We start from the raw sequence: 194,877 nt of genomic DNA, 5'->3' as shown, positions 1-194,877 counted from the left end.
GACCACCGGCTTCTCCGGCAACGGCGAGATCTCGGTCTCGTTCTCGCTCCCCGCGGTCGAGGGTGTCTTCTCGGTGACGAGCCCGAAGCCCGGCGAGACCGTCGACTCCCGCACGATCACGTTCACCGGAACCGGCGAGAACGGCTCGTTCGTGAACGTTCTCGACGAGAACGGTGACCGCATCCCGGGCACCGGTTCGGCCGTCGTCTCCAACGGTGTCTGGTCGACGACCGGCACCTACGCGGACGACGCGTCGGTCGCTCAGACGATCACCGCTTTCCAGACCACCGGCTTCTCCGGCAACGGCGAGATCTCGGTCTCGTTCTCGCTCCCCGCGTCGGTCGTTCCGAACCCGGAGCCGACGTCGACGGCCAGCCCGGAGCCCACGTCGACGGCCAGCCCGACCGCGACGCCCATCCCCGGCCTGCCGGCCGCTAACGCCGGTGCGTCCGACAGCCTCGCGGCGACGGGCTACGACTCGACCGGGATCGCCGGACTGGCCATCGGCGGAGCCATGCTCGCCGGCGCCGGTGCGGTCTTCATGGCGATCCGCGCACGCGCACGCCGGGTCAGCTGACCTCGGACCGTGTGAAAGAAGCCCCCATCACCTCGCGGTGGTGGGGGCTTCTTCGTGTCGGCTCGCTCCGGTGGCGCTCAGCGCCGGACGTCGAACTCCAGATCGATGAGGGCGAGTTCGTCGCGGGGAACGACTGCGGTGAGCACTCCGCCGTCGGGGAGCGCCGCTCCGACGGCGTAGACGAAGGGATCGGTGTCGATCTCGATGCCCGGGAGGTCGCTCCCCTCGACGCGGACGCTCACGCCATCTCGCACGGCCGATGCCCCCGGGAACGCCGGCGAGTCCCATTCGTGCAGGTCGATGCCCGCCCGTTCCCGGAAGTGGTTCATCAGGATGTGTCGCGCGTGGTCCACCAGCAGCGCTTCGGGCGTCGTCCGCTCGGAGCTCTCGGCGTGCCACGAGGTGCGCACGGCCTCCGACAGACGCGGGTAGCGCATGCGCTCGACCTGCTCGATTAACCACGCGGGCCGTGGCCACGGCGGAACCGTATCGAGGGAGCGCCGCGTGTGGTCGTCGAGGTCGGCGAGGTTCACCGGATCCGACCGATCATCGGGATTGCGCCACAGCAGATAGCCCACGCTCACCGACATCGCGACCATCGTCTCGCCCTGCTGTTGCACCGTGAGCGCGAGACTGTCGTCGTCTTCGAGCGATCGCTGCGGAACGAAGCCCCGCGCGGGTACGGGCAACTCCTTCGCCCGCTCGGCCTGATCGAGCCGCGGGTCGGGGGCGTCTTCGGGAAGCACTCCGGCGAACTGCATGCTCTCGAGTGTGACCGTCCGACCGGGGTCCGGCAAGAGACCGGTGGATGCTGCGCCATCACCCCTTGACCGGGCGCGCACGGGTTGATTCGATCAGCTCATGTCTTTCGTCGAGTCTGCGGACGGAACGCCGATCCACGTGGAGACGACCGGCGACGGCCCGCCCGTGGTCATCGTCAACGGCGCGTTCTCCACGGCGGCGGATGCCTCCGGGGTCGCCGACGCGCTCGTGCGCGCGGGGTTCGCCGCGGTCGTCTACGACCGCCGAGCCCGCGCCGGCAGCGGCGACACCCGCCCGTTCGCACCCGAGCGCGAGGCCGACGACCTCGCCGCGGTGATCGCGGGCGTGGGCGGCGCGGCGGCCGTCCTCGGACATTCATCGGGCGCCGCGCTCGCGCTGTTCGCGTCTTCGCTGGGGGTGCCGACCGGAACCCTCTTCCTGTCCGAACCGCCGTTCCATTTCGGAGAGGACGAGCCGCCGTCGGATCTTCCCGAGCGCCTGCAGCGCGCGATCGACCAGGGGCGCCCGGCCGACGCGGTCACGATGTTCCAGATCGAGGGCATTGGTCTGCCCCCGGCGATGGTCGAGCAGATGCGGTCGAGCCCGATGTTCGACGGCCTCGTCGCGCTCGCGCAGTCGACGGTGTACGACGCCACCCTCACCCGTCAGGTCTCGACCCCCACGGCGGCGATGCGCGAGGTCGACGTGCCCGTGGTCGTGCTGACCGGAAGGGATACCTTTCCCTTTCTCCACGCGGCGTCCGAACGCCTCGCCGAGGAGGTGTCCGGTGCGGTGTTCGTCGAGGTCCCCGAGTCGGTGCAGCACCGGCTCGACCCCGAGGCCACCGTGCGGGTCGTCACCGCGCACTTGCACGCGTGAGGCTGCGGCTGCGCAGCATCCATCCGATCGAGGAGGCGACATGTTCACCACAGACAGGGCTTTCAGCGGGTTCTCCGTCGACGACATCGACACCGCGCGCTCGTTCTACCGCGACACCCTCGGACTCGAGACCCTGGACGACGAGATGGGCTTCTTCAGCCTGAAACTCGCGTCGGGCGCCTCGGTGTTCGTCTATTCGAAGCCGAACCATGAGCCCGCGAGCTTCACGATCCTCAACTTCCCGACCGACGACGTCGAGGCGGCCGTCGACGACCTGAACGCGCGCGGGGTGACGACGAAGATCTACGGTGACGACGAGCTGAAGACCGACGCGAAGGGCATCCAGCGCGGCCGGGGTCCGACGATCGCGTGGTTCCGCGATCCCGCCGGCAACGTGCTCTCCGTGCTCGAAATGTGACTCGCCGTCGCCCGCGCTCCGTGCCGGTTCCCCTGTCGCATCTGGCGGGTTCAATCAGCCATCCGTGACGGGGGAGCGGATGCGGCGGGGGAGCGGATGCCGGGGAGGAGACGGCGCCGGGGGAGCGGGCGCGGCGCCGGGTCAGAGCGTCGGCCAGCCCTCCGGGGCGATGGAGCCCGCGGGGTATTCGTCGAGCGGCACCGTGCCCGCGCGCCACGCGTCGAGCACGGGCTGCACGATGCGCCAGCACTGTTCGGCGGCATCTCCCCGCACCGAGAGCATCGCGTCGCCATCGAGGATGCCCGAGAGCACCTCGGCGTAGGCGACGCGGCCGCCCTCGCCGAGGTCGGCCTGCAGCGAGACGCGTTCGAGCACCAGCGGATCGGCGCCGCCGTTGACGTTGAGGCCCAGTGACATCGTGTCGGGGCTGAGCGAGAAGCGCAGTTCGGTGGGGGCGGTTTCGCCCGTGAACCCCTGCGGCATGTGGCGCACGGGTTGGAAGGTGACGATCACCTCGGCATCCTTGTCGGCGAGAGCCTTGCCCGAGCGCAGCGTGATCGGAACGCCCTGCCAGCGCGCGGTGCGGATCTCCACCGTCATCTCGGCGAGGGTCTCCGTCTCGCGCGAGGGGTCGACACCCTTCTCGTCGACGTACGAGGGGTACTCGCGCCCGTCGACCGTGCCGGCGGTGTAGCGCGCGCGTCGAGACGATGCGACCGGGTCGTCGCCGAGGACGTGCGTGGCGCGGAGGATCGCCGCGGTCGCGTCGCGCAGATCGATCTCGTCGAGAGACGACGGCGGCTCCATGGTCACGAACGCCATCACCTGCAGCAGGTGGCTCTGGATCATGTCGATGAGCGCGCCGGCACGGTCGTAGTAGCCGGCGCGACCCTCGAGGCCCAGCGATTCGTCGTACTGGATGACGATCGACGCGATGTCGTCGGCCGACCAGACCGGCTCGATGAGACGATTCGCGAACCGTACGCCGAGGAAGTTGAGCACCGTCGAGCGCCCGAGGAAGTGATCGACGCGGAACACCTGGCGCTCCGGAACGAGCTTGGCGAGCACCTCGTTGAGCTCGTGGGCGCTGGCCTCGTCGGTGCCGAATGGTTTCTCGAGGGCGAGGATCGTGCCCTCCGGGATCTCGACCGCTTCGAGCGCCGTGCAGGCCTGCTCGGCGACGGCCGGGGGAACCGCGAAGTACAGAGCGGGACGCCCCTCGGCGGCGTTCAGCAACGCCTGCAGGTCGTCGGGCTTCGTGATGTCTGCCTTCGAGTAGGTGGTGGCCGACACCGCGGCGAACGCGCCCGTCGCCTCGGTCGTCTCGAATGCCTTCTCGACGACCTCGCGCCAGTGCTCGTCGGTCCAGTCGTCCATGCCCGCGCCGTGCAGGCGCACCGACCGATAGGGCTCGCGCACGAGCAGTTGACCGAGCGCGGGGAGCAGCAGTCGCGAGGTCAGGTCGCCCGAGGCGCCGAGGATGATGAGGGTGGTGTCGGCGGTCATGAGGCCCACCCTAGGACTCGCCGGGCGCTCCGGTCCGGTCGCGCTCCGAAGTTGACAGAATCATGCCGTGCCCGCACCTATCGAGGACTACGCCCTGCTGAGCGACTGCCGCACGGCGGCCCTGGTCTCTGCGACCGGCAGTATCGACTGGCTGTGCCTGCCCCGCTACGACTCACCCTCGATCTTCGGCGGCCTGCTGGGCGACGACGCGCACGGGTCGTGGAGCCTGCGCCCGACCGACCCGGCGGCCACCGCTGAGCGCCGCTACGACGACGACACGTTCATCCTGGTGACCCGCTGGACCACGCGGGCCGGGATCGCCGAGGTCTACGAGTTCCTCGCCTACGACGATGCGCGCCACGACCTCGTGCGGCGGGTCATCGGTGTCCGTGGCGAGGTGGAGTTCGAGAGCGTGCTGCGGCTGCGCTTCGACTACGCGCGCGCCCTTCCCTGGGTGCGGCAGATCGGTTCGCCCGACGACCCGGCGCTTCTCGCGATCGCCGGACCCGCGGCCGTGGTCGTGCGCGGTCCGTTGCACACCGCCCACGACCAGGCGCACAGCGCGACGTTCTCGGTGTACGCCGACCACTCGGTCGACAGCACCCTCAGCTGGGCGCCGTCGTACGACGACGTTCCCGAGCCCGTCGACGTGGAGGGCGCGTGGGAGCGCACCCGCGAGTGGTGGACCGACTGGGCCAGCACCCTGTCGCACGACGGCCCGCACCACGACCTCGTGATCCGCTCGCTCCTCGTGCTGCGGGCGCTGACACACCGCGACACCGGCGGGATCGTGGCCGCGGCGACGACCTCGCTGCCCGAGCAGGCGGGCGGCCCGCGCAACTGGGACTACCGGTACGTCTGGCTGCGCGACGCCGCTCTCACACTGCAGGCCTACATCGCCCACGGCTACCTCGCCGCCGCCGCTCGGTGGCGTGAATGGCTGCTGCGCGCGATCGCCGGCGACCCCGCCGACATCCAGATCATGTACGGCATCGCCGGGGAGCGCGACCTCCCCGAGCGCGAACTGCCGAACTTCCCCGGCTACGAGGGGGCCTCCCCGGTGCGCATCGGCAACGGCGCCGTCGACCAGTGGCAGGCCGACGTCATCGGCGAGGTGATGGTGGCGTTGGATGCTGCGCGCCAGGCTGGGCTGACCGAGACGCCGTTCTCGTGGGCCCTGCAGCGGGCGCTTCTCGCGCAGGCGGCGCAGACGGTGGACGAGCCGGATCAGGGGATCTGGGAGATCCGCGGCGAACCGAGGATGTTCACGCACTCCCGCGTCATGATGTGGGCCGCATTCGATCGAGGCGTGCGCGCCGTGGAGCAGCACGGTCTCGACGGCGAGGTGGAGGACTGGCGTGCCCTGCGCGATCGGCTGCGGTCGGCGATCGACGCCACCGGTGTGGGCGAGGGCGGCTACTTCGTGCAGCACGACGCGACGACCGAGGTCGATGCGTCGCTGCTGCAGCTTCCGCTCGTGGACTTCTGCGCCGCCGACGACCCGCGGATGCTGCGCACGGTGGAGCGCATCGAGGAGACGCTGATGCCCGACGGGTTCGTGCGCCGCTACCGCACTTCGTCGGGAGTCGACGGTCTGTCCGGCGACGAGAGCGCGTTCCTCGCGTGCTCGTTCTGGCTCGTGCAGCAGTACGCCGCGTCGGGGCGTCGCGACGACGGCGGCGAGCTGATGGCGCGGGTGTGCGCGGCGGCGAACGATCTCGGGCTGCTGTCGGAGGAGTACGACCCTGCGGGGCGTCGCCAGCTCGGCAACACCCCGCAGGCCCTCTCGCATCTCGCGCTCGTCGGCGCGGCCGACGCCCTGCGCGGCTGAGTCAGCTGCGCAGCGCCTCGGTGAGCTTCACCCGGGCACCCATCCGCAGGAGGGTGTTCTGGTAGATGCGCGCACCGACCCAGATCGCCGCGGCGCACGTGGCGAGCAGGATGACCAGCGACAGCAGCGGTTCCCACCACTGCGCGTCGCCGAGGTAGAGGCGCAGCGGCATGCCGACCGGCGCCGAGAACGGCACGTACGACATGACCGTGAGCACCACGGGGTTGTCGTTGAAGAAGATGACGAGGAAGTACGGCGCCATCACGAGCAGCATGAGCGGGGTGGTCGTCGCGCCGATGTCCTCCTGTCGCGAGACCATCGCTCCGGCGGCCGCGAACAGGGCCGCGAGCAGCACGAATCCGAAGAGGAAGAAGACCGCGAACCACACCAGCGGCGCGCCGAGCCCGCTCAGCAGCTCGGATTGACCGGTGACCGACAGTCCGACGATCGAGATCGCCGCCAGGCCCACGATCTGACCCATCGCGAGCACCGTGTTGCCGATCACCTTCCCCGCCAGGAGCGAGCGCACCGGGATGGCCGAGATGAGAATCTCCACGACGCGCGTCTGCTTCTCCTCGACGACGCTCTGCGAGATCGTCGCGCCGAAGGTCGTCGCCGCCATGAAGAAGACGATGCCGAAGCCGATGGCCACGAGATAGCGGAGGGCGCCGTCGACCGCGTCGGCCGGGTTCAGCAACTCGACCGACGGGGTCTGGGCGAGCAGGCCCAGCACGTTGCTCGGGGAGCTGTCGTCGGCGATGACCTTGTACGAGAAGGCGCCGCCCGCGGCATCGGGCACGAGGGCCGCCTCGACGGTGCCGTCCTGCACGAGGGCGGTCGCCGCATCCGCATCGTCGGCGACGGTCACATCGAACCCCTCGATGCCGCTGACGTCGGGCTGCGTCTGACTCGTCACGGCGATCGCGATGCGGTCGTCGCCGGCGTTGTTCGCGGCGATGCCTCCCCAGATGACCGCGGCGAGGGCGATGATCAGCAGGAAGGCCGACGAGATGATGAACGACTTGCTGCGGAGTTTCGAGCCGATCTCGCGTTCGGCGACGAGCCAGACGCTCTGGAGCTCGCCCGGCGTGGATCGACGGGTGTTCGCGGGGGCGGAGGTGCTCACTGGATGACCTCCTTGAAGATCTGGGCGAGGGTCGGATGCTGCGGAGCGAAGCTGGCGACGTCGCCGCGCTCGACCGCGCGGCGCAGTACCCGCTGGGCGTCGTGCTCGGCGGCGTCGAAGAGGGCGTAGCCGCCGTCGAAGTCGACGACGGTAACCCCGGGTTCGTCGCGGATCCACCCGGCGTCGCCCGCGGAGACGAGCTCGAACCGGTGCCCGGCGTGCTCGGCGCGGAGCGCGTCGCGAGCGCCGGCGGCGCGCACGGTGCCGTCGGCGATGATGACGAGGTCGTCGCAGAGGCGCTCGACCACATCGAGCTGGTGCGAGGAGAACAGCACAGCGGTGCCCGCGGCCGCGCGCTCCTGCAGAACCCCCGCGACGACGTCGACGGCGAGCGGGTCGAGGCCCGAGAACGGCTCGTCGAGGATGAGCACCTCGGGGTCGTGCACGAGGGCCGCGGCGATCTGGGCGCGCTGCTGGTTGCCGAGGGAGAGGGTCTCCACGTTGTCGCGGAGGCGCTCCGACAGGCCCAGACGGTCGAGCAGCGACTCGGCGGCCGTGGTCGCTTCGGCTTTGCCGTAGCCGTGCAGCCGAGCGAGGTAGGCGATGTGCTCGCCGACGCGCATCTTCGGGTACAGCCCGCGCTCTTCGGGCATGTAGCCGAATCGGCGACGGTCGGCGGCGGTGACGGGCGAACCGTCGAGGGCGACATGGCCGCCGTCTTTCGCGAGCACGCCCAGCGCGATGCGCATCGTCGTAGTCTTGCCGGCGCCGTTCCCGCCGACGAAGCCCGTCAGGCGTCCCTGGGTGACGTCGAACGTCACGTCGTCGAGCACACGGCGACCGCCGTAGCTCTTGGTGATGCCGGTCAGCTCGAGCACGGCTCCTCCTCCTCCGGCACCCGTGGCGGGTGCCCGAGAACGACGTTACGCAGGCGGGTGCCGCGCAGCATCCGCCCCCGGGAGGGTTGGACTTCTCCCCCTGGCGGGGGAGGGGCGCTCAGGCGAGGCCGTGTCGGTGCGCGATCACGACCGCCTGCACGCGATCGCGCGCGCCGAGCTTCTGCAGCACGTTGGATACGTGCGTCTTGACCGTCGCATCGCCGATGTAGAGGCGGCTGGCGATCTCGGCGTTGCTGAGCGCCTCGGCCATCAGGCGCAGCACCTCGGTCTCCCGCTCGGTGAGGGTCGCGATCGCCGGGTGCGGGGTCGGTGCGGCGGCGATCGCGGGCTCGGCGTCGGGTCCTGCGAAGCGGGCGATGACGCGCCGGGTCACCTCGGGTGCGAGCAGCGCGTCGCCGCCGGCGACCACGCGAACCGCCGAGACCAGTTCCTCCGGGCCCGCGTTCTTCAGCAGGAATCCGCTTGCTCCGGCCGAGAGCGCCTGGAAGAGGTAATCGTCGCGATCGAAGGTGGTGACGATGAGCACGGCGGCCTCGACCGAAGGGTCCGAGACGATCCGTCGCGTAGCCTCCAGGCCGTCCATGCCGGGCATCTGCACGTCCATGCAGATGACGTCGGGGTGGAGGGCGGATGCGGCGGACACCGCCTCCGCGCCGTTGGCCGCTTCTCCGACGACGTCGATGTCGTCCTGGAGCGACAGGATCGTGCGGAAGCCCGCGCGCATCATCGCGTGGTCGTCGACGAGCAGGACGCGTATGTCAGACACGGGCGGACGCCTTCGTCGTCAGGGGTACGCGGGTGCGCACGAGGTATCCGCCGCGTGAGCGGGGGCCGATCTCGATCGTTCCGCCCGACGCTCCCGCCCGCTCGCGCATGCCCAGCTGTCCGAGGCCCGGTGCGCCGGAGCCCACGCGTCCGGTGTTCGATACCTCGAGCTCGACCGACTCGTCGGTGTAGCGCAGTCGCACCTCGGCCGTGGCGTGCGGTCCGCCGTGTCGGCGGGCGTTCGTCAGGGCCTCCTGGGCGATGCGGTAGAGGTTGACTTGCACGAGACCGGGCACCTCGCGTTCCTCGCCGACGATGTGGAACGTGGTCGGCATGCCCGCCGACCTCGTCGCCTCGACGAGGTCGCTCACCGCGTCGAGGTCGCGGGTGGTCGGAGCGGTGTCGGGTTCGGGGTCGCTGCCGTCGGGCGTCCGCAGCGTGGCGAGCAGCTGCCGGAGTTCCGTCAGCGACTGGCGAGCCGACGACTCGACGCCCTCGAGGATCTCGCGGGCGTGGTCGGGGTCTTTCGGCATGACCGAGCGCGCGGCACCCGCCTGTACGCCCATGAGCGAGACGTGATGGGCGACCACGTCGTGCAGCTCGCGGGCGATCCGAACCCGATCGAGGGCGACGGCCTGTGCCGCGGTGACCTCGCGCTCCCGCTCGAGCTCGGCGGTGCGCTCCTCGAGGGCGGCGCGCTCGCGCATCTGCTGGTGCGAGCGCTCGCCGAAGTAGTAGGCCCCGCCGAAGTAGAGGGCGTTGAGGAGGAACGTCAGCAACGTGTAGGCGATGTACGGCGAGAACGCCCCCGCGCGCGAGAACACCTCCTCGGTCTCGGTGGGCACGGGGCCTGTGGCGTCGATGAGCATGACGATCGTCAGCCAGAGGAACATGCCCGCGATGATCGCGATCCGCACGATGGTCGCGCGACGCCTGTTCGTCGACCAGGCACCCACCGTGTAGAGCGCGATGAACATCGCCACGTTGCCGGCATAGAGCTCGGGGATCTGGATCGTCACCGCGACGAAGTAGGCGACGGAGACGACGATGGCGACGATCGACGGCCAGCGTCGGCGGAAGGCGAGGGGAACGGCGAGCACGAAGGCGTAGGCGACGGAGAGGGGCATCGCCGCCTGTCGGTCTCCGTACATCCCGGCGATCGCCGAGAGGACAGCGCTGATCAGTGCGCCGACGAGAACGACGACCGCCAGCACGACGTCGGCGCGACGCTGCGCGGGGGTGGGGATCATCCCCTCACGTTACGAGACGGGCGTGCCCCGCAGCATCCGCCGGAAGGGGGAGCGTGCACTCGATTCACAGGAATACACCCATCGGAGGCCGCGTTCGCTCGAGGGTACGGGCCGTTCCCGGCCGCGCAACCGAAAGGATCCCCGTGACTGACTACACGATCGGCTACATCGTCGGCAGCATCTCGAGCACCTCGATCAATCGGCGTCTCTCGAAGGCGCTGGAGCGCGTCGTTCCCGACGGCGTGAAGCTCGTCGAGATCCCGATCGCTGACCTGCCGTTCTACTCGCCCGACTTCGACGCAGACTTCCCGCAGGTCGCCCGCGACTTCAAGCAGTCGATCGCCGACGTCGACGGCGTGATCATCCTCACCCCCGAATACAGCCGGTCGATTCCCGGGGTGCTCAAGAACGCCCTCGACTGGTCGGCTCGTCCCTACGGTGAAGCCTCCTTCGACGGCAAGCCGACCGCGGTCATGGGCACGTCGCAGGGCCCGATCTCGACGGCCGTCGCGCAGCAGCACCTCAAGACGATCCTCAGCCACTACAACGCCCCCGTGCTCGGCCAGCCCGAGGGCTTCATCCAGTCGACCCCCGGCCTGTTCGAAGACGACGGCGCGATCACGAACGAAGGAACCGCGGCGTTCCTCCGCTCCTACCTCGAGGCTTTCGTCGACCTGATCGGTCGCTACGCGCCCGCCGACGACGCTTCGGAGTCGAAGGCCGCCTGAGCACCATCGGTCGCTCCAGACGCCCCCGGTCTTCGTGACCGGGGGCGTCTGGCGTTCGGCGGCCCGTGCGGGTGCGGGCGGCACGGGTGCAGGCCGCGTGGGTGCGGGCGCGGGTGCGGTTCGCGCCGGCACCGGCTCGCGCGGGCACTGGCTCGCGCGCGCACCGGCTCGCGCGGGCGAGGGCACTGGTCAGGAGGGCGCGGGCCAGGAGGGCGCGGGCCAGGAGGGCGCGGGCCAGGAGGGTGCGGGTCAGAAGGGCACGGTGGCTTCGGGTGAGCGGTCGTCGTCGGGTGCGGGTCGGAAGACGGGGACTTTCCGTTCGGGTCGCACGACGAATCGTCTGCCGCCGGGGGACAGCCATTCGAGTGCGCCGCCGCTGTCGGGGATCTGTGTCACGCACCATCCGCCGTGATGCTTGATGGTGTGATGCCCGACGCACAGTGGGCCGAGGTTCGTGAGTTCGGTGGTGCCGCCGTGTTCCCACGCGAGTTGGTGGTCGATCTGGCACCGGCGGGCGGGGGTTCCGCATCCGGGGGCCATGCAGGTCGCCGCCCGCCACTCCACCAGACGTCGTAACGCCGCCGGGGTGCGGTACTGGTCACGGCCGACGGAGAGCACCATCCCCGTCTCGGGGTGGGTGAGCACCCGCATCCACCCGTCTGCGCCACCGCAGAGTTCCCGGGCCTGCTCGATGGGGATCGGACCGACCCCCTCCACCACCGCCGGCACCGTGTTCGCGTGCTCGTCATCGAGCAGCGACAACACCGGCACCGTCACGGCCACGGCCGCGCGGATTCCGCGCGCCGCGTCGGGGTGGGCGGGCACGTCCCCATCGACGAGAAGGTCGACCAAGACGTCCGCACGCAACTCGTCCAGAGAACGCTCCTCGCCCTCCTGGTCGCCGAGGGCGTGTGCGATCGCGGTCGCGCGGTGCTGGATCGCGTGGGCCTTCACCGCGGAGGTGTAGAGCATCACCCAACTCATCCCGTCCTCCGCTGGCTGCACCACCACCCGCCGCTCCCGCACCGCTTCCGCATGCCGATCACTGAGCGTCGCGGCCCGCACCGTGTCGACGAGCTTCCGCAGCAGGCGGCGGAACGACCCGAGCGCGTGGGTCGTGGCGAGGTCGACGGCGAGCGGCACCACCTGATCCCGCAACTCCGGCTCCACCTGGTCGACCAGCTCCACGAACACGTCCGCGTGCCGCTCCGTGGTGCGTGCGTGGGAGAGGGCGTCGAGCATCGCCGGGTACCGGTTCATGAGGCCGTCGGAGGTGGCCAGCATCCGTTCTGCGATGTGTTCGGTCACCTGCAACACCGTCGCAAGCTCGAGCCGCAGGGACCGCATCACGATCTCCGTCGTCTTCCCCCGGAACACCGCCGCCTCGGCCATCGCCTCCCGCCGCAAGCCCTCGACCCGCTCGAACCGTTGCGCGGCGAACACCGACATCAACGTCGACACATCCGCCACCGCATCCAAGCCATCACGACCCGCCGCGACCGGATCACCGTCGGCGTCGATCCACTCGCGCTCGTCGAACCACTCGCGCTCGTCGGGCCACTCCGAGCCAGCGGCCTCCGACTGCGGGGCATCGGCATCGCGCCGCGCCTCACCGCCAGTCGGGGTGCCACTGCTCGAGAACATGTCTACATACTAGAACAAAGGTACGACACTCGCCCGGAAAGCAGGCGACTGTGGAAAACTCCGCAGCGGGCGGCTCAGCCGAAGATCATCGGCCGATCGTCGTCGTCTTCGTCGGAAGACAGGTCGAGGTCGACCACCACGGGAACGTGATCGCTCGGCACCTCGCCCTTGCGCTCATTGCGGTGGATCTCGGCACCGCGCACGGCGTCGGCGAACGTGTGCGAGCCGAGGACGAAGTCGATGCGCAGCCCCTCGTTGCGGGGGAAAGCCAGCTGCTTGTAGTCCCAGTACGTGAAGCCTGTCGGAACGAGCGGGCGAACGACATCGGTGAGGCCGGCCGACTCGAGGGCGGCGAAGGCCGCACGCTCGGGCGGCGACACGTGAGTGGTCTTCCCGACGACGACACCGGGCGCGCCGTTGTCGGCGTCGGTCGGGGCGATGTTGAAGTCACCGGTGAGGGCGAGCGCCAGATCGGGCGTCTGTGCCAGCGTCGAGGCGGCGTACTCCTGCAGCGCGCTCAGCCAGTCGAGCTTGTAGACGTAGTGGGGGTCGTCGAGCGCCCGCCCGTTCGGCACGTAGAGGCTCCAGACCTTGACCCCGCCGATCGTCGCGCCGATCGCACGCGCTTCCTGCGGAGCATCCGGACCCTCGTGCCCCTTGGCGAAACCGGGCATCCCCGGAAACCCGATCTCGACGTCGGTGATCGGCTCACGGCTCGCGATCGCGACGCCGTTCCACTGGTTCAGGCCGTGGGCGACGACGTGGTAGCCGGCATCCTCGAACTGCGCGTAGGGGAACTGCTCGTTCTTGCACTTGATCTCCTGCATGGCCAGCACGTCGATGTGCTCGCGCACGGCGAACTCGACGGTGCGGGTCACGCGGGCGCGGATCGAGTTGACGTTCCAGGTGGCCAGGCGCATGGTTTCCAGCCTACGACCGCGGCCACGTCGGCCTTGCCGAGAGTGCCGCTTTCGGCCAGAGGTGCCCGAAGGAACGCGCACGGTCGGCGGTTTCGGGCACACTCGGCGGATGCTGCGGGCTCTAGGCTCGGAGCATGACCGTCGCCTCCACGCCCGAGCTCGAAGCCGACCGCCAGGCTCTGATCGCCCTGATCGGGGAGGAGGCCGTCTTCCACGGCGACTTCACGCTCTCGAGCGGCAAGAAGGCCACGTACTACGTCGACATGCGCAAGCTCACGCTCGATCACCGCGCGGCTCCCGCGATCGGGCGCATCATGCTCGACCTCATGCGTCAGGGGCTCGGCGAGAACTGGAGCGACATCTCGGCGGTCGGCGGACTCACCCTGGGTGCCGACCCGATCGCGAACGCGGTGCTGCACGAATCCGCCCGTGCCGGCGACCCGGTCGACGCGTTCGTCGTGCGCAAGGAGCCCAAAGACCACGGCCGAGGCCGTCAGATCGAGGGCGCAGAGGTCGCCGGTGCGCGCGTGATCGTCGTCGAAGACACGTCGACCACCGGGCAGTCGGCCTTGAAGGCGGTCGAGGCGCTCCGCAAGGAGGGCGCCGAGGTTCTGGCCGTTGCGGTGATCGTCGACCGCAAGACCGGCGCGCAGGCCGCGGTCGAAGCGGCCGGCCTGACGTGGCTCGCCGCGATCGACCTCGACGATCTCGGGCTCGCCCCGCAGTAGGGGGTCAGTCGTCGTCGCGGTCGCGGCGCGAGCGCACCCACTGCACGACGAACACCACCAGCGTCGTCGCGAGGATCACGAACGAGACGAGCAGGATCGCGGTGCGGTCGTCCATCAGGGCCTCTTTCCTTGCGCCGCGTCGGCGACGATCCGTGCGATGCGTGCGGCGCGGGTCTCGGGCCGCTTCGCCATGGCGATCTGGGTGAGCCCGAACTTCTTCGTCGAAGACGGAAAAGCGTCCCACCGGGTGCGCGCTTCGGGGGTCGCGTCGAGCGCCGCGGTGAACTCCGGTGGCTCGATACCGGCCTCCGGTCCGTCGAGCATCTCCCACGCGCCGTTGCGCTTCGCCGTTTCGATGGCGCGCATGCCGGCGGGTCGCAGCATCCCCTCAGCCTCGAGGCGAGCGATACGCGCCTTGTTCGTGGCGGCCCACCCGCTCGTGGGCCGACGTGGCGCGAACCAGAGCCCCGACGTCTCTTCGTCGAAGACGCGCACCGGGCCATCCACCCACCCGAAGCACAGCGCGTGCAGGATCGCGTCTTCGTACGCCACGTGGCGGTCAGCGAAACCCGTCCGTCCTCGGACGAGCCAGGCCCCCCGTGAGCTCTCGTGATGGAGGTCGAGCCATGCGAGCCAGGCGTCGCCGTCCGCGGCGACCACGCGCTCCCCGTCGTCGAGTGCCCCCATCAGAGTCCGTCCGGAAGCTCCGACTCGCTCAATTCGATCTCGATCGGCTCCGACCGCACGAGCTCGGCGACCGAGCCGAGGATCTCGTCGGGCCGGAAGGGGTAGCGGTCGATCTCGGCCTGGTCGCTGATGCCGGTGAGTACGAGCACCGTGTGAAGTCCCGCCTCGATGCCCGCGACGACGTCGGTGTCCATGCGGTCGCCGATCATGCCCGTGTTCTCGGAGTGCGCGCCGATGCGGTTCAGCGCTGATCGGAACATCATCGGGTTCGGCTTGCCGACGACGTAGGGCTCCTTGCCGATGGCCTTCGTGATCAGCGCCGAGATCGCACCGGTCGCCGGCAGGACCCCCTCGGTCGACGGCCCGGTCGCGTCGGGGTTCGTCGCGATGAAGCGGGCGCCGGCGCCGATGAAGCGGATCGCCTTCGTGATCGCCTCGAACGAGTAGTTGCGGGTCTCGCCGACGACGACGTAGTCGGGATTGGTCTCGGTCATGATGAAGCCGGCTTCGTGCAGGGCCGTGGTCAAGCCGACCTCGCCGATCACGAACGCGGTGCCGCCGGGCTTCTGCGACTTCAGGAAGTCGGCGGTCGCGAGGGCGGAGGTCCAGATGGATGCTTCGGGCACCTCGAGCCCCGACGCTCGCAGCCGAGCGCTCAGGTCGCGAGGCGTGTAGATCGAGTTGTTCGTGAGTACGAGGAAGGGGGTCCCCTCTTCGCGCCACTGCGCGAGAAGGTCAGCCGCCCCGGGAATGGGGACGTTCTCGTGCACGAGCACGCCGTCCATATCGGTCAGCCAGCACTCGATGTCGCCCCTGGTCCGCATGGCCTCAGCCTAAACCCCGCGATCCGCCGCCGCAGGGTGCGTTCCCTACCAGTTCTATGCCGTCGAGGACATGCCTCGATCGTGGCCCTCCGCGCCGATATCGTCGACGGTGTGACGCGAGCGGAGTGGAACCCTCGAGAGCTTTCCGACCTGACGGGACGCACGTTCGCGGTGACCGGCGCGACCAGGGGGCTCGGCTTCTTCGCCTGCGAGCAGCTCGCGCGTGCCGGGGCCCACGTCGTGCTCACCGGGCGCCACCCGAACCGGCTCGTCACCGCGCGCGCCGCGCTCGTGCGGCGGGTGCCGGACGCCTCGGTGGAGACCCTTCTCCTCGACACCAGCAAACTCGGGTCGGTGCGGGCGGCCGCGGCCACCCTGCGCGCCCGCGGGGCACTCGACGGCCTGCTGCTGAACGCCGGTGTCGTGCATCCGCCGAAGACCCGCGAGACGGTCGACGGCAACGAGCTGATCTTCGCCACGAACGTGCTCGGACACTTCGCGCTCGCCGGGGAACTGCTGCAGCCCCTGGCGGCGGCGCGGGGGCGCATGGTCTGGGTGGGCAGCATGTCGACCTCGATGTGGAACTACGACCCCGTCGACCCGCAACTGACCACCGGGTACACGCCGTGGCGGGCGTACGTGCAGTCGAAGGTGGCGACGACCGCGCTCGCCTTCGAGTCCGACCGGCGGCTGCGTGCGACGGGCGTGCCGGTGCGCAGTCTCGTCGCCCACCCCGGATACTCGCTGAGCGGCCGCACCGCCGGCATCCGCGACGTCAACGAGCCCACTCGCGCCAAGCGCTTCCTCGCGAACCTGCAAGCACCGCTCACGCAGTCGAAGGAGGAGGGCGCGTGGCCGCTCGTGCGCGCGCTCGTCGACATCGGCGCCGAGGGAGGGTCGTACTGGGGGCCGGCTCAGATCACGCGAGGAGCCCCGCGGCCCGCCACGGCATCGGCCCTCACGCGCGACCCCGCCGTGGGCGAGCGTCTCTGGGCCGTGTGCGAAGAAGCGACCGGTGTGCGGTGGCCGTTCGCGAAAGCCGCGCGCGCGGCGCAGTGACCGTCAGTCGCCGTCCGTTCGGCTGAGCCACACCGCATCCGCCGCGCCGTCGGGCAGCGCGACCCGCGCAGCATCCACTCGCACCGACGACGCAACCTCGACCTCGACCTCGACGTCGACGTCGATGCCCACGTCGACGAGCGCGCGCAGCAGCGCGGAGTCGCGGTCGCTGACCCGCAGCACGCGCCCCCGATGACCGGGTTGCGCGTCGGCGAGCAGCACGAACGGCTCGCGATGCACGGCGCCCTCCGCGTCGGGGATCGCGTCGCCGTGGGGGTCGAAGCGGGGATGCCCGAGGCGTTCGTCGATGCGCTCCAGCAGCCGGTCGCTGAGCGAGTGCTCGAGCACGTCGGCCTCGTCGTGCACTTCGTCCCACGAGTAGCCGAAGTCGCGCACGAGCCAGGTTTCGATGAGGCGGTGGCGGCGGATGACGGCGGCCGCGCGGCGCTCGCCGAGATCGGTGAGCGAGACGGGGCCGTAGGGGCGATGGGTGACGAGGTCGAGGGCGGCGAGCTTCTTGACCATCTCGGTGACGCTCGAGGGCGCGAGCCCCAGCACGGCCGCGAGTTGCGACGGGGTGATGCGACTGTCTTGCCACTCGGTGTGGTGGTAGATCGTCTTCAGGTAGTCGTCGACGGCAGGGGAGGCCACGCGAACAGGCTAACCGCCCGTCAGCACCAGCCAGAGCAGCAGGCCGTTCAGGGCGATGAGGAACACGGATGCGGCGATCCCCGCCGCCGTCGTGATGAAGCGGTTGCGGAACCGTCCGAGCACCTCGCGTTTCGCGGTCAGGGCGACGAGCGGGATCAGGGCGAACGGGATGCCGAACGACAGCACGACCTGGCTCAGGACGAGGGCGAGGGTGGGGTCGACGCCGAGGCCGAGGATGACCAGTGCCGGGGCGAGGGTGACGAGACGCCGTGCGAGCAGCGGCACCCGGATGCGCAGCAGGCCGTGCATGATCTCGGCGCCCGCGTACGCCCCGACGGAGGTCGACGCGAGGCCGCTGGCGAGCAGGCCGACCGCGAAGAGGGTGGCCACGAGCGGGCCGATGCCGTCGCGGAGGGCGCCGTAGGCCCCCTCGAGCGTGTCGGTACCCGGCACTCCGGCGAGATTGGCGGCCGCCAGCAGCAGGATCGCGAGGTTGACGGTTCCGGCGATGGCGAGGGCGATCGTGACGTCCCACCGCGTGGCGCGGAGCAGCCGGGCGGTGCCGATGCCCCGAGCCTTCTCGAGGCCGTCGCGCGCGGCCTTGCGCTCGTGCTCGGTCGAAGTGCCCGCCCGCCTCGCGTCGGCCGCGCCCTCCGGATCGAAACGATCGCGGGCGAGCGCGGAGTGGGCGTAGATCGCGTGGGGCATGATCGTGGCGCCGAGGATGGATGCGGCCAGCAGCACCGACTGCGAGTCCTCGAACCGGGGCACGAGACCCCCGACGACACCGGCGGGGTCGGGTGGGGCGATGAAGACGCCGAACATGAAGCCGATGGCGATGATGGCCAGGAGTCCGACGATCACGAATTCGAAGGGGCGCGCACCTCGCCGCGACTGTACGACCAGCAACGCCATCGAGACCGCCCCGGTGATGACCCCGCCCCACAGGAGGGGCACGCCGAAGAGCAGGTTGAGGGCGACCGCGCCGCCGATGACCTCCGCGATGTCGGTCGCCATCGCCACCAGTTCGGCCTGCAGCCAGTACGCGCGCCGCACCCACGGGCGACGGATCCTGTGGCCCAGGGCCTCGGGCAGGCTCTCGCCCGTGACGATGCCGAGCTTGGCCGAGAGGTACTGGATGAGCCAGGCCATGACGTTGCCGAGCACGACGACCCAGACGAGCAGGTAGCCGAACACGGCGCCCGCGGTCATGTTGCTCGCGACGTTGCCCGGGTCGAGGTACGCGACCCCCGCGACGAGGGCGGGGCCGATCAGCCAGGCGGCGCGCGGGGGCCGGGTGGTGCGGGGCGCTCGCGCCATCGCGACATCGCTTTTCGGCATACCGAAACCTTAGCCATATTTCGGCTCACCGAAAACACCGCCTGCGGCGCCGCATCCGCCCTCCTGCGACTCCATCGGCCTCCCACCGCCGTCGTGCGAGACGAATGCGCCAGTTTCCGGCGACTGACGCCACGAATCGATGGGGTCAGTCGCAGGAATGCGCCACATTCCGGCAGAGGCGAGCGCGGGTAGCCTGAGGCGGTGGATGCTGACGGCCTGACCGAACCCGAGGCCGAGGTCGCGCACGGCGTGGGGCCCTGGCAGGGCGAGTGGCCCGACGATCCGCGCTTCGACCCCGAGCTGCTCGCGAAGGGCGACCGGCGCAACGTCGTCGACGAGTTCCGCTACTGGACGATGGAGGCGATCATCGCCCACCTCGACGAGCGGCGCCACCCGTTCCATGTCGCCATCGAGAACTGGCAGCACGATCTGAACATCGGGTCGATCGTGCGCAGCGCCAACGCGTTCCTCGCCGCGGAGGTGCACATCATCGGCAAGCGTCGGTGGAACCGCCGTGGCGCGATGGTGACCGACCGGTACCAGCACGTGCGCCACCACGAAGACGTCGCGACGTTCGTCGCCTGGGCCGAAGCCGCCTCGCTGCCGGTCGTCGCGGTCGACAACGTCGACGGCTCGGTTCCGGTCGACCGCGCCGATCTGCCCGAGGCCTGCGTGCTGCTGTTCGGTCAGGAGGGCCCCGGGCTTTCTCCCGAGGCGGTCGCCGCCGCATCCGGCGTCGTCGAGATCACCCAGTACGGGTCGACGCGGTCTCTCAACGCTTCGGCCGCCGCGGCGGTCGTGATGTACGAGTGGAGCCGCCGCTGGGCGCAGTAGCGACCCGGCCGAGGCTCAGCCGCGGTCGATGCCGAAGGTGTGCTTGACGAGAGCCTGGACGTCCCGGTCGAGGTTGTCGATGCGTGACGTCATCTCGGTGCGCAGCGACCCGATCTCCACGCGCAGGACGCGCACGAACAAGGTCGACACGATCGTCAGCATGCCGAACATCATGGCGGCGAACACGCCGATCAGGGTCCACACCTGGGGCTCGGTCACCGTCAGCACCTCTCCATTGTCGTCACCATGACCCCGCACTTCCAGTGCGAAGTCACGCGTCGCCGGTGGGGGTGCCGACCGGTGGACAACTCCCACGGATGTCGGGCTGGGGAGGCGGTCAGGCTTGACGCGCGCCGACCGTCATCCAGGCGGTGCCGCGCACCCGCCAGCCCAGGGTTGCGAGGCGCGCGAGCATGTACACCCCGAAGAACGTCACCGCCAGCCAGGCGAGGCCGCTCGCGTCGGTCGGGCCCAGCACGGCGACCAGCACCAGTGCGGGGGCGAAAGCGACGAGGTTCAGTCCGCCGACCACGGCGAGGTAGCGCGCGTCGCCGGCGCCGATCAGCACGCCGTCGAGCACGAACACCACGGCGGCGACCGGCTGCGCGACGGCGAGGATGAGCAGTGCCGGCTGGATGAGCGCGGCGATCGCCGGGTCGCCCGTGAAGACGAGTCCGATCACACCCGAGAGAGCCGCGATCGCCCCGCCGACGACGACTCCGAACCACACGCCCCACGCCGTCGTGCGCCGGAGCACCCGTTGCACGCCCCGGGGGTCTTCGGCACCGAGTCCTTTTCCGACCAGGGCCTGCGCGGCGATGGCGAGGGCATCGAGGGCGAATGCGGCGGTGGAGAAGATGGTGAACACGACCTGCCACCCCGCCAGCTCCGGCGCGCCGAGCCCGGTGGCGACGACGACGGTGGCGAGCAGGGCGGCGCGCAGGCTGACGGTGCGCAGCAGCATCCATCCCCCCGACACGGCGGAGCCGCGCACGCCCTCGCTCTGCGGGCGCACGGATGCGGCGTGCCTGCGCGCGAGGCGACCGACGACGACGACGTACGCCCCGACCATCGACCACTGGGCGATGACGGTTCCGACGGCCGAACCGGCGATCCCCCACCCGAAGCCGTAGATGAACAGCCCGTTCAGGAGGGCGTTCGCCGCGAAGCCGATGCCGGCGATCCACAGGGGCGTGACGGTGTTCTGCATGCCGCGGAGGAGTCCGGTCGCGGCGAAGACGATGAGCATCGCGGGCAGGCCCCACATCGAGATCCCGAGGTAGATCTCGGCCTGCATGGCCACGCTCTCCGGCGCGCGGAAGAGCCCGACGAGGAACGGGGTGGCGAGTGAGCCGGCGAGGGCCAACAGGGCTCCGATGCACAGCGCGAGCCACATCCCGTCGATGCCGACCGACACCGCGCGGGTCGGATCACCGGCGCCGAAGCGCCGGGCGACCGCGGGGGTCGTCGAGTAGGCGAGGAAGACCATCAGCCCGACGATCGTCTGCAGCACCGCACCGGCGATGCCGAGACCGGCGAGCGGGTCGACCCCGAGGTGACCGATCAGCGCCGAGTCGACGACGAGGAACAGCGGCTCGGCGACGAGGGCGCCCAGTGCCGGCACGGCGAGGCGCAGGATGTCGCGGTTGAGCGTGTCGGCTGTCACGGCTTCGAGCGTAGAGTCCTCGCCGTTCCCAGCCGACTCCGCAGCGGCGCGCCTATCCTTGTCGCATGACCGATTCCCCCCGCTCCGGTCTCGCGCTCGACGAGCTGAGCGACGAGATCCGCCCCCAGGACGACCTCTTCCGTCACGTCAACGGACAGTGGCTCGACCGCACCGAGATCCCCGACGACAAGGCTCGGTGGGGCGCCTTCCATGTGCTCGCCGAGCAGGCCGAGAGCCACGTGCGCACGATCATCGAGGAGTCGCAGGACGCCGAGCCCGGCACCGAGACCCGCAAGATCGGCGACCTCTTCGCCAGCTTCACCGACACCGCGCGCATCGCCGAGCTGGGGTCCGCCCCCATCGCCGATCAGCTCGCGCTCGTCGACGACATCGACGACGTCGCGTCGTTCCTGCGCACCGTGGGCAGGCTCGAGCGCGATGGCGTCAACGGTCTGATCGAGCTCTACGTCGAGCCCGATCCGGGCAACCCGCAGCGCTACGTGCCCTTCGTCATCCAGGGCGGACTCTCGCTTCCCGATGAGAGCTACTACCGCCTCGACAACTTCGCCGATGTGCGCGCGGCCTACCGCGCCCACATCGAGCGGATCCTGAGTCTCGCGGGTGTCGCCGAGCCCGCAGCATCCGCCGACCGCGTCTTCGCCCTCGAGGCCGACATCGCCACCCACCACTGGGACAAGGTGCGCAGCCGCGACGCGGTCGCCACCTACAACCTGCGCACCTGGGACGAGACCCTCGCCCTCGCCGGCGTCGACCTCGGACCGTGGCTCGATGCGATCGCGCCCGGGCACGCCGACGCCTTCTCCGAGGTCGTGCTCTACCAGCCGAGCTTCGTCGAAGCGCTGCAGACGGTGCTCACCGCCGAGCGGATCGACGACTGGAAGGCGTGGCTGCGCTTCAAGATCGTGCACGCCGCCGCCGCGTTCCTCAGCGACGAGTTCGTCGCCGAGAACTTCGCGTTCTACGGCACGCAGCTCACCGGCGTGCCCGTGAACCGCGAGCGGTGGAAGCGCGGCGTCAGCCTCGTCGAGGCGGCCCTGGGCGAGGCCGTGGGTCGCGTCTACGTCGAGCGGCACTTCCCGCCGTCGGCGAAGGAGGCCATGGACGAGCTGGTCGCCAACCTCATCGAGGCCTACCGGCAGTCGATCTCCGATCTCGAGTGGATGAGTCCCGAGACGCGCGAACGCGCGCTCGCCAAGCTCGACGCGTTCACGCCGAAGATCGGCTACCCCGTGAAGTGGCGCGACTACTCCGGCCTCGAGGTCGACGCAACCGACCTGGTCGGCAACGTGCGCCGGGCGCACGTGTTCGAGCACGACCGCCAGCTCGGCAAGGTCGGGCAGCCGATCGACCGCGACGAATGGCTGATGACGCCGCAGACGGTGAACGCCTACTACAACCCGCTGATGAACGAGATCGTGTTCCCCGCGGCGATCCTGCAGTACCCGTTCTTCGACGCCGACCGCGACGCGGCGGCGAACTACGGCGGAATCGGCGCCGTGATCGGTCACGAGCTGGGTCACGGCTTCGACGACCAGGGCAGCCGCTTCGACGGCGACGGATCGCTCCGCGACTGGTGGACCGACGCCGACCGCACCGCTTTCGAGCAGCGCACGCGCGCGCTCATCGACCAGTACGACGAGCTCGTGCCGCGCGGTCTGTCAGACGAGCACAAGGTCAACGGCGAGCTCACGATCGGTGAGAACATCGGCGACCTGGGGGGCCTCGGCATCGCCATCCGCGCCTACCGACTGTCGCTGCAGTCCTCGAGCGCTGCGGTCTCCGACGACGCTTCCACGCAAGCGCCGGTCGTCGACGGCCTCACCGGCATCCAGCGCCTGCTGATCAGCTGGGCACAGGTCTGGCAGCAGAAGGGGCGCGACGCCGAGACGATCCGCCTCCTCACGATCGACCCGCACTCGCCGAACGAGTTCCGCTGCAACCAGATCGTGCGCAACATCGACGCGTTCTACGACGCGTTCGACGTCACCGAGGCCGACGACCTGTGGCTGGACCCCGACCGTCGGGTCACCATCTGGTAACCCGCGTCTGGTGAGATCCGGATGCTGCATCGACCGTCGAGCGATTGACCGGACCGGAGAGGGGGGCCGCCGTGGGCACGTCTGCCGACTCCTCGCGTGAGGCCGCCCCGCTGCGGGCTACCGATCGCACGGAGATGCGGGGTTCGCCGCGTCGTGCACGCTCCGCGGCGAGGTCGTTCACGTCGACGTTGCGCGCGCTCGACGCCGTCGCGGCGTCGGGTGCCCGCGTGTCGGTGCGTGTCGACGATCTCGATCGCGGCACCCCGGTGCTCGCCGGCGACGACTTCGACACGCACCCCGTCGGAGGTCTCGGTGTGGTGCCGCTCCTGATCGAGGTGGCGGCGGCCTTCGAGGAGGGGCGCCTCGACCCGCTCGAGATCGTCGATCGAGCGGGCCTCGAGCACGTGGGCGTCGCGGGCATCTGGCAGCACATGAAGATCCCCGCCCTTCCGCTGGTCGACGCGGCCGTGCTGGCCGCCGCCGTGGGCGATGCGCTCGCGACCAATGCGCTCCTGGAGCGGGTGGGGCTGCCCGCGGTGCGCGCCCGCATCGAGTCGCTGGGCCTTGAACGTTCGGCGCTGCTCGACCGGTTCCGCGACGCACGCGGGCCCGACGACGCGCCCCAGGTCGCGCTCGCCTCGGCGCGCGAGCTGGCGCAGCTGTTCTCGTCGCTCGTGAACTCGAAGGCCGTCAGCCCCGGGGTCAGCGCGCAGGTCTCGGAGTGGCTGAGCCTCAACCACGATCTGAGTCTCGTGGCGTCGGCGACGGGGCTGGATCCGTTCGCTCACGAGCACGACGAGCACGAGCTGCTGTTCGTGAACAAGACCGGCCGCGGCGCCGGCGTGCGTGCCGAGGCCGGGGTGCTCGCCGGCCCCCGGGCGGGTGTCTCCTACGCGCTCATCGTCTGCTTCGACGACCTGTCGATCACGCACCGGCTGCGCGCTCACGACGCGTTCCGCACTCTGGGTGTCGAACTCATGGAGTACGTGTACTGACCGCGTCGGCTCCCACCGCGACCCGCGGTGGGAGGATGGCGGGATGATGTCGACAGCCCTGGGCGGGGAGGCGATCGCCGTCCGGCGCGTGTCTCCCGCCCGGCAGGTGCTCACCCTCTTCGGCGACTACTGGTGGCACGTGCCCGAGGCGCTGCCGACGGGGGCTGCTCTGCGGGCCCTCGGTGATCTCGGCGTCAAGGAACCCGCCGCTCGAGCTGCCCTCGCGCGGCTCGTCGAGATCGGTCTGCTCGCGACCGAGCGCGAGGGGCGGCGCACCTCGCACCGGCTGACGGAGCGGGGGAGCGCGGTCATCGACGACGAGGCGCGCTGGCTCGATGCGTTCGGGGTGCGCGAGCCGGAGTGGGACGGCGCCTGGACGGTCGTGGCGTTCTCGATCCCCGAGTCGCATCGCGCACTGCGGCACTCGTCGCGTACTCGCCTGCGGTGGCTCGGCTTCGCGCCGTTGTACGACGGGGTGTGGATCTCCGCCCGAGTGCCGGCCTCCGACGCGCTCGCGCAGCTGACGGAGCTCGGAGTCGCTGATGCCACCGCCCTGCGCGCCCCCCTCGAGCGGTCGGGTGGGGCGAGCCCGCGGTCGGCCTGGAATCTGGACGAGATCCGAGGGCACTACGACGCGTTCGGCGCCGTGCTCGACGCGAGCGAGACCCCGGCGTCGGGGGCCGAGGCGCTCGCCCTCCGGTCGCGGCTGATGCTGGGGTGGCAGTCGTTCCGCGAGAGTGATCCCGCGCTCCCGCTCGCGATCCTGGCGGACGATTGGCCGCGGGTGCCGCTTCGCCGTCGTTTCGCCCAGTGGCACGGATCGCTCGCTCCGGCGAGCGTGCAACGGTTCCGCGCGTTCGTGGCGGCGGTCGACCCCGCACTGGCCGAACAGGTGACCGACCGTCGCCTGTGAGGTTGATACTCGATACTTTCTTGACGGTCGACACCTGAGCTTCTAACATCTGGGCAGAAGGCGGCAACGACGCCGCCCGGACGACGTCGTCCTTTCCCCGCTCGGAGGCATCCGCATGAGAAGACCCCGAAATCTGTTCGCCGCCGTCGGAGCTGTCGCCGCAGCATCCGCCGTCGCCCTCGCGATGCTCACCCCGCCGGCCGTGGCTGCCGACGCGGTGGGCGTCGAGATCCTCTCCGGTCGCGCCGACAGCGTGTCAGGCGGCGACGCCCTGATCGCGGTGACAGGCGCCGGCGGCGCGGTGCGCGTCACCGCGGCGGGCGCCGACGTCTCGTCGGCGTTCGTCGCCGACGGCGATCGTCTGGTCGGCCTGGTCGAGGGTCTGCCCCTCGGGTCGAGCGACATCGTGGTCGAGACCGGCTCGGCCGGATCCGCCCGGCTCGAGGTCGTGAACCACCCGGCCTCCGGTCCGGTGTTCTCAGGTCCGCAGCATCCGATGTACTGCACCGCGTCGGGCGCGCCGTGGAACTTCGGCGCCCTCGACGAGGACTGCCAGACCGACGAGACCTTCGTCACCTACCGCTACCGCACGAGCGCCGGTGCGTTCGCCGACTACCCGACCGACGGGACGACCCCGGCCGACCTCGCCACGACGGTCGTCGACGGCGTCGAGGTGCCGTACGTCGTGCGTATCGAGCGCGGAACCGTCAATCGTGCCGTGTACGAGACGGCGGTGCTGCACGAACCGGGCACGCCCGCACCGTCGCCGACGCACGACCTCCCCGGCTGGACCGGCAAGCTCGCCTACACGTTCGGCGGCGCGTGCGGCGTCGGGTACTGGCAGGGCGCGAGCACCGGCGGGGTCGAGAACGACCTGTTCCTGCGGAACGGGTACGCCGTCGCATCCGCCACCCTCAACGTCTACGCCCAGAACTGCAACGACGTCACGAGCGCCGAGACCGCGATGATGGTCAAGGAGAAGTTCGTCGAGACGCACGGAGAGGTGCGTTTCACCATGGGGTCGGGCGGCTCGGCCGGCACGATGCAGCAGCTGCTGCTGTCGAACAACTACCCCGGCATCCTCGATGGCGTGCTGGGCGAGATCGGCTACCCCGACGAGCGCACCACGACCGTGGGCGGGCATGACTGCCGCGGGCTGCAGAACTACTGGGCGAGCCCGGCCGGCTCGGGATGGACCGATGCCGAGAAGCTCGCGGTGAGCGGCCACGCGGTCACCGGCACGTGCATCGGATTCACCTTCTTCGACGGCGTCGACGACCCGAACCGCGGCTGCGCGGCCGCGGTGCCGGTCGCCGACAGGTGGTCGCCGACGAATCCCGGGGGTCTGCGCTGCACGATCGCCGACATGGTCAAGAACGTCTACGGCGTGGACGACCAGGGACGCGGCCTGCGCGTGGAGCCCGACAATGTTGGCGTGCAGTACGGACTCGACGCTCTGCACGACGGCGAGATCACGGTCGAGCAGTTCCTCAGCCTGAACGAGAACATCGGCGGCATGGACGTCGACGGAGTCCGGACCGCGGAGCGCTCGGTCGCGAGCGTCGAGGCGATCGAGCGGGCGTTCGAGACCGGCCGTATCAACATGATGACGGGCGGCCTCCAGGCGATCCCCGTGCTCGAGATCCGCGGATACTCCGATCTGCGCGGCGACTTCCACGAGCGGTACCGCTCCGCCATCATCCGAGAGCGGATGCTGGCGGCTCACGGCGATGCCGACACCCACGTGAACTGGACCAGCCCCGAGGGGGCGGTCAACAACACGATGCGCGAGCAGGCCTTCGCCTACCTCGACGAGTGGCTGGAGGAGATCGAGGCGCGGGGCGGCCCGGCCGATCGCGAGCGCACGGTGGATGCGCGCCCGGCGGGGCTGGAAGACGGATGCTTCGACGGCGCCGGCTCCTTCATCGCGGAGGAGCTCGACTACTCCGACCCGACGACCGCCTGCAACACGCTGTACCCGTACCACTCCGAGCCGCGCTACGAAGCGGGCGAAGGCCTGTTGCGCGACGTGCCGAAGTGCCAGCTGACGGCTCCGGTGCGTGCCGATTACCCGGTGCTCACCGACGAGCAGTGGTCGGCGATCACCGCCGTGTTCTCCGAGGGCGTCTGCGACTGGACGAAGCCCAGCCAGGGCTACGCGGAGCTCGAGGGCACGTGGCTCGACTTCGGCGACACGGAGCGGGTGGGCCTCGACGCGCCGGCCGTGGCCGGAGAGGCGCTCGTCGGCTCGACGCTGCGGGCGACCGTCGACGCCGACCCCGCGGACGCCGCCCTGTCGTATGCCTGGTTCGCGGACGGTGTCGCGATCGCCGGCGCCTCCTCCGCGGAGTTCGCGCCGACCGCCGCCGAAGAGGGCGCGCGTCTCACGGTGCGGGTGACCGCCGAGGCCGAGGGTCGGGTGTCGCGATCGGCGGTCTCGGCCGCGACGGCCACGGTGACGGCGGCAGCGGCACCGTCGCCCAGTCCGAGCGCGAGCGCGACGTCGACGGCCGTCCCGTCGCCGACGGCGACCCCCGTGCCGAGCCCGACGCCGACGGCGGTCGCAGGGTCGCCGCTCGCGGCGACCGGCGCGACGCTGCCGTGGGGGCTCGCGCTGCTGGCCGGCGCGCTGGCCACGGGAGGCGGGCTCGCCTTCGCCCTGCGGCGTCGCCGGTCCGCGTGATCGCCCGGCCGGCGTGCGGCGTCGATGACGTCGCGCGTCGGCCGGTGCGACGCGCACCCGCGACGCTCAGTAGCATCGCTGCATGACCGTCAACCCTCCGTTCCGCGCCGACATCGTCGGTAGTTTCCTCCGTCCTGCGGCTCTCGCTGAGGCTCGTGCCCGGCACGCGGCGGGCGATCTCTCGGACGACGCGCTGCGCGCGGCGGAAGACGCCGCGGTCGTCGACCTGGTCGCCCAGCAGGCCGAGAACGGGCTCCGGGTCGCCTCCGACGGAGAGTTCCGTCGGTCGTGGTGGCACTTCGACTTCTTCGGTCTGCTCGACGGCGTGGAGATCGTCGAACTCGACCACGGCATCCAGTTCCAAGGGGTGCAGACCCGCCCCCGCGGTATCGAGATCTCCGGGCCCATCCGTTTCCCCGCCGACCACCCGTTCCTGGCGCACTACCGCGCGCTGCAGGACGACGTCGCCGGCACGGGCCTGACCCCGAAGTTCACGATCCCCGCCCCCACCGTGCTCGACTTCCGGCTCGAGCCGGGCCACATCGACGCCACCTACGACGGGCGCGACGCGATCACCGACGATCTCGTGACCGCGTACCGCGACGCGCTCGCGGCCTTCTACGACGCCGGTGCGCGCTACCTGCAGTTCGACGACACGGCGTGGGCGTACCTCTGCTCCGACGTCGAGCTGGCCAAGGCCCGTGATCGCGGCATCGACACCGACGGTATCGCCGAGCGCTATGCGACCCTGCTCAACCGCATCCTCGACGGCAAGCCCGACGACCTGGTCGTCACCACCCACGTCTGTCGCGGCAACTTCCGCTCCACCTGGATCTCGTCGGGCGGCTACGAGCCCGTCGCCGAACAGCTCTTGGGCAACACCGCGTACGACGGGTATTTCCTCGAGTACGACTCCGAGCGCGCCGGCGGGTTCGAGCCGCTGCGCTTCCTGCCCGCCGGCGACAAGGTCGTCGAGCTCGGGCTCATCACGACCAAGACGGGTGAGCTCGAGGACGCCGACGCCATCCGCAGGCGCATCGACGAAGCATCCGCCTTCGCCCCTCTCGATCAGCTCGCCCTGAGCCCCCAGTGCGGCTTCGCCTCGACCGAGGAGGGCAACACGCTCACCGAGGATCAGCAGTGGGCGAAGATCCGCTCGGTGGTCGAGATCGCCGACGCCGTCTGGGGCTGAGCGCCCCCTCCCGCTGAAAGTCCCAGACACCCGGAGCGCGTGAGCTGCGCGTCCGGGTGTCTGGGACTGTGAAGGGGGTAGCGAAGCGGATGCTGCGCGGCTGAGACCCGAGCGTCAGACGAGCGGGGTGCCGTGGGTGTGGAACGACTCGATCGTCTTCATGCCCCAGGCCTGGCCCTTCTTGCGCTCCTCCTGGCTCCACTCCACGACCGGCTGGTCGGGGTCGAGCAGCAGACGCGCACCCGCGTTGGCGAACTCGATGCGGTTGCCGCCCGGCTCCCACACGTAGAGGAAGAACGTCTGGTTGATGGCGTGCTTGTGCGGGCCCGATTCGATGTGGATGCCGTTCTCGAGGAAGATGTCGGCGGCCTTGAGGATGTCTTCACGGGTGTCGGGTGCGAACGCGATGTGGTGCAGGCGGTTGCCGTGCTTCGTCCAGTCGTCGGAGTACACGACGTCGTAGGACTTCAGCGAGAAGTGGAACCACCAGGCGGCGAACTTGCCGTCGTCGTTGCGGATGCGCTCGCTCTCGCGCATCGCGAGCGCGTCGGCCAGGAACTCTCCGTTGGCCTCGACGTCTTTCGCGAGGTAGTTGATGTGGTCGAGGCGCCGGGCGTTGACTCCTCGACCGGGGAAGGCCGAGGCCTGGTTCTTCAGCGCCGGCTTGTCGTCGGTGGCGACATAGCGCTCGGTCTCGTAGTAGATGCCCATCGAGTGGCCGTCGGGGTCGCGGAACATGAAGGTGGGGCCCGTGCCCACCTCGCCGTCGACCCAGCCTTCGCCGAGGCCCGTGGCCTCGATCGCGGCGACCCGGCGCTCGAGGGCCTCGGGCGACGACGCGCGGAAGGTCGTGCGCCCGACGCCCGCAGCATCCGAGGGGGTGAGCTTGATCGTGTACAGCTCGTACTCGTCCCAGGTGCGCAGGAACGTCGAGCCGCCCTCCTCGGCGACGACGCGCATGGCGAGGAGGTCGCGGAAGAACCAGAGGCTCTTGTCGAACTCGGGGGTGAGCAGTTCGACGCTGCCGATGTGGGCGACGTCGAATGCGGTGGAGTCGGTCATGGTGCGGGTCCTCTCTGACGGGCGAACAGGGTTCAGCGACGCGGTCGGGCGAAGACCGTGCCGTCGAAGATCTTGCGGGCGGTGCGCACCGACGCCGACGACGCGCGCCACGTGTCGTCGGTGCGGGTGACGGTCACGGCGGCGGGGAACGCACCGGAGGGATGCTCGACGGCGGTGGTGGTGTCGTCGGCGATACGGGCGAGGTCGTTGCCGACCGCACCCGGGATGCGGATGCCCGCCGCGACGGATGCCGCCATCAGCACCCCGATCGACGTGTGCACGCGCGACGGAATGAACGCGCGCGTCGAGATCGCGCCGTCGCCGCGCGGGGCCGAGAGCAGGAACATCTTCGGAACGGTCTGCTGCGAGACATCGCCGAGCCCCATGAGGGGGCCCGCGGCCAGGCGCACGCGCTCGACCTCCTCGCGCAGCTCCGCGCGCTCCTCGAGATCGCTCGGTGACTCGTCGCCATCGACGCCGAACTCGTCGGCCCGCAGCAGCACCACCGGCATGCCGTTGTCGATGAGCGTCACGCGGTGCCCGGCGATCTCGTCCGCGACCGAACCCGTCGGAAGCAGGGGCTTGTCGCCGCCGGTGAGGTCGATGTCGATGCCGGCGGCGGTGCCCGGTACGCCGTCGATCGCGACGTCGCCGTCGTAGGAGACACGGCCCTCGGGGGTCGCGAACGAGACCGTGGCGACATCCCCGGTGTTGAGGAGACGGATGCGGAGGGTCGTGCGCTCGTCGACCGCTCGGGTCAGGCCCCGTTCCACGGCGAAAGGCCCGACGGCGGCGAGCAGATTGCCGCAGGTCTGCGCGGTGCCGACGACGGGTTCATCGACGGACACCTGGAAGAAGAGGTAGTCGAGGTCGATTCCCGGGGCGTCCGAGAGCGAAACGACCGCGACCTTCGACGTGAGCGGGTGCGCGCCGCCGAGCCCGTCGATCTGGGCCGGGTCGGGGCTGCCCATGATCCGCAGCAGCAGGTCGTCGCGTGCCGCCGGGTCGGAGGGTAGCTCGTCGGCGAGGAAGAACGCGCCCTTCGACGTGCCGCCGCGGAGCACCATGCAGCGGATGCCGTCGTGCACGGGATCAGCGACCACCGTCGTGATCCTCCTGTGTCACGTACCGGACGCCGAGGTCATCGAGCACGGGCCGCAGACCGTTGAGGTCCATCGAGATCTCGCCCGAGAGATAGCGGGCGCGGTTGGCGGTCTCTTTCGCCGCTCGGGCACGCGATGCGCTGAGCGCTTCCTCGGCGCGTCGCCGCGGCACGATCGTGACGCCGTCGTCGTCGGCGACCACGATGTCGCCCGGGCGCACCTCGACGTCGTCGAGGATGACGGGCACGTTCACGGAACCTGCGGTGTCTTTGACGGTGCCCTGCGCGCTGATGTGCCGGGTCCAGACCGGAAAGCCCATCTCGCGCAATTCCTGGGTGTCGCGCACGCCGCCCGTGGTGACGTAGCCGCGCACGCCGCGCGCCTTCATCTGCGTGGCCATGAGGTCGCCGATGAATCCGAACGCCGAGTCGCTGATGGGCACCACGACGATCACGTCTCCCTCTCGGGCCTGCTCGATCGCCGCGTGCACCATGAGGTTGTCGCCCGGCGCCACGCTGACCGTGATCGCCGTCCCCGCGATGCGCGCTCCCCGCTGGATCGGCCGCAGCCGGGGGCCGGCGTAGCCGATCCGCCCCATGGCCTCGTGCACGGTGGCGGAGCCGAACTCCGCGAGCGCGGCGGCCACCGCAGCATCCGCTCTCTGGATGTCGGTGACGACGACGCCGGTCATTCGGATGCTCCGCTCATTCGAGGTGCCCGGTGACCTGCGGGAAGTAGCGCATGTAGGCCTCTCCCATCGTGTCGTGCGCGAGTCCGAGGTTGGGTCCGGCGTTGCGCTTGACCTGCACCCCCCGGCGGATCGCGAGGTCGGTGTAGTACGACCACATGTGCTTCTGTGCGGGGAGGCACTCCATGGCCGCGCGCTTCAGCGGGAACGCGTCGGTGATGTCGAGCAGCACGTTCGGCTTGAAGTCGCTCTGCTCCGGCTGATGCGGCTCGAAGAAGAACACCGGGGGCGCGCCGATGATGTCGTCCTTCGTGGGGAAGGTGCCGTCGGAGTTCGCCACGCCGATCGCCTGCGCCAGCACCCGTGCTTCGAGCGCCATGCGGGCGGCCGCCGGGTGGTCGCCGTTGTAGGGATCGGTGAGCGGGTGGGTGAGCACGACCGTGGGCTGCACTCGGCGGTAGACGTCGACGAGCGCCGAAACGGCCTCGGGGGATTCGCGCAACGGGTAGTCGCCGAGGTCGAGGAAGACGACGTCGGCGCCGAGCGCGGATGCTGCGGCCTCGGCCTCACCGCGACGGGTGGCCTTGATCTCGTCGAGGTCTTTGCCGGCCAGCCACTGGCTCGCCGATTCGCCGCGCTCGCCGTAGCTGAGGCAGACGACGGTGGCGCGCTCGCCGCGCATCGTCGCGGCCGCGATGGCTCCACCGGCGCGCCAGACGAAGTCTCCGGCGTGTGCGCTCACCACGAGAAGTGCCGGTGCGGTCTCTGCCATGTCGACTCCTGTCCGTCGTGGGTCGGTCCGTCCACCGGATCGGTGGGCACGCTGCTGCCGCGGACGGGGCGACGCTGGCCGACTCGGACTCAGCGAACCACACCGCCGGACGAATGGTCAAGATTTTGTTTACAATCCGGGCAACCTGAACCACTATGGACAGAGGCAAATCGTCGCCGTACGGTGGCGGCTGACACACAGGACTGAACGTGCTGCTCAACGAAGAGAAAGTCGAGGGAGCCCCCATGGCGCGCAATCTGCAGGAGTTGCTGGACGAGAAGGGCGGCATCGTCCAGATGCTCCGCGACTCGCAGCTCGGTACCTACATCTACCCGGTGGTGCCCGCCGAGTTCACGAACTGGCGTCGTGAGCAGAAGGCCTGGCGCGAGACCGCCGTGCTCTACGACCAGACGCACCACATGGTCAACTTCTTCGTCTCGGGTCCCGACGCGCTGAAGCTGCTGAGCGACACGGGCATCAACTCGTTCGCGAACTTCCCCGTGAACACGGCGAAGCAGTTCGTGCCGACCGCCTCCAACGGCGGCGTCATCGGCGACGGCATCCTCTTCCACGAGGCCGAGGGCGAGTACGTCTACGTCGGCCGCGCACCGGGTGCGAACTGGCTGCAGTTCCACGCCGAGACCGGCGGCTACGACGTGCAGTTCCGCTACGACGACCGTTCGCCCTCGCGCCCCTACGGCCAGGCCGTCACCCGCGAGTACTACCGCTTCCAGATCCAGGGCCCCAACGCCTGGTCGATCATCGAGAAGCTCAACGGCGGCACGCTCGAGAAGGTCAAGTTCTTCCACATGGGCGAGATGACCATCGCCGGAGAGAAGGTGCGCACCCTCCGCCACGGCATGGCGGGTGCGCCGGGCCTGGAGATCTGGGGCCCCTACGAGCAGCACGGCAAGATCCGCGAGGCCGTGCTCGACGCCGGACGCGAGTTCGGACTCGAGCCCTGCGGCTCGCGCGCCTACTCGTCGAACACGCTCGAGTCGGGCTGGATCCCGTCGCCGCTGCCGGCCATCTACACCGGCGAGGCCGAGCGCGCGTACCGCGAATGGCTGCCCGCCAACAGCTACGAGGCGATCAACGCGCTCGCCGGCTCGTTCGTCTCCGACAACATCGAGGACTACTACCTGAACCCGTGGGAGCTCGGATACGGCTCGTTCGTGAAGTTCGACCACGACTTCATCGGCCGCGAGGCGCTCGAGAAGATCGATCCGGCCAACCAGCGCAAGAAGGTCACGCTCGCGTGGAACGATGAGGACCTCGCGAAGATCCTCACGAGCGTCATCGACCGCGAGGGCGTGGGCTACCAGTTCTTCGACCTGCCGAACGCGAACTACGGCTCGTCGAACTACGACGCGGTCATCGACGCCGACGGCAACACCGTCGGACTGTCGCTGTTCACCGGTATCACGGCGAACGAGAAGCGCGGGCTGTCGCTGGCGACCGTCGACCACGACGTGCCGATCGGCGCCGAGGTGCGCGTCGTCTGGGGCGAGCCCGACGGGGGCTCCGGCAAGACCACGGTCGAGCCGCACGAGCAGATCTCGGTGCGTGCCATCGTGAGCCCGGTGCCGTACGCCGAGACGGCGCGCCAGGAGTACCAGGGTGGCTGGCGCACCAGCGGCGGCCAGTAGCATCCGATCCCCGCCCCCTGTCCCGTCGTCGCGGGGCAGGGGGCGGTTTCGTTTCACGGCGGCGGCTTCGGGCACGGTGCTCGCGACGACGGCGCCAGATTCCTGCGAGTGACGCGAGGAATCTGTGCAGTCAGTCGCTGGAATGCGTCACATTCCTGACGATGGAGGGGTCGAGGCGGGGGGGGCGAGGCGGGGGGGCGATGGGGGCGGCGCGGATGCTCAGGGGGCGTCGCCGTGGATGACCTGGAAGCGGCCCGATGAGCCGCGGATCGCGTGGGCGACCGTCGCGAACAGCCAGTCGAGGGCCGCGGTGTGCTGGGTCGTCGACCGCCGGTAGAGGCTGACGTCGATCGCCGGCATGTCGAAGGGGAGGGCGCGGACGACGAGCGGCCATGTCTGCGCCCATCCCTCGGCGATCGTGTCGGGCATCGTGGCGACCAGGTCGGCGCTCGCGGCGATCAGCGGCGGCAGCGCCGCGAAGTGGTTCGACGCGATCCGCGGCTCGATGGCGATCCCCGCGCGGTGCAGCGCCTGGTCGATCGCCGAGGCTCCCGAGTCACTCGCGACGACGACGTGGTTCGCGTTGGCGTAGGCCTCGAGGTCGAGCTTCCCGGTGGCGAGCGGATGCTTCGTCGACATCACGACCCCGTAGCCCTGCGACTTGAGCACCACCTTCTCGAACCGCCCCGGCACGGGAGAGGGCGTCACGGCGAGGTCGACGGTGCCCCGCCCGAGCCACTCGGGAAGCTCGCGGACGTTCATCGGGACGACCTCGATCCGCATCATCGGGGCCTTCGCGCGCACCGCCCGCACGATGGCGGGCAGCCAGCCGATCTCGCCGAGCTCGGACAGAGCGATGCGGAAGGTGCGATCGGATGCTGCGGGGTCGAACCCGTGCACGCCGTCGAGCGTGCGGTCGATCGCGGCGATCGCGTCGCGGAAGCCCGGTGCGATGCTCTCGGCGAGAGGCGTGGGAACCATCAGTCGCCCCTCGCGGACGAACAGCGGGTCATCGAGCTCGCGGCGGAGTCGGGCGAGCGCCTGGCTCACCGCCGGCTGCGTCACGTAGAGGCGGGCGGCCGCGGCGGTGAGGCTTCGCGTCTCGCTCACCGCGAGGAACACCCGCACCAGGTTCAGATCCATCAGGCGTTCCCGGCGCGGCTAACGGCTGCTTGCGATCCCATAAGCATTCATTATGCGCCCGCCCACCCATCATGCGTGGGGCTGCCTAGCATTGCTCTCGCGACACCCGCCGAACGAAGGAGTTCTCCATGATCGAATCCGCCGCCGAGGCCATCGCCCGGGCCGGAAGCCCCGTCGAGCTGCTGCGCAACGCGCAGTCTCGACCGACGATCTTCCCCGTGACCCCCGAGTTCAGCAACTGGCGCTCCGAACAACGGGCATGGCGCACGAGCGTCGCCCTGCTCGACCAGTCGCACCACATGACCGACCTGTTCATCTCGGGCCCCGACGCGCTGCGCCTGCTGAGCGAGACCGGCGTCAACAGCTTCGCGAACTTCCCCGTCGACGCCGCGAAGCAGTTCATCGCGGTGAACCACGAGGGCTACCTCATCGGCGACGCCATCCTCTTCCACCTCGAGGAAGAGGTCTACGACCTCGTCGGGTGGCACATGGTGCTCGACTGGGTGCAGTTCATCGGTGAGACCGGCGACTACGACGTGACGTTCGAGCGCGACGCGAACTCGCTCATGCGCGCACCGGGTGCCGACCCGAAGCTGTACCGCTACGAGCTGCAGGGGCCGCACGCCCTCGCTCTCATGGAGAAGCTCACCGGAGCACCGGTTCCGCCGACGAAGTTCTTCGGCATGGCGACCTTCGAGATCGCGGGGGTCACGGTGCGTTCCCTGCGCCACGGCATGGCCGGGCAGCCCGGGTTCGAACTGTTCGGGCCGTGGGCCGATGGCGCGACCGTGCGGGAGGCCATCGTCGCGGCGGGGGAGGAGTTCGACCTCGTTCTCGTCGGGTCGCGCGCCTACTCGTCGGCGAACCTCGAGTCGGCGTGGGTGCCGTCGCCGCTTCCGGCGATCTTCACGGGCGAGCGCAGCGCCGACTACCTCGCATGGCTGCCCGCCGCCCGCACCGGGTCGCTGGCGGGCAGTGTCGTCTCGGACAACATCGAGGACTACTACCTCACGCCCTACGAACTCGGCTACGGCCGCAGCGTCGCGTTCGACCACGACTTCATCGGTCGCGCCGCGCTCGAGCGCTTCGCGGCCGCCGACAAGCGGGTGAAGGTCACGCTCGTCTGGGACCCCGAAGACGTCGCGGCCGCGCAGCGTTCGCTCTACGAGGAGGGCGTGCCGGCGAAGTACCTCGAGTTCCCGAAGGCCCGCTACGGGGTCTACCAGGTCGACCGGGTGAGCATCGACGGCACCGACGTCGGCATTTCGCACGACTGCGGCTACATCACCAACGAGCAGGCGTTCGTCTCGCTCGCGAGCGTCGATGCGGCGTCGGCGGAGCCCGGTACGCGGGTCGTCGTGACGTGGGGCGAGGAGCCGAACTCCCGCAAGCCCGCCGTCGAGCCGCACCGGCAGGTGGAGATCCGCGCCACCGTGGCTCCCGCGCCGTTCTCGCGCTTCGCGCGTGAGAACTACCGCAAGAGCTGAGGCGCAGCATCCGGATGCCGGGGGCATCGTGCACCGGACCGCAGGGGACGCACCGGCACGAACGACGTGCGCCGTCCTCCCGAGGTGTTGGTTCGCCCGGAGCACTCGAAGCACGGTTCATACGGGAGGGGATGTGCACACCGGAGGCGAGTTCCGCGAGGGGAAACCTCCGCAGTGCACATCTCCTCCGCAGCGAACCGGATGCGGCGCGGCCGCCGTCAGTTCGCTCCGGTCGCCAGGTCGCGGAGCATGTCGGCGTGGTCGTCGAGCCGTCGAGCGATGCGCTCAGCGGTTCTGCGGAAACAGACGGTCGCCTTCACCTCCTGACTCGAGGAGTCGGCGTACCAGGCGACGAGGACGTAGATGTTCCCGCCCAGCCAACCCTCGGCCCCCCTGTAGGTGTTCCATAACCCCTCGTACGGCGCCACGCTGAAAGACACGTCTCTCAGCGAGATCTCCTGCGTTCTGAGATACGACCTCACGACCAGGACGTCTCCGCGGACGTGCGCCGTGACGCGGAACGCGCAGACGAGGGTCACCACGGGAGTGACGACGAAGGCGGCCTGGAGAAGTGGCGACCAGCCGTGAAACCACGAAAAGATCGCGAAGAGCAGCATGAGGAGGAGAAACCCGACGCCGAACAGGCGCGGAACGAAACCGATCCTCCGGAGGTCTTCCTGGAGGTCGGCGAGGGCCGCGGCCCACATCTCCGGGGTCGTGCGCGTGCGCAACTCGGCGCGGACCCTCTCGCGCTCGTCATCGATCTCCCGCTGGCGGGCCAGCGCGGCCGGGCCGTTGAGCGCGCGCATCGTGCCGTCGCCGATCCACAGCATCCGTTCTGCCTCGTTCAGCGCTTCCAGGCGTGCGATCAGCTCGCTCACGTCGGGCTCGGCCACGCCGACAGTCTTCCGTATGACGGCGCCACCGACGTTCGGGGCGCGATCTACTCCCTGGGGCGGGGGATTCCGCGCCCCGAGGGGAGAAGGGCGCCCCGAACCCGGGGGAGTCGGCAGCCCGGGCGGCGTCAGGCCGGACGCTCGGACAGGATGCGCTCGAACCAGGCCAGGGTTCCGCGGGTCATGTCGGAGGGCTGCCCGGTCGCCTCGAGCGCTGCCAGCACGTCGCGCACCTCGTGCTCGCGGCGTTCGGCGTGCTGGTACGTGCCCGCGACGAAGCGGTCGAGCAGTGCGGGCCCCTGGTCGCCGAGCTCCGAGGCGATCTGGTCGCGCACCCAGTCTTCGGCTCCGACGGCGCGGGCCGCCCCGAGCGTCTCGATCATGAGCGTCGCGAGCCCCTTCGTGAAGACGCTCCGCAGCAGCTTCATGCGGGCCGCGGCGCCCGCCGGCTGGTCGAGCACGACGACGGGCGCCCCGAGCGGCCGCAGAAGCGCGGCCAGCCGTTCGGCTCCGCGACCGCTGGCCAGGAGGGGCGTGCGCTCCGCCTCACGCGGGACGGGAGCGAGCACGGCGACGTCGACCACGTCGAGGTCGTGGGCCGCTCCGATCGCGGCGATGCGGTCTTTCAGATCGGGCGACGAGGTGTTGAAGTCGGCGAAGATCGTCGACGGCTCGAGCAGGGGGAGGGCCTCCTCGGCGACCTCCAGCGACGAGGCGGCACCGACCAGGCTCACGACCACGTCGGCGCCCTCGAGCGCATCGGCGAGGCGGTCGACCTGCCCGCCGTCGGCGAGCCGGGGGCGGAGGTCGTAGCCCCGCACCCGCGCACCGGCCTCGCGGAACCCCCCGGCGTAGAGGCTGCCGGCCTCGCCGAGCCCGATCACCGCGATCCGTGTCATCGCACGCCTCCCACCGCCGCCGCCCCGCCGGATCCCGTCCGCGGTGCCCGGGCATCGAGCGCGGCGATGTACTCCCACGAACGGGCCGACACCCCCGCATCGGGTCGCGGTCCGTGCAGCGCGGCGTTCTCGTCGACGTCGGCGGCGTAGACGTCGCGGAGCGACCGGGTGACCCCCGCGGCGGCCACGCGCAGCACTTCGACCACCGGCGCGGCCGACGAATCGTCGTTGCGCACGACGGCACCCATCGCCGCGTACACCGAGCCGTCGGGCCCGCGCACCGGCACAGCGATTCCGCGCGACTCGAGATGGATGTGGCCGGGAGCGATCGCCACGTCGTCGGCGCGGATGCGGCGGAGGGTCGAGCGCAGCCCGGCCCCGGTCGCGATCGTGCGGGAGGTGTAAGCGCGCAGCCCCTGCGCGATGGTGTCTTCGATCACGGCGTCGGGGGCGTGGGCGAGCAGCACCAGGCCGATCGAGGAGGCGTGCAGCGGGATGCGTCCGCCGATGAGCGTGGCGTTGACCACGGCGTCCTTCGTCGACATGCGCTCGATGAAGAGCACGTCGGTGCCCGACCTCACCCCCAGCTGCAGGTGCTGACGGATCCGCGCGTGCGCCGCGGCCAACCACGGGCGCGCCACCTCGCGGAGGCCCAGCGCCCCCGGAGTGCGCGAGGCGTATTCCCACAGCCGCACGCCGAGACGGTAGGTGCGATCGGGCATGCGCTCCAGCATCCCTTCCTGCAGCAACTCGCCGACGAGCCGGTGCGTCGTGGAGAGGGGGAGTCCCGCGGCGCGGGCGAGCTCGCCGAGCGTCAGGAACGGACGGAGCGCGTCGAAGGCGTCGAGCACGCGCAGGTGCCGGTGCAGCGCCGACTCCCCGGCAGATCTCCGCGCCATCGCGACCTCCTGCGAGAGACCCTACACACCATCCGCCGCGTGCCCGACCCTCCGGCGATCGCGGTCAGGCGCGATAGACCGTGCGCGCCCACTCGTGGTACGGCGCGGGGGCGACGGTCGCGCGGATCGTGACCTGGCGGTGATCCTGGTCGACCGAGTGCTTCGCGGAGATCGGATCCTCGCCCCACACCACCTCGACCTCGGTGCCGTCCGCCACGTCGACGTCGATCGTCGCGAGCGACATGTAGAGCTGGTCGAACGCGATGTATCCCGCGTCGGTGGAGATGCCGACGCTCTGGCCGTCGAGCCGCACGTCGTCCATCTGGTAGAGCCCGTAGCGCGCCTTCGGGAAGTCGAGGAACTTCGCCGGAGTGCCGGGTTCGAGCTGGGAGCGGACGACCGATGCGACGTCTTCGGCATTCCAGAGCAGCGTGGCCTTTCGCCGGCGCGGAGCCTCGGCGTGGCGCTCGAGGGCGGCGCGCCCATGGAAGTCGTGGTCGAAGCGCACCGAGCGCCCGAGCCCCAGGTCGTAGGGGGTCATGTAGAAATCGCGGATGTCGGACGAGAAGTGCGACCCGGCCACCGATCCGATGCGCGCGGCCGGCAGCCACTCGCGGTACTCGGCCAGGTCGTCGTCGAAGACCGCGGGGAACGGGGTGGGCACCCAGCCCGACTCGAGCGGCGTCGCCGAGTAGGCCTTCGCGCCCACGCGGCGGATGTCGAACTCGGCGCCGGCGTCGAGGATCGCCTCGAGCACGGCTTCGTTGTCTGCCCAGGGCCCGAAGAACTCGAAGCCCGGCTGTCCTGCCATGCCGTGGCGAAGCCCCTTGACCGCGCGTCCGGCGATCTGGAAGTCGCCGATGTGGAAGAACTTCACCTCGGGTGGCGGGCCGCCGAAGAGCTTCTCCATGACCTCGTCGGCGCGGGGGCCCTGCAGCTCGTAGCGGTAGAAGGTCGGGGGGCCCTGACGCATGTGCGAGTTCGGCTCGAGGCGGTGGTGCACGTCCTTGCCCGCCGCCGCGGCCTTCTCGACGTTGTAACGGATCCAGTCGATGAGGATGTGGTGGCCGATGAGCACCAGGCCCTCGGGGGCGTCTTCGTTGTAGAAGAGGATGCCGTCCCCGATGAGGTAGCCGCCCTCGTTCACCGAGATGAGCTGCTTGGCCACGCCGGGCCGGAAGGTGGCGAACGTGTTCGGCGAGACCGATTCGAGGAGCGGCAGCAGATCGCTGCCGCCGAGGAACAGCTGCGTCATGTGGTGGGACTGGTCCATGAGCGCCACGGTCGTGCTCCACGAGCGCTGCTCGTCGCGCCAGTTCGTGAACTCGGGTGCGACCGGGAACGTGAAGGCCGGCCAGTTCTGGTTGCGGAGCAGCTCCACGGCGGAGCCAGCACGGGTGATCGCCTGGGCGAGGGATTCGGATGTCATCGTCGACGTTCCTTTCGTTACGTCCGATCGTGCGCCCGCCGCGCCGGTTCGACGTGTCGGCTTCCGATGAAAGGAAATTCCGCGGCGGATGGGCGGTCTCGATGTCACCGTGAACCGGGTCGACGGGGCCGCCGGCGCATGCTCGTGGAGGGGGCCCGAGATCACGTCCGCATAACCGCACACCAAAATCGTTGACAATCGGGGAGCGGATCCGTAGCTTCCCAGACAGGGCGGGATTCGTCCTTTATGTCGTAGGCAAGGATGCTGCGACACGGAGAGGTGAGCAATGGCAGCTCGACTGACCCTGCAGGAGGTGAACCTGCGATTCGGTGGCATCACGGTGCTCGAGAACGTGGGATTCACGGTCGAACCGGGCCAGATCTTCGGCCTCGTCGGGCCGAACGGCGCGGGGAAGACCTCGCTGTTCAACTGCATCAGCGGGCATTACCGCCCGAGTTCCGGGTCGATCCGCATCGATGACGACGAGATGCTCGGCTCGACGCCGGCACGCCTCGCCCGACGCGGACTCGCGCGGACCTTCCAGCATCCCGCGCTCCAGCTGCACTCGTCGGTGCTCGAGAACGTGCTGCTGGGCGCTCACACCCGCCTCCCGGGCGGGCCGGCCGAGTGGTCGATCCGGTCGCCCCGCACCCTGAGGTCCGAGCGCGAGCTGCGCGCGGAGGCGCGTGCGCTGCTGGAACGGACGGGCCTCGGATGGGCAGCCGACCTCCCCGCCGACGAACTCTCCCACGGTCTGCACAAGGGCATCGAGCTGTGCCGGGCGCTCCTCTCGCGACCCCGCCTCCTCCTTCTCGACGAGCCCGCGGCGGGCCTGCCGCACTCCGAGGTGGAGCAGCTGATCGCGACGGTGCGCAGCATCCGCGACGACGACATCACCGTCATCGTCGTCGAGCACCACATGGGCCTGATCGCCGCGCTGACCGACCGGGTCGTCGTGCTCGACCACGGGCGCACGCTCATGGAGGGCACGGCCGCGCAGGCGCAGAACGACCCTCGCGTGATCGAGGCCTACATCGGAAAGGATGCGGTCGATGGCGCTGCTTGAACTCGAGAACGTCACCGCGTTCTACGGTCCCGTACAGGTGCTCGACGGCGTCTCGCTGTCGGTTCCCGAGGGAGGCGCGGTGGGCATCCTCGGAGCGAACGGCGCGGGCAAGACCACCACGCTGCGCGCGATCACCGGCGTCGTGCGGGCGGGCGGCAGCATCCGCTTCGACGGCCAGGACATCCGGGGCATGCGCACCGACCGCGTCGCGCGGATCGGTATCGCCCACGTTCCCGAGGGCAGAGGCACGCTCGGTTCTCTGACCGTGCGCGAGAACCTGCGTGTCGGGGCGTACCTCCGCAAGGACCGCACGGCGATCCAGACCGACATCGACTACCTGCTCGAGCTGTTCCCCAACCTGAAGGAGCGGTACCGCTCCAGCGCCTCCGCGCTCTCCGGTGGAGAGCAGCAGATGCTGGCCGTCGCCCGCGCCTTCATGGCCCGGCCCCGGCTGCTTCTGCTCGACGAGGCCTCGCTCGGGCTCGCGCCGAGCACGGCGAAGAACGTCTACGACGCGATCGCGCGACTGCGCGTCGAGTCGGGCATCGCGATGCTCGTCGTCGAGCAGAACGCCAACCTCGCTTTCCGCCTCGTCGACAGCGCGACGGTCCTCGAGACCGGACGCAACGTCCTCACCGGCACCTCGGCCGAGCTCAAGGGCATGGACGAGATCCGACGCGCCTACCTGGGAGGCTGACCGATGGGTACCTTCGTCCAACTCGTCGTCGACGGGCTCTCGATCGGGTCGGTGTACGCGGCCCTCGCGCTCGCGATCGTGCTCGTGAACCAGACGACCGGGCTGATCAACTTCGCGCAGGGCGGCATGGCGGTGCTGTCGGCGTACATCGCGTGGTGGTTCACCGGCTTCGGTGTGCCCCTGATCATCGCGATCCTGCTGTCGGTGCTGGTCTCGTTCTTCATGGGCGCGGGCATCGAACGGTGGGTGATGCGCCGCTTCGAACGGGGAGACCCCGACACCGCGGTCGTGGTCACCATCGGCGTGCTCACCCTCATCACCGGCATCTGCGGGTGGCTCTTCACCTACAACAACCAGCAGTTCGCCTCGCTCTTCTCGCTCGACACCGTCTCGATCCTCGGGGCCTCGGTGAGCGTGCGGTCACTCGGCACGACCCTCGTGATCGTGGCGATCATGATCGCGCTGCAGGGGCTGTTCCTCGGCACGAAGCTCGGACTCGCCCTCAGGGCGGTCGCGGTGAACCCGCAGTCGGCGTCGTTCTCGGGCCTCCCCGTCGGTCGGCTGCTCATGGTCGGGTGGGGCCTCGCGGCGGTGCTCGGTGCCGTCGCCGGTGCGCTCATCGCCCCGCAGCTGACGCTCACCCCGGGAATGATGGACAACGCCCTGGTCTACGCGCTCGCCGCGGTGATCCTCGGCGGCCTGTCGAGTCCTCTCGGGGTGGTGCTCGCGGCCTGGATCATCGGGGTGCTCGAGAACCTCGCCGCCGTGTACGTGCCGTTCATCGGCTACGACCTCAAGGTCGCGGTGCCGTTCGTGCTGATCTTCGTCGTGCTCATCGTTCGACCGCAGGGCCTGTTCGGCCGGAAAGCCGTGGTGCGCGTCTGATGTCCGCTGCAACGTCGTTCCTCTCGCGCCGCTGGGTGCGCCTCGCGATCACGATCGTGGTGGTCGCGCTCGTGCTCGCGCTGCCGCTCATGCTCCCCGAGTTCGCCAACCAGACCGTCGCCCGCATCGGGGTCTTCGCCGTCGCGGTGCTCGGCCTCAACGTCGTCATGGGCTACACCGGCCAGGTCTCGCTCGGCCAGATCTTCTTCGTGGGGTTCGGGGCGTACATCACCGCCTACGGGGTCGAGAACGACTGGAACATCGTCGTCACCTTCATCGCGAGCATCGTGCTGCCGGGTGTCGTCGGGCTTCTGATCGCGCTCGCCGCCGCTCGCCTCGGCGGGCTCGCGATCGCGATGGTCACCATCGCTCTCCCCATCGTCGGCGTGCCCCTCGCCAAGCGCCTGTCCGAGTTCACGGGCGGCTCGCAGGGCATCTCCGCCCGCTTCACCGACGCGCCGGAATGGTCGGGGCTGTACGACGACCAGTTCCAGCTCTACATCGTGATCCTCGTCGGCGGCATCGTCTTCCTCCTCACCCGCAACCTGGTGCGCGGGAAGTACGGCCGCGCCTTCGCCATCGTGAAGGAGAACGAGGCCGTCGCCTCGTCGATGGGCATCTCGCCGTATCGCTACAAGGTGCTGGCCTTCACGGTGGCCTCCCTCATCGGCGGCGTCAGCGGCTTCCTGTACATGGTGGTGGTGCAGTACACCTCGCCCGAGACCATGAGCTTCGGCCACAGCATCCAGCTGCTCGCCGCCATGGTCATCGGCGGCGCGGGCAGCATCATCGGGTCGCTCCTGGGCGGCGCGTACTACGTGCTCGCCCCGCAGCTGACGAACCTCGTCGATCCGAACCTGACCGCCGTGCTGCAGGGCGCGCTCCTGCTGCTCGTGCTCTTCCTCCTCCCCGGCGGGCTCGCCTCGCTTCCCGCCCGGCTGCGGAAGCTCTTCCGAAAACCTCAGCACGCCGGTCCGTCCGGCAGTCGACCGACTCCTCCGCAGGGCGAGCAGCAGCGCCCCGCGGCGGAGGGAACCGTCCTTCGAGACGCCGCCGGGGGCGGCACCTCGGGCACCGATAACAAGAAAGAGGATCAGGCATGAACATGAGCAAGAGGAGCAGGAGCGTCCTGGGCATCGTCGCCCTGAGTTCGGCGCTCGCGTTGACGATCTCGGGCTGTTCGCGCGGGGGAGAGGGCGGCGGTGACGCCTCGGGCGGCGCGGTCGCGGCCAGCCCCGGCATCACCGACACCACGCTCACCCTGGGCATCACGACGCCCCTGAGCGGTGCGACGGCCGGCCCCGGCACGTGCACCGTGGCGGGCGTCACGGCCTACTTCGGCATGAAGAACGCCGAGGGCGGCATCGAGTTCGGCGACGGCAAGACGCGCACGGTCGAGATCAACGCGCTCGACGACGCATACGACCCGCAGAAGGCGAAGGCCAACTACGACCAGCTCAAGGACAGCGTCTTCGCGATGACGGCGGGCCTCGGAACGCCGACGAACCGCGCGTACCTCCAGGCGGCCGTCGCCGACGAGGTGCCCCAGGTGCTCGTCATGACGGGCGACCCGATCTTCAGCGACCAGGCCGAGAGCCCGGAGCAGCTCGGCTTCGTGCCGATCTACCAGAACGAGGGCGAAGCCTTCGGAGAGCTGCTGGCCTCCTCGACCGAGAGCCACAAGGTCGCCGTGCTGTACCAGAACGACGACTACGGCGAGGGGTACCTCGAGGGCTTCAAGACGGCCGTTGAGGGCGCCTCGAACATCGAGATCGTCAAGGAGCTCACCTACGAGGCGACCGACACGGCCGTCGATGGTCAGATGACCGAGCTCGCCGCGTCCGGAGCCGATGTCTTCGTCAACGCCATGTCGATCACGCCTCTCGTGATCTCGGCGCTGCAGAAGGCGCAGCAGCTGAACTGGACCCCGAGCTGGTTCCTGCCGTCGAACACCTCGAGCCCGACGGCGATCCTCCAGCCCGGTGGTGCCGACGCGTTCCCCGGCATCTACTCGGTGTCGTTCGCCAAGGCCCCGCAGAGCCCCGCCTTCGCCGAGGACGAGGACGTGAAGACGTACCTCTCCGCGCTGAAGGAGTACGGCAACTACCCCGACATGCCGGCGTTCCCCCACTGCCAGTGGAGCTGGATGGTGGGCGCGACGCTCGAGCAGGCCTTCGAGAACATGACCGAGCCGACCCGTGAGAACTTCATGGAGGCGCTGCGGTCGATCACCGACTTCCAGGCGCCGTTGATGCTCGACGGCACCGCCGTCGACACGACGGTCGACGGTCAGCCCGCGGTCTCGTCGGTCGTCGTGCAGAAGTACAACGGCACCGGCTACACCACCGTCGAGGACTTCGGCTAAGTCCCGCGACACGAACGGCGGTCCGTCCCTCGGGGCGGGCCGCCGTTTGGTGTTTCCCAGGCAGGACTTCGGATGCTTCGTGCGACACGCCGGGCCATGCGGTGGCTGCCGCGGGGTGTGGGCTGGTTCGTCCGACGTTGCGCGGAGGGATCAGTCGAGGGTGCGGAGCACCTCGACGATCCCGGCGAGGTGGGTGCGTGTCGCCGCCTCCGCAGCATCCGCGTCTCCGGCGATCACCGCGTCGATGATCGCGATGTGCTCGGGAGCCGATCGGGCGGCGCGCCCGGGGGCGAACGCGAGGCGGAACTGGTGCCGTGCCGACTGGGCTCGCAGGCGCTCGAGCAGCTGGGTGGCGGTGGCGTGACCGCTCAGCTCGCGAAGACGCCGGTCCATCTCCTGGTTCAGGCGGGAGTACTCGACGAGATCGCCGGCGGAGACGGCGGTCCCGATGCGGTCGCGCAGGTCGCGCAACCATGCGATCGCGTCGGCGTCGACCCGCTCTGCGGCCTTGCGGGCGCACAGCGACTCGAGGCCCACGCGCACCTCGACGATCTCGATCGCCTCTTGGACGCTGATGGCGCGTACGCGCGCACCGCGGTTCGGCAGCCGCTCGACGAGTCCCTCGCTGGCGAGGGTGAGCAGCGCGGTGCGCACCGCAGCGCGGGTGGCGGTGAACCGGTCGCTGAGGTCGGCCTCGATGAGGCGCTGGTGGGGGGCGAACTCGCCGCCGAGGATCGCTTCGCGGATCTGCTGATCGACGGTGGCTCGTTCCACGGTGTCGGCGTCATCGGCGACAGGCATGAGGGTCATGGTTCCACGCTCTCCGTGAGATGCCCGTGGCGACCTCCACGGGCAGTGGCACCATTGTCGCCGATCCGGGCACCATTCTCGACGCCATTTCCGCTGTGCGGCAGGTGCGGAGTCAGGGCGCGGGGTGCGTGCTGGCCGCGAGACGCCAGGTCGCGTCAGGGATCGTGCCGACGGTCGCAACCGTGATCGCTCGCGCCGACGCGGCGCTCGGCTCGAGATGCGCGACGCATCCGTGGGCCGCCTCGATCCGGACGGCGACGCCGTACGGCCGCAGAACGGCCATGAGCGCGTCGGCGATCTGCTGTCCCAACCGCTCCTGCAGCTGGGGGCGGCGGGCGGCGAGCTCGACGAGAGTCGCGATGCGGCTGAGGCCCGCGATGTGGCGCACGGGCGCGTAGTAGATGTCGACGGTGCCCTCGAAGGGGAGGAGGTGGTGCTCGCAGACCGACCGGAACGGGATGCCGGTGAGCCCGACGAGTTCGCCGGGCTGCTCGTTCTCCGTCAGGGCGACGGGAGCGCCGAGCGCGGCGGCCGGGTCGACGCCGAGCCCCGAGAACAGATCGAGGAAGAGGTCGGCGACGCGTTCGGGCGTGCGGAGCAGGCCCAGGCGGTCGGCGTCCTCGCCGACGGCCAGCAGAAGTTCGCGGACGGCTGAGACCGCACGGTCGCGGTCGACGCTGACGGGGCTGGTGATCGTCATGGGGCCTCCTCGGCACCTTCGAGGCGGTCGATCAGGTCGAGTCCGCTGCGGGCCCACTGGATCTCGCCGAGGGCACGCTCGACGAGGCCTTCGTAGGCGAATCTCTTGTACGCGATCGTGCGTTCGCGATCTTCGTCGGCGGTGACGGCGAGGCGTCGGACGAGCATCGGGTTGTCGGCGGCGTCGATGCGCACCAGCTCGCCGCGCCACTGATCGAGTTCGCCCTCCCACTGCGCGATGTGAGCGCGGAGGAACGCGCGTCCCTGCGCGGGGGTGGCGGCCTCGAGGTAGGCCGCCCGCAGATGCGCGGGATCGCGCACCCGCTGGTAGTCGGGCGGCGAGGCCATCCAGTCGAGGAATGCCTGCTCGCCGGCCGGAGTGATGTGGTAGAGCCGTCGGGTTCCGCGTTCGCCGCGGGTCTGCTCCTCGCCGGACAACAGCCCCTCGCCCTCCATGCGGCGCAGCTCGGGGTAGATCTGCGAGTCGGGCGCGTGCCAGACATGGCCGACGGAGACGGCGAACTGCTTCTGCAGTTCGTACCCCGACTGCGGACCCACGCGAACGAGCGCGAGAAGCGCGTATCGCAGACTCATCGGACTCCTTCTGTCGTCACCCCGTCGGAGTGCCGAGGCTACCGGTCGACGCACCGCGGGGTGCGGCGAGGGGCCCGGGCGAGTTCGCCCAGGCCCCTCGGACGGACGTGCTCAGTCGTTGTAACCGGTGCGCCAGCCGCCCTGGTAGGTCGACCGGGCGACGGTCGAGTAGGGGACGGGGCTGACGACGACGCGGACCTCGGTCTGCTCGTGCTTCTCGACCGACGCCTTCGACGTGCCGCCGTCGGGCTCGCCCCAGACGACCTTCAGCTCGGTTCCCTCGGGCACGTCGGGGTCGACGACGCCGAGCGAGAGGCCGCGCTTCTCGTTCGCGCTGTATCCGGTGAACATCGAGAATCCGACGTTCGTGCCGTCGGCGTCGACGATCGAGTCGTAGTTCGCCGAGCCGTAGTTCGCCAGCGGGAGGTCGAAGAACTTGTAGGTCGGTCCGTCGACGTTGAGGAGCGATCCCCAGACTCCGGCGAGGTCCTCGGCGTTCCAGGCGAGCGTGACCTTCTTGCGCTGGCTGGCCGGGTCGATCTTCTCGAGGGCGTCGCGGCCGATGAAGTCGTGGTCGAACTTCACGAACGAGCCGTATCCGAGCTCCCACGGGGTCAGGTAGTAGTCCTCGATGTTGTCGGAGACGAACGAGCCGGCGAGCGTTCCGGTCGCCTCGTAGCTGTCGGTGCCGAGCCACTCGCGGTACGCGCGCTCCGCCTCGCCGGTGTAGATGGCCGGCAGCGGCGACGGGATCCAGCCCGACTCGAGCGTGTTGGAGGGGTAGGCGCGCGATCCGACCGGGACGAGACCGAACTCGGCCCCCGCCTCGACGATGGCGTCGCGGATGGCGTCGTGGTCGGCGTACGGGCCCCAGATCTCCAGGCCCGGCGCGCCGGCCATGCCGTGACGGAGGGTGCGGACCTGCTTGCCGGCGATGCTCATCGTCGACATGTTGAAGAAGCCGAGCTTCTCCAGCGGGCCGCCGTTGAGCTTCTCGATGACGGCCCAGGCGTTGGGACCCTGGATCTGGAAGCGGTAGTACTGGCGCGTGACCGCGTGGCCGTAGGGGCGCGAGTTCGAACGACGGTCGACCGTGAGGTCGAGGTTCGAGTAGCCGCCGGTCTCGGCGTGGAACATCAGCCAGTTCGACGCGGGTGCGCGGCCGACGTAGGTGTACTCGTCCTCCGCCTCGCGGAAGAGGATGCCGTCGCCGATGACGTGGCCCGACGAGGTCGTCGGCACGTACTGCTTCGCCTTGTTGACGGCGAAGTTCGCGACCGAGTTGATCGCGGTGTCGCTGATGAGCTTGATCGCGTCGGAGCCCTTGAGGAACACGTTGTCCATGTGGTGCGACTGGTCGTACAGCACGGCGGTGTTGCGCCAGGCCTGCTGCTCCTTGATCCAGTTCTGGAAGTCGGCGGGCACGACGGGGTAGATGTACGAACCGATCTGCGAGTTGCGCAGCATCTCGACCGGGTTGGTCTGGTCGAGCAGCTCCTGCAGGTTGTCAGCCATGGAAGGTGAACCTCTCTGTTCTCTCTCGAAGAGTGCCTCGGATGAGGCATGGGGTCAGGTGAAGACGATGGTCTGGTTTCCGTGCCGGATGACACGGTCCTCGGCGTGCCACTGCACGGCTCGCGACAGCACGGCGCGTTCGACGTAGGCGCCGCGGGCCTGGAGGGCTGCGGCAGAGTGCGAGTGGTCGACGCGCGCGACGTCCTGCTCGATGATCGGACCCTCGTCGAGGTCTTTGGTCACGTAGTGAGAGGTCGCGCCGATGAGCTTCACGCCGCGTTCCTTGGCCTTCTTGTAGGGGCCGGCGCCGATGAAGGCGGGGAGGAACGAGTGGTGGATGTTGATGACGGGAACCCCGACGCCGGTGATGAAGTCGTCGGAGAGGATCTGCATGTAGCGCGCGAGAACGACGAAGTCGACGTTGCCCGCGAGGAGCTTGAGGATCTCCGCCTCGGCCGCCGACTTGTCGGGCCCCTGCGAGGGCACGTGGAAGAACGGGATGCCGAAGGAGCGCACGTCCTCCGCGGTGTTCGTGTGGTTGGAGATCACCATCGGGATCGTGACGTTGAGCTCGCCGCGGCGGTGGCGCCACAGCAACTCGAGCAGGCAGTGATCGCTCGTGGACGCGAGGATCGCCATGCGCTTGGGCACCGACTGATCGGTGAGTTTCCAGGTCATGCCGTAGGGCTCGAGGGTCTCCGCGAGGTCGGCCTTGAGGTCGGGGAACGCGGCGGCGAGGTCGTTCATGTGGAACACGACGCGCTGGAAGAAGTTGCCGCCCTCGGGGTCGTCGCTGTACTGGTCGAGCGAGACGATGTTCGCCTTGTGCCGCGTGATGAGCGCGGTCACGGCGGCGACGAGCCCGGGCTGGTCAGGGCCGTGGACGATCAGGCAGGCGCGATCGCGAAGGGCGGCGGTGTGCATGGACATGCGTTTTCTCCTCAGGCCTCGGTCGTCGGGCGCGGGTCAGACGCGGGCCGCGATGTAGTCGCGTGCCCACTCCGACGTCGCCTTGAGACCGCCGAACGTGTAGAAATGCAGTTTGACATCCCCCGACGCGGGGTTCTGGGCGAGCTCGGCGGCGAGGTCGGTGACGAAGGTGTCGGGACCGGCGGTTCCCATGAGGTTCGTGAGCGAGAACCCGTACTTCTTCACGATCATCGCGTTCGCGCCGACGCCGAAGCGGCGCGCGAACCCGATGAGGCGCTTGATGCCCGCGGGGCCGGGGGTGCCGATACGGATCTCCGACGCGATGCCGCGCTCGCGGACACCGTTGACCCAGGCCGTGACGGGGTCGGTGTCGAAGGCGAACTGCGTGAGGATGACAGCATCCAGGCCCTGTTCCTTCAGCGCCGCGGACTTGTCTTCGAGGTGCTTCCAGAGCACGTCGTTCGGGATGTCGGGGTGCCCCTCGGGGTAACCGGCGATCGAGACCTCGGTGGCCCCGTACTTCTGGAGGAGTCCGGTGCGGATGACCGACAGCGAGTCGGGGTAGGGACCCTCGGGCTCCGCCGGGTCGCCGCCGACCGAGAACACGTTCGAGCTCGCGCCGACCTGCTGGAGGCGGTCGAGGTACTCCTCGAGCTGAGCCTGCGACGACAGGCGTCGGGCCGAGATGTGCGGGACCGGGACGAAGCCCATGTCGACGACGGCCTTCGAGGCAGCCACGCGCATCTCGAGGTCTTCGTTCCCGAGGAAGGTGACGTTGATCTTGGTGCCGGCCGGGATCGTGCTCTGGGCTTCCTGGAGGCCGGGGATGTCTTTGCCGGTCATCTCCAGCGAGAAGCCTTCGACGAGACGAACGGATGCGGCGTTGTCGCCCGCGGGGGATGTGTGTGCCACTGATCGTGGTCCTTTCCGCTCTCAGGGGGAGTGCGTCACTGCAGCTCCGAGAGGGACATTACCTACGTTGATAGGTAATGACAAGAGGTATTTCGGATGTGCCTGTCGGCCCACGGATCCGTGACGTCCGTTCGCCAATAAACGATCACGCGACGATCGTCACGGAATGCTTGACATTGGGTCGGCCATCGCGGAGCATGGCGGTGTCAGCACGACGCGGTGCGGATGACAGCGTGACTCCCGTAACGGGCGCCCGCCGATGGCCCTGTCGCGTCGACACCCACTCACCGCACTGAGAGGCCATTCGATGAAGAAGACCCTGACCGCGCTCGGACTCGTCGCCGTCGCAGCCCTGGCGCTCGCCGGCTGCAGCGACTCCGCCGCCACCCCCGCGAACACGTCGTCGGGCTCCGCCGACGCGGGCGGCGGCGAACTGCGCGACGTTCGCGTCGCCGCCCTCCCCATCGCCGAGAGCGGGGCGCTCTGGGCCGCGATCGACGCGGGCATCTTCGAGGAGCACGGCCTCGCGGTCGAGGTCGTCCCCGCCCAGGGCGGCGCCCAGGCGATCCCCGCCCTCCTCAGCGGTGACATCGATTTCGCCATCGGTCAGCCCATGGGGCCGATCCGGGCCGACCTGCAGGACCTCGGGGTGGTCATCTTCGGCAACTACGCCTCGAGCCTTGCCAGCGGCGACGACGTCAACTCGGTCGTCGCGCTCGCCGACTCCGGCATCGCGAGCCCCGCCGACCTCGCGGGAAAGCGCGTCTCGGTCAACAGCATCGGCGCGGCCGGCGACCTCACGATCCGCAAGGCCGTCGACGACGCCGGCGGCGACTCGTCGACGATCGAGTTCATCGAGGTCGCCTTCCCCGACGTGCAGGCGCAGCTCGAGGCCGGCAACATCGACGCCGGATGGGTGCCCGACCCGTTCCGCGGCCTCATCGTCAGCGGTGGCGGGGTCGACGTGGTCTCGCCCTACCAGGCGACCATTCCGGGTCTGACGGTGCTGACCAACTTCACCACGCAGGAAAAGATGGACTCCGACCCCGAGCTCGTCGCCGACTACGCGGCGGCCATGAAGGAAGCGCTCGAGTACGCGACGCAGAACGAAGACGCCGTGCGCGCGGCGATCGCGTCGAACCTCGAGATCCCGGAGGCTGCGGCCGCAGCAATCACGCTGCCGAACTTCACCTTCGATCTCGGCGACGCCGGCATCGAAGACCTCGGCGCCCTCGCCGTCGAGTACGGCTACATCGACGCGGAGCCCGACTTCGCCACGCTGATCCAGCCGCAGCAGTGACCCGACCGGGGGCGTCGCTCGGCGACGCCCCCGGCCTCTCCCTCCCGGAAGGCGTCTCATGACCCTTGCTCCCCCCGCTCCGCTGCACACCTCGACGGTGGTGGTGCCGCGTCGCCGGAAGCCCCGGCGGTCTCTGCGCAAGCCCGTCCTGGGCGCGCTGGGCATCGCCGGCTTCCTCGCCGTGTGGCAGCTCGTCGCCGCGGCCGGAATCGTGAACCCTTCGCAGCTGCCCTCGGCCGTCGACACCTTCGCCCGGCTCGGCGTGATGGTCGGAGACCTCGAGTTCTGGCGCAACGTCGGGCGCACCATGACGGCGTGGGCGATCGGTCTGGTCATCGCCTCGGTGCTCGGCATCGTGCTCGGCGGGCTCGTCGGGCTGATCCCGTTCCTGCGGAAAGCGACCCACAGCACGGTGGAGTTCCTCCGCCCGATCCCGTCGGTCGCCCTCATCCCGCTCGCGATCCTCGCCTACGGCATCCAGATCCAGGCGGCGCTCGTCATCATCGTCTATGCCTGCTTCTGGCAGGTGTTCGTGCAGGTGCTCTACGGCGTCGCCGACATCGACACGGTCGCCCGCGACACCGCGCGCAGCTACGGGCTGACGCGGGTCGCGCAGCTGCGAAGCCTGGTGCTCCCCACGGCGCTCCCCTACATCTTCACGGGACTGCGGCTCGCCGCATCCGTCGCCCTCATCCTCGCCATCACGGCCGAGATGACCATCCAGAACCCGGGCCTCGGTCAAGTGCTCGTCGTCGCCTACAACATCGGCAACATCTCGACGGTGTACGCGGTCGTCGTCGTCACGGGCATCCTCGGGCTGCTGATCAACCTCGTCTTCCGCTTCATCGAACGCCGCGCGTTGGCGTGGCACCAGTCGATCCGCGGGGAGGAAGTGCTGTGACCCTCTACACGAGCACCGTGCGCACCGCCCCGCCCGCGCCGCGCGTGTGGGCCAAGGCCGGCAAGAGCATCGGGTTCGCCATCGGTCTCCCGATCGTGCTGCTGATCGTCTGGGGAATCTGGGGAACCCTCGCCCCGGCGAAGTTCTTCCCGGGCCCGCTGCGGATCGCCGAGGCGTTCGTCGACACCTGGGTCGGGCCGATCTTCGTCACCGACGTGTTGCCGAGCCTGGCCAGGCTGGCCGTGGCCATCGTGCTCGCGATCGCCATCGGGATCGCCGCCGGAACGCTGATCGGTCTCACCCGGTGGCTGCGCGAGCTGCTCGAGCCGCTGCTGGAGTTCTTCCGCGCGATCCCGCCGCCGGTGCTCATCCCCGTCTTCGTCGCGCTGCTGGGCGTGACGGACAGCATGAAGATCATCGTCATCGTCTTCGGGTCGCTCTGGCCCGTGCTGCTGAACACCGTCGAGGGGGTGCGCGGCACCGACTCGGTCATGACCGAGACCGCGCGCTCGTTCTCGCTGACGCGCAGCCAGCGGCTGTTCCGCCTCGTGCTGCCCGCGGCGAGCCCTCGCATCATGGCGGGGGTGCGCCAGACCCTGTCGGTCGCCCTGATCATGATGGTCATCTCCGAGATGTTCTACTCGTCGTCGGGGCTCGGCTTCCGCATCACGTTCTTCCAGCGCAACTACCTCATCGCCGAGATGTGGAGCGGCATCGTGCTGCTCGGCCTCGTAGGTGTGCTGCTGGCCGTCGTCTTCACCATCGTCGAGCGCAGAGTCCTGCGCTGGTACCACGGAATCAAGGAGGTGGAGCGTGCCTGAGACGCTCCTGCACGTCGAGCACCTGAACAAGGTGTACGAATCGACCACCGGATCGGTGGAGGCCATCGGCGACATCGACTTCACCATGCGTCGCGGCGAGCTGGTCTGCATCGTCGGCCCGTCGGGCTGCGGCAAGACCACCCTGCTCAAGTGCATCGCGGGGCTGCTCAAGCCCACCGCCGGCAGCGTCGTGCTCGACGGCAAGAAGGTCACCGGCCCGCCGCCGAACATGGCGCTCGTCTTCCAGGAGTACGGTCGCAGCCTCTACCCCTGGCTGACCGTGCGGGGCAACGTCGAGCTGCCCCTGAAGCACAAGAAGCTCTCGAAGGGCGAGCGCGACCGTCTCATCGACGACGCGCTCGTCGCGGTCGGCCTCGATCACGCGGCCAAGAGCTACCCGTGGCAGCTCTCGGGCGGCATGCAGCAGCGCGTGGCGATCGCCCGTGCCGTCGCCTATCAGCCCGAGGTGCTCATCATGGACGAGCCCTTCGCCGCCGTCGACGCGCAGACTCGGGCCGATCTCGAAGATCTGGTGCGCCGCCTCCACCTCGAGCGCGGCATGTCGATCCTCTTCGTCACTCACGACATCGACGAATCGGTCTACCTCGGCGAGCGGGTCGTCGTGCTGTCCAAGTCGCCGACATGGGTGCAGGAAGACCTCGTCATCGACCTGGCCCCGGACCGCGACCAGATCACCACGCGGGCCCTGCCGCGCTTCACCGAGCTGCGCACGCACGTCTACGAGCAGATCCAGCGCGCCAAGCGGGGCGAGGCCGTGCGGCCGGTCGCCTGACGTGTCGTCCACGGTCACCCCTGCCCGCCCCCGCGATGAAGAGGCGGGCCTCGCCCGCAACCCGCGACAGCTGCTGCTGGCGCTGCTGGGAGAGCAGCTCGACCTGCGCATCGAGCGACCCCTGCGCGCGGGTGTCTACCTCGACGTGCTCGAGGGTGCGGGCGTCGCCGGCCCGACGGCGCGCGCCACACTCGACCGCATGGTCGTGCGCGGGTTCCTGAGCCGCGGTCGCGTCGGGCGCGAGGTCGAGTACGGCCTCACCGACCACGGCCGCGACGTGCTGCGCGAGGGGTCGGAGCGCGTGCATTCGCCCGACCCGTTCTCGCCCCACGGCGGAGGATGGACGCTCGTGACCTTTTCGGTTCCCGAGGGCCAGCGCACTCTCCGCCACCGCCTGCGCGCCGCCCTCACCTGGGGCGGGTTCGCGCCGGTGCGCGACGGTCTGTGGGTCGCCCCCGGCGAGGTCGATCTCGCCGGTGCGCTCGAGCCGCTCCGCGACGAGCTGGCCGACTCGAGCGTCGTGGCCTTCCGGGCGCGCGACCTGCCCGAGTTCCCTCTCGCCGCGTCGGTGCGGGAGGCCTGGGATCTCGTCGCTCTGCGCGGACTGCACGAGCGCTTCCTGGCCGTATGGGAAGAGCCGGCGCGCTCCGCAGCATCCGTTCCGCCGCTGTCGTCGCTGACGATGCTGGTGTCGGACTGGCTCACGTTGCTCAGGGCAGACCCCCGTCTTCCCGACGAGTTCCTCGACGACGACTGGCCGGCGCAGCGCTCGATCGCCGCCTACCGGGCGCGTCGTAGCGAGCTGCACGTCGCGGCCGTCGCGGCCTTCGCCGACCTGGGCTGACGTCTCGGGTCACCCGGCCACGAACGCGGTCGCTGCTGCACCGGCACGTTGCCGAAGAAGATGGCCGCGGCATCCTGGAGACCATTGGCGGTGAACTCCTGCTTCCGTTCCCGGACGAACGCGATGAGCGAAACGAGATCGACGGTGAGAGCTGCCGGTCGTGCCCGATCATCTGTTGTCGAGAAGCTGTGCGAGCGTGTTCTCGACCGGCAAGGGGCGGTGGCCGACGATGGTCTCGAGGGTGGGGTCCGCCACGTCGAATTCGCCTCGGCGTGCTGCCTGGAACATGCCGAGTGAGAAGTCGGCGACCATCGGTGGGAGTCCTCGGGCTATCGCTGCGGTCTTCCATTCGTCGTCGTCGATCGTCACGCGTGTGATCGTGCGGCCGGTGAGTCGGCTGAGGATCGCGGCGACATCGCCGAGGTCGAGCGACGTCGACGCGGTCAGCGGGGAAGAGATGCCTGCGATCAGGTCAGCGCTGGTGAGGGCGATGGCGGCCGCTTCGGCGAGGTCTTCGTGTGCGGTCCAGGAGACGGGACCGTCCTGCGGGACGGTGATCTGGCCAGTGGACAGGGCGCTGTCCAGATGGATGGCGAGAGCGTTCGCATAGAACCCGTTCCGGAGCGCGACGAACGGGACGTTGCGTGTGGCCAGATAATCCTGCGTCGCTGCGTGCACCTGCTGCGGTGGGAACAGCGAGCGTGGTGACGCTGCTTGGTGGCTCGTGTACATGATCCGCGAGGCGCCCGCCGCGACGGCGGCATCGATCGCGGACTTGTTGGCCTCGAAGGCTCCGCCGCCGCGGATGGCCGCCGAGACGACCAGAACCTGGTCGGCGCCCTCGAACGAGCTCTCGAGGGTCTCCGGTCTGGTGAAATCTCCACCGCGGACTCGGACGCCCTTCGCGGCAAGGTCCCCGGCCTTGCCCGCATCTCGCACGCTAACTCCCACCTCTCCGGCGGGTACTCGTTCGAGCAGCCGCTCTACGATGCGGCGCCCGAGATTTCCTGTCGCTCCGGTGACAATTATCATTGATTCGCCATTTCTGTTTTCGTTGATACCAGGATGACAGTGACTGTACCACGTTGTTTCCAGCGATAGATCAATCGCGGTATCGTTGATACGTGGCAGTGGATCGCGAGACAGCTCCTCGTCCGGACGTGCGCGCGCAGATCATCGAGGCCGCCGGTCGACTCCTTCGTGACGGCGGAGTCGCTGCCGTGACGACGCGTCGCGTCGCGGACGCGGCCGGCGTGCAGGCGCCGACGATCTACCGTCTGTTCGGTGACAAAGACGGCCTGCTCGACGCTGTTGCCGAGCATGCAGTGGCGATGCATGTGAACGGCAAAGCGGAGCGTGCTGCCGATGAGGATGACCCGGTGCTCGCGCTGCGGTCGGGGTGGCGCTCGCAGATCGACTTCGGCCTGTCGAACCCGGAGCTCGTCAGGCTGATGAACGCCCGTGCCGAGAGGTCACCCGCGATCGAGGCTGGTATCGCGGTTCTTCGACGTCGAATCCACAACCTTGCGACGGCCGGTCTCTTGCGCGTCAGCGAGCAGCGAGCCCTCGGAATGATCCATGCCGCCGGCGCCGGCGCCGTCCAGGCGCTCCTCGAGACCAGTCCGGAGAGCAGGGACCTCCCGCTCGCAGACGCCCTCTTCGACGCAGTGCTCGATCAGATCCTCGAACCGCGTTCCGTCATAGACGGCGCAGACAGCACCACTTCGATCGCGGTCCGCTTCGCCACGCTCGTACCGGCGCTACCGGGTCTGAGCTCCGCGGAGCGGTCACTGATGGCCGAGTGGCTGGACCGATCCATCCGAACCGCACAGTCTGACTAGTCGCCCCGCCCCGTTGGTGCATTCAGTCGGATGCTGCGCGAGCCGAGCTGCGTCGTCAGTTCCGCTCGCGAGAGACCGCCCACTCTTAGGACCATGGTCGTGCGCGGGGCCCGATCTGGCAGTGGCATGTTTTCAGGCTGGGGCAGCGGACGCTGCGGCACCGCCTGCGCGCCGCCCTCACCTGGGGTGGGTTCGCGCCGGTGCGCGACGGTCTGTGGGTCGCCCCCGGCGAGGTCGATCTCGCCGGTGCGCTCGAGCCGCTCCGCGACGAGCTGGCCGACTCGAGCGTCGTGGCCTTCCGGGCGCGCGACCTGCCCGAGTTCCCTCTCGCCGCGTCGGTGCGGGAGGCCTGGGATCTCGTCGCTCTGCGCGGACTGCACGAGCGCTTCCTGGCCGTATGGGAAGAGCCGGCGCGCTCCGCAGCATCCGTTCCGCCGCTGTCGTCGCTGACGATGCTGGTGTCGGACTGGCTCACGTTGCTCAGGGCAGACCCCCGTCTTCCCGACGAGTTCCTCGACGACGACTGGCCGGCGCAGCGCTCGATCGCCGCCTACCGGGCGCGTCGTAGCGAGCTGCACGTCGCGGCCGTCGCGGCCTTCGCCGACCTGGGCTGACGTTCAGCGCGACGAGACGGCTCGTCTACCGCGTGACTTCGATCGTGGTGCGAGGCCGGGCGTAGCCACGCGCGCGGCACTATCTTGAACGGGTGAAAGCTCCCCGGAGAGCCCTGCTTGCGGTTGCCGTCCTCATGAGCCTGCTTCCAGCGGCGGCATGTTCAGCGTCAGGACCTCAGGAGGACGATTGGGTGCTCACTCCTGTGAGCTATGACAACTCGATGGACGGCGAGCAGGCGGGCGAGAGCCTGATCGACACCACCTACCCGATGGAACTGCTCGGCGACACCGCGGGAGGCTTCTGGGGAGTTTCGGTCGGCTCTTGGCTGCACATCGATGCGTCCGGCGACGCCGTCCGCCGGTTCAACCTCGACGAGGGCGTCCCGAGTGGCGCGGTGGCGGCAATCACCCCCACTCAACTCGTGGTGGTCTCATCCGACGCGGTGAGTGGAGGTGGAGTGGTGCGGATCTTCGACACGGAGACCATGTCATGGGATGTGGTCCACCAGGACTCGCGGCCTCTAGGAGACGTGACGGTGTCCGGTCAGGACGTCCTTGTCGTCGCCTACGACTACTCGGCGACACCGACGTTCACGGTCGCGAGGCTCCCGCTCGATGCAGGCGTCGGCGCCGTCGACATCACCACGCCATTACCGGCGATTGGCCAGATTGCCCTGGACGCGGACAGCACTGGCACGATCCACCTCGTCACTGGGGAACACCGCTACACCTTCGCCGCTGACGGTCAACTCCTGGCCGAGGTGGCATCCCGGAGCGAGCGCCCCCTGATCTCCGTCAACGACCGGGGAGAGGTACTGTCGTCACGCCAGGGAACACCGCAAGAGCTCTCCTCCTTCGTCGCGGCCGGGTCGGCACAGGCTCGAGCGGTCATCGAACGTCACGCCGATTGTGATCCGTCGGGTAGTGGCGCTGCTGTCGACCACCTCGCGATTGTTACCGCCGAAACGACCGTGACGACACCGTTCTTGTGCGCGCCGGCGGGAATGACCTGGATCACCGACGATGCGTTCGTCGTCTCCGTCGGTGACGAGGGAGGCGCCCCACTGGTGCTCGTCGAACCACCTCCCCGCCCGGGGGCACTTTCGTAGGCATACGCCGCCTCGGGGCACATGGCGAGGCTGTCGCGAGGAATATCCGCGACTACTCGTATCCGACCCAGCCCGGGGGAGGAGCTCGGGCAGTGGGAATCCTCGGCCAAGACGGTTCAGGGCGTCCGGCGACCTACGAGTGCGAGTGCACCGCCTGCGGCAGGCAGTTCAGTGTCGGAGGAGTCGAGCACCACGCGCTCTGGCGGAGATCTGCCCCGCACAGGTCTTAGCGCGAGCGATGGTGCAAACCGGAGCACGGACGCCGCGGCCTCGCACGCTCGGGCCGCCACGAGCGGCGAGCCTCAGGAGTTTCGTATACACAATCGCGTGAGTTTCGTATACGATAACCGCATGAGCGAGCATCTGTTGAACGGCAAGCCAGTGACCGACGAGCAGATTCAGGCGTGGGCGGATGAGGCCGAGGTCGGTTACGACCTGTCAAAACTTCCCAAGCCGCGTCGCGGACGGCCGCCCGTGGGCGACGGCCCAGGCGCGGTGATCCCCGTGCGGCTCGATGCCTCCACCCTCGCGGCCTTGACCGCGCGAGCCGAGGCCGAGGGCATCACCACGCGCTCTGATGCGATCCGCGCCGCGGTGCGCGAATGGGCACACGTTGCCTGAGCTGCACAGATCAGCCCGCAAGCACTACCGGCGTGACCAGCTCGACGACTCAGTCGTGCTCTACGCGGCCGCGCACGTCCTGCATTCGCGTCCGCTCGACGACGAAGACGACCCAGGCCGGTGGCTCATGATCGGCACCGACCCCGCAGGCCGTCTACTCGAGCTCGTCGCTCCGATCTACGACGATGGCTACGAGCTGGTCATCCACGCGATGAAAGCCCGCGCTCAGTACCTCGCCGAACTCTAAACCGATCCGCGTGCGGCCCGTCGGCGTTGTGCTCGGCGTCGACGTTCGACTGCCTCCTGGCGCTGCGCGGGTCTGTAAGCAGCCGACCGCGTCATGCGAAATGCTCGGCCTGCTCGGCGGTGGAGTGGGTTCCGGCGCGATGAACCTCCGTCAGGTGACGTTACTGCGGGGACGGACAGCTTGGGCCGTCGCGAGTCCCGGAGGTTCCGGACGGACGACTTTCCGTGGAGGGGATGAGCAGTAATCCAGTGCTGCGGCAAAGGTAACAATGTTCGGCAGTCGTCGCATGCTCCGGGCTGCAACCCACGGCGTCGAACTCACACCGACACACCTGATTGCTCGCGGATACTTCTTTACGCGCAGCTATCGGCGCCAGGAGATCGTGTCTGTGGGTGCGGTTCGATTGACGTGGTGGCCGAGTCTGCTGCTCAACGTGCTGCTGAACTGTGACGTCGAGCACACCCTTCGCTTGTCTCTCATCGGCGGTGCACACCGCGTTCTGCTCGCCGCAAACTCGCACACGCAAGATGTCGAGGTTGCGGTCGAGATCGTTCGCGCGTGGTGCCAAGACGATGCCACCTAGCGTTTGCCCGCGGAACGACATGCTTCTTGCGTTGGGTCGTCAGTTTTTGCTGCGAGACGAGCCCGGCCGTTCGGGGTTGAGGCGCGGGATCAGCGGCGCGTCAGGTATCGGCGGCATGGAGGCGAGCCAAGTTCGCGGAGCGTCACGGCGGATCCGCAACAGAGCCGGCGTGCGCTGGCGCGACGTGGGCCTGTGTAATTACTCTCTCCAACACGCATCTCGAGTTACGGGTTCGAATCCCGTCGCCTCCACTCCCGGGGGCGTAGCCACCGGCATGGCCCGCTGCGCCCCGGCTTCGTCCGGGGCGCAGACGGCTAACCTCAGCCGAACCCCATGCGAGCCCATGGCAGGATCGGCCCCGATATCCCGTCGGAGCGGCGCGCCCGTTCGATACTTCTCAGGTGAATCTCTCCGTGGAAGTCTTCCCGCTATCGCCTTTCCGGTGGGTAGCGGTCATCGACGGTCCGCGTGGTCCGTTCTCGACGGAATCCCGGGCGCCGGTTGCGATCGCGGACGAGGTAGCGCGGTCCGTCGCAACTGTTCTGGGCGGTGGGTATTCATGGCATCTCGTTGATGAACGAGGCATCGCGTGGGACCCGGTGTGCGCAGAGGAACAGCTATATCGAATGCTCCGGCACCCGGGTGCCCCCGCCGCGGAAGGGTGAAGGCTCGCCGATCGGACGCGGGAGTCGCCGGAGTGGAACAGTGCAGTAGCGTCACACCATGTCGATGAGGTGGCTCACGCGCGAGTGGGCGTCGGGTGGCCTTGGGGATATCGAGTACGAACAGCGATGGAGCAGCTACCTCGCGCATCGAGACGAGGTGCGACCACGCCTCACCGGGGGTGCGGATCGGCTTCTCGACAGCATCCATCTTCACGACGGCCAGGTGCGATCCTTCGACTACCGACCCCGTGACATGCTCCAGGTCTGCGCGCTGATCGGGGACTTACAGGTGGGGTACGAATTTGTCGAGATGAGCTACGCGGAAGCCGAGTTGCGGCTGGAGACCGGTGTCACGATCAGCTCCCTGAACCTCTTCGACTCAGAGACCGAGATCATCTACGACGAGGTCGATACAGCTCCCGAGGGACGCTTCGTTCACCGAGTGCTCCTCTGGCCCGAAGGTCAGTACGAGGTCGTTTTTACCGCGTTCGCCGATCGACGGACACCGGCCACGCCTGCGGACCGTCGTTAGCGCCCCGCTGAGCCGGGCCAGGGCGGGGTAACGCGCGTGGCCTACGTTCAGCCGCGCTTGCCGAACCGTGCGCGGAGGTCGGGCTTACGCACCTTGCCCGAGGCCGTGCGGGGGAGATCCTCGACGACCACGACGTTCTTGGGGAGCTTGTAGCGGGCGAGCACCCCGTCGAGGTGGCTGCGCACCGACTCGGTCGTCACCTCCGCGTCGTCGCGGAGGGTGACCACGGCCCACGGCACCTCGCCCCAGCGCTCGTCGGGTACCCCGATCACCGCCACCCCCGAGATGCCGCTGATCTCGGCGATCAGGCTCTCCACCTCCGCGGGGTAGATGTTCTCGCCGCCCGAGATGATCATGTCCTTCAGCCGGTCGGCGATGAAGAGGTACCCGTCGTCGTCGAGATAGCCGAGATCGCCCGAGCGGAACCAGCCGTCTGCCGTGAAGGCCGCGGCCGTTGCCTCGGGGAGGCCGTGGTACCCGAGGAACACGTTCGGGCCCGAGATCTCGATCTCGCCCACCGTGCCCGCCGGCACCCGCTCGCCGTTCTCCCCGGCGATGCGCACATCGGTGAAGAAGTGGGGGAGGCCGACGCTGCCCTGCTTCTCGCGGGTCATCGCCGGCGACAGCGCGGTCGCGCCGGGGGAGGTCTCGGTCATCCCGTAGCCCTGCGAGAACGAGAGCCCGCGCTCTTCGAAGGCGTTGAGGATGCGCAGCGGCACCGCGGAGCCGCCGCACGTGAGCTTCTGAAGGCTCGACACGTCGGTGCTCGGCCAGTCGGGATGATCGGCCATGAGTTGGTAGGTCGTCGGAACCCCGCTGAGCATGGTCACGCCGTGACGTTCGACGAGGCGGAGTGCGCGCCCGGCCTCGAACCCCTTCTCGAGCACGAGCGTCGCGCCCTTGAGGATCACCGGAAGTGCCCCCATCCCGAGCGACGCGACGTGGAACAGGGGGGAGATCATCAGAGCCACGTCGGACGAGACGACGTCGTAGTCGACGATGCAGTTCATCGCGCACCACGTCAGGTTGCCGTGGCTGAGCACGGCTCCCTTCGCCCTCCCCGTCGTTCCGGAGGTGTAGATGATCGCCGCCGGATCGTCGAGACCGATCCCCGCATCGGCGGGGCGTGGAGCGGCCTCACGCATATAGTGCGCGAGGCCCGGCACCCCCGGAGCACCCTCGCCGGTGAGGAACACGTGCGCGACGCGCGCCGCCTCGATGCCGTCGGCGACACGCTCGGCGAACTCGGCGTCGTACACCAGGGCTTTCGCGCCCGAATCGGCCAGCACGTGCGCGATCTCGGGCGGAGCGAGGCGCGTGTTCACCGGCACGAACACGGCGCCGCGCTGCGCGCAGCCGAACAGCACCTGCAGGAACTCGGGGCTGTTCTCGCCGAGGTAGCTGACCGCATCGCCCGCACCGATCCCCCGGTCGGCGAGCACGGCCGCTACCCGGTCGGCAGCATCGGCGAGGGCGCGGTAGGTCATGGTCCGGTCGTCGCCGAAGACGATGGCCGGCTTGTCGGGCGTCTTCCGTCGCCGCTTATCGAGCCAGAAGCCGAGTCCGTGATCCTGCGTCATTGCGTGTCCTCATCGTCGAGGTGTCGGGAGTCGACCCGGTGGGTCAGGCGTAGAAGCGGTAGAGGCCGCGCGCGATGACGGCGGGCTTCGTGCCGCCCTCGATCTCGATCGTCTGGTCGACCGCGAACTGGTAGCCGCCGGGCACCTCGGTGACCTCGGCGATCACGGCACCGCCGCGGACCTTCGCCCCCACCTTCACGGGCGAGACGAACCGCACCTTGTCGAGGCCGTAGTTGACCTTCGCGCTGACGCCCTCGACGTCGAACAGCTCCGACCAGAACTTCACCGTCAGCGACAGCGTCAGGAAGCCGTGGGCGACGGCGCCGCCGAACGGGCCGTCTTTCGCGCGCTCGGGGTCGACGTGGATCCACTGGTGATCGTCGGTGGCGTCGGCGAAGAGGTTCACCCGGTCCTGGGTGACCTCAACCCAGTCGGTCCAGCCGAGGTCGGTTCCGGCGAGGCCGGCGGCATCGGTGTAAGCGACGGTAGTCGTCATGAGTGCTCCTAGGGGTATGAGGGTCAGGTGAGGTTGAGCAGGCGTGCGGCGTTGTCGAGGAGGATGCCGGGCATCACCTCGGGCTTCAGGTCGGTCTGTTCGACGTCGCGCAACCACCTGTCGGGCGTGAGCAGCGGGAAGTCGGAGCCGAAGAGGATGCGGGACTTCAGGAACGAGTTCGCGGCGCGCACGAGCTGCGGCGGGAAGTACTTCGGACTCCAGCCCGACAGGTCGATCCACGTGTTGTGCTTGTGGGTCGCGACCGAGATCGCCTCGTCCTGCCAGGGCACTGACGGGTGGGCCATGATGATCTGCAACTCGGGGAACTCTGCGGCGACCGTGTCGAGCAGCATGGGGTTCGACAGTGCCAGGCGAAACCCGCGTCCTCCGGGCATCCCCGCGCCGATCCCGGTCTGGCCGGTGTGAAACAGGGCCACCATGCCCGCGTCCTGCAGCGCGGCGTAGAGCGGGAACCATGCCGAGTCGCTCGGATCGAACCCCTGCACGGTCGGGTGGAACTTGAACCCGCGCACCCCGTAGTCGCCGATCAGGCGTCGTGCCCGCTCCACCGCGTCGGCGCCGCGGCGGGGGTCGACCGAGCCGAACGGGATCAGCACGTCGTTGTTGCGAGCGGCGGCTTCCGCGATCTCCTCGTTCGAGAGAGGCGGATGCTGCAGCGCGGTCTGGGCGTCGACGGTGAAGACGACCGCGGCCATCTGCCGCTCGCGGTAGTACGCCGCGATTGCGTCGATGTCAGGGCGCTCGAGTTCGGCGCTGAAGTACTTCGAGGCGGCGTCGGCCAGGTCGGGCGGCAGCGAACTGTGTCCGTGATCGTCGACCTCCACGTGCACGTGCACGTCGATCGCGCGGATCGAGGCGAGGTCGATCGCCGGCTCGTAGCGGGTCACGGCCGGGGGCGCTGCAGTTCTTCGGGAAGGGCGGGGAAGCGTTCGCCGACCGACTGCTGGTGCTCGCCGATGAGGGCGGGAAACTCGTCCTGCAACGCTTCGACGTCCCATCCGCCGTCGTGATACGCGGTGACGACGGGCTCGGGGTGCGACCACAGTTGCAGGCGGTCGCCGCCCACACCGATCGCCTGGCCGGTGACGCCGCTCGCCTCGTCGGAGGCGAGGTAGGCGATCAGCCCCGACACGTCGTCGGCGGTGCCGAATCCGAGGTCGTGGCGATAGAACGCCGGCATCGGTTCCCCGGCCGTATCGGCTTCGACGGCGGCCGCGAAGTAGGGGACCGTCGCGGTCATCGCCGTTGCCGCGACGGGCACGACGACGTTCGCGGTGATGCCGGCCTTCTTGAGCTCGAGTGCCCACGTGCGCACCATGCCGACGATCCCGGCCTTGGCGGCGGCGTAGTTCGTCTGACCGAAGTTGCCGCGCTGCCCGGTGGGGGAGCCGATGCAGATGATGCGGCCGGCGATCTCGTTGGCGCGCATGTAGGTCGCCGCTTCGCGAACGCACGTGAATGTGCCGCGGAGGTGGACGCCGATGACGGTGTCGAAGTCGTCATCGCTCATCTTCCACAGCACGGTGTCGCGCAGGACGCCGGCGTTGGTGACGAGGATGTCGAGGCGGCCGTACGTGTCGACGGCGGTCGAGACGAGCAGCTGTGCCGTCTCGGTCGAACCGACCGGCGCGACGACCGCGACGGCCTTGCCCCCTGCGGCCTCGATGCTGGCGACCGCCTCGGCGGCCGTGGCGGCGTCGACATCGTTGATGACGACCGACGCGCCCTGACGGGCGAGTTCCTGCGCGTAGGCGAGGCCGAGGCCGCGGCCGGATCCGGTGACGATGGCGACTTTGCCGTCCAGGGACATGAGGGCTCCTTCGTTGGTGTCTTCATTGAACCTGTAAATCATTGAGATTGTCAATTATTGATTCGTGCATGTTTTGCTACGCTTGCCGCCATGGCAACCGACGGCACCATCTCCGTGCAGAGGCTCGCGTCGGTGTCGCTCGCGGGGGATCTGAGCTTTCTCATGGCGCGGGCGAACGCCCTGTCGCTGGCGGCAGGCAACACGGCTGTGCGGCCGTTCGGACTGAGCGTGCGATCGTTCTCGGTGCTGGCCCTGACGGTCGACGACCGTCGACCCACCCAGCGAGACCTCGCGACGTTCCTCAGACTCGACCCGAGCCAGGTCGTGGCTCTGGTCGACGGGCTCCAGCAGCGCGGTCTCGTCGAGCGACGGCCCGATCCGAACGATCGGCGGGCGAACGTCGTCATCGCGACCGACGAGGGCCGGTCGGTGCACGCCGAGGCCGCGATCGCTGCGCGTGACGCCGAGCAGGAGCTGCACTCCGCGCTCGAGCCGGCCGAGCGCGATCAGCTCGCCGCGCTGCTGCGTCGCATCGCTTTCGTCGACCGGGGCTGAACCGCGCCCCTCAGGTGTGCGCGATGGCGGGGTTCGCCGCATCCGTCGCCGACGATTACGCGGGGGTCGCGGCTTCGCCGAGTTCGGCGGCTTCGTCTGCGTTGGCCACCCGGACCTTGTCGATCATGTCGCGGAGCAGGGTGTTCAGGCCGGCGACGTGCGCCGGGTCCATGCCCTCGAGGATGATGTCCTGCCCGTTCGTCGAGACGGGCAGCATCTCGTCGTGCATCCGTACTCCCGCCGGTGTGAGGTAGAGCGGGCGTGAGCCGCGAGGGCCGTCGACGAGCGTGATGAGCTCGCGCGCAGCCAATGACGTGACGCTCTTGGATACCACCGCCTTGTTGACGCCGATGAACTCCGTCACCTCGGTCGCCGACGAACCCGGCCTGATCGCGAGCGCCGAGATCACTCGCCAGTCGTTGGTGCCGAGCCCGAAGCGCCGGCGCAGCTCGTGCGACTCGCGCCACACGAGCGCGTTCGACAGCAGCGCTATCAGCCGCGGGGTGAAGTTCTCGGGGTCGATCGTCGCGGTGAGCGGTTCGGTGAGCAGGTCATCCGATCCTGCGGGGAATCTCGTCGATGCAGTGCCGCGTGGCATGCAGATCCTTCCGTCGTCGGTGGGGGAACGCAGATGGGGCCCGGCCGGGAGGCCGAGCCCCATCTGGACGTCACGGGGTCAGTGCGCCATGTTCGCGAGCGCTTCGGGGTCGATGGTCGCTATCGAGCGGGTGTCTTGGAACGCCCGGATGCCCTCGATGCCCTGTTCGCGACCGAAGCCGGACTGCTTGACGCCGCCGAAGGGCGCGCGCAGGTCGAGGCGGGTGGCGCCGTGGTCGTTGACCCAGACGTAGCCGCACTCGAGCTGGCTTCCCACGCGCTGGGCGGCGGCGGGGTCGGCGGTCCAGACCGATCCGCAGAGTCCGCCCCAGGTGTCGTTGGCCAGGCGCACGGCCTCGTCCTCGTCGTCGAACGGGATGACGGGGATCACGGGGCCGAACTGCTCCTGGGTCACGACGCGGAGGTCGAGGGCGGGGTCGACGACGATCGCGGGGCGCAGGAAGTTGCCGCCCGCCAGGTCGCCGCCGGGCAGTTCGCCGAACTCGCGGACGTCGGCACCGGCGTCTTTGGCCTCCTGGATGATCTCTTCGACGAACGCCTTCTGCGCGGCCTGGTGGAGGGGGCCCATCGTGGTGCCCTCGTCGAGGCCGTAGCCGATCACAGCCTTCTCGAGGCGCGCGGAGAGTCCCGCGACGACCTCGTCGAGCCGGGAGCGGTGCACGAACACGCGCTTGGCGTTCATGCAGATCTGCCCGGTCGTGTCGTAGATCGCCGCGTAGAGACGGTCGAGATGCGTGTCGTCGATCTCGGCATCGGCGAGGAAGACCGCCGCGTCGTTGCCGCCGAGCTCGAGCGTCACCCGCGTGAGCGATTTCGACGCCATCTCCATGATGCGCTTGCCGCCGCCCACCGATCCGGTGAAGCAGACCTTCGCGATATCGGTGTTCTGGATGAGGCCGGCCATGTTCTCGTCTTTACCGGTGACGACGTTCAGCACTCCCGGGGGCAGCTTCTCGGCGATGCGCTGCACCACGCGGGTCGTCGCCAGCGGCGCCGAGGGCGGCGGCTTCACGATCGCGGTGTTGCCGGCCAGCAGCGCGTGGGGGAGGGCGGCTCCCAGGATCGCGATCGGCCAGTTGAACGGAACGATGACGGTGACCACACCGATCGACTGGTACGCGACCTCGGTCGCGACGGGGATGGCGCCGGGGATCACCGGCAGCGTCTTGGTCGTGTCGATCTCGTCGGCCAGCATGAGCGCGAGGTTCCAGCGGATCTCGAACACGAGGGCATCGACCCAGGACTCGAAGCGGACCTTGCCGTTCTCCTGCGACAGGATCGCGGCATCCTCGTCACGGTCATCGGCGATGCCCTTGATCGCCTCGCCCATGATGCGGGCACGCTCTTTGGCGCCGAGCGCAGACCATGCCGGGTAGGCGGCCTTCGCGGCAGCCACGGCATCGGCGACGTCGTCGACGGATGCTGCGGCAGCCTCACCGACGATCGCTCCGGGCTTTGCCGGGTCGGCGATCGAGAGCGTGTTCTCGGTGAACCGCTCCTCCCCGCCGATGTACAGACCTGTGCGGGTTCCCGCGCTGGTCAGAACGTCTCCAGTCATATCGACATCCACCTCTCTGTGAGTCGTTTCCGGGAGAGAACGACGCCGTTTCCCCCGATTCTGCGGGCTGAGTGCGTGCGCCACAACCTCTCCTCGGAGTTTACGTGCATTCCTGTTTACATGTAAAGAGCTTCGTGCTAGCGTCACTTCCGTCGGGGGAGAAAAGCCCTCGACAGCCCGAGAGTGTCGAAGAAGATGCCTGGTCAGGCGCCGGAAATCGGCATGCGTATCAATCGACGAGGAGAGATGCGATGAGTACGAAGACCCTGGATGCCGGGGCGCTGCACAGCGTCGAGGAGCTCGAGGAACTGTCTTTCGAGCTGCGCACCAAACTGCTGGAGCTTTGCGGAACCTACGAGGGGGCCGTGCACATCGGCGGAGATCTGTCGGCCGCCGACATCTTCACCGTGCTGTTCCACTACGGGATGCACATCGACCCCACCGACATCAGCAACCCGGAGCGCGACCGCTTCGTGCTGAGCAAGGGCCACGCGGCCGTCTGCATGTACATCACGATGGCGATGCGTGGATTCTTCTCCTACGAGGGGATCGTCGACACCTACGGCCAGCTCGACAGCGCGTACGGCATGCACCCGTGCAAGGTCCAGCTGCCCGGTGTCGAGGCGTCGACCGGTTCGCTCGGTCACGGTCTTCCGCTCGCGGTCGGCATGGCGCTCAGCGCCCGGCACCGCGGCGACGACCACCGCGTGTTCACCCTGCTCGGCGATGGCGAGACCGGCGAGGGCTCGGTGTGGGAGGCGGCGATGGCCGGCCGCAGCAACAAGCTCGGCAACCTCGTGGCCTTCATCGACCGCAACCGTCAGCTCATGACGAGCCACGCCGAGGAGCGGGTCATGTTCGAGCCCTACCCCGACAAGTGGCGGGCCTTCGGCTGGAACGTCGTCGAGATCGACGGCCATGACATGGGCCAGCTGGTGGGCGCCATCGACGCCCTCCCGGCGCCCGACAGCGACGTCCCCACGGTGATCATCGCCGAGACCATCAAGGGCAAGGGCGTCGACTTCATGGAGCGCAACCTCGCCTGGCACGCCGGATCGCTCGGCGCCGCCGACCTCGAAAAGGCTCTCGCCGCCCTGCAGTCCTCACGCACGAAGGAGAACGTCTGATGCCCACCACCTTCACCTTCGGCGAGTTCCTCGGAGCCCGTTCGGTCATCGGGTCGACCCTCGCCGAACTGGGCGACGAGCTCCCGAACCTCTGGGTGCTCACCCCCGACATCGGCGCCACGCTCGTGGAGTTCCGCGACAAGTTCCCCGACCGCTTCATCGACGTCGGTCTCGCCGAGCAGGCCTGCGTCGGCATCGCCGCCGGTCTCGCGTACGACGGCAACATCCCGGTGGTCTCGGGGATGCTGCCCTTCCTCTCCATGCGTGCGCTCGAGCAGGTGCGCAGCGACGTCTGCTACCCGAACCTCCCCGTCAAGATCATCGGCACCCACGGCGGTCTCGTCGGCAACGGCGGATCGACGCACTACGCCGTGGAAGACCTCGCGTTGATGTGCGCGTTGACCAACATGACGGTCACCTCCATCGGCGACCCGCTGATGGTCGGCGAGATCATCCGGCAGTCGATGACCATGACGGGACCGATCTACATCCGTCTGGCCGTCGGCAAGAAGGACAAGGTGCTGTACGAGCCGGGCGAGCACGACGTGCGCATCGGCAAGGGGATCGTCGCCCGCGAGGGAACCGACGCGACCATCTTCACGCACGGCACGACCGTCGCCCAGGCGCTGGACGCCGCCGACGAGCTCGCGAAGGACGGACGCTCGATCCGCGTCGTCGACATGTTCACGCTCAAGCCGATCGACGAAGAGCTCATCGTGCGGTGCGCCGACGAGACCGGCGGACGCTTCGTCGTGCTGGAGGACCACCTCGCCTACGGCGGACTCGCCTCGCGCATCGCCGACGTCGTCGCCGACCGCGGCGTGCGACTCACGACCTTCGAGCGACTCGGGATCCCGCAGGTGTACGCCGGCTTCGGCGACGACGAGGAACTCCGCAACAAGCACGGATACGGTCCGGCGGCCACGGTCGCGGCCCTGCGGCGCGCGGTCTCCGCGCAGGCCTGAACGACCCACCTCGGTTCAACGGAGAAGCGAATGAGAACGGTAGCGGTGACACGGATCGGCAGCCTGCGCGATCCCGACGAGAACACCCGAGGACGCATCGGCGTCGTCGACTTCCCCGAGCAGCCGCTCGGGCCCGAAGACGTCCGCATCCGGGTCGCCTATTCGGCGATCTGCGGATCTGACCCCCACCTCGCGGAGGGCTTCTTCGGAACGGACGTACCCATCGGGCTCGGCCACGAGCTGTCGGGGGTCATCGAGGCGCTGGGTGAGCGGGCGACCCGGAACGGTCTGAAGGTCGGCGACCGGGTGGCGGGCAACTTCCTGCGATTCTGCGGAACATGCCGCCCCTGCCAGGAGGGCCGGCAGCAGTTCTGCGAGAACATCCAGGACTACAACCGCCCCGGCATGGCCGAGACCGTGACCTGGCACGAGTCACAGGTGTACCGGCTGCCCGACGATGTCAGCCTCCTGCACGGCAGCATCCTCGAACCGACCTCGGTGGCGGTGCGTATCGCGGACAAGGCGCGCGCACGGGTCGGGGATCGGGTGGCGATCTGCGGCGGTGGACCGATCGGGCAGCTCACCCTCCAGGTGATGAAGATGAACGGTGCGACCTCGCTCACGATGATCGAGCCCATCGCCGAGCGGCGCGAGATGGCGCTGCGCCACGGCGCGGACTTCGTGATCGACCCCGTGGGTGAAGACCAGGCCGCTCTCGCCTCCGAGATCACCGACGGCCGCGGCTACGACGTCGTGATCGACGCGTCCGGATCGCCGCGCGCCGTGCGGGGCCTGCTCGACATCGCCGGCAAGGGGGCGACCGTCGTCTACGGGGCGATGTATCCCGAGAACTACGAGCTGCCCCTCAACCTGTCGGACTACCTCTACCTCAAGGAGCTGACGCTGACGGGCATCTTCGTCTCGCCCTACGCGTTCCCCCGGGCGCTGCAGATTCTGCCCTACCTGCAGCTCGACGAGCTGACCGAGGCGGTCTACGACCTCGAAGACGCGGTCGAGGCTTTCGCGGTGCACATTAGCGGGCGCTTCCCGAAGGTCGTGCTGCGGTGCAACGACATCGATGACGAAAGAGGCATCTCATGACCACCGCTGAACAGGCGCCGCGGGTCGCTTCTACCTCGATCGCGCTCGAGGCCCGCGACATCGTCAAACGTTTCGACGGCGTGCACGCCCTGAACGGCGCCCGCTTCTCGGTGCGGCCCGGGGAGATCCACGCCCTCCTGGGAGAGAACGGGGCCGGGAAGTCCACCCTCATCAAGGTGCTGACCGGCGTCTACACGCCCGACGGCGGCACCCTGCTGCGCGACGGCGAAGAGATCGAACTCGCCAACGTGCGCGTCGCGAACCGCGCCGGCATCGTCGCCCTCTACCAGGAGCTGTCGATCATCCCGACGATCACCGTCGCCGAGAACATCCTGCTCGGGGAGCAGACGCCCTCCCGCGGCGGCATCGTGAGCTGGCGCGCGATGCGGCGTCAGGCACGTGAACAGCTCGATCGCATCCACCAGAAGATCCCGCTCGGAAAGCTCGCGGGCGAGCTGTCGCCGGTGCAGCAGACCATGGTCGCATTCGCGCGGGCGCTCGCCACCGACGCGCGGGTGCTGATCCTCGACGAGCCGACCGCCTCCCTCACCGACACCGAGATCTCGGAGCTGTTCGCCGTGCTGCGCGGGCTCCGCGACGAGGGAGTGGCCATCGTGTACGTCTCGCACCGCCTCGAGGAAGTCTTCGAGCTGTGCGACCGCCTGACGATCATGCGCAATGGCGAGACCATCGTGACGAAGGACGTCGCCGACTCGCACATCGATGAGGTCATCTCCAACATGGTCGGGCGCCCGGGCGGCGACCTCTACCCGGAGCGCACGCCGGTCGGTACCGACATCGCCCTGCGGGTGGAGAACCTCCAAGGGCGCCGGGTGAAGGACGTCTCGTTCGTGGCGCACCGCGGAGAGGTGCTCGGGATCGGCGGACTCGCCGGCGCCGGCCGCAGCGAGCTGCTGCGCATCCTCGCCGGGGCGCAGAAGCGCGCGGGTGGCACGATCACGGTGGGTGGCAACGAGCTCGGGCACACGGCGAGCGTCGGACGCGCGCTGGATGCCGGGATCGCGCTCGTGCCCGAAGAGCGGCGCACACAGGGTGTGATCCTCGGGAGCACCATCCGCGACAACATCGCGGTGGCGAACATCCCCGGGGTCAGCTCCTTCGGCATGGTGTCGGGGGCGAAGATCTCCGACATCGTCACGCGGGGGATGTCCGACCTGCAGATCAAGGCGCGCAGCTCACGACAGCCCGTGGGGGAGCTCTCCGGCGGAAACCAGCAGAAGGTCGTTCTGGCCAAGATGCTGGCGCGCAACCCTCACGTGCTCCTGCTCGACGAGCCGACCCGGGGTATCGACGTCGGCACGAAGGCGGAGATCTACCGCCTCATCCGGAAGCTCGTTGCCGGCGGCACCACCGTGATCGCCGTGAGCTCCGAGCTCCCCGAGCTCATCGGGATGTGCGATCGCATCATCATCATGCACGAGGGCCGGATCTCCGGCGACGTGCCCGCCGACGGCGCGGACGAAGAAGTTCTCCTGTCGTACTGCTACGGAAAGGCCCACTCATGACCACGACGCAGAACCCCGGGATCGAGGACGCCTCCCGCACCCGGGCCGTGCCCCGCCGCTCGGTGGGGCAGACCCTCCTATCCAGCGGCACCGTGCTGGCGCTCGTGGTGTTGGTCGTCTTCTTCTTCGCAATGCGACCTGACGTCTTCCTCACCTTCACGAACGTCCGCAACATCCTCTACCAGGTGGCGATCCTGGCGATCATCGCCGGGGCGCAGTCGCTCGTGATGGTCGTCGGCGACTTCGACCTGTCGGTCGCGGCGACCTCCGCGCTGGCGGGGGCGGTGGCCGCATCCCTCATGCTCGGCGGGATGCCCGTGGTGCTGGCGATCCTCATCGCCCTCGCCGTCGGACTTCTGATCGGCATCGCGAACGGCCTGCTCGTGGCCTACCTCAATCTGTCGGCGTTCGTCGCGACCCTGGCGACGCTCACGTCGGTCACGGGCCTGGCCTACCTCGTCACCGAGGGCACCACGCTGTTCAACCTGCCGGCCGAGTTCAACGCGCTCGGGCAGGGGCGGTTCCTCGAGATTCCGCTGCCGGTGTTCTTCGCGATCGCGATCCTGCTCATCCTCTGGTTCGTCCTCAAGTACACGACGCTCGGGCGGCGGTGGTACGCGACCGGCGGCAACGTCGAGGTCTCACGCCTCTCCGGCGTCAACGTCCGTCGTGCACGGCTTCTCGCCTTTGCCTTCGCCGGGCTCGTTTCGGCCGTCGGCGGCATCCTGCTCGCGGCGCGCCTCGGCAGTGCGAGCGCCGTGCAGGGCGAGGACAACCTCCTCTTCTCGGTGGCCGCGGTCTTCCTCGGTATGACCGTGATCCGCTCGGGCGCCGCGAACATCGTCGGCACCGTCGTCGGCGTCGCGATCATCGGCGTGATGAGCAACGGCCTCAACATCCTCGGCGTCAACGCCTACGTGCAGCAGGTCGTCACCGGCCTCATCATCATCGCGGCCGTCACGCTGTCGTCGTTCAAGAGCCGAGAGAGATAGACGCAGAAACCTCACCCGAAAGAACCGGGCGCCACCCCTGCCCGGGCACCACACAGCACAAGCGCAACGACACAAAGGAGTATGAAGTGCGTACACGAATCAAGGCCATCGCGGCCGCAGCCGCCGTCGCGGCTCTCGCCCTCACGGGTTGCTCCACCGGCGGCGCCGGTGGCGGAGGCGACGACGACACCTTCAAGGTCATCGCCTTCACGTCGGGCAACCAGACGCCCGTCGGCGCCTGGTGGGTCAAGGCCGTGCAGGAGAAGGCAGACGAGCTCGGCTGGGATCTCACCATGATCCAGGGAGACTTCGATTTCCAGAAGATGAACCCCGCCGTCGAGAGCGCCATCGGGCAGGGGGCCGACGCCATCTTCAACGGCTACACCGACTACGCCTCGATCAGCTCGATCATCACCGCGGCGAAGGACGCGGACATCCCGATGTTCGCGATTGATGCCGGCACCGAGGCCACGGACGGCTTCGCGCTGAACATCACCGCCAACCAGCAGGGGATCGTCGACCAGACCGTCGACGAGATCGACATGACTCTGGGCGGCCTGGAGGGGAAGAACATCATGGTCATCGGCCATGACCCCCACCCGGGCATCCGGATGCGCGCCGGCCTCGCCGCCGAAGCGTTCGAGGCAGCCGGCGCGAACATCGCGGGTGGATCCATTCAGAAGGTGACCTCGCCCGCGACCGGTCGCACGGAGGCCCTGGCGCTCGTCACCGACTACCTCCAGGCGAACCCCGGCGGACTCGACGCGGTCTGGGTCGGATGGGACGACGCCGCTCTCGGCGCTGCGCAGGCGCTGAACGAGGCCGGGTCGGATGCGGTGGTCACCGGCGTCGACGCGACCAGCGAAGCGATCGCCGCCATCGAATCGGGCGGAACGTTCCTCGCCACGGTGGAGCAGCCCTGGCCGAGCATCCTCGACACGGTCGTCGAGGCCATGGTCGCCTACCAGGAGAGCGGAACGATGCCGTCGAGCAACTTCGACGCCGTCGCGACGACGCTCGTCGACAAGGCGAACGCGTCGACGATCACCCCGTCCGACAAGCTCTGACCCTTCTCCACGGGGGCGGACGCATCCTCGTCCGCCCCCGTGCACTCTTCGGCATCTCACGGGACGCATACGACGTCCCCATCGAAAGGAACACCCATGCGCTTGGAAGGCAAAGTCGCCATCATCACCGGCGGTGCCAGCGGCATCGGCCGAGCGACCGTCGAGAAGTTCGTCCGAGAGGGCGCGAAAGTGCTCGTCGCCGACATCTCGCTCGAGAGGGCGCAGCAGACCGTGGACGAGATCACGGCCGCCGGCTTCGACGGCGCCGCCGCGGCCTGCCAGGTCGACGTCTCGGTGTTCGCCGAGGTCGAGGCGATGGTGGCCACAGCGGTCGAGGTCTTCGGCACGCTCGACGTCATCTTCAACAACGCCGGCATCGCGGGCGGCAAGCCGCTGCTCGACCACGACCCGGCGGTCGACTACGAGCCGATGATCCGCATCGACCAGGACGGCGTCTACTACGGCATCCTCGCCGCGGGCCGGCAGTTCCGCGACCAGGGCACCCCCGGCGTCATCATCAGCACGTCGTCGATCTACGGCGAGCAGGCCGCCGAGCTGTCGTTCACGTACAGCGCCGCGAAGGCCGCCGTGATCTCGTTCACCCGGTCGGCCGCGTACGAGCTCGCGCAGTACGGCATCCGTGCCGTGGCGATCACCCCGGGACGGGTGGGTACCGCGATCATCAACCAGTTCAGCGACGAGCTCAAAGAGACCTTCGCGAGCGAGCAGCTGCGCAACAAGATGACCCAGCCCTCCGAGATCGCCGACGTGGTGGCCTTCCTCGCGTCCGACGAGGCCAACGTCATCAACGGCACGGTCGTGCACGTCGACGACGGCTACTCCGTCTTCAAGCAGCGGCTCGACCTGCCCACCTTCTAGCGATGAATCCCGACCTCGAGCTGGACCTCGACCTCGCCTGCCACATCAACGTCCTCGTGCCCGACGTCGAGCCGCGCGCACTCGGTGCCGCGCTCGGTGCCCTGGCTGAGCTCGGGTACCGCCGCGCGGTGCTCCCGCCGCTCGATGCGCAGGCGACGGATGCTGCGGAGCTGCGAGCGCTCTTCTCCGAGAGCGGCCTCGCGCCGATCACGATCGCGGGACAGGCGCCGGGAGCCGACGTCTCCTCCGACGACCCCGACGAGGCGGCGGCCGGTGCAGCGATGCTGCGCGCGGCCGTCGACCTCACGGTCGCCCTGGGGGGCGATCAGATGAACGGCGTGCCCTACGGCCTGTTCTCCCACCCCACGGAGCCGGTGCCGGAGCGTCGTCGGAATCGCTCGGCCCACGCCGTGGGGCGGGTCGCCGACTACGCCCACGAGCGCGGTGTGTCGATGACCTTCGAGGTGCTCAACCGGTACGAGACCTCGATGGTGAACACCGCCGCGCAGGCGATGGACTTCGTCGAGCGCAGTGGATCCGATCACCTCCGCATCCACCTCGACACCTTCCACATGGCGGTCGAGGAGGCCGACCTCGGAGCCGCCATCCGGCTCGCACTGCCGAAGCTCGCCTACCTCGAACTGGGGCAGTCCGGTCGTGGTCTTCTCAGCGGCGGCGCCGTCGACCTCCCCGAGGTCGTCGGACGCGCCATCGACGACGGGTACACCGGGCGCTGGGGCGTGGAGGCGTTCTCGCGGCGCGGACTGATCGAACCCGTAGCCGACGCACTGGCGATCTGGCGGTCGCCGTTCGATGATGGCAGGGTGCTCGCCGAAGACGCCCTGCGTGTGATCCGCCGCGGCTGGTCGACGAGCGTCGCCGGCCGACGTGCGCAGCGCCTCTCCCGCGGCGCGACCGTCTGAGCACACCACCCGATCGAAGACGAAGGGAACGACCATGTCCACCATCACGGAGGCCGGCAACCGCCTCATCGACGAAACCTCGACCGAGGGGAAGATCTACCTCGACGGCGCCTGGGTGCCGGGCGGCGGGGGCACCGCAGCATCCATCGCCCCCGCCACGGGGGAGACGATCGCGACGGTCGGGCTGGCGTCGCCCGACGACGTCGCCCGGGCCGCCGAGTCGGCCGCTCGCGCGCAGAAGGAATGGGCCGCGACCCCGCACCCCGTGCGCGCTGCGGTGCTGCGCCGGGCCGGGCAGCTGTGGGAGCAGCACGCCGACGAGATCATGGGGTGGAACATCCGCGAGGTGGGGGCGATCCCGCCCCTGGCCGGCTTCGCCCTGCACGTGACCGCGGAGGAGTGCTACGAGGCGTCGGCGCTGCCGTCGGCGCCGCTCGGGTCGATCCTCTCGAGCGCCGAGCCGCGCCTGTCGCTCGCCCAGCGCGTGCCGGTCGGCGTCGTCGCGGTGATCTCGCCGTTCAATGTGCCTCTCATCCTCGGCATCCGCGCCGTCGCACCGGCTCTGGCGCTCGGTAACGCGGTGCTGCTCAAGCCCGACCCGCGCACGATCATGACCGGCGGCGTGGCGATGGTGCGCATCTTCGAGGAGGCGGGCCTGCCCGCAGGACTCCTCCAGCTCGTGCCGGGCGGCGCCGACGTCGGCGAGGCGCTGGTCACCGATCCCCGCGTGCGGGTCATCGCGTTCACCGGCTCGACCCGCGCGGGCCGCATCGTCGGCGAGCTCGCCGGTCGCCACCTCAAGCGCGCCCACCTCGAGCTGGGCGGCAACTCCGCCTTCCTCGTGCGCGCCGACGCCGACGTCGACCAGGCGGTGAACCTCGCGACGTGGGGCGCGTTCCTGCACCAGGGCCAGATCTGCATGACCGTCGGACGCCACATCGTGCACGAGTCGCTCTTCGACGAGTACGTGGCCAAGCTTGCGGCGAAGGCCGACTCGATGGTGGTCGGCGACCCGGCCGCCGGGCAGGTGCACCTCGGCCCGCTCATCGACGAGGTGCAGCGCGACCGCGTGCACACGCTGGTGCAGGACGCGGTGGCTCAGGGCGCGACCCTCGCGGCGGGCGGTACGTACGAGGGGCTCTTCTACCGCCCCACGGTGCTCGCGAACACCCCGCGCGACGCGGCCGCGTACTGCGACGAGGTCTTCGGACCCGTGGCGTCGGTCGTGTCGTTCTCGACCGACGACGAGGCGGTGGCACTGGCCTCCGAGACCGACTACGGGCTCTCGCTGGGCATCGTCAGCCGCGACACCGCCGCGGCCCTCGAGCTCGCGCAGCGCATTCCGACCGGCATCGTGCACATCAACGACCAGACCGTCAACGACGAGGCCAACGCCCCGTTCGGCGGGGTCGGGGCATCGGGCACCGGCTCGCGCCACGGTGGGGCCGAGGCGAACATCGACGCGTTCACCGAGACCCGCTGGATCACGATGCGGCGCGAGCCCGGTCAGTACCCGCTCTGACACCGGAGCGGCACTCTCGAGAGTGCCCGTTTCCGCCGAACTGCCCTCTTTCTTCGGGCTATCTCGGCGGAAACGGGCACCCTCGCCGCGGAGCGCGCCGTCGCGTCAGGCCCGGTCGAGCACGAAACGGTCGCGGCCGACCGCCGCGCCCACGGCGACCTGGGCGACGGGTACGGCCAGCAGCACGAGCAGCGACAGCATCCATCGTCCGTCGATCCCGTGGAGGGCGCCGAACACCGGCGGGAAGACGGCGGCGAACAGGTAGCCGACCGATTGCGACATCCCCGACAGGGCAGACGAGGCGACCGAATCGCGTGCCCGCTCGGCCATGAGGGTGAGCGACATGTTCAGCGAGGCCCCGGCGCCGAGGCCCGCGCAGAGCGCCCAGACGGTGAGGGCGCCCGGGGCCACGAGCAGCCCGAAGACCCCGACGATGCTCGCGACGGGGAGCACCGCGGGAATCCACCGGCGTGCACGCCCCCGAAGCAGCAGGGGGACGATGAGCGAGCCGACGATGGTCATGATCTGGAAGATCATCGTGTCGAAGCCGGCGGTCACCGCCGACCGCCCCTGCGAGACGGCGAAGGGGGCGAGCCAGGTCACGAGCATGTAGAAGTACGCGGACTGCAGCGCCATGTAGCCCGCCACGAGCCAGGCGACCGGGTCGCGCCAGATGCCCGTGCCCCGAAGCTTCGTGCCGACACTCGCCCGCGGAGCGCGGGCCGGGGCCACGTACCCGTCGCGTCGACGGGCCTGCGCCATCGCCCACATCCACAGCGCGATCGCGATCGGGAGCAGCGCCGCGGTGCTCGCCAACGCCACGCGCCAGCCGTCCGCCCCGCCGCCCGCCGCGATCGAGATCGGCACGACGACTCCCGAGGCGATCGCGCCGAACCCGCCGAGCAGCGCCGTGTACAGCCCCATCATCAGCGGAACGCGGGTGCCGAAGTCGCGCTTGATCACCGCGGGCATCAGCACGTTCGCCACGGCCAGGGCGGCGCCGATGAAGATCGTGCCGAGCCAGAGGTTCGCACCGGCCCCCGGCCACGATCGCCACGCGGTGCCGGCGCCGAGCGCGATGAGCGAGATCAGCACGACCCGCGACATGCCGAACCGCGACGACAGGGCGTGGGCCGCCGGCGAGACGAGACCCCAGGTCACCAGCGGTACTGAGGCGAGCGCGCCGAGTGCTGCCGTGCTCGTGCCCTGGTCGGCGGCGATCTGGTCGAGGAGCGGCCCCACGCCGGTGATGGTGGTGCGCATGTTCGCCGCGATCACGCAGACCGCGCAGATGAGCAGCGCAATGCCGGGGCCGCGGCGGGTGGGGGGAGAGGTCACGATCGCCGGACTCTCCTCCGGAGCGGAGCGGATGCTGCGCGCGACCCTGTCGTCGTCACACGAGCCGCGTCTCGAGCGGCCAGCCCGTGTACGCCTCGGCGAGGTAGGTGCGCCCGGCCTCCGATTCGACCACCGAGCGCAGTTCGCCGAGCTGCCGGCGGTGGTCGAACTCGCTCGTGTCGGGGGTGGAGTGCAGCATCGTCGTCATCCACCACGAGAAGTGCTGCGCCTTCCAGATGCGACGCAGCGCGACCTCCTGGTAGGCGTCGAGGGGGCGTTCGTCGTTGTCCTGCAGCAGAGCGACGAGTGCCGTGTGCAGCAGCACGACGTCGGCGACGGCGAGGTTCATGCCCTTCGCGCCCGTGGGTGGCACGGTGTGGGCGGCATCCCCGACGAGCGCGACGCGGCCGTGACGCAGCTCAGGGGCGACGAAGCTGCGGAAGCGCAGCACGTCGCGCTGGAAGATGTGTCCCTCGTGCAGCTCGGTCCCCGGAACGCGGATGCGCAGCTCTTCCCAGATCTGCTCCTCGGTGAGCGCGTCGGGGTCGGCCTCGGGATCGCACTGGAAGTACATCCGCTGCACGGTCGCGCTGCGCTGGCTGATGAGGGCGAACCCGTCGGGGGAGTTGCTGTAGATGAGCTCCTCCGAGCTGGGCGGCGCCTCGCAGAGGATGCCGAACCACGCGAAGGGGTACTCGCGGAAGAGGTCGCCGCGTGTCCCGCCGGTGACCGCCGACCGGACGACCGATCGCGACCCGTCCGAGCCGACGACGAAGTCTGCGTCGATCTCGAACGGCTGGCCCGCAGCATCCGTTCCGATCACGCGCGGGCGCGCCGTGCCCGCATCGTCGACGCGGTCGACGGTCGCCTCGAGCCGGAGGTCCTGCCCGGCCGCGAGGCGCGCGGCGACGAGGTCTCGCAGCACCTCGTGCTGCGGGTAGAGCCAGACGCTGCGGCCGACGAGTGCGGGGAAGTCGATGCGGTGCCCCTCGCCGGCGAAGCGCAGCTCGATGCCGTCGTGACGGTTGCCGTCGGTCAGCACCCGCGTCGAGGCCCCGGTCTCGACGAGAAGGTCGACCGTGCCCTGCTCGAGGATGCCCGCGCGGATCGTGTTCTCGATCTCCTCGCGCGAGCGCCGGTCGAGCACGATCGACTCGATGCCGGAGGCGGCGAGCAGGTGCGACAGCAGCAGGCCGGCGGGGCCGGCCCCCACGATCGCGACGCGGGTGCGCTCGACTCGGGTCATGGCGTCTCCTTCGACGAGGGCAGGGCGGGGGGTGCACGGATGCTGCCGACCACTCTGCCGCGCGGGCTCGGCTCTCGCCGCCCACCATTCCCACTCGGTGGGAATCCCCCCTCGTGGCCGACGGAGGAGATCTCACGAGCGGAGGACGCCGGAGGCACTGATCATCCTCCGCCCGTGTCATCTCCTCCCCGCGCTACCTGGCGAGTAGCGTCGTGGGGGGAGGCGAGAGTGAGCGACGGGGTCCTGCAGCGGGCGATGGGGCTGCTGCGCGCCTTCACCGAGGACGATCCGCAGCTCACCGCGAGCCAGCTGTCCGAGCGATCGGGGCTGGCGCTGTCGACGGTGCACCGCCTGATAGCCATGATGCTGACCGAGGGGATGCTGGCGCGCACCACGGGCCACCGGTATGCGGTCGGCGCGCAGCTCTGGGAGATCGGCGAGCTGTCGCCCCTCGCGGCGCAGCTGCGCGAGACGGCGCTTCCGCACATGGTGCGCCTGTACGAGGCGACCGGTGAGAACGTGCACCTCGCGGTGCTCGACGATCCCACCCCTTCCGCAGCATCCGCCATCTTCGTCGGACGCATCACCGGGCGCTCATCGGTGCCGACGATCAGCCGCAGCGGCGGGCGCCACCCGCTGCACGCGACCGGTGTCGGCAAGGCGCTGCTCGCCACGCGCGACGACGTCTGGCTCGACGACTACCTCTCCGCTCCGCTCGAACTCGAGACCCGGCTCTCGATCACCGACCCCGAGCGCCTGCGGGCCGACATCGAGCGCGCGCGGGGCCGGGGTTACGCGACGACCCGCGAGGAGATGACGCTCGGGAACTTCTCGGTTGCCGCTGCCCTGGGTGCGCTTCCGGGGCTGCCCCCGGCGGCCATCGGCATCGTGGCGCACCTGGGCGAGGCGCTCGACGAGCGCAGGCTCGCGCCTCTGGTGATGCAGACCGCGAAAGACCTCACGCGCGCCGTGCGACACCCTGATTCCCACTGAGTGGGAACGGGGATGCTGCGCCCGCCACCCCCGGTGCGACTCTGTAGACACCCCACTCGAATGGACCGTCGAAGGAGACCCCATGACCGCTTTGGAGAACGCGGCGGACGCCGACCCGCGCGGCGAGGAAGCGTTCGGCTCGAGCGTCGTGCTCGAGCAGACGGCGGCCGCGCCCGAGTCGCTCCTGGCGTCGCCCGACATGCCGTCGCAGCGCGAGATCACCGCCGAGATCGGCGATCTGCACCGTGCCGCCGCTGCGCGCGAGGAGGCCGGTGAGACCCTGCCCCGCACGCTGATCGACTTCTCTCCCTATCGCTCCAGCGTGCTGCGGCACCCCACGAAGAACCCGCGCCTCGTCGACCCCGAGACGATCGAGCTCTTCTCGCCCGCCTACGGCCAGCGCGACGTCGCGGCGATCGAGTCCGACCTGACCCTGCAGCACACCGGCGAACCGCAGGGCGAGCGCATCACGGTGACCGGCCGGGTCGTCGACAGCTGGGGCCGCCCCGTTGCGAACCAGCTCATCGAGGTGTGGCAGGCCAACGCCGCGGGCCGCTACATCCACCAGCGCGATCAGCACCCCGCCCCGCTCGACCCGAACTTCACGGGCGCGGGACGCATGATCACGGACGACAACGGCGAGTACTTCTTCACCACGATCAAGCCGGGGCCCTACCCCTGGAAGAACCACGTCAACGCCTGGCGTCCCGCCCACATCCACTTCTCGCTGTTCGGCACGGGTTTCACGCAGCGCATCATCACGCAGATGTACTTCCCGGGCGACCCGCTGTTCGCCCTCGATCCCATCTACAACACGATCGCCCGCCAGAGCGATCGCGACCGACTGATCTCGACCTACGACCACGACCTGACGGTGCCCGAGTTCTCGATGGGCTACCGCTGGAACATCGTCGTCGACGGTCCGGATGCGACGTGGTTCGAGCCCGAGGGAGAGCACTGACATGAGCGAGACCACCGAGACCCGTCGCCGGCGCCTCGTGAAGGCGGCCGGCGCCGCGCCGCTGCCGCCGACCGCCGGGCAGACGATCGGCCCGTTCTTCGCGTTCGGGCTGCAGTATCCGAAGATGCACGAGGTCGTCTTCCCGCACTCTCCGGGTGCGATCGTCGTCGGCGGCGTCCTCCGCGACGGCGCGGGGGCGCCCATCCCCGACGCCTGCATAGAGATCTGGGGCGCCGACAGCGATGGCACCGTCTCGCGCGGGCGCGGCTCGCGTCGCCGCGACGACCACACCTTCACCGGCTTCGGCCGCGCGTTCACGACCGACGAGGGCCGATTCGAGTTCTGGACCCGCAACCCCGGCGCGGTCGACGGCAAGGCGCCGTTCTTCGCGGCGGTCGTCTTCGCCCGCGGACTCCCCGACAAGCTGCACACGCGCATCTACCTCCCCGAGGACACCGACGCGCTGGCCGCCGACGCCCTGCTGGCCTCCCTCGACGCCGACGAGCGCGCTACGCTCATCGCGACCCGCACGCCCGAGGGTCACCTCCAGCACGACATCCGGCTGCAGGGCGAGAAGGAGACCGTCTTCCTTGCCTTCTGACCCGCATCCCCTCGACGTCGGACTGCTCTCGCCCGTCAGCGCGGGGCACGATGCGGCGGTTTCGGATGCTGCGGTGCTCGACGCCCTCGTCGCGGCCGAGGTCGCGCTCGTCCGTGCGCTCGCGTCGGTGGGAGCGGCTCCCGCCGACATCGCCGACGGTGTGTCGACAACGCTCGGGTGGACAGGGGTCGGCAAGGGGTGCCGGGGGCACGGCCTGGACGCGGCCGACCTCGCCGTCGCTGCCGTCGCCGCGGGTAACCCCGTGGTGGCCCTGGTCGGGATGCTGAGGCAGCGTGTTCCCGAGGCCGCACGGCCGTGGGTGCACCGGGGGGCGACCAGTCAGGACATCCTCGACAACGCTCTGATGCTCCTCGCTCGATCAGCGGCCGATCGGGTGCGCGACGACCTCCACCGGGTCGAGGCGGCGCTCACCGCTCTCGCCACCACGAATCGCGACGTCGTCGCGGCCGCCCGCACCCTCACCCAGCACGCCGTGCCGACGACCGTCGGGGCGCGCGCTGCGGGGTGGGTGCGCAGCATCCGTCGTGCCATCGTGCGTCTCGACGCGGCGCGCGCAGAACTGCCCGCGCAGCTCGGGGGTGCCGCGGGCACCCTGGCGGCGTTCGTCGCCGACCTCGGCGCGGAACGCGCCGCCGGGCTGACGGCGGCCTACGCGGCCGAACTGGGCCTGCGACCCGCCGACGCCCCCTGGCACACCGAGCGCTGGCCCGTCACCGAGCTCGGCGACGCCCTCGTACAGGCGATCGACGCGGTGGGCGTCTTCGCCACCGACGTCGCCACCCTCACCCGCACCGAGATCGGCGAGCTCTCGGAGGCCGCGGGCGGCGGGTCGTCGGCGATGCCCCAGAAGGCCAACCCCGTCTCGTCGGTGCTCGTGCGCTCGGCCGCCCTTCGCGCGCCGCAGCTCGGCGCCACCCTGCATCTGGCTGCGGCCCTCGCCGTCGACGAGCGGCCCGACGGCGCCTGGCACGCCGAATGGCCGACCCTGCGCGAACTCCTCCGCCTCGCGCTCGGGGCAGCCGCGCACGCGGCATCGCTCGCCGCCGGGCTGACCGTCGATCGCGAGGCCGTCGCGCGCAACCTCGCCCTCACCGACGGGCTGCTCGTGAGCGAGCGAATCGGCCTCGTGCTCGTTCCCCTGATCGGGCGCGAGCGCTTCGCCGCGCTGATCCGGCAGGCCGCCGACACGGATCTCGCCGACCTCGTGCGCGCCCTCCCCGAGGCGTCCGGGCTCGACGTCGACGACCTGCTCGACCCCGCCCGGTACACGGGCCTCGCCACGACGTTCGTCGACCGCCTCGGCGAAGGAGAGAACCGATGACCGTCCCCACGCTGGCCCATACCGCCCCGGTCGGTCCCGCCGACGCGCCCCTGCTGCTGCTCGGACCGTCGCTGGGCACTTCGACGATCCTCTGGGAGCGCGTCATCCCCGTTCTCGCGCGCTCCCACCGCGTCGTGGCGTGGGACCTCCCCGGCCACGGTGCCTCACCCGCATCGACGTCGCCCTTCACGGTCGCCGACCTGGCCGACGCGGTCGCCGACGTCGCGCGCGGCCTCTCCGAAGGCCCCGTCCGCTACGCCGGCGTCTCGCTCGGCGGCGCCACCGGGCTGGAGCTGGCGCTGCGTCACCCCGACCTCGTCGACGCCACCGCGGCGGTCGCCTCGGGTGCGCTCCTCGGCGACTCCGACTCCTGGCACGCCCGCGCGGCCCAAGTGAGGGCGCAGTCGACGTCGGCGCTCATCACCGCCTCGGCGAGCCGGTGGTTCGCGCCCGACTCGCTCGCCCGCGAACCCGAACTCACGGGGCGCCTGCTCCACGCCCTGCAGGACGCCGACGACGAGAGCTACGCCGCCTGCTGCGAAGCGCTCGCCGCGTACGACGTGCGAGAGCGCCTGGGCGAGATCGCCGCCCCGGTGCTGGCGATGTGGGGCGAGTTCGACCAGGTCGCCCCGGAGGCGAAGGCCGACGAGATCGCACGCGGCGTCCGCCGCGGGCGCAGCATCCGCATCGCCGATGCCGCGCACCTGCCTCCTGCCGAGCAGCCCGCCGCGGTCGCGACCGCGCTCGACGACTTCTTCCGCCGCATCGATGAGGAGGCCGCATGACGACCCCGGATCACGGATCGACCGACGCCGAACGGCACGCGCAGGGCATGCGCGTGCGGCGGGAGGTGCTCTCCGACGCGCACGTCGACCGCGCCGTCGAGCGCACGACCGCGTTCACCGCCGATTTCCAGGACCTCATCACGCGGTACGCCTGGGGCGACATCTGGTCGCGTCCCGCCCTCGATCGCCGGTCGCGGTCGATCGCGGTGCTGACGGCGCTCATCGCCCTCGGCCACCACGAGGAGCTCGCGATGCACCTGCGGGCAGCCCTTCGCAACGGGCTCACGACCGCGGAGATCTCCGAGGTCATTCTGCAGTCGGCGATCTACTGCGGGGTGCCGGCCGCCAACACGGCCTTCCGCATCGCTTCCGAGATCTTCGCCGAGGGGGACGCATGATCGACAAACAGGTTGCGGATGCTGCGGCCGCCGTCGCGGGGATTCCCGACGGCGCGACGGTGATGATCGGCGGCTTCGGCCGCGCCGGGCAGCCCGTCGAGCTCATCGATGCGCTGATCGCGTCGGGAGCGCGGGAGCTCACCATCGTCAACAACAACGCCGGCAATGGCGACACCGGGCTCGCGGCGCTCCTGGCCGCCGGGCAGGTGCGCAAGATCGTGTGCTCGTTCCCTCGGCAAGCTGATTCGTGGGTCTTCGACGGGCTCTACCGCGCCGGTGAGATCGAGCTCGAACTCGTCCCCCAGGGCAACCTCGCCGAGCGCATCCGCGCGGCGGGTGCCGGCATCGGCGCGTTCTTCTCACCCACCGGTGTCGGCACGCTCCTGGCCGAGGGCAAGGAGGAGCGCGAGATCGACGGGCGTCGCTACGTGCTGGAGTATCCGATCCGCGCCGACTTCGCCCTGATCTCGGCCTACCGTGCCGATCGTTGGGGCAACCTCGTCTACCGCGAGACCGCGCGCAACTTCGGCCCGATCATGGCGACGGCCGCCACCACGACCATCGTGCAGGTCGACGAGGTCGTCGGCCTCGGCCACCTCGACCCCGAGGCGGTCGTCACCCCCGGCATCTTCGTCGACCGCGTCGTCGCGGTGGGGGAGCGCCCGTGGCTGCGCGACGGCGTCTTCGTCGGCGGCGTCGACCTCGAGGGGTCGCCCCTCGCCGCATCCGCCGAGGAGGCGTCATGACCACCCGCATCTCGCGCAACGACCTCGCGGCGCGCATCGCCGCCGACATCCCCGAGGGTGCGGTGGTGAACCTCGGCATCGGGGCGCCGACCCTCGTGGCGAACTTTCTCCCCGAGGGCGAGGAGATCCTGCTCCACACCGAGAACGGGCTGCTCGGCATGGGCCCCGCGCCGGAGGCCGGCGCGGTGGATCCCGACCTCATCAACGCCGGCAAGCAGGCGGTCACCGCGCTACCGGGCGCGGCGTACTTCCACCACGCCGACTCGTTCGCGATGATGCGCGGCGGACACCTCGACGTGTGCGTGCTCGGTGCCTTCCAGGTCTCGCAGAACGGCGACCTCGCGAACTGGTCGACGGGCGAGCCCGGGGCGATCCCCGCCGTCGGCGGCGCGATGGATCTCGCGATCGGCGCGAAGGACGTCTACGTCATGACCGACCTCCTGACGAAGTCGGGGGAGCCGAAGCTGGTCGAGACCTGCGCCTACCCGCTCACCGGTGTCGGCTGCGTCTCGCGGGTCTACACCGACCACGCGATCTTCGACGTCACGCCCGACGGGTTCGTCGTGCGCGAGCTCTTCGGCGACAACACCGTCGCCTCGCTCGAGGCCGCCCTCGGGCTCTCTCTCACTCCGAAGGACTGACATGCCCAGCACCTGGATCTACGACGCCGTCCGCACTCCTTTCGGCCGCGCCGGCGGAGCGCTCTCGGGCGTCCGCCCCGACGACCTCGCCGCGGCCGTGATGGCAGCATCCGTCGCCCGCACCGGACTCGACCCGGCCCGGATCGACGACGTCATCTTCGGCGACGCCAATCAGGCGGGCGAAGACAATCGCGACGTCGCGCGGTTCGGCGCGCTGCTCGCGGGGTTCCCGTCGAGCGTGCCGGGTGTGACGGTCAACCGTCTCTGCGGGTCGTCGCTCGAGGCCGTGATCCAGGGCTCGCGGGCGATCGAGGCCGGTGACGCCGACATCGTGCTGACTGGCGGGGTCGAGTCGATGAGCCGCGCCCCGTTCGTCGTCGAGAAGTCGCCCAAGCCCTGGCCCGCCGTCGGCAATCAGACCATGTGGAACACCTCGATCGGGTGGCGCATGACGAATCCGCGCCTGCGCAAGGACTGGACGATCTCGAACGGCGAGTCGGCCGAGAAGCTCGCCGGGCTCTACGGGATCAGCCGCGAGGAGCAGGACGCCTTCGCCCTGCGCAGCCACCGCGCCGCGGCCGACGCCTGGGCGGCGGGGGTCTTCGACGGCGAGATCGTGCAGGTCGAGGGGCACGAGCTCGCCCGTGACGAGAGCATCCGCGAGGACACCACCCTCGACAAGCTCGCCGGGCTCAAGACGCTGTTCGCCGCGGACGGCTCCGTCACGGCCGGCAACTCCTCTCCCATCAACGACGGCGCCTCGGCGGTGCTGATCGGTGCCGAGGGCGCGCTCGATTCCGAGCCCCTCGCCCGCATCGCCGGGCGCGGGGTGTTCGGCAACGACCCCGACGTGTTCGGGATCGCCCCGGTCGAGGCGGCGAACCGGGCCCTCGCGCGCGCGGGACGCACGTGGGCCGACGTGGACTTCGTCGAGCTCAACGAGGCCTTCGCGTCGCAGTCGCTCGCGTGCGCGAAGCTGTGGACCGAGCTCGACCCGGCGAAGCTCAATGTGCACGGCGGGGCCCTCGCGATCGGGCACCCGCTGGGCGCGTCGGGCGGCCGCGTCGTCGGGCGAGCCGCGCACGAACTGGCGCGCCGGGGTGGCGGGGTCGCGGTGGTCGCGATCTGCATCGGCGTCGGACAGGGACTCGCGGTCGTGCTCGAGCGCTGACGCCCCACCCCGGCGCACGGCGGTTTGGGGCGCAGTTCTCGGGTCGGGGCGCGGGATTCTGCGCCCCGACCCGAAGAATGCGCCCCGAGCCCGCGCGTCACGTGAGCTCGGGGCGGAAGGCGCCCGTGCGCTGACGCGCTCCGACCCGGCCTACGCTGGGAGGGTCCCTTCCGTCGACAGAGAAGACCCGTGACTGCTCCCGTGCTCGCCCCCTCCCCGGGTTGGCGCATGTGGCTGGTGTGGGCCGTCGGCCTCGCCGGCTACGTGCTGTCGATCACCAACCGCACGTCGCTCTCGGCGGTCGGTGTGGATGCGGCGACCCGCTTCAACGCGGATGCGTCGGCGCTGTCGATGTTCGCCGTGATCCAGCTGGCGGTCTACGGCGGCATGCAGATCCCCGTCGGACTCCTCCTCGACCGCTTCGGCGCGCGGCCGGTCATGACGATCGGCATGGTGGTGATGGCCGCCGGCCAGCTCGTCATGGCGTTCGCCAGCGACGTGGGCATCGGCATCCTCGCGCGCGTGCTGCTGGGCGCCGGCGACGCGGCGATCTTCCCGAGCGTGCTGCGGGTGATCGCCACCTGGTTCCCGGCGCAACGAGCGCCCGTGCTGGTGCAGCTGACGGGCATCATCGGCCAGCTCGGGCAGATCGTCTCGGTCATCCCGCTCGCCGCCCTGCTGCACGCCACCTCGTGGAGCGTGGCGTTCGGGAGCCTCGCCGGACTCGGGATGCTGTTCTCGGTGCTGATCTTCGTGATCGTGCGCAACCGCCCGCCCACGCGCTCCGCCGATGTCGCGGTCGACACCGACACCGGCACGATCACCGTCGTGCGGTCGTCGGCCGACCTGCGGCAGGGGTTCAGCGAGGCGTGGAAGCACCCCGGCACCCGGCTCGCCTTCTGGTCGCACTTCACCACGCCGTTCGCGGGGAACGCCTTCGTCATCCTCTGGGGCTTCCCCTTCCTCACCGCGGGCGAGGGGCTGCAGCCGGCCGAGGCCTCGCTGGTGCTCACCGCGTTCGTGCTCTTCGGGATCACCGTCGGGCCGGTCATGGGCGCCCTCTCGAGCAGACATCCGATGCGACGCTCGCGGTGGCTCGTCCTCCCGTCGATCGGGCTGCAGGCCGCCGCGTGGATCACCGTGGCGGCCTGGCCGGGCCCGGCGCCTCTCTGGCTCCTGCTGGTGCTGGCCTTCGCGATGGGCACCGGGGGCCCCGCGTCGATGATCGCGTTCGACCACGCCCGCGCGCACAATCCGAGTCACCGCCTCAGCACCGCGACGGGCATCGTCAACGGCGGCGGGTTCCTCGCGGGGCTGCTGGCGATCCTCTTCATCGGTATCGCGATGGACCTGCAGGGCGCGGGCACCCCGGACACCTACTCGCTCGACGCGTTCCGAATCGCCTTCCTCACCCAGGTGCCGTTGTGGCTGGTCGGGGCGACCTTCATCGTCGTCGAGCGCAAGCGCACCCGCATCCATCTCGGTCTCGATCGCCCGCGCCGTCTCTGAGCGGGCCGGTGACCTCGTCTGTCGACAGAAGTATCGACGCGGGACGAGTGGTCAGCCGGGGACGCGGGATGCGCGTCGGCCGTTGAGAGCGGCGTTCCCCGCGGCGAAGGCCAGTGCCGCGAGCGCGACGCACGCAAGCAGCGCCCCGATCACGACGAAACCCCCGCCCGGCCGCTCATCGTAGAAGTAGGTCGAGTGGACAGGGTCCCACTCCTGCGACTCGATGCCGTACGCGGCTCCCGCCACGAAGACAACCGGTATGGCGACCACCGATGCGATCGCGATGAGGGTGCAGACAAGAGGACTCAGTCGTCGTCTCATGCCCTCAGTCTTGCGTGCCGTGATGAACGCGAGACCGCGTCTGCGCGACGAAACCGTAACATCGGCCCCGGGTCTCGCCGCGCAGGAGCGGTCTCGCGGATTCTGCGGAGGTCAGCCCGCCAGGCGCGGGTAGTCGGTGTAACCCTCGGCGCCCTCGCCGTAGAACGTCGCCGGGTTCGGCTCGTTCTCGGGGTGTCCGCCCTGCCACCGCTCGACGAGGTCGGGGTTGGCGATCGCGAGACGTCCGACGGCGACGGCATCCGCTGCCCCGCGCGCGACGAACTCGGCCGCCTCGTCTTTCGTGGTGAGCTTGCCGAACCCGCTGTTGGCGATGAACACGCCGCCGAACCGCGAGCGGAGGTCTTGCACGAGATCGCCGCCGGGTTCGGCGTGCAGCACGCTGAGGTAGGCGAGGCCGAGGGGTGCGAGGCCGTCGATGAGCGCCTCGTAGGTGGCGCGGACGTCGGCGGGGTCGGTCTCGACGACGTCCTGGATGTTGTGCGCGGGGGAGAGGCGGATGCCGACGCGACCGGCGCCGACCTCGGCCGCGACGGCCGCGGCCACCTCGACGACGAACCGCGCGCGGGCCTGCGGCGATCCGCCGTAGGCATCGGTGCGCTGGTTCGACACGGGGGAGAGGAACTGGTGCAGCAGGTAGCCGTTGGCGCTGTGCACCTCGACGCCGTCCATGCCGGCGTCGATCGCGCGCCGGGCGGCCCCGACGAACTCCGCGCGCACGTCGTCGAGCTCCGTCGTCGTCAGGGCGTGCGGCACGGGGAACGCCTTCTTGCCTTCGGGGGTGTGCACAGCGCCGTCGATCGCGACGGCGCTGGGGGCGACGATGCGGTCGGTGCCCGTGATGTCGGTGTGCGAGACGCGGCCGCCGTTCATGAGCTGCATCACGATGCGTCCGCCTTCGGCGTGCACCGCCGCGGCGACCGCTCTCCACCCCGCGGCCTGCTCGTCGGTGACGATCCCGGGCTGACCGGGGTAGGCCCGTGACTCTGCGCTCGGGTACACGCCCTCGGTGATGATGAGCCCGAGGCCTGCGCGCTGGGAGTAGTGCTCGACGACGATGTCGCCGGGCACGCCGTCGGCACCGGAGCGCATGCGCGTCAGGGGCGCCATCACGACGCGGTTCGGGAGCGCGAGGTCGCCGACGGCGAGGGGGGAGAACAGATCCACGGGGGTCCTTTCGGGGGGAGGGGCCGGCGCATCGCGGACGCCCGACCCCCGGCCCAACGGGATGCGGCGCGCCGCTATTCCGCGCCGGTGCTCAACCGAGGAGGTGCTCGAGCAGGATCTTCGTGCCGATGCCGATCAGCACGAGGCCGCCGCCGATCTCGGCCGGCTTCTGGAAGCGGGTGCCGACACGGTGGCCGAGCGCCACGCCGACGAACGAGACGGCGAACGTGATGACGCCGATGAGCACGACCGCCGGCGCGATGTCGACGTCGAGGAACGCGAAGCTGATTCCGACCGCGAGAGCGTCGATGCTGGTCGCGATACCGAGCAGCAGCAGCTCGCGCGGGCGGATGCGGCCGGTCGGCACGTCATCGGGGTGCGCGCGGAACGCTTCCCACAGCATCTTTCCGCCGATCAGCGCCAGCAGGCCGAACGCGATCCAGTGATCGACGGGTGCGATGAGGAAGCTGAACTGCGCGCCGAGCAGGTACCCGACGAGCGGCATGGCCGCCTGGAACAGGCCGAAGGTCAGGGCGACGATCAGGGCGTCGCGGTAGATCCGCGTCTTGACGCGCACGCCCTGCGAGAGCGAGACCGCGAAGGCGTCGGCAGAGACGCCGACCGAGACGACGAGAAGGTTGAAGAAGGACACGGGGCGCCTTTCTCGGCGCGCGGGCAGGTGAACGCCCGACACGTCGATGGTGTCGAGAGTCTCGTTCACCCGGAATCCGGGCGGCGCACCGGGTGAGGTCGATCTCACCAGCATGTCGACGCGCTCTGCGGGAACTACTCCCTCTCAGGCCATCATCATGGCAATTTTCCGGCGGGTTTTTCGTTCGGTGCGCCGAAAGTCCGCCGCGAGACGTCGTCGCCGGCGGGTGTCTCGTCGACCGGGTGGGCTCTCACTCCTACCACCTGCACGAGACCTGTCAAGGGCGGGTCGGTGACACCGTTGCGATGGCAGTGTCGTTACTGCAACGCGTGCGGTACAAGGATCGGTCGCGGTTCGATCGAGATAGATCCTCCTGGTGCGCGGCGACCCCTGCGGTGAGAGTTCCTGCGGGGGTCGTTCTGCATCTGCCGAACGGATGCTGCGCCGGGTCGGCTGTGCGCTCCACCGAGTTTGGGGTGTCGGCGGCCATGCCGATATCTTGCGATCAGGACGACGCAGATATTCCTCCACGGACACCCCTCTGCGCCCCACGTACACGCAACCACGCGGAGGACAGCACCCATGGGTACCGAGATCAAGCCGATGACTTTCGGCGTCGCAGCGGCATACTTCATCACCGGCGTCGTGATCCTGACCGGCATGCTGATCTGGGACGCGAACGGCGCCCCCACTGCTGCTCACTTCGTCACCGCCTTCTCGGGTTACCCGATCGGCCAGGGGATCGTCGGGATGTGGCGGTCGCGTCGCACGCGGTGATCCTCTCCGCACCCGGTCGCGCGTCTTCGCGGGTGCGGTACGGCCGCACCGACGGCGTCGACTACGGGGCGCCGGGCGCATAGACCTCGACCGACTCCGGCCTGGTCCGTGCGGCGAGCACGAGGGCGAGGATCCCGAGGCCCAGCGTGGCGGCGAGCACCGCCAGCGTGCCGAGCGCTGCGAGCGGCCCCGCGAGCAGCTGCACCTCGTCGCCGGGGACGACGAGGTAGGCGACCTGCACCAAGACCCACAGCGCCGCTTGCCCGGCGAGCACCGAGAGCGGCGCCCATCGCCACGGGTGAGGTGCGACACCGATGCGGCCGATCTGCACGGTGGCGATCAGGCCCGCCCCGACCGGGACCAGGATGCCGACGTACCCGAGCGCGCTCCATACCGCGGCATCGGTCGTACGCTGCGACTCGAGCACCGCACCGATCGCTGACGACGTCACGGGCCACAGCGCCACGATGGTCAGCGCGATCGTTCCGAGAGGCTTGCGGGCGACGAGGCTCTGCTCGCGGGTGAGCCCGATCGCGAACATCAGCACGCCGAACGCCCACGCGACGTCTCCCGTGATCGCGATCGCCCGAACGGCGGGGGTGCCGAGGAACGACGACGACAACATCGCCAGCACCCCGCAGACGATGAGAGCCGTACCGCCGATCACCCAGGAACGTCTGCGCCGCTGCATGCCTCCACGCTACCGAAGGCCATCGGTCGGTCCACCGGCACGCACCCTCGACCTCATCCGCGCGATGTCGGCGGGCCCCACCCGGCAGCATCCGCCGACCAGGCTCGCACCGGCCGCCCGGTCGTCTTCGGGGAGGCCCGCAGCACCGCGCCACACCCGGGCGGCGGCATCCCAGCGCTCGCCGGAGTTCGGGTAGACGACGACGGGGCGATCGGTCACCGACCGGGCGGCGGCGATCGCACCGGGAACCTCGTCGGGGTGGGAGCAGTTGATCCCCACCGCGACGATCTCGTCGGCGGAGTTCGCCAGGGCGAAACCGTCGGCCATCGGCTGCCCCGATCGCAGTCGCCCGCCCTCGACCGTGAACGACAACCACGCGGGGCGCCCGGAGCCGCGCGCGAGATCGACGAGAGCTGCGGCTTCGTCGAGCGTCGGGATGGTCTCGATGGCGAGCAGGTCGGCCCCCGCGTCGGCGAGCACCGCGAACCGCGGTTCGTGCCAGCGACGCAGCTCGTCGCGGGTCAACCCCGACGCGCCGCGGTACTCCGAGCCGTCGCCGAGAGTCGCGCCGTAGGGGCCGATCGATGCGGCGATCCAGCGAGGCGTGTCGCCGCCGTCGGCGGTCGAACGAGCGGATGCGGCGAGGTCGACGCTCGCGCGCAGCATCCGCTCGGTATCGCCGGCTGAGAAACCGCGCCGTGCGAGCGTCGAGAAGCCCACCTGGTACGACGCGGTGATCGCGACCTGCGCGCCGGCGGCGAAGTACTCCGCGTGCGCGGCGCGGATCGCATCGGGGTCGTCGGCGAGCAGCCGCGCGCTCCACAGCGGGTCGGACAGGTCGTGCCCGTGCGCCTCGAGGAGCGTGCCCAGCCCGCCGTCGAGCACGATCGGCCCGGCGGAGAGATCCATCCCTGCATTGTCTCCGACTGCGGCGGTCGAATCCCGGCGTGAGGTGACCGGCGCGGCGTTGTTAGTGTGTGCACCAGCCGGCATCACGGCCGGCGAGAGGGAGGTGCACCCGTGCTCGCCGATATCCTGACGGCGCTCTTCGCGATCGCTTCGGCGGTGCTCGTCGGCTTCGTGGCGCGACGCATCCTCGAGACCCCGGTCGGCTGGCCGCGCAGCATCCTCGTCGGACTCCTCGTCTTCAGCGTCGGACTGCCGTTCTCGAACTGGATGCTGGATCAGTCGGGCCTGCTGGTGGACCGGCGCACCGACGACGTGCAGTCGGCCCTCCTGGCGCTGGCGGTCGTGGTTCTGTCTCTCGCGTGGATCTTCGCCCTGGGGCTCGCGGTGCTCGTCGCGCTCGAGGCCATCTTTCCCACGAGACCGCTGCCGAACCCGATCGACGTGGCCCGCGCGGGCATCCGCCAGCGCAAGCGCACCCGCCGCTACCTCCAGATCCTCGCGATCGCGTCGCAGCACGGCGCGGGCTGGCTCGTCCACGGCACGTCGCGCGTGGAGCGGGAGCTCACGACCAGCCAGCAGCGAGCGCAGGCGCTGGTGTCGACCATCAACGACTCCGGCGTCACCTTCGTCAAGCTCGGCCAGGTGCTCTCCACCCGCCGAGACCTGATCCCCGAGCCCTACATCTCTGCGCTGTCGACCCTGCAGTCCAGCGCCAATACTCTCGCGTGGGACGTCGTCGAGACCGTGATCCAGGACGAGCTGGACCGCCCCATCGACGAGGTCTTCGCGTCGATCGACCCCGTGCCGCTCGCTGCGGCGTCGGTCGCGCAGGTGCACACCGGCACACTCCTCGATGGGACGCCGGTCGTGGTGAAGGTGCAGCGGCCGGCGGCACGCGCGCAGGTGGAGGCCGACGTCGACATCATCCTGCGCCTGGCGCAGCGCGCCGAGCGCCAGACCCGCGCGGGCAAAGACCTGCGGCTGGAATCGGTGGCGCGCGGGTTCACCTCCACGCTCCTCGACGAGCTCGACTACCGCATCGAAGCGCGGAACATGGAGATGATGCGCACCGCTTTGGACCTCATCGCCGAGGCCGACGGCGACGAGAGTCCGCTGCTGTCGATCCCGGCCGTGCACGCGCACGGGTCGACGAAGCGTCTGCTCACCATGGACCTCGTCGCCGGGGAGCCGCTCAGCCGCGCGCACGACCGACTCGACGCGATGTCGGACGATGCCCGCGACGCCCTCGCGATCGGACTGATGACCTCGGTCATCCAGCAGATCCTGCTCTACGGCGTCTTCCACGCCGACCTCCACCCCGGCAATGTGATCCTGCGCGACGACGGGTCGCTCGGCCTCATCGATTTCGGGGCGATCGGGGTGATCGAGAGAAGCCAGCGCGAGCACATGACCGCGCTGCTGCTCGGGGCGCTCACCGAGGACGACGTGATCGCCAGCGACGCGCTGCTGCTCATCGTCGACGTACCGGCCGATGCCGACATCGACGCGTTCCGCCACGACATCGGCATCGTGCTCACCTCCGAGCGCTTCCGGCCCGCCGGCGACGGGTCGATCTTCTCCCGCATGGTCGACGTCATCCGCGACCATCGCATCGCCCTCCCGGGCGACCTCGCGTCCGCGTTCCGCAGTTTCGCGACGCTCGAGGGATGCCTGCGGGTGCTCGTACCCGACTTCGACATGATCGCCCGCGCGCTCCCGGTGGTGCCCGGCCTCGCGCGCCGCATGGTGTCGCCCCAGCGTCTCGCCCTCGACGCCCAGGCGAGCGCGGCCCTGGCGGCGGTGCGGGCGAAGGCGTTGCCGCAACGGCTGGAGAACCTCATGACAGGCATCGAGAACGGCACCGCGGGCCTGCGCGTGCGCGCGATCCCCGGTGAGGCGCAGGAGGGGTTCGTCCGCTCGATCGCGGCGCAGATCGTGGGCGCCCTGGTGTCGATCACGGCCGTGGTGGTCGCCATCGTGCTGACGGTGGTCGACACCGGCCCCCAGTACCCGGGCGGATGGGGGCTGTTCGACCTGCTCGGCGCCGCGATCGGCCTGTTCGGGTTCCTCGGGCTCCTGCGCGTCGTGCGACAGCTCTTCGTGCGCGCACCGCGGTAGTCCTCGGGCGCTCCCTTCGCTCCCCTGTCGCGAACGGCTGGTCCCGCCCTTCATTCGTGACAGGGGAGGATCCTTCCCGGGGTTCCCCTGACGCGGGTGGTGGGTGGGACCCGCCGGATGCGACGGGGGAGCGCCCGCGGGGGGAACGTGCATGCGGTGCCGGGTCAGCGGGCCGCAGCATCCTCCAGCCCGGCTTCGAGGGCGTCGAGCCACGCGCCCACGTTCGCCCGCGCCTCGGGGGTGTCGGGGTAGCGCGAGCGCAGCTGCAGGCCGTTGCGGGTGGCGGTGAACCAGATCATGACGCCGTCGACGTCGATCGCCGCTGACACGTGCTGGATCTCGAGCTCGGGGTCGGTCGGCATGGTCATGCGCCGCACGTCGAGCCACGACAGGGCGAACATCCCCGGCCGCACGGGCATGCCGCCGTAGGGCGCCAGGATCGGCGCGAGCGGGTACGACCCCAGCGCCATGGCCTCCTTGACGGATGCGGCGCAGGCCGCCGGATCGTCGTCGTCGCTCTCGATCACCGCGTTCGTGATGAACCAGCCGACCGCGTCGTGCCAGCGGTGGTCATGACGGCTGTGCACGGGGAAGACCGCGCGCAGCGGCGCATCGGCCAGCGTGCGCGTCACCCGGGTGAGCACGCTGATCGCCAGCGCGATCGCACGCACCGACAGCGCCGACGCCGCGGCGTCGAACCGGCGGAGCTCGGCCGAATCGAGCACGTCGCGCACCTCGACCACGGCTCGTCGCGGACGCGACACGTCGCCGAGCGGCAGGGGGAACAGGGGCATCGCGCCGGCCTCCGCCGCCAGGATCGCGTCCCACCGCTCCGAGACGTGTGAGGGCGCCGGGGGCATCCGCTCGAGCAGGTCGGTGTGCTCGGCGAAGGGCGCGGCGGGCTCGACGGCGACGTCGGGGGCGTCGATCGCGGCGAGCAGATCGCGGATGACGACGTGCCACGACCACATGTCGACGTGCGAGTGGTCGGCGCCGATCACGACCACCCCGCCCTCGGTCTCGTCGTGCGGTTCGAGCAGGCAGAGTCGGTACGACGGTGCCTGGTACGGCGCGCAGGCCTCGTCGAAGACGTCGCGGACCACCTCGCGCGCCGTGCGCCCGGGGGCGACCGGATGCTGCGTCCACGCGCCCGTTTCGACGTCGACCTCGTGCAGGGCCGGGCCGTCGTCGCCGGGTCGGAAGGCGGTGCGGAAGGTGCCGTGCCGCGCGATCACCCGCATCCAGGCCGACGCGAGCTGTTCCCGGTCGACGCCGAGCGGCAGGCGGAACGACACCGCCATCCATGAGCCGGGGCGCTGCCCCTCGCCGACGTGACGCCTCTGATCGAACGAGACCGGCAGGCGCCTGCCGGGCGTCTCACTCGTGCGGACGACGAAGCTGGACAACCGTCCCGGGGGGAGAGTCATCCGTGTGACTGTAGTCAACCGCATGGCGCCGTAGTCTAGGCGGACGATATCTCGCGCTGGTGACGGAGGATGACGGTGGGGTTGCTCGACCTGGGTGGAGCAGCGATCTCTTATGACGTCACCGGCGACGCGGGACCGCTGGCGGTGCAGCTGCACGGGCTGACGTCGAGCCGTTCCCGCGACGCGCAGCTCGGGCTCGATCTGGGCCGTGCGCTCCACGCCGCTCGTGTGCTGCGCTACGACGCCCGCGGCCATGGCCGCTCCACGGGCGACGCCGATCCCGCCTCGTACGGGTGGGACCGCCTCGCCGACGACCTCCTCCGTCTTCTCGACGAGGTCGCCCCCGGCGAACGCGTGCACGGCGTCGGCCCGTCCATGGGCACCGGCACGCTGCTGCACGCCGCCGTTCGCGACCCCGACCGCTTCGCGAGCCTGACCCTGGTCGTGCCGCCCACCGCGTGGACCACGCGCGCCGCCCAGGCCGAGACCTACCGGCGCAACGCCCGTTTCGTCGAGCGCGAGGGCGTCGACGCGCTGGTCGAGCTCGGCAGCTCCGCCCCCGTTCCGCCGGCGCTCGCCGACGCGCCGGAGAGCTACCCGGCCGTCGACGCGGGTCTGCTGCCGACGGTGCTGCGCGGGGCGGCCGACACCGACTTCCCGCCCGTCGGCACGCTCCGCGCGATCTCGACGCCGACGCTGGTGCTGGCGTGGGCGGGCGACCCGGCGCATCCGCTCTCCACGGCCGAGAAGCTGCGCGAGATCATCCCCGGCAGCGTCCTGTCGGTCGCCCGCTCGCCGCACGAGGTGCTCGGCTGGGCCGGCCGTTTCGCCGAGCACGTCGGCGCCGCGGCGCGACGCGCGGGCTGACCCGCAGCATCCGCCCCTCATCTTCGGGCGCGGCGAGTTGCCTCGATCCGGGGGAGCGCGGCGCCCGGATGCCCCGGAGCGCGGCACCTCACGAGCGGCTAGGGGAGCGACGGATGCTTCTCGACCGAGCGTGTGGGGATGAACAGGGCCAGCACCAGCGCGACGACAGCGGCTCCGCCGCCCAGGAGGAACGACACCTGGAAGGCCTCGGGGGTGGGCACCTGCGAGCCGTTCTGCACCGTCGACATCGATGCCAGCACGACGCCGACGATGGCGGCGGCGGTGCTCGTGCCGAGCGACCGCGCGAGCGCGTTCAGCCCGTTCGAGGCGCCGGTCTCGCTCGGCGGCACCGAGCGCATGATGAGCATCGGCATCGCGGCGTAGCCGAATCCGATACCGAAGCCGATGAGGATGTTCGCGACGACCAGGTGCCAGACCTCGCTGGCGAACAGCAGCGTGAAGCCGTATGCGGCGATGAGCGAGATCGCGCCGGCGACCAGCAGCACGCGCGGGCCGATCGTGCGGGCCAGGCGCCCCGAGATCGGCGAGAGCACCATCATCACGAGGCCCGACGGCATGACGACGAGACTCGCGGCGAGAAGCGACAGACCGAAGCCCGAGCCGGTCTCGACGGGCAGTTCGAGGATCTGGGGGTAGACGACGTTCGAGGCGAACAGCGCGAAGCCCATGGCGATCGAGGCGAGGTTCGTCAGCAGCACCGGTCGACGGGCGGCGACGCGGAGGTCGAGCAGAGGATCGTCGATGCGCAGTTCGTACCAGCCCCAGACGAGCAGCACCAGGACGCCGCCGATGCCGAGCGAGAGCGTGAGGGGCGAGAGCCAGCCCCAGGTGTTGCCGCGCGAGACGGCGAGGAGCACCCCGATCAGTCCGATCGCGAGACCCGCGGCGCCCGCGAAGTCGAACCGGCCGGGGGTGCGCAGCACGCTCACCGGCACCACCAGGAGCACGAGCACGAAGACGACCGCGCCCAGGCCCCCGGCGATCCAGAACAGAACGTGCCAGTCGCTGTACTGCGACACGAGAGCGCTGATCGGAAGGCCCAGCGCGCCCCCGACGCCGAGGGTCGCGCTGATGAGGGCGATCGCGCTGTCGACCCGCTTCTCGTGCAGCACGTCGCGGAGGATCGACACGCCCAGCGGAACGACACCGACCACGGCGCCCTGCAGGGCGCGGCCCACGATCATGCTGCCGATGCCCGTCGACAGCGCAGCGATCACCGAGCCGAGCACCAGCACGGCGAGCAGCACGAGCACGATGCGTCGCTTGCCGTACATGTCGCCGAGGCGCCCCGCGATCGGGGTGGTGACGGCGGCGGCGAGCAGCGTCGAGGTGACGACCCAGGCGGTGTCGTCCCGCGAGGCGTTCAGCAGTTCGGGCAGCTGCGTCTGGATCGGCACGACCAGCGTGAACATGAACGACGAGCAGAGTCCGGCGACGGCCAGGACGGCGATCACGGCCCACTGCGGCGAGCTTCGCGTCAATCGCTTCCGTGCGTTCTCGTCTCGGCCCACTGGCCCCAGGTTAGCCGCGCGCGGGAGGGCCAGGGGTCGTCGCGCGCGATGCGACACTGGGCGCATGCCCGAATCGGACGGCCTCGACATTCGCGCGCTCTCGTCGGTCGAGGGGGTGCACGCCGCATCCCGCCTCTTCGACGAGGTATGGACGGGCGAGCGCTCGACGATGCCGGCGAACATCCTGCGCGCGCTCGAGCACGCCGGCAACTATGTCGTCGGAGTCTTCGAGGGCGAGCGGATGCTGGCCGCCTCGGCCGCATTCTTCGGCCCTCCCGCCGAGCGCACGCTGCACTCGCACATCACCGGCGTGCTGCCGTCGGCGCAGGGGCGAGGGATCGGCCGCGCGGTGAAGCGGCACCAGCGCGCGTGGGCGCGCGAGCGCGGGGTGGAGCGCATCACGTGGACCTTCGACCCGCTCATCGCCCGGAACGCGCACTTCAATGTGGGAGTCCTCGGCGCCGACGTCGCCGAGTACCTCGTCGATCAGTACGGGCCGATGGACGACGACGTGAACCGCGGCGATGCGTCCGACCGCATCCTCGTGTCGTGGGCGGTCACCCCGGCGCAGATTCCGGCGAGCGAGGTCATCGAGGCGGTCGCGATCCCGCGCGACATCGCGGCGCTGCGCCGAGCGTCGCCGGCGGATGCTGCGCGGTGGCGCCTCGACGTGCGCGAGCGTTTCCTCGCGCTGACCGCCGCGGGCCTGCGCGTCAGCGGGTTCGACCCCGCCCGGGGCTACCTCTTCGCCCGGCGCTGAGCGCGCCGCATCCGTCGAGCGTCAGGCGCCGTCGGCCTCGGGGGTGCCGGGGCCCGGGCCGGGGCGCACCGCGGCGTCGTCGCGCACGTCGATCCGCGTCACGCCGTCGTGCTCGGTGACGTCGATGCGGGGCGCGGCGTCGGCCTCGGTCGAATCGGGGGCGCTCGTCAGCTGGTCGTGGCGCTTCTCGGCGTCGCTCATCTCGGCGCCATCGTGTCGAAGGTCGGTCATGGTGTTCCCCTTACTTCCCGGCGTCGCGCCAGGCATCGCTCTCGAGGTGGGATCCCGCCTGCGGGCCCATGTTCAGCATCCCGCCGTCGACGACCCAGCTCGCCCCCGAGACGTAGGCGGCGGCGGGCGAGGCCAGGAACGCCACGACCGCGGCGATCTCGTCGGGCGTGCCGGGGCGTCCGAGCGGGATGCCGCCGCGGTGCGTCGACTCCGCGTCGGAGGCGTCCATGTCGTTGATGGGCGTGGCGATCTCGCCCGGCGCCACGGAGTTCGCGGTGATGCCGTAGCGCCCGAGCTCGAGCGCCATGGTCTTGAGGAGCCCGCCGAGGCCGTGCTTGGCGGCGACGTACGCGGCACTGCCCACGCGCGGCTGGTGCTCGTGCACGCTCGAGACGGCGATGAGGCGCCCGCCGCGACCCGCGGCGACCATGCGCCGGGCGGCGACCTGCAGGCCGATGAACGCGCCGTCGAGGTTGAGCGCGATGTCTTGGCGCCACGCGTCGAGATCCATGTCGAGGAAGGGGCCGCCCGAGCCGCCGCCGGCGTTGTTGACGAAGACGTCGACCCCGCCCAGCTCGTCGGCGAGACCGTCGATCACGCGCCCGGCCGCATCGAAGTCGGTGGCATCGAACCGCGCGACCACGGCGCGTCCTCCACGGGCGCGCACCTCGTCGGCAGTGCCCTGGGCGCCCTCCTCGTCGGAGTGCCATGTGATGCCCACGTCGAGTCCGGCCTCGGCGAGGGCGACGGCGGTGGCGGCCCCGATGCCGGAGTCCGAGGCGGTCACGATCGCGTGGCGGGGGGAGAAGTCGGTAGCCATACCCCGAGGCTAGGCCGCGCACGGCTCACCGGCCCGGGCCTTGCCAGCCCGGTGGCGGGTCACTAGCGTGCCCGCCGCGGCGGTGCCGCCCGCCGGGGGCGGTTGCCCAGGCTGCCGCCGCTACCCTGAACGCATGTCTCCCGCGCGTTCCACGGCCCCGGTGCGCCTGTCGGCGGTCGAGCTGCGCGTGCTGCACCTGCCGCTCGTCTCGCCGTTCACCACGTCGTTCGGCACGGAGGACGTGCGCGAGGTCATCGTCGTGCGTGCGCTCACCGACGCCGGCGACGGCTGGGGCGAGGTCGTCACCCAGCACGCGCCGCTCTATTCGAGCGAGTACACCCACGGCGCGTGGGACGTGCTGCGCCGCTGGTTGATCCCCGCTCTCCTCGAGCGCCCCGCCGTCTCGGCCGAGGAGGTCGCGGGCGTGCTGTCGCCTTTCGTCGGCCACCGCATGGCGAAGGCGGGCCTGGAGACGGCCGTGCTCGACGCGGCGCTCCGCGCCGAGGGGCGCTCGCTCGCCGCTCATCTGGGCGCCGTGCACGATCGAGTGCCGTCGGGGGTCTCGGTCGGCATCCAGCGCGACCCGGCCGCGCTCGTCGACGCGGTCGGCGGTTACCTCGACGAGGGCTACGCGCGGATCAAGATCAAGATCAAACCGGGCCGCGACATCGACGACACCGCAGCCGTGCGCGAGGCCTTCGGGGCGATCCCGCTGCAGGTCGACGCCAACTCGGCCTACACGATCGCCGACGCCGAGCTGCTCGCCGATCTCGACCCCTTCGACCTGCTCCTCATCGAGCAGCCCCTGCAGGAAGACGACCTCGTCGATCACGCGACCCTCGCCCGTCGTCTTCGCACTCCGGTCTGCCTCGACGAATCGATCGTGTCGGCGAAGGCCGCGGCCGACGCGATCGCCCTGCGCGCCGCATCCGTCGTGAACATCAAGGCCGGCCGTGTCGGGGGCTACCTCGAGGCCGTCGCCATCCACGACCTCTGCCGGTCTGCGGGGCTCCCGGTGTGGTGCGGCGGCATGCTCGAAACGGGAATCGGCAGGGCCGCGAACGCGGCGCTCGCCGCCCTCCCCGGCTTCACGCTCCCCGGCGACGTGTCGGCGTCGTCGCGTTTCTACGCGCGTGACATCGTCACCGAACCGATCACGCTCGACGACGGCCACGTGCGCGTCCCCACCGGCGACGGCCTCGGCATCGAGATCGACCACGAGGCGCTGGAGCAGTTCACGGTGCACCGGGAGACGATCGCCCGGTGAGACGACGCACCACCCGGCAGCGCGGCGCTGCCCTCCTCGCGGGAGCCCTCGCGATGCTCGCGCTCGCGGGCTGCGCCGAAGCCCCGCACCCCTCGCCGTCGGCGACGGCCCTCCCGATCGGGATCACCGCCTCGGTCGTGCAGCTGGCCGGCGACGTCGCCACGCGTCAGGCGCAGGTGCAGATCCACAACGCGGCCGACGACGCCCTCGTCATCGGCAAGGTCGAGCTCGAGGACGACCGGCTCGACGGGCTCGCCGAGCGGGTCGTCGCCGGCGAGACCGACATCGCCCCCGGGCGTACGGTCGACATCCGCGTGCAACTGCCGGCGGTGAACTGCGACGCGGCCGACGAGGGCACCACGATGCTCGAGGTGAAGTTCACGCTCGGTGCCGCCGACTCCATCGCGCGCATGGCCGTCGCGGACTCGCTCGGGTTTCTCTCCGACCTCCACCGACGCGAGTGCTCGACCGGCTGAGCGCGATCCCGCCCCGGAACTAAGATGGGGGAGGCGGCCAGTCGGCTGCTGAACCCCCGCGTCGCATTCGACCCCTGGAGCCACCGTGGCCGAACAGTCCCGCCTTGATAAGGTCATCGCCCTCGCCCGCCACCGCGGGTTCGTCTTCCAGGCGGGCGAGATCTACGGCGGTTCTCGCTCGGCGTGGGACTACGGCCCGCTCGGCACCGAGCTCAAGGAGAACATCCGCCGCCAGTGGTGGCAGACGTTCGTGCGCGGGCGCGGCGACATGGTGGGCCTGGACTCCTCGATCATCCTGCCCAAGCGCGTGTGGGAGGCGTCCGGCCACGTCGCGACCTTCACCGACCCGCTCGTGGAGTGCCTGCACTGCCACAAGCGCTTCCGCGCCGACACGCTCATCGAGGACTTCGAAGCGCGCAAGGGCCGTGCCGCCGAGAACGGCCTGCTCGACGTGCCGTGCCCCAACTGCGGCACGAAGGGGCAGTACACCGAGCCGCGCTCCTTCTCGGGCCTGGTGAAGACCTACCTCGGCGTCGTCGACGACGAGAGCGGTCTCTTCTACCTGCGTCCCGAGACCGCGCAGGGCATCTTCGTCAACTTCACCAACGTGCTCACCGCGTCGCGCAAGAAGCCCCCGTTCGGCATCGGCCAGGTCGGCAAGGCGTTCCGCAACGAGATCACCCCCGGCAACTTCATCTTCCGCACCCGCGAGTTCGAGCAGATGGAGATCGAGTACTTCGCCGCTCCCGACGAAGCGCAGGAGTGGTTCGACCACTGGGTCGAAGCCTGCTGGAACTGGTTCATCGACCTCGGCGTCGACGCCGACAACATGCGCCGCTTCGACGTGCCCGAAGACGACCGCGCGCACTACTCGGCCGGAACCATCGACGTCGAGTACCGCTTCGGCTTCCCGGGCAAGGAGTGGGGCGAGCTCATGGGCGTCGCCAACCGCACCGACTACGACCTCACGAGCCACTCCGAAGCATCCGGTGCGAAGCTCACGTTCTTCGACCAGACGAGCGGAACCACCTACACCCCGTACGTGATCGAGCCCTCGTTCGGACTCACCCGCGCGATGATGGCCTTCCTCGTCGACGCCTACCGCGAAGAAGAGGTGCCGAACGCCAAGGGCGGCACCGACACCCGCACGGTGCTCAAGCTCGACCCGCGCCTCGCGCCCGTCAAGGTCGGCGTGCTGCCGCTGTCGCGCAACGAGCGTCTGTCGCCGCTGGCCCGCGAGGTCGCCGACGACCTGCGCTCGGAGTGGAACGTCGACTTCGACGACGCCGGCGCAATCGGCCGTCGCTACCGTCGCCAGGACGAGATCGGCACCCCGTTCTGCGTCACGATCGACTTCGACTCGCTCGACGACCGCGCCGTCACCGTTCGCGACCGCGACACCATGTCGCAGGAGCGCGTGCCGCTCGACGCTCTGCACGGCTACCTCGCCGAGCGCCTCCGCGGCGCGTAAGCGCCCGCACGACGGTTCGAGCGTAGGAGACGCCCTCGGCGTAGGCCGATCCCGTGCGGATCGTCCTACGCCGGGCCCTGCTCCTACGCCGACTTCTCTTTCGCGGCGGCCTTCATCGCGCGCTTGTGCTCGCGCACCTTCGTGAGCGAGTCGGGGCTGGTGATGTCGGCGACGGAGCGGAACGACCCTTCCTCGCCGTAGGGGGCGGATGCTTCGCGCCACCCCTCGCCCGTGAAACCTCGCTGCTTGCCGAGGAGGGCGAGGAAGATCTTCGCCTTCTGCTCGCCGAAGCCGGGGAGGGCCTTGAGCCGCTTCAGCACCTCGGCGCCGGTCGGCTCGTCCCGTGTCCAGATCGCGGCGGCGTCGCCGTCCCAGTCCTGCTCCACCGCGGCCGACAGGGCCTGCACGCGACCCGCCATCGACCCGGGGTAGCGATGCACCGCCGGTGCGGTCTTGAAGGCCTCGGCGAAGGCGTCGGCGTCGTAGTGGGCCAGCGTGGATGCGTCGAGCGACCCGACGCGCTCGCGCACCTTGAGCGGCCCCGCGAACGCGGTCTCCATCGCGACCTGCTGGTCGAGCAGCATCCCGATCAGCAGCGCCAGGGGGTCGCTCGAGAGCAGGTCGTCGGCGGCGGGGTCGTCGGTGATGTGCAGCGTCATGCCTCCAGTGTGCCGCAGGGCTCCCGCCCGGAAACCGCGAGACTTCACCCCCGATACGAGACGTCACGCGGCGCGCGCAGTCTCGCGCACGGGATGGAGTCTCGCCGACAGCGCGGTGACAGCGGCGGTTCGACGACGACGGCGCCGTGACAGCGCCCCCGACGCACCCTGGTCTCAGCCCACAGAAAGGCAGACAACCCATGAGCTCATCCGCTCCCTCGGGGCGCGTCCCCGCCGTCCGCGCCGAAGGCCTGGTGAAGACCTTCGGCACCAACCGCGCCGTCGACGGGGTCGACCTGATCGTCGACGCCGGCACGGTCTACGGTGTGCTCGGCCCCAACGGCGCCGGCAAGACCACCACCATCGGCATGCTGGCGACGCTGCTGCGTCCCGACGCGGGCCGCGCCGAGATCTTCGGGCGCGACGTCGTGCGCGAGGCGCAGGTCGTGCGCCAGCTCATCGGCCTCACGGGGCAGTTCGCCTCCGTCGACGAGACCCTGTCGGCCACCGAGAACCTCATCATCTTCGGGCGCCTGCTCGGGCTGTCGCGGGTCGACTCCCGTCGGAAGGCGGGGGAGCTGCTCGAGGAGTTCGGGCTCACCGAGGCCGCTCGTCGTCCGCTGGCGAAGTTCTCGGGAGGGATGCGGCGCCGCCTCGACCTCGCGGCGTCGCTCATCGCCCAGCCGCCGCTGATCTTCCTCGACGAGCCCACGACGGGCCTCGACCCCCGTACGCGTGGGCAGATGTGGGACACGATCCGCCGGCTCGTCGCCAACGGCTCGACCGTGCTCCTCACCACGCAGTACCTCGACGAGGCCGACCAGCTCGCCGACCGTATCGCCGTCATCGACCGCGGTCGGGTCGTCGCCGAGGGAACGGCGCCCGAGCTGAAGGCCTCGGTCGGGCAGGCCTCTCTCGTGCTCCGCCTGCGCGACGGCGCCGAGCTGGCCCTGGCTCGAGAGACGGTCGACCGGGTGCTGGGCGCGTCGGCGATCGTCTCTCCGGAGGCGGCCCGACTCACCGTGCCGATGAGCGACCCCGACCGGGTGACCGACCTGCTCCTGGCCTTCCGGGAGGGCGGGGTGCACCTGAGCGAGTTCAGCGTTCAGCAACCGACCCTCGACGAGGTCTTCCTCACGCTGACCGGCACGGGGCCGTCGTCCGACGCGGATGCCGCGGACATCCCCGATCTCGAAGGAGCACGCGCATGAGCACCCTGACCGCACCCCTCACACCGGTCGCCGATCGCGACCTCCGCAATCACGCGGGCGTCGCGCAGACCGTGCAGAACACGTTGACGATGGCGTGGCGAGGACTGCTCAAGATCCGCCGGACCCCCGAGCAGCTCATCGACGTGACGGTGCAGCCGATCCTGTTCACGCTGATGTTCACCTACATCTTCGGCGGCGCGATCGCCGGCGACGTGCAGAGCTACCTGCCGATCATCATCCCCGGCATCCTCGTGCAGACGGTCATCACCACGTCGGTCGTGACGGGCGTGCAGCTGCGCGAAGACATGGACAAGGGGGTGTTCGACAGGTTCAGATCGCTGCCGATCGCCCGCATCGCTCCGCTGTCGGGAGCCCTCCTGGCCGATACGGTGCGCTACGCGATCGCCACCACGCTCACCTTCACGATGGGCTTCATCATGGGCTTCCGTCCGGCCGGTGGCTTCGGCGCCGTGGTCGCCGCGGGCGTCCTGGTCGTGGTCTGCTCGTGGGCGGTCAGCTGGATCTTCGCGTTCTTCGGGGTGGTGGCGCGGACCGCCTCGAGCGTGCAGGGGGTGTCGCTGGTGATCCTGTTCCCGCTGACGTTCCTCTCCAACGCCTTCGTCCCCGCCGACACGATGCCCGGGTGGCTGCAGTGGTTCGTCGACATCAACCCCGTCTCGCACCTGGTGACGGCGGTCCGTGATCTCGTCAACAACGGCACCGTCGGATCCGACGTGGTGATCACCTTGATCGGCGCGGCCGTGATCGTCGCGGTGTTCGCACCGTTGACGGTGCGCACCTACATGCGCAAGGCCTAGACCGCGTCGTCGTCCAGCAGGGCGGCGAGCCGGATGAATTCGGCCGCGGCGTCGGGGACGGGTTCCTCTGGCGCCGCGGCCATCCGCGCGACCAGGCGGGTGCGGTACGGGTCGTGCTCGTCGGCGCTCCCGCGCAACGCCGAGGCCGTCGCGAGGGCGCGGCGGGCCGCCGCATCCTGACCCGTCTCGACCAGCCAGCCGGCCAGCGACAGCGCGACGTCGGCCATGATGGGCTGGTCGCCGCTGCGGATCGCGACGGGCACGGCGTCGCGCAGCGCCGCGCGTGCCTCGTCGGTGCGGTGCAGCAGCGTGAGAGCCTGGGCGCGCTTCGATCCCCACCAGGCCGTCAGCTGCGACGGGAACCCCGCCGGAAGGCCCCGGTCTAGCACGGCGAGCTCACGCAACGCCGCCTCCGCGTCTCCCGCCGCGATCTCGACGAGCGCCCGGCTCATCCGCACCTGCACCAGGGCGCGCTCCGAGCCGTCCTGCCGGGCGAAGTCGTCGAGCTCGTCGACCCGAGATCGGGCGTCATCGACGCGGCCCAGGCGAACGAGCAGTCCGACGGTCTGAGACCGCTGCTGCACCGCGTCGCTGGCCGACGTGAGGCCGGAGAAGACGTCGGTCGACCGGTCGGCGATCTCGAGGGCCTCCTCCAGACGGCCCTCCAGCATGAGCCACTCCGACTGCAGTTGCCCGGCGAACGCGATGCCCCACGGGTCGCCGATCTCGCTGAACGTGCGCAGCGCCAGCGCACTCTGCGCACCGAGCGTCTCGACGTCACCGGAGTTCGCCGCCGCCCCCGCGCGGAGCACGCCGAGGAACGCCCGCGTCCACGGCGGGAGGTGATCGGTCGGCCCCTCGGCGAAGGTGACTCCGTGCGACCAGCTCAGGTCGCGGCCGAGGTTGGACATCGCCTCGGCGATGCCGCGCAGAAGTGCGGGGAGCGCGGCGGCCAGCTCGGACGGATGCTGCGCCGAGGCCGCGGCGATCTCGGCCGCACGCTCGTCGTAGCGCGGTACGTCGCCACGCCCGCCCGCGGTCGGTGCCAGCACGGCGCTGTCCATCACGAGAGAGAACGAGTCGGCGAGGAGCCCGACGCCGGCCACGACGACCTCGGGCTCGGAGTCGAGCGCTCCGCCCGTCGCGGCGAAGACCGCGGCGTTCCCGGCGAGATCGGCGGTGCGTTCGCGAAGGATCCACGGCCAGAGCATCGCCCGCACGAGGCGGACCCCGGTGGAGCGCCTCGCGGTCTCCGCGCAGAAGCGCAGCGCGCTCGACAGGTTCTCCTCGTTGGTGTCGAACCACGCCAGGCCCGCCCGCACCTGCGGGCCGCGGAGCGTCGCGTCGCGGGCGGAGGCGAGTTCGGCCATCGACTCCGCCTGCGACGCACGGAACCGGTCGTCGAGTCCCTCGGCGCGGAGGCGCTCGAGACCGTATTCGCGCACCGTTTCGAGCATCCGGAAGCGTCCGTGCCGCCGGCTCAGGAGCGATCGGTCGACCAGCTCGTCGAAGGCCGACGCGGGGAGGTCGTACCGCGCGCCGATCACCGCAGCATCCGTCGCCGCAATCCCGTCGGGGAAGACGGCCGCCGCGAGGAGCGCGGTGCGTTCGGTGGGGGTCAGGGTGTCCCAGCTCCAGTCGATGAGCGCCCGGAGCGTCTGATGGCGGGGCGCCGTCGCGCGAGGACCCGCCGCGAGCAGGCGGAATCGGTCGTCGAGGCCCGCCGCGATCTCGATCACCGACAGCGTGCGGGTCTTCGCCGCGGCCAGCTCCACGGCCAACGGCAGCCCGTCCAGTCGGCGGACGATCCCCTCGATCGTCGCCGCATCGGCGGGATCGGGCACCGACCCGGAGGCCGCGCGCGCCCGGAGGCCGAACAGCTCGACCGCGTCGGGGAGGGGGAGCGGACCCAGGTCGACGAACGCTTCGCCCGGCACGCCGAGGGGTTCGCGGCTGGTGGCGAGCACGCGCGATTCGGGTAGAGCCTGCAGTACGTCCACTGCGACCTCGGCGGCCTCGCGCGAGACGTGCTCGCAGTTGTCGAGCACGATCAGCACGCGGCGCCCGGTGAGCGCCTCGACGACGCCGTCGCGCACCCCGATGGGGGTGCTCGTCGCATCGGGGAGGCGCACGCTGCGCCCGACGGCGCCGGCGAGCGCGCTCCATACGTCGCCCGCGGCGACGGGGGCGAGTTCGACGATGATCGCGCCGGCGCGGAGGCGGGCCGTCTCGAACGCGAGCGTGGTCTTGCCCGCTCCGCCTGGGCCGACGACCGTGACCAGACGCTCGGAGGCGAGCTGCTGCTCGATGAGGGCGAGCTCGGCCTCCCTCCCGACCAGACTCGTGATGGCCGCCGGCACGGTGCTCTCGCGGAAGACGTCGCCGGCGCTCTCGCGCACGACGTCGTCGGCGACGACGGTTCGCGCTCCGGCCAGCCGCTCGGCGTGGGCTCGGTCCTCGAGCAGATCGCGCACCAGCCAGTCGAAGCCGTCGCCGGGGGTCCACGGGTCGCCGTTCCACAGCGACAGCGCTTCGCGGGCGAGAGACGCGGCGTCTCCGGGGTCGGCAGCGGTGCGGGCGCGGGCCACGAGGTCGGCGAAGCGGGTGATGTCGATGTCCTCGCGCGAGAAGGCGAGGCGGTAGCCGCCGGGCGCGGCGACGAGGGCGTCCTGCGGCAGCGCGCGCCGCAGGCGGGAGGCCAAGGAGTGCAGCGAGGCGCGGGGGTCGGTCGGGGGGTCCTGGCCCCAGATGTCCTCCGTCAGGGCGCGGTAGCCCACGGTCGTCGCGGTGTCGACGGCGAGGCGGAGAAGCAGTGCCTGCTGGCCGCGACCGGCGACGACCGCTGATCCGTCCCCCGCGACGAGTCCCCCGAAGAACCGCAGCTTCACGCTCTCACCCTAGGCCCGCCGAGCGGGGTGCCGAGATGTGCCGGCCGGCCCCGCCCGTGCCCGCACGTCCGCCAGACCGCAACCGCGCGCCGAGACCCGGGGTGAATGTCGCGGTCTCGTCGGCGCGAAGCGGTCTCCCGGTCAGGGACGGGTCCGTCAGGGGCGGGGGCGACGCGTCAGGCGACGCCGGGCTCGGCGTCGGCTGCGGTCGCCTCGGGCTCGGCGACCTCCAGGCCGTAGAGCGTCGAGAGCGCGGTGATGTAGTCGTCGGCGCGTCCGTCTTCGGCGAGCTGGTGCGCGCGCGAGGTGGGGGTGTGCAGCAGCACGCCGACGAGGTGGCGGAGGGCCTGCTCGGTGCGGCCGTCGTCGTCGCCGCGGGCGCGGGCACGCGAGATCTCCGACTCCATGAGTCCGAAGATGTGCGTGCGCAGGGCGACGACCGCCGGTGTGATGCTCTTTCGCTCGCCGACGGTGGCGAACCGGCGGGCGGCGTCGCGCACGACCTGGCGCGCCGCATCCGTCGCCTGCAGCTCGTCGAGGGGAGCGTGAATGCGGATCGTCTCGAGGTCGAGCAGGTCGACGCCGGCGACGCCCGCCACATCGGGGTCGACGTTGCGCGGCAGGCCGAGGTCGATGACGAGGCGGCGGTCGGGGGTCGCGATGGGGCAGGCGGATGCTGCGGGCTGGCCCTCGATCGCGGTGTCGTACGCGCCGCGGCCGGCGGCGAACGTGGCCGCGCTGAGCACGTGGTGCTCGGCGCTCGTGCACGTGATGATGAGGTCGGCGTGGGTGACGGCCGACGGGAAACGCTCGGGTGCGACGGCGCGGATGCCGTGCTTCGCGGCGAACGGGGTCGCGCGACCCGAGGGGGAGTGCACCGAGATGTCGTCGGCGCCGTGGTCGCGGAGCGCGGCGAGAGTGACCGCCGCGTACGAGCCCGTGCCGATGAGCAGCACCCGCAGCTTCGACCAGTCGGTGATGCGGCTGTCGGCCAGGTCGAGGGCGAGTCGCACCAGCGAGCGCCCGGCACGGCCGATGGCGGTGGCGTTCTTCACTCCGCGCTGGGCTTCCGAAGCCCTCTGGAACAGGCGCTCGAGCTCGGCCGAGGTCGTGCCGAGACGGCGCGATTCGGTGAGAGCGCGACGCACCTGGCCGGCGATCTCTCCTTCGCCGACGACGACGGATTCGAGGCCCGACGCGACGGCGAACAGGTGCTCGGCGACCTCGTCGCCGCCCATGAGGCGGTACGAGCCGTCGAGTTCGGACGCGGGCACACCGGTCGCGGCCTCGATCGCCGAGAGGGTGGCCTCGAGCCCGACGGCGCCCGACGCGGTGAGCGGCTCGTCCATGTCGACGTACGCCTCGAAGCGGTTGCAGGTGGCCACGACCACCGCTCCCTGCACGCACTCCGCGTGCGCCGCGATCAGCGGGGCGACGGGTGTGGAGGGGACGCTGAGGCGCTCGAGGAGATCGAAGGACGCGGTCTTGTGACTCGCGCTGACGCACAGCAGCACGTCGTCGATTCTACCCACCGCGTCGGCGGGGGCGGCTGCGAGCGCCGAGGTGTCTCGACGACGAGACATCCGAGGGCGCCCGTGGGCGGTGGGCGCCCAGGCGCCGGTGGAAGAATGGCTGCCATGGCAACACCTGACGCACCCCTGCTGCGCGCGCTGCGCGGCGACCGCCCCGACCGGCCGCCGGTGTGGTTCATGCGGCAGGCGGGGCGCTCCCTCCCCGAGTACCGCGAACTGCGTGTCGGGACGCGGATGCTGGACGCCTGCCTCACCCCGGATCTGGCCGCAGAGATCACGCTGCAGCCGGTGCGTCGGCACGGCGTCGACGCCGGCATCTTCTTCAGCGACATCGTCGTGCCGCTGCGCCTGGCCGGGATCGACGTCGAGATCGAGCCCGGCCGCGGGCCGGTCTTCGCCGACCCGGTGCGCTCGGCCGACGACGTCGCGCGCATCACCGCCATCGACCCCGCCGAGGTCGCAGCCGCGGCCGCGCCGGTGCGCGAGGCCGTCGGCATCGTCACGGCGGAGCTCGGCGACAAGCCCCTCATCGGCTTCGCCGGGGCGCCCTTCACCCTCGCCGCCTACCTCGTCGAGGGCGGCCCCTCGAAAGAGCACCTTCGCGCCCGCGGCATGATGCACGCCGACCCCGACGCCTGGCACCGGCTCGCCGGGTGGCTCTCGGGCGTCTCGCGCGCGTTCCTCGACGCCCAGATCGACGGCGGTGCCTCGGCGGTGCAGCTGTTCGACTCGTGGGCGGGCTCGCTGTCGCGCTCCGACTACCTCGAGTTCGTGGCGCCGCACTCCGCCGCCGCGCTCGAGGGCATCGCCGTGCCGCGCATCCACTTCGGTGTCGGAACCGGCGGCATCCTCGACGACATGCGCCTCGGCGGGCTCGCCGACGCCGTCGGCGTCGACTGGCGCACCCCCCTCGACGCGGCGGCCGCCGTGCTCGGACCCGACACCACCGTGCAGGGGAACATCGACCCCGCGCTCCTCGGCGCCCCGTGGCCGGTCCTCGCCGCGCACGTCGACGACGTCATCGCCCGGGGCCGCGCCGCCCGCGCCCACGTGTTGAACCTCGGCCACGGTGTACCCCCCGACGCCGACCCCGGCGTGCTCACGAGAATCGTCGAGCGCGCCCACGGGCTCGACGCGTGAGCGAGCCGCTCGACCGGCTCGCCGCTCACGCGGCCGAGTCGCACGCGGTGGTCGTCGGCGGCGGAATGGCAGGACTCACCGCCGCGCTCGAGTTCGCCAAGGTCGGGTTGCGGGTCACCGTGCTCGAGGCGGGCGACCGTTTCGGTGGTGTCTTGAGGTCGGCCGAGGTCGGCGGGTTCACCCTCGACGTCGGCGCGGAGAGCTACGCGACCCGGGGCGGCACGGTGCGCGCGCTCGTCGACGACCTCGGCCTGGGCGACGCGGTCACGACCCCGAACCCGGCGGGGGCGTGGGTCGCCGGACTGCCCGGCGGTGCGGCCGCACCCCTGCCGCGCGGCGGGGTGCTCGGCATCCCCGGCAACCCGTGGTCGCCCGAGGTGCGTCGCATCATCGGCCGCCGCGGGGTGTGGCGCGCTTTCGTCGACCGCATCCGCCCCCCGCTCACGATCGGGCACGAGCGGAGTCTGGGCGCGCTCGTGCGCTCGCGCATGGGCGAGCGCGTGCTCGATCGGCTCGTGGCACCGGTCATCGGCGGCGTCTACAGCGCCCGCCCCGATGACATCGACGTCGACATCGCCGCACCCGGGCTGAACGCCGCCCTCACCCGCACCGGCTCGCTCTCGGGCGCGGTCGCCGATCTCACCGCGGGCCGCACCACCGCCCCCGGCGGCGCCGTCGAGGGGATCGTGGGAGGCATGGGTCGCCTCGTCGATGCCCTCGTGGCACGGCTGGCCGACCTCGACGTCGAGCTGCGAACCGACGCCGAGGTGTCGGAGCTGCGCCGCGTCGCCGCGGAGCCGGGCACCGGGGCCGAGGAATGGAGCGTCGTCCTGAGCGACGGAACCGAGCTCGCCGCCGGGGCCGTCCTCGTCGCCCTGCCCGAGGCGTCGGCGCGACGGCTGCTCGCACCGCACGTTCCCGACCTCGACCCGGAGGCGGGGGAGTCGCCGGTCGTCGAGGTCGTGACTCTCGTCGTCGACGCGCCCGGCCTCGACCGTCACCCCCGTGGTTCGGGCGTGCTGGTCGTGCCCGGCGCGCGCGCCGCGAAGGCCCTCACGCACTCCACGGCGAAGTGGTCGTGGCTGGCGCAGCAGGCCGAGCCCGGTGTCCACGTCGTGCGCGTCTCGTTCGGCGCGCAGGGAGAGGAGCCCGCGACGGCGGGCCTGGACGACGCGGATGCGGCGCACCTGGCTGTGGCGGAAGCATCCGCTCTTCTCGGTGTCGCCCTCGAACCTGCGCACCTGCGAGCGGCGCGGCGGGAGCGCTACACACAGTCGCAGCCGGGGGCCTTCATCGGGCGTGCGGAGCGCACCCGCGATTCGCGCGACGTGATCCGAGCCGTCTCGGGGATCGGCGCGGCGGGAGCCTGGTTGGCGGGCACCGGCCTTGCCCAGGTGGTGCCCGACGCGCAGCAGGAGGCCGATCGTCTGCGCAGCGCGCTGCTCTGGAACGGCGGAACACCGCTCTAGTGGCGCAGTGCCCCGCGGGCCGTGGGATGTCAAGGGTGGATGCCTCTGACGGAATATCTGGCTAGCCTGGGACCCAGACAACAGGCTCCACCGAGCGTGAGGAGGCCCTTATGAAGGGCAAAGCAGGACTCGTTATCGGCCTTGCGGCCGGATATGTGCTCGGCACGCGTGCCGGGCGTGAGCGTTACGAACAGATCAAGACCCAGGCGATCAAGGTCTGGGAACTCGACCCCGTGCAGACGCAGGTGACCCGTGTTCAGGCTTTCGGCGCCAGCGCTCTGAAGGCCGTGCCCAGCGCACTGTGGAACGGCGCGAAGAAGGTCACGCACGCCGCATCCGAGTCGGGAACCGCTCAGGAGCGCGCCCAGCGCGCGGGTTCCGCGGCGAAGTCGTCGGCCAAGAAGGTCGCCGACGCCGTCGAGGAATCGGTCGACGACGCCAAGAAGGCGGCTCCCTCGACCTCCACCACGAGTTCGCGGTCGACCTCGAAGCCCGCCGCATCCTCCGGGAGCTGAGGTGACCACGCCCCGCGGATTCCGCGATCGCGCGGACGACAGCCTCTTCACCCTCCTGGGCGACATCCCCGAACTCGTCCGCAACCTGGTCGTCGCCGAGATCAACGCCGCCAAGGCGTGGCTGTCGAAGACGGCGAAAGACGCCGGTATCGGCGCCGGGTGGTTCGTCGGCGCCCTGTTCGTGCTCTTCTGGTCGCTGCCGGTGTTCTTCGCGTTCGTCATCGCCGGGCTGTCGTCGTGGTGGCCGGTGTGGCTCTCGGCGCTCGTCGTCTTCGGCGGCATGCTCGTCATCGTCGCCGTCCTGGCGCTGCTCGGCATCCTGCGTTTCCGCAAGCTGAGCAAGCGCACCAACCCCGGCTCGGCCGTGGCCGAAGACATCCGGATCGTCAAGGAGGCCGGCGATGAGCGTTGATCGTTCCCCTGTTCCCGTACCCCGCACCGGCGTCGCCCTGGGTCTGACCGACCCGGTCGAGAGCGCCCGCGCCGAGCTCAAGGCCGCCCTGGCCGCGATCGAGATCAAGGCCAACGTGCCGCGTCGGCTCGAGCACGGTGTGACCCGCGTGACGGCCAAGGCGCGCGACTTCCGGCGGAAGAACCCCGCCGGAGCCGCCGCAGCGGTCGTCGGTGTCGCGGTCGCCGTCGGCGGCATCGTCTGGTTCGCCGTCCGCACCTACGCCCGCTGAGGCCCTCCGGCGCCGTTCCCGTGAGGGCGATGACCGTATTCGCGCCCGAGCGGCGCCGGTAGCTCGTCGTCGACAGGTTCCGGCCATCGGCGTTTGGCGCGCTCGGCACGCAGAGAGAGACTGGAATCATGCCCGATGACTCCGCAGCATCCGCCTTCACCCTGTGGGCGGTCTTCCGCCGTGACCCCCACAATCCCGTCGGCGAGGCCGACAGCACCGAGCTGGCCGACATCGTCGCGCTGATCGAGCAGGGCGGGGCGGTCACCGTCCGCGGCTTCTACGACGTCAGCGGTCTGCGAGCCGACGCCGACCTGATGGTGTGGCTGCACGGCCCCGACGCGGAGTCGCTGCAGCGGGCGCTGCGCCGGCTTCGCCGCACCGAGCTGCTGCGCACCCTGCTGCCGACGTGGAACGCCATGGGCGTGCACCGCGACGCCGAGTTCAACCGTTCGCACGTGCCCGGTTTCCTGCGAGGCGAGCACGCGCGCGAGTGGTTGTGCCTCTACCCGTTCGTGCGCAGCTACGAGTGGTACCTCCTCCCCGAGGAGGAGCGCCGCGCGATGCTCATGGATCACGGACGCAAGGGCGCCGCTTTCACGGGCGTCATCGCGAACACCGTCGCGTCGTTCGCGCTGGGCGACTACGAGTGGCTGCTCCCGATGGAGGCCGACGAGCTCACCGACCTCGTCGACATGATGCGAGAGCTGCGCTACACCGAGGCGCGCCGGCACGTGCGCGAAGAGGTGCCCTTCTACACCGGGCGTCTGCTCGACCTCGCCGAGATCCCCGAGGTTCTGCAGTGAGTCGGGCGCGATGAGCGCGCCCCTCCGCCTCGGCACCCGACGCAGCGCGCTGGCCCTCGCCCAATCGCAGCAGCTCGCCGACGCGCTGACCCGCACCTCCGGCCGCGAGGTGCTGCTCGTGCCGATCGTCGCCGAGGGCGACATCAACCGTGCGTCGCTGTCGCAGCTGGGCGGGCGCGGCGTCTTCGCGAACGGCCTGCGCGAGGCGCTCGCCGCGGGCGAGTGCGACCTGCTCGTCCACTCGCTCAAAGATCTGCCGACGGCGCAGCCCGAGGGTCTCGTGATCGCCGCCACTCCGGCCCGTGAAGACGCCAGGGACATCGTCATCACCCGAGACGGCACGCCGCTGTCCGAACTCCCCCAGGGGGCGGTCGTCGGCACCGGGTCGCCCCGCCGCATCGCGCAGGTGCTGCGGCGCAACCATCGCGTGCAGGTGCGCGACCTGCGCGGCAACGTCGACTCGCGGCTGTCGCGCGTGCGCGACGGCGATCTCGACGCCGTGGTGCTCGCCGCCGCCGGTCTGTCGAGGCTCGGCGGAGACCTCGGCGGGCTCGTCGCCGAGCCCATGGGCCTCGAGGAGTGGCCGACCGCACCGGGACAGGGATCGCTCGCCGTCGAAACGCGGACGGACGCCGCATCCGACCTGCTCGATGCGCTCGGGCGACTCGACGATCTGCAGACCCGGATCGAGATCACGGCGGAGCGCGCGGTGCTCGCCACCCTCGACGCCGGATGCCACGCACCGGTCGGCGCCCACGCCTCCGTCTCGGACGGCGATCTGCGGATCCGCGCTCTCGTCTACGCCCTCGACGGGGCGCACCGCATCGGAATGGACCGAACCGTCCGCCTCGAGCCGGGGTATGCTCGGACAGCAGGCAGCGGCGATGGTGCGATTGCTGCCGATGGCGCGGACCCGATCGCGCGAGCTGCGCGCACCGGGGAAGATGTCGCACATCGGTTGCTCGAACGTGGGGCGGCCGATCTTGTCCCACGAGAGTCGACCCCATGAATTCCAGCCCACGGCATACCCCGACGCCCGACCGGCCCCTGGCCGGCTGGCGCGTCCTCGTGCCGCGGGGCGGCCCCTGGGGCGACGGTGTCGCCGCGACCCTGCGCAACCAGGGAGCGACCCCCGTCATCGCGCCGCTGATCAACTTCGCACCGACGAACGATCAGGCCTCGCTCGAAGCCGCCCTCAGTGATCTCGCGGCCGGGGCGTTCGACTGGCTGACCGTGACCAGTGCGACGACGGTCGACGTGCTCTACGCCTATCGCGCCGTGCTCCCCGCGACGACCAAGGTCGCCGCGGTCGGCGAGACGACCGCCGCCGCCCTCCAGGCCGCCGGCTATCGCGTCGACCTCGTGCCCGAGCGCGACAACTCCGCCGCGGGCATGGCCGAGCAGATGATCTCCCTCGAACGCGACTCCCGTCGGGTGCTGGCGCTGCGCAGCGAGATCGCCAAACCGGTGCTCACGCGCATGCTGATCGAGGCCGGACACGACGTGCGCAGCGTCGTGGCCTACCGCACGGTCGGCGTCCCCGTCACCGACAAGATCGCCCGCGATGTGACCTCCGGCCGTATCAACGCGATCCTCGTCACGAGCGGATCGGTCGCAGAGCAGGTGCAGGCCCAGTTCCCCCGCATCCCCGAGTCCACCGTCATCGCCGCGATCGGCCCGCGCACCGCGAAGGACGCCCGTCGCGCCGGGCTCGCCGTCGACGTGATCGCCGAGCAGCAGACCGTCGACTCCCTCATCGCCTCGGTCGCGCGCTTCCCCCTCCCGCACTCGGCCGACGAGTTCACGCCATGAGCTTTCCGCAGCACCGGCCGCGGAGGCTGCGACAGTCACCCGCCATCCGCCGTCTCGTGCGAGAGACCCACCTCGCCCCGTCGCAGCTCGTGCTGCCGATGTTCGTGCGCGAGGGCATCACCGAGCCGTCGCCCATCTCGTCGATGCCCGGGGTCGTGCAGCACTCGCTCGACTCGCTCCGCCGCGCGGCGACGGATGCTGCGGGCGCCGGCGTCGGCGGGCTCATGCTCTTCGGCGTGCCCGCGGTGCGCGACGCCCGGGGATCCGGAGCCGACGACCCCCGCGGCATCCTGAACGTCGCGACCGAGGCGCTCGTCGCCGAGGTCGGCGATGCGCTCGTGGTGCAGACCGACCTCTGCCTCGACGAGTTCACCGATCACGGGCACTGCGGCGTGCTCGATGCGAAGGGCCGGGTCGACAACGACGCGACCCTCGAGCGGTACGCGTCGATGGCACTCGCGCAGGCGCGGGCGGGCTCCGCCCTGCTGGGACTGTCGGGCATGATGGACGGCCAGACCGCTCACGTGCGCGCCGCCCTCGACGCCGAGGGCTTCACCGACACGATGATCCTCGCCTACTCGGCGAAGTACGCGGGGGCCTTCTACGGCCCGTTCCGCGAGGCGGTCGACTCGCAGCTCGTCGGCGATCGCCGCACCTACCAGCTCGACCCCGCCAACGGCCGCGAGGGCGTGCGCGAGGCGCTGCTCGACGCCGAAGAGGGCGCCGACATCGTCATGGTCAAGCCCGCGATGCCCTACCTCGACGTGCTCGCCGAGGTGCGGGCCTCGGTCGACATCCCCGTCTGGGCGTACCAGGTGTCGGGCGAGTACGCCATGATCGAGGCCGCCGCAGCGCACGGGTGGATCGACCGTCGCCGTGCGATCGAAGAGAGCCTGCTCGGCATCCGGCGTGCCGGCGCCGACGCGATCCTCACGTACTGGGCCGTCGAAGCGGCCCGCTGGCTGCGCGACACCCCCTGAGCCTCCTTCGCCGTTCAGAACCCAGGAAGAACACGCGTTCTGGGTGGGCGGGGCGACGAAATGACTCTTTCCTCCTGGATTTCGAACGGAGACCCGAATGACCGATCGCAATGACGAGCTCTTCGACCGCGCGCGCGAGGTGATCCCGGGCGGGGTGAACTCGCCCGTGCGCGCCTACGGGTCGGTCGGCGGCACGCCGCGGTTCCTCGCTTCGGCGCGCGGTGCGACGGTGACGGATGCTGCGGGACGCGAGTTCGTCGACCTCGTGGCCTCCTGGGGTCCCGCCCTGCTGGGTCACGCGCACCCCGAGATCGTGGAGGCCGTGCAGACCGCGGCCGCCCGCGGGCTCTCGTTCGGCGCGCCGACCGGCGCGGAGGTGGAGCTCGCCTCCCTCATCGCCGAGCGGGTAGCCGTCGGCGATGCGAAGCCGGTCGAGAAGGTGCGGCTGGTCTCGACGGGCACCGAGGCGACGATGACCGCGATCCGCCTCGCGCGCGGTGTCACGGGCCGCGACCTCCTCATCAAGTTCGCCGGGCACTACCACGGCCACTCCGACGGACTGCTGGCCGCCGCGGGCTCCGGCGTGGCGACGCTCGCCCTGCCTGGATCGGCCGGTGTCCCCGGCCCGATCGCGGCGCAGACGCTCGTGCTGCCCTACAACGACCTCGACGCGGTGCGCGAGGCCTTCGCGCTGCACGGCGACCGGATCGCGGCCGTCATCGTCGAGGCGGCGGCGGCGAACATGGGCGTCGTCGCTCCGCTTCCCGGCTACAACGCCGCGCTCGCAGACATCGCCCACGACAACGGCGCGCTCCTCATCATCGACGAGGTGCTCACCGGCTTCCGCGTGCACCCCGCGGGGTACTGGGGCCTGCAGGCCGCGGCCGGCGAGGCCTTCACCCCCGATCTCTTCACCTTCGGCAAGGTCGTCGGAGGAGGGATGCCGCTGGCCGCTCTCGGCGGTCGCGCCGACGTCATGGACGCCCTCGCCCCGCTCGGCCCCGTCTACCAGGCGGGCACGCTCTCGGGGAACCCGCTGTCGGTCGCGGCCGGCATCGCGACCCTGCGCCTGGCCACCCCCGAGGTCTACGCCCGGGTCGACGCGGCAGCGGCCGTCGTCGCCGACGCGCTGTCGTCGGCACTCACCGCCGAGGGCGTCGTGCACGCCGTGCCCCGCGCGGGGTCGCTGTTCGGTGTCGCGTTCCTCCCCGACGCCCCCCGCGACTACGCCACAGCGCTGACGCAGGACGCCTGGCGATACCCCCCGTTCTTCCACGCGATGCTCGACGCGGGCGTCTCCCTCCCGCCGAGCGTCTACGAGGCATGGTTCCTCACCGCCGCGCACGACGAGGCAGCCCTCGAGCGCATCGTGGCGGCGCTTCCGGCCGCGGCCCGCGCCGCAGCATCCGCCCCTCAGCCTCCGCTGGGCTCGTGACCGGCGTCGTACCTTCGCCGAAGGTGCCCGTTCCCGCCGAACCAGGCCGAGTTTTCGACCACCCTCGGCAGAAGGCGGCACCTTCGGCGGCGGGCTCCCGATGACCCGCGTCGTCGTGCTCGCCGGCGGGGTCGGCGGGGCGAAGTTCACGCTCGGCGTGCGCGAGGCGCTCGCACGCCGCGGCGGGCCCGAGGCGACGGTCGTCGTCAACACCGGGGACGACCTGTGGCTCTCGGGCGTGCGGTTGCAGCCCGACATCGACTCGATCCTCTACGCCCTCGCCGGGGTCAACGACACCCAGCGCGGGTGGGGGCGTCAGGGCGACACCGAGCGCGTCAACGAGGAGCTCCAGGCGTGGGGTGCGGGCTGGCCGTGGTTCACCCTCGGCGACCTCGATCTCGGCACGCACCTCGCCCGCACGGGGTGGCTGCGCGACGGAGCGACCCCCGCGCAGGTCGTCGAGCGGCTGTCGGCCCGCTGGCCGCTCGGGGTGAGGATGCTGCCGATGACCGACGCCGAGGTCGACACCCGCGTGGTGCTCGAGGACGGCCGTGACCTGCATTTCCAGGAGTGGTGGACGCGTTATCGCGCCACCCTCGCCCCCGCCCGCTTCGACAACCCCGGGGTCGGGTCGGCCGTACCCGCGCCCGGCGTGACGGAGGCGATCGCCGCCGCCGACGTGGTGCTGATCGCGCCGTCGAACCCCGTGGTGTCGATCGGTCCGATCCTGCGGGTGCCGGGCATCCGCGAGGCTCTGGCCGCAGCATCCGCGCCCGTCGTGGGCGTCTCGCCGATCATCGGCGGCAGGGTGGTGCGCGGTATGGCCGACGTCTGCCTCGCCGCGATCGGCGTCGAGACCTCCGCCGCCGCCGTCGGAGCGCACTACGGCGCCCGGTCGAGGGGCGGCCTGCTCGACGCGTGGCTCGTCGCGACCGAAGACGCCGATGGCGCCGCGGCGGTCGAGGCCGCCGGTATCCGCCCTGTCGTCACCCCGCTGTGGATGAGCGACGTCGACGCGTCCGCCGCGATCGCAGCCTCTGCGCTCGCCGCCGCCGGCGCCTAACCCCCCCCCCCCCCGCGATCCCCCGCGACAACACGGCTTGCGCACGAGCGCACGAGCTCGGGCCGCGCCCGACCCGTGTGCTCGGGCCGAACTCGTGCGCTCAGTCGACCGGGGCTAGGCCGCAGACGACGACAGCACGGCGGTCGTGCGCTCGCCCAGACCCAGGGCGGATGCTGCGGCCAGCTGTTCGGCGGTGTCGACGTCACGGCGCAGGGTCGAGTCGGCGGGAAGGTCGAGGGGCGTGCAGCCCAGCAGCTTGTGGCGCGAGAAGGAGTCTTCGCCGAAGGCCGAGAGCCAGGTCGCGCCGGCCCGGGCGGTCACGAGCGTCGACCCCTCGCCCTCGGCATCGGCGACCACGCCGCGCTCCACGGCCTGCGCGGCCTCGAGAGCGGTGTCGAGGTCGAACGGACGCAGCGCCGGCAGGTCGCCGAGCAGGGCTGCACGCGGCACGTCGGATCCGGCGGCGGCCGCCCCGGTCGCGATCGCGGCGTCGAGCCCGCGGGTGTCGCCCTCGCGGACGACGTCGACCGTCCGCATCCGGCGAACGGCGGCCGCGATGTCGGCGTCCTCGGTCACGACGATCACGCGCTCGACCGCCGTCGCCGCCGCCGCGGCCGCGATGGTGTCGAGCGCGAGCGCGCGGGCCAGCGCCGCGCGGTCGGGCGCGGCATCCGACAGCCGGGACTTGCCGACGTCCGACGACTTCACCGGCACGATGACGACCCACCCGGAGCTTGCGTGTTCGGCCGGCGCGGGCGAGGAGCGCGGCGAGAAGCGGTCAGTCAGAGACATCACGACAATTCTGCCCGAGGGCGGGGCGAACGGGGACGGGCTTGCCGCGAACCCGCGAAGGGTTCAGTCGGCGAAGCGCGCGCGCAGGCGCGGCAGGATCTCGGCCCCGTACATGCGCAGGAACTCGGCCTGGTCGTGCCCCGGGTCGTGGAACACGAGGTGACGGAAGCCCAGCTCGACGTACCGCGCGATCTTCTCGACGTGCTCATCGGGGTCGGTCGAGACGATGAAGCGCGATGCCGTGCGCTCCAGCGGCAGCTCGGAGGCGAGCCGCTGCATCTCGAGCGGGTCGTGCACGTCGCGCTTCTCCTCGGGAGAGAGGGCGAGGGGCGCCCAGAAGCGGGTCTTCTCCATCGCGGTGTCGTGGTCGGGGTGGTACGAGACCTTGACCTCGATCATCGTGTCGATCGCGTCGGCCTCGCGTCCGGCCTTCTCCAGACCTTCGGCGAGAGCGGGCAGCAGCGTGTCGGTGTAGAGCGCCGGGTCTTTGCCGCTCGTGGTGATGTAGCCATCGGCGATGCGTCCGGCCAGGCGCGTGGCCGCCGGCCCTGACGCGCCGATGTAGATCGGCACGGTCTGGTCGGCCGGCGGGCGGTCGTAGATCGTGGCGTCCTTGACCGAGTAGTAGGTCCCCTCGTAGGTGACGCGCTCGTCGGCCCAGAGCTTCTCGATGAGGATGATCGCCTCCTTGAGGCGCTGGAACCGCTCGGGCGGCTCGGGCCACTCCAGTCCGAGGGTGACCTCGTTGAGCGCCTCACCCGTGCCCACCCCGAGGATGACCCGCCCCGGGTACATCACACCGAGGGTCGCGAAGGCCTGGGCGACGACGCCCGGGTGGTAGCGGAACGTGGGGGTGAGCACCGACGTGCCCATCACGATGGTCGACGTGCGGGCGCCGAGCGCTCCGAGCCACGGGAGTGCGGCGGGGGCGTGGCCCCCCTCGTGCATCCAGGGCTGGAGGTGGTCGGAGAGGAAGACGGAGTCGAACCCCATCTCCTCCGCCAGCACGGCGAAATCGAGCAGCTCGGACGGACCGAACTGCTCGCTGGACGCCTTGTATCCGAAACGCAACGGGACGGTCATGTCGTCTCTCCTCCGGTCTGGCCGTGACGCGAGGGCGCGTGCGCGGGTTCGAATTCGCTTCCGTCGGCGGCGGCGAGCCGCTCACGGAAAGCCTGCACGGTGCCGGGCCACAACAGCGTGAGCCGCCCCGAACGATCGTCGACGTACCAGTTGCCGCACCCGGTGAGCCAGGGGGTGGATGCGGCGGCGGTCGCGATCTCGTCGGTGTACGCCGCCTCGGCCTCGGGCCGGGTGCGCAGCACGCCGTCGGCGCGACGGTCGCGCTCGACGAGGGCGCGCACGACGTACGCCGCCTGCTCCTCGCTCATCAGCACCGACGAGTTGTGGCCGAGGCTCGCGTTCGGCCCGTTGAGCACGAAGAGATTCGGAAAGCCCGGCACGACGGTCGAGGCGAACGACGTCATGCCGTCCGCCCAGTGCTCCGCCAGCGTCGTGCCACCCTCCCCGCGCACGAGTTCGGCGTAGGGCTGCCGCGAGGCGGCGAATCCGGTGGCGAGCACGATGACGTCGGCCTCGTACCGCGCACCGCTCCCGGCGACAAGAGTTGTTCCGTCCACCGATGCGAGGGCGGATGCTTCGAGGGCGACCGCGTCGGACGCGACCGCCGGATAGAACTCGTCGGAAAGCAGCACCCGCTTGCAGCCGAAGGCGTAGTCGGGGGTGAGCGCCCGTCGGAGCACGGGATCGGCGACCTGACGCTCCAGGTGCGCGTGAGCGACCGCGCGGGCGGCGGCCGACGCGGCGGCATCGCCCGAACGCGACGCGAAGCGCGCCTCGCCCTCGACGTAGAGCTCGGCGCGCAGCCGCGCGAGCTCATCGGGGTGGGTGGCGAACCTCTCCCGCTCGTCGATGCTGTAGTCGCGCCCGCCGCGCGGCACGATCCACGCGGGGGTGCGCTGGAACAGCGTGACCTCGGCGGTGCGGGCGAGTTCGGGCACGAGCTGCACGGCGCTGGCGCCGGTGCCGACGACCGCGACGCGCGCGCCGGCGAGCTCGACGGAGTGGTCCCAGCGCGCGGAGTGGAAGATCGCGCCGGGGAACGACTCCAGACCCGGGATCGACGGCACGTGGGGCTCGGTCAGGCGCCCGCACGCCAGCACGAGCGAGGACGCTTCGATGCTCTCCCCGCCCGCGTCGATCCGCCAGAGGGCGGCGGCAGCATCCCACTCGGCGCCCAGCACGGGTGTGCGCAGGCGCAGGCGGTCACCGAGCCTCTCGTGCTCGGCGACGGCTTCGAGGTAGGCGTGGATCTCGGGCCCCGGCGCGAAGGTGGCCGACCACGCCGGGTGCGGGTGCGCGGCGAAACCGTAGAGGTGCGACGGCACGTCGCAGGCGACCCCGGGGTAGGTGTTGTCGCGCCAGGTGCCGCCGACCGTCTCGCCGCGCTCGAGCACGACGAAGTCGTCGCGGCCCGCGCGACGCAGGGCCATCGCCATGCCGAGGCCGGCGAACCCCGCCCCGACGATCGCGACGTCGACCCGGGTCACGGGATGCCCGGCCCGCGGGCCGGGGTGCCGTAGTCGGTGGTGCGGAGGCGGAACGGGCGGAACAGGCGTGCGGCGATCCGCGCGGCGTCGGCGACCGGCAGCTCGAGCCCCTGCTCGACCCCGGCGTCGGGGAGCACGCGTCCGTCGAGGAGCGCTCCTCCGAGGTCGTCGCCGCCCGAGCGCAGCAGCTCGGCCGCAGCATCCTTCCCCACCCGGGTCCACGGGATCTGCACGTGCGGGATGCTGCCCGAGAGCAGCAGGCGTGAGACCGCCACCATCGCGCGGTGCTCGTCGAGCGGAGCGCGGCCGGCGACGAGCGGGATGCTGTGACCCGGCAGAGGTATGGGCACGAACTCGGTGAACCCGTTCGTCTCGCCCTGGATGCGGCGCAGTTCGCGCAGGTGCGCGACGCGCTCGGCGGCCGTCTCGACGTGTCCGTAGAACAGCACCGACGTCGAGCGGAAGCCCGCGCGGTGGGCAGCGGTGATGGCCGCGACCCAGCGGTCGACCTCGACGTCACCGGGGGCGACGAGGGCGCGCACCCGGTCGCTGAGCACCTTGACGCCGGTGCCGGGAACGGTGTCGACGCCCGCGTCGCGGAGGGCGGCCAGAGCGCCGTCGAGGCCGAGCCCGCCCCGGTCGGCGAGGTCCCACACGTCCTGGGGACGATAGGCGTGGAGGTGCACGCCGGGGGCTGCGGCCTTCACCGCTCGCGCGATGTCGAGGTAGGCGCGGGGATCTTCTGCCGCCTCGAGCCGGCCCTGCACGCACACCTCGGTGGCGCCGAGGTCGGCCGCGTCGGCGGCGATCCGTGCGACGTCGTCGAGGCCGAACGTGCCCGGGCCGTGACGACCGGCGGCGCGGAACCCGGACGACGACAGATTGCGGTTGACGACGAGGCTGACGGTCTCGCCGACGGTATACCGGCGCACGTCGTCGGCCGTGGCCGCGATCGCGTCGAGGTCGGTGCCCGTCGCCTGCAGCAGCGTCACCCACTCGGCGTCGTCGAGCGCGAGGGGATCGCCCGCGGCGGCCTCCGCCAGCCGCCGCGCGTCGCTGGTCGGACGCCGGCCGCGCGAGGCGTTCCCGGCGCTGTCTGCGTGCCTTTCGCCCGTACTCAGGCTGGACGCGTCGGCGACGGCGGGCACGCCCGAGATTCCGGGGGTATGCGACGACGACGGTACCGATGAGCCTGAGTACGGTTCGCGAGGCGCCGCCGTCACATCCGCGGCCAACCCTGTCGCGGGGTCGGCGAGGGCGGCGACGGCGGAGTGGAGGGCCGGGTCGATCCACCGGTCAGCGTCACGGACGAACGGGGGCTGAGCCGTCAGGCGCTCGCGCAGGGCGAAGCCGAGCTCGGCCGTCATGCGCGCCAGGTCGTCGAGGTGCGGCCACGGGCGCTCGGGGTTGACGTGGTCGGCCGTCAGCGGCGAGATGCCGCCCCAGTCGTCGGCACCCGCGCGCACCAGGAGCGCGAACTCGGCCGCGTCGGAGAGGTTCGGCGGCACCTGGATGCGCATGTGGGGCCCGAAGACGAGTCGGGCGACCGCCACCGCGGCGACGTACTCGAGCAGGTCGGCGTCGGGGGCGTCCTGCATGGCGGTGCGCGGCTTCGCCCGGAAATTCTGGACGATGATCTCCTGCACATGACCGTGACGCTCGTGCAGCTCCCGCATCGCGATGAGCGACTCGGCTCGATCGCGGAGCGTCTCCCCGATCCCGACGAGGATGCCCGTGGTGAACGGAATGCCCGCCGCGCCGGCCTCGTCGATCACCTTCAGCCGCAGGTCGGGGTCTTTGTCGGGCGAGCCGAAGTGCACCTGCCCGGGCTCCTCGAAGAGCCGACGCGAGGTGGTCTCGAGCATCATGCCCATCGACGGGGCGGTGGGGCGCAGCATCCGCAACTCGTCGGCGTGCATGACCCCGGGGTTCGCGTGGGCGAGCAGCCCCGTCTCGGCGGTGACCAGTCGCGCGATCGCGGCCACGTAGTCGAGGGTCGAGGCATAGCCGTGCTCGTCGAGCCAGGCCCGGGCCTCGGGCCAGCGGTCTTCGGGCCGGTCGCCCAGGGTGAGCAGCACCTCTTTGCAGCCCATCGCCTGGCCCTGCCGCACGACCGCGAGCACCTGCTCGGGAGACATGAAGGCCGGCTTGCGCTTCTTCAGCAGCTGCCCGGGGGTGTCGACGAAGACGCAGTAGTGGCAGCGATCGCGGCAGAGGGTCGTCAGCGGCACGAACACCTTGCGCGAGTACGTGATGACACCGGGTTGGCCGGCGGCCGCGAGCCCTTCGTCGCGGGTCGCCGCCGCGAGGTCGAGCAGCGCCTCGAGGTCGGCGCCGGTCGCGGCGAGCAGCACCTCGGCTGCGTCGGCGTCGAGAGCCGCGCCCCCGCGGAGTGCGTCGAGCAGGTCGTCGACGGGAGATACGGTGCTGCCGACGCTCATGGTTTCAGGCTATCCCGCCTCCCGCGCGCCGGGGCCGACGGGCGTGGGGCGGATCGTTGTCGTCCTGTGAGCATCCGGCCCGGAAGGAGGCGTCGACCGCTGGCAGGATGGAGGCATGGTCTCGCTTCTGCTCGATTCGACACAGCTCGAGGTCGTGCTGTCGCCGACCGAGAAGGCGATGACGTTTCGCCGCGGCAACCTGCGTGTGCCGCGCGAGACGATCGTGCGCGCCCAGCTCACCGACGACGCGTGGACGTGGTTGCGCGGTGTGCCGAACCCCGGCATCTACCTGCCCGTCGCGATCGCGATGGGAACGTGGAAGTCGGCCGGGGGTAACGACCTGGTGCTCATCCGACGGCGCCGATCGAGCGTCGTCATCGACCTCGAAGGGCACGACGAGTTCGAGCGGCTGATCCTCACGACGCAGCACGGCGCCTCACTTCTCCAGGCTCTGCGTCTGGAGGTCGACGGCGAACCCGAAGATGTCGCGGCGATCGCGAAGAAGAAGCCCCGCCGGCGGGGCTGATCCGGGTCAGTCGATGTCGCGACGCCAGGTCGTGAACTGCCCGATGACCAGGAACACGACCGCGTAGCCGAGCAGCACGAGACCGCCGACCCACCATTCGAGCGGTTCGGAGGCACTCGCCGCCGCGACCGACAGGGCGCTGCTGCCCACGAGAGCGTCGCCCGCGGCGCCGGGGAGTAGACGGGCGATCGGCTCGATCCCCTCGACGAACGCGCCCGCGACCCGGGCGATCGGTTCGATGAACTGGGTGAACGCCAGCACGAGCACGATGGCCACGACCTGGTTGCGCACCACGGTTCCGACGCCGAGACCCACGAGGGACCACAGCGCGAATGCCAGCACCATGCGGGCGAGCATGGCCCAGGTGTCGCTCTCTCCGAGCAGGGTCGGAACGTCGGATGCGGCGAGCACGAGCGCGCCCGGACCGACGGCGGCGATCGTTCCGATCACTCCGTAGAGAGCGCCGATCGCGAGCGCGACCACGACCTTGCCCGCGAGCACCGTGCCGCGGCGCGGGGTGGCGAGGAACGAGGGGGTGAGCGTCTTGTGCCGGAACTCCGCCGTGACCATCAGGGTGCCGATGAGCAGCGGGAAGACGTAGCCGAACGAGGTGGCGACGCTGTAGATCACCGGCGGGAGGGTGTCGAGCGCGAGAGCGGGGCCGGTGCTGCCGGGGAGGGCACCGGTGGCGACCGCGGCGAGGGCCCACCCGAAACCGGCCGCCACGACGGCGACGTAGACGGCGAGCACCAGGGCGAGGATCCACCAGATGGAGGTGGTGAACTGCTTGGTCAGCTCGGAGCGGGTTGCGGTTGCGAGACTCATCGCTGCTCCTCCTCGGCGGGGTCGCTCTCGGCGGGCGGCACGGTGTCGATCACGCCGGTGGCGGCGACGGTGAAGGCCGCGGTCGACGGCTCGGGGGAGTCGGTGGCAGTGCGTGTGGAAGCGTCCGTCGGGGTGGTCCCTTCGACGGGCTCAGGAACCGCCTCCGGCTCAGGAACCGCCTCCGGCTCAGGCTCGAGAACCGCCTCCGGCTCGGGCTCAGGCTCAGGAGAAGGCTCGGGCTCAGGGGCCGGCTGAGGCTCGACCGCGGGAGGCGCGGGGCTCGGCGCAGCATCGGCCGGGGGCGCGACGACGACGCCGTTGACGAGGTCGAGGAAGATCTCTTCGAGCCCGGCCCCGCGGCGTTGCAGGCTCGACAGCACGACGCCGGCCGCGCCGGCGATCGCGCCGACCTCCACCGGTTCGACCCGGTGCACGGTCAGGCCGTTGCGCAGCACCGCGTACTCCAGTCCGGCGGCCTCGATCGCGGCGATGAGGGCCGCGCGGTCGGGGGCGTCGACGATCGTCGCGTGCTCGCTGCGCTCGGCGAGGTCTTCGATGCCGCCCTGGAAGACGAGCTTTCCCGAGGCGATGATGAGAAGCGCGTCGACGGTCTGCTGCACCTCGGCGAGCAGGTGCGACGAGATGAGCACGGTGCGACCCTCGCCGGCGAGGGTGCGCAGCAGTCCCCGCATCCACCGGATCCCCTCGGGGTCGAGTCCGTTCGTGGGCTCGTCGAGCACGAGCACGCCGGGGTCGCCGAGCAGCGCCGAGGCGAGTCCGAGCCGCTGACGCATGCCGAGCGAGTAGCCGCCCACTTTGCGTCCGCCGACATCGGAGAGCCCGACGAGACCGAGCACCTCGTCGATACGGGCGCGGGGGATGCCCCCGGCATCGGCGTAGACCCTGAGGTGGTTCGCGGCCGTGCGCCCGGGGTGGAAGCTGGATGCTTCGAGCGCGGCGCCCACGCTCTGCAGCGGTCGGTCGAGCTTGTCGTAGGTGCGCCCGCCGATCGTGGCGGTGCCCTCCGTGGGGCGGACGAGTCCGAGCAGCATCCGCAGCGACGTCGTCTTGCCGGCCCCGTTCGGCCCGAGGAACCCGGTCACCAGACCCGGCTCGACGCGTGCCGTGAGGCCGTCGACCGCGGTGACCGGGCCGAAGCGTTTGACCAGCCCGGAGAATTCCAGCACCTGTCCGTCTGGCATGCCGAAACCTCCCGTTCATGCGTGCGTTCCTTCCATCTTGGCGGAAACACCCCCCGATCCCGCATTTCCTTGCGTCTCAGACCGTGCCGCGCCGGGCGCGCTACCGTGACGGAGTGGATGCTGCGACCGAACCCCGTGTGATCGCTCGAGCCGCGAGCGGGCTCGGGCGCCTCACGCTGAATCGCCCCAGGGCGCTCAACGCGCTCGACCTCGGCATGGTGAGGAGTCTGCGAGCGGCCCTCGACGAGTGGGAGCACGAGCCCGACATCGGGATCGTGCTGCTCGACGGAGCCGGTGACCGAGGGTTCTGCGCCGGTGGCGACGTGCGCGGGCTCGCCGACCAGATCCGCTCCGGCGACGCGGACGCCGCGGGCGTCTTCTTCCGCGACGAGTACGCCCTGAACGCCCGCATCGCCGAGTACCCGACCCCGATCGTCGTCATCGCCGACGGCATCACCATGGGCGGGGGCATCGGCCTGGCCGGGCACGCGACCGTGCGCGTCGTCACCGAGCGATCGGTGCTCGCGATGCCCGAGACCCGCATCGGCCTCACCCCCGACGTCGGCGGCAGCTGGTTGCTCGGCCGGGCGCCCGGCCGTCTCGGCGAGTACCTCGCGCTGACGGGCGCGTCGATGAACGGCGCAGACGCCGTCTACGCCGGCTTCGCGGATCACGTCGTGCCGAGCGAGAACCTCGACGCGCTGCGCGACGCTCTCGAGACGCGGGCCGATCCGTCCACCCCGGCCGAGATGGTGCTGCTCTTCGACGAGACCCCGCCGCCGTCCCCGCTCGAGGCCGCTCGGGTGTGGATCGACGATGCGTTCGCCGCCGACAGCGTGGGCGAGATCGTCGATCGTCTGCGCGCACGGCCGGAGCCCGAAGCATCCGCCACTGCCGACACGCTCGGAGAGCTCTCACCCACGGCGATGGTGGTGACGCTCGAGGCCGTCCGCCGCGCCCGCACGCTGCCGCACCTCCGAGCCGCGCTCGAGCAGGAATACGGCCTCGTGCTGTGGTTCGCCGCGACCCAGCCCGACCTGCTCGAGGGCATCCGCGCGCAGCTCATCGACAAGGACCGCTCGCCCCGGTGGGCTCCGGCGTCGCTCGACGAGATCGCGCCGACCGCGCTCGCCGAGGCGTTCGCCCATCGACCCACCACACCGCTCTGGAGTTGAGATGGCCACGACGAAGAAGCGACGTCCGCGCACCTTCTCTGCCGCGCTCGACTGGTTCTTCTTCGTCTTCGCGGGGCTCGCGTCGGTCTGGCTCGCCTACCTGGGCTTCACCGAGACCTTCGCGGTCGGCTGGTGGGGCATTCCCATGGCGATCGCGTTCTGGGGGCTGCTGGCCTACCTCGTGCTGCCGCGCCTGCACCGCATCCTCACGGCCGTCTATGTGCCCGACTACTTCATCGGTCGCGCCCGCACGAGCGACGGACTGCTCGGCGACCCGGTGAACCTCGCGTTCATGGGCACGCGCGAGCAGATCGAGGCGGCGCTCGTGACGGCCTCGTGGCGGCCGGCCGACCCGGTGACCCTGCGGTCGTCGTGGCGCATCATCACGTCCACCGTGACGCGCCGCAGCTACGACGAGGCGCCGGTGAGCCCGCTCTTCCTGTTCGGGCGGCAGCAGGACTTCGCCTACCAGCAGGAGTTCGCCGGCAATCCGTCGCAACGCCATCACGTGCGCTTCTGGCGATGCCCGGACGGGTGGCTGCTGCCTGGCGGCTATCGCGTCGAGTGGGTCGCGGCGGGCACGTTCGACACGGCGGTGGGCCTGTCGCTGTTCACCCTCCAGGTCACCCACCGCATCGACGCCGACACCGACATCGAGCGCGACCACATCGTCGGTTCCCTCACGGCGGCGGAGCCCCGCGTGAGGGTCGACGTCATCCGCGACTTCTCGACCGGGTACCACTCCCGCAACGGCGGGGGCGACAGCATCCGCACCGACGGCGACCTGCCCATCATCGACGTCAGCGCGATCGAGACGGGGGTGGCGGCATGAGTCGTCGAGAAGAGCACCCGCCCGAGAAGCGGGCGGCGTTCGAACTGCCCGCCGCCCTCGAGAGGCCGCGCGCCGACCCGTCGATGAAACGGCCGATCTCGACCACCGCAGGGGCCGCTCTCGTGCTGTTGCGTGTCGCGGCGGGGTTCTTCTGGATCACGATCGTCGCGCTCGACTGGTCGTCGTGGGTGAGCGTCTTCGACGACGATCCGACCGACATCACCCCCGAGCTTCTCGGCGTCACGCTCGTGATCTTCGTCATCGTCTGCGGCGGGTTCCTGCTCGGCGAGGCCGTCTTCGGGCTGCTGATCCTGCGCGGGCGCAACTTCCCGCGCGTGGTCGTGATGGTCTTCGCGGTGCTGTCGATCTCGACGGCGTTCACCGGGTGGTGGGCCCAGGGGCAGGACATCCGGGTGGGCACCACGCTGGTGACGTTGGCGCTCGACATCCTCATCCTGCTCGCGCTGTCCAGCCGCAGCGCCGCCGCGTACGCCCACCGCCGTCGGCGTGACTGACAGCCCCCGCACACCCGCGTCGGGTTAGCCTGTCGGATGCTGCGTGTGCGCGCGGGAGAGGAGGGTGAGGTGTTCGACAGCCCGGTGTCCGCGTCGGCGTACGAGGTGCTCGGAGTGACCGCCGACGTCGACGACGAGGCCCTTCGTCGCGCCTACCGTCTGCGTCTGCGGCAGACCCACCCCGACACCGGTGGCGACGCCGCGGTCTTCGTGCAGGTGCAGCGCGCCTGGGAACTCATCGGAACGCCCGATGCGCGTGCGTCGTACGACCGCGGTCGCGGCACGCAGGCGCCCGAGTGGTCGGCGCCGCGGGCGAGTGCTCCCCGCGCTGACACGCGGCCGCGCGCCCGCACGCACGGCCAGCCCGGCGGGTGGCGGCGCGAGCGCTACCTGACACTCGTGCGCGAGTGGGTCGGCCGCGGGGTCGAGCTGCCCGATCCGTACGATCCGCAGCTCGTGCGATCGGCGCCGCACGAGCTGCGCCGCATGCTCGCCGACGCGCTGGCCGAGGAGGCGACCGCCCGCATCGTCGCCGATCTCGGCATGGGCTACACGGTGTGGCACGACGTCGACGCGTCGCGCGACGGCGACCCGGAAGACAAGCTCGACCACATCGTGCTCGGTCCGAGCGGCCTGTACGCGGTGCTCTCGGAAGACTTCGGCGGCCCGATCGGCTTCCGTCGCGGCGAGATCGTCGGCGCCCACGTCTCCGGTGCCCCCGTGACCGAGCTCGTCTCGCGGCAGCGCGTGATCGCGCGCGGGGCCGGAGTGCGCTTCAGCGGCGCGATCGTGGTGCTCCCCGACGGTGACGTGCTCGGCGCGGTCACCGACCTCGGCAAGGTGCGCGGCGTGCCCGTCGCCGTGGTGTCGCAGTCGGGTCTGTCGACCCTGCTGCGGCAGGGCGTCACCGGCGCCCGCGATATCGGCGGCACCGAGCTGTTCGACATCCGCACCCGACTGCAGCAGCGCGTGCGACACGTCTGAGCCGCACGGAACGCAGGAGCAACGGCGGGCGGGGGCCCGTTGGCGTCCCCGGAGGGGCTGTTCGTCCTGCGTTTTGGACGCGATGCCGGCGGGAACCCGCGTCAGCCGCTGAGGCCGAGCAGCTCGAGCGGGTGGGTGAGACGCCACCAGGGCGACGGGGGTTCGATGTCTCCGGAGAGGCGCACCTCGACGGAGTCCGCGTCGAGCGGGCCGGTCACCACGAGCGTCCCCACGGCGGCGCCCTCGTCGACGGCGTCGCCGAGCGAGAAATCGGTGGCCGGGGTGGCCGCGCCGCCGTTCCAGAGCACGACGGTCGCGTCATCGGCGGTCACCACGTCGACCGACTCGCCCCACGCCGTCTCGATCGTGCCGACGCGGGTGCCCGCGGGCACCGAGGGCTCGGGCTGCAACTCCGTCTCGATCTGCGCGAAGAGGCTGCGCATCGCCGCATCCCGCGTCGCCCGGTCGGGCTGGCCGAGCACCGAGCCGAAGACGCGCACGGTGGTGTCGCCGATCGCGATGTCTTTCGCGGCGAGCAGGTTGTACGCGTCGAGCGTGCCGGTCTTGAGCCCGACCACACCCGGGTCGTCCAACAGGTCGTTCGTGTTCTCGACGCGGCCGGCGCCGGGCAGGTCGACCTCGGGCTTGGCGACGATCTCGGCGATGACGGGGTTCTCGAGGGCCTTGATCGCGAGGGGGATGAGCGACTCGGGGGTGGCGGCGTTGCCCGCGACGATGCCCGAGGGGTCTTCGATCGTGATGCCCGAGATGCCGTGGGTCGTGAGCCACGATCGCGCCGCACTCGCGAAGACCGCGTCGGAGGGGTAGAGGTTGCCCGCGAGGCGGTCGGCGTAGTTGTTCGCCGAACCCACCAGCAGACCCTCGAGCATCTGATACTCGCTCAGCGTTCCGCCGACCGGCACGTCGAGCGCCGACTCGCCGGCGGCGCGGTCGGCCCAGTACTGCCGGCGGTCGGCCGCGGTGAACGCGAAATCAGGCCCGGCCTCGCCGGCGGCCAGCGGCATCTCGTCGAGAACGACGAGCGCGGTGACGACCTTGGTGATGCTCGCGATCGACTCGGCCTCCGACGACGACGAGAGGATCCCCCCGGCTCCGGCGACGGTGATCGCGGCTCCACCCTCGGTCGGCCACGCGGGGGTCGCGGCGGCGGCGGCGACCGGCTGCACGGCGACCGCCTCGATCTGCGGCGCGACCGCGTAGAGCGGCCAGAGCAGGGTCGTGGCGACGTAGGCGCCGGTCACGGCGAGGATCACGAAGACGGGCGCGAGCACCCCGGGGCGGAAGATCGAACGTCGGGGTGCGCCGGCGAGCAGGTCGGTGCCCGTCGCCACGGGCGCCGCGTCGACCGCGAGAGAGGCCGGGGCGGCGGTCGACGAGACACGGCTCTCGTCGACCCAGGTCAGCGCGGGATAGCGGGAGGACTGCGCCGCGACGACCTCGGCGGGCGCGTCATCGAGCACGGGCTCGGAAGGATCGGCCTGCGGGGCGTCGCCGGCAGCCTCGACGGGCGTCTGCGTGGCGTCGTCGACGATCGGATGCGGCGCGGTGGCGCTCGTGCGCAACGCACGCCGCGACGGCGGCGCGGTGGCGTCGGGTCCCATGCGCCTAACGTACCTCGCGGGCGGGTCTATACTCGCCTGGAACCACGGGAGTCCGGTGAGCCGGGCTGAGAGGAAGCGATCCACGCTTCGACCGTCGAACCTGATCTGGGTCATGCCAGCGCAGGGAGGAGAGAGAATGCACACTTCCGCGTCCCCATCCACCGGGACTCACCGCTATTCGTGGCGCGTCGTCGACATCGTCGTGGCCAGCGTCATCGGTGTCGCCGCCGGGCTGGTCTTCTGGCTGTGGGGCCAGGCCTGGCCGGTGCTCGACACCGCGCTGGCGTTCACGCCCGGCCTGTCGGGGCTCCTCGCCGGAGGCTGGCTCTTCGCCGGCGTGCTCGGCGGTCTGATCATCCGCAAGCCGGGTGCCGCGCTCTACACCGAGATCGTGGCCGCCGTCGTCTCCATGGCGATCGGCACCCAGTGGGGCTTCACGACCCTGATCTGGGGCGTGGTGCAGGGCCTTGGCGCCGAGCTCGCGTTCGCCCTGTTCGCCTACGCCAACTGGCGCATCGGCGTCGCCCTGCTCTCGGGCGCCCTCGCCGGTCTCGCCGTGGCGCTGCTCGACACGACGTTCTCCTCGGTCGCCGCGCTCGCCTTCGAGGCCCGGGCGGTCTACTTCGTCTCGGCGATCGTCTCCGGCGTGGTGATCGCCGGTCTCGTGTCGTGGGTGCTGGCCCGGGCGCTCGCCGCGACCGGTGCGCTCGACCGCTTCGCGTCCGGCCGCGCCTACCGCTCCCGCGAGACCACCGCAGCCGACGCCGCGTGAGATCGGCGCCTGCCGCCGTCCACGCCCGCTCCTGGGGGTGGCGTCACGCCGGCCGCCGGCGCTGGGCCGTGCGCGAGCTCGATCTCGACATCGCCCCGGGTGAGCGCGTGCTGCTCCTCGGGGCGAGCGGCTCGGGCAAGAGCACGCTGCTGCGGGGCCTCGCGGGCGTGCTCGGCGACCTCGACGACGGGGAGAGCACCGGCGAGCTGACGCTCGACGGTGCAGGTCCCTCCGCCGCACGCGGTCGCGCGGGACTGGTGCTCCAAGACCCCGACGCTCAGGTCGTGCTCGCGCGGGCGGGTGACGACGTCGCCTTCGCCTGCGAGAACCTCGGCGTTGCACGCGAGGAGATCTGGTCGAGGGTGGATGCCGCGCTCGAGGCCGTGGGTCTCGGAATCGGCCGCGACCACCCGACGTCCCGGCTGTCCGGCGGGCAGAAGCAGCGCCTCGCCGTGGCCGGGATCCTGGCGATGCGACCCGGCCTCATGCTCTTCGACGAGCCGACGGCGAACATCGACCCCGAAGGCGCCGAGCTCGTGCGCGACGCCGTCATGGCGGCGGCACGGGCGACCGGCGCGACCCTCATCGTCGTCGAGCATCGAGTCGCCCTGTGGGCCGACGCGGTCGACCGGGTGATCGTGCTCGAGGGCGGAGACGGCGGCGGGGTGGTCGCCGACGGCCCGCCCGGTGCCGTCTTCGCCGCGCACGGCCGATCGCTGACCGAAGCGGGCGTGTGGGTACCGGGCATCCCGGTCGAGATCGATCGGCGGCCGAGGTCCGCCGCATCCGAGACCCTGCTGACCGCATCCGACCTGTCGGTGGGTCGTCGGGCGTTCGCCGCGCGCGCGGCGTCGGTCGTCGCATCCGGCATCTCGGTCGACCTCGCCGCCGGACGAGCGCTCGCCGTCACCGGACCCAATGGAGCGGGCAAGTCCACCCTGGCGCTGACCGTCGCGGGTCTGCTCGCGCCGGCCGGCGGCGCCCTGGCCGCGACAGCGGCGCTCGCGGGCGAGCTGACGGCGACGCCCTCGCGCTGGCGATCCCGCGAGCTGCTGACGCGCATCGGCATGGTGTTCCAGGAGCCCGAGCATCAGTTGCTCACCACCCGCGTGCGCGATGAACTCGCCGTCGGTCTGCGTGCGCTCGGGCGCGATCCCGACGAGATCGCGCGCACGGTGGAGGAGTTGCTCGAGCGGTTGCGGTTGACCCGGCTCGCCGACGTCAATCCGTTCACGCTCTCCGGCGGTGAGAAGCGACGCCTCACCGTGGCTGCGGCGATCGCCACCGCCCCGCGCGTGCTCGTGCTCGACGAGCCCACGTTCGGGCAGGATGCCCGCACGTGGCGCGAGATCGCGGGCCTGCTCGATGGCCTCCGCGCCGACGGAACGGCCGTGGCCTTCGTCACCCACGACCGGGAGCTCGTGGCCGCGCTCGCCGACGCCGAGCTCGAGGTGGGGCGCTCATGAGTCTGACGACGCTCGGTCCTGCGGACGGACCGCTCGCCCGCCTCAATCCCGTGGCGAAGCTCGCCGCGACACTCGTGCTCACCGGCGCGCTGCTCGCCTCGATCGACCCCGTCTCGGCGGGGGTCACGCTGGTCGCGACCCTGGTGCTCCTCCCTTTCGCGCGTCTGCCGATCCGCGACCTGTGGTTGCGGCTCTGGCCGATCGCGGCGGGCGCCGTCGTCGCCTCGACCGCCACCGTGCTCTACGGCCGGCCCGCCGGCGACGTGTACGTCGAGTGGGGCGTGCTGCGCGTCAGCGACGGCTCGATCGCGCTGGCGCTCGCGATCCTGCTGCGCGTCCTGGCCATCGCCGTGCCGAGCGTGGTGCTGTTCGCGACGACAGACCCGACCGATCTCGCCGACGGCCTCGGCCAGATCCTGCGCCTGCCGGCGCGGTTCGTGCTCGGCGGACTCGCGGGCCTGCGCCTCGTCGGCCTGCTCATCGAGGACTGGCGCGAGCTCGCCCTCGCCCGCCGTGCGCGGGGGGTCGCCGATGCCGGCCGGGTGCGCCGGTTGCTCGGACAGACCTTCGCGCTCCTGGTCCTGGCGATCCGGCGCGGGTCGAAGCTCGCCACCGCCATGGAGTCGCGCGGCTTCGGCGCCCCCGGACCCCGCACCTGGGCGCGCCCGTCACGCCTGCGCGGGAGGGACGCCGCCCTCATCGCGATCGCGGTCGTCATCGCCGCAGCATCCGTCGTCATCTCGGTGGGTTCCGGGGCCTGGCGTCCCATCTTCGGCCTCTGACGCGCGGCGCGTGCGCCTCGAGGTGCCGTGTGCGGGGCCCCGCGTCGCCCGGTCGAGGCACCTCACCGCGTCAGGTCGCCATCGGATCTGGATAGTGTCGGAGTGATGTTCAGGATGCTGGTCGGCCGAGCGCAGGCAGCGCTTCGAGCGGCTCATGGTCGGCGCCGCGTCTTCCGGGTCGCGGAGGATAGCGATCGACGTCGTGACCCATTCCTTCATCCTGCCTCCGGCCGCCAGCGTTCGGAATGCAGGAGAAACGGCCCCTGCGCCCCTCGCACCGGGTCGCGAGGGGCTGTTGTTCCTGGATTCTGGACGCGGAACGGGGCGGATGCGGGGCGGGGGCCGGGCCGGGTCAGTGGGCGAGGTTCTCGCGCATCAGCGGCGACGCGTCGCCGGTGATCTTCGCGTCGACGACGAGTGGCCGGTCGCGGGGGCCGTCGAGCCACGCCTGCACCCCGGCGAGGTCGTCGAGCGAGCGCACGGTCACGCCGGCGCATCCGTATCCGCGCGCGATCGAGGCGATGTCGGTCTCAGGGAAGCGGACGATGGCCTGTTTCTCGGGATGATCGGCGAAGAGATGCACCTCGGCGCCATAGGCCTCGTCGTTGTAGACGACGACGATCATGCCCAGGCCGGCTTTGACAGCGGTGTCGAGTTCCACCGCGGCCATCAGGAACGAGCCGTCGCCGGTTCCGACCACGGCCATCCGATCGGGTCGGGCGATCGCGGCGCCGATGCCGTTGGAGAGTCCGAGGCCGATCGACTGGAACGACAGCGGCATGACGAAACCGCGCTCGTCGGGCACGCGCAGGAACGCGCCGGGGTACATGTTGACGTTGCCTCCGTCGGGAACGACGACGCGCTCGATCGGCAGCATCGCGTCGAGGGCCGCCGTGAGGGCCCCCGCTCCGATGTGGCCGGGGGAATGCCGCTCGGCCGGGAGGTCGTCGACCCAGTGACGGATGCGTCGGATACGCGCCCGGGTCTCGGGGGTGCGGAGCCCGATCCGGGGGGCCTCCTGCGCCGCGAGCATGCCCGTGACGGCCGATGCGACCGATGCCGTGTCGCCGACGATTCCGAGCGATACGCCGCGGTGCTTCCCGAACGCCTCGCGTCGATCGTCGACCTGCACGAGGGTGGGCTGGGCGGTGAGAGTGCCGTGGTGCGCCGTCCATTGATTGAGCGCGGCTCCGAACGCCACCAGCACGTCGGCCTCTTGGATCAGCTCGCGCGCCCCGGGCGTGGCGAATCCGCCCATCACGTCGAGCGCCCACTCCTCGCCGGTGAAGAGTCCGCGCGCACCCGCGGAAGGAACGAGGATCGCCCCGGTCTGCTCCCCGAGCGCACGGAGCTCGGCGGCGGCCTGCCGCGCGCCGCGCCCGCCCAGGATGACCGGGCGCTGTGCCGCGGTGAGGATCCGGGCGAGTTCCTCAAGAGCCTCGGCCGAGGCCCCCGCGGGGATCACCCGAGGTACGGGGGCGGGCGCCGGCTGCTCCTGCCAGATCTCCGCCTGAAGGTCGACCGGGAGCGAGAGCACGACGGTCGTGCGGTCGCGAACGGCGATGTCGTAGGCGGCGACCGCGTCGGCCACGGCCGTCGCCGACGAGTGGATGCGGCGGGGTACCGCACCGACCGCTGCCACGAGCGAGTCCTGGTCGATGACGAAGTTGCCCTGCTCCTGTCCGACGGCGGTGTCGCCCGTGACGACGAGGAGGGGTGTGTTCGATTTGGTCGCCTCGCCGATGCCCGTCATCGCGTTGGTCAAGCCGCAGCCCTGGTGAAGGCTCACCGCCGCGACGCGGTCGGTGAGGCGCGAGTACGAATCGGCCATGCACGCCGCGCCCATCTCGTGCCGCGCGGCGGTGAACGGTACCCCCGAGCTGACGAGACCGTGCGTGACCATGAAGTTGCCGCTCCCGACGACGCCGAACACGTGAGCGACACCTCGCTCGGCCAACGCACGACCCACGGCCTCCGCCACCGTCATCGGCTCGCCCTCTCCTTCGGCGGTCGCCGCTGTGGTTTCGAGGGTGTCGATACCGCTCATGCCGTCACCGTCCGCGTGGCTTCCGTGCGCATCGCCTCGCTGGACCGTCGGATGCGCCGGTAGACGTCTCCGCGCACCCGGGCGAACTCGGCGAGTTCCTTCGTCTCGATCTGATCCCGCGGCGACGGCAGGACGACCGGGAGGTCGGCTTCGATGAAGGTGGGTCGTGGCCCCATGACGAGCACCCGGTCGGCGAGGTAGACGCTCTCGTCGATGTCGTGGGTGACGAAGACGATGGTGACCCCGAAGGTGTCGCGCACGCGCAGGACGAGATCCTCCAGGTCGGCTCGGGTCTGCGCGTCGAGCGCGCCGAACGGTTCGTCCATCAGCAGCATCTTCGGCTGATAGGCGAGCCCGCGGGCGATCGCCACCCGCTGCTGCATGCCGCCCGACAGCTGCCACGGGTAGTGGTCCTCGAATCCGCCGAGCCCCACCGAATCGATGGCTGTCTTCACGCGTTCGCGACGGATCGCGCGCTCAGGCGCTTTGCGTCGGAGCGGGAACTCGACGTTCTGCGCGACCGTCATCCAGGGATAGAGCGAGTTGACGTAGTCCTGGAAGACGAGCGCGATCTCCTCGGGCGGGCGCACGACGGGCCGGCCGTCGATCTCGATCGATCCGTCGGTCGGGGACAACAGACCCGCCATCAGTTTCAGCACGGTGGTCTTGCCGCATCCCGATGGCCCGACCATGGTCACGACCTCGTTCGAGCCGATCTCGAAACTGAGATCGCTGACCGCGAGCGTCCCGGTGCGGGCATCGCCGTAGCGTCGTGAGACGTTCTTCAAAGTGAGCATGGTGACGACTCCGTAAGTCAGCGGACGGTGGCACGAGCGCCGTGATGCCAGGCGAGGGCGCGTCGCTCTACGAGGGTGAAAAGCAGGTTGAGCAGGTACCCGAGAAGGCCCAGCAGGATGATCCCCGACCACATGTCGGCGATCGCGAAGGTGCGCTGGGCCTGGATGATGAAGAATCCGACCCCGTTGGTGGCGCCGACCATCTCGCTGATCACCATGATGATCAGGGCAAGGGGGAGGGCGGCCCGCATTCCGGCGAAGATCTGCGGGCTGGCCGCGCGCAGGTCGACGTGCAGCAGGGTGTCCCACCGCGTGATGCGGTAGCTGGCGCCGGTCTCCTTCAGGGTGGAGTCCACACCGGTGATCCCGTCGACGGTGTTGAGCAGGATGGGCCAGACGCACACGAGGGCGATGAGGATGATCTTCGCCTCGTCTCCCGTGCCGAAGGCGATCAGGGTGAAGGGCAGCAGGGCCGGTGGCGGGATCGCACGCGCGAACTCGATCACGGGCGCCGCTTGACGGCGGATCCTCGGGTTCTTTCCGATGACGATGCCCGCTCCGACGCCGATCACGATCGCGATGACGTACCCGGACAGCAATCGGAACACGCTGGGCAGGAGCTCGGTGGGAACGAGGGCGAACAGCCAGTTGCCGGCGAAGGCGACGAACACGTCCTGCAGCGGGGGGAGGAAGAAGCTCGACCCGGTATTGGTGAACCACAGGATGAGGAGCACGACGAGCACGGGGACGAGGATCTCCGCCGAGGCGTAGACGACCGGCCGCTTCATCGCGCACCCGTTCGCTGCGAGGGGTGCCAATGGAGCGCCCGCCGCTCGAGCCGGGTGAAGACGGTGTTGAGGATCAGCCCCAGCACCCCGGCGATGATGACGTACGCGTACATGAGCGGCACGTCCGCTCCTTCTCGCGCCCGGTTGATCTGCAGGCCGATGCCGGGCGCTCCCATGATGATCTGACCCGTGACGACGAGGATCAGCGCGACCGACGACGAGATCCTGAGCCCGGTGGCCAGGTAGGGGGTCGCCGCCGGCATCATCACTCGGGTGAACCGGCGAGCCGCTCCGATCTGGAACGAGCGCGCCGTGGCCATCTGGACGGGGTTGATCGCGCGCACCCCGTAGATCATCTGCACCAGGAGCGGCCACGTCGCCGCGAACGCCGCGAGGAACACGGTGCCTTCGAGCGAGCCCGGCCGGAAGACGAGGAACACCACCGGGATGAGGGCGACGGAGGGCACCGGGCGAAGGAACTCCACGATGGGTCGCGTCGCTCGATACGCCAGCTCGTTCGTGCCGAGCAGCAGGCCCAGGGGCACCGAGACGGCGGTCGCGATGAGCAATCCGAAGAACCAGGCGATGAAGGTGAGGCCGATCGCCTGCCACGCGACGGCGTCGGTGAGCAGCGCGAGGAGGCGGGAGATGACGACCGTCGGCGGCGGGAGGTAGCGCGAGGGGAGGATCTCGAGCCTCGTCACGAGCTCCAGGACGAGCACGATGACCACGGCCCCGCCGAGCGAGCCTACGTCGTGCCACGCGCTGCGGAGGAGTCCGCCGCCGTGCACGCCGAGCGCGCGTGCCGACGCGGCGCTCGGCGCGCGGACAGGGGAGGAGACGGTCATCGGATCACCCGGAGATCATCTGATCCAGATCGGGCTCCCGATCGATGACGCCGAAATCGACGAGGATTCGGGAGAGCGTGTCGAGCTGGTCGCGATCGAGCCCGGATCGGAAGATCGGGAGGCGGATCTGGTTGGCCAGTTCGGGGGTGAGGGCGGTGAACTCGGGGAGGATCTCCCGAACGGCGTCCTCGTTCTCCGCGGCGTAGTCGACCGACGCGGTGACCGCCCGCTCGAAGCGATCCACGAGGTCGGGGTCGTCGGCGACGAGTCTCGATGAGGTGGCCCAGGCGCCGTTGGGGAAGTTCGCGCCGAGGTTGTACGAGGGGGTGTCGACGATCCTCCCGCCGTCCGCCAGGGTGCCCGTGATGAACGGTTCGGATCCGAACGCAGCATCCACGGTCCCGTTCGACAGGGCGGCGGGTACCTCCGAGAACGGGATCTCGACGAACTGCACCGACGTGTCGTCGACGCCTTGCTGCTGCAGCGAGGCGCGGATCGTGGCCTCCGCGACACCCTTGAGGGCGTTCACGCCGACGGTCGCACCCTCGAGGTCCTCGGCGGATCGCGCATCCGAGTCGGCGCCGACGACGAGTGCCTGCCATTCCTCGTCGGGGGTGGCTCCGCCCACGTCGTTGGCCGAGATGATCTGCAGATCCAGGCCGTTCGAGGCTGCAGCGAAGAGGGGCACGTATCCGACGACGATGAAGTCGAACGACCCGGCCTGCATCCCGGCGATCATCTCCGCCCCGCCACCCACCGTGGTCATGTTCAGCTCGAGGCCTTCATCTTCGAAGAACCCCTGCGCCTCGCCGAGGTAGACGGCCGCCATGTTCGAGGTCGGCAGCACCGCGACGTTGACCGTGCGAGAGCCGGCATCATCGCCCCCGCCCGAGGGAGTGCCTGCCGAGGTCGAGCACCCCGCCACGGCGAGCGTCGCGATGGCGCCGAGGACGGCGAATGCCGTCCGGCGCGGATTCCGTGATCGATGAACCATTTGTCGAGCCTCCTTGATCGAACGTGGTCGGCCGTCGGCATCGTTGCGCAACGGCTAGCGCCAGTCTGGGCCCGTCGATCCAGTCGCAACACTTAACATTCGTCATGTGTGGAATTAGCCTCACTGATATCGGGAGGCTCCCACCCGAGGATCGGCGGTGCGTGCATGGACCTGAACCTGCTCCGCGTGTTCGTCGCCGTCTATGAGACGGGGTCGGTGAGCGCGGCCGCCGAGCGTCTCTTCGTGACGCAGTCGGCCGTGAGTCAATCTCTGACGCGGCTGCGCCGGGAGGTCGACGATCAGCTGTTCGGCCGAGACGGGCGCGCCCTGCGCGCGACGCCGGCCGCCCATCAGCTCTACCCCGACTTCCACGGGGCTCTCAGTCAGGTCGAATCGGCTCTGGCGGGCCTGCGCGACTTCGACCCCGCCGTTGCCCGGTACCGATTCCGGCTCGCGCTGTCGGAGCTCGGCGAGGTCGGATTCCTCCCGACGATCCTGTCCTCGCTCGCGGCGGAGGCGCCCGGTGTCGAGATCGAGGTCGTACCGCTCGACGTTCGCGCCCTGACCGAGTGGCTCGCCCGAGGCTTCGTCGACCTCGCCATCGCGTCGACGCCGCCACCGGGCGACTTCGTCGGAACGATCCTCAAGTCCGAGCGCTACGTGCTCCTCATGTCGAGCGAGCATCCTCTCGCCGCCCGTCCGCAGATCTCGCGGAACGCGTTCCTCTCCGCTCGGCACCTCATGACCTCCAGCGACTCCGCAGCGCCGGGAGTCGGCGCGGCGTTGGAGCGGGCGGGGCTCGGCATCGTCCCGAGTCTGACCGTCGGGCACACCTCCGCCCTGCCCGGTCTTCTCCACGCGGGGCCATGGGTCACCGTCGTGCCGTCGAGCCTGGCGCAGAACTGGATGCCCACGTGGCCGCTCACCGTTCGACCGCTGCCGGTGGACCTCGCGCCGATCCAGGTGCGGCTCTTCGCGCGGACGACGAGCCACGAGAGTGCCGCCCTGAACTGGTTCCGCCGAGCGGTCACGGAGGCCGTGCACACCGCGCCGGAGCAGTTCTGGTCGCCTCAACCTCCGTGGAGCCCGTTGAGATGCCGCGACCCGGGGGATGAAGCCCTCGGATGACCCCGATTGCGGCAACTCACGCCGTGGCTAGGGTGGGCGCATGGACATCGACGGTTCCGCAGCCCTCGTCACGGGTGGGGCGAGCGGGCTCGGACTCGCTACCGCGCGGCGGCTCGCCGCATCCGGGGCGCACGTGACCCTCGTCGACCTGCCCACCTCTCCCGGGGCCTCGGTCGCCGACGACCTCGGCGCGCGTTTCGTGCCGGCCGACGTCACCGACCCTGAGCAGATCGCCGCCGCCGTGGCGCTCGCCGCGGAGGCGGGGCCGCTGAGGGTGCTCGTGAACTGCGCGGGCATCGCGCCGCCGGCGAAGGTGCTCGATCGCGACGGCGTCCCGACGCCGCTCGACCTCTTCGAGCGCGTGCTGCGCGTGAACCTCGTCGGCACGTACAACGTCATCGCCCAGGCGTCGGCCGTGATGAGCCGCAACGACCCGGATGCTGCGGGCGACCGTGGCGTCATCGTCACCACGGCGAGCGTCGCCGCCTTCGACGGGCAGATCGGCCAGCCCGCGTACGCGGCGAGCAAGGGTGGTGTCGCGGCCATGACCCTGCCGATCGCGCGCGAGCTCGCCCGCCACGCGATCCGCGTCGTGACGATCGCCCCGGGCATCATGGAGACGCCGATGCTGAAGGGGCTGCCGCAGGCGGCGCAGGACTCGCTCGGGGAGCAAGTGCCCTACCCCGCCCGGCTCGGCGCACCCGACGAGTACGCCCGCCTCGTGCTCGCGATCGTCGACAACGGCTACCTCAACGGCGAGACGATCCGCCTCGACGGGGCGATCCGGATGGCGCCGAAGTAGACCCGACACCGCCCGCGGCGGTCGCGGCGCGCCCCGTTAGGCTGGTGCCGAACTCCGCAGCGCCGCGAGCCCACACGGTTCGGCGACGCCGCGGCGATCTGCCCCGCGCGTACCCCGACAAAGGAGCGACCGTGTCCGACAGCATCCTCTTCTCCGTCGACGCGGGGCTTGCCCGCGTCACCTTCAACCGGCCCGCGTCGCTCAACGCGATGGACTTCGAGATGGGCGCGCGCTGGCGCGACGTCGCCCGTGCCGTCGCGGTCGACCCCGCGATCGGGGCGGTGATCCTGGATGCTGCGGGGCCGGCCTTCTGCGCCGGAGGAGACGTCGTCGCGATGTCGACGTCGGGGGCCGACGGCACCGCGGTGGCCGAGGCCGCCGGCGTGATCCACGAGGGCATCCGCATCTTCTCGGAGATCCCGGTGCCCATCGTCGCCGCCGTTCAGGGGGCGGTCGCCGGGGGCGGACTGGGACTCATGCTGGCGGCCGACTACATCGTCGCCGCCGACGGCGCGAAGTTCGTCAGCAAGTACGCCAACATCGGCCTCACCCCCGACCTCGGAGTCTCGACGCTCCTGCCCGCCGCGATCGGTCAGCGCCGCGCCCTCCAGCTGCTGCTGCAGGACCGCACGCTCGACGCCCACGAGGCGCAGGCGTGGGGGCTCGTGGCGGAGGTCGTTCCCACGGCCGACCTCGCCGCCCGGGCCGAGACCGTCGCGCGGTCCTGGCTCAGCGGTGCCACGGGGGCGTTCGGCCAGGCCAAGCGGCTCGTCCGCACCGGCGCCGGCCGCTCTTTCGCCGAGAACCTCGACGATGAGGCGGCCACCATCGGCGCCGCCTTCGATACCGCCGACGCGCACGCTCGCGTCGGCGCGTTCGCCGCAGCATCCGCCACGTCCCCGCGCTGACCCGGAGAAACCCATGACATCCCTCGCAGGAAAGACCATCCTCATGTCGGGCGGGAGCCGCGGCATCGGCCTCGCCATCGCCCTGCGCGCCGCGCGCGACGGCGCGAACATCGCGATGCTCGCGAAGACCGACACCCCCCACCCGAAGCTCGAGGGCACGGTGCACACCGCGGCCGCGGCGATCCGCGAGGCGGGCGGTCAAGCGCTGCCGATCGTCGGCGACGTGCGCAACGACGACGACGTCACCGAGGCGGTGCTGAAGACCCAGGGCGAGTTCGGCGGTATCGACATCGTGGTCAACAACGCGAGCGTCATCGACCTGTCGGGCTCGCTCGACCTCGCCACGAAGAAGTACGACCTCATGCAGGGGGTCAACGTGCGCGGCACGTTCCTGCTGTCGCGATCGGCGATCCCCGTGCTCAGGGACGCCGAGAACCCGCACATCCTGTCGCTGTCGCCGCCGCTGAACGTCACCGCGAAGTGGCTCGGCGCGCACACGGGCTACAGCCTGGCGAAGTTCGGCATGACGATGGCCACGCTCGGGATCGCGGCGGAGTTCGCCGAGGCCGGGATCGCCGCGAACACCCTCTGGCCGCGCACGACGATCGCGACCGCCGCGGTGCAGAACGTTCTCGGCGGCGACCGGATCATGGCCGCCAGCCGCACGCCCGAGATCTACGCCGACGCGGCCTACGAGGTGCTGACCGCCCCGGCGCGCGAGCGCACCGGGCAGACGCTGATCGTCGAGGACGTGCTCGAAGCCGCCGGCGTCACCGACTTCGCGCGCTACGCGGCGGTTCCGGGTACGCCCGACTCGGCGCTGTTCCCCGACATCTTCCTCGACTGACCGCGCCGGCCGATCCGGCACCCCGGCAAGACCGCGAGACGTCAACCTGGATACGAGACTTCCGCCCGGCGGTGCAGTCTCGTATCGGGGATGACGTCTCGCGGTCCCCGGGCACCGCCCAGGAACGTGCTCTTACTCTGTACGGATGTCTTTCTCCGCCCATCGACCGGGCCGCTACGGCTCCGACGGTCGAATCGAGTTCGCCGCGCACGACGATAGCGAGGCGCAATATCTCGGCGATGTGCGTGAGACGCCCGGGCGTTACGACGAGCAGGCCGATCGATCCGAGCCCGTCGTCGTCGATGAGGAGCCCGAGTCCGAGGCGCCCGAGTCCGAGGCGCCTCCGACTGAGGGCGGGCCCGCACCCGAAGTGCGCCGCCGGTTGACGCTTCGTCGGCGGCGCATGCCGTGGGGCCGCCGGCTGGCGGTGCTCGGGGGCGCCGACGGCGCAGTGCTCGACGACGTGCCGGAAGAGACCCCGCGGTTCGTGCAGATGTTCTTCGTGCTGGCCGGCACCGCTCTGGTGTCGGCGCTGTCGATGCTGTTCGCTCTCATCACCGGGGTGCGCATCTCGGTGTGGCTGGCCGTGCCCCTCGCCATCGTCTGGGCGCTGATCATCTTCAACCTCGACCGGTTCCTCACCTCGAGCATGCGCTCGACCCGCAATCCCTGGAGGTTGCTGGGGATTGCGGTGCCCCGCGTGGTGATGGCCGCCCTCATCGGGATCGTCGTCGCCGAGCCGCTCGTGCTGCAGGTGTTCCAGAACGACATCGCACGCGAGGTCACCTCGACCAACGTCTCGCAGGCGCTGTCGGACCAGGAGGCGGTGGCCGGCGGTCCTGAGAAGCAGGCGCTCGACGCAGCATCCGCGCGGGTGAGCGCGTTGGAGGACCAGGCCGCCACGGGCATCGTCGCGGGAACCTCGTCGACCTCGGCCGAAGCGGCCGCCGCCCAGCAGAGCGTCGATCAGCTCACTGCCCAGCTCGCCGCGCAGCAGGCCGTCATCGACCAGGCCCGTGCTCTGTACCAGTGCGAGCTGACGGGCGCGGGGGCGGGTACCGTCCCCGGGTGCACGGGTGTGAGCGGAGACGGCGCCAGCTCGGAGGCCGCCGAGGCGCAGCTAGCGGGTGCGCAGGCGTCGTACGACGGTCTCGCCGCTGAGCTGCAGCAGGCCACCGCCACCCTGAGCGCGGCGAACGCGGCCGGGACGAGCGCCGCGGCCGCGTCGGCCGAGACGAACAAACAGCGGGCCCAAGACGAATTGGTCACCGCTCGAACGCAATACGACGCAGCCCTCGCCGCCTACGACGAGCGCGCGGCCGCCGTGGCGGGAGGCAATGCCCAGGCGCAGGGGATCCTCAGTCAGATCGGAGCGCTCGAGAGACTTTCGCAGCGCGAGCCGGTGCTCGCCTGGGCTCACTGGCTGATCGCCGGGCTGTTCTTCATGATCGAACTGCTGCCCGTGCTGGTGAAGGTGCTCACGAGCTTCGGTGATCCGTCGGTGTACGAGAAGGCCGACGCGTTGCGGCGGCAGGTCGCCCTCGACCGCGTGACCGCCCGCACCTGGCGGGCGCGTGCCGCGATCGCGACAGCGCGCGACGCGCCCTGAGCGCGCGACGGGCCATCGACTCTGACGAGGGGTCCCGCGGGCGGGTCAGATCAGGCCGTGGCGGGTGAAGGCGGTGTGCACGCCGTCGTCGTGGACGCTGGTGGTGACCTCGTCGGCGTACCCCTTGACGGTGTCGTCGGCGTTACCCATCGCGATACCGACGCCGCACACCTGCAGCATCTCGAGGTCGTTGTAGCTGTCCCCGATGCCGATCGCGTCGTCGAGGCTCATCCCGAGCAGGGTCACGAGCTCGACGATCGCCGAACCCTTGGTGACGCCGTGCAGGCTGACCTCGCCGCCGGATCCTCCGAGGTAGGGGATCGTGCCGGTGATCACGTGGAAGCGCGCGCCGAGGCCGTCGCGCACCACCGAGAACGTGTCGGGGTGCGTTCCGGCGAACGTCGCCTTGGCGATCGCGTCGACGGGCGCCGGCCCCTTGTATGCCATGCGTTTCTCGACTCGGGCGAGCGCGGCGACCGCCGCCGGGTCATCGGCGCCCGCTTCGGCGCCATCGAAGATCGGCCGAACGCGGGCGAGGATGCCGCGGCTCGGGTAGATGTCGTCATAGGCCTGCAGGATGTATTCGACATCGTGGGCCTCGAAGAAGGCGGTGAGCTCGGCCAGGTCTTCGGGCGGCATGAGGTGTCGCGCGACGTGCTCGTCGCCGCGATCGGTGAAGCCGCCGCCGGCCGAGATCACCCCGTCGAAACCGATCGCCGCGACGTGGTCGGGGATCTCTGCGCGGGCGCGACCGGTGCACAGGTACACGAGATGGCCGCGTGCGCGGGCGCCGCGCACCGCCTCGATGGCCGAGGGGGCCAGGCGCTGCTGGTGGTCGATGAGGGTTCCGTCGACGTCGAGGAATGCGATGCGGCGAGACGTCATGGTGTGGGGCTTTCCGGGTGGGGTGAGGGATGCTGTGGCATCCGCCGACGATCGTCGGGCACGGCCTTGGCGAGGCTACCGCGTCGAGGCCGAGCGATCGCTGGATCACCCCCGGCCTGCTCGCAGGCGCTCGCCGGTACCCTGGAGCCATGACGACTCAACCCCCCGTGCGCACCACGAAGCCCCGCCAGGTGCGCCCGGCGACGGAGGGCTGGTCGCAGAAGAAGGACGAGACCGGTCGTCCGCTGCTGCAGTTCGCGAGCCCGAAGCGCGGCAAGCCGCCCGTGCACCTCGCCGACCTGGCCGCCGACGAGCGCGTCGCGAAGGTGAAGGAACTCGGCATGCCGGGGTTCCGCGCGAAGCAGCTCGAGAAGCACTACTTCCAGCACTACACGAGCGACCCCGCGCTCATGACGGACCTGCCCGCGGCCGGTCGTGACGACCTCGTCGCCGGCATGCTGCCGCCGTTGCTGACCGAGGTGAAGCGCCTCGAGACCGACCGCGGCGACACGATCAAGTTCCTGTGGAAGCTGCACGACGGCGCCCTCGTCGAGTCGGTGCTCATGCGCTACCCGGGTCGCATCACGCTCTGCGTCTCGTCGCAGGCCGGGTGCGGCATGAACTGCCCGTTCTGCGCGACGGGTCAGGCCGGCCTCACCCGCAACATGTCTGCGGCCGAGATCGTCGAGCAGATCGTGCGCGCCAATCGGCTCATCGCCGATGGCGGCCTCGGCGGCAAGAAGAAGGACGACCACTCCGCCGATCGCGTCTCGAACATCGTCTTCATGGGCATGGGCGAGCCGCTCGCGAACTACGCCCGGGTCATGCAGGCCGTTCGCGTCATGGTCGACAAGGACCACGGCCTCGGCATGAGCGCGCGCGGCATCACGGTCTCGACCGTCGGCCTGGTGCCCGCGATCACCAAGCTCTCGAACGAAGACATCCCCGTCACGTTCGCTCTCTCGCTGCACGCGCCCGACGACGTGCTGCGCGACGAGCTCATCCCGGTGAACTCGCGCTGGAAGGTCGACGAGGCGCTCGACGCCGCGCGCGACTACTTCGACAAGACCGGGCGCCGCGTCTCGATCGAGTACGCGCTCATCAAGGACATGAACGACCACGCCTGGCGCGCCGACCTCCTCGCAGAGAAGCTCAACGCCCGCGGTCGCGGGTGGGTGCACGTGAACCCGATTCCGTTGAACCCCACCCCCGGTTCGATCTGGACCGCGTCGGAGGTGCCCGTGCAGAACGAGTTCGTGCGGCGCCTGAACGACGCCGGCATCCCCACGACCCTCCGCGACACCCGCGGCAAGGAGATCGACGGCGCCTGCGGGCAGCTCGTCGCCACCGAAGACGACCAGGTCGCAGCCTCCGCGACACCGGTCGCCTGACCCCTTCTTCGGTGCGCACCGCGGGGGTCGACCTCGCCTCCGAGCGCGCGAAGACCGCGCTGGCGGTGCCGAACGGCGCGCTCGCCGACCTCGTGGCGTCGCGGGGGTAGGAGATGGCGCGAGGGTAGGCCGATCGGCGGCGGAGCGGCCTACGCCGGCGGCTTCTCCTACGCCGGATGCGTGCCGGCGTCGGCTCGGCAGGGCAACGGATGCTGCGGACCTGGCCGTGAGAGTGGTGCGCAGCATCCGTTCAGGGCATTCTCGAAGACATGACCGAATCCGTCGTCGAGGTGTCCGGCCTCACCAAGACCTATCGCGGGGGGTTCCAGGCGCTCAAGGGGATCAGCTTCGAGATCCATCGAGGCGAGACCTTCGCGCTGCTCGGCCCGAACGGGGCGGGCAAGAGCACCGCCATCGAGATCCTCGAGGGGTATCGCGATCGCAGCGGCGGAACGGTGTCGGTGCTCGGCGTCGACCCCCACCACGCCACGCTCGAGTGGAAATCCCGCCTGGGGATCGTGCTGCAGAACACCGGCGAGGCCCCGACCGCCTCGGTGAAGGAACTGCTCACGCACTTCGCGGGTTTCTACCCGCGCGCCCGCCGTGTCGATGAGGTGATCGCCGCGGTCGGTCTGACCGAGAAGGCCAAGACACCCGTCCGCAAGCTCTCGGGCGGCCAGCGTCGACGTGTCGACGTTGCGCTCGGCATCATCGGGCAGCCCGATCTGCTCTTCCTCGACGAGCCCACGACCGGCTTCGACCCCGAGGCGCGGCGGCAGTTCTGGGATCTCATCCGGGGGCTGCAGGGGGAGGGCACCACGATCCTCCTCACCACGCACTACCTCGACGAAGCGGCCGAGCTGTCGCAGCGCGCGGCCATCCTCGTCGGCGGCGAACTGGCCTCGATCGGGCCGATCGACGAGCTCGGCGGGCCCGCGTCGCGTGTGCCGGTGGTGCGCTGGCGCCACGACGGTGTCGTGCACCAGGAGCGGACGTCGAGCCCCGGCGAGTTCGTCACGCGGCTCGTGGCCGCGTCGGGGCGCGAACCCGAGAATCTCGAGGTGGTGCGCCCGAGCCTCGAGGACATCTACCTCTCGTTCGTCGATCCGGCGGCCGCATCGACCGAGGAGGTCGCGGCATGAGCGCGGCGCTCTCGAGTCCGAACCGCTCCGGCGTCGGCTCGTTCGGATTGGGGCGCACCCTGCGCCTCGGGCTCTCGCGCGTCGCCTACGAGGTGCGCTCGTACTTCCGGCAGGGCGACTCGGTCTTCTTCACGTTCCTGTTCCCCGTGATGTTCCTGCTCATCTTCGCGGTGGCCTTCAGCTCGGCGACCTTCGGGCCGCCCGACGGCGAGATCTCTTCGGCCGCGTACTACCTGCCGGGCATGCTCGCGGCGGGTCTGCTGCTCTCGGGCCTGCAGAACCTCGCGATCGACATCGCGATGGAGCGCAGCGACGGGTCGCTCAAGCGTCTCGGCGGGACGCCGCTGTCACCGGTGTCGTACTTCATGGGCAAGCTCGGCCAGGTGCTCGTCACCGGATTCCTGCAGGCCGCGCTCCTCATCGCGATCGCCGGGATCTTCTTCGGTGTCGCGCTGCCGACCGACCCGCAACGGTGGCTGACCTTCGCGTGGGTGTTCCTGCTCGGGGTCACCACGTGCGCGATCCTCGGCATCGGCCTCAGCGCCCTCCCGCGCACCGGGCGCAGCGCCTCGGCGGTCGTCATCCCGATCGTGCTGGTGCTGCAGTTCATCTCGGGCATCTTCATCCAGTTCTCGGTGCTGCCGGAGTGGCTGCAGAACGTCGCGAGCATCTTCCCCTTGAAGTGGCTGGCTCAGGGGATGCGATCGGTCTTCCTGCCCGAGGTGTTCGCCGCCGACGAGCCGGGCGGCACGTGGCAGCACGGACTCACGCTGGGGGTGACGCTCATCTGGCTCGTGGTCGGCCTGATCCTCGTGCGGATCACCTTCCGCTGGATCCGCAAGGACAGCTAGGCCTCTGCCTCAGGCGAACGGTCGGCAGGCGTCGATCATGCGGCGAAGGCTGACCCCCGCGGTCACGGTCTCCGCCAGCTCGGCGATGCCGGTGTCGACGGGCTCCAGCGACGCGAGGTAGCCCTCGACCGCCGCGCCGGCGGTCTCGATGAGCGCCGTGGTGTCGCGGTCACCCGGCGCGGTGGCGACGACGTCGCGGCACGCGCGCACCGCCTCGGCGAGCAGCGCGCGCGCGTCGCCTCGCAGCGGGGCGCTCGCCGGGGGGATGCGGCCGAGGATGTCGGCCAGGTCGCGTGCGAAGAACGTCACGTGCTCGAGCGCGCGCAAGCGACGCGAGTTCTCCTCCTGGGCGGCCGCCTGGCGGCGGCCCCTCGGGTTGCCCCGCAGGCTGCGGTCGGCCTCGCGCACCTCGTCGGCGACGGTCAGGAGCATCGTCGACAGCTCGCTCATCGACGCGGCCAGGGCGTCGTGGTCGACGCCTCCTGCACCGACGGCGTCGGCCATCTCGTCCAGCCGTGCGGCGAGGGTGTCGCGGAGTTCGCTGAGCCGTCGGGAGGCGTACGGCAGGAACACCGGGGGTGCGATGAGGACGTTCACCGCGACACCGACCACGATCCCGAACGCCATCGTGACGAGGTACGACACCGAGAACTGGTCGGGGTCGCCCCTCCCGCCGATCAGCAGCACGAACAGCGCCGCCATGACGATCCACTCCCGGCCGGGGCCGAGGGCGCGTGCGCCGCCCAGCAGCACTCCGATCGCGACGATGCCGGCGAGGGCGACCGCGGCCGGCACCCCGGCGGCGTCGAGACCGACCGCGACGAGACCGAAACCGATGCCGATCGCCAGGCCCAGCACCGTCTGCACGCTCGAGCGCGCAGAATCGGCCAGCGTCGGATACATGCTCACGACGACCCCGAGCGGTGCGTAGTACGAGTACTCGTCGGCGGCGAACGGGATGAGCGGCGCGAGGTACCAGGCGAGGACGGCGGCGCCCGCGGTCTTCGCCGCCAGCAGCACGCGCGAGGGCGCCACGAGGGTGCGCGCCGCGCGCATCTGCCCGGTCATCCGAGCGCGGGTCGGAGAGGTGCTCACGAGGGAACGCTATCGAGGCGCGCCTGCGAACGGGGGTGGTTGACGCATCCTCGATACCGTCGGCGCAACCCGGAGCCGGTGCCCGCGGACGCCAGTAGCGTTGACGCATGGTCAACTATCGCTATCTGGGCAACAGTGGTCTCAAGGTCTCGGAGATCACGTACGGCAACTGGGTGACGCACGCGTCGCAGGTCGAGGACGACGCCGCCGTCAAGACCGTGCACGCCGCTCTGGACGCCGGAATCACGACGTTCGACACCGCCGACGCCTACGCCAACACCGCCGCCGAGGTCATCCTCGGGAAGGCGCTCGAGGGGCAGCGGCGCGAGTCGCTCGAGATCTTCACGAAGGTGTACTTCCCGACCGGACCGGGCGGACCCAACGACACCGGCCTGAGCCGCAAGCACATCACCGAGTCGATCAATGGTTCGCTCCAGCGCCTCGGCACCGACTACGTCGACCTCTACCAGGCCCATCGCTTCGACTACGAGACGCCGCTCGAGGAGACGTTCCAGACGTTCGCCGACCTGGTGCGCCAGGGCAAGGTGCTCTACATCGGTGTCTCGGAGTGGACCGCAGAGCAGCTGCGCGAGGGTCACGCACTCGCGAAGGAGCTCAACATCCAGCTCATCTCGAACCAGCCCCAGTACTCGATGCTGTGGCGCGTCATCGAAGACAAGGTGGTTCCCGCGAGCGAAGAACTCGGCATCTCGCAGATCGTCTGGTCGCCGATGGCGCAGGGCGTGCTGAGCGGCAAGTACCTGCCCGGTCAGCCGGTGCCCGAGGGGTCGCGCGCGACCGACGAGAAGAGCGGCGCCACCTTCATCAAGCGCTTCCTCACCGACGACACGCTCACCGCGGTGCAGCGCCTGAAGCCCATCGCTGAGCAGGCGGGCCTGTCGATGCCGCAGATGGCGATCGCCTGGGTGCTGCAGAACCCGAACGTCGCCGCCGCGCTCGTCGGCGCGTCGCGCCCGGAGCAGCTCGCCGACACGGTCAAGGCCTCCGGTATCACCCTCGACGCCGACACCCTCTCCGCGATCGACGAGGCGCTGGGTGGCACGGTCGAGCGCGACGGGCAGAAGACGTACGAGACGTCGCCCGCGACCCGAGTGGCCTGAGGCCCGCCCATGGTGGCGATGAGCGCCGGCATCCTGCTGTACCGCCTCGACGGCGGCGGGGTGCAGGTGCTCATCGCCCACATGGGAGGCCCGTTCTGGGCCTCGAAGGATGCCGCCGCCTGGTCGATCCCGAAGGGCGAGTTCGATCCCGACGACGAGTCGGCGATGGATGCTGCGCGCCGCGAGTTCCGCGAAGAGCTCGGCGTCGATGCGCCGTCGGCCGACTATGCCGAACTGGGTACATTCGCGTACTCGTCGGGCAAGCGCGTCGTGGTGTTCGTCGCGGACGGCGCAGGCTTCGACGCATCCGGATTCACCTTCGGCGAGTTCGAGATGGAGTGGCCCCCGCGGTCGGGAGCGACCGCACGGTTCCCCGAGGTCGACCGGGCCGAGTGGGTCGCGATCGATGAGGCGCGCGAGCGACTCGTGAAGGGCCAGCGACCGGCCATCGAGGCGCTTGCGACGATGGTCGAGCTCGCCGCCGGGTAGGGCCGGGCGCCGCGAGGTGACGCGACGACCGGCCCGAGACCGGTCAGGGGCGCAGGAGCACCTTGCCGACGCGGCCCGCTTCGCCGGAGGCGGTGACGGCCGCCGCGACATCGTCGAACCCGTGGATCGATGCGACGGGAAGCGTCAGCACCCCCGACGACAGGTGCCGCGAGAGCTCGCCGAAGAGTTCGGTGCGCGTCGCCGCATCCATGCTCGCCGACACCTTGCTGCCCCAGAAGCCCTTCACCGTGGCTTGCTTGAAGATGACGTCGCCCGAGGCGAGCTCCATCGTCGGGCTGTCCATCGCGCCGAACGCGACGAGGGTCGCTCCTTCGGCGAGGAGCGAGAGCACGTCGCCGCTCGACCGACCGCCGACGGAGTCGACGCCGGCCACGATGTCGGCGCCGCCGGTGAGGTCGGCGACGCGCTGCTGCCAGCCCTCGCTGTCGACCGCGACGATGCGCGAGATGCCCTGATCCTCGAGTTCTTGCACGCCCGACGCGCGGCGCACGAGGCCCACCACGTTGATGCCGCGCGCGGCGCCGATCTGGGCGACCATGCGACCGACGGCGCCGTTCGCGGCGTTCTGCACGATCCAGTCGCCCGGCTTCAGATCGAGGAACTCCAGCAGGCTGATCGCGCTGAACGGCATCGACACGAGCTGGGCGGCGGCGTCGTCGGGGAGGCCGTCGGCGACGGGGACGAGACCCGCCGCGCGGGCGATGAACTGCTCGGCCCAGACCCCGAGAGTGCCGCCCGTGGCGACGCGCTGGCCCACCTTCAGGGACTCGACCCCGGAGCCCACCTCTTCCACGACGCCGACGGCCTCGGTTCCGGCGCGGGCCGGAAGGGCGGGCTTGTACCCGTAGGTGCCGCGGATCGTCCAGAGGTCGTGGTTGTGGATGGGGGAGAGCAGCGTGCGGATGCGCACCTCTCCTTCGCCGGGGGTGGGGGTCTCAACGTCTTCGACCGAGAGCACTGCCGCCGGGTCGCCGAACTCGTGGTGGGTGATCGCGCGCATGGGGATGTCCTTCCGAAATTGTGTAACGATCGGTCTAATATAGACCCCGACGGAGGGAATCCGATGGGACGACAGCGAACGTTCGATCACGACGAGGTGGTGCGCTCGGCGCGCGACCTGTTCTGGTCGCGCGGGTACGCCGAAGCGGGGATCGGCGAGCTGGAGGAGGCGACCTCTTTGAAGCGGTCGAGCCTCTACCACGCGTTCGGGAGCAAGCGGGGGCTGTTCGAGGCGGTCGTCGTCGACTACCTCGCGCATGTCGCCCGCCCCCGCCTCGCGGCGCTGCGGCAGAACGACCCCGCCCCCGACGCACTGGAGCGCTACCTGGGTGCGCTCCGCGCCGAGATCACCTCTCCCTCATCCTCGGTGAGATCGGGGTGTCTGCTGGTGAACGCGGCGTGCACACCGCTGGCGAGCGAAGACGAGGGCGTCCGCGTGATCATCGCCGAGTACACCGACGAGATCCGCGGCGCCGTGCGCGCGGGTGTCGCCGCGCGGCGACCCGACCTCGACGGCGCGTCTCAGCGCACGCTCGCCGTCACCTGCTCTTCTCTCGTGCTGGCTGCACTGGCTCAGGCGCGCGCCGACGACGAGGCCGCCGCCGAGAGCCTGGATGCTGCCGCGGCCGTTCTCGCGACCTGGCAGCCGCGGGTCGCTCAGGGGAGTTCCACGGCGGTGCCGTAGCGACGACCCCCTGATCGTTCTGGACGAGCCCGGTGGCTGCGTCGATGAGCTGCTGCCGACTCGACACCGCCGATCGGCTGTGCGCGCAACCGCCTCGACGCAACGCGAACCGCGACGTACCGTGCTCGAACCGCGACGACGCGCGCCGCGGCAGGCAAGGAGCACACCCATGATCGATTCCTCCCGCGGTTTCACCATCGAACGACTGCTCGACGCGACCCCCGAGCAGATCTGGAACGCGTGGACCGACGCCGACGACGCCGCCCAGTGGTGGCACCCGGTCGGCATGACCACACCGCGCGAAACGGTGACCATCGACGCGAAGAAGGGCGGTCGCTACGCCTACACGATGGTCGATGACGCCTCCGGCGAAGAGTCCCCCACCGGTGGCGTCTACCGCGAGGTCGTGCCGCAGGAGCGCCTCGTCTTCACCTGGGGCGAGCCGGGTGCCGATCCCGACGCGACCCCCGTCGTCACCGTCACCATCGCGTCGGCGGGCGACCTGACCCGCCTCACCTTCGACCTGCGCGGCGTGGACGGCATGGCCGGCGATGACAGCTTCTACGACGGCTGGGCGAGCGCCCTCGACGAACTCGTCACGCACCTGGGGCAGTCCGCGGTGCACGGCTGACCGGGGCCTCGAGTCGACCGCACGCCGCGAACACTCGGGCGTGCGGGGGCGTTCGTCTTTCTAAGAACGCTCTCGTAGACGTCTCACGGGGGGCTTAGCGGGCGCCGCGATCGTTGACTTGCGGCCACCCGCCGCCGCGGTCCATCCGCGCCGCACTCCCCGGGAGAGAACGTCATGGTCCTCCGCATCGCTCTGTCGTCGCACGATTCCGTCGGCCTCGGCCATGTTCGCCGCAACCTCGCCATCGCCCACGCGCTCTCACGGTCGCTCCCCGCACTGACCGGCGAGCAGGTCACCGGCGTGCTCCTGACCGGTCAGGCGTCGGCCACGGGGTTTGCGGCTCCTGCCGGATGGGACTGGGTGGTGCTTCCCAGCGTCACCGTAGGCGAGGGCGGGTATCGTTCCCGGCACCTCGCCGCCGGCATCGACCGGGTGACGGCGATGCGTTCGGCGGTCGTGGCGGCGGTGCTGAAGGAGTTCGGTCCGGATCTCCTCGTCGTGGACCGCCACCCGTTCGGGGTGCACCGCGAACTCGACAAGGCTCTGCGGCAGCTGAGAGCCCAGCGGCCCTCCTGTGCGACGGTGCTCGGACTGCGTGACGTGCTCGACCGCCCCGCGGTGGCCCGTGCCGAGTGGCGGGCGCTGGGCGGTGCCGCAGCGGTCCGCGAGCACTTCGATGCGATCTGGGTCTACGGCGACCCCACCGTCCACGACATCACCGCGAGCGGCGAGCTCCCTCGCGGTCTGCACGACCTGGTCACCCACACCGGCTACCTGGCCCACGGCCGCGATGCCGCCCCCGTCGAGGTGGAAGACCCGTTCGTGCTCACCACGGTCGGGGGCGGATGCGACGGAGCGGGCATCGCGCGGGAGGCGGCGCGAGCGGCGGTGCCCGCCGGGTTCCGGCACCTCGTCGTCGTCGGTCCTCAGATGCCCGAGAGCGACCGGGCGTCCGTGCGTGCCGTCGCGACAGAACGCACGGAGGTCGTGGAGTCGGTGCCCGACGTCCTCGGACTCGCGCGACGAGCGGCGGCCGTCGTGGCGATGGGCGGCTACAACACGGTGTGCGAGGTGATGAGCACGGATACTCCGATCCTCGTCGTGCCCCGGGTCGATCGTCGAGACGAGCAACGCCTCCGGGCCGTCGCGCTCGCCCGTGCCGGTGCGATCGAGACCTTCTCCCCCTCCGAGGCCGACGCGCGGGCGATCGAGGACTTCTTCGCCCGTCGGGTCGGTGACCGCGCGACGCGTACCGGCATCGACCTCGGCGGACTCGACGCCGTCGCACCGCTCGCGGCCCGGCTCATCGCCGACGCCCGCGCCGGACGGGAGGTTCTCGCGCATGCTGTCTGATGTCCCCCGCACCGGTTACGTGGTGAAGGTCTACCCCCGGTTCTCCGAGACGTTCGTGGTCACCGAGATCCTCGCCCGCGAAGCGCAGGGCGAGCACCTGGAGATCTTCTCCCTTCGCCCCACCGATGACACGCGCTTCCACAGCGAGCTCGCCCGGGTCACAGCGCCGGTGCGGGCCATCGCCCCGCCTCGTCGCGTCGCGCCCCTGTGGCAGGTGCTGCGCGACGCGGCAGTCGACCCGTTCCTCGCGGCGGCGATCGGGCGCCACCTCGGCGACCTCGTGTCTTCCGAGGCGAGCGATGCCATCCAGGCCATCGAGATCGCCCGGCAGGTGCGCGCACGCGGGATCACCCACCTGCATGCCCACTTCGCCTCGACGGCGACATCGGTCGCGCGATTGGCGGCGCGGCTCAGCGGCATCTCGTACTCCTTCACCGCCCATGCGAAGGACGTCTTCCACGATTCGGTCTCGGCCGACGATCTCGACATGAAGCTCCGCGACGCGGCTTTCGCGGTGACGGTCAGCGACTTCAACCTGCGTCACCTGCGCGAGACCTTTCCCCGCCGCGATCGTCTGCACCGCGTGTACAACGGTCTGGAGCTCTCGCGCTTCCCCTTCGTCACGCGTGCCCCCGGCGACGAGCTACGGATGCTGTCGGTCGGGCGCCTGGTCGAGAAGAAGGGCTTCGGTGTGCTCATCGATGCCTTCGACCGCGTGCGAGAGGCCGGGATCGCGGCACGGCTCGACATCGTCGGCGACGGGGAGCTGCGCGACGACATCGCCGCGCGCATCGCCAGATCGCCGCATCGTCACGGTATCCGCCTGCGCGGGCCGCTGCCCCAAGACGAGGTCGCCCGGTGCCTCGCCGAAGCCGACCTCTTCGTCGCGCCGTGCCTGGTCGGGGGCGACGGTAACGTCGACGGGCTGCCCACCGTGCTGCTGGAGGCGATGGCCAGCGGTGTGCCGTGCATCTCGACCGCGGTGACCGGGATTCCCGAAGTCATCCGCCACCACGAGACCGGGCTCCTGTGCGAACCCGGCGACGTCGTCGGGTTGAGCGAGGCGATCATGGCGGTTGCCCGTCCCGGATTCGACCGCGTCGGAATCGCGCGCCGGGCGCGTGCGCTCGTGGAGAACGAATTCGACGCCGCCCGCCAGGCTGCCCGGCTGGCGGCCCTCACCGCGGAGGCCTCCTTCGCGACCGAGAGGAAGGTGGCCTGATGCGCGTCGCTTACGTCTGCGCCGACCCCGGAGTGCCCGTGTTCGGAACCAAGGGCGCCAGCGTCCACATCCAGGAGATCGTGCGCGCCTTCCGCGATCGCGGTGACGAGGTGGTGGTCTACGCGACGCGGCGCGGAGACCACCCGCCCGCGGACCTGGCAGATCTGCGCGTCATCGAGCGACGAGTGGCACGCGGCGACGATCGGATGCGCGAGCGGGCGGTCGCTGACGCCGCGGCGGAGCTCGCCGACGCGGTCGTCGCAGACGGCTGCGACCTGGTCTACGAGCGCTTCTCGCTGTTCGCCGCCATCGGCGCGCGCGTCGCGCGCTCGCTTCCGATCAGAGCGGTCCTCGAGGTCAACGCCCCGCTCATCGATGAGCAGCGCACCCACCGCGTGCTCGTGGACGAGAACCTCGCCGCGGCGACCGCCCGCACGGCGTTGACGGCCGCCGACGTCGTGGCCTGCGTCTCGGCCCCGGTCGCGGACTGGGCGCGTGCCCACGGGGCGATCGCCCCGATCGTCGCGCCGAACGGGGTGAACACCGCCCGTATCCGCCCGTCGATCGTGCGTCCCGCTGAGGGAGAGCCGTTCGCCGTGGGATTCGTGGGCACGCTGAAGCCGTGGCACGGAGTCGACGTGCTGATCGACGCGATGGGGCTGCTCGCAGCATCCGATCACCCGTCCCGTCTCGTCATCATCGGCGACGGGCCCGCGGGGGCGGATCTTCGTCGCCATGCGGCGCAACGGGGTGTCGACGCGGTGTTCCACGGCGCGGTGGCGCCGGATGCCGTACCGGGCCTGCTCGCGACACTCGACGTGGGGGTCGCCTCGTATCGTGCCGGCGACGCCTATTTCTCTCCGCTGAAGGTCTGCGAGTACCTCGCAGCAGGTGTGCCCGTCGTCGCCTCCCGCCTCGGTCAGCTTCCCGACCTCGTGCAATCGGGGCGGACGGGCCTGCTCACCGATCCCGGAGACGTCGAGGCGCTGGCGGGCGCACTCGCCCGTTTGCGCGACCGGCCGGCGCTGCGCGCCCGCATGGGGGCCGCCGCGCGAGAGCGCGCCGTCGCCGCCCACGACTGGAGCCGTGTGCTGTCGGGAATTCTCGCTTCTCTCCCGCGAGAGGACGCCGCATGAGCCCGTCGCGTGCGCGCCAGCCGGTGGCGACCAGAGGCGCGCTCGCGCGCAGCCTGCAGATCGTGCGACCCCACCTCCGGGGCAAGGGGTGGCTGATGGCGGGGGGCATGGTCGCGCTGCTCGCCGACGTCGCGTTCCGGGTGCTCGAGCCCTGGCCGCTGAAGTTCGTCATCGACGCCGTCGCCGCCAGCCTCGGGGCGACGGCGGGCGCAGCGGCCGGGATCCCCCCGGCGACCACCGGGCTGCTCGTGGCCTGCGCGGTGCTGCTCCTGGGCATCATCGCCCTGCGCGCTCTCGCCGCCTACCTCAGCACCATCGCGTTCGCGCTGGTCGGGTCGAGGGTCGCGACCGAGTTGCGTGCTCGGGTGTTCTCGCACGTGCAGGCACTCTCGCTGCGCTACCACTCCTCGTCATCGGCGGGCGACGTCGTGCAGCGGCTCGTCGGCGACATCGGGCGCCTGCAGGAGGTCGCCGTGACAGCGGGCCTGCCGCTCGTCGGCAACGTGGCGACCCTCGCGGTGCTGATCGTCGTGATGGGCTTCATGGACCCCCTGCTGACGCTGGTCGTCGCGGCCGCGGCGGTGGCCCACGCGATCTCGTCGCGGCGCAGCTCGAAGAAGATCACGGATGCTTCGCGCACGACCCGGAAGGGAGAGGGGGCGCTCGCCGACACCGCCGCCGAGACGCTCGGCGCGATCCGCGTCGTGCAGGCGTACGGGCTGGAGAAGAAGGTGGGCGGGGTGTTCGATCGTGGAAACGCGACGGCGCTCACCGAGGGTGTGCGCGCCCGGCGGCTCGCCGCAGGACTGGAGCGTCGCACCGACCTCATCGTGGGGTTCGCGACGGCGGCCGTGCTGCTCGGGGGCGGGTGGCAGGTGCTCTCGGGAGGGATGACCGCGGGTGACCTCGTGATCTTCGTGGCCTACCTCAAGCTCGCGATGCGCCCCTTGAAGGACCTGGCGAAGTACACCGGTCGTATCGCCCGCGCCGCGGCCTCGGGGGAGCGGGTCGCCGACCTGCTCGACGAGCCCGTCGAGATCGCCGAGACGGTCGACGCCCGGCCGCTGCGCGCGACTGCCGGAGAGGTGTGGTTCGATCGGCTGAGCGTCGACGACGGCCGCGGGAGGGCGCTGTTCCGCGACCTCTCGCTGCGCATCGCGCCGGGCCAGCAACTGTGTCTGCTCGGCCCGTCGGGGGCGGGCAAGTCGACTCTCGCGGGTCTGCTCGTGCGTACCGCCGACCCGATCGCCGGCGACATCCGCGTCGACGGCGAGAGCCTGCGCGGGGCGACCATCCCGAGCGTGAGGTCTGCGGTGTCGCTGCTCCTGCAGGAGTCGGTGCTGTTCGCCACGACGGTGCGTGAGAACATCCGGTACGGACGCTTGGATGCCACCGACGACGAGGTGGAGGAGGCCGCTCGGCGCGCCTTCGCCCACGAGTTCATCCTCGACCTCCCCGAGGGGTACGACACGATGCTCGGCTCGCGTGGCAATACGGTTTCGGGCGGCCAGCGGCAGCGCCTCGCCATCGCACGGGCGCTGCTGCGCGACTCGCCCGTCGTGGTGCTCGACGAGGCGACCACCGGGCTCGACCCGCAGGCGCGGCACGAGGTCGGCGCGTCGCTTCGAGCGCTCACCCGTGGGCGCACCACCATCATGATCACGCACGACGTGACCCAGGCTCTCGCCGCCGACCGTGTGCTCTGGCTCGAGCAGGGGCGCATCGTCGAGGACGGTCCGCCGGGGCTGCTGATGGGATTGTCGGACTCCCGCGTTCGCGCGTGGGTTCTGCAGGCCGGGCGTGACGGGCGCGGCGGGCTCGCGGCAGACGCGGCGGCGCGGGCATGAACGGGGCCGCACGGGCCGCGGCGCGTCTCGCGCGCGCCGACCCGGCCGTCGCCGGCCTCGGGACGCTCCTCGACCCGCACCTGCTCAGCGAGGCCCTCGGAGCCGAGGTGCGGCTCACGCGCCTGCGGTACAAGGCGGGGACGAGCATCGTCGCAGCCGTCGAGAGCGACGAGGGGCCGCGCTGGGTGGCCGCCTACGACGGCCCCGACAAGGCGGGGAAAGCCCTCCGGCACGGCGGCGGGGTGCGGCCGGTCGACTCCATCGCGCACGCGGTGACAGGGCCGGCGCTGAGCGACCGCGCGCTCGCGCGAGCGGTGCGGTCGGTGGAGAACCGGTCGGCGGGGCTCGTGCACCGCGCCGCCGTGCTGCGGTACAACCCGCACCGGCGCCTCGTGCTCGATGCCGGGGCGCACGGGATCGTCAAACTGACCCAGCACCCGGTCGACCGGGTGCTCGCCCTGCACCGGCATCTGTTCGACCGGGGGGTGGCCGTGCTCGAGCCGCGCGGCCTGGGCTCCCGGGCGTGGTCGGCCCCCCGCTGGGGAATCGGCGATCTCTCCGAGTTCCCGTCGACGGACTCCGCTGAGCGGGCGGGGGCCGTTCTCGCCTCCCTCCACGGGGTCGGCGCGGCACCGGGGCTCGTCATGGCCAGTGCGGCGGCCGAGGCGGCCGCCGCGGCCGCCGCCGTCGGCGGCGTGCTGCCCGAGCTCGCAGAGAGGGCGTCCGCGCTTGTGGCCTGCGCACCCGTGACCGGGCGCGCGACCGTGGTCCACGGCGACTTCAGTGCCGATCAGGTGCTCGTGGGTGACGGGGTGCGGGTGATCGATCTCGACCGGTGCGGGGGCGGCGACCCGATGCGCGACCTGGCGTCGTTCACGGCCGACGAGCTGCTGCGCACCGGCCGCCGCGTGCTGAGCGATGCGCTCGTGGCGGGATATCGGGGGGCGCAGGGCGTCGTCGACGGCGACGCCCTGCGACGCTGGCTGCCGGTGTGCGTGCTCCTTCGCGCGATCGAACCGTTCCGCCGGGGAGACCCGGAGTGGCCGGCCCGCGTGCACGCGGCGGTCGCACTCGCCGAGGAGACGGCGCCGTGACCGCGCTGGTGCCGCGCCGCGTCGCCGCGCACGGACGCACGTGGACCGTCCGCCGCGCGTGGCCTCGTGCGGCCGGAGACGGCGCCGACCTCGAGGTCACGGCGGACGGGATCCTCGGCGTCCGCGCAGGACGCTGGTGCGACGGCGACGTCCGTGTCGCCGAAGCGGTGTGCGATCGCCGGCTGCCCGCGCTGGCCGATGTCGCCGGAGCCGGTGAGGTCGTCTCCTGGCGACCGGGGCGTCGCGCGGTCGTCCGGCTCGCCCGCGGAGGCGGGTATGCCAAGGTCGTCCGAGAGGGGGCCGCCGAGCCCGTGCTCGCCGCGCACGCGGCGGGCGCCGCCTTCTCGGCGGGGTTCGCGCGAGCCGCCGTGACCTCGGCTCCGACCGACGCGGCGCGCGGGGTCGTGCGGTTCGCGTCGTTGCCGGGCCGTACTCTGTTCGATCTCGGTTCCGACCGACGCGTTGCCGAAGCGGAGTTCGCGCGGGCGTGGAACGGCTGGGCCGAAGCCTGGGGCATGCTGCTGGACAGCTCCTGCGGCGAGCTGCCCCTGCACGACGCCGAGGCTGAGGTGCGAGTGCTCGAGCAGTGGATGCGGCACGCCGAGCCCCACCTCGGAGGCGAGGCGTCCGCGGTGCGCCGCGCGAGCGACCGGGTCGCGGAGGAACTCGTGGCGGGTCCGCGCGGTCGCGCCGCGCTCGCGCACCGCGACCTCCACGACAAACAGGTGATGTGGGATGCGGCGTCTCGGCCGGGCCTGCTCGACCTCGACACCGTGACCATCGCGGAGGCGGCGCTCGATCTCGGCAACCTGCGCGCGCACGTGGCGTTCCGCGCCGCTCAGGGCCGGCTCGAGCCATCGCGTACGGCCGTCGCCCGCGCGGCGATCGACGGTGTCGCGCGTGCGACGGGCGTGGAGCCCGACCGGGTGCACGCGTACGAGTCGGCGACACGGTTGCGCCTCGGGGCGCTCTACCTCTTCCGGCCCGCGTGGCGCGAGCTCGCGTTGCGGTGGCTGCGGGGTGCGTAGGCGCGGCGCACGCGGTCAGACCAGACGGTAGCCGACCCCTCGCAGCGTCTCGATGCGGCCGGCCCCGAGCTTCTGCCGCAGGTAGCCGATGTAGACGTCGACGACATTCGAGGACGGGTCGAAGTCGTACCCCCACACCCGACTGAGCAGTTGCTCCCGGCTGAGCACGTGCCCCGCGTGGCGTATCAACTCTTCGGCGAGGGCGAACTCCCGTGCCGACAGCTCCACCTCGCGTCCGTCGATGCTCGCCGCTCTCGTCCTGATGTCGAGGACGATGTCGCGGTGCCTCAGCTCGGGCGCTGAGGTTGCCGCATCCTTCTTCATCCGCAGCCGGATGCGCGCGAGCAGCTCGTCGAACCGGAAGGGCTTTCCGAGGTAGTCGTCGGCCCCGCCTTCGAGGCCCGCGACGGTGTCTTCGAGTTCCACTCGCGCCGTCAGCATGATGACGGGGATGCCGTGTCCCTCGCCGCGAAGATGCTCGAGCACCTCGAAGCCGGTCATCCCGGGAAGGTTCACATCCAGGACGACGAGATCGAACTCGCCCGAGCGGGCCAGGTGCAACGCCTCGGTGCCGTTGGGCGTCACCCTCGTGGCGTAGCCGGCGGCTTTGAGGCCCTTCTCGATGAAGCCGGAGATGCGCTTCTCGTCGTCGGCGATGAGTATCGATGCCACGGTCAGATCTCCGTCCGGTCGCCGGGGGTGCGGACAGGCGGCCCGGAAGGAAGGTCGGGCCGGGGAGGCACGACCACCTCTCGATCGTCGATCCGTACGGTGCGCGCGCGTGGGGGCCTCGGCGGGTGGGCCTCGGGCTCGACGGTGGTCAGCTCCACCGCCGACAGGTGCGGGCTCGGCAGTGAAATGACGAACTCCGCGCCCCCGCCCTCCGCGTCACGGGCGCTCGCTGATCCGCCGTGCGCACGCGCGATGACCTGCACGATGCTCAGACCCAGCCCGCTGCCGTCGGCACCGCGCCCCTCGGTGTCGCCGCGCTGGAAGCGCTCGAAGATGCGCTCCTTCGCCTCGTCGGGCACTCCGGGGCCGTGATCGCGCACCGACAGTTCGATGGTGTCGCCGACCCGCCGCGCGCCGATGCCGAGCTCGCCCCCGCCGTGGGACACGGCGTTCTGCGCGAGCTGAAGGAGGGCCTGAGTGATACGCGCCGAGTCGAGCTCGACGATGGCGCGCGGCGCCGAGCCGGCGGTCACGGTTGCTCCTTCGATTCCCTGGGCCTTCCGGGCGACCTGGGCGACGAGCTCGGACACATCGGTCGGTCGCACCGCGATCGGAGCCGGGCCGTGCAGTGACGCCTCGTCGGCCAGGTCTTGTACGAGCCGGCCCATGCGGGCGAGCTCGTCGATCGCGAGCGCCCGTGTGCTCTGCACGTCGTCGCGGTCGTCGATGTCCATCACCTCGAGGTTGCCGCTCACGATCGTGATCGGCGTCTTGAGTTCGTGCCCGACGTCGCTGAGCAGCCGGCGCTGGCTCTCGAGCGCGTCGTCGAGCATGTCGTTCATCGTCGAGGCCAGTTCCGACACGTCGTCGTGGCCCTCGACGGGCAGGCGTTCGGCGAGCGATCTGGCCGACACGCGTTCGGCGGTCTCGCGCATGCGGCGGAGGGGACGCAGCAGACGCGCGGCTGCGAGTCCGGCCGCTCCGGCGATGAGCGCGATCGCGATGGCCGCGGCGAGGAGGTACACCTGGGCGGGCCCGTCGATCTCGGCGAGCTCCGCTTCGAGGTCGTAGGCGAGCACGAACATCACGCGCGCCGGGTCGGGGGATCCTTCGATCTCGATGGGGGCCGCGAGGTAGCGCCAGGTGACGCCGTCCTCGGCGTACGTGCCCATCACCGAGCGCTCCGCCCCGCGGGCGGCGACGTGCGGGACGAAACCGGGCGCGCTCTGCAGGTCGACGTCGAGCGGCACCCCGGGCACCAGGGCGGCTGCCCCGTCGATCACGCCGAGAGCGCCGGTGTTGTCGTCGGGACTCATCCTCGTGACGACCGACTCGAGCGCGTCGACCGATGATGTCCAGGGTGCGTCTCCCGTCGCACCGTCACGAACAAGGAACCGTGCCGATTCGTAGCCGGCGTCCAACCGGCCGTCGACCTGGGCGATGATGCGCGCGCGCTCGACGACGTACACCACGCCCCCGACCGACAGCATCCCGATCGCCGACGCGACCGTGATCACGGCGATGATGCGGGTGCGCACGGTCCAGGCGACGCCACGTCTGCCGGCGCTGCGCGATCCCATGGTCTCAGTATGGTGGCGGGCGGGGACCGACCCCGCGAGACTAAGAACCCTCTCATCGTCGTCTTTCGTTCGTGTCATCCAGCCTGGAGAGGCTGATGGTCGAACGCCGGCATCGACGTGCCCGAGAGAGGATCGACAGTGATGAGCAGACGCGCGTGGATGGTCGCCGGAGTGATCGCGCTCGCCGCGGTGGTGGGCGCGGGCGGCACAGTCGCGGTCGCCGCAGTGCTCGAGCCGCGCACGTCGGTCGACCGCACGTTCGACGACGGACCGCTCACGGGCAACCGCCCCGCCGTCGTTCCGCAGCCCGAGGATTCTGCACCGGCCGGCGGCGATACGTCTTCCGAGGCGCCCCCGGCGGAGGGCACGCAGCCTCCGGTGAACGAAGCGCCGCAGCCCGAAGCGCCGCAGCCCCCGGCGCCCCAGCCCGTCGCGCCTCAGCCCGTCGCGCCGCCGGCGCCGCAGCCGATCGACGACGACGACAACGGGGATGACGATGCTGACGACGACGGTGCTGACGACGACGGCGGCGATGACGACGGCGACGATGACTGATCGCGGTCGTCGCGACGTCGGGTGGGCCACCGCCTGACCGCGACGGCAACCTGCGAACGGCCGCACCGCGTGCAACGGGCTGCCGTGGGGTGGTGCCACGTTTCGTCAAGAGGCTCACGCCGAGGGCGGACGGGGGAGGCCCTCTCACCGCCGGGCAGGCAGTATGGGTAGGGAATGCCCCACGAAAGGCCCCCCATGACGATCTCCCATCACCTCCGAGTCCACCGCAGCGACGAGCACCTGCCCCGCGAAGGCGAGCTGGCATGGCACCTCGCGGAGGTCGCGACCGACGAGGTGGGCGTCGACGACGACGTCGTCGACATGATCGTCAACCGGATCATCGACAACGCCGCGGTGGCGGCAGCATCCCTCACCCGACGTCCCGTGAGCGCCGCTCGCCAGCAGGCGCTCGACCACCCGGTCTCGATCAGCGGCCCCGGCGCGACGATCTTCGGCTGCGCCCTCGAACGACGCACGAGCCCTGAGTGGGCCGCGTGGGCGAACGGGGTTGCCGTGCGCGAGCTCGACTATCACGACACGTTCCTCGCCGCCGACTACTCCCACCCGGGCGACAACATCCCGCCGATCCTGGCCGTCGCCCAGCACACGGGTCGCGACGGGGCGGCACTCGTGCGCGGGCTCGCCACGGCCTACGAGATCCAGATCGACCTCGTGCGGGCGATCTCGCTGCACAGGCACAAAATCGACCACGTCGCCCACCTCGGCCCCGCGGCTGCCGCGGGGATCGGCACGCTGCTGGGCCTCGACACCGAGACCATCCGGCAGGCGATCGGTCAGGCACTGCACACCACCACCGCCACGCGCCAGTCGCGCAAGGGTGAGATCTCGACGTGGAAGGCGTTCGCGCCCGCGTTCGCCGGGAAGCTCGCCGTCGAGGCGGTAGACCGCGCGATGCGCGGCGAGACGGCGCCCGCCCCGATCTACGAGGGAGAGGACGGCGTCGTCGCCTGGATGCTCGACGGCACGGAGGCCTCGTACGACGTTCCGCTGCCCGCCGCCGGAGAGTCCAAGCGCGCGATCCTCGATTCGTACACGAAGGAGCACTCCGCCGAGTACCAGGCGCAGGCGTGGATCGACCTCGCCCGTCGTCTCGGCACCGAGCGGCCCGATCTGCGCGACCCGGCGAACATCGCCTCGATCGTGCTGCACACGAGTCACCACACGCACTACGTCATCGGCTCCGGTGCGAACGACCCGCAGAAGTACGACCCGGCGGCCTCGCGCGAGACGCTCGACCACTCGATCCCGTACATCTTCGCCGTTGCGCTGCAGGACGGCGCCTGGCACCACGTCGACTCGTACACGCCGGAGCGCGCCGGCCGTGCCGACACCGTCGAGCTGTGGCGCACGGTCACCACCGCGGAGGACGCCGAATGGACGCGCCGCTACCACTCCGAAGACCCGAACGAGAAGGCCTTCGGCGGCCGCGTCGTGATCACCCTCGCCGACGGCTCGACCGTCGAGGACGAGATCGCCGTCGCCGATGCCCACCCGCTGGGCGCTCGCCCGTTCGCGCGCGAGGACTACGTGCGCAAGTTCCGCCTGCTGGCCGAGCCCGTGCTGCTGCCGGAGGAGATCGAGCGCTTCCTCGACCTCGCCGAGCGCCTGCCCGAGCTCACGGCGGCGGAGGTGCTGCAGCTGAACATCGTCGCCAAGCACGGCGTTCTCGCCCTCGCCCCCGCCCCCAAGGGTCTGTTCTGATGCTCGGTCGCGTCGCGGATGCCCCCACTCGCCGCGCACGAACTCAGGATGGTCGTGCCGCGGCGGCCGCGACACGCCCCTGTCGGGCTGTCGCGTCGGCATCCATCCTGAGTACGGGCGCACGCGGGGTGGAGGTCGGCTGATGCTCTACGCCCAGACCCCGGCGCACGAGAAGCGGCGGATGCTGCGCGAACGCCTCGCATCGGGCGAGCTGCTGCGCTTCCCGGGCGCGTTCAATCCGCTGTCGGCGCGGCTGATCGAGCGGAAGGGCTTCGACGGGGTCTACATCTCCGGCGCCGTGCTCGCCGCAGACCTCGGCCTGCCCGACATCGGACTCACGACGCTCACCGAGGTCGCCGGCCGCGGGCAGCAGATCGCCCGCATGACCGAGCTTCCGGCGATCATCGACGCCGACACCGGGTTCGGCGAACCGATGAACGTCGCCCGCACCATCCAGACCCTCGAAGACGCGGGGCTGGCGGGTGCCCACATCGAAGACCAGGTGAATCCGAAGCGCTGCGGGCATCTCGACGGCAAGAGCGTCGTCGACGGCGACACCGCCGTCAAGCGGATCCGCGCCGCCGTCGACGCGCGGCGCGACCCGAACTTCCTCGTGATGGCGCGCACCGACATCCGCGCGATCGACGGTCTCGAGGCGGCGATCGACCGAGCGAAGGCGCTCATCGACGCCGGCGCAGACGCGATCTTCCCGGAGGCGATGCGCGACCTCGGTGAGTTCGAGGCGATGCGCGAGGCGCTCGACGTGCCGATCCTGGCCAACATGACCGAGTTCGGCAAGAGCGAGCTGTTCTCCACCGAGCAGCTGCGCAGCGCCGGCGTCAACATCGTGATCTGGCCCGTCTCGCTCCTGCGTCTCGCGATGGGCGCCGCCGACAGGGCGCTCGACACGCTCGACGGCGAGGGGCACCTGACCTCGAAACTCGGCGAGATGCAGCACCGTGCCGACCTGTACGACCTCATCGACTACGAGGGCTATACCCGGTTCGACACGAACGTGTTCGACTTCCGCGTGGAGCGCTGAACCACAGCATCCGCCGATCTCGAAGGAGAGAGATGACCGACATCAAGAAGGGCCTCGCCGGCGTGGTGGTGGACTACACCGCGATCAGCAAGGTGAACCCCGACACCAACAGCCTCCTCTACCGGGGCTACCCCGTGCAGGAGCTCGCCGCCTCCCAGCCCTTCGAGGCGGTCGCCTACCTCCTGTGGCACGGCGAGCTGCCCACCTCCGCGCAGCTGGCCGAGCTGCGCGCCGCGGAGCGGGAGAACCGGATGCTGCAGCCGGCCGTACGAGCGGCGATCGACCTGGTGCCGACCACCGCGCACCCGATGGACGTGGTGCGGACGGCGGTGAGCGTGATCGGGGCGACCGATCCCCACGCCGACGATGCGAGCCCCGAGGCGGAGCTGGCCAGCAGCATCCGCCTCTTCTCCGCTCTTCCGGCCGTCATCGCGTACGACCAGCGCCGTCGTCGCGACGACGACCCGATCGAGCCGGTCGAGCCCCGTGACGACCTCGACTACGCCGCGAACTTCCTCTGGATGACGTTCGCGGAGGAGTCCGAGCCGCTCGTCGTCGACGCGTTCAACGTCTCGCTCATCCTCTACGCCGAGCACTCGTTCAACGCCTCCACGTTCACCGCTCGCGTGATCACGTCGACCCTGAGCGACCTGTACTCCGCCGTCGTCGGTGCGATCGGAGCGCTGAAGGGCCCCCTGCACGGGGGCGCGAACGAAGCGGTCATGCACGTCTTCGACGAGATCGGCGACGCGTCGAACGTCGTGCCCTGGCTCGACGCCGCGCTCGCCGAGAAGCGCAAGATCATGGGGTTCGGGCACCGCGTCTACAAGCGCGGCGACTCCCGGGTTCCGACGATGCGCGCGGCCCTCGTCGAGCTCGTCGAGCACTACGACAGGCCGGACGTGCTCGATCTCTACGACGCGCTCGAGACGGAGTTCGTCGACCGCAAGGGCATCTACCCGAACCTCGACTACCCCTCGGGGCCGGCGTACCACCTGATGGGCTTCGACACCGCGACCTTCACGCCGCTGTTCGTCGCTGCGCGCGTCACGGGGTGGACCGCCCACATCCGCGAGCAGCGGGCGTCGAACGCGCTCATCCGCCCGCTGTCGGAGTACAACGGGCCCGACGAGCGCCACCTCGACGGCCACGAGGATCTCGTTGTCGCCGACGATACGGCCGACCGCCCGGAGGAGGCGGCGGGCTGATGGCCGACCGCGAGCGGGTCGTGCTCGTCGCCGGTGCGCGCACACCGATCGGGAGCTTCGCCGGATCGCTGTCGACGGTTCCGGCTCACGAGCTCGGAGCGGTGGCGGTCGGCGCTGCGCTCGAGCGCGCGGGCCTGGCCCCCGCCGACGTCGACGAGGTCGTGATGGGCTGTATCGCCCAGAACGGACCCGACGCCTACAACGCCCGCCGGGTGGCGCTCGCCGCAGGGCTGCCGACCCGCGTGCCCGCGTTCACCGTCAACCGCCTCTGCGGTTCGGGGCTGCAGGCGATCTGGTCGGGCGCGCAGGAGCTGCTGTGGGGCGGCGTCGACGTCGTCGTCGCGGGCGGCGACGAGAGCATGTCGCGCACGCCGTTCCTCGATTTCGGCGCCCGCGACGGCGCTCGGCTCGGCGACCGCCGGCTGCTCGACGGCACCCTCGCGATCCTGACCGACCCGTTCAGCGGCACGCACATGGGAACGACCGCCGAGAACGTCGCCGAACGCTACGGCGTCTCCCGTCGCGAACAGGACGAGTTCGCGGTGGAGAGTCAACGGCGCGCGGCGACGGATGCTGCGCGGGCGGCCTTCGCGGAAGAGATCGCGCCCGTGACGACTCCGGGCCGCACCGGCGTCGAGGTGGCGGTCGACCAGCATCCGCGCCCCGACACCTCCCTGGAGGTGCTCGCGGGCCTGCGCGCCGCGTTCCGCGAGGGCGGATCGGTCACCGCGGGCAACTCCTCGGGTATCAACGACGGGGCGGCGGCGACCGTGCTGATGCGGGAGTCCGACGCGCGCGATCGGGGTCTCGCGGGGCTCGCCACGCTCGAAGCGGTGGCCACGGCCGGGGTCGACCCCGAGATCATGGGCTACGCCCCGGTGATCGCCCTCGAGCGGCTGTGGGCGCAGACCGGGCTCACTCCCGCCGACGTCGACGTGATCGAGCTCAACGAGGCGTTCGCCGCACAGGCGGTCGCCGTCATCCGCGATGCGGGCCTGGACCCCCAGAAGACGAATCCGTACGGCGGGGCGATCGCGCTGGGCCACCCGGTCGGGGCGACCGGCGCGATCCTGTCGGTGCGCGCGGCGATGGACCTCCGCCGCCGCGATCTCGAGTACGCGGTGGTGACGATGTGCATCGGCGGCGGCCAGGCGCTCGCCGCGCTGTTCCGTCGCTGGGACGGCTGAGCCCGCGTCTCGGCCGCTGCTCGCGCCGAGAGTGCCCGAAACCGCCGAAAGTGCCCTCCTTCTCGGGCACCTTCGGCGGTTTCGGGCACTTTCGGTGAAGCGGATGCCGCGGCCGACGGCAGAGGCCCCCACCCCGAAGGGTGAGGGCCTCTGTGGCAGGCGGCTGGTGTCAGCCGACGACGGTGCGGCGCTTGCGGAGGGCGAAGGCGAGGCCTCCGGCAATCAGCAGGAAGCCCGCCCCGAACGCGATGCCCCACGGCAGCTCGGCACCGGTCGCCGCGAGGGCGCCGGGTGCGACGACCGTGACGCCGACGGAGATGTCGGCGAGGCCCGCGGACGTGACCACGAGGCGGTGCGCCCCGAGGTCGAAGTCCGCCGGGATCGCGACCGCGAAGGTCGTGACGCCCTGGGCGCTGGCGGCGGGGATGCCGGTGACGACGAGCGGCTGGCTGAACAGCGTCGCCGCGATCTGCTGGCCGGGCTCGAGACCCGACACCGTCACCGTGAGGGTGCGGCCCTGCTCGACGCGTCCGCCATTGCTCAGCGTGACGTCGGCCCAGTCGCCGCCGACCTGCGTTCCCGCCGCGGGCGGGGTGCCGCCCGGGTTGGTCGGTGCCGGCGGCGTGGTGTCGGGGCCCGTTCCCGGGAGCTCCGGGCTGGTGCCGGGGTCGGTCGGCCCGACCGGGTCGATGCTGGTGACCAGCACCGCGCGATCGGCCGGGGACGGGGCGACGGGGCCGTCAGCTGCCTCGAAGAAGTTCACCGTGGCGGCGAGGTCGATCTGCCCGGAGTCGGCCGCGCGCGTACCCTGCGCGAACGTGGTGAAGTTGTCGCCGCCCGCCGCAAGGAACGAGTTGGTCACGATCTTGTAGGTCGTGGCGGTGTCTTTCACGTCGAGCTCTTCGCCGTTCAGCGTGATGGCGCCGATGTGCGACCCGCGCTCCGCGGTCTCGAGGTACTCGAACGAGAAGCCCTCCGAGACTCCGAGCGCGAGCTTCGGACGGCTGGAGCTCGCCGGCTGCCACTGCTCTTCGAGCACGGCCTTCAGCTGCGCGGCGGTGAGCTCCAGGGTCACCAGGGTGTTGCCGAAAGGCTGCACATTGGCAACCGCGCGGTAGGTGACCGCGCCGTTCTCGCCCGGCACCAGGTCGGCGCGGAGGCCGCCCGGGTTCATGAACGCGATCTGGGCGTCGGTGCCGCCGTACTCGGGGTTCTCGCTCGTGGCCCACAGGTACACGTCTGCCACGGTGTTGCCGAGGGTCGAGTGCGCGCCGCGATCTTCGGCGCCGGCCGGAGTCTTCGCGCGGTTGATGCTCTCGGTGATCGTTCCGACCTGCTCCCGACCGAGGATGTCGGCCTCGGCTTTCGCCTCGGCGACGACCTCGTTGACTTCGAGGTTCGGGTAGGCGGCGCTCATCGACACCGGAGCGTCGAAGAGGGTCACGAGACCGGGCTCGATCGAGACCAGCGTGTTGTCGGCGTCGAGGTCGATGTCGAGCGTTCCGAGGCGCGTGCCGTACTGGTTCGCCTGCACGACGGGAACGCCGTCGACCTCGCCCGCGTACGTCTGGTGCGTGTGCCCCGAGACGACAGCGTCGACGTCGGCCGGCAGGTTGTGCACCAGGCGACCGAAGTCGGAGGTGGTGTCGGCCTGCAGCGCCTCGATGCTCGAGCTCGCTCCGCCGTCGTGCGCCAGGACGACGACCACGTCGGCCGCATCGGCGGCGACGATCTCGGCGGTGACACGGTCGACGGCCTCTCCCATGTCGCCGAACTCGATGTCGGCGATACCGGCCGGGTTGACCAGCGTCTGCGTCTGCGGGGTGACGACGCCGATGAAGGCGATGCGCGCGCCGCTCTCGGTGGTCTCGACCGTGTACTCCTCGAGGGCGGGGGTGTCGGTGCCCTTCTCGTACACGTTCGCGCCGAGCGCGTACTGCGGGCCGCCGAGGGTGTCGATCACGCGCTGGATGTCATCGAAGCCCTGGTCGAACTCGTGGTTTCCCACGGCGCTCACGTCCAGCTTCGCGGCCTTCAGTGCGTCGAGCGTCGGCTGGTCGTCCTGGATGAACGACTCGAATGCCGAGGCTCCGATGTTGTCGCCCGCCGAGACGAACAGCGTGTTGGGGTTCTGCGCGCGGTACGCGTCCACGGCACCGGTGAGAGCCGCCGCGCCGGCGTAGCCGTTGGAGGCTTCCTGCACGATGCGGCCGTGGAAGTCGTTGATCGTGAGCACCTGCACGTCGGGCTGTGCGTCGTCGCTGAGGAGACTGTCGACCTCGAAGGTCGTCGTCGTTCCGGAGACCTCGTTGCCGATCGTCAGCAGGGGCGTTCCCGTGGGGGAGCGCAGCGCCGAGGTGAACGCGAGACCCTCGGGGCCGAGGTCGCCCGCGGCGGGCGTTCCCGGCGTCTTCGTGACGTCGCGGTTGTTGACGTACGTGACGAAGGTCGGGGCGCTCGCGGTCGTGATGTCGTAGACCATCACGCCGCCCACGCGCTCGAGGCCGACGAAGGCGTAGGTCCGGCCGTCCACGACGCCGACGACCAGGTTCTCGGGCTCGGGGCCCTTGTCGTCGCTGCGGCCCTCGAGGTTGTTCTCCGTGTGGTTGGAGTTGAAGAAGGCGGGGTTCGCGTCGTGGGTGACCTGCTCGAACTGGCTGCCCGAGTCGAAGACCAGCACGCCGTCGGTCGACCAGACCGAGAACGAGCGTCCTCCGAAGGTGTAGAGCTCGGAGTAGCAGGTGCCGTCGGCGTTCAGGCCCATCGAGGTCGTGACGTTCAAGCGACCCAGATCCGCGTCGCCGAGCTTCGATGCGAGGGGAGAAGTGGCGCAGACCGGTGCGAGGCCCTTCTTGCCGAGGTCCTTCACCCGGGCGGTCTCGTCGTAGTCACCCCACTCGCGGCCGTCGCCCTCGTTGGCGGTGACCAGGTAGGTTCTGCCGTCGGCGGCGACGTACGAGCTGATGCCGTCGGGCATGTACATGCCGAACAAGCCCGCGTAGCTCTTCTGGTTGTAGGTGGGGGCCCCTTCGGGGTCGCGGTCGCTCGCGTCGAGGGTGTTCTTCGCGTAGTCCTTGAAGCCCAGCGGCAGGATCTTCGTGACCTCGGGCTTGGTGAGGTCGACCACCGCGATGGCGTTGGCCTCCTGCAGCGCGACGTACGCGGTCGTGCCGGAGACGGTGACGTATTCGGGCTCGAGGTTGCGGCTCACGCGGTTGGTCGACAGCGTCGTCGGGTCCTGGCCCGCAGCGGCGACGTCCGGGCCGAAGATACGCACCTTCGGGTCGAGGGTCTTGGTGCCCCCGGGTTCGAACGCGCGGAAGTTCGCCGTCTTCGCGTCGGCGGTCGCCGGCAGCGAGACGGTGGACGGCAGCTTGATGACCCCGACGGATCCCTCGGGGTCGGTCGTGAAGTCGTCGGCCGGCTCGCCTTCGTTGGCGACGACGGCGTACGCGCCGTCCTTCGAGATGGTGACCATGTCGGGAAGGGCCCCGACGGTGATCTCACCGAGGATCGCAGATGCCGCATCCGCAGCATTCGCGTCGAAGAAGACGACGTGGCCCGGGTCGGTCTTCACCGGCGCCTCGAAGGCGATCACACCGAGGCCGTCGTCGCGGATCGCGAGCGAGTTGGCCACGCCCTCCGACGTGAGAGCGAACTGCTCGACCGGCTTCGTCGGATCGGCGTTGTCGAGCACGCTGACCGAGCCCGCCTGCGCGTTGACGACGAAGATGCGGTCGCGATAGGTCTGCACGATCTCGGCAGCCGACTCGTCGAAGACGCCCGACTCGAAGGTGCCGATCGGGCTCAGCGCGAGCGCGGCACCGTCGGCGCTGCGCGTGATCGGAACAGGGACGATCGCGGCGGAAGCCGCGGTGGCGCTCGACAGGGCGAGCGCGCACACCGCTGCGGCGGTCGCGGTGAACGCGACGGCGCGGCGGAAGGAATGCGTGGGCATGCGTGTCCTCGGGTAGGTGATGAGACGGGGGTACGCACCGGTTCCGTGGAACTCCAGACCGGCCTCGTCGACCCTCGCCGGTCGTGGTGACCGCGAGGTGAACGAGAGACGACCATCCGGCGACGGTCGACTCCGCGGGTGCGCCGGGGGAGGATCGGAGGGCTGGCGCGCAGCATCCGCTCTTCGGAAGGGACCCCATGACGTACGAGACGATCCTCACCGAGACCCGCGGACGCGTGGGCTGGATCACGCTGAATCGGCCGAACGCCCTCAACGCCCTGAACACGATGCTCATGCGGGAGGTCGTCGAGGCGGCCGAGGCGTTCGACGCCGACCCCGGGATCGGTGCGATCGTCGTCACCGGGTCGGCGAGAGCCTTCGCCGCCGGCGCCGACATCAAGGAGATGGAGGCGAAGACCTCGGTCGAGATGATCGTGGACGACCACTTCGGGGCGTGGAGCCGATTCGCCGCCGTGCGCACGCCCACGATCGCCGCCGTCGCCGGCTACGCCCTCGGCGGCGGCTGCGAGCTCGCGCTCATGTGCGACCTCGTCATTGCCGCCGACTCCGCGCGCTTCGGCCAGCCCGAGATCACGCTCGGGGTGATTCCCGGCATGGGAGGGTCGCAACGACTGGCGCGGGCGATCGGGTCGTACAAGACGGCCGACCTGATCCTCACCGGGCGGACCATGGATGCTGCCGAGGCCGAGCGCGCGGGGATCGTCTCGCGCGTGTTGCCGGCCGACCGGCTGCTCGCCGAGGTCGCCGGCATCGCCGAGGGAATCGCGGCCAAGCCCCTCCCTGCCCTGTACGCGGCGACTGCGGCGCTCGACGCGGCCCTGGAGACACCGCTCGCCGAGGGGCTCCGTTTCGAGAAGCAGGCGTTCGCGGCGCTGTTCGCGACCGACGACCAGAAGGAGGGGATGGCCGCTTTCCGCGAGAAGCGCGAGGCGCGCTTTCGCCACCGCTGATCAGGTCACATCTCGGCGACCAGATTGGGTCCGATGGCGCGCATCGAGATCATGTGTACGACGCGGCGCCGGATTCGAAGGCCGTCGGGGGTGCGCACGATCTCGTCGTCGTACCAGGCGTTGGCGATCGTGCCGTGGACGTTGTCGGGTTGCAGGACGATGGCGTCACCGTAGGTGCGGGCCGTCAGGGGGTCGATCCCGGTCACCACCGTGTTGGTCATGCGGTGGAGCGTGCGTCCGGCGGGGTCGTGGGTCTCTCGCATGAAGGCGGTGAACGACGGGGCGCCCTCCCACTGAGCGAACCCGAAGTCCACGTGAGCGTCGTCGGTGAACGTGGACGCGAAGAGAGCCCAGTCCCGAGTGTCGATCCCGGTCGAATAGCGGTGGACGAGGTCGAGGATCTCGAACCGTTCGTGCGGTGTGGGGGTGATCGTGTCCATGAGAGGGTGTTCCGTTCTGGTTGCGGGTGGGGTGGGGAAGGTGCAGACGCCATCGACGCAGGCCGCGGCCTGCGGGACGAGAGCGAAGGGAATCGAGTCGGTCATGCCTCGGCGACGCGGGTGAGGAGTTGCGTCAGCTCCTCGGTGCCGAGCGCGCCCGGGATCGCGAACCGGTCGTCGACGACCATGAAAGGTACGCCGCGGGCGCCGAGTGCGCGCGCGGTGTCGGCGTCCCTGTCGACGGCGGCCCGGTAGGTGCCGGCCGTCAGGACAGCGCGCGCCCGCTCGGGGTCCAGCCCCGCGTCGCCCGCCAGCTCGACGAGCGCATCGACCGATCCGAGGTGGTGGCCCTCGACGAAGTACGCGCGGTAGAGACGGTCGCTCATTCGTCGGCGGACGCCCTGAGTCTGCGCGTAGTGGAGCATCTCCAGGGCCAGGTGCGAGTTCGTGGGCCGGATCGACTGCGGCTCGTACTGCAGTCCCTCGGCGGCGGCGACGGTCTTCATCTGCGAGAAGACCCGTTCCTGGTCGGCGTCGTCCATGCCGCGGTTCGCCCGCAGATACTCCGTCGCGTCCACCTCGGAGGGGAAGCCGGGCTGCAGTTCGAAGGACCGGTGCTGTATCTCGACCTCTCCGGCGAACGCCTCCACGGCTCGTCGGAGGCGGGCGTCGCCGACGTAGCACCAGACGCACTGCACGTCCGACCACACCTCGATCCTGATCGCTGGGCTGCGCACCTTGCTGGTCTCGTCATCGTCGCTAAAATGGGGTATCACCCCACTAATATAAGTGGTGGCAGCCCCCACTTGTCAATGTCTCTCGGGACGGCGTGAAGGAGCCCCATGCGAGCTGATGCCCAACGCAACTACGACGCGATCGTCCGAGCGGCTGCGGTCGAAGTGGAGCGCGTCGGTGCAGACGCCTCGCTCGAGGACATCGCCCGCAACGCCGGCGTGGGATCGGCCACCCTGCATCGGCGCTTCCGCACCCGCCGCGCCCTTCTCCAAGCCGTCTTCGTCGACCGCATCACGACGATCTGCGAGCACGCCGATGTGCTCAGCGCCCGCATGGGGGCGGGTGAGGCGCTGGAGGCATGGCTTCGTGAACTGGCCCGGTTCAGTGCGTCGACCCGGGGCGTCGCGGATGCCCTCATCCTCGGCACCGTCCCCGACCCGGCGACGAGTGCGTGCGAAACCATGCTGATCTCCACAGCCAGTTCTCTGCACGCGCGCGCTCTCGAACGCGGTGAGGTCTCTGCCACGGTGTCGGCACTCGACCTCCTCGCACTCGTGAACTCCCTCTCGCTCGGCTCCCGGACCGCGCCCGATCCCGTCGAGTACGCGGAAAGGCTGCTCGGGCTCGCACTGGACGGCATCCGTCGGTAGTGCGGCGCTGACGGCTGGCGACGGTCGTTCGATCAGGGTCGCATCCGGTCCGGCGCAGCATCCACCTTTCCTAGAATCGGACTGTGGCAGCGGCTGATCGTCCGGGGGTGAAGGCTCCCCCCGGCGCGCGCCGGATCCGCTTCACCCGGCGGCAGTGGGCCGGCGCGAGCGTCGTCGGGATCATCGGTCTCGTCGCGCTGGCGGCGCTGGTCGTCATCGGCGCTCGAGCGCTGGTCGCGCTCGATCCCGTGCGGGAGTTCTTGACGCAGCATCCCGGCGAGTACCCACTGCCCGCCGGCGCGCCGGTCGGCATCCCTGCCTGGCTGGGCTGGCAGCACTTCTTCAACACGTTCCTGATCGCGCTCATCATCCGTTCGGGCTGGCAGGTGCGCAGGCAGAAGCGGCCCATCGCCTTCTGGTCACCGCGCGGCGAGAAGCGGCGAAAGATGAGCCTGACGGTGTGGTTCCATCTCGCGCTCGACGTGCTCTGGATCGCCAACGGCGTGCTGTACGTCGCTCTCCTTTTCGCCACCGGTCAGTGGATGAAGATCGTGCCGACCTCGTGGGAGGTCTTTCCGAACGCGCTCGCCGCGGGCCTGCAGTACGCCACCCTCGACTGGCCGACCCACAACGGCTGGGTCAACTACAACAGCCTGCAGCAGCTCTTCTACTTCACGACCGTGTTCGTCGCCGCCCCCGCCGCCATCGTCACCGGGGCGCGTCTGAGCATGTTCTGGCCTCGCACGGCCGATCGACTGAACCGGCTGCTGCCGTTCGACGCGGCGCGGCGGGTGCACGTCTGGACGATGATCTACTTCCTCGTCTTCATCGCCGTGCACGTCGCGCTGGTCTTCGCCACCGGTGCGCTGCGTAACCTGAACCACATGTATGCGTCGCAAGACACGGTGAATTGGACGGGCTTCGCGATCTTCGTCGCATCGCTGGTGGTGCTGGCAGCGGGATGGGTCGCTGCCCGTCCTGCGGTTCTCGTTCCGATCGCGCGGCTCTTCGGCGACGTGCGGGTCGTGCCGGTGCCGACGCAGGGGCGGACCCGATGACGCTCACGACGCGGCCGGAGCTCGTCGGCACGTTCGGCATGGTGGCCTCCACGCACTGGCTGGCGTCGGCGGCGGGCATGGCCGTGCTCGAGGAGGGCGGCAACGCTTTCGACGCGGCCGCGGCGGCCGGCCTGGTGCTGCACGTGGTCGAGCCGCACTTGAACGGACTCGGCGGCGACGCGCCCATCATCGGCTTCGACGTCGCCTCCGGGCGACCCTGGGTGCTGTGCGGGCAGGGGACGGCGCCGGCGGCAGCAGATCACTCGGCCTTCACCGCGCTCGGACTCGACGTGGTCCCCGGCACCGGGCATCTCGCGGCGGTCGTCCCCGGCGCTTTCGGCGCCTGGATGTCGATGCTCGAGCGGCACGGAACGCTGCCCCTGGAGCGCATCACGCGATTCGCGATCGGCTACGCGCGCGACGGGTACCCGCTCATCCCGCAGGCGGTGGCAACGATCGGCACCGTCGCCGAGCTGTTCGCCGCGCACTGGCCGACGTCGGCCGAGATCTACCTTCCCGGCGGGGCGCCGCCGTCGCCGCGCGCCCGTTTCCGCAATCCCGCTCTCGCCGACACCCTCGAACGCATCGTCCGCGAGGCGAGCGCCGGCGGCGGGTCGCGCGAGCGCGTGATCGCCCGTGCACGCGAGACCTTCTATCGAGGGTTCGTCGCCGAAGCGGTCGACGCATGGATGCGGCACCCGGTGCGCGATTCGAGTGGACGCGACCACGCCGGCCTGCTTCGCGCAGATGACCTCGCATCGTGGGAGCCGACCTGGGAGGCGCCCGCGACCATCGAGTTCGCCGGTGTCACCGTCGCCAAGACGGGGCCCTGGGGGCAAGGACCCGTGCTGCTCCAGCAGCTCGCGATGCTCGCCCACCAAGACCTCGGCGCGCCCGGTTCGGCGCAGACGGTGCACGCGGTGATCGAGACGGCGAAGCTCGCCTTCGCCGATCGCGAGGCCTACTACGGCGACCCCGACTTCGTCGACGTGCCGTTGGCCGCCCTCCTCTCCGACGACTACGCCCGCGAGCGTGCCGGGCTCATCGGGTCGCGTGCGGCGGACGGCCAGAACCCGGGGAGGCCGGGCGGACGCGTGCCGGTTCTGCCGCGCGAGGTGGCGGCCCCGTCGACCGGTACCGCCGGTATCGGCGAGCCGACGGTCGCCCGTGACGGCCTCACCCGCGGCGACACCTGCCACCTCGACGTCGTCGACCGGTGGGGCAACGTCGTCGCCGCCACGCCGAGCGGAGGATGGCTGCAGAGTTCCCCGGTCATCCCCGGTCTCGGGTTCTCGCTGCCGACCCGCGCCCAGATGTTCTGGATCGAGCAGGGTCTTGCCGGATCGCTCGCACCGCGCAAGCGCCCGCGCACGACCCTGAGTCCCGGGCTGTTGCTGCGCGACGGGCGTCCGTACCTCGCGTTCGGCACGCCCGGCGGAGACCAGCAGGACCAGTGGCCGGTGGCGTTCCTGCTGAACCACCTCGTGCACGGCATGAATCTCCAGGAGTCGATCGACGCGGCGAACTGGCACTCGACGCACATGCCCTCGTCGTTCTACCCGCGGGACTCCGAGCCGCTCGGTGTCGTGGTGGAGGACCGCGTCGGCGACGCCGTGGTCGCCGAGCTGCGCGAGCGCGGCCACGACGTGACCGTGTCGGGGTCGTGGTCGCTCGGTCGTCTCAGCGCCGCCGGGATCCGCGAGGACGGCATGCTGATCGCCGCGGCGAACCCGCGCGGCATGCAGGGGTACGCCGCCGGGCGCTGAGCTGACCGCGAGACCCGATCCGCGCGCCGAGACCCCGACATTCTGCGGGGGTCTCGCCGCGGCGCAGCGGTCTTGCGGTCAGGGTCACCGGGCGGATGCGGCGCCCGCGGCGAATCCGTCGGCGTAGGCCTCGTCGGCGCCCTGGCGGAACATGTCGCGTTCGCCCGGGCGGACGATCGACCGCGCGCCCGGGAGGTCGAGCGCGCCCACGAGATCGGCGCGCCCGCGCACCACGGCGACGGGGCGGCGCGATGCCTTGCCCTTGACGAGATCTGCGGCGGCGGCGATCTCGTCGGCGACACAGGGCATCGTCACGACGAGCGGCCGGCCCTCGGCATCCGTCTGTCCGCGGAGGTCTTCGAAGACGTGCACGCCACCGGCGCCGATCGCGGAGTCGGTCTGACCCTCCCGCCACGCGCGTCCGAGGGTGTCGGAGACCAGCACGCCGACGAGTGCGCCCGTGCGTTCGCGCAGTCCTTCCGCCAGACGTCGGGCCGACGCATCCGGATCTTCGGGGAGGAGCAGCACCGTGCCCGCGGGCGTGTTGCTGGCATCGACGCCGGCCGCGGCCGAGACCATGCCGAGGCGGTTCTCGACGATGCGCGTGGTGTGGCCGGTGGCCGAGGTGCGGGTCGCGACGATCCGCACGGTCTCGGCGGTGATCGCGTCTTCACGATCGTCGGCGTCGATGATCCGGCCCTCGGCCTTCGAGACGATCTTGCTGGTCACGACGAGAATGTCGCCGTCACGCAGCTCGCCGCCCGCGGCGGCGGCGATCACATCGACGAGGTCGACTCCCGGCGTGATCTCGCCGATGCCGTCGAGGGCCCAGAGCTGCAGCACGTCAGCGGACGAAGCGCACCTCGGTGAGCGTCTCGCCGAGGAAGGGCTCGGTGTGCGAGGCGCCGTCGAGGGTGAAGCCGTTACGGACCCAGAAGCGGTGGGCGCGGGGATTGTCTTCGGCGACCCAGAGGTAGAGCTCCTCACCGGGCTCGACGGCCGCGTCGAACAGCTGCTGTCCGATGCCGGTGCCGTGCCAGGCGTCGAGGAGGTAGATGAAGAACAACTCGCGGGCGCGGGGAGCATCCTCGTCACGGGACGGGCCGGAGCCGACGAATCCGACGATGACGCCGTCGACGAGGGCTGCGCGCATGCGGTAGTCCTCGCCCTGCGACGCCCAGTGCGTCCAGAGCTCGGCCATGCGGCGAGCCGACACGCGCTCGAGCGCGGCCTTGCTGATCAGGTGGTCGTAGGTCTCGTGCCAGCACGTCGCGTGGACGCGCCCGAGGGCCTCGGCGTCCACGTCGCGAACCGGGCGGACGACGATGTCGCGCTGGATCTCGATAGGTGTTTCGGGTGCCATGAGCAGACTCTACGCGTGAGCCCGAGGGCTCGGAAATCGGCCGGACGCGGGCTTTCGGCCCGGGCGCGGGCTTCGTGCGCCCGCAAGCCCTCGCGCCGACCGAAAGCCCGCGCGCCCTGGTGGGGATCGCTGGCGAAAGGGCGATCTCTTTGTAGGTCATCGACCACGAAAGGGGCGAGATCGCTGTCAGGTCGATACGATCGCGCCTCGTGAATGTCATCTGGCGCACCCTCCTCGTCATCCTTCGCGCTCGCCTGCACCGCCGCAGTCGCCCGCTGGCGGCCACCGCGATCAGCCGCATCCGCGTACGCACGCTCCCGACCGACATCGACCTGCTGCGCCACATGAACAACGGCCGGTACCTGTCGCTGTTCGACCTGGGGCGCTGGGACCTCCTCATCCGCACGGGCCTGGCCGACGCGACCCGCGCGCAGGGCTGGTACGCGGTCGTGTCGAACGAGACCATCACGTTCCGGAAGTCGCTGAATCTCTGGCAGAGCTTCGTCATCGAGACCCGGTTCATCGGGCATGACGACCGCGCCTTCTTCCTGGAGCACCGCGCGGTCGTCGACGGCGAGATCTACGCGCAGGCGATCATCCGAGCCCGGATGCTGCGTCGCTCGGGCGGCACGGTTCCCCACGAGGAGCTGTTCGCCGCCATCGGACGCCCGGAGGGACTCCCCGAGGTCGCGCCCTGGCTGCACGAGTGGGCCGCAGCATCCGCTCTGCCCTCCACGAAGCGCCCCGCCCCCAGCATGTGGGAGTGAACCCCGCCGGGGTGCCGCTCGGCCCGCGCTCGCCCCGCGACTTAGGGTGGTGCCATGTCGCACCCGGTCGCCCCCGCAGAGCTCGCCGACCGGGCGGTAGCCCTCGCCGGACGGTGGGTCTCGGCGGCGGCCGAAGAGCCGACGGATGCAGCGGCGCAGCGTCTTGCCGGAGTGCTGCGCGATCCTCAGGGCCTGCCCTTCACGATCGGGTTCGTCGACGGCGTGATGCGCCCCGAGAGCCTCGCAGCTGCGGCGGCGCAGCTGCGCCGGATCGCGCCGCTCGTGCCCGACTTCCTGCCCTGGTACCTGCGCGGAGCCGTGCAGGTCGGGGGAGCGGTGGCCCCGGTGCTGCCGACACCGGTCGTTCCGATCGCGCGCCGGGCCCTCCGCGAGATGGTCGGGCACCTCGTCGTCGATGCGCGCCCCGACAAGCTCGGTCCCGCCATCGCCGCTCTCCGCGAGAACGGCGCGCGGCTCAACCTCAACCTGCTGGGTGAGGCGGTGCTCGGCGAGGCGGAGGCGGAGCGACGGCTGAAGGGCATCCACGAACTCGTCCGCCGACCCGACGTCGACTACGTCTCGGTCAAGGTCTCGGCCATCGCCTCACACATCTCGATGTGGGCCTTCGACGACGTCGTCGACCGGGTCGTCGAGCGGCTTCTCCCGCTGTACCTCGACGCGGCGTTGTCGACCCTCCCCACGTTCCTCAACCTCGACATGGAAGAGTACCGCGACCTCGACCTGACGATCGCGGTGTTCACCCGCATCCTCGAGGACCCCCGCCTGGCCGATCTCGAGGCCGGGATCGTGCTGCAGGCCTACCTCCCCGATGCCCTCCCCGCCCTCCGGCAGCTCACGGCATGGGCGCGGCAGCGGGTGGCCGCCGGTGGCGCGCGCATCAAGGTGCGGCTCGTGAAGGGTGCGAACCTCGCGATGGAACGCGTCGACGCGATCATGCACGACTGGTCGCTCGCCACGTACGGCAGCAAGCTCGACACCGACGCCAACTACCTGCGCTGCCTCGACGAGGCGCTCACGGCCACGGCGACCGAGGGCGTGCGCATCGGAGTAGCCGGGCACAACCTGTTCGACATCGCCCACGCGTGGGAGCTCGCCGGTGACCGCGGCGTGCGCGAGTCTGTCGAGATCGAGATGCTGCTGGGCATGGCTCAGGGCCAGGTCGCCGCGGTCGCCCGCGACGTCGGCCACGTGCTGCTCTACGTGCCGGTGGTGCGGCCCGACGAGTTCGACGTCGCCATCAGCTACCTCGTGCGCCGCCTGGAAGAGAACGCGTCGGGCGAGAACTTCCTCTCGGCCGCCTTCGATCTCGCCGACGACCCCGAGCTGTACGCCCGCGAGCGCGACCGCTTCCTCGCCTCCCTCGAGCGCGCGGCCGATCCCGCACTGCCGACCGGTCCGAACCGCCGGCAGGACAGGGGCGCGGCGGCGCAGGCCCCCGAGCCGGCGATCCTGCGCGAGCCGCAGACCGATGACCCGGGGCTCACTCAGGCGGTGCTCGGCATCGCCCGCGACGCCGCGGCATCCGATGCCCCACCGGAGCACGTGCTGTTCGGCGGGCAGGCGTTCGTCGAGACGGCCGTCTACGCCCCGCGCGAGGCCGGCGACGCGGTCGGCGCGCCCGGGTTCCGCAACGTCGCCGACACCGACCCGGCGCTGCCCGCGAACCGGGAGTGGGCGCGCGAGGTGCTCGCCCGCGTCGACGACTCGTCGGCCGGAACCGCGACCATCGCCGCGGCGCGCGTCGACGACGGCGATGCTCTCGACGCGCTCGTGGCTCGAACGACGGATGCTGCGGCCTCCTGGGGCGCGACGTCTGCGGCCGAGCGGGCCGCGGTGCTGCAGCGCGCGGGGCGCGCGCTGGCGGAACGCCGGGGCGCGCTGATCGAGGTCGCGGCCTCCGAGACCGGCAAGGTCTTCGCCGAGGCGGATGTCGAGGTGAGCGAGGCCGTCGACTTCGCGAACTACTACGCCGCCACGGCGCGAGAACTCGACCGCGTCGGCGGCGCCGTCTTCGTGCCCGCCCGGGTGACGGTGGTCGCCCCGCCCTGGAACTTCCCGATCGCGATCCCTGCCGGGGGAGTGCTCGCCGCGCTCGCCGCCGGGTCGGGCGTGGTGTTCAAGCCGGCCCCGCAGGCCCGCCGCACCGCCGCCGTCGTCGCCGAGGCGCTGTGGGACGCCGGGGTGCCGCGAGACCTGCTCGCCCTCGCGGATCTCGACGAAGAGGCGCTCGGGCGCCGACTCATCGAGCACACGGCGGTCGACCAGGTGCTCTTGACGGGATCGTGGGAGACCGCGCAGCTGTTCCGGTCGTGGCGGCCGGAGCTCTCTCTGCACGCCGAGACGAGCGGCAAGAACGCGATGATCATCACGGGATCGGCGGATCTCGACCTCGCCGCGTCCGATCTCGTGCGCAGCGCCTTCGGGCACGGTGGGCAGAAGTGCTCAGCGGCGTCGCTCGCCATCCTCGTCGGACCGGTCGCGCGCTCGCGGCGCTTCGCCCGGCAGTTGATCGACGCGACGACCTCGTTGCGCGTCGGGCCCGCTTCCGACCCTCTCTCGGAGGTCGGCCCGCTCATCGAGGAGCCGCGCGGCAAGCTGAAGTGGGCACTCACCACCCTCGGCGAGGGCGAGCGGTGGTTGGTCGAGCCGCGCGAGCTCGACTTCGATGGTCCGGCTGCCGGCCGTTACTGGACGCCGGGTATCCGCACCGGGGTGCAGCCGGGTTCGCGTTTTCACCGCGAGGAGTTCTTCGGGCCGGTGCTCGGCATCATGCACGCCACCTCCCTCGCCCACGCCATCGAGCTGCAGAACGCGGTCGATTACGGGCTGACCGCGGGACTGCACACGCAGGACCCCGACGAGCTCGCCCTCTGGCTCGACCGTGTCGAGGCGGGCAACCTCTACGTCAACCGTGGGACGACGGGCGCGATCGTGCAGCGCCAGCCGTTCGGCGGCTGGAAGCGCTCATCGGTCGGCGCCGGTGCGAAGGCGGGCGGCCCGAACCACCTCATCGGCCTCGGCACCTGGCGCCCGTCGACGGGAGCGACCGCGTCGTCGACGTTGCACCTGCGCGGTCTCGATTCGCGTCTGACGGCGATCATCGAGGCGGCGCAACCGACGCTCTCGTACGAGGCGTTCGAATGGCTGCGCCGTGGCGCGCTCGCCGACGCGATCGCGTGGGACCGCGAGTTCGGCCGCGTCAAAGACGTCTCGCAGCTCGGCGTCGAGCGCAACCTCTTCCGCTACCGCCCGGCGTCGGTCGCGGTGCGCGCGACCGGCGACGCGGCGTGGCAGGCCGTGCTGAGGGTCGTGCTCGCCGGCGTGCGATCGGGCTCGAGCTTCGCGCTGAGCTCGCCGGTCGGGCTCCCGGGCGAGGTGCGCCGCGTGCTCGGCGACCTCGACGTCCCGGTGTGGGTGGAGAGCGACGACGAGTGGATCGAGCGCATGGCCGGGGTCGGCGACGTCGTCGCGGCCGCGGCCGACGAAGACCCGCGGCCCCGCCCCTCGCGCGTGCGGCTGGTGGGTTCGCCCGCGTCGGTGGCGGGCCTGCGACGCGCGCTGGCCGAGGCGACGTCGGGTGATCCCGACCTCGCGGTCTACGCCGACGAGGTCACGACCGCCGGGCGCATCGAGCTGCTGCCGTTCCTGCGCGAACAGGCCATCTCCATCACGGCCCACCGCTTCGGCAACCCCGACGCGTGGAGCGAGCGCGCGATCTGACGCCCGCCCCGCAGCATCCGGTCGCCACGGCATCCGCCCGCTGAAAGGCCAAGACACCCGGGCGCGGTGCTCCGCGTCTCCGGGTGTCTTGGGCTCTCAGGCTGTTGCGGCGCGTCAGGCCGCGGCGAGCTCCGCGCGGCGGGTCTGCAGCTGGTCGAACGTCGGGAAGGTGTCGGCGATCGGGTTGCCGGTGAAGTGGCCGACCCAGCCGTCGTCGTCGTGGAAGAAACGGATGCTGGTGAACTCGGGCGAGGTGCCCATGTCGAACCAGTGCGTGGTGTTGGCCGGCACCGAGACGAGGTCGCCGGGCTCGCAGTAGAGGGCGTGGACCTTGCCGTCGACGTGGAGGTAGAAGACCCCCGCGCCCTTGGCGAAGTAGCGGTCCTCGTCGTCGTCGTGCTTGTGCTCGGAGAGGAACTTCTCGCGCGACGTGACCTTGACCTCGTCGTAGTTCTCCTGCGACGGCGAGAGGCCGACGATGTCGACGAGCGTGTACCCCTCGCTCTGCTTCACGCCCTCGACCTCGGTCGAGTAGAGCGCGAGCACCTCGTCGAGCGGTGCGTCGTCGGCGAAGTCCTTGACCTCCCAGCGCGAGAAACGGGCGCCCAGAGTCGCGAGCGCCTCGCGGATCTCGTTCTCGTCGGTGGACTCGAGCACGGGCACGCTCGGGTCGGTGTCCTTCCAGACGGTCAGAAGTGTCACGGGGATCTCCTCGGATGGGGTGTGTGAGGTCGATTCTCGCGCGTCCACCGACCGCGCGGCCAGTTCACGAGCACTTCCGTCGACTTCGGCGTAACAATGCGCAACGGCGGATTGGGTCGGTGCCTGCTCGAACTGGTTTACTGCTCCCGCGCCGGACAGCACCGGCCGCCGTCCCCCAGCGCCCACAGCACCCCTCACCCGAAGGTGACCTCCATGTCGTTCCTCTCGCACAATCGCCGTCTGCTCGGCCTCGCCGCCGCCGCCGGTGCGACCGCGCTCGTCCTCGCCGGCTGCGCCCAGCAGAACACGGGCGGCACTGCCGCTCCCGCCGCATCGCAGCAGGCGGCCACGGCCGACGCGCCGGCGCCCTTCGACGGCGAGCCCGTCACGGTCGCCCTCGTGCAGCAGTCGGGCGCGGGCGACTACTTCACCGCGTGGACGGCCGGCGCGAAGGCGCAGGCGGCCGCGGCGAACATCGAGCTGACCGTCAGCGATGCGCGCAACGACAACGCCAAGCACGCGTCCGATCTGGAGCAGGCGATCGCGTCGAAGCCCGACGCGATCATCGTCGACCACGGTCAGACCGACACGATCGAGCCGCGCATCCGCGAGGCCGTCGACGCGGGCATTCCCGTGATCGTGTACGACCTGGCGCTCGACGACACCGACGGCGTGCTCGTCACGTCGCAGTCAGACACGTCGATGGCAGAGGGCGTGCTCGACGAGCTCGTCGCCACGGCCGGTGAGGGTGCGAAGGTCGGTCTCGTCAGCGCCGAGGGCTTCGCGCCGCTCGACCGTCGGAAGGCCGTCTGGGACGACTACCTCACCGAGTACGACCTCGACCAGCTGTTCTTCACCGGCGAGGTCACCGAGTCGACCGCGACCGACAACATCCCGCTGACGGATGCCGCGCTCAAGGCCAACCCCGACGTGCAGGCGATCTTCGCCCCCTACGACGAGATCACCAAGGGTGTCGTGCAGGCGGTGACGCAGAACAACCTGCAGGACAAGGTCAAGGTCTACGGCATCGACATCTCCAACGCCGACATCGAGGTCATGATCGCCGACGGCAGCCCCTGGGTCGCGACCTCGGCGACCGACCCCGCCTCGATCGGCGCCGCGGTCGTGCGCACCCTCGCGCTCTCGCTGGCGGGCGAGCTCGACGAGACCGAGGTGCAGTTCCCCGCGATCACCGTCACCCGCGACTTCCTGCTCGAGAACGAGATCACGAACGTCGCCCAGCTGCGCGAGGCCGAGCCGTCGCTGCTGCTCGAAGACGTCGTCGTCGCCGATTGGCTCCCCGCCGTCTCGGGATGACCTCCTCCACGCCCCTTCCCGCTCAGGCGGACGACCGGCCGGTCGTCCGCCTGAGCGGCGTCGGCGTGCGCTTCGGCGCGAACGAGGTGCTGCGCGACGTCTCGCTCGAGCTCGCCGCGGGCACCATCACCGCCCTCCTCGGAACGAACGGCGCGGGCAAGTCCACGCTGATCGGCGCCGTGTCGGGGGCGAACCCCGGCTACACCGGGTCGATCGAGGTGTCGGGCGCATCGACGCGGCTGACCTCGCCCGCCCGGGCGCGCCGGGCCGGGATCGAGACGGTGCACCAGCGCATCGCCGACGGGATCGTGCCGTCGCTGTCGGTCGCCGACAACATCGCGCTCACCGACCTCTCGTCGGGCGGGCACCGGGTGGTGCGCCGAGCCGAGACCGAACGCGTCGCCCGTGCCGCGCTCGCGCGCCTCGGGCTCGACTGGCCCGACGAGGTACTGCGCGCCGACGCCGGGCGCCTGGGCACCTCCGACGCGCAGCTGCTGATCCTCGCCCGCGCCCTGCGCTCCACCCCGAAGCTGCTGATCCTCGACGAGCCGACGTCGGCGCTCACCGCGTCGGAGGCGGATCGTCTGTTCGAGGTGCTGCGGGCGCTGCGCGACGGCGAGCCCGGCAGACCGGGCCTGGCCATCCTGTTCGTGAGCCACCGGTTCGGTGAGATCGAGCGCCTGGCCGACCGCATCCTCGTGCTCCGCGACGGCGGGCTCACCCTCGCCGCCTCGCGGCCGTTCGACTGGCACGCCGCCCTCGAAGCCATGCTCGGGGTACCCACCGAACTGCAGCAGCACGTGACCGACCCGCAGCCGCCAGGCGACGTGGTCTTCTCGATCGACGGGGCCCGTCTCATCCCGGGCGCCGAGGCGCTCGCGCTCGACGTGCACGCGGGGCAGGTCACCGGCATCCTGGGGCTTCTCGGCGCGGGCAAGACCGAGCTCGCAGAGACGGTCGCGGGCGTGCGGTCCGCCGGCGAGGCCCGCATGACGCTCTCCGGCGGCGACTACCGGCCGGCCACCCCCGCGGCGGCGAAAGAGGCCGGGGTCGTGCTCGTTCCCGAAGACCGCCAGCGCGGCGGCATCCAGCCCGGCTGGTCGATCGCTCGCACCGTCGGGCTGCCGGTTCTGCGCGAGATCTCCGACCGGCTCGGTGTGGTCGGCGTGCGCCGCGAGCGCGCGGTGGCCGACGAGGTGATCGAGGCCTACGACGTCGTCGCGCCATCGGCCGACACCGCCGTCGACGATCTGTCAGGCGGCAACCAGCAGAAGGTCATCGTCGGCCGCTGGCTGCGCACCGCACCCGCCCTCGCCGTGCTCGACGAGCCGTTCCGCGGTGTCGACATCGGCGCGCGTCGACGCATCGGCGACGCCGCACGGGCCCGGGCGAAAGAGGGCGCGGCCGTCGTCGTGCTCTCGAGCGACGTCGACGAGATCCTCGACGTCGCCGACCGCATCGTCGTGCTCGTCTCGGGCAGGATCGCCCTCGACACCCCCGCCGGAGTCCACGACCGGGCGCGCATCGTCAATGCGCTGCTCGATGATCCCGGCCACCCGAAGGAGACGGCATGAGCCTCACGACAGCATCCGCCCCCGGTATCGGAACGCGCGTGATCGACGGCGTCGCGAAGTGGGGTTTCGTCGCCGTCACCGCGCTGCTCATCGTGTTCTTCTTCGCCACGCAGCCCGCGTTCGGCACGGTCGAGAACGTCTTCGGGATGCTGAAGTTCATCGCGCCCGTCGGGATCGCGGGCCTGGGTGTCACCCTCGCCATGACGGTCGGCGGCCTCGACCTCTCGGTGGGAGCCAACGCCGGCTTCGCCGTCTCGATCGCGGCGTGGACGCTCGTCATCGCCGGTCAGGTCGGCGGGATCGCCGTCGGGGTCG

Annotated in this window: 184 protein-coding genes, 1 tRNA gene, 1 pseudogene and 1 riboswitch (1 of these 187 cut by a window edge); of the genes and pseudogenes, 113 read left to right on the top strand and 73 right to left on the bottom strand. The window is 70.7% G+C overall.

All coding sequences use genetic code 11. The annotated features are described in order from the left end of the window. Window positions 1-577, top strand: a pseudogene (locus ABTU82_RS08000) (hypothetical protein); the annotation flags it as partial. Between the two features lie 77 nt (window positions 578-654). On the opposite strand, the gene ABTU82_RS07995 reads toward ABTU82_RS08000, so the two are convergent. Continuing rightward, entirely contained in the window at window positions 655-1,338 is a 684-nt protein-coding gene (locus tag ABTU82_RS07995) for a hypothetical protein (protein WP_407172789.1), read from the bottom strand. A 100-nt stretch (window positions 1,339-1,438) separates the two neighbouring features. On the opposite strand from ABTU82_RS07995, the gene ABTU82_RS07990 reads away from it, so the two are divergent. Together ABTU82_RS07990 and ABTU82_RS07985 are read left to right on the top strand one after the other, a co-directional pair. Next, complete coding sequence (locus ABTU82_RS07990; protein WP_407172787.1) at window positions 1,439-2,218, top strand: alpha/beta fold hydrolase; 780 nt, start codon at window positions 1,439-1,441, stop codon at window positions 2,216-2,218. A 40-nt stretch (window positions 2,219-2,258) separates the two neighbouring features. Next, entirely contained in the window at window positions 2,259-2,636 is a 378-nt protein-coding gene (locus ABTU82_RS07985; protein WP_407172786.1) for a VOC family protein, read from the top strand. A gap of 141 nt (window positions 2,637-2,777) precedes the next feature. On the opposite strand, the gene ABTU82_RS07980 is transcribed toward ABTU82_RS07985, so the two are convergent. Next, window positions 2,778-4,142 carry a glucose-6-phosphate dehydrogenase gene (locus ABTU82_RS07980; RefSeq protein WP_407172784.1) on the bottom strand — a complete coding sequence of 455 codons (1,365 nt, stop codon included), beginning with the start codon at window positions 4,140-4,142 and terminating at the stop codon, window positions 2,778-2,780. Between the two features lie 67 nt (window positions 4,143-4,209). Here ABTU82_RS07980 and ABTU82_RS07975 point away from each other — a divergent pair, with 67 nt between their 5' ends. Further along, window positions 4,210-5,973, top strand: coding sequence for a glycoside hydrolase family 15 protein (locus ABTU82_RS07975; protein ID WP_407172782.1), 1,764 nt, complete (start codon window positions 4,210-4,212; stop codon window positions 5,971-5,973). 1 nt (window position 5,974) lies between these two features. On the opposite strand, the gene ABTU82_RS07970 is transcribed toward ABTU82_RS07975, so the two are convergent. The 4 genes from ABTU82_RS07970 to ABTU82_RS07955 all read right to left on the bottom strand — a co-directional run bounded on the left by ABTU82_RS07970 (window position 5,975) and on the right by ABTU82_RS07955 (window position 10,013). After that, the gene (locus tag ABTU82_RS07970) at window positions 5,975-7,099 is read right to left on the bottom strand and encodes an ABC transporter permease (RefSeq protein ID WP_407172780.1); all 1,125 of its coding nucleotides are present in this window, start codon (window positions 7,097-7,099) and stop codon (window positions 5,975-5,977) included. Then, window positions 7,096-7,977: an ABC transporter ATP-binding protein gene (locus ABTU82_RS07965; RefSeq protein ID WP_407172778.1), complete on the bottom strand. Its 882-nt coding sequence runs from the start codon at window positions 7,975-7,977 to the stop codon at window positions 7,096-7,098. The genes ABTU82_RS07970 and ABTU82_RS07965 overlap by 4 nt, the downstream gene beginning before the upstream one ends. Window positions 7,978-8,095: 118 nt before the next feature. Continuing rightward, on the bottom strand, window positions 8,096-8,764 hold the full coding sequence (locus ABTU82_RS07960; protein ID WP_116649045.1) for a response regulator: 669 nt from the start codon (window positions 8,762-8,764) through the stop codon (window positions 8,096-8,098). Continuing rightward, window positions 8,757-10,013 (bottom strand): sensor histidine kinase, encoded by a 1,257-nt coding sequence (locus ABTU82_RS07955; protein ID WP_116649044.1) that lies wholly within the window; start codon window positions 10,011-10,013, stop codon window positions 8,757-8,759. Before ABTU82_RS07955 ends, ABTU82_RS07960 begins: the two co-directional genes overlap by 8 nt. A gap of 143 nt (window positions 10,014-10,156) precedes the next feature. Between ABTU82_RS07955 and ABTU82_RS07950 the strand changes: the two genes are divergently transcribed. Further along, window positions 10,157-10,741 (top strand): NADPH-dependent FMN reductase, encoded by a 585-nt coding sequence (locus ABTU82_RS07950; RefSeq protein ID WP_407172775.1) that lies wholly within the window; start codon window positions 10,157-10,159, stop codon window positions 10,739-10,741. Between the two features lie 249 nt (window positions 10,742-10,990). On the opposite strand, the gene ABTU82_RS07945 is transcribed toward ABTU82_RS07950, so the two are convergent. Continuing rightward, window positions 10,991-12,385 carry an HNH endonuclease signature motif containing protein gene (locus ABTU82_RS07945; protein ID WP_407172773.1) on the bottom strand — a complete coding sequence of 465 codons (1,395 nt, stop codon included), beginning with the start codon at window positions 12,383-12,385 and terminating at the stop codon, window positions 10,991-10,993. Between the two features lie 74 nt (window positions 12,386-12,459). Continuing rightward, window positions 12,460-13,305 carry an exodeoxyribonuclease III gene (locus ABTU82_RS07940; protein WP_407172771.1) on the bottom strand — a complete coding sequence of 282 codons (846 nt, stop codon included), beginning with the start codon at window positions 13,303-13,305 and terminating at the stop codon, window positions 12,460-12,462. Between the two features lie 134 nt (window positions 13,306-13,439). On the opposite strand from ABTU82_RS07940, the gene pyrE reads away from it, so the two are divergent. Beyond that, window positions 13,440-14,033: an orotate phosphoribosyltransferase gene (gene pyrE, locus ABTU82_RS07935; protein ID WP_407172769.1), complete on the top strand. Its 594-nt coding sequence runs from the start codon at window positions 13,440-13,442 to the stop codon at window positions 14,031-14,033. 114 nt (window positions 14,034-14,147) lie between these two features. Here the strand turns inward: pyrE and ABTU82_RS07930 are convergent, their stop codons facing one another. Continuing rightward, window positions 14,148-14,720 carry a YdeI/OmpD-associated family protein gene (locus tag ABTU82_RS07930; protein ID WP_116648202.1) on the bottom strand — a complete coding sequence of 191 codons (573 nt, stop codon included), beginning with the start codon at window positions 14,718-14,720 and terminating at the stop codon, window positions 14,148-14,150. Further along, complete coding sequence (locus tag ABTU82_RS07925; RefSeq protein WP_116648201.1) at window positions 14,720-15,544, bottom strand: HAD-IIA family hydrolase; 825 nt, start codon at window positions 15,542-15,544, stop codon at window positions 14,720-14,722. The genes ABTU82_RS07930 and ABTU82_RS07925 overlap by 1 nt, the downstream gene beginning before the upstream one ends. Window positions 15,545-15,655: 111 nt before the next feature. Here ABTU82_RS07925 and ABTU82_RS07920 point away from each other — a divergent pair, with 111 nt between their 5' ends. Continuing rightward, window positions 15,656-16,603, top strand: coding sequence for an SDR family NAD(P)-dependent oxidoreductase (locus ABTU82_RS07920; RefSeq protein ID WP_407172767.1), 948 nt, complete (start codon window positions 15,656-15,658; stop codon window positions 16,601-16,603). 3 nt (window positions 16,604-16,606) lie between these two features. On the opposite strand, the gene ABTU82_RS07915 is transcribed toward ABTU82_RS07920, so the two are convergent. Then, on the bottom strand, window positions 16,607-17,254 hold the full coding sequence (locus tag ABTU82_RS07915; RefSeq protein ID WP_407172765.1) for a metal-dependent transcriptional regulator: 648 nt from the start codon (window positions 17,252-17,254) through the stop codon (window positions 16,607-16,609). A 9-nt stretch (window positions 17,255-17,263) separates the two neighbouring features. Next, on the bottom strand, window positions 17,264-18,595 hold the full coding sequence (locus ABTU82_RS07910; protein WP_407172764.1) for an Nramp family divalent metal transporter: 1,332 nt from the start codon (window positions 18,593-18,595) through the stop codon (window positions 17,264-17,266). Between the two features lie 201 nt (window positions 18,596-18,796). Between ABTU82_RS07910 and ABTU82_RS07905 the strand changes: the two genes are divergently transcribed. Further along, window positions 18,797-19,429, top strand: coding sequence for a TrmH family RNA methyltransferase (locus tag ABTU82_RS07905; RefSeq protein ID WP_407172763.1), 633 nt, complete (start codon window positions 18,797-18,799; stop codon window positions 19,427-19,429). A 15-nt stretch (window positions 19,430-19,444) separates the two neighbouring features. Here ABTU82_RS07905 and ABTU82_RS07900 read toward each other — a convergent pair whose 3' ends face one another. Beyond that, window positions 19,445-19,657, bottom strand: a complete 213-nt coding sequence (locus tag ABTU82_RS07900) for a hypothetical protein (protein ID WP_240606927.1) — start codon at window positions 19,655-19,657, stop codon at window positions 19,445-19,447. Between the two features lie 109 nt (window positions 19,658-19,766). After that, window positions 19,767-21,095 (bottom strand): MATE family efflux transporter, encoded by a 1,329-nt coding sequence (locus tag ABTU82_RS07895; protein WP_407172762.1) that lies wholly within the window; start codon window positions 21,093-21,095, stop codon window positions 19,767-19,769. Between the two features lie 65 nt (window positions 21,096-21,160). Here ABTU82_RS07895 and ABTU82_RS07890 point away from each other — a divergent pair, with 65 nt between their 5' ends. The 5 genes from ABTU82_RS07890 (at window position 21,161) to ABTU82_RS07870 (ending at window position 28,938) form a co-directional block, all read left to right on the top strand. Beyond that, window positions 21,161-23,155 carry a M13 family metallopeptidase gene (locus ABTU82_RS07890; protein ID WP_407172761.1) on the top strand — a complete coding sequence of 665 codons (1,995 nt, stop codon included), beginning with the start codon at window positions 21,161-21,163 and terminating at the stop codon, window positions 23,153-23,155. A 134-nt stretch (window positions 23,156-23,289) separates the two neighbouring features. Next, window positions 23,290-24,150: a serine hydrolase gene (locus ABTU82_RS07885; RefSeq protein ID WP_407173306.1), complete on the top strand. Its 861-nt coding sequence runs from the start codon at window positions 23,290-23,292 to the stop codon at window positions 24,148-24,150. A gap of 43 nt (window positions 24,151-24,193) precedes the next feature. Then, the gene (locus ABTU82_RS07880) at window positions 24,194-25,063 is read left to right on the top strand and encodes a PaaX family transcriptional regulator (protein WP_407172760.1); all 870 of its coding nucleotides are present in this window, start codon (window positions 24,194-24,196) and stop codon (window positions 25,061-25,063) included. A gap of 115 nt (window positions 25,064-25,178) precedes the next feature. After that, window positions 25,179-27,746, top strand: a complete 2,568-nt coding sequence (locus tag ABTU82_RS07875; protein ID WP_407172759.1) for a DUF6351 family protein — start codon at window positions 25,179-25,181, stop codon at window positions 27,744-27,746. Window positions 27,747-27,828: 82 nt separating this feature from the next. Further along, window positions 27,829-28,938: a 5-methyltetrahydropteroyltriglutamate--homocysteine S-methyltransferase gene (locus ABTU82_RS07870; protein ID WP_407172758.1), complete on the top strand. Its 1,110-nt coding sequence runs from the start codon at window positions 27,829-27,831 to the stop codon at window positions 28,936-28,938. A 114-nt stretch (window positions 28,939-29,052) separates the two neighbouring features. Here ABTU82_RS07870 and ABTU82_RS07865 read toward each other — a convergent pair whose 3' ends face one another. From ABTU82_RS07865 to ABTU82_RS07850, 4 genes are read right to left on the bottom strand one after another with little or no spacing between them, the layout of a single operon-like run. After that, window positions 29,053-30,000: a VOC family protein gene (locus ABTU82_RS07865; protein ID WP_116648194.1), complete on the bottom strand. Its 948-nt coding sequence runs from the start codon at window positions 29,998-30,000 to the stop codon at window positions 29,053-29,055. Window positions 30,001-30,032: 32 nt separating this feature from the next. Further along, complete coding sequence (locus ABTU82_RS07860) at window positions 30,033-31,103, bottom strand: 4-oxalomesaconate tautomerase (RefSeq protein WP_240606926.1); 1,071 nt, start codon at window positions 31,101-31,103, stop codon at window positions 30,033-30,035. Further along, window positions 31,093-31,794 (bottom strand): 4-carboxy-4-hydroxy-2-oxoadipate aldolase/oxaloacetate decarboxylase, encoded by a 702-nt coding sequence (locus ABTU82_RS07855; protein ID WP_407172757.1) that lies wholly within the window; start codon window positions 31,792-31,794, stop codon window positions 31,093-31,095. The genes ABTU82_RS07860 and ABTU82_RS07855 overlap by 11 nt, the downstream gene beginning before the upstream one ends. 13 nt (window positions 31,795-31,807) lie before the next feature. Next, window positions 31,808-32,563 carry a PIG-L deacetylase family protein gene (locus tag ABTU82_RS07850; protein ID WP_407172756.1) on the bottom strand — a complete coding sequence of 252 codons (756 nt, stop codon included), beginning with the start codon at window positions 32,561-32,563 and terminating at the stop codon, window positions 31,808-31,810. 245 nt (window positions 32,564-32,808) lie between these two features. Between ABTU82_RS07850 and ligM (ABTU82_RS07845) the strand changes: the two genes are divergently transcribed. Continuing rightward, window positions 32,809-34,212 carry a vanillate/3-O-methylgallate O-demethylase gene (gene ligM / locus ABTU82_RS07845; protein WP_116648229.1) on the top strand — a complete coding sequence of 468 codons (1,404 nt, stop codon included), beginning with the start codon at window positions 32,809-32,811 and terminating at the stop codon, window positions 34,210-34,212. Between the two features lie 219 nt (window positions 34,213-34,431). On the opposite strand, the gene ABTU82_RS07840 is transcribed toward ligM (ABTU82_RS07845), so the two are convergent. Continuing rightward, entirely contained in the window at window positions 34,432-35,355 is a 924-nt protein-coding gene (locus tag ABTU82_RS07840) for a LysR family transcriptional regulator (RefSeq protein WP_407172755.1), read from the bottom strand. Window positions 35,356-35,483: 128 nt separating this feature from the next. On the opposite strand from ABTU82_RS07840, the gene ABTU82_RS07835 reads away from it, so the two are divergent. Continuing rightward, entirely contained in the window at window positions 35,484-36,842 is a 1,359-nt protein-coding gene (locus tag ABTU82_RS07835) for an aminomethyltransferase family protein (protein ID WP_116648190.1), read from the top strand. 218 nt (window positions 36,843-37,060) lie between these two features. On the opposite strand, the gene ABTU82_RS07830 is transcribed toward ABTU82_RS07835, so the two are convergent. From ABTU82_RS07830 to ABTU82_RS07815, 4 genes are all read right to left on the bottom strand, one after another. Beyond that, window positions 37,061-37,738, bottom strand: coding sequence for a hypothetical protein (locus ABTU82_RS07830; protein WP_407172754.1), 678 nt, complete (start codon window positions 37,736-37,738; stop codon window positions 37,061-37,063). A gap of 128 nt (window positions 37,739-37,866) precedes the next feature. Then, on the bottom strand, window positions 37,867-38,637 hold the full coding sequence (locus tag ABTU82_RS07825) for a DUF1932 domain-containing protein (RefSeq protein ID WP_407172753.1): 771 nt from the start codon (window positions 38,635-38,637) through the stop codon (window positions 37,867-37,869). Continuing rightward, window positions 38,634-39,536, bottom strand: coding sequence for an IclR family transcriptional regulator (locus ABTU82_RS07820; RefSeq protein ID WP_407172752.1), 903 nt, complete (start codon window positions 39,534-39,536; stop codon window positions 38,634-38,636). The genes ABTU82_RS07825 and ABTU82_RS07820 overlap by 4 nt, the downstream gene beginning before the upstream one ends. Window positions 39,537-39,600: 64 nt before the next feature. Then, a complete protein-coding gene (locus ABTU82_RS07815; RefSeq protein ID WP_116648186.1) occupies window positions 39,601-40,965 on the bottom strand; it encodes an aminomethyltransferase family protein in 1,365 nt (454 codons plus the stop codon). Window positions 40,966-41,251: 286 nt separating this feature from the next. Here ABTU82_RS07815 and ABTU82_RS07810 point away from each other — a divergent pair, with 286 nt between their 5' ends. The 5 genes from ABTU82_RS07810 to ABTU82_RS07790 are packed head-to-tail and all read left to right on the top strand — an operon-like array spanning window position 41,252 to window position 45,978. Next, window positions 41,252-42,031 (top strand): ABC transporter ATP-binding protein, encoded by a 780-nt coding sequence (locus ABTU82_RS07810; RefSeq protein ID WP_116648185.1) that lies wholly within the window; start codon window positions 41,252-41,254, stop codon window positions 42,029-42,031. Continuing rightward, window positions 42,018-42,728 carry an ABC transporter ATP-binding protein gene (locus ABTU82_RS07805; protein WP_116648184.1) on the top strand — a complete coding sequence of 237 codons (711 nt, stop codon included), beginning with the start codon at window positions 42,018-42,020 and terminating at the stop codon, window positions 42,726-42,728. The genes ABTU82_RS07810 and ABTU82_RS07805 overlap by 14 nt, the downstream gene beginning before the upstream one ends. 3 nt (window positions 42,729-42,731) lie before the next feature. After that, a complete protein-coding gene (locus ABTU82_RS07800; protein ID WP_407172751.1) occupies window positions 42,732-43,613 on the top strand; it encodes a branched-chain amino acid ABC transporter permease in 882 nt (293 codons plus the stop codon). Beyond that, window positions 43,613-44,716, top strand: a complete 1,104-nt coding sequence (locus ABTU82_RS07795; protein ID WP_116648182.1) for a branched-chain amino acid ABC transporter permease — start codon at window positions 43,613-43,615, stop codon at window positions 44,714-44,716. Before ABTU82_RS07800 ends, ABTU82_RS07795 begins: the two co-directional genes overlap by 1 nt. Further along, complete coding sequence (locus ABTU82_RS07790; protein ID WP_240606925.1) at window positions 44,713-45,978, top strand: ABC transporter substrate-binding protein; 1,266 nt, start codon at window positions 44,713-44,715, stop codon at window positions 45,976-45,978. The genes ABTU82_RS07795 and ABTU82_RS07790 overlap by 4 nt, the downstream gene beginning before the upstream one ends. Before the next feature lie 150 nt (window positions 45,979-46,128). Here the strand turns inward: ABTU82_RS07790 and ABTU82_RS07785 are convergent, their stop codons facing one another. From ABTU82_RS07785 to ABTU82_RS07760, 6 genes are all read right to left on the bottom strand, one after another. Next, a complete protein-coding gene (locus tag ABTU82_RS07785) occupies window positions 46,129-46,788 on the bottom strand; it encodes a GntR family transcriptional regulator (protein ID WP_407172750.1) in 660 nt (219 codons plus the stop codon). Window positions 46,789-46,900: 112 nt separating this feature from the next. Then, a complete protein-coding gene (gene folE / locus ABTU82_RS07780; protein WP_407172749.1) occupies window positions 46,901-47,488 on the bottom strand; it encodes a GTP cyclohydrolase I in 588 nt (195 codons plus the stop codon). Then, complete coding sequence (locus ABTU82_RS07775; protein WP_116648180.1) at window positions 47,485-48,081, bottom strand: PadR family transcriptional regulator; 597 nt, start codon at window positions 48,079-48,081, stop codon at window positions 47,485-47,487. The genes folE and ABTU82_RS07775 overlap by 4 nt, the downstream gene beginning before the upstream one ends. Window positions 48,082-48,192: 111 nt before the next feature. Further along, window positions 48,193-49,596: a vanillate/3-O-methylgallate O-demethylase gene (gene ligM / locus ABTU82_RS07770; RefSeq protein WP_116648179.1), complete on the bottom strand. Its 1,404-nt coding sequence runs from the start codon at window positions 49,594-49,596 to the stop codon at window positions 48,193-48,195. 54 nt (window positions 49,597-49,650) lie between these two features. Beyond that, complete coding sequence (gene purU / locus ABTU82_RS07765) at window positions 49,651-50,526, bottom strand: formyltetrahydrofolate deformylase (RefSeq protein ID WP_116648178.1); 876 nt, start codon at window positions 50,524-50,526, stop codon at window positions 49,651-49,653. Window positions 50,527-50,562: 36 nt separating this feature from the next. Continuing rightward, entirely contained in the window at window positions 50,563-51,438 is an 876-nt protein-coding gene (locus tag ABTU82_RS07760; RefSeq protein WP_407172748.1) for a methylenetetrahydrofolate reductase, read from the bottom strand. 307 nt (window positions 51,439-51,745) lie between these two features. On the opposite strand from ABTU82_RS07760, the gene ABTU82_RS07755 reads away from it, so the two are divergent. From ABTU82_RS07755 to ABTU82_RS07735, 5 genes are read left to right on the top strand one after another with little or no spacing between them, the layout of a single operon-like run. Beyond that, the gene (locus ABTU82_RS07755) at window positions 51,746-52,738 is read left to right on the top strand and encodes an ABC transporter substrate-binding protein (protein WP_116648177.1); all 993 of its coding nucleotides are present in this window, start codon (window positions 51,746-51,748) and stop codon (window positions 52,736-52,738) included. A gap of 58 nt (window positions 52,739-52,796) precedes the next feature. Further along, window positions 52,797-53,639, top strand: a complete 843-nt coding sequence (locus ABTU82_RS07750) for an ABC transporter permease (RefSeq protein ID WP_407172747.1) — start codon at window positions 52,797-52,799, stop codon at window positions 53,637-53,639. Beyond that, window positions 53,636-54,460, top strand: a complete 825-nt coding sequence (locus ABTU82_RS07745) for an ABC transporter permease (RefSeq protein ID WP_407172746.1) — start codon at window positions 53,636-53,638, stop codon at window positions 54,458-54,460. Before ABTU82_RS07750 ends, ABTU82_RS07745 begins: the two co-directional genes overlap by 4 nt. Continuing rightward, the gene (locus ABTU82_RS07740; protein WP_121147677.1) at window positions 54,453-55,253 is read left to right on the top strand and encodes an ABC transporter ATP-binding protein; all 801 of its coding nucleotides are present in this window, start codon (window positions 54,453-54,455) and stop codon (window positions 55,251-55,253) included. The genes ABTU82_RS07745 and ABTU82_RS07740 overlap by 8 nt, the downstream gene beginning before the upstream one ends. Before the next feature lies 1 nt (window position 55,254). After that, window positions 55,255-56,097 (top strand): PaaX family transcriptional regulator, encoded by an 843-nt coding sequence (locus ABTU82_RS07735; RefSeq protein ID WP_116648173.1) that lies wholly within the window; start codon window positions 55,255-55,257, stop codon window positions 56,095-56,097. 168 nt (window positions 56,098-56,265) lie between these two features. Here the strand turns inward: ABTU82_RS07735 and ABTU82_RS07730 are convergent, their stop codons facing one another. Further along, window positions 56,266-57,129 (bottom strand): NAD(P)H-binding protein, encoded by an 864-nt coding sequence (locus tag ABTU82_RS07730; protein WP_407172745.1) that lies wholly within the window; start codon window positions 57,127-57,129, stop codon window positions 56,266-56,268. A gap of 92 nt (window positions 57,130-57,221) precedes the next feature. Between ABTU82_RS07730 and ABTU82_RS07725 the strand changes: the two genes are divergently transcribed. From ABTU82_RS07725 to ABTU82_RS07690, 8 genes are all read left to right on the top strand, one after another. Next, complete coding sequence (locus tag ABTU82_RS07725) at window positions 57,222-57,938, top strand: TetR/AcrR family transcriptional regulator (RefSeq protein ID WP_407172743.1); 717 nt, start codon at window positions 57,222-57,224, stop codon at window positions 57,936-57,938. 113 nt (window positions 57,939-58,051) lie between these two features. Next, a complete protein-coding gene (locus ABTU82_RS07720) occupies window positions 58,052-58,552 on the top strand; it encodes a PaaX family transcriptional regulator C-terminal domain-containing protein (RefSeq protein WP_407173304.1) in 501 nt (166 codons plus the stop codon). Between the two features lie 221 nt (window positions 58,553-58,773). Next, the gene (locus ABTU82_RS07715; RefSeq protein ID WP_407172741.1) at window positions 58,774-59,661 is read left to right on the top strand and encodes a hypothetical protein; all 888 of its coding nucleotides are present in this window, start codon (window positions 58,774-58,776) and stop codon (window positions 59,659-59,661) included. Between the two features lie 351 nt (window positions 59,662-60,012). Further along, window positions 60,013-60,282, top strand: a complete 270-nt coding sequence (locus tag ABTU82_RS07710) for a ribbon-helix-helix domain-containing protein (RefSeq protein WP_116648171.1) — start codon at window positions 60,013-60,015, stop codon at window positions 60,280-60,282. Further along, the gene (locus tag ABTU82_RS07705; protein ID WP_407172739.1) at window positions 60,275-60,529 is read left to right on the top strand and encodes a toxin; all 255 of its coding nucleotides are present in this window, start codon (window positions 60,275-60,277) and stop codon (window positions 60,527-60,529) included. The genes ABTU82_RS07710 and ABTU82_RS07705 overlap by 8 nt, the downstream gene beginning before the upstream one ends. Window positions 60,530-60,797: 268 nt before the next feature. Next, the gene (locus ABTU82_RS07700; protein WP_407172738.1) at window positions 60,798-61,112 is read left to right on the top strand and encodes a PH domain-containing protein; all 315 of its coding nucleotides are present in this window, start codon (window positions 60,798-60,800) and stop codon (window positions 61,110-61,112) included. A 117-nt stretch (window positions 61,113-61,229) separates the two neighbouring features. Further along, window positions 61,230-61,363, top strand: a tRNA-OTHER gene (locus tag ABTU82_RS07695). A gap of 472 nt (window positions 61,364-61,835) precedes the next feature. Then, on the top strand, window positions 61,836-62,309 hold the full coding sequence (locus ABTU82_RS07690; protein WP_407172736.1) for a hypothetical protein: 474 nt from the start codon (window positions 61,836-61,838) through the stop codon (window positions 62,307-62,309). A gap of 47 nt (window positions 62,310-62,356) precedes the next feature. Here the strand turns inward: ABTU82_RS07690 and ABTU82_RS07685 are convergent, their stop codons facing one another. Genes ABTU82_RS07685 through ABTU82_RS07670 form a run of 4 tightly spaced genes read right to left on the bottom strand, consistent with a single transcriptional unit; the run spans window position 62,357 to window position 66,216 of the window. Further along, window positions 62,357-63,889: an acyl-CoA synthetase gene (locus tag ABTU82_RS07685; RefSeq protein WP_407172735.1), complete on the bottom strand. Its 1,533-nt coding sequence runs from the start codon at window positions 63,887-63,889 to the stop codon at window positions 62,357-62,359. A gap of 43 nt (window positions 63,890-63,932) precedes the next feature. Then, window positions 63,933-64,385 (bottom strand): MaoC family dehydratase, encoded by a 453-nt coding sequence (locus ABTU82_RS07680; RefSeq protein ID WP_116648166.1) that lies wholly within the window; start codon window positions 64,383-64,385, stop codon window positions 63,933-63,935. A 23-nt stretch (window positions 64,386-64,408) separates the two neighbouring features. After that, on the bottom strand, window positions 64,409-65,293 hold the full coding sequence (locus ABTU82_RS07675) for an amidohydrolase family protein (protein WP_407172733.1): 885 nt from the start codon (window positions 65,291-65,293) through the stop codon (window positions 64,409-64,411). Next, window positions 65,290-66,216: an SDR family NAD(P)-dependent oxidoreductase gene (locus tag ABTU82_RS07670; protein ID WP_407172731.1), complete on the bottom strand. Its 927-nt coding sequence runs from the start codon at window positions 66,214-66,216 to the stop codon at window positions 65,290-65,292. Before ABTU82_RS07670 ends, ABTU82_RS07675 begins: the two co-directional genes overlap by 4 nt. 90 nt (window positions 66,217-66,306) lie before the next feature. Here ABTU82_RS07670 and ABTU82_RS07665 point away from each other — a divergent pair, with 90 nt between their 5' ends. Then, window positions 66,307-66,771, top strand: coding sequence for a MarR family winged helix-turn-helix transcriptional regulator (locus tag ABTU82_RS07665; RefSeq protein WP_116648163.1), 465 nt, complete (start codon window positions 66,307-66,309; stop codon window positions 66,769-66,771). 55 nt (window positions 66,772-66,826) lie between these two features. Here ABTU82_RS07665 and ABTU82_RS07660 read toward each other — a convergent pair whose 3' ends face one another. Both ABTU82_RS07660 and ABTU82_RS07655 read right to left on the bottom strand, forming a co-directional pair. Then, the gene (locus ABTU82_RS07660) at window positions 66,827-67,369 is read right to left on the bottom strand and encodes a MarR family winged helix-turn-helix transcriptional regulator (protein ID WP_165817987.1); all 543 of its coding nucleotides are present in this window, start codon (window positions 67,367-67,369) and stop codon (window positions 66,827-66,829) included. A 78-nt stretch (window positions 67,370-67,447) separates the two neighbouring features. Next, window positions 67,448-68,947 carry an aldehyde dehydrogenase family protein gene (locus tag ABTU82_RS07655; RefSeq protein ID WP_407172730.1) on the bottom strand — a complete coding sequence of 500 codons (1,500 nt, stop codon included), beginning with the start codon at window positions 68,945-68,947 and terminating at the stop codon, window positions 67,448-67,450. Window positions 68,948-69,198: 251 nt separating this feature from the next. On the opposite strand from ABTU82_RS07655, the gene ABTU82_RS07650 reads away from it, so the two are divergent. The 9 genes from ABTU82_RS07650 (at window position 69,199) to ABTU82_RS07610 (ending at window position 79,049) form a co-directional block, all read left to right on the top strand. Next, entirely contained in the window at window positions 69,199-70,074 is an 876-nt protein-coding gene (locus ABTU82_RS07650) for a transketolase (protein ID WP_407172728.1), read from the top strand. Beyond that, on the top strand, window positions 70,074-71,039 hold the full coding sequence (locus ABTU82_RS07645) for a transketolase family protein (protein ID WP_116648159.1): 966 nt from the start codon (window positions 70,074-70,076) through the stop codon (window positions 71,037-71,039). Before ABTU82_RS07650 ends, ABTU82_RS07645 begins: the two co-directional genes overlap by 1 nt. A 30-nt stretch (window positions 71,040-71,069) precedes the next feature. Continuing rightward, on the top strand, window positions 71,070-72,140 hold the full coding sequence (locus ABTU82_RS07640) for a zinc-dependent alcohol dehydrogenase (RefSeq protein WP_407172726.1): 1,071 nt from the start codon (window positions 71,070-71,072) through the stop codon (window positions 72,138-72,140). Then, on the top strand, window positions 72,137-73,666 hold the full coding sequence (locus ABTU82_RS07635; RefSeq protein ID WP_407172724.1) for a sugar ABC transporter ATP-binding protein: 1,530 nt from the start codon (window positions 72,137-72,139) through the stop codon (window positions 73,664-73,666). Before ABTU82_RS07640 ends, ABTU82_RS07635 begins: the two co-directional genes overlap by 4 nt. After that, entirely contained in the window at window positions 73,663-74,658 is a 996-nt protein-coding gene (locus tag ABTU82_RS07630; protein WP_121147706.1) for an ABC transporter permease, read from the top strand. Before ABTU82_RS07635 ends, ABTU82_RS07630 begins: the two co-directional genes overlap by 4 nt. An 86-nt stretch (window positions 74,659-74,744) precedes the next feature. Next, window positions 74,745-75,725 (top strand): sugar ABC transporter substrate-binding protein, encoded by a 981-nt coding sequence (locus tag ABTU82_RS07625; RefSeq protein WP_407172722.1) that lies wholly within the window; start codon window positions 74,745-74,747, stop codon window positions 75,723-75,725. Window positions 75,726-75,821: 96 nt separating this feature from the next. After that, the gene (locus ABTU82_RS07620; RefSeq protein WP_407172720.1) at window positions 75,822-76,604 is read left to right on the top strand and encodes an SDR family NAD(P)-dependent oxidoreductase; all 783 of its coding nucleotides are present in this window, start codon (window positions 75,822-75,824) and stop codon (window positions 76,602-76,604) included. A 2-nt stretch (window positions 76,605-76,606) separates the two neighbouring features. After that, complete coding sequence (locus ABTU82_RS07615; RefSeq protein ID WP_116648153.1) at window positions 76,607-77,527, top strand: sugar phosphate isomerase/epimerase family protein; 921 nt, start codon at window positions 76,607-76,609, stop codon at window positions 77,525-77,527. Window positions 77,528-77,561: 34 nt separating this feature from the next. Further along, window positions 77,562-79,049, top strand: a complete 1,488-nt coding sequence (locus ABTU82_RS07610; RefSeq protein WP_116648224.1) for a benzaldehyde dehydrogenase — start codon at window positions 77,562-77,564, stop codon at window positions 79,047-79,049. Window positions 79,050-79,154: 105 nt separating this feature from the next. Here the strand turns inward: ABTU82_RS07610 and ABTU82_RS07605 are convergent, their stop codons facing one another. Together ABTU82_RS07605 and ABTU82_RS07600 are read right to left on the bottom strand one after the other, a co-directional pair. Next, a complete protein-coding gene (locus ABTU82_RS07605) occupies window positions 79,155-80,387 on the bottom strand; it encodes an MFS transporter (protein WP_407172717.1) in 1,233 nt (410 codons plus the stop codon). A 55-nt stretch (window positions 80,388-80,442) separates the two neighbouring features. Beyond that, complete coding sequence (locus ABTU82_RS07600) at window positions 80,443-81,633, bottom strand: 4-hydroxybenzoate 3-monooxygenase (protein WP_116648152.1); 1,191 nt, start codon at window positions 81,631-81,633, stop codon at window positions 80,443-80,445. 228 nt (window positions 81,634-81,861) lie between these two features. Here ABTU82_RS07600 and ABTU82_RS07595 point away from each other — a divergent pair, with 228 nt between their 5' ends. From ABTU82_RS07595 to ABTU82_RS07550, 10 genes are all read left to right on the top strand, one after another. Further along, a complete protein-coding gene (locus tag ABTU82_RS07595; protein ID WP_116648151.1) occupies window positions 81,862-82,626 on the top strand; it encodes an IclR family transcriptional regulator in 765 nt (254 codons plus the stop codon). A gap of 82 nt (window positions 82,627-82,708) precedes the next feature. After that, window positions 82,709-83,587 (top strand): protocatechuate 3,4-dioxygenase subunit beta, encoded by an 879-nt coding sequence (gene pcaH / locus ABTU82_RS07590; RefSeq protein WP_116648150.1) that lies wholly within the window; start codon window positions 82,709-82,711, stop codon window positions 83,585-83,587. Between the two features lies 1 nt (window position 83,588). After that, window positions 83,589-84,188 (top strand): protocatechuate 3,4-dioxygenase subunit alpha, encoded by a 600-nt coding sequence (pcaG, locus tag ABTU82_RS07585; RefSeq protein WP_116648149.1) that lies wholly within the window; start codon window positions 83,589-83,591, stop codon window positions 84,186-84,188. Next, a complete protein-coding gene (locus ABTU82_RS07580; RefSeq protein WP_407172713.1) occupies window positions 84,178-85,530 on the top strand; it encodes a lyase family protein in 1,353 nt (450 codons plus the stop codon). Before pcaG ends, ABTU82_RS07580 begins: the two co-directional genes overlap by 11 nt. Beyond that, window positions 85,527-86,315 (top strand): alpha/beta fold hydrolase, encoded by a 789-nt coding sequence (locus ABTU82_RS07575; RefSeq protein ID WP_407172711.1) that lies wholly within the window; start codon window positions 85,527-85,529, stop codon window positions 86,313-86,315. Before ABTU82_RS07580 ends, ABTU82_RS07575 begins: the two co-directional genes overlap by 4 nt. Continuing rightward, entirely contained in the window at window positions 86,312-86,713 is a 402-nt protein-coding gene (gene pcaC / locus ABTU82_RS07570) for a 4-carboxymuconolactone decarboxylase (protein ID WP_116648146.1), read from the top strand. The genes ABTU82_RS07575 and pcaC overlap by 4 nt, the downstream gene beginning before the upstream one ends. Continuing rightward, window positions 86,710-87,459, top strand: a complete 750-nt coding sequence (locus ABTU82_RS07565; protein WP_116648145.1) for a 3-oxoacid CoA-transferase subunit A — start codon at window positions 86,710-86,712, stop codon at window positions 87,457-87,459. Before pcaC ends, ABTU82_RS07565 begins: the two co-directional genes overlap by 4 nt. Next, window positions 87,456-88,100: a 3-oxoacid CoA-transferase subunit B gene (locus tag ABTU82_RS07560; RefSeq protein WP_116648144.1), complete on the top strand. Its 645-nt coding sequence runs from the start codon at window positions 87,456-87,458 to the stop codon at window positions 88,098-88,100. The genes ABTU82_RS07565 and ABTU82_RS07560 overlap by 4 nt, the downstream gene beginning before the upstream one ends. Before the next feature lies 1 nt (window position 88,101). Continuing rightward, entirely contained in the window at window positions 88,102-89,271 is a 1,170-nt protein-coding gene (locus ABTU82_RS07555; RefSeq protein ID WP_407172705.1) for a thiolase family protein, read from the top strand. Between the two features lie 189 nt (window positions 89,272-89,460). After that, window positions 89,461-90,780: an MFS transporter gene (locus ABTU82_RS07550; protein ID WP_407172703.1), complete on the top strand. Its 1,320-nt coding sequence runs from the start codon at window positions 89,461-89,463 to the stop codon at window positions 90,778-90,780. A 51-nt stretch (window positions 90,781-90,831) separates the two neighbouring features. Here ABTU82_RS07550 and ABTU82_RS07545 read toward each other — a convergent pair whose 3' ends face one another. From ABTU82_RS07545 to ABTU82_RS07535, 3 genes are all read right to left on the bottom strand, one after another. Further along, window positions 90,832-91,101, bottom strand: a complete 270-nt coding sequence (locus ABTU82_RS07545; protein ID WP_407172702.1) for a hypothetical protein — start codon at window positions 91,099-91,101, stop codon at window positions 90,832-90,834. 111 nt (window positions 91,102-91,212) lie between these two features. After that, the gene (locus tag ABTU82_RS07540; protein ID WP_407172701.1) at window positions 91,213-92,286 is read right to left on the bottom strand and encodes an alkene reductase; all 1,074 of its coding nucleotides are present in this window, start codon (window positions 92,284-92,286) and stop codon (window positions 91,213-91,215) included. Window positions 92,287-92,377: 91 nt separating this feature from the next. Beyond that, complete coding sequence (locus ABTU82_RS07535) at window positions 92,378-93,007, bottom strand: manganese efflux pump MntP (RefSeq protein ID WP_407172699.1); 630 nt, start codon at window positions 93,005-93,007, stop codon at window positions 92,378-92,380. A 513-nt stretch (window positions 93,008-93,520) separates the two neighbouring features. On the opposite strand from ABTU82_RS07535, the gene ABTU82_RS07530 reads away from it, so the two are divergent. Further along, window positions 93,521-93,715, top strand: coding sequence for a hypothetical protein (locus ABTU82_RS07530; RefSeq protein WP_116648140.1), 195 nt, complete (start codon window positions 93,521-93,523; stop codon window positions 93,713-93,715). 61 nt (window positions 93,716-93,776) lie between these two features. On the opposite strand, the gene ABTU82_RS07525 is transcribed toward ABTU82_RS07530, so the two are convergent. Next, complete coding sequence (locus ABTU82_RS07525; protein ID WP_407172698.1) at window positions 93,777-94,406, bottom strand: hypothetical protein; 630 nt, start codon at window positions 94,404-94,406, stop codon at window positions 93,777-93,779. 9 nt (window positions 94,407-94,415) lie between these two features. Next, entirely contained in the window at window positions 94,416-95,315 is a 900-nt protein-coding gene (gene mmuM, locus ABTU82_RS07520; RefSeq protein WP_407172696.1) for a homocysteine S-methyltransferase, read from the bottom strand. A 111-nt stretch (window positions 95,316-95,426) separates the two neighbouring features. On the opposite strand from mmuM, the gene ABTU82_RS07515 reads away from it, so the two are divergent. Continuing rightward, entirely contained in the window at window positions 95,427-97,433 is a 2,007-nt protein-coding gene (locus ABTU82_RS07515) for an ABC1 kinase family protein (RefSeq protein ID WP_407172695.1), read from the top strand. A gap of 164 nt (window positions 97,434-97,597) precedes the next feature. Here ABTU82_RS07515 and ABTU82_RS07510 read toward each other — a convergent pair whose 3' ends face one another. Then, on the bottom strand, window positions 97,598-98,860 hold the full coding sequence (locus ABTU82_RS07510) for a condensation domain-containing protein (protein WP_165817986.1): 1,263 nt from the start codon (window positions 98,858-98,860) through the stop codon (window positions 97,598-97,600). A gap of 75 nt (window positions 98,861-98,935) precedes the next feature. Here ABTU82_RS07510 and ABTU82_RS07505 point away from each other — a divergent pair, with 75 nt between their 5' ends. Then, window positions 98,936-99,727 (top strand): alpha/beta fold hydrolase, encoded by a 792-nt coding sequence (locus tag ABTU82_RS07505; RefSeq protein ID WP_407172693.1) that lies wholly within the window; start codon window positions 98,936-98,938, stop codon window positions 99,725-99,727. Between the two features lie 98 nt (window positions 99,728-99,825). Here ABTU82_RS07505 and ABTU82_RS07500 read toward each other — a convergent pair whose 3' ends face one another. Further along, window positions 99,826-101,259 carry an MFS transporter gene (locus tag ABTU82_RS07500; protein WP_407172692.1) on the bottom strand — a complete coding sequence of 478 codons (1,434 nt, stop codon included), beginning with the start codon at window positions 101,257-101,259 and terminating at the stop codon, window positions 99,826-99,828. Window positions 101,260-101,323: 64 nt separating this feature from the next. On the opposite strand from ABTU82_RS07500, the gene ABTU82_RS07495 reads away from it, so the two are divergent. After that, window positions 101,324-102,019, top strand: a complete 696-nt coding sequence (locus ABTU82_RS07495) for a GNAT family N-acetyltransferase (RefSeq protein ID WP_407172690.1) — start codon at window positions 101,324-101,326, stop codon at window positions 102,017-102,019. A 21-nt stretch (window positions 102,020-102,040) separates the two neighbouring features. On the opposite strand, the gene ABTU82_RS07490 is transcribed toward ABTU82_RS07495, so the two are convergent. Together ABTU82_RS07490 and ABTU82_RS07485 are read right to left on the bottom strand one after the other, a co-directional pair. Further along, window positions 102,041-102,250: a multidrug transporter gene (locus ABTU82_RS07490; RefSeq protein ID WP_407172688.1), complete on the bottom strand. Its 210-nt coding sequence runs from the start codon at window positions 102,248-102,250 to the stop codon at window positions 102,041-102,043. A gap of 10 nt (window positions 102,251-102,260) precedes the next feature. Further along, window positions 102,261-103,070 carry an SDR family oxidoreductase gene (locus tag ABTU82_RS07485; protein WP_116648132.1) on the bottom strand — a complete coding sequence of 270 codons (810 nt, stop codon included), beginning with the start codon at window positions 103,068-103,070 and terminating at the stop codon, window positions 102,261-102,263. A gap of 133 nt (window positions 103,071-103,203) precedes the next feature. Here ABTU82_RS07485 and menC point away from each other — a divergent pair, with 133 nt between their 5' ends. The 3 genes from menC (at window position 103,204) to ABTU82_RS07470 (ending at window position 106,284) form a co-directional block, all read left to right on the top strand. Continuing rightward, complete coding sequence (gene menC / locus ABTU82_RS07480; protein ID WP_116648131.1) at window positions 103,204-104,337, top strand: o-succinylbenzoate synthase; 1,134 nt, start codon at window positions 103,204-103,206, stop codon at window positions 104,335-104,337. After that, window positions 104,334-104,813, top strand: a complete 480-nt coding sequence (locus ABTU82_RS07475) for a hypothetical protein (RefSeq protein ID WP_407172686.1) — start codon at window positions 104,334-104,336, stop codon at window positions 104,811-104,813. Before menC ends, ABTU82_RS07475 begins: the two co-directional genes overlap by 4 nt. Window positions 104,814-104,898: 85 nt before the next feature. Then, the gene (locus tag ABTU82_RS07470; protein ID WP_407172685.1) at window positions 104,899-106,284 is read left to right on the top strand and encodes a glycine--tRNA ligase; all 1,386 of its coding nucleotides are present in this window, start codon (window positions 104,899-104,901) and stop codon (window positions 106,282-106,284) included. Window positions 106,285-106,367: 83 nt separating this feature from the next. Here ABTU82_RS07470 and ABTU82_RS07465 read toward each other — a convergent pair whose 3' ends face one another. Continuing rightward, a complete protein-coding gene (locus tag ABTU82_RS07465; RefSeq protein ID WP_407172684.1) occupies window positions 106,368-106,943 on the bottom strand; it encodes an HhH-GPD-type base excision DNA repair protein in 576 nt (191 codons plus the stop codon). 200 nt (window positions 106,944-107,143) lie between these two features. Here ABTU82_RS07465 and ABTU82_RS07460 point away from each other — a divergent pair, with 200 nt between their 5' ends. Both ABTU82_RS07460 and ABTU82_RS07455 read left to right on the top strand, forming a co-directional pair. Beyond that, the gene (locus ABTU82_RS07460) at window positions 107,144-108,154 is read left to right on the top strand and encodes an ATP-binding cassette domain-containing protein (protein WP_407172683.1); all 1,011 of its coding nucleotides are present in this window, start codon (window positions 107,144-107,146) and stop codon (window positions 108,152-108,154) included. Further along, window positions 108,151-108,972: an ABC transporter permease gene (locus ABTU82_RS07455; protein ID WP_116648127.1), complete on the top strand. Its 822-nt coding sequence runs from the start codon at window positions 108,151-108,153 to the stop codon at window positions 108,970-108,972. The genes ABTU82_RS07460 and ABTU82_RS07455 overlap by 4 nt, the downstream gene beginning before the upstream one ends. Here the strand turns inward: ABTU82_RS07455 and ABTU82_RS07450 are convergent. Both ABTU82_RS07450 and ABTU82_RS07445 read right to left on the bottom strand, forming a co-directional pair. Beyond that, window positions 108,969-111,860 carry an ATP-binding protein gene (locus ABTU82_RS07450; RefSeq protein ID WP_407172680.1) on the bottom strand — a complete coding sequence of 964 codons (2,892 nt, stop codon included), beginning with the start codon at window positions 111,858-111,860 and terminating at the stop codon, window positions 108,969-108,971. The genes ABTU82_RS07455 and ABTU82_RS07450 overlap by 4 nt on opposite strands. 176 nt (window positions 111,861-112,036) lie before the next feature. Next, window positions 112,037-113,374 (bottom strand): glutamyl-tRNA reductase, encoded by a 1,338-nt coding sequence (locus tag ABTU82_RS07445; RefSeq protein WP_407173302.1) that lies wholly within the window; start codon window positions 113,372-113,374, stop codon window positions 112,037-112,039. Between the two features lie 123 nt (window positions 113,375-113,497). Here ABTU82_RS07445 and hemE point away from each other — a divergent pair, with 123 nt between their 5' ends. The 11 genes from hemE to cofD all read left to right on the top strand — a co-directional run bounded on the left by hemE (window position 113,498) and on the right by cofD (window position 123,292). After that, window positions 113,498-114,532: a uroporphyrinogen decarboxylase gene (hemE, locus tag ABTU82_RS07440; protein WP_407172678.1), complete on the top strand. Its 1,035-nt coding sequence runs from the start codon at window positions 113,498-113,500 to the stop codon at window positions 114,530-114,532. Next, a complete protein-coding gene (locus ABTU82_RS07435; RefSeq protein ID WP_407172676.1) occupies window positions 114,529-116,001 on the top strand; it encodes a protoporphyrinogen/coproporphyrinogen oxidase in 1,473 nt (490 codons plus the stop codon). Before hemE ends, ABTU82_RS07435 begins: the two co-directional genes overlap by 4 nt. A gap of 110 nt (window positions 116,002-116,111) precedes the next feature. Then, window positions 116,112-116,516, top strand: coding sequence for a hypothetical protein (locus tag ABTU82_RS07430; protein ID WP_116648122.1), 405 nt, complete (start codon window positions 116,112-116,114; stop codon window positions 116,514-116,516). A gap of 1 nt (window position 116,517) precedes the next feature. Next, window positions 116,518-116,928: a phage holin family protein gene (locus ABTU82_RS07425; protein WP_121147790.1), complete on the top strand. Its 411-nt coding sequence runs from the start codon at window positions 116,518-116,520 to the stop codon at window positions 116,926-116,928. After that, entirely contained in the window at window positions 116,918-117,199 is a 282-nt protein-coding gene (locus ABTU82_RS07420; RefSeq protein WP_407172674.1) for a hypothetical protein, read from the top strand. The genes ABTU82_RS07425 and ABTU82_RS07420 overlap by 11 nt, the downstream gene beginning before the upstream one ends. A gap of 128 nt (window positions 117,200-117,327) precedes the next feature. After that, window positions 117,328-118,002, top strand: a complete 675-nt coding sequence (gene hemQ, locus ABTU82_RS07415; RefSeq protein WP_183042291.1) for a hydrogen peroxide-dependent heme synthase — start codon at window positions 117,328-117,330, stop codon at window positions 118,000-118,002. A gap of 10 nt (window positions 118,003-118,012) precedes the next feature. After that, window positions 118,013-119,011, top strand: a complete 999-nt coding sequence (gene hemC, locus ABTU82_RS07410; protein WP_407172672.1) for a hydroxymethylbilane synthase — start codon at window positions 118,013-118,015, stop codon at window positions 119,009-119,011. After that, window positions 119,008-119,814 (top strand): uroporphyrinogen-III synthase, encoded by an 807-nt coding sequence (locus ABTU82_RS07405; RefSeq protein WP_116648117.1) that lies wholly within the window; start codon window positions 119,008-119,010, stop codon window positions 119,812-119,814. Before hemC ends, ABTU82_RS07405 begins: the two co-directional genes overlap by 4 nt. Next, on the top strand, window positions 119,811-120,794 hold the full coding sequence (hemB, locus tag ABTU82_RS07400; protein WP_407172670.1) for a porphobilinogen synthase: 984 nt from the start codon (window positions 119,811-119,813) through the stop codon (window positions 120,792-120,794). Before ABTU82_RS07405 ends, hemB begins: the two co-directional genes overlap by 4 nt. 97 nt (window positions 120,795-120,891) lie before the next feature. Next, window positions 120,892-122,229 (top strand): glutamate-1-semialdehyde 2,1-aminomutase, encoded by a 1,338-nt coding sequence (gene hemL, locus ABTU82_RS07395; protein ID WP_407172668.1) that lies wholly within the window; start codon window positions 120,892-120,894, stop codon window positions 122,227-122,229. A 100-nt stretch (window positions 122,230-122,329) separates the two neighbouring features. After that, entirely contained in the window at window positions 122,330-123,292 is a 963-nt protein-coding gene (cofD, locus tag ABTU82_RS07390) for a 2-phospho-L-lactate transferase (RefSeq protein ID WP_407172666.1), read from the top strand. 114 nt (window positions 123,293-123,406) lie between these two features. Here the strand turns inward: cofD and cofC are convergent, their stop codons facing one another. The 4 genes from cofC to cofG all read right to left on the bottom strand — a co-directional run bounded on the left by cofC (window position 123,407) and on the right by cofG (window position 129,095). Further along, on the bottom strand, window positions 123,407-124,084 hold the full coding sequence (gene cofC, locus ABTU82_RS07385) for a 2-phospho-L-lactate guanylyltransferase (protein ID WP_407172664.1): 678 nt from the start codon (window positions 124,082-124,084) through the stop codon (window positions 123,407-123,409). Between the two features lie 63 nt (window positions 124,085-124,147). Beyond that, window positions 124,148-125,167 carry a glucose-6-phosphate dehydrogenase (coenzyme-F420) gene (fgd, locus tag ABTU82_RS07380; protein WP_407172662.1) on the bottom strand — a complete coding sequence of 340 codons (1,020 nt, stop codon included), beginning with the start codon at window positions 125,165-125,167 and terminating at the stop codon, window positions 124,148-124,150. Beyond that, the gene (locus tag ABTU82_RS07375; RefSeq protein ID WP_407172660.1) at window positions 125,164-126,654 is read right to left on the bottom strand and encodes a flavin-containing monooxygenase; all 1,491 of its coding nucleotides are present in this window, start codon (window positions 126,652-126,654) and stop codon (window positions 125,164-125,166) included. Before ABTU82_RS07375 ends, fgd begins: the two co-directional genes overlap by 4 nt. After that, entirely contained in the window at window positions 126,651-129,095 is a 2,445-nt protein-coding gene (gene cofG, locus ABTU82_RS07370; protein WP_407172658.1) for a 7,8-didemethyl-8-hydroxy-5-deazariboflavin synthase CofG, read from the bottom strand. The genes ABTU82_RS07375 and cofG overlap by 4 nt, the downstream gene beginning before the upstream one ends. A 115-nt stretch (window positions 129,096-129,210) precedes the next feature. On the opposite strand from cofG, the gene ABTU82_RS07365 reads away from it, so the two are divergent. Beyond that, window positions 129,211-129,621, top strand: coding sequence for a hypothetical protein (locus ABTU82_RS07365; RefSeq protein ID WP_116648109.1), 411 nt, complete (start codon window positions 129,211-129,213; stop codon window positions 129,619-129,621). A gap of 6 nt (window positions 129,622-129,627) precedes the next feature. Here ABTU82_RS07365 and ABTU82_RS07360 read toward each other — a convergent pair whose 3' ends face one another. Both ABTU82_RS07360 and ABTU82_RS07355 read right to left on the bottom strand, forming a co-directional pair. Next, on the bottom strand, window positions 129,628-130,446 hold the full coding sequence (locus ABTU82_RS07360; protein WP_407172657.1) for an ABC-2 transporter permease: 819 nt from the start codon (window positions 130,444-130,446) through the stop codon (window positions 129,628-129,630). Next, entirely contained in the window at window positions 130,443-131,648 is a 1,206-nt protein-coding gene (locus tag ABTU82_RS07355; RefSeq protein WP_407172655.1) for an ABC transporter ATP-binding protein, read from the bottom strand. The genes ABTU82_RS07360 and ABTU82_RS07355 overlap by 4 nt, the downstream gene beginning before the upstream one ends. Window positions 131,649-131,761: 113 nt before the next feature. Here ABTU82_RS07355 and ABTU82_RS07350 point away from each other — a divergent pair, with 113 nt between their 5' ends. From ABTU82_RS07350 to ABTU82_RS07335, 4 genes are all read left to right on the top strand, one after another. Continuing rightward, a complete protein-coding gene (locus ABTU82_RS07350; protein WP_407172654.1) occupies window positions 131,762-132,823 on the top strand; it encodes an enoyl-CoA hydratase/isomerase family protein in 1,062 nt (353 codons plus the stop codon). A 1-nt stretch (window position 132,824) separates the two neighbouring features. Beyond that, entirely contained in the window at window positions 132,825-133,655 is an 831-nt protein-coding gene (locus tag ABTU82_RS07345; RefSeq protein ID WP_116648105.1) for an LssY C-terminal domain-containing protein, read from the top strand. Beyond that, window positions 133,652-134,170, top strand: a complete 519-nt coding sequence (locus ABTU82_RS07340; RefSeq protein WP_116648104.1) for a hypothetical protein — start codon at window positions 133,652-133,654, stop codon at window positions 134,168-134,170. Before ABTU82_RS07345 ends, ABTU82_RS07340 begins: the two co-directional genes overlap by 4 nt. A gap of 69 nt (window positions 134,171-134,239) precedes the next feature. Next, window positions 134,240-135,154 (top strand): DnaJ domain-containing protein, encoded by a 915-nt coding sequence (locus ABTU82_RS07335; protein ID WP_407173301.1) that lies wholly within the window; start codon window positions 134,240-134,242, stop codon window positions 135,152-135,154. Between the two features lie 101 nt (window positions 135,155-135,255). Here the strand turns inward: ABTU82_RS07335 and ABTU82_RS07330 are convergent, their stop codons facing one another. Next, on the bottom strand, window positions 135,256-136,776 hold the full coding sequence (locus ABTU82_RS07330; protein ID WP_407172653.1) for a D-alanyl-D-alanine carboxypeptidase family protein: 1,521 nt from the start codon (window positions 136,774-136,776) through the stop codon (window positions 135,256-135,258). A 34-nt stretch (window positions 136,777-136,810) separates the two neighbouring features. After that, window positions 136,811-136,920, top strand: a riboswitch (TPP riboswitch). Here ABTU82_RS07330 and ABTU82_RS07325 point away from each other — a divergent pair. From ABTU82_RS07325 to ABTU82_RS07315, 3 genes are all read left to right on the top strand, one after another. Then, window positions 136,913-137,548 carry an ECF transporter S component gene (locus ABTU82_RS07325; protein WP_407172652.1) on the top strand — a complete coding sequence of 212 codons (636 nt, stop codon included), beginning with the start codon at window positions 136,913-136,915 and terminating at the stop codon, window positions 137,546-137,548. It overlaps the preceding riboswitch by 8 nt. After that, entirely contained in the window at window positions 137,545-139,014 is a 1,470-nt protein-coding gene (locus ABTU82_RS07320) for an ABC transporter ATP-binding protein (RefSeq protein WP_407172650.1), read from the top strand. The genes ABTU82_RS07325 and ABTU82_RS07320 overlap by 4 nt, the downstream gene beginning before the upstream one ends. After that, window positions 139,011-139,796 (top strand): energy-coupling factor transporter transmembrane component T family protein, encoded by a 786-nt coding sequence (locus ABTU82_RS07315; RefSeq protein WP_116648100.1) that lies wholly within the window; start codon window positions 139,011-139,013, stop codon window positions 139,794-139,796. Before ABTU82_RS07320 ends, ABTU82_RS07315 begins: the two co-directional genes overlap by 4 nt. Window positions 139,797-140,148: 352 nt before the next feature. Here the strand turns inward: ABTU82_RS07315 and ABTU82_RS07310 are convergent, their stop codons facing one another. Genes ABTU82_RS07310 through ABTU82_RS07290 form a run of 5 tightly spaced genes read right to left on the bottom strand, consistent with a single transcriptional unit; the run spans window position 140,149 to window position 145,270 of the window. Then, complete coding sequence (locus ABTU82_RS07310; RefSeq protein ID WP_407172648.1) at window positions 140,149-141,843, bottom strand: thiamine pyrophosphate-binding protein; 1,695 nt, start codon at window positions 141,841-141,843, stop codon at window positions 140,149-140,151. Further along, window positions 141,840-142,640 carry an ABC transporter ATP-binding protein gene (locus ABTU82_RS07305; RefSeq protein WP_407172646.1) on the bottom strand — a complete coding sequence of 267 codons (801 nt, stop codon included), beginning with the start codon at window positions 142,638-142,640 and terminating at the stop codon, window positions 141,840-141,842. The genes ABTU82_RS07310 and ABTU82_RS07305 overlap by 4 nt, the downstream gene beginning before the upstream one ends. Window positions 142,641-142,657: 17 nt before the next feature. Continuing rightward, window positions 142,658-143,428: an ABC transporter permease gene (locus ABTU82_RS07300; protein ID WP_407172644.1), complete on the bottom strand. Its 771-nt coding sequence runs from the start codon at window positions 143,426-143,428 to the stop codon at window positions 142,658-142,660. Beyond that, the gene (locus ABTU82_RS07295) at window positions 143,425-144,276 is read right to left on the bottom strand and encodes an ABC transporter permease (protein WP_407172643.1); all 852 of its coding nucleotides are present in this window, start codon (window positions 144,274-144,276) and stop codon (window positions 143,425-143,427) included. The genes ABTU82_RS07300 and ABTU82_RS07295 overlap by 4 nt, the downstream gene beginning before the upstream one ends. 4 nt (window positions 144,277-144,280) lie before the next feature. Continuing rightward, window positions 144,281-145,270, bottom strand: a complete 990-nt coding sequence (locus tag ABTU82_RS07290; protein WP_116648095.1) for an ABC transporter substrate-binding protein — start codon at window positions 145,268-145,270, stop codon at window positions 144,281-144,283. A gap of 165 nt (window positions 145,271-145,435) precedes the next feature. Here ABTU82_RS07290 and ABTU82_RS07285 point away from each other — a divergent pair, with 165 nt between their 5' ends. The 5 genes from ABTU82_RS07285 to ABTU82_RS07265 all read left to right on the top strand — a co-directional run bounded on the left by ABTU82_RS07285 (window position 145,436) and on the right by ABTU82_RS07265 (window position 150,564). Further along, window positions 145,436-146,398 carry a LysR family transcriptional regulator gene (locus ABTU82_RS07285; protein WP_407172640.1) on the top strand — a complete coding sequence of 321 codons (963 nt, stop codon included), beginning with the start codon at window positions 145,436-145,438 and terminating at the stop codon, window positions 146,396-146,398. Window positions 146,399-146,438: 40 nt separating this feature from the next. Then, a complete protein-coding gene (locus ABTU82_RS07280; protein ID WP_407172639.1) occupies window positions 146,439-147,200 on the top strand; it encodes an SDR family NAD(P)-dependent oxidoreductase in 762 nt (253 codons plus the stop codon). Between the two features lie 131 nt (window positions 147,201-147,331). Further along, the gene (locus ABTU82_RS07275; protein WP_407172638.1) at window positions 147,332-148,108 is read left to right on the top strand and encodes an enoyl-CoA hydratase/isomerase family protein; all 777 of its coding nucleotides are present in this window, start codon (window positions 147,332-147,334) and stop codon (window positions 148,106-148,108) included. A 13-nt stretch (window positions 148,109-148,121) separates the two neighbouring features. Further along, window positions 148,122-148,955, top strand: coding sequence for an SDR family oxidoreductase (locus ABTU82_RS07270; RefSeq protein WP_407172637.1), 834 nt, complete (start codon window positions 148,122-148,124; stop codon window positions 148,953-148,955). Window positions 148,956-149,100: 145 nt separating this feature from the next. Further along, window positions 149,101-150,564, top strand: a complete 1,464-nt coding sequence (locus tag ABTU82_RS07265) for a DUF4407 domain-containing protein (protein WP_407172635.1) — start codon at window positions 149,101-149,103, stop codon at window positions 150,562-150,564. Window positions 150,565-150,609: 45 nt separating this feature from the next. Here ABTU82_RS07265 and ABTU82_RS07260 read toward each other — a convergent pair whose 3' ends face one another. Next, a complete protein-coding gene (locus ABTU82_RS07260) occupies window positions 150,610-151,449 on the bottom strand; it encodes an HAD family hydrolase (protein WP_407172633.1) in 840 nt (279 codons plus the stop codon). A gap of 149 nt (window positions 151,450-151,598) precedes the next feature. On the opposite strand from ABTU82_RS07260, the gene rlmN reads away from it, so the two are divergent. The 3 genes from rlmN (at window position 151,599) to ABTU82_RS07245 (ending at window position 154,833) form a co-directional block, all read left to right on the top strand. Beyond that, a complete protein-coding gene (gene rlmN / locus ABTU82_RS07255; protein WP_407172632.1) occupies window positions 151,599-152,840 on the top strand; it encodes a dual-specificity RNA methyltransferase RlmN in 1,242 nt (413 codons plus the stop codon). A 269-nt stretch (window positions 152,841-153,109) separates the two neighbouring features. Continuing rightward, the gene (locus tag ABTU82_RS07250) at window positions 153,110-153,982 is read left to right on the top strand and encodes an ABC transporter ATP-binding protein (RefSeq protein WP_116648087.1); all 873 of its coding nucleotides are present in this window, start codon (window positions 153,110-153,112) and stop codon (window positions 153,980-153,982) included. After that, the gene (locus ABTU82_RS07245; RefSeq protein ID WP_116648086.1) at window positions 153,979-154,833 is read left to right on the top strand and encodes an ABC transporter permease; all 855 of its coding nucleotides are present in this window, start codon (window positions 153,979-153,981) and stop codon (window positions 154,831-154,833) included. Before ABTU82_RS07250 ends, ABTU82_RS07245 begins: the two co-directional genes overlap by 4 nt. A gap of 9 nt (window positions 154,834-154,842) precedes the next feature. Here ABTU82_RS07245 and ABTU82_RS07240 read toward each other — a convergent pair whose 3' ends face one another. Further along, complete coding sequence (locus tag ABTU82_RS07240) at window positions 154,843-155,928, bottom strand: FUSC family protein (protein ID WP_407172630.1); 1,086 nt, start codon at window positions 155,926-155,928, stop codon at window positions 154,843-154,845. 107 nt (window positions 155,929-156,035) lie between these two features. Here ABTU82_RS07240 and ABTU82_RS07235 point away from each other — a divergent pair, with 107 nt between their 5' ends. Next, window positions 156,036-157,049, top strand: a complete 1,014-nt coding sequence (locus tag ABTU82_RS07235) for an aldo/keto reductase family protein (protein ID WP_116648084.1) — start codon at window positions 156,036-156,038, stop codon at window positions 157,047-157,049. A 9-nt stretch (window positions 157,050-157,058) separates the two neighbouring features. Beyond that, window positions 157,059-157,538 carry an NUDIX hydrolase gene (locus ABTU82_RS07230; protein ID WP_407172628.1) on the top strand — a complete coding sequence of 160 codons (480 nt, stop codon included), beginning with the start codon at window positions 157,059-157,061 and terminating at the stop codon, window positions 157,536-157,538. Window positions 157,539-157,581: 43 nt separating this feature from the next. On the opposite strand, the gene ABTU82_RS07225 is transcribed toward ABTU82_RS07230, so the two are convergent. After that, window positions 157,582-158,559 (bottom strand): zinc-binding dehydrogenase, encoded by a 978-nt coding sequence (locus tag ABTU82_RS07225; protein ID WP_407172626.1) that lies wholly within the window; start codon window positions 158,557-158,559, stop codon window positions 157,582-157,584. A 63-nt stretch (window positions 158,560-158,622) separates the two neighbouring features. On the opposite strand from ABTU82_RS07225, the gene ABTU82_RS07220 reads away from it, so the two are divergent. The 8 genes from ABTU82_RS07220 to ABTU82_RS07185 all read left to right on the top strand — a co-directional run bounded on the left by ABTU82_RS07220 (window position 158,623) and on the right by ABTU82_RS07185 (window position 167,554). Next, window positions 158,623-159,243, top strand: coding sequence for a TetR/AcrR family transcriptional regulator (locus ABTU82_RS07220; protein WP_407172625.1), 621 nt, complete (start codon window positions 158,623-158,625; stop codon window positions 159,241-159,243). Window positions 159,244-159,412: 169 nt separating this feature from the next. Beyond that, a complete protein-coding gene (locus tag ABTU82_RS07215; RefSeq protein WP_116648080.1) occupies window positions 159,413-159,874 on the top strand; it encodes an SRPBCC family protein in 462 nt (153 codons plus the stop codon). A gap of 174 nt (window positions 159,875-160,048) precedes the next feature. Beyond that, on the top strand, window positions 160,049-161,227 hold the full coding sequence (locus ABTU82_RS07210; protein ID WP_407172624.1) for a glycosyltransferase family protein: 1,179 nt from the start codon (window positions 160,049-160,051) through the stop codon (window positions 161,225-161,227). After that, complete coding sequence (locus tag ABTU82_RS07205) at window positions 161,217-162,449, top strand: glycosyltransferase (protein ID WP_407172622.1); 1,233 nt, start codon at window positions 161,217-161,219, stop codon at window positions 162,447-162,449. The genes ABTU82_RS07210 and ABTU82_RS07205 overlap by 11 nt, the downstream gene beginning before the upstream one ends. Beyond that, complete coding sequence (locus ABTU82_RS07200) at window positions 162,449-163,585, top strand: glycosyltransferase family 4 protein (RefSeq protein WP_407172621.1); 1,137 nt, start codon at window positions 162,449-162,451, stop codon at window positions 163,583-163,585. The genes ABTU82_RS07205 and ABTU82_RS07200 overlap by 1 nt, the downstream gene beginning before the upstream one ends. Next, entirely contained in the window at window positions 163,582-165,432 is a 1,851-nt protein-coding gene (locus ABTU82_RS07195; RefSeq protein WP_407172620.1) for an ABC transporter ATP-binding protein, read from the top strand. The genes ABTU82_RS07200 and ABTU82_RS07195 overlap by 4 nt, the downstream gene beginning before the upstream one ends. Then, entirely contained in the window at window positions 165,429-166,526 is a 1,098-nt protein-coding gene (locus ABTU82_RS07190) for a phosphotransferase family protein (protein ID WP_407172619.1), read from the top strand. The genes ABTU82_RS07195 and ABTU82_RS07190 overlap by 4 nt, the downstream gene beginning before the upstream one ends. Then, window positions 166,523-167,554 carry a hypothetical protein gene (locus tag ABTU82_RS07185; protein WP_407172618.1) on the top strand — a complete coding sequence of 344 codons (1,032 nt, stop codon included), beginning with the start codon at window positions 166,523-166,525 and terminating at the stop codon, window positions 167,552-167,554. The genes ABTU82_RS07190 and ABTU82_RS07185 overlap by 4 nt, the downstream gene beginning before the upstream one ends. A gap of 15 nt (window positions 167,555-167,569) precedes the next feature. Here the strand turns inward: ABTU82_RS07185 and ABTU82_RS07180 are convergent, their stop codons facing one another. Both ABTU82_RS07180 and ABTU82_RS07175 read right to left on the bottom strand, forming a co-directional pair. Continuing rightward, window positions 167,570-168,226 carry a response regulator transcription factor gene (locus ABTU82_RS07180; protein ID WP_407172616.1) on the bottom strand — a complete coding sequence of 219 codons (657 nt, stop codon included), beginning with the start codon at window positions 168,224-168,226 and terminating at the stop codon, window positions 167,570-167,572. Window positions 168,227-168,228: 2 nt separating this feature from the next. Next, window positions 168,229-169,806, bottom strand: coding sequence for a sensor histidine kinase (locus tag ABTU82_RS07175; protein WP_407172614.1), 1,578 nt, complete (start codon window positions 169,804-169,806; stop codon window positions 168,229-168,231). A 141-nt stretch (window positions 169,807-169,947) separates the two neighbouring features. Between ABTU82_RS07175 and ABTU82_RS07170 the strand changes: the two genes are divergently transcribed. The 5 genes from ABTU82_RS07170 (at window position 169,948) to ABTU82_RS07150 (ending at window position 175,520) form a co-directional block, all read left to right on the top strand. Next, entirely contained in the window at window positions 169,948-170,361 is a 414-nt protein-coding gene (locus tag ABTU82_RS07170; RefSeq protein WP_407172612.1) for a hypothetical protein, read from the top strand. A 195-nt stretch (window positions 170,362-170,556) separates the two neighbouring features. Continuing rightward, window positions 170,557-172,083, top strand: a complete 1,527-nt coding sequence (locus tag ABTU82_RS07165) for an MmgE/PrpD family protein (RefSeq protein ID WP_407172610.1) — start codon at window positions 170,557-170,559, stop codon at window positions 172,081-172,083. 142 nt (window positions 172,084-172,225) lie between these two features. After that, window positions 172,226-173,125: a methylisocitrate lyase gene (gene prpB / locus ABTU82_RS07160; RefSeq protein WP_407172608.1), complete on the top strand. Its 900-nt coding sequence runs from the start codon at window positions 172,226-172,228 to the stop codon at window positions 173,123-173,125. Between the two features lie 32 nt (window positions 173,126-173,157). Then, window positions 173,158-174,333 carry a bifunctional 2-methylcitrate synthase/citrate synthase gene (locus tag ABTU82_RS07155; RefSeq protein WP_407172606.1) on the top strand — a complete coding sequence of 392 codons (1,176 nt, stop codon included), beginning with the start codon at window positions 173,158-173,160 and terminating at the stop codon, window positions 174,331-174,333. Beyond that, window positions 174,333-175,520 (top strand): thiolase family protein, encoded by a 1,188-nt coding sequence (locus ABTU82_RS07150; protein WP_407172604.1) that lies wholly within the window; start codon window positions 174,333-174,335, stop codon window positions 175,518-175,520. Before ABTU82_RS07155 ends, ABTU82_RS07150 begins: the two co-directional genes overlap by 1 nt. 169 nt (window positions 175,521-175,689) lie before the next feature. On the opposite strand, the gene ABTU82_RS07145 is transcribed toward ABTU82_RS07150, so the two are convergent. Then, window positions 175,690-179,478, bottom strand: a complete 3,789-nt coding sequence (locus tag ABTU82_RS07145; RefSeq protein ID WP_407172602.1) for a choice-of-anchor I family protein — start codon at window positions 179,476-179,478, stop codon at window positions 175,690-175,692. Between the two features lie 197 nt (window positions 179,479-179,675). On the opposite strand from ABTU82_RS07145, the gene ABTU82_RS07140 reads away from it, so the two are divergent. Then, entirely contained in the window at window positions 179,676-180,449 is a 774-nt protein-coding gene (locus ABTU82_RS07140; protein WP_407172600.1) for an enoyl-CoA hydratase-related protein, read from the top strand. 5 nt (window positions 180,450-180,454) lie between these two features. Here ABTU82_RS07140 and ABTU82_RS07135 read toward each other — a convergent pair whose 3' ends face one another. Both ABTU82_RS07135 and ABTU82_RS07130 read right to left on the bottom strand, forming a co-directional pair. Beyond that, window positions 180,455-180,889 (bottom strand): nuclear transport factor 2 family protein, encoded by a 435-nt coding sequence (locus ABTU82_RS07135; RefSeq protein ID WP_116648217.1) that lies wholly within the window; start codon window positions 180,887-180,889, stop codon window positions 180,455-180,457. A 101-nt stretch (window positions 180,890-180,990) separates the two neighbouring features. After that, the gene (locus ABTU82_RS07130) at window positions 180,991-181,665 is read right to left on the bottom strand and encodes a DsbA family oxidoreductase (protein ID WP_407172598.1); all 675 of its coding nucleotides are present in this window, start codon (window positions 181,663-181,665) and stop codon (window positions 180,991-180,993) included. A 66-nt stretch (window positions 181,666-181,731) separates the two neighbouring features. Here ABTU82_RS07130 and ABTU82_RS07125 point away from each other — a divergent pair, with 66 nt between their 5' ends. The 3 genes from ABTU82_RS07125 (at window position 181,732) to ABTU82_RS07115 (ending at window position 185,098) form a co-directional block, all read left to right on the top strand. Beyond that, window positions 181,732-182,274: a TetR/AcrR family transcriptional regulator gene (locus ABTU82_RS07125; RefSeq protein WP_407172596.1), complete on the top strand. Its 543-nt coding sequence runs from the start codon at window positions 181,732-181,734 to the stop codon at window positions 182,272-182,274. Between the two features lie 83 nt (window positions 182,275-182,357). Further along, a complete protein-coding gene (locus ABTU82_RS07120) occupies window positions 182,358-183,332 on the top strand; it encodes a cytochrome b/b6 domain-containing protein (protein ID WP_407172594.1) in 975 nt (324 codons plus the stop codon). Further along, window positions 183,329-185,098, top strand: a complete 1,770-nt coding sequence (locus ABTU82_RS07115; protein ID WP_116648061.1) for a gamma-glutamyltransferase family protein — start codon at window positions 183,329-183,331, stop codon at window positions 185,096-185,098. Before ABTU82_RS07120 ends, ABTU82_RS07115 begins: the two co-directional genes overlap by 4 nt. An 84-nt stretch (window positions 185,099-185,182) precedes the next feature. Here the strand turns inward: ABTU82_RS07115 and cofE are convergent, their stop codons facing one another. Further along, entirely contained in the window at window positions 185,183-185,941 is a 759-nt protein-coding gene (gene cofE / locus ABTU82_RS07110) for a coenzyme F420-0:L-glutamate ligase (protein WP_116648060.1), read from the bottom strand. 1 nt (window position 185,942) lies between these two features. Further along, the gene (locus ABTU82_RS07105) at window positions 185,943-186,461 is read right to left on the bottom strand and encodes a GNAT family N-acetyltransferase (RefSeq protein ID WP_116648059.1); all 519 of its coding nucleotides are present in this window, start codon (window positions 186,459-186,461) and stop codon (window positions 185,943-185,945) included. Window positions 186,462-186,670: 209 nt separating this feature from the next. Here ABTU82_RS07105 and ABTU82_RS07100 point away from each other — a divergent pair, with 209 nt between their 5' ends. Both ABTU82_RS07100 and ABTU82_RS07095 read left to right on the top strand, forming a co-directional pair. Beyond that, entirely contained in the window at window positions 186,671-187,228 is a 558-nt protein-coding gene (locus ABTU82_RS07100; protein ID WP_116648058.1) for an acyl-CoA thioesterase, read from the top strand. Window positions 187,229-187,282: 54 nt separating this feature from the next. After that, window positions 187,283-190,969, top strand: a complete 3,687-nt coding sequence (locus tag ABTU82_RS07095) for a bifunctional proline dehydrogenase/L-glutamate gamma-semialdehyde dehydrogenase (RefSeq protein WP_407172592.1) — start codon at window positions 187,283-187,285, stop codon at window positions 190,967-190,969. A gap of 114 nt (window positions 190,970-191,083) precedes the next feature. On the opposite strand, the gene ABTU82_RS07090 is transcribed toward ABTU82_RS07095, so the two are convergent. Further along, window positions 191,084-191,671, bottom strand: coding sequence for a 1,2-dihydroxy-3-keto-5-methylthiopentene dioxygenase (locus tag ABTU82_RS07090; RefSeq protein ID WP_407172590.1), 588 nt, complete (start codon window positions 191,669-191,671; stop codon window positions 191,084-191,086). A 213-nt stretch (window positions 191,672-191,884) separates the two neighbouring features. Between ABTU82_RS07090 and ABTU82_RS07085 the strand changes: the two genes are divergently transcribed. The 3 genes in view from ABTU82_RS07085 to ABTU82_RS07075 are tightly spaced (each overlapping or abutting the next) and all read left to right on the top strand, a layout consistent with a single transcriptional unit that may run on beyond the window. Then, window positions 191,885-192,988 carry a substrate-binding domain-containing protein gene (locus ABTU82_RS07085; protein WP_407172588.1) on the top strand — a complete coding sequence of 368 codons (1,104 nt, stop codon included), beginning with the start codon at window positions 191,885-191,887 and terminating at the stop codon, window positions 192,986-192,988. Continuing rightward, complete coding sequence (locus tag ABTU82_RS07080) at window positions 192,985-194,562, top strand: sugar ABC transporter ATP-binding protein (RefSeq protein ID WP_407172586.1); 1,578 nt, start codon at window positions 192,985-192,987, stop codon at window positions 194,560-194,562. Before ABTU82_RS07085 ends, ABTU82_RS07080 begins: the two co-directional genes overlap by 4 nt. Beyond that, window positions 194,559-194,877 carry the start of an ABC transporter permease gene (locus tag ABTU82_RS07075; RefSeq protein WP_116648053.1) on the top strand. It continues 722 nt past the right edge of the window, so 319 of the gene's 1,041 nt are visible here — the first part of the coding sequence; it begins with the start codon at window positions 194,559-194,561; the stop codon falls past the right edge of the window. Before ABTU82_RS07080 ends, ABTU82_RS07075 begins: the two co-directional genes overlap by 4 nt.

It is taken from the genome of Microbacterium deferens, from assembly GCF_045517775.1.
GTDB lineage: Bacteria > Actinomycetota > Actinomycetes > Actinomycetales > Microbacteriaceae > Microbacterium.
This window is presented reverse-complemented; position numbering and strand designations above follow the sequence as displayed.

What these genes read in the sequence shown, in the direction of transcription:
- ABTU82_RS07885 (WP_407173306.1), top strand. Translation starts at nt 23,290, where the DNA reads ATGCGGGGTTCGCCGCGTCGTGCACGCTCCGCGGCGAGGTCGTTCACG.
- ABTU82_RS07910 (WP_407172764.1), bottom strand. Translation starts at nt 18,595, where the DNA reads ATGCCGAAAAGCGATGTCGCGATGGCGCGAGCGCCCCGCACCACCCGG.
- ABTU82_RS07430 (WP_116648122.1), top strand. Translation starts at nt 116,112, where the DNA reads ATGAAGGGCAAAGCAGGACTCGTTATCGGCCTTGCGGCCGGATATGTG.
- ABTU82_RS07170 (WP_407172612.1), top strand. Translation starts at nt 169,948, where the DNA reads ATGAGCAGACGCGCGTGGATGGTCGCCGGAGTGATCGCGCTCGCCGCG.
- ABTU82_RS07790 (WP_240606925.1), top strand. Translation starts at nt 44,713, where the DNA reads ATGAACATGAGCAAGAGGAGCAGGAGCGTCCTGGGCATCGTCGCCCTG.
- ABTU82_RS07405 (WP_116648117.1), top strand. Translation starts at nt 119,008, where the DNA reads ATGAATTCCAGCCCACGGCATACCCCGACGCCCGACCGGCCCCTGGCC.
- ABTU82_RS07125 (WP_407172596.1), top strand. Translation starts at nt 181,732, where the DNA reads ATGCGAGCTGATGCCCAACGCAACTACGACGCGATCGTCCGAGCGGCT.
- ABTU82_RS07995 (WP_407172789.1), bottom strand. Translation starts at nt 1,338, where the DNA reads ATGCAGTTCGCCGGAGTGCTTCCCGAAGACGCCCCCGACCCGCGGCTC.
- ABTU82_RS07750 (WP_407172747.1), top strand. Translation starts at nt 52,797, where the DNA reads ATGACCCTTGCTCCCCCCGCTCCGCTGCACACCTCGACGGTGGTGGTG.
- hemC (WP_407172672.1), top strand. Translation starts at nt 118,013, where the DNA reads ATGAGCGCGCCCCTCCGCCTCGGCACCCGACGCAGCGCGCTGGCCCTC.
- ABTU82_RS07545 (WP_407172702.1), bottom strand. Translation starts at nt 91,101, where the DNA reads ATGAGACGACGACTGAGTCCTCTTGTCTGCACCCTCATCGCGATCGCA.
- ABTU82_RS07525 (WP_407172698.1), bottom strand. Translation starts at nt 94,406, where the DNA reads ATGCAGCGGCGCAGACGTTCCTGGGTGATCGGCGGTACGGCTCTCATC.
- ABTU82_RS07710 (WP_116648171.1), top strand. Translation starts at nt 60,013, where the DNA reads ATGAGCGAGCATCTGTTGAACGGCAAGCCAGTGACCGACGAGCAGATT.
- purU (WP_116648178.1), bottom strand. Translation starts at nt 50,526, where the DNA reads ATGTCCATGCACACCGCCGCCCTTCGCGATCGCGCCTGCCTGATCGTC.
- ABTU82_RS07825 (WP_407172753.1), bottom strand. Translation starts at nt 38,637, where the DNA reads ATGACACGGATCGCGGTGATCGGGCTCGGCGAGGCCGGCAGCCTCTAC.
- ABTU82_RS07345 (WP_116648105.1), top strand. Translation starts at nt 132,825, where the DNA reads ATGGCCACGACGAAGAAGCGACGTCCGCGCACCTTCTCTGCCGCGCTC.
- ABTU82_RS07340 (WP_116648104.1), top strand. Translation starts at nt 133,652, where the DNA reads ATGAGTCGTCGAGAAGAGCACCCGCCCGAGAAGCGGGCGGCGTTCGAA.
- ABTU82_RS07485 (WP_116648132.1), bottom strand. Translation starts at nt 103,070, where the DNA reads ATGGCTACCGACTTCTCCCCCCGCCACGCGATCGTGACCGCCTCGGAC.
- ABTU82_RS07175 (WP_407172614.1), bottom strand. Translation starts at nt 169,806, where the DNA reads ATGGGATCGCGCAGCGCCGGCAGACGTGGCGTCGCCTGGACCGTGCGC.
- ABTU82_RS07805 (WP_116648184.1), top strand. Translation starts at nt 42,018, where the DNA reads ATGGCGCTGCTTGAACTCGAGAACGTCACCGCGTTCTACGGTCCCGTA.
- ABTU82_RS07140 (WP_407172600.1), top strand. Translation starts at nt 179,676, where the DNA reads ATGACGTACGAGACGATCCTCACCGAGACCCGCGGACGCGTGGGCTGG.
- ABTU82_RS07890 (WP_407172761.1), top strand. Translation starts at nt 21,161, where the DNA reads ATGACCGATTCCCCCCGCTCCGGTCTCGCGCTCGACGAGCTGAGCGAC.
- ABTU82_RS07530 (WP_116648140.1), top strand. Translation starts at nt 93,521, where the DNA reads ATGGGTACCGAGATCAAGCCGATGACTTTCGGCGTCGCAGCGGCATAC.
- ABTU82_RS07930 (WP_116648202.1), bottom strand. Translation starts at nt 14,720, where the DNA reads ATGGGGGCACTCGACGACGGGGAGCGCGTGGTCGCCGCGGACGGCGAC.
- ABTU82_RS07630 (WP_121147706.1), top strand. Translation starts at nt 73,663, where the DNA reads ATGACCACGACGCAGAACCCCGGGATCGAGGACGCCTCCCGCACCCGG.
- ABTU82_RS07315 (WP_116648100.1), top strand. Translation starts at nt 139,011, where the DNA reads ATGAGTCTGACGACGCTCGGTCCTGCGGACGGACCGCTCGCCCGCCTC.
- ABTU82_RS07465 (WP_407172684.1), bottom strand. Translation starts at nt 106,943, where the DNA reads ATGACGCTGCACATCACCGACGACCCCGCCGCCGACGACCTGCTCTCG.
- ABTU82_RS07560 (WP_116648144.1), top strand. Translation starts at nt 87,456, where the DNA reads ATGACCACCCGCATCTCGCGCAACGACCTCGCGGCGCGCATCGCCGCC.
- ABTU82_RS07305 (WP_407172646.1), bottom strand. Translation starts at nt 142,640, where the DNA reads ATGCTCACTTTGAAGAACGTCTCACGACGCTACGGCGATGCCCGCACC.
- hemL (WP_407172668.1), top strand. Translation starts at nt 120,892, where the DNA reads ATGACCGATCGCAATGACGAGCTCTTCGACCGCGCGCGCGAGGTGATC.
- ABTU82_RS07685 (WP_407172735.1), bottom strand. Translation starts at nt 63,889, where the DNA reads ATGACGCAGGATCACGGACTCGGCTTCTGGCTCGATAAGCGGCGACGG.
- ABTU82_RS07455 (WP_116648127.1), top strand. Translation starts at nt 108,151, where the DNA reads ATGAGCACCCTGACCGCACCCCTCACACCGGTCGCCGATCGCGACCTC.
- ABTU82_RS07280 (WP_407172639.1), top strand. Translation starts at nt 146,439, where the DNA reads ATGGACATCGACGGTTCCGCAGCCCTCGTCACGGGTGGGGCGAGCGGG.
- ABTU82_RS07840 (WP_407172755.1), bottom strand. Translation starts at nt 35,355, where the DNA reads ATGGATCTGAACCTGGTGCGGGTGTTCCTCGCGGTGAGCGAGACGCGA.
- ABTU82_RS07850 (WP_407172756.1), bottom strand. Translation starts at nt 32,563, where the DNA reads ATGGCAGAGACCGCACCGGCACTTCTCGTGGTGAGCGCACACGCCGGA.
- ABTU82_RS07420 (WP_407172674.1), top strand. Translation starts at nt 116,918, where the DNA reads ATGAGCGTTGATCGTTCCCCTGTTCCCGTACCCCGCACCGGCGTCGCC.
- ABTU82_RS07795 (WP_116648182.1), top strand. Translation starts at nt 43,613, where the DNA reads ATGTCCGCTGCAACGTCGTTCCTCTCGCGCCGCTGGGTGCGCCTCGCG.
- ABTU82_RS07600 (WP_116648152.1), bottom strand. Translation starts at nt 81,633, where the DNA reads ATGACCCGAGTCGAGCGCACCCGCGTCGCGATCGTGGGGGCCGGCCCC.
- ABTU82_RS07565 (WP_116648145.1), top strand. Translation starts at nt 86,710, where the DNA reads ATGATCGACAAACAGGTTGCGGATGCTGCGGCCGCCGTCGCGGGGATT.
- ABTU82_RS07620 (WP_407172720.1), top strand. Translation starts at nt 75,822, where the DNA reads ATGCGCTTGGAAGGCAAAGTCGCCATCATCACCGGCGGTGCCAGCGGC.
- ABTU82_RS07225 (WP_407172626.1), bottom strand. Translation starts at nt 158,559, where the DNA reads ATGCGCGCGATCACCCACCACGAGTTCGGCGACCCGGCGGCAGTGCTC.
- ABTU82_RS07210 (WP_407172624.1), top strand. Translation starts at nt 160,049, where the DNA reads ATGGTCCTCCGCATCGCTCTGTCGTCGCACGATTCCGTCGGCCTCGGC.
- hemE (WP_407172678.1), top strand. Translation starts at nt 113,498, where the DNA reads ATGGCAACACCTGACGCACCCCTGCTGCGCGCGCTGCGCGGCGACCGC.
- ABTU82_RS07635 (WP_407172724.1), top strand. Translation starts at nt 72,137, where the DNA reads ATGACCACCGCTGAACAGGCGCCGCGGGTCGCTTCTACCTCGATCGCG.
- folE (WP_407172749.1), bottom strand. Translation starts at nt 47,488, where the DNA reads ATGACGATCACCAGCCCCGTCAGCGTCGACCGCGACCGTGCGGTCTCA.
- prpB (WP_407172608.1), top strand. Translation starts at nt 172,226, where the DNA reads ATGCTCTACGCCCAGACCCCGGCGCACGAGAAGCGGCGGATGCTGCGC.
- ABTU82_RS07215 (WP_116648080.1), top strand. Translation starts at nt 159,413, where the DNA reads ATGATCGATTCCTCCCGCGGTTTCACCATCGAACGACTGCTCGACGCG.
- ABTU82_RS07490 (WP_407172688.1), bottom strand. Translation starts at nt 102,250, where the DNA reads ATGACCGACCTTCGACACGATGGCGCCGAGATGAGCGACGCCGAGAAG.
- ABTU82_RS07660 (WP_165817987.1), bottom strand. Translation starts at nt 67,369, where the DNA reads ATGCCACGCGGCACTGCATCGACGAGATTCCCCGCAGGATCGGATGAC.
- ABTU82_RS07990 (WP_407172787.1), top strand. Translation starts at nt 1,439, where the DNA reads ATGTCTTTCGTCGAGTCTGCGGACGGAACGCCGATCCACGTGGAGACG.
- ABTU82_RS07195 (WP_407172620.1), top strand. Translation starts at nt 163,582, where the DNA reads ATGAGCCCGTCGCGTGCGCGCCAGCCGGTGGCGACCAGAGGCGCGCTC.
- ABTU82_RS07205 (WP_407172622.1), top strand. Translation starts at nt 161,217, where the DNA reads ATGCTGTCTGATGTCCCCCGCACCGGTTACGTGGTGAAGGTCTACCCC.
- ABTU82_RS07285 (WP_407172640.1), top strand. Translation starts at nt 145,436, where the DNA reads ATGGACCTGAACCTGCTCCGCGTGTTCGTCGCCGTCTATGAGACGGGG.
- ABTU82_RS07810 (WP_116648185.1), top strand. Translation starts at nt 41,252, where the DNA reads ATGGCAGCTCGACTGACCCTGCAGGAGGTGAACCTGCGATTCGGTGGC.
- ABTU82_RS07775 (WP_116648180.1), bottom strand. Translation starts at nt 48,081, where the DNA reads ATGAGTCTGCGATACGCGCTTCTCGCGCTCGTTCGCGTGGGTCCGCAG.
- ABTU82_RS07820 (WP_407172752.1), bottom strand. Translation starts at nt 39,536, where the DNA reads ATGGCGCGGAGATCTGCCGGGGAGTCGGCGCTGCACCGGCACCTGCGC.
- ABTU82_RS07690 (WP_407172736.1), top strand. Translation starts at nt 61,836, where the DNA reads ATGTCGATGAGGTGGCTCACGCGCGAGTGGGCGTCGGGTGGCCTTGGG.
- cofG (WP_407172658.1), bottom strand. Translation starts at nt 129,095, where the DNA reads ATGAGCGTCGGCAGCACCGTATCTCCCGTCGACGACCTGCTCGACGCA.
- ABTU82_RS07295 (WP_407172643.1), bottom strand. Translation starts at nt 144,276, where the DNA reads ATGACCGTCTCCTCCCCTGTCCGCGCGCCGAGCGCCGCGTCGGCACGC.
- ABTU82_RS07220 (WP_407172625.1), top strand. Translation starts at nt 158,623, where the DNA reads ATGGGACGACAGCGAACGTTCGATCACGACGAGGTGGTGCGCTCGGCG.
- ABTU82_RS07325 (WP_407172652.1), top strand. Translation starts at nt 136,913, where the DNA reads ATGCACACTTCCGCGTCCCCATCCACCGGGACTCACCGCTATTCGTGG.
- ABTU82_RS07085 (WP_407172588.1), top strand. Translation starts at nt 191,885, where the DNA reads ATGTCGTTCCTCTCGCACAATCGCCGTCTGCTCGGCCTCGCCGCCGCC.
- ABTU82_RS07855 (WP_407172757.1), bottom strand. Translation starts at nt 31,794, where the DNA reads ATGACCGGCGTCGTCGTCACCGACATCCAGAGAGCGGATGCTGCGGTG.
- ABTU82_RS07575 (WP_407172711.1), top strand. Translation starts at nt 85,527, where the DNA reads ATGACCGTCCCCACGCTGGCCCATACCGCCCCGGTCGGTCCCGCCGAC.
- ABTU82_RS07165 (WP_407172610.1), top strand. Translation starts at nt 170,557, where the DNA reads ATGACGATCTCCCATCACCTCCGAGTCCACCGCAGCGACGAGCACCTG.
- ABTU82_RS07080 (WP_407172586.1), top strand. Translation starts at nt 192,985, where the DNA reads ATGACCTCCTCCACGCCCCTTCCCGCTCAGGCGGACGACCGGCCGGTC.
- ABTU82_RS07835 (WP_116648190.1), top strand. Translation starts at nt 35,484, where the DNA reads ATGATCGAATCCGCCGCCGAGGCCATCGCCCGGGCCGGAAGCCCCGTC.
- ABTU82_RS07925 (WP_116648201.1), bottom strand. Translation starts at nt 15,544, where the DNA reads ATGCGGACCAGGGGCGACATCGAGTGCTGGCTGACCGATATGGACGGC.
- ABTU82_RS07980 (WP_407172784.1), bottom strand. Translation starts at nt 4,142, where the DNA reads ATGACCGCCGACACCACCCTCATCATCCTCGGCGCCTCGGGCGACCTG.
- cofC (WP_407172664.1), bottom strand. Translation starts at nt 124,084, where the DNA reads ATGTCTCTGACTGACCGCTTCTCGCCGCGCTCCTCGCCCGCGCCGGCC.
- ABTU82_RS07700 (WP_407172738.1), top strand. Translation starts at nt 60,798, where the DNA reads ATGTTCGGCAGTCGTCGCATGCTCCGGGCTGCAACCCACGGCGTCGAA.
- ligM (WP_116648229.1), top strand. Translation starts at nt 32,809, where the DNA reads ATGGCGCGCAATCTGCAGGAGTTGCTGGACGAGAAGGGCGGCATCGTC.
- ABTU82_RS07360 (WP_407172657.1), bottom strand. Translation starts at nt 130,446, where the DNA reads ATGAGTCTCGCAACCGCAACCCGCTCCGAGCTGACCAAGCAGTTCACC.
- ABTU82_RS07555 (WP_407172705.1), top strand. Translation starts at nt 88,102, where the DNA reads ATGCCCAGCACCTGGATCTACGACGCCGTCCGCACTCCTTTCGGCCGC.
- ABTU82_RS07270 (WP_407172637.1), top strand. Translation starts at nt 148,122, where the DNA reads ATGACATCCCTCGCAGGAAAGACCATCCTCATGTCGGGCGGGAGCCGC.
- ABTU82_RS07670 (WP_407172731.1), bottom strand. Translation starts at nt 66,216, where the DNA reads ATGTCCCTGGACGGCAAAGTCGCCATCGTCACCGGATCCGGCCGCGGC.
- ABTU82_RS07940 (WP_407172771.1), bottom strand. Translation starts at nt 13,305, where the DNA reads ATGCGCCTGGCCACCTGGAACGTCAACTCGATCCGCGCCCGCGTGACC.
- ligM (WP_116648179.1), bottom strand. Translation starts at nt 49,596, where the DNA reads ATGGCTGACAACCTGCAGGAGCTGCTCGACCAGACCAACCCGGTCGAG.
- ABTU82_RS07815 (WP_116648186.1), bottom strand. Translation starts at nt 40,965, where the DNA reads ATGACATCCGAATCCCTCGCCCAGGCGATCACCCGTGCTGGCTCCGCC.
- hemB (WP_407172670.1), top strand. Translation starts at nt 119,811, where the DNA reads ATGAGCTTTCCGCAGCACCGGCCGCGGAGGCTGCGACAGTCACCCGCC.
- ABTU82_RS07260 (WP_407172633.1), bottom strand. Translation starts at nt 151,449, where the DNA reads ATGACGTCTCGCCGCATCGCATTCCTCGACGTCGACGGAACCCTCATC.
- ABTU82_RS07355 (WP_407172655.1), bottom strand. Translation starts at nt 131,648, where the DNA reads ATGCCAGACGGACAGGTGCTGGAATTCTCCGGGCTGGTCAAACGCTTC.
- ABTU82_RS07985 (WP_407172786.1), top strand. Translation starts at nt 2,259, where the DNA reads ATGTTCACCACAGACAGGGCTTTCAGCGGGTTCTCCGTCGACGACATC.
- ABTU82_RS07665 (WP_116648163.1), top strand. Translation starts at nt 66,307, where the DNA reads ATGGCAACCGACGGCACCATCTCCGTGCAGAGGCTCGCGTCGGTGTCG.
- ABTU82_RS07135 (WP_116648217.1), bottom strand. Translation starts at nt 180,889, where the DNA reads ATGGACACGATCACCCCCACACCGCACGAACGGTTCGAGATCCTCGAC.
- ABTU82_RS07105 (WP_116648059.1), bottom strand. Translation starts at nt 186,461, where the DNA reads ATGGCACCCGAAACACCTATCGAGATCCAGCGCGACATCGTCGTCCGC.
- ABTU82_RS07800 (WP_407172751.1), top strand. Translation starts at nt 42,732, where the DNA reads ATGGGTACCTTCGTCCAACTCGTCGTCGACGGGCTCTCGATCGGGTCG.
- ABTU82_RS07510 (WP_165817986.1), bottom strand. Translation starts at nt 98,860, where the DNA reads ATGACTCTCCCCCCGGGACGGTTGTCCAGCTTCGTCGTCCGCACGAGT.
- ABTU82_RS07730 (WP_407172745.1), bottom strand. Translation starts at nt 57,129, where the DNA reads ATGATAATTGTCACCGGAGCGACAGGAAATCTCGGGCGCCGCATCGTA.
- ABTU82_RS07145 (WP_407172602.1), bottom strand. Translation starts at nt 179,478, where the DNA reads ATGCCCACGCATTCCTTCCGCCGCGCCGTCGCGTTCACCGCGACCGCC.
- ABTU82_RS07615 (WP_116648153.1), top strand. Translation starts at nt 76,607, where the DNA reads ATGAATCCCGACCTCGAGCTGGACCTCGACCTCGCCTGCCACATCAAC.
- ABTU82_RS07245 (WP_116648086.1), top strand. Translation starts at nt 153,979, where the DNA reads ATGAGCGCGGCGCTCTCGAGTCCGAACCGCTCCGGCGTCGGCTCGTTC.
- pcaH (WP_116648150.1), top strand. Translation starts at nt 82,709, where the DNA reads ATGACCGCTTTGGAGAACGCGGCGGACGCCGACCCGCGCGGCGAGGAA.
- ABTU82_RS07880 (WP_407172760.1), top strand. Translation starts at nt 24,194, where the DNA reads ATGATGTCGACAGCCCTGGGCGGGGAGGCGATCGCCGTCCGGCGCGTG.
- pcaC (WP_116648146.1), top strand. Translation starts at nt 86,312, where the DNA reads ATGACGACCCCGGATCACGGATCGACCGACGCCGAACGGCACGCGCAG.
- ABTU82_RS07250 (WP_116648087.1), top strand. Translation starts at nt 153,110, where the DNA reads ATGACCGAATCCGTCGTCGAGGTGTCCGGCCTCACCAAGACCTATCGC.
- ABTU82_RS07330 (WP_407172653.1), bottom strand. Translation starts at nt 136,776, where the DNA reads ATGGGACCCGACGCCACCGCGCCGCCGTCGCGGCGTGCGTTGCGCACG.
- ABTU82_RS07155 (WP_407172606.1), top strand. Translation starts at nt 173,158, where the DNA reads ATGACCGACATCAAGAAGGGCCTCGCCGGCGTGGTGGTGGACTACACC.
- rlmN (WP_407172632.1), top strand. Translation starts at nt 151,599, where the DNA reads ATGACGACTCAACCCCCCGTGCGCACCACGAAGCCCCGCCAGGTGCGC.
- ABTU82_RS07755 (WP_116648177.1), top strand. Translation starts at nt 51,746, where the DNA reads ATGAAGAAGACCCTGACCGCGCTCGGACTCGTCGCCGTCGCAGCCCTG.
- ABTU82_RS07655 (WP_407172730.1), bottom strand. Translation starts at nt 68,947, where the DNA reads ATGACTGGAGACGTTCTGACCAGCGCGGGAACCCGCACAGGTCTGTAC.
- ABTU82_RS07680 (WP_116648166.1), bottom strand. Translation starts at nt 64,385, where the DNA reads ATGACGACTACCGTCGCTTACACCGATGCCGCCGGCCTCGCCGGAACC.
- ABTU82_RS07650 (WP_407172728.1), top strand. Translation starts at nt 69,199, where the DNA reads ATGAGTACGAAGACCCTGGATGCCGGGGCGCTGCACAGCGTCGAGGAG.
- ABTU82_RS07150 (WP_407172604.1), top strand. Translation starts at nt 174,333, where the DNA reads ATGGCCGACCGCGAGCGGGTCGTGCTCGTCGCCGGTGCGCGCACACCG.
- ABTU82_RS07310 (WP_407172648.1), bottom strand. Translation starts at nt 141,843, where the DNA reads ATGAGCGGTATCGACACCCTCGAAACCACAGCGGCGACCGCCGAAGGA.
- ABTU82_RS07870 (WP_407172758.1), top strand. Translation starts at nt 27,829, where the DNA reads ATGACCGTCAACCCTCCGTTCCGCGCCGACATCGTCGGTAGTTTCCTC.
- pyrE (WP_407172769.1), top strand. Translation starts at nt 13,440, where the DNA reads ATGACCGTCGCCTCCACGCCCGAGCTCGAAGCCGACCGCCAGGCTCTG.
- fgd (WP_407172662.1), bottom strand. Translation starts at nt 125,167, where the DNA reads ATGACCGTCCCGTTGCGTTTCGGATACAAGGCGTCCAGCGAGCAGTTC.
- ABTU82_RS07640 (WP_407172726.1), top strand. Translation starts at nt 71,070, where the DNA reads ATGAGAACGGTAGCGGTGACACGGATCGGCAGCCTGCGCGATCCCGAC.
- ABTU82_RS07460 (WP_407172683.1), top strand. Translation starts at nt 107,144, where the DNA reads ATGAGCTCATCCGCTCCCTCGGGGCGCGTCCCCGCCGTCCGCGCCGAA.
- ABTU82_RS07095 (WP_407172592.1), top strand. Translation starts at nt 187,283, where the DNA reads ATGTCGCACCCGGTCGCCCCCGCAGAGCTCGCCGACCGGGCGGTAGCC.
- pcaG (WP_116648149.1), top strand. Translation starts at nt 83,589, where the DNA reads ATGAGCGAGACCACCGAGACCCGTCGCCGGCGCCTCGTGAAGGCGGCC.
- ABTU82_RS07645 (WP_116648159.1), top strand. Translation starts at nt 70,074, where the DNA reads ATGCCCACCACCTTCACCTTCGGCGAGTTCCTCGGAGCCCGTTCGGTC.
- hemQ (WP_183042291.1), top strand. Translation starts at nt 117,328, where the DNA reads ATGCCCGATGACTCCGCAGCATCCGCCTTCACCCTGTGGGCGGTCTTC.
- ABTU82_RS07365 (WP_116648109.1), top strand. Translation starts at nt 129,211, where the DNA reads ATGGTCTCGCTTCTGCTCGATTCGACACAGCTCGAGGTCGTGCTGTCG.
- ABTU82_RS07495 (WP_407172690.1), top strand. Translation starts at nt 101,324, where the DNA reads ATGCCCGAATCGGACGGCCTCGACATTCGCGCGCTCTCGTCGGTCGAG.
- ABTU82_RS07290 (WP_116648095.1), bottom strand. Translation starts at nt 145,270, where the DNA reads ATGGTTCATCGATCACGGAATCCGCGCCGGACGGCATTCGCCGTCCTC.
- ABTU82_RS07865 (WP_116648194.1), bottom strand. Translation starts at nt 30,000, where the DNA reads ATGACCGACTCCACCGCATTCGACGTCGCCCACATCGGCAGCGTCGAA.
- ABTU82_RS07300 (WP_407172644.1), bottom strand. Translation starts at nt 143,428, where the DNA reads ATGAAGCGGCCGGTCGTCTACGCCTCGGCGGAGATCCTCGTCCCCGTG.
- ABTU82_RS07945 (WP_407172773.1), bottom strand. Translation starts at nt 12,385, where the DNA reads ATGTTCTCGAGCAGTGGCACCCCGACTGGCGGTGAGGCGCGGCGCGAT.
- ABTU82_RS07200 (WP_407172621.1), top strand. Translation starts at nt 162,449, where the DNA reads ATGCGCGTCGCTTACGTCTGCGCCGACCCCGGAGTGCCCGTGTTCGGA.
- cofD (WP_407172666.1), top strand. Translation starts at nt 122,330, where the DNA reads ATGACCCGCGTCGTCGTGCTCGCCGGCGGGGTCGGCGGGGCGAAGTTC.
- ABTU82_RS07235 (WP_116648084.1), top strand. Translation starts at nt 156,036, where the DNA reads ATGGTCAACTATCGCTATCTGGGCAACAGTGGTCTCAAGGTCTCGGAG.
- ABTU82_RS07875 (WP_407172759.1), top strand. Translation starts at nt 25,179, where the DNA reads ATGAGAAGACCCCGAAATCTGTTCGCCGCCGTCGGAGCTGTCGCCGCA.
- mmuM (WP_407172696.1), bottom strand. Translation starts at nt 95,315, where the DNA reads ATGGATCTCTCCGCCGGGCCGATCGTGCTCGACGGCGGGCTGGGCACG.
- ABTU82_RS07785 (WP_407172750.1), bottom strand. Translation starts at nt 46,788, where the DNA reads ATGACCCTCATGCCTGTCGCCGATGACGCCGACACCGTGGAACGAGCC.
- ABTU82_RS07190 (WP_407172619.1), top strand. Translation starts at nt 165,429, where the DNA reads ATGAACGGGGCCGCACGGGCCGCGGCGCGTCTCGCGCGCGCCGACCCG.
- ABTU82_RS07610 (WP_116648224.1), top strand. Translation starts at nt 77,562, where the DNA reads ATGTCCACCATCACGGAGGCCGGCAACCGCCTCATCGACGAAACCTCG.
- ABTU82_RS07265 (WP_407172635.1), top strand. Translation starts at nt 149,101, where the DNA reads ATGTCTTTCTCCGCCCATCGACCGGGCCGCTACGGCTCCGACGGTCGA.
- menC (WP_116648131.1), top strand. Translation starts at nt 103,204, where the DNA reads ATGTCTCCCGCGCGTTCCACGGCCCCGGTGCGCCTGTCGGCGGTCGAG.
- ABTU82_RS07230 (WP_407172628.1), top strand. Translation starts at nt 157,059, where the DNA reads ATGGTGGCGATGAGCGCCGGCATCCTGCTGTACCGCCTCGACGGCGGC.
- ABTU82_RS07115 (WP_116648061.1), top strand. Translation starts at nt 183,329, where the DNA reads ATGACGCTCACGACGCGGCCGGAGCTCGTCGGCACGTTCGGCATGGTG.
- ABTU82_RS07955 (WP_116649044.1), bottom strand. Translation starts at nt 10,013, where the DNA reads ATGATCCCCACCCCCGCGCAGCGTCGCGCCGACGTCGTGCTGGCGGTC.
- ABTU82_RS07715 (WP_407172741.1), top strand. Translation starts at nt 58,774, where the DNA reads ATGGACGGCGAGCAGGCGGGCGAGAGCCTGATCGACACCACCTACCCG.